Below are 228,493 nucleotides of genomic sequence, written 5' to 3'. Positions count from 1 at the left end.
GAAGTCGGCGACCTTGACCCGGCCGTCGTCGCCGATCAGGACGTTCTCGGGCTTCATGTCCCGGTGCACGAAACCGGCGCGGTGGGCGGCGCCGAGGGCGGCGAGGACCGGTTCGAGGATGTCGAGGGCGGCGCGGGGCTGGAGGGCACCGCGCTCGCGGAGCACGTCGCGCAGGGTGCAGCCGGAGACGTACTCCATGGCGAGGTAGACGTACGGGCCGTCCGTGCCCTGGTCGAAGACCGCCACGACGTTGGCGTGCGCCAGCCGGGCCACGGACTTCGCCTCGCGGATGAAACGGTCGACGAAGGCGGTGTCGGCGGCCAGCGCCGGGTGCATCACCTTGAGCGCGAGCACCCGGTCGAGGCGGGTGTCCACGGCCCGGTAGACCGTGGCCATGCCGCCGGCCGCGATACGGGCGTCGATGCGGTAGCGGCCGTCGAGCGTCTGCCCGACGAGGGGGTCGTCCAGGGTCGTGTCCACCCGGCGATTCTACGAGCGGGGCCTGCGGGGCCGACCGGTGCGCCCCTGGTTGCAGCGCACCTGTGACGTCGTGCACACGTTTCGGGCCCCGTGCGGGGGCTCCGCCCCCGCGCCCCCGCGCCTCAAACGCCGGCGGGGCTGGAGTGGGGGCCCGGCGGCGCTGGAGTGGTGCCCGCGGGGCTGGGAGGGGTGCGCGGTGGCGCTGACGGTTGCCCAGCGGGGCCGGTTTCGGGGGCTCCGCCCCCGCGCCTCAAACGCCGGCGGGGCTGGAGTGGGGGCCCGGCGGGGCTGGAGTGGGGGCCGGCGGCGCTGGAAGGGGGTCCGGCGGGGTTGGAGGTGGGGTCCGTGGTGCTCGAGGCTGGGATGCCGCGGAGCGGCATTTTCAGCCCGCGCGGCGTTTGAGCGCACGGGCGCGGAGCGCACGTATGGGGGTCCGGGGGCGGAGCCCCCGATCTTTGAGCCCGGCGGGCACCACTTCAGCCTCGCCGGCGTTTGAGGCGCGGGGTGTGGGGCGGAGCCCCGCTCACCCGGCCCCGCCGGCGTTTGACGCGCGGGGTCCGGGGCAGCGCCCCGCCCACCCCGGTCCCGCCGGCGATCGAGGGGTGGGGCGGAGGTGGTCAGAACGCCGGGCGTTCCGGGTCCAGGGCGGCGCGGCCCGACATCGGGGACGACGGGTCCGCGAAGCGGCGCGGGGGGATGCGGCCCGCGCGCCGCGCGAGCCGGCCCGCGGAAACCGCGTCCCGCATCGCCGCCGCCATCAGCACCGGCTCCTGCGCCCGGGTCACCGCCGACGCCAGCATCACCGCCGCGCACCCGAGCTCCATCGCGAGCGCGGCGTCGGACGCCGTACCCGCCCCCGCGTCCAGGATCACGGGAACCGACGCCCGCTCCACGATCAGCTCGAAGTTGTGCGGGTTGCGGATCCCCAGCCCCGATCCGATCGGCGAACCCAGCGGCATGATCGCCGCGCACCCCACGTCCTCCAGCTTCCGCGCGAGGACCGGGTCGTCGTTCGTGTACGGCAGCACCGTGAAGCCCTCGTCCACCAGGATCTCGGCGGCGTCCAGCAGCTCCACGCCGTCGGGCAGCAGCGTCCGCTCGTCGGCCACCACCTCCAGCTTGATCCACGACGTGCCCAGCGCCTCCCGCGCCAGCCGCGCGGTCAGTACCGCCTCGCCGGCCGTGAAGCAGCCCGCGGTGTTCGGCAGCACCTGGATGCCGAGGCGGTCCAGGACCGACAGCACCGAGCCCTGGACCGTCGGGTCCAGCCGCCGCATCGCCACCGTCGTCAGTTCCGTGCCGGAGGCCACCAGCGCCCGTTCCAGCACGTCCAGGCTCGGCGCCCCGCCCGTACCCATGATCAGCCGGGAGGAGAAGGTCCGGTCGCCGAGCCGGAGGATGTCGTCAGCCATGTCCGCTCAGCCTCCCTGGACCGCGGTGAGGATCTCGACGCGGTCGCCCTCGCCGACAGGCGTCGCGGGCCACTGGCCGCGCGGCACCACTGTTTCGTTCAGTGCCGCCGCCACCCCGGACGGGGCGGTGGTCAGCGTCGCGACGACCGTGGCCAGGGTCGTGCCGGGGGCGATCTCGCGGGGTTCGCCGTTCACGGAGATGGTCATACGAAGGACTCCTCGCGGGCGGCGGAGGCGGGGGCGGCGGCGGGCGCGGCGGCGGGGGCGGCGAACCGCCGGGGGGAGAAGGGGCGGGCCACGTCCGGCAGTTCACCGGTGGCCAGCACCTCGGCCATGACGTCACCGGTCAGCGGGGTCAGCAGCACCCCGTTGCGGTAGTGGCCGGTCGCCAGGTGCAGGCCCGGCAGTTCGGTCGGGCCGAGCAGCGGCGCGTTGTCGGGGGAGCCCGGGCGCAGCCCCGCCCGGGTCTCGGTGAGCGGGAGTTCGGTGATGCCGGGCACCAGCTCGTGGGCGTCGCGCAGGAGTTCGTACACCCCGCCCGCCGTGACCGTGGTGTCCCAGCCCAGCTCCTCGCTGGTGGCGCCGACGACCAGCTCGCCGTTCTCGCGCGGCACCAGGTAGACGTGGCTGCCGCGGACGACGGCCCGTACCGTCCGGGACAGGAACGGCGCGTACGCGGGGGGCACCGCCAGCCGCAGGACCTGGCCCTTGACCGGCCGGACCGGCGGCACGGCCTGCGGCGGTACGCCGGCCAGCCGGCCGCTGAGGCTGCCCGCGGCCAGGACCACCTGGCCCGCGCGCAGCCGCGTACCGTCGTCGAGCTCCGCGCCCGAGGCCCGGTCGGCGGTGACGGTCAGCCGCGCGGCGCTCGCCCGGTGGACGCTCACCCCGGACCGCTCGCAGGCGGCGAGCAGTGCCGCCGCCAGCCGGCGCGGATCGACCTGGTGGTCGCCGTCGACGCGCAGCCCGCCGCGGACGCCCGGTGCCAGCATCGGCTCCAGGCGGCGGCACTCGCGGCCGGTCAGCCACTGCGAGTCCAGCCCGCAGCGCCGTTGCAGCGCGTGCAGTTCGCGCAGGTGGAGGCGGTCGTCGGCGTCGAGGGCGACGGCGAGGGTGCCGCAGGCGCGGTAGCCGATGTCCAGGCCGCCGCTGGCCTCGGCGAGTTCGGCGGTGAACTCCGGATAGCGCTCGGCGGAGGCGACGTTGAGGCCCAGCAGGGTCTCCTCGCCGTAGTGCAGCTCGGTGACGGCGGCCAGCATGCCCGCGGCGACGCGGGCGGCGCCGCCGCCGGGTGCCGGGTCGGCGAGCGCGGTGCGCAGGCCCCGCCGCGCGGCCCGCCAGGCCGTGACCAGGCCGATGATCCCGCCCCCGATGACGAGGACGTCGTATCCGGCCGCTCGCGGTGCTCCGGCCGTCCCGGCTGTCGTGTCCGGTCCGCCCGTTCTGTCCGTGGATGCGTGCATGGGTGTCCAGCCCCTCCCTTCGCCGGCATGACCCGGATCAGGTTCGTACGGTCGGAGGCCGTCCAGCCTCCCTCTCAGCCCGGTGCGTCCGGGCTCCCGCGATAGGTACGGTGGCCAGCCTAACCCCGGCGCCGGAGCCCGGGTAAGGCTGCCTCCCGGTCTCTCCCTGCTCCGCTATTCCTGACGGTTCGTCAGATGATTAGGCTGGGCGGCGTGAGCGAGCAGACGTACAAGAGCCAATACGCAGAGCCGGCGCCGGCGCCGGCGCCGGCCGTCGTCATCGTCGGCGCCGGCATGGCGGGCGTGCAGACCGCGGTCGCCCTGCGGGAAGCGGGCTTCACCGGTCCCGTCACCCTGCTGGGCGCCGAGCCCCACCAGCCCTACGACCGCCCCCCGCTGTCCAAGGCGGTCCTGCTCGGCAAGGCCGAGGACTCCGCCTTCGACGTCGACTTCGAGGGCCTCGGCATCGAGCTGCGGCTCGGCGTCGAGGTCACCGGGCTGCGGGCCGCCGACCACGTCCTGGACACCCCGGCGGGCCCCGTCCCGTACGGCGTCCTGGTGCTGGCCACCGGCGCGGAGCCGCTGACGCTGCCGGGCACCGAGGGGGTCGCGGGCGTCCACCTGCTGCGGACCCTGGACGACGCCGAGCGGCTGCGTCCGGTGCTCGCGGCGGCGCCGGACGTCGTGGTCGTCGGGGCCGGCTGGATCGGCGCCGAGTTCACCACCGCCGCCCGGGAGGCCGGCTGCGCGGTGACCGTGGTCGAGGCCGCCGGCCGGGTGCTCGCCGGCGCCCTGCCGGAGGAGGTCGCCGCCCCGATGGCCGACTGGTACGCGCAGGCGGGGGCCCGGCTGGAGACCGGAGCCAGGGTCGCCGGCGTCGAGCCCGGGCGGGTGCTGCTGGCCGACGGGCGGGAGCTGCCCGCCGGGGCGGTGGTCGTCGGCATCGGGGCCCGGCCGGCCACCGGCTGGCTGGCGGGCACGGGCGTGGAGCTCGGTCCGGACGGCGCGGTCACCGCCGACGCGGGCCTGCGGACCTCGCTGCCCGACGTGTACGCCGTGGGGGACTGCGCGTCGTTCCCCTCCGCCCGGTACGGCACGCGGCTGCTGGTGCACCACTGGGACAACGCGCTCCAGGGGCCGCGGACGGTCGCGGCGAACATCGTGGCCGCCGCGGCCGCACCCGCCGCACCCGCCGCACCCGCCACACCGGTCGCACCCGCCACACCGGTCGCACCCGCCGCACCGGTCGCACCGGCCGCACCCGCCGGGGAGCCCGCGCGGATCTACGACCCGGTGCCGTACTTCTGGTCCGAGCAGTTCGGGCGGTTCGTGCAGTACGCCGGTCACCACGGGGGCGCCGACACGCTCGTGTGGCGCGGTGACCCGGCCGGGGCGGCGTGGTCGGTGTGCTGGCTGCGGGCGGGCGTCCTGGTCGCCGTCCTGGCCGTGGGCCGGCCCCGGGACCTGGCCCAGGGCCGCAAGCTGATCGAGGCGGGCACCCCCGTGGACCCGGACCGGGTCGCCGACCCGGCGGTCCCGCTGAAGTCGGCCGCCCGCTGACCGGCGTACCCGCCGCCGGCCGGCCGGCGTACCGTCCGGCCCGGCGCATCCGGCGGGGCGGGGGCGCGAAGGGGGCGCGCAGGCGTGCGGGAGGGTGGGTCCGGGACCCGCCCGGACCGTCCGACTACCGACTGTCAGTCCCGGATGGCAGGCTTGTTCCCGTGACCGAGATTGACGCAAAGATCGATGCTCTCGTCCCCGAGTGGCTCTACCTCCCCGACATCAGCGAAATGCTGGGCGTCGAAGTGACCCGAGTCCGCCAGCTGGTCAAGGAGGGCCAGCTCATCGCCGTGCGCCGCGGTGAGAACCGCGCGCTGCAGGTGCCCGCCGCCTTCATCGACGGCGACAAGGTGGTCAAGGGCCTCTCCGGCACCCTGACGCTGCTCCGGGACGACGGCTTCACCGACGAAGAGATGCTGGAGTGGCTCTTCACTCCGGACCCGACCCTGCCCGGCACGCCCGCGCAGGCCCTGAGCGAGAATCGCGGCACGGAGGTGAAGCGCCGCGCCCAGGCGCTCGCCGTCTGATCCGATCCTGAACGCACCGAGCGGTGTGCGGGCCCCCGTGGCCCGCACACCCGCCATCCGGGGGGTTTCCCATGTCCCAGCAGCTTTCCGACGCCCGGCTCTACCTGTGCACGGACGCCCGTAAGCGCCAGGGAGACCTTCCCGAGTTCCTCGACGCCGTCCTCGCGGGCGGCGTCGACATCGTGCAGCTGCGCGACAAGGGCATGGAGGCGGGCGAGGAGCTGGAGCACCTCGCGGTGTTCGCCGACGCCGCCCGCCGGCACGGCAGGCTGCTCGCGGTCAACGACCGGGCCGACGTCGCGCACGCCATCGGCTCCGACGTGCTCCACCTGGGCCAGGGCGACATCCCCGTCCCCGCCGCCCGCGCGATCCTGGGAGACCAGGTGATCGTCGGGCGCTCCTGCCACGCGGAGGCCGAGGTCGACGCCGCCGCCGCCGAGCCCGGCGTGGACTACTTCTGCACCGGCCCCTGCTGGCCCACCCCCACCAAGCCCGGCCGGCACGCCCCCGGCCTGGACCTCGTCCGGTACGCGGCGTCGCTGGAGCAGGAGCGGCCCTGGTTCGCGATCGGCGGCATCGACGCGTCGAACCTGGACGAGGTGCTGGACGCCGGGGCGAAGCGGATCGTCGTCGTCCGCGCGCTGACCGAGGCCGACGACCCGGGCGCGGCCGCCGCGGCCCTGTCCCGGCGGGTCCGCGAGCGCCTCGGGTAGCCGCTCTACCAGCGTCACCCGGCCGCTACCTGGGCCTTGGCGGAAAGTGTCCAAAAATCTGTCCATTCCCTGGACACCGCTTCGCTGCCTGCTGGACCCCGTCTAACCTGCCCACATGGCCCTTGGTACCGCTTCCACCCGCCCGGACCGCGCACGCACCGTGCGCGACATCCTCGCGTCCGGCAAGCCCTCGTACTCGTTCGAGTTCTACGCGCCCCGGACCGAGAAGGGCGAGCGCAGCCTCTGGGGTGCGCTGCGCCGGGTCGAGGCGGTCGGGCCGAGCTTCGTGTCGGTGACCTACGGGGCCGGCGGCTCCACCCGCGGCGGCACCGTCAAGGCCACTCAGGAGATCGCCGCCGACACCACGCTCACCCCGGTCGCGCACCTGACCGCCGTCGACCACTCGGTCGCGGAACTGCGGCACGTCCTGGGCCAGTACGCCGACGCGGGCATCCGCAACATGCTCGCCCTGCGCGGCGACCCGCCCGGCGACCCGATGGGCGAGTGGATCGAGCACCCGGAGGGCGTCCAGTACGCCGCCGACCTCGTCCGGCTCATCAAGGAGTCCGGCGACTTCTGCGTGGGCGTCGCCGCGTTCCCCGAGATGCACCCGCGCTCCACCGACTGGGACACGGACATTCGTCACTTCGTGGACAAGTGCCGGGCCGGTGCCGACTACGCGATCACCCAGATGTTCTTTCATCCCGAGAACTATCTGAGGCTGCGCGACAGCGTGCACAAGGCGGGCTGCGAGACGCCGATCATCCCTGAAGTCATGGCTGTTGTGAACGCGCGGACCCTCGACCGGCTGCCCCAGTTGAGCAACGCCGCCTTCCCGGAGAACGTGAAAGAGCGCATCCTCGCGGTCAAGGACGACCCGGCCGCTGTACGCTCCATTGGGATCGAGTTCGCCACGGAGTTCTGTGCGCGGCTGCTGTCCGAGGGTGTCCCGGGGCTGCACTTCATCACGAACAACTCCACGGCGACCCTCGAGATCTACGAGAACCTGGGCCTGCACCAGCGGGCCTGACCGGCCGTAATACCATGGGCGGCCGTACCGAGAGGGGCCACGCATGGGTATGACGGTCCTCTACATCGCGTTCGGCATCGTCGCGCTGTGGCTGCTCGCCGAGGTTTTGCTCCAGTACAAGGCGCGGCTGCGCTGGCGGCTGCTCGCCTTCGCCGGCTTCCTCGGCGTCGTCGCGGGCGTCGTGCTGCCGTCCGTGCTGGTCATCGCCGTAGGCGCGACCTGCTTCGCGATCGGCCAGACCCTGGTCACGCTGTCCTTCCGCAAGGGCTTCGTCGCCGGCTGGGCGCTGCGCCGCGACAAGGCCGGGGCCGGCGAGGCCGAGCCGGCGGGGCCCGCGAAGTCCGGCAGCAGACGCCGCCGCGGCGGCTCCGCGCGCCCGCAGGAGCCGGCGCTGGAGGTCACGGCGCTCCAGTACGACGAGGCCGGGGACGCGCCCGGGGCCGAGGCCGCCTCCGGGGCGGAGCCCGCCCCCGAGGTCTACAGCCCGCAGCCGCTGCCCGACGACACCGGTTCGTACGGCATCCAGAGCTTCACCCGGGACCAGGAGCCGGACGCGACGGCGGCCTTCGCCTCGCCGTACGCCACGGGCGAGCCGGACGCGCACCAGTACGCCGCCTACTACGACCCGCAGGGCCAGGGCGGCTACGACTACGGGCAGCAGCCGACCTACGCCGCCTACTCGGACCCGTACATCGGCACCGGCGGCGTCGCCCAGCCGTACGACACGTACGCCGGCTACGCCGACCACCAGCAGTACGCCATGGACACCCCGCCCGGCGGTGTCTGGGTGCCGCAGCAGCGCGACGTCGAGCAGCCCTACCCGCCGCAGGCGCAGGGGCAGCCGTACCAGGAGCAGCAGGACCCCCAGCAGTACCCCTACCAGGGCACCGGCGAGTACGAGCAGTACCGGTACTGACCGGAGCGGCGGGAGCGGCGGCACCGGTACCGGCCGGTGCGGCGGGGGCCGCGGCCGGTCACTGCGAGCCGCGGAAGTCCGCGCCCTCCACGATCAGCCCGGACACCAGCGCCCCCGTCATCCCCGCGTGCGCGAGCCCGCCACCGGGGTGGGCCCAGCCGCCCGCCAGGTAGAGCCCGGGCAGCGGGGACGTGTTCGCCGGGTACAGCAGCCGTCCCTCGGCGCCGGCGAGCGCGGGCGGCGGCACCACGCCTCCGGTGGCCCCCGTGGCCGCCTCCACGTCGGCGGGTGTGCGCACCTCGTGCCACAGCAGCCTCTCCCGAAGCTCCGGCACCGCACGTGAGGCGGCCTCCAGGAGCCGTTCGGTGTACCTGCCGACCAGATCCCGGTCCGTGAAGTCCAGGGCGCCCTGCGGGGCGCAGACGGCGCTGACGGTGACCGCCTCGTGCGCGGCGTCGGGCCGGGTCGCCGGATCGTCCGGGCGCAGCACGGTGACCGTGGGCCGCCCGGTGTGCTCGCCGGTGGAGGAGACGCGGGCCTCGGCCACGAGGTCGGGGGAGTGCACCACCGTGCGGTGAACGGTGTCCTCCGGCCGCGGGCCGCGCAGCGCGAGCAGCAGGGTGATCCGGCTCGTCCCGCCCCGGCGCACCGGGACCGTCGTCTCCGGCCACGGCCGGCCGCCGGGCAGCAGGGGCGTCAGCAGGGGGCCCGGGTCCGCCCCGCAGACCACCGCGTCGGCGCTCACCTCGGTACCGTCCGCCAGCCGCAGCCCGGTGGCCCGCCCCGCGGTCTCCACGACCTCGCGGACCTCCGCGCCGAAGGCGAACTCCACCTTCCGTTCCCGGCAGCGCTCGTACACGGCCGTGGCCAGGGCCCGCGTCCCGCCGCGCACGGTCCAGCTGCCGAAGGTGTGCTCCATGTACGGCAGGACGACGGCCGAGGCGGGCGCGGTGGCCGGGTCCAGGCCGTACGCGTGGACGGCGGAGGTCAGCAGCGACGCCAGCGGGCCGCCGCCCAGCTCCCGTTCGGCCACCTCCGCCAGGGTCGGCGGGCGGCGGCGCAGCAGGCCGCTCTTGCGCAGCGCCGGGTAGGGGTCCCGGCCCAGCACCTCCCAGTTCGGCCACAGGGGTTCTTCGAGGAGGGGCCGCCGGGTACGGTCCCAGGCGTCCCGGGCGCGGCCCAGGACGGCACTCCAGCGGGCCCCCGCGCCCGGGCCGAAGGCCTCGTCCAGGACGGCTGCGACGCCACCGCGCGAGGCGTTGGGCAGGCGGACGTCCGTGCCGTCGGCCAGCAGGTGGCGGACGGCCGGGTCGGCCTGGACCAGCTCGACGCAGTCCTCCAGGGGCCGCTTGCCGGTCTTGACGAACAGATCGCGGTAGACGGCGGGCAGGTGCAGCAGCCCCGGCCCGGTGTCGAAGGCGAAGCCGTCGCGCTCGTACCGGCCGACCGCACCGCCGTACGTCGCCGACCGCTCGTACACCGTCACCCGGTGGCCCGCCACGGCCAGCCGGGCGGCCGTCGCCATCGCGCCCATCCCGGCGCCGATCACCGCAATTCCTGCCATGCGCCCGACCTTATCGGCCGTCGGGCGCTGGTCAGCCGGGTGGGGCGGCGCCGCGGACGGCCGCCGCCAGCCGCTTCTCCTCGCGGCGCTGGGCCCGGCGCCGCAGGAAGCGGCGGATCCGGGTCCAGAGGAGGACCAGCAGGGCGATGCCGAGGGCGAGCAGGACGGCCGCGATGATCGCCGCGGCCTGCGGGTTGAACATGGCGAAGGTGACGATCGCGCCGACCCCGAGGTCCTCGGCGGTGCTCATGACGATGTTGCTGACGGGCTCGGGCGAGGTGTTGATCGCCATCCGGGTGCCGGCCTTGACGCAGTGGCTGGCCAGCGCGGTGGAGCCGCCGATCGCGCCGGCGGCGAGGTCGGGGAGCGAACCGCTCTGCCCGGCCAGCAACGCGCCGACGACGGCGCCGGCGACCGGGCGGATGACGGTGTGGACCGCGTCCCAGGCGGAGTCCACGTACGGGATCTTGTCGGCGACGGCCTCGCAGAGGAACAGCACACCGGCCGCCACCAGGACGTCGGTGCGCTGGAGCGAGGCGGGCACCTCGTCGGTGAGCCCGGTCGCGCCGAAGACGCCGAGCAGGAGGATCACGGCGTAGGCGTTGATCCCGCTGGCCCAGCCGCTGGTGAAGACCAGGGGGAGCACACTCACCCGGTCATCATCGCGCAGCCCGGGCCGGCCGGCAGGGGAAACGGGTGAGGGGACGGTCGCGGTGCGACCGTCCCCTCACCTCTGGCCTGCGGGGCTCAGTGCCCCTGTTCGTCGCGGCGGCGCTGCCACCGCTCCTCGATACGGTTCATCATCGACCGGCGCTGCCGGTTGCGGCCGCGAGCCGGTCCGCCGGTATTGCCGGAGGAGGGCTGTTCGCCGGGTTTGGGCGCCTTGCGCCATCCGGTGACGGCGAGGACCGCGCAGCCCAGCATGACGAGGAAGCCCACCACGCTGATCCAGAGCCCGCCGGGCGCGAGGACCATTCCGGTCATGAGGAGCGCGATACCCACCAGGAAGCCTGCGACCGCCTGGTAGACCCGTCGCCGGGTGTACGTACGCAGCCCGCTTCCCTCAAGCGCTGTCGCGAACTTGGGATCTTCGGCGTACAGCGCTCGCTCCATCTGCTCGAGCATTCGCTGCTCGTGCTCCGAGAGCGGCACGGGAGTCCTCCTCATCCGTCGGTCGCGGGGGGAGCGACCGGGGGTCCCCTTCAGGATAGGCAGGGAATCGCCCCCGTGAAACCCGCCCCTCTACGCCACGTTTTTCAACAGCCACGTTTTCAACAGCCACGGTTCAACAACTGGTACTGCTCAACAACTGGCACTGCGCCAAACCGTACCGTCGTGCGGGCGGTCGCTGAGGCGGTTATTCCCCAATGACCGGTCCACCATGCCGGTACACGTCCCTCGATCATACGGGGCCCGGGCCCCGCGCGGGGGGTCTGTGGCCCACTCCATCCGCGACAGCGCCGCAGTTCAGGCGCGCTTCTCGCCCAGCACGTGCAGTTGCGTGGCCACCGCGTGGAAGGCCGGCAGCTCGGCCGCCGCCTCCTCCAGCCGGAGCAGGGCCGCGGCCGCCCCCGGCTCGGTGTCGACCAGCACGCCGGGCACGAGGTCCGCGAAGATCCGTACGCCGTGCACCGCGCCGACCTCCAGGCCGGCCCCCGAGACCAGTTCGCCGAGCTGGTCGGCGGTGAAGCGGCGCGGCACCGGGTCGCCGGAACCCCAGCGGCCCGCCGGGTCGGTGAGCGCGGTGCGCGCCTCGGTGAAGTGCCCGGCCAGGGCGCGGGCCAGGACCGCGCCGCCGATGCCGGCGCCGAGCAGGCTGAGCGTGCCGCCGGGGCGCAGCGCCGCGACGGCGTTGGCCACGCCCTCGGCCGGGTCGTCGACGTACTCCAGCACGCCGTGGCAGATCACCACGTCGTACGCCTCGCGCTCGACGACGTCCAGCAGGCCCTGGGCATCGCCCTGCACCCCGCGGACCAGATCGGCCACGCCCTCCTCGGAGACCCGGCGCTCCAGCCCGAACAGCGCGTTCGGGCTGGGGTCGACCACGGTCACACGGTGGCCGAGCCGGGCCACCGGGACGGCGAACTTGCCGGTGCCGCCGCCGGTGTCCAGCACGTCCAGGACATCCCGCCCGGTCGCCTTCACCCGGCGGTCGAGGGCCTCCTTGAGGACCTCCCACACCACGGCGGTGCGGAGGGAGGCACGGGGGCGGGAAGTGTCCGACACGGCTGATGGCTCCTCGGCGCGGAAAGGGTGGGTCACACGTGCTGTCGTCCCACCCTATTGCCTCCCGCGGCCGAGCCCGTCATCCCGCGTCCGGGTGATCCGGACGTGGCTGGGGGAGGGCCGGCTGGAGGGCGAGCATCCGCTCCACCAGGCGCAGGAACATCGAGGCGGCGCGCAGCAGGTCGTCCGCGTCCCGGCCGCTCGCCGCGTCGGGTATCCCGGCCTCGGCCCGGGCCCGCCGGGCGGCTCCCGAGGCGAACAGCGCGCTCCATTCGGCGAGCTCCGGAGCCAGCTCCGGGAGCACCTCCCACGCGCTGCGGATGCGCGGCCGGCGGCGTGGTGCGACCGGCTCGGGGCGGGCCCGGGCGGCCAGGACGGCCGCGGCGGTGCGCAGGGCGGCGAGGTGGGCGGTGGCATACCGCTCGTTGGGCCGGTCCAGAAGGGCGGCCTCGTCCAGGCCGCGACGGGCCTTGGCGAGCAGGTCGAGGGCGGCCGGCGGAGCCGAGGACTTCCGCAGGACGGGGTGGACAGGGGACGGGGACGGTGTGGCCATGACGAACCTCCTGTCGTTGCGTTCTGTCGAGTTGCGCTCTCCTCATCGTGACCGACACCACTGACAATCCGCCTGACCTGCGGTTTTTCGGTTCCTTTCGGTCAACTGCCCCCGGGTGCGCGGAGGTGGTCACCGGGGATGCTAGGTTTTTGAACTGACCAGTCAGTTCAAAACGAAGGGGAGGGCGCGTGGACAGCTCGGGGCGCCTCCCGGCGGCGGCCGGGGGAGGTGCGGCCGTCACGGCCGTGGACTTCGGACTCAAGGGCCCGCGGGGCTGGGCGTTCCGCGGCATCGGCTTCGACGCCGCACCCGGTTCCCTCATCGCCGTCGAGGGCCCCTCGGGCAGCGGCCGGACCTGCCTGCTGCTCGCGCTGACGGGCCGGATGAAGGCCACCGAGGGCCACGCCGAGACCGGCGGCCACCGGCTGCCCAAGAAGATGGCGGCCGTCCGGAGGATCGCCGCCCTCGGCCCGGTCCCCGGGGTCACCGACCTCGACCAGGCCCTGACCGTCGCCGAACAGCTGCGTGAGGGCGCGCTGCTCCAGCGCCGCTACGGCGGCCCGGTCCGCGCCCTGCTGCGCCGGCCGGCCGACCGCGCCGCCGCCACCCGGGCCCGGATCGAGGCGGCCCTGGCCACTGCCGGCCTGGACCTCGACACCCTGCCCAAGGGCCCGCGCACCTCGGTGCGCGACCTGGAGCGCATGGAGTCCCTGCGGCTGTCGGTGGCCATCGCGCTGCTGGGCCGGCCGGCCCTGCTGGCCCTGGACGACACCGACCTCAAGCTCTCGGACGCCGAACGCGCCGAGGCCTGGGAGCTGCTGCGGCGCATCGCCGACGGCGGTACGACCGTCCTGGCGGTCTGCAGCGAGGCCCCGGCCGGCGCGCTGGTCGTCCGGACCGCGGCCCCGGCCACCGCGGCCCCGGCCACCGCGGCCGGTGCGGCCGACGGGCCGGTGGAGCCGGGGGGCTCCACCGTTCCGGCGGCCGCACCGGAGCAGGACGCCGCCCGCCCGGCGGACGACACGGCCGCCGACGGCACGCACACGGACGACGGCACGCACACGGACGACGACACGCACACGAAGGGGGCGGACGATGCGCTCGCCGAAGCTGGCCGCGCTTGAGCTGAAGCGGTTCGGGCGGGGGAAGCTGCCCCGGGCCGCGCTCGTGGCGCTGCTCCTGCTGCCGCTGCTCTACGGAGCCCTGTACCTGTGGTCGTTCTGGGACCCGTACAGCCGTCTCGACAAGGTGCCCGTCGCGCTCGTCAACGCCGACCGGGGCGCCACCGTCGACGGCAACCGCCTCACGGCCGGTGACGAGATCACCAGGAAGCTGCACGACAGCAAGACCTTCGACTGGAGGGAGGTCAGCGCGGCCGAGGCGGCCGAGGGGCTGGAGAACGGGACGTACTACCTGTCCCTGACCATGCCCGCCGACTTCAGCGAGAAGATCGCCTCCAGCTCCACCGACGACCCCACCACCGGCGCGCTCCAGGTCCGCACCAACGACGCGAACAACTACGTCGTCGGCTCGATCTCCCGCACCGTCTTCTCCGAGGTCCGCGCGGCCGCCTCCGCCAACGCCTCCCGCGGCTTCCTCGACAAGATCTTCGTCTCCTTCTCCGACCTGCACGACAAGACCGCCGAGGCCGCCGACGGCGCCGACAAGCTCACCGACGGCGCGGGCAAGGCCAAGGAGGGCGCGCGGGACCTGGCCGAGGGCCTGGACACCGCCAAGGAGAAGACCGGCGAGCTCACCGAGGGCCTGCGGTCCCTCGACACCGCCGCGGGCAAACTGGAGAAGGGCTCCCGGGACGTCGCGAACGGCACCCAGCGGCTGGCCGACAAGGTCGGCGGCGTCGCCGACAAGGCCGGCCCGTTCATCAGGGACAACCCGCAGACCATCGTCGACTCCGCCCAGCTGGTCGCCGACACCGCCGGCGTCGTCCGCAACCACCTCGACACCTTCGCCAAGAACGCCCCCCGCGCCGCCACCGCGACGCGCGGCGTGTCCGACCTCGCCGCCACCACCTACACCAAGACCTGCGTGACCCCGGCGGCCGGCCAGTCGGCGCCGGCCACCTGCCCCGAGCTGAAGAAGCTCAAGGACGCCGCGGCCGAGGCCGCCGTCCTCGCCGGTGACGTCAACACCCTGGTCAAGGGCTCCGGCGGCGACCTCGACAAGCTGCGCAAGCAGCTGACCGACCTGGAGGACAAGGCCCGCAAGCTGGTCAAGGCGGCCCCCGGGCTCGGCAGCGACATCGACGCGGCCGTCAAGCAGGTCAACGCCCTCAACAGCGGCGCCCAGCAGGTCGCCGACGGCATGGTCAAACTGCACACCGGCATCGGCTCCGCCACCGGCGGCTCCGCCAAGATCGACACCGGTGTCGGCAAGCTCGGCGACGGCGCGCGCAGCCTCGACGGCGGCATCTTCAAGCTCGTCGACGGCAACCGCGACCTCGCCGACGGCCTGCACGAGGGCGTCGGCAAGATCCCGGACTACGACCAGCAGCAGCGCGAGGCCCGCACCGAGGTGATGGCCGACCCGATCAAGCTCGCCAACCAGTCCCTGCACCAGGCGCCCAACTACGGCACCGGCTTCGCCCCGTACTTCATCCCGCTCTCCCTCTGGGTCGGCGCGATGGTCGCGTACATGCTGATCACCCCGCTCAACCGGCGCGCCCTCGCCTCCGGCGCCTCGCCCTGGCGGATCGCGCTCGCCGGCTGGCTGCCGGTGGCCTCCCTCGGCGTCGCCCAGGTGGCCATGCTGATGTCGGTCCTGCACTGGGGCCTCGGCCTGGAGATGGCCCACCCGGCCGCCACCATCGGCTTCCTGGCGCTGGTCACCGGCTGCTTCGCGGCGATGGTGCAGTGGCTGAACGCCAAGTTCGGCGCGGCGGGCCGGATCCTGGTCCTGGCCGTGCTGATGCTCCAGCTGACCTCGGCCGGCGGCACCTACCCCGTCCAGACCAGCCCCGGCTTCTTCAACGCCATCCACCCCTACCTGCCGATGTCGTACGTCGTGGAGAGCCTGCGCCGGCTCATCACCGGCGGCGACCTGACCGCCGTCTGGCAGGGCTGCGCCGTCCTGGCCGCCTTCACCGTCGGGGCGCTGGCCCTCACCGCGCTCGCCGCCCGCGGCAAGCAGGTGTGGACCATGGACCGACTGCACCCCGAACTGAGCCTGTAGGGACCTGTGACAATCAGCGCCATGGACAGCAGCAGCACCGGTACCGCCCGACGGCGGGCCACGCGCCAGAAGCTCTACGAAGCGGCCGTCACCCTGATCGCCGAGCAGGGCTTCTCCGCCACCACGGTCGACGAGATCGCCGAGCGCGCGGGCGTCGCGAAGGGCACCGTCTACTACAACTTCGCGAGCAAGACCGAGCTCTTCGAGGAGCTGCTGCGGCACGGAGTGGGCCTGCTGACCGCATCCCTGCGCACGGCCGCCGAGGAGACCGAGGCCCGCGGTGGCACCCGGGTGGAGGCCCTGGACGAGATGATCCGGGCCGGCCTGGTCTTCATCGACCGCTACCCGGCCTTCACCCAGCTGTACGTCGCCGAGCTCTGGCGCACCAACCGGGCCTGGCAGTCCACGCTCATGGTGGTGCGGCGCGAGGCGGTGGCCGTCGTCGAGACGGTGCTGCGCGAGGGCGTCGAGCGCGGCGAGCTCAGCGCCGAGATCGACGTGCCGCTCACCGCGGCCGCGCTGGTCGGCATGGTGCTGGTGGCCGCGCTCGACTGGCAGTCCTTCCAGAGCGAGCGCTCGCTGGACGACGTCCACTCGGCGCTGTCGCTGCTCCTGCGCGGCCGGGTCAGCGGCAGCCGCTGACCCCCGGTCGGCGGTGCCGCCGCGCCCCCGCGGGGGCGTAGAACTGGTGCCGCGGCCTTTCCGGCCACGGCACTAGGTATCCGTACCTAGCCGTGCGGATGAGTACCCGTACGGATGGCTCCGACCTGCGCGAACAGCAGACTGGGAGCAACGGACAGGGGCGCTCGGCCCGCACCGCGGACACGGGGCCGCGGAGCGGGCCGGGTCCCTCGTCCGGCACGGGGGAAACAACAGGACGCCGGTGCGGCGGGGCTCGGACGACCGAATCCCGCCGCACCGGCGTCCTGCGCTTCCGGCGGATCATGGCCGAGGCCCCGACCCGCCGGACAGACCCTAGCCGCGCCCGCGCCCGCGCGCCGTCAGCTGCGGCAGCCGCGGCAGCCGTTCCCGCAGGGTGGCCAGCCGTGCCGACAGCGCCTCCGTCAGCTCCGCGCGGCGGGCCGACAGGGCCCGGCCGACCCGGGCCCCCGACCGCGGCAGCAGCAGCGCGCGCAGCCGCGCGCGCCCGCTCACGCCCGCCAGCAGGCCGGCCCGGGCCAGCAGGACGTCCGCGGCCAGGCCCTCGTACGCGATGGCCGCCCCCGGCGGGGCGTACAGCGACCGCTCCACCGCGCCCGCCACCCGGTGCACCGCCTCCGCGGCGTCCGTCTCCAGCTGCCCCAGCGTCACGATCCGCTCGGCCGCACCGCGCGGGGAGAGCGCCCCGTCCGGCGCGATGCCCACGTCCCAGGCGGCGTCACCGAGTTCGCGCCACACCGTCAGCACGTCGCCCGAGGCCAGCCGGCGCGTGCGCAGCCGGCCGCGCCACAGCAGCGGCAGCAGCGGCAGGCCCACCAGCAGCACGGCCGCCGCCACCCAGCCCAGCACCAGCCCGGCCGACGGCCCGCCGCCGCCCGCTCCGGCGTCCGCCTGGGCGGCCGGGCCGCCGCACTCGCCGAGCCGCTTGAGCTCCGGCGGGCACTCCGCCGACTGCGAGGCCGCCGGGGCCGGTGCCTGCGCGCTCTGCGAGGGCATCGCCGCCGGCGCGGACGGCTGCGCGGTGGGTACCTCGGTCAGCGTGTAGTCCGGTGCGGTGCCGATCCTGGGCGTCGGTTCGAAGCGGGTCCAGCCGACGCCCTCGAAGTACAGCTCCGGCCAGGCGTGCGCGTCGCGCATCGTGACCATCATGCTGCCGTCCGGCTGCCGGTTGCCGGGCGTGAAGCCGACCGCCACCCGCGACGGGATGCCCAGGGTCCGGGCCATCGCCGCCATGGAGAAGGAGAAGTGGATGCAGAACCCCTCCTTGTCGGCGAGGAAGCGCTCGATGGCGCCCGAACCGGTCCCCGACTGCACGGTGGTGTCGTACCGGAAGCCGCCGCTCACGGCGAAGTGGTCCTGGAGCTTCACGGCCTTGGCGTAGTTGTCCTGGGCCCCCTTGGTGATCTCGCGGGCCCGATCCGAGACCACCGCCGGCAGGTTCTCCGGCAGCTTGGTGTACTCGCCGAGGATCGCCGGGGAGGGCTGCGGCGCCGCCGCCAGCTGCTGCGCCGTGGGCCGCAGCTGCAGGCTCCGTACGGTGTACTGCGCGCCCTGCACGGTCTGGAACTTGTCCTTGCCCGTCTGGTCGCCGATCAGCGTCCGCCCGGCCTGCTCGAACCGCCAGCGCCCGGGGATCTCCACCTGGGTGGCCGGGTACGGCATCGGCAGGTAGCGCTGCCCGTAGTTGTTGGCCGCGGAGATGGTGGTGGTCACCTCGGTCGCGGTCAGGCGCACCTGGTCGCCCAGGCCCGGCACCTTCGGCAGCGGCCGGGGCACGTCGGACAGGCTGCGGCCGGAGGCCTCCCACTTGACGCCGTTGAACTCGTCGAGCGCGAGGATCCGCAGGTACTGGTCGGTGACCTGCTTGTTGTCCGTGTGGTAGCGCAGCACCATCCGGTTGTCCTGCGCGTTCAGGCTGTTCTGCAGCGACACCAGCGGGTTGACCGCCGAGATCGTCCCGCCGCCGCCCGTGCCGGAGCCGTTCTCGCCGCCCGCTCCCGTCTCGTTCAGCAGCCCGCCGCCCAGCGAGGGCAGGGCGGCCGGCACCGCGAGCGCGAGCCCCAGCGCCACCGCGCCGATCCGCCGCCCCGTCCGTACGGGTGCCAGCGGCCGGCCGGCGGCGGAAGCACCGGCCGGGCCGGCCGCGCCGCCCGGGGCGCGCGTGGCGGCCCCGAAGACCCGGCCCCACTGCGTCAGCCGGTCCCGGCCCTCGGCCAGGAGCAGCAGCAGGTAGCCGCAGCCCGCGGCCACGAACCAGGCCCACGAGGCGCCGTCGCCCCCGGCCAGCCCCGCGGCCACCGAGTACAGCGCGAGCAGCGGCAGTCCGGCGGCGGCCGCCGTCCGGAACGTCACCGCCAGCATGTCCACGAGCAGGCCGATCAGCAGCACCCCGGAGACGAGCAGCAGCCGGATCCCGGGCGTCAGCGGCGCCGGCATCGCGTACTCCGAGACGTCCTGGACGCCCTGCTGGAACAGCGCGCCGAAGTCGGTCAGCAGGTACGACAGCAGCCCGTCCCCACCGGCCCGGCCCTCCCCGGCGAACAGCAGCGCCAGTATCAGCAGGCTCACCAGCACCTGCGCCGAGATCGTCAGCGACCGTGCCAGCGGCACCCGCCGGGCCACCGCGCCGACGCCGCTCTGCACGGCGAGCAGCAGCACCGCCTGGAGCAGCCAGGTCGCCGGGCGCACCAGCGGCACCAGCGCACCCGCGGTCAGCACCGTCGCCAGCAGCGCGAACAGTGTCAGTCTCGCCCGCCCGCTCATGAGCGTCCTCCGGAAGTTCCCGTGCCCGTGGGCGCGTTGCCCGCCATGCGCCACAGCTCCCCGAAGGCGACCCCGGGCGGCGCCGCCAGCGCCGTCCAGCCCGCGTGGCGCAGCCGCCGCAGCCGCTCCTCCACCGGCAGCACCCCCGGCGCTGCCGGCGGCAGACCGGTCCAGGCCGCGGAGTCCAGCACGAAGGCCAGCGCCCCGCCACTGCGCCGGCGCAGCTTGGCCGCCAGCTCCGTCTGTACGTCGTCCAGGTCGCCGAAGAAGGCGATCAGCAGCCCCTCGTTGCCGCCGCGCACCGCGTCGTACGCCCGCGACAGGCCCGCGCCGTCGGAGAACCCGACCACCGCGAGGGTGTCCATCATCAGCCCGGCCGCCTCCGCGGCCTCCTGGCCGCCGGCCGAGAAGCCGCCCGCCGCCTCGCCGGGCGCCGGGCTGCCGGTGTCCGTCAGCAGCCGTGCCGAGAAGCCGCGCTCCAGCAGGTGCACCAGTGTGGAGGCGGCCGCCGACACCGCCCACTCGAACGCCGAGTCGGGACCCGCGCCCACGTAGGCCAGCCGCCGGGTGTCCAGCAGCACCGTGGCCCGGGCCCGCTGCGGCTGCTCCTCGCGGCGCACCATCAGCTCGCCGTAGCGGGCGGTGGAGCGCCAGTGCACGCGCCGCAGGTCGTCGCCGTAGCGGTAGCCGCGCGGGATCACGTCGTCGTCGCCGGCCAGCGCCAGCGAGCGCTGGTTGCCGTCGCCGTAGCCGGAGGACTCGCCGGTCAGGCGGACCGGCGGCAGCGGCTCGGTGCGCGGGACGACGGTGAGGGTGTCGTAGGTGCTGAACGAGCGGGTCAGCTCGACCAGCCCGAACGGATCGTTCAGGCGCAGCTGCAAGGGGCCCAGCGGATAGCGTCCGCGCAGGTCGGAGCGGACCCGGTAGGACACCTCGCGGCGGCCGCCCGGCTCCACCCGGTCCAGCACGAAGCGGGGCCGCGGCCCCAGCACGTACGGCACCCGGTCCTGGAGCATCAGCAGCCCGGTGGGCAGCCGCGAGACGTTGTCCATGCGCAGCTGCACCCGGGCCTCGGAGCCGGCCGCCACCCGCAGCGGGGTCAGCCGGCGGCTGCCGGTGACCCGGTGGCGGGTGCGGTGCAGCGCGTAGACGCAGATCAGCGGCAGGACGGCGAGCAGCAGCCCGACCCGCAGCAGGTCGCTCTGGCCCAGTACGTACGCGCACACGGTGGCGGCGACGCCGGCGGCCAGGAAGGAGCGGCCGCGCGTGGTGAGCCCGGACAGGGCCACGCGCAGACCGCCCTCACGGCCGGCACCGCCAGGGGCACCGGCGCTCATCAGAAGCCCCGGACGCCCGCGCCGGGCGGCTGCTCGCCGCGTACGGCGCTCGGGACCGGGGTGCGCTGGAGGATCTCGCCGACGACCTGCTCGGCGGTGCGCCGGGCCAGCTGGGCCTGCGCGGTCGGCAGCAGCCGGTGGGCGAGGACCGGGCCCGCCAGGGCCTGGACGTCGTCGGGGAGCACGTAGTCCCGGCCGGTCAGCGCGGCGTTCGCCTTGACCGCGCGCAGCAGGTGCAGGGTGGCGCGGGGCGAGGCGCCCAGGCGCAGGTCGGGGTGGTGGCGGGTGGCCGCGACCAGGTCGACGACGTAGCGGCGGACCGGGTCGGCGACGTACACCTCGCGCACGGCCTCGATCAGCTTCACGATGTCGTGGGCGTGCGCGACGGCCTGGAGGTCGTCGAGGGGGGAGACCCGGCCGTGCACGTCGAGCATCTGCAGCTCGGCGTCGGGGCTGGGGTAGCCGACGGAGACCCGGGCCATGAAGCGGTCGCGCTGGGCCTCGGGGAGGGGGTAGGTGCCCTCCATCTCCACCGGGTTCTGGGTGGCGACCACCATGAACGGCGTCGGCAGCTCGTACGTCGTGCCGTCGATCGTGACCTGGCGCTCCTCCATCGACTCCAGCAGCGCGGACTGGGTCTTGGGCGAGGCGCGGTTGATCTCGTCGCCGATCACGATCTGCGCGAAGATCGCGCCGGGCTTGAACTCGAACTCGCGGCGCTGCTGGTCGTAGATGCTGACCCCGGTGATGTCGGAGGGCAGCAGGTCCGGCGTGAACTGGATGCGCTGGACCGAGCAGTCGATCGACTTCGCCAGGGTCTTGGCGAGCATCGTCTTGCCGACCCCGGGCACGTCCTCGATCAGCAGGTGGCCCTCGGCCAGCAGCACGGTCAGCGCGATCCGTACGACCTCGGGCTTGCCCTCGATCACGCTCTCCACGGAACGGCGGACGCGTTCCGCCGTCGTGGTCAGATCCGCGAGGCTCGCACGGTCGTCATAGGTCGTCACCAGGTTCTCCTCGGCCCTTTCCCCGGGCCGACGCCCATTGCGCATGACCGGCCCACCCCGAAACACGGACGCCGGACCGGAAGGGTTCCCGGGGGCGTTCCTCCCGCATTGTTGACGGCGCTACGGCCTTGTGTCACTCAAGAGGCGGGATCGATCTCGCGCAGGAGTCCCGTGTGCACGTCGAAGACGAAGCCTCGCACATCGTCCTTGTGCAGCAGGAAGGGGTTCGTACGGACCCGCTGCATGGACTGGCGGACGTCCTGCTCGACGTCCCGGAAGGCCTCGACGGCCCAGGCGGGGCGCTGGCCGACCTCGTCCTCCAGCTCGTGCCGGAAGTCCTCGGTCAGGTTCTCCAGACCGCACCCGGTGTGGTGGATGAGTATGACGCTGCGGGTGCCGAGCGCCCGCTGGCTGATGGTGAGCGAGCGGATGGTGTCGTCGGTGACGACACCGCCGGCGTTGCGGATGGTGTGGCAGTCGCCGAGTTCCAGGCCGAGGGCCTTGTGCAGGTCCAGGCGGGCGTCCATGCAGGCCACGACGGCGACGTGGAGGACGGGACGGGCGTCCATGCCGGGGTCGGTGAAGCCGGCGGCGTAGCGACGGTTGGCCTCGACGAGCCGGTCGGTGACGGAGCCGGCGCCGGACGCCGGGGCGGTGGACTCGGTGGGCAGGTGCGCGGAAGTCGTCATGGCTACGACGTTAGTGGTCACAGCCGGTGGGGGCAGGGCGTGAGGAGGGACAAAGAACGTCAACGGGGCTTGTTGTGAGCTAACCCACAAGGTCGCGGGGGAGGCCGCCGACCGGGTGATTCGCGGCTTTCGCGGGTTCGGTTCGGGCGGGCCACACCGGGCGCGGGCCGGTTCACCCGCCGCGGCGGACCGTGGACTAAAGTGACGCGAACCGGCCGGGGGCCCGGTCCCGACCGGCCTCCCGGCCCTGACGAGACCCCCGCGTGCGCGGCGCGTACGCGCGGCCGCGCCGTTAGCTTGAGAGGGCGCTGTGAGTAGCGAGTCCCGACATGTCCCGGTGATGCTCCAGCGGTGCCTGGACCTGCTCGCCCCGGCACTGGAGCGGCCCGGCTCGGTCGTCGTCGACTGCACCCTCGGCCTCGGAGGCCACAGCGAGGCCATGCTCGCCCGCTTCCCCGGGGTGCGCCTGATCGGGCTCGACCGCGACAAGGAGGCCCTGCGCCTGTCCGGCGAGCGGCTGGCGCCGTACGGCGACCGCGCCACGCTGGTCCACGCGGTGTACGACGAGCTGCCCGACGTCCTCGACCGCCTCGGCATCCCCACCGTCCAGGGCGTCCTCTTCGACCTCGGCGTCTCCTCCATGCAGCTCGACGAGGCCGACCGCGGCTTCGCCTACGCCCAGGACGCGCCGCTGGACATGCGCATGGACCAGACCACCGGCGTCAGCGCCGCCGAGGTCCTCAACACCTACCCGCCGGGCGAGCTGGTGCGGATCCTGCGCGCGTACGGCGAGGAGAAGCAGGCCAAGCGGATCGTCTCGGCGATCGTCCGCGAGCGGGACAAGGAGCCGTTCACGAACAGCGCCCGCCTGGTCGAGCTGATCCGCGACGCCCTGCCGCAGGCCGCCAAGCGGACCGGCGGCAACCCGGCCAAGCGCACCTTCCAGGCCCTGCGCATCGAGGTCAACGGCGAGCTGTCGGTCCTGGAGCGCGCCATCCCGGCGGCGGTCGAGCGGATCGCGGTCGGCGGCCGGATCGCCGTGCTGTCGTACCACTCGCTGGAGGACCGCCTGGTCAAGCAGGTCTTCGCGGAGGGCGCGACCAGCACCGCCCCGCCCGGCCTGCCGGTGGTCCCCGAGAAGTACCAGCCGAAGCTCAAGCTCCTGACCCGCGGAGCCGAACTCCCGACGGAGGAGGAGGTCGCCGAGAACCGCCGCGCGGCCCCCGCCCGCTTCCGCGGTGTCGAACGCATCCGCGAGGCGAATCTGTGAGGCCCGGCGCCGGGGGCGGGCAGCCGCCCGGGGCCGGCCGGCCGGCGTCCAGGGAGGGCGAGTGAGCAAGGTGGCCACGGCGACGCGCATGCGGGCGGGCCGGCTCGGGCTGGTCCGCCCTGCGCGGCCCGGCGGGAGCCGGCCCGGGCAGGCGGCGAAGACGCCGTTCGTGCTGCTCGTCGTCGCCCTGCTGGGCGGCGGGCTGATCAGCCTGCTGCTGCTGAACTCGGCGCTGAACGAGGGTTCCTTCCAGCTGAGCCGGCTGAAGAAGGAGACCACCGCCCTCACCGACGAGCAGCAGGCCCTCCAGCGGGACGTCGACGGTCACTCGGCGCCCGACGCCCTGGAGCGCCGGGCCCGCGAGCTCGGCCTGGTTCCCGGCGGCACCCCGGTCTTCCTCGGCGCCGACGGCAAGGTCACCGGCAACCCCACCCCGGCCGAGGCCCCGCCGTCGCCCTCGCCGTCCCCTTCCGCCCCTGCGGCCCCGGCCGGCGCCGCCGCACCGTCGGCCCCACCGGCCTCGTCCGCCCCGGCCCCGCAGACCGACCGGCCGGTGCCCGGCGGCTCCGCCGCGCCGGGTACGTCTCCACAGCCCACCCCGACCTCCGGCAGGTGACGTCGTGACCCCTCAGGCAGCAGCCGACAGCCGCCGCCCGCCCGGCCAGGCGGCCCCGCACCCGGCCCCGCACCCGGCCGCGGCCCGGACCCGGCGCCGGGGCGTGCCCGCGTGAGCCCCAAGGAGCCGCCCCGCCGGCGGGTCCCCGGCCCCGCCCGCCCGCGCAGCACCGCGCGCCCCGCCGCCCGGTCCACCGCCCGGCCGGCCTCCCGCCCCGCCACCCGGCGCCCCTCGGCCGTCCGCAGGCCCCACACCATCCGGCTGGGCAGCCCGCGGCCCCGGCTGCGGCTGGTCGGCGTCGGGCTGACGCTCGTCATGGTCGCCTTCGTCGTACGGCTGCTCCAGGTGCAGGCGGTCGACGCCTCCGCGTACTCCGCCGAGGCCTCCAAGAACCGCTACGCCAACTACACGCTCGCCGCCGAGCGCGGCGACATCACCGACCGCAAGGGCGTCGCCCTGGCGACCAGCGTCGACGCGTACGACATCACCGCCGACCCCTCGATGTTCACGCCGGAGAAGAGCAAGGCCCCCGACGCCCCCGAACAGGCGGCCGCCCTGCTGGCGCCGATCCTGGAGGGGGACGCCAAGGACATCGCCGACCGGCTGCGCAAGAACACCCGCTACGTCGTCCTCTCCCGCCGCCAGACCCCCCAGGTCTGGAACCAGATCAAGGACCTCAAGCGGGTCTTCGCGGAGAAGGCCCTGGCCGACCGCAAGGGCAACGGCCCCGGCGCCAACGTGCTGGCCGGCGTCTTCCACGAGCCCAGCAGCAAGCGCGTGTACCCCAACGGGACCCTGGCCGCCGGGATACTGGGTTACGTCAACGCCGAGGGCAAGGGCGCGGGCGGCCTGGAGTCCTCCCTCGACAAGAAGCTGGCCGGCAAGGACGGCGAGATCACCGTGGCCACGGCCGGCGGCCGCCAGGTCCCGACCGCGGGCTCCCGCGAGGAACCCGCCGTACCCGGCGACGACATCGAACTGACCATCGACCGCGACATCCAGTGGGCCGCCCAGAGCGCCATCACCGAGCAGGTCGAGAAGTCCAAGGCCGACCGCGGCTACGTCATCGTGCAGGACACCCGGACCGGCGAGGTGCTGGCCATGGCCAACGCCCCCGGCTTCGACCCCAACGACCTGTCGAAGGCCACGTCCACCGCCATGGGCAACGCCGCCCTCCAGGACGTGTACGAGCCCGGCTCCACCGCCAAGGTGATGTCGATGGCCGCCGTACTGGAGGAGAAGAAGGCCACCCCCGACACCCACGTCGTCGTCCCCAACCGGCTGCACCGCGGCGACCGGCTCTTCAAGGACGACATCGACCACCCCACCTGGTACCTGACGCTCAACGGCGTCCTCGCCAAGTCCTCCAACATCGGCACCATCCTGGCCACCGGCCAGCTCGGCCCCACCCAGCCCGAGGCCAACAAGGTGCTGCACTCCTACCTGACCAGGTTCGGCATCGGCAGGCCCACCGGCCTGGACTACCCCGGCGAGTCCCGCGGCATCCTCGCCAGGCCCGAGGACTGGTCCACCTCGCAGCAGTACACGATCCCCTTCGGCCAGGGCCTGTCCCTCAACGCCATGCAGGCGGCGTCCGTGTACTCCACGATCGCCAACGGCGGGGTCCGGATCGAGCCGACCCTGGTCCGCGGCACCAAGGGCCCCGACGGCCGGTTCACCCCCGCGCCCGCGCCCGAGAAGTCCCGCGTGATCAGCGAGGACACCGCCAGGACCCTCGCGCAGATGCTCGAATCCGTCGTGGACGACGAAGAGGGCACCGGCACCAAGGCCCGGATCCCCGGCTACCGGGTCGGCGGCAAGACCGGAACCTCCAACCGGGTGGATCCGGCCACCGGCCGCTACAAGGGCTACACCGCCTCCTTCGCCGGCTTCGCCCCCGCCGACAGCCCCCGCCTGACCGTCTACTGCGCGATCCAGAACCCCACCAGCGGCAGCTACTTCGGCGGCCAGATCTGCGGACCCGTCTACAAGAAGGTCATGGAGTTCGCCCTGAAGACCCTCCAGGTCGCCCCCACCGGAACCGCCCCGGCCGGACTGCCCGTCACGTTCGAGCCGGGCCCCCAGCCCGGCCCGCAGCCCGGCCAGTGACCCACGAAGAGCGCGAGGCACCAGCAGTGACAACGATCACCCCGGAACCCGGGAACCGTACGACGCCCGGCTCCACGTCCGGCCCCTCACTTCGCGACAGGCCCGGTGCGCCCGGTACGCTCACCGCCGTGCCCCACGCTGATCAGCCCAGAACGACCCAGAACGACGCCCCGGCAGCGCCGCCGGGAGCGCCGCGGCCCCAGAGCCCGCACCCGACCCCGCTCCGGGACCTGGCCGCCCTCCTGGGCGCCCCGGACCCGGGAACGGCGCAGATCACCGGCATCACCCACGACTCCCGTGCGGTCCGCCCCGGCGACCTGTACGCGGCCCTGCCCGGCGCCCGCCTGCACGGCGCCGACTTCGCGGCCCAGGCCGCGGCCCTCGGCGCCGCCGCCGTCCTGACCGACGACGCGGGCGCCGCCCGGGCCGCCGCGACCGGCCTGCCGGTCCTGGCCGTCACCGACCCGCGCGGCCGGATGGGCGAGCTCGCCGCCGCGATCTACGGCCGGCCCGGCGAGGCCCTGCTCCAGATCGGCATCACCGGCACCTCCGGCAAGACCACCACGGCCTACCTCGTCGACGGCGGCCTGCGCGGCGCCGGCCGCGCCACCGGACTCGTCGGCACCGTCGAGATGCGCATCGGCGACGAGCGCATCAAGTCCGAGCGGACCACCCCCGAGGCCACCGACCTCCAGGCCCTGTTCGCGGTCATGCGCGAACGCGGCGTCGAGGCGGTGACCATGGAGGTCTCCAGCCACGCCCTCGTGCTCGGCCGGGTCGACGGCTGCGTCTTCGACGTCGCCGTCTTCAACAACCTCAGCCCGGAACACATGGAGTTCCACTCCGACATGGAGGACTACTTCCAGGCCAAGGCGCAGCTGTTCACGCAGCGCCGGGCCCGCCTGGGCGTGGTCAACATCGACGACGAGTACGGCCGCCGCCTCGCCAAGGAGTCGGCGATCCCCGTCGTCACCTTCTCCGCCGCCGGCGACCCCGCCGCCGACTGGCGCGCCGAGGACGTGGTCTCCGGGCACATGGACTCCACCCTGACCCTGCACGGCCCCGACGGGGTGCGGGTACGCGCCACCGCGCCGCTGCCGGGCCCGTTCAACGTCGCCAACACCGTCGCCGCGATCGTCTCGCTCGCCGTCGCCGGGATCGACCCGCAGGCCGCCGCCGACGGCGTCGCCGCCGTCCCGGGCGTCCCCGGCCGCCTGGAGCGCGTCGACGCGGGCCAGCCGTACCTGGCCGTCGTCGACTACGCCCACAAGACCGACGCGGTCGAGTCGGTCCTGCGCGCGCTGCGCGAGGTCACCCGCGGCAGGCTGCACATCGTCCTGGGCTGCGGCGGCGACCGCGACACCACCAAGCGCGGGCCCATGGGCGCCGCCGCCGCCCGGTTCGCCGACACCGCCGTCCTGACCTCCGACAACCCGCGCTCCGAGGACCCGCTGCGGATCCTCGCCGCGATGTTCGAGGGCGCCGTCTCCGTCCCCGCCGAGGAGCGCGCCGCCGTGCTCGTCGACGCCGACCGGGCCGCGGCCATCGCCGCCGCCGTCGCGCGCGCCGAGCCCGGCGACACCGTCCTCGTCGCCGGCAAGGGCCACGAGCAGGGCCAGGACACCGCCGGTGTCGTACGGCCCTTCGACGACCGCACCGTGCTGCGCGAGGCCATCGAGACCCGTACCGCGCAGAACCGAGCCATCCACGACCGACAGGCCGAGGTGAACTAAGTGATCGCCCTCTCCCTCGCCGAGATCGCCGACATCACCGGCGGACAGCTCCACGACATACCGGATCCGTCCGCGCAGGTCACCGGACCCGTCGTGTTCGACTCCCGGGAGGTCGAGGCCGGCAGCCTGTTCGCCGCGTTCGTCGGCGAACGGGTCGACGGCCACGACTACGCCGACCGGGCCGTCGCCGCCGGGGCCGTCGCGGTCCTCGCCACCCGGCCCGTGGGCGTCCCCGCCGTCGTCGTCCCCGACGTCGTCGCCGCCCTCGGCGCCCTCGCCGGGGCCGTCGTCGCCCGCATCGGCACCGACGTGGTCGCCCTGACCGGCTCCGCCGGCAAGACCTCCACCAAGGACCTCATCGCCCAGGTCCTCCAGCACCACGCGCCGACCGTGTGGACGCCGGGGAACCTCAACAACGAGATCGGCCTGCCGATCACGACGCTGCGGGCCACCGAGGACACCCGGCACCTGGTGCTGGAGATGGGCGCCCGCGGCATCGGCCACATCCGCTACCTCACCGGGCTCACCCCGCCGCGCATCGGCCTGGTCCTGAACGTCGGCACCGCCCACATCGGCGAGTTCGGCGGCCGCGAGGCCATCGCCCAGGCCAAGGGCGAGCTGGTCGAGGCGCTGCCCTCCGAAGCCGAGGGCGGCGTCGCCGTCCTCAACGCCGACGACCTCCTCGTCCGCGCGATGTCCTCCCGTACCAAGGCCCGTACCGTGCTGTTCGGCGAGGCCGAGGACGCCGACGTACGGGCTACGGAAGTCCGGATGACGCCGCAGGGACAGCCGTCCTTCACACTGCACACACCCACCGGGTGCAGCGATGTGACCTTGCGGCTGTACGGTGAGCACCACGTGTCGAACGCGCTTGCCGCGGCCGCCGTCGCCCATGTGCTGGGCATGCCCGTCGAGGAGATCGCCACCGCGCTCTCCGGTGCGGGCACGCTCTCGCGCTGGCGGATGGAGGTCACCGAGCGGGCCGACGGCGTGACAGTCGTCAACGACGCCTACAACGCGAACCCCGAGTCCATGCGGGCCGCACTGCGCGCACTGGCCGCCATGGGCGGTGCCGCGCAGGCGAAGGGGGGACGGACGTGGGCGGTGCTCGGTCCCATGGCCGAGCTCGGAGACGATTCGCTCGCCGAGCACGACGCGGTCGGACGGCTTGTCGTCCGGCTCAACGTGAGCAAGCTCGTCGCAGTCGGGGGCAGGGAAGCGTCCTGGCTGCAACTGGGCGCATATAACGAGGGTTCGTGGGGTGAGGAGTCGGTGCTCGTGTCCGACGCGCAGGCGGCGGTCGACCTGTTGCGCAGTGAACTGCGCCCGGGAGACGTCGTGCTGGTGAAGGCATCCAGGTCGGCCGGTCTGGAGCGGGTCGCGCAGGCGCTGCTCGAGGGCGAGGTCTCCGGCCGATGAGGCAGATCCTGTTCGCGGGTGTCATCGGTATGTTCCTCACCATCATCGGCACCCCGCTGCTGATCAAGCTGTTGGCCCGCAAGGGCTACGGCCAGTTCATCCGCGACGACGGCCCGCGCGGCCACGCCGGGAAGAAGGGCACGCCCACCATGGGCGGTATCTCCTTCATCCTGGCCACGCTCGCCGCGTACGCCCTGACGAAGGTGATCACCGGCGAGGAGCCGAGCATCTCGGGCCTGCTCGTCCTGTTCCTGATGACGGGTATGGGCCTGGTCGGCTACCTGGACGACTACATCAAGATCGTCAAGCGGCGCTCGCTGGGCCTGCGGGCCAAGGCCAAGATGGCCGGCCAGCTGATCGTCGGCATCGCCTTCGCGGTGCTCGCGCTGCAGTTCAAGGACGCCCGGGGGCTGGCCCCGGCCTCGACCAAGCTGTCGTTCGTCACCGACTTCGGCTGGGCCATCGGCCCGGTGCTGTTCGTCGTCTGGGCGCTGTTCATGATCCTGGCGATGTCCAACGGCGTGAACCTCACCGACGGCCTCGACGGCCTGGCCACCGGCGCCTCCGTGATGGTCTTCGGCGCCTACACCTTCATCGGTGTCTGGCAGTTCCAGGAGTCCTGCGCCAACGCCGCCACCCTGACCAACCCGGCGGCCTGCTTCGAGGTACGCGATCCGCTCGACCTCGCGGTCGTCGCCTCCGCCCTCATGGGTGCCTGTTTCGGCTTCCTGTGGTGGAACACCTCGCCCGCCAAGATCTTCATGGGTGACACCGGCTCGCTCGCCCTCGGCGGCGCGCTCGCGGGCCTGGCCATCTGCTCCCGCACCGAGCTGCTGATCGCGCTGCTGGGCGGCCTCTTCGTCCTCATCACCATGTCCGTGGTCATCCAGGTCGGCTCCTTCCGACTCACCGGCAAGCGGGTCTTCCGGATGGCTCCCCTCCAGCACCACTTCGAGCTGAAGGGCTGGTCGGAGGTCCTCGTGGTGGTGCGGTTCTGGATCATCCAGGGCATGTGCGTCATCGTGGGCCTCGGAATCTTCTACGCCGGATGGGCAGCCGAAAAGTGAGCACGCTGGACTGGCAGGGCAAGCACGTCACCGTCGCCGGCCTCGGCGTGAGCGGCATCAGCGCCGCCCGCGCCCTGGCCGGCCTCGGCGCCTCCGTCACCGTCGTCGACGGCGGTGACGGCGAGGCCCACCGGGCCCGCGCCGCCGAACTCGCCGAGCAGGACATCACCGTCCGCCTCGGCGACGCCGAAACCCTGCCCGAGGGCACCGAGCTGGTCGTCACCTCGCCCGGGTGGAAGCCCGGCAGTCCGCTCTTCAAGGCCGCCGCGGCGGCCGGCGTCGACGTCGTCGGCGACGTCGAGATCGCCTGGCTGCTGCGCGGCACGGGCGGCCGCGAGGCCGCCCCCTGGCTGGCCGTCACGGGCACCAACGGCAAGACCACGACCACCCAGATGCTGGCGTCGATCCTGAAGGCCGCAGGTCTGCGCACCGCCGCCGTCGGCAACATCGGCACCCCCATCATCGACGTGGTCCTCGGCGACGAGGAGTACGACGTACTCGCCGTCGAGCTCTCCAGCTACCAGCTGCACTGGGCGCCCTCGGTCCGCGCGCACTCCGCCGTCGTGCTCAACCTGGCGCCCGACCACCTCGACTGGCACGGCTCCATGGAGGCGTACGCCGCCGACAAGGGCCGCGTCTACGAGGGCAACACGGTCGCCTGCGTCTACAACGTCGCCGACCCGGCCACCGAGAACCTGGTCGTCGAGGCCGACGTCGAGGAGGGCTGCCGCGCCATCGGTTTCACCCTCGGCGCCCCCGGCCCCTCCATGCTGGGCGTCGTCGACGGCATCCTCGTCGACCGCGCGTTCGTCCAGAACCGGCAGAAGAACGCCCAGGAGCTGGCCGAGGTCGAGGACATCGACCCGCCGGCCCCGCACAACATCGCCAACGCCCTCGCCGCGGCCGCGCTCGCCCGCGCCTTCGGCGTCCCGCCGCGCGCCGTCCGCGACGGCCTGCGCGACTTCCGCCCGGACGCGCACCGGATCAGCTACGTCGCCGAGGTGGACGGGGTCACGTACATCGACGACTCCAAGGCGACCAACACGCACGCCGCCGAGGCCTCCCTGGCCGCCTACGAGCCCATCGTGTGGATCGCCGGCGGCCTGGCCAAGGGCGCGACCTTCGACGAGCTCGTGCAGCGGTCGGGCGAGCGGCTGCGCGGCGCCGTGCTGATCGGCGCCGACCGGGCGCTCATCGCCGAAGCGCTGGCGCGACACGCCCCCGAGGTCCCGGTCGTGGACCTCGACCGGACCGACACTGGGGCGATGCTCGCGGCGGTCCGGGAGGCGGCCCGGCTCGCGGAGCCCGGCGACACGGTCCTGCTGGCTCCGGCCTGCGCCTCGATGGACATGTTCGCGAACTACAACAAGCGCGGGGACGCGTTCGCCGACGCCGTGCGCGAACTGGCCGCGGAGAGCGCCTAGGTCCAGGGGCAGGGGTCCTGTCTGACCGGCTGCTCGCAGGAGTGGGAGGGAAGACACAGATGCCGGCCAAGCAAGTCCTGTCGGGGCGGCGGCCGTCCGTACCCCGGGCGCAGGGCCGCAAGCGGCCCGCCCCCCGGCCGCCCGGGCGGCTGTTCCCGGGCCCCGGCCCCGTCGAGCGGCTGCGGCGTACGCAGCGGCAGTTGAAGCGGGCCTGGGACCGGCCCCTCACCGCGTATTACCTGATCTTCGGCAGCGCCCTGCTCATCACCGTGCTCGGCCTGGTGATGGTCTACTCGGCCTCCATGATCAAGGCGCTCCAGCTGGGCCTGGGCGACGCCTACTTCTTCAAGAAGCAGTTCGTCGCCGCCCTGCTGGGCACCGGACTGCTGCTGGTGGCCTCGCGGATGCCGGTGAAGCTGCACCGGGCGCTGTCCTACCCGGTGCTCGCCGCGACCCTGTTCCTGATGGTCCTCGTCCAGGTGCCGGGGATAGGGAAGTCCGTCAACGGCAACCAGAACTGGATCTCCCTGGGCGGACCGTTCATGCTCCAGCCCAGCGAGTTCGGCAAGCTCGCCCTGATCCTGTGGGGCGCCGACCTGCTGGCCCGCAAGGGCGACAAGGGGCTGCTGAGCCAGTGGAAGCACCTGCTGGTGCCGCTGGTGCCGGTGGCCTTCGTCCTGCTCGGGCTGATCATGCTGGGCGGCGACATGGGCACCGCGATGATCCTGGGCGCCATCCTCTTCGGCCTGCTGTGGCTCGCGGGGGCGCCGACCCGGCTGTTCGTCGGGGTGCTGGCCTTCGCGGGTGTGATCGTCGGCGTGCTCATCAAGACCAGTCCGCACCGCATGGAGCGGCTCGCCTGCCTGGGGGCGACGGAACCGGGCAAGAACGACATGTGCTGGCAAGCCGTACACGGGATCTACGCCCTCGCGTCCGGTGGATGGTTCGGTTCCGGGCTCGGGGCGAGTGTGGAAAAATGGGGGCAACTGCCCGAAGCCCATACCGACTTCATCTTCGCCATCACCGGGGAGGAACTGGGACTGGCGGGGACGCTGTCGGTACTCGCCCTGTTCGCGGCTCTAGGCTATGCGGGTATCCGCGTGGCCGGACGCTCGGAGGATCCCTTCGTCAGGTATGCCGCGGGAGGCGTGACCACCTGGATCACGGCCCAGGCCGTGATCAACATCGGTGCGGTGCTCGGTCTGTTGCCGATCGCCGGCGTCCCCCTCCCGCTGTTCTCCTACGGTGGCTCCGCCCTGCTGCCGACCATGTTCGCCGTCGGACTGCTCATCGCCTTCGCGCGTGAGGAGCCCGCGGCGCGCGCGGCGCTCGCGATGCGACAGCCGAAGTTCGGCTGGAAGCGGGCCGGGCCGATATGGAAGTCGATGAGACGGCGCGTCAAGAGGCGTCCGTCCGGAGAGCGGTGAATTTCGGTGCATGTCGTACTCGCCGGTGGGGGGACCGCCGGCCACATCGAGCCGGCGCTCGCCCTCGCGGACGCCCTGCGCAGGCAGGACCCCACCGTGGGCATCACGGCCCTCGGAACGGAGCGCGGTCTGGAGACCCGCCTGGTGCCGGAACGCGGCTACGAGCTGGGACTGATCCCCGCCGTGCCGCTGCCCCGCAAGCCCACGCCCGAGCTGATCACGGTCCCGGGCCGGCTGCGCGGCACCATCAAGGCGGCCGAGCAGATCCTGGAGCGCACCAAGGCCGACTGCGTCGTCGGCTTCGGCGGCTACGTGGCCCTGCCGGGCTACCTGGCGGCCAAGCGGCTCGGTGTGCCGATCATCGTGCACGAGGCCAACGCCCGCCCGGGCCTGGCCAACAAGATCGGCTCGCGGTACGCGCACGCCGTCGCGGTCTCCACGCCCGACAGCAAGCTGCGCGGCGCCCGCTACATCGGCATCCCGCTGCGCCGCTCCATCGCCACCCTCGACCGGGCCCTGGTCCGCCCCGAGGCCCGCGCCGCCTTCGGCCTCGACCCCAACCTGCCGACCCTGCTGGTGTCGGGCGGTTCGCAGGGCGCGCGCCGGCTCAACGAGGTCATCCAGACCATCGCGCCGACCCTCCAGCGCTCGGGGATCCAGATCCTGCACGCGGTCGGCCCGAAGAACGAGGTCCCGCGTGTCGACAACATGCCCGGGATGCCCCCCTATGTCCCGGTACCGTACCTGGACCGGATGGATCTCGCGTACGCCGCCGCCGACATGATGCTCTGCCGCGCGGGCGCGATGACCGTCGCCGAGCTGTCCGCCGTCGGGCTGCCCGCCGCCTACGTCCCGCTGCCCATCGGCAACGGCGAGCAGCGGCTGAACGCCCAGCCGGTGGTCAAGGCGGGCGGCGGTCTGCTGGTGGACGACGCGGAGCTGACCCCCGAGTGGGTGCAGAGCCAGGTCACCCCGGTGCTCGCGGATCCGCACCGGCTGTACGAGATGTCCCGCGCCGCCGCCGAGTTCGGCCGGCGGGACGCCGACGAGCTGCTGGTCGGCATGGTGTACGAGGCGATCGCCGCCCACCGGGCCCGCTGAGCCGGGAACGTAACGACGCAGGAGGCACGAGCGTGGCCGGAGCGAAGCCGTCGAAGAGATCCGGTCCGCGGGGCCCCGGCGCGAGGTCGCGCCGGGGCCGCGTGCTCCTCTCCCTGGCCGCCGCCGTCCTGCTGGCCGGCGGCGGCAGCTGGGTGCTCTACGGCTCCAGCTGGCTGCGGGTGGAGAAGGTGACCACCGACGGCACCCGCGTCCTGACCCCCGAGCAGGTGCTGACGGCCGCCGAGGTGCCCGTCGGGGCACCCCTGGTGTCGGTGGACACCGACGAGATCGAGGCCCGGCTGCGGGGGCGGCTGCCCCGTATCGATTCGGTCGATGTGGTGCGGGCCTGGCCGCACGGAATCGGGCTCAAAGTGACGGAACGCAAACCCGTCCTGCTCATCAAAAAGGGCGCCAACTTCATCGAAGTGGACGCATCGGGTGTGCGATTCGACACGGTCGCGAAAGCCCCGGCCGGCGTTCCGCTCCTGGAATTGACGGCGGCACAGTCGCCGAGTGCCCGCCGCTTCGACGAGGAGCGGCTGCTGCACGAGGCCGTGGGCATCGCCCGGGACCTCCCGGAGCCGGTCGCGCGACAGACGGTGCAGGTCAAGGTGGCCTCGTACGACTCGGTCGTACTGGAGTTGGCCGGCGGGCGGCGCGTGGTGTGGGGGAGCGCGGAGCAGGGGGCGGCGAAGGGCCGGGCGCTGACCGCCCTGCTGAAGGCCGCGCCCAAGGCTGACCACTTTGACGTGAGCGCTCCCACCGCCCCTGCGGTGTCCGGGAGTTGACGCCCGGTCGAACAGCGACGCACCCTGGTTGGCCAGCGATATGGGTGATCACATAGGGTGAAAAGAAAAACGGGAGGTTCGGCGTGTTCGTTGAACACGCGCTACTTGTCGACTTAGTGTCCTGTTCGGAAGTCCATGGGATCCAGGCAACAGACACACCCCTAACCCTAAACTTCAGGGTCAGGGTTCGGGTCGGCGCGTTCGGACCGTCCCCAATTCGGCATCAGTCGTCGCATCGCAGGCCCGCGAGGTGGCGACACGTAACTCGAGGCGAGAGGCCTTCGACGTGGCAGCACCGCAGAACTACCTCGCAGTCATCAAGGTCATCGGTGTCGGCGGCGGTGGTGTCAATGCCATCAACCGAATGATCGAGGTCGGTCTCAAGGGCGTCGAGTTCATCGCCATCAACACCGACGCCCAGGCGCTGTTGATGAGCGACGCCGACGTCAAGCTCGACGTCGGCCGTGAACTGACCCGCGGCCTCGGCGCCGGCGCCAACCCGGCAGTCGGTCGCAAGGCGGCAGAGGACCACCGTGAGGAGATCGAGGAGGTCCTCAAGGGGGCCGACATGGTCTTCGTCACCGCCGGCGAGGGCGGCGGCACCGGCACCGGCGGCGCCCCCGTCGTCGCGAACATCGCGCGCTCGCTCGGCGCCCTGACGATCGGTGTGGTCACCCGGCCGTTCACCTTCGAGGGCCGGCGCCGCGCGAACCAGGCGGAGGACGGCATCGCCGAGCTCCGCGAAGAGGTCGACACCCTCATCGTCATCCCCAACGACCGGCTGCTGTCCATCTCGGACCGCCAGGTCTCGGTGCTCGACGCCTTCAAGTCGGCCGACCAGGTCCTGCTCTCGGGCGTCCAGGGCATCACCGACCTCATCACCACGCCGGGTCTGATCAACCTCGACTTCGCCGACGTCAAGTCCGTGATGTCCGAGGCCGGCTCGGCGCTCATGGGCATCGGCTCGGCCCGCGGGGACGACCGCGCCGTGGCCGCCGCCGAGATGGCCATCTCCTCGCCCCTGCTCGAGGCCTCCATCGACGGCGCCCGGGGCGTGCTGCTCTCCATCTCCGGCGGCAGCGACCTCGGTCTCTTCGAGATCAACGAGGCCGCCCAGCTGGTCAGCGAGGCCGCGCACCCCGAGGCGAACATCATCTTCGGCGCCGTCATCGACGACGCCCTCGGCGACGAGGTACGGGTCACCGTCATCGCCGCCGGGTTCGACGGCGGACAGCCCCCGGCCCGCCGGGACAACGTCATCGGCGCCGCCTCCACCAAGCGCGAGGAGCCGGCCCCGCCGGTCCGCGCCGCCGAGCCGGTACGCCCCGCCTTCGGCGGACTCGGCAGCGTGACCCCGCGCGAGGACCCGCCGGCCCCGGTCGAGCCGGCCCCGGTCGAGGTCCAGCCGGCCCCGGCCGCCAGTGCCCCCCAGGTCCCCACCGCCCGGCCGTACCAGGACAGCCCGGCCGAGGAACTGGATGTCCCGGACTTCTTGAAGTGACCATAGGACAGCAGCACACCGTGGGCGGCGCCCACTTCGCCTTCACCGACCGGTGGGGCGGGGTGAGCGCCGCTCCGTACGAGGAGCTCAACCTCGGCGGGGCGGTCGGCGACGACTCCGCCTCCGTACGGGAGAACCGGGCGCGCGCCGCGCGGTTCCTGGGCCTGGAGGCCGACCGGGTCGTCTGGATGAACCAGGTGCACGGCCGCGACGTGGCCGTGGTCGACGGCCCCTGGCCGCTCGGCGCGGAGATCCCGGCCGTGGACGCGGTCGTGACCGCCCGTCGGGGCCTGGCCCTGGCGGTCCTCACCGCCGACTGCACGCCGGTCCTGCTGGCCGACCCGGTCGCCGGGATCGCGGCGGCCGCCCACGCCGGGCGGCCCGGACTGGTCGCGGGCGTCGTGCCCGCGGCCGTCGAGGCCATGGCCGCCCTCGGCGCCGAACCGGGCCGGATCGTGGCCCGAACCGGCCCCGCCGTCTGCGGACGTTGTTACGAGGTGCCGGCCGACATGCGGGCCGCGGTCGCCGAGGCCGTCCCGGCCGCGTACGCCGAGACCAGCTGGGGCACTCCGGCGGTCGACGTGGTGGCCGGCGTCCACGCCCAGCTCACCGAGCTGGGGGTGACGGACGCCCAGGCCTCCCCGGTCTGCACCCTGGAGTCGGGGGACCACTTCTCGTACCGCCGCGACCGGGTGACCGGGCGGCTTGCCGGATATGTCTGGTTGGACTGATGACTGATGGACCGTAAAGCCGAACTCGCCGCCAATCTGGCGCGGGTGGAGGAGCGGATCGCCGCCGCCTGCGCGGCGGCGGGGCGCAAGCGGGACGAGGTGACCCTCATCGTGGTCACCAAGACATATCCGGCGAGCGACGTACGTCTCCTGGCGGACCTGGGAGTCCGTCATGTGGCGGAGAATCGCGACCAGGATGCCGCCCCCAAGGCCGCGGCCTGCGCGGATCTGCCGCTCACATGGCACTTCGTGGGTCAGTTGCAGACGAACAAAGTCCGTTCCGTCGCGGGATACGCGCACGTTGTGCAATCGGTCGACCGGCCGAAGCTGGTGACAGCGCTCTCGGCGGCCGCCGAGAAGGCGGAGCGCGAACTGGGCGCTCTGGTGCAGATCGCCCTCGACGCCGGAACCGGCGAACGGGGCGAGCGGGGCGGCGCCGCGCCGGACCTGCTGGGGGAGTTGGCGGACGCGATCGCCGGGGCTCCCGGGCTGCGGCTGGACGGGCTGATGACCGTCGCCCCGCTGGCCGGACCCTACGCGGGACGTGAACAAGCCGCCTTCGAGCGCCTGATGGAATTGTCATCCGGCCTGCGCGCGGTCCATCCGGCTGCCACGATGGTGTCGGCCGGAATGAGTGCCGACCTGGAACAGGCCATCCTGGCCGGTGCGACACATGTACGCGTCGGCACTGCGGTACTCGGCGCGAGACCCCGGCTCGGGTAACGTCGCGAAGAAAGTCGGACCACAGCAGAAAATATGGTCATCCCCGCTGATGGGCGGGCGGACCACGTGGATCGCGGGCAGTTGGTGACTTTTGTGACACTGCGGCCTCGCGGCAGGGGCGATCCACCACAGAGCGGAGGACTCGGAGAATGGCCGGCGCGATGCGCAAGATGGCGGTCTACCTCGGCCTCGTGGAGGACGATCGGTACGACAACCCGGGATACGACCCCGACGACGAGTTCGAGCCCGAGCCGGAACCGGAGCGCGCTCGCGACAGGGATCACCGGCAGCAGCCGGTGCACCAACCGCCCGTATCGGACGAACCGGTACGAGCAGTGCAGCCGCCGCCGCAGCGCGAACCTATCCCATTGCCGGTCGAAAGCGGACGGCCTGCGCGAATCGCCCCCGTGGCATCCATCACACCTGAACGCCCGAATCTGGAGAAGAACGCCCCCGTGATCATGCCCAAGGTCGTGTCCGAGCGGGAGCCCTACCGCATCACGACGCTCCACCCCCGGACCTACAACGAGGCCCGTACCATCGGGGAACACTTCCGTGAGGGCACTCCGGTGATCATGAACCTGACGGAGATGGACGACACCGACGCGAAGCGTCTCGTGGACTTCGCGGCCGGTCTCGTGTTCGGATTGCACGGAAGTATTGAACGCGTGACACAGAAGGTGTTCCTGCTGTCTCCTGCTAACGTCGATGTCACGGCGGAGGACAAGGCCCGCATCGCGGAGGGCGGGTTCTTCAACCAGAGCTAGACCGGACAGCGAGAGCAGCAAGGGGAGAGGGAAGCACAGGATGGGCGTCGCACTGCAGGTGGTCTACATCGCGCTGATGTGCTTCCTCATCGTGCTGATCTTCCGACTGGTCATGGACTACGTCTTCCAGTTCGCCAAGTCGTGGCAACCCGGGAAGGCGATGGTGGTCGTTCTGGAGGCCACCTACACTGTCACCGATCCACCGCTCAAGCTTCTGCGGCGGTTCATTCCGCCGTTGCGTCTCGGGGGCGTGGCACTCGACCTGTCCTTCTTCGTTCTGATGATCATTGTTTACATCCTGATCAGCCTCGTGCGCACCGCTGCGAGTGCCGTGTGAACGATGCCGACTTGGTCTTGCCGACTGCCGACGACTACGTAGAGGTGAAGAAGACATGCCGCTGACCCCTGAGGACGTGCGGAACAAGCAGTTCACGACCGTCCGCCTCCGAGAAGGCTATGACGAGGACGAGGTCGATGCCTTCCTTGACGAGGTCGAGGCCGAGCTGACGCGTCTGCTGCGCGAGAACGAGGACCTGCGCGCGAAGCTGGCCGCCGCGACGCGTGCCGCCGCGCAGAACCAGCAGCAGCAGGGCATGCGCAAGCCGGAGCCGCAGGACCAGCGCGGTCCGGGCGCCCCCGTGCCCGCGGCCATATCCGGCCCGCCGGTCCAGCAGGGCCCCCCGCAGATGGGTCCGCCGCAGCTTCCCGGCGGCCAGCCGCAGCTGCCGGCCGGTCCCGGCCACGGCGGTCCGCAGGGCCCCGGCCCGATGGGCGGCCCCATGCAGCACAGCATGGGCGGCCAGAACCAGCTCGGGCAGCCCATGGGCCAGCAGATGGGCCAGCCCATGGGGCAGCAGATGCAGCCCATGGGCCAGCCGATGGGTCAGCAGATGCAGCCGATGGGCATGCAGCAGCCGCAGCTGCCGCAGCCCGGTCAGGGCCCGGGCGGCGACAGCGCCGCGCGCGTCCTCTCGCTCGCGCAGCAGACCGCCGACCAGGCGATCGCGGAGGCCCGCTCCGAGGCCAACAAGATCGTCGGCGAGGCGCGCAGCCGCGCCGAGGGCCTGGAGCGGGACGCCCGCGCCAAGGCCGACGCGCTGGAGCGGGACGCCCAGGAGAAGCACCGCGTCGCGATGGGCTCGCTGGAGTCCGCGCGCGCCACGCTGGAGCGCAAGGTCGAGGACCTGCGGGGCTTCGAGCGGGAGTACCGGACGCGGCTGAAGTCGTACCTGGAGTCGCAGCTGCGTCAGCTGGAGACGCAGGCGGACGACTCGCTGGCGCCGCCGCGGACGCCGGCGACCGCGTCGCTGCCGCCGTCCCCGGCGCCGTCGATGGCTCCGGCGGGTGCGATGCACTCGATGGGTGCGCCGTCGCCGATGGGTGGAGCGCCGTCGTACGGCGGTCAGCAGCAGATGTCGCCCGCGATGACGCAGCCGATGGCTCCGGTGCGGCCGGCTGCGCCGCAGCCGATGCAGCAGGCGCCGTCGCCGATGCGGGGCTTCCTGATCGACGAGGACGACAACTAGTCACCGCCGTCCGGTGACACACGGGCCGGGCCCGGGTTCCAGTGGAACCCGGGCCCGGCCCGTTTCCCGTCCCCGGCGGCGCCGGAAGGTTGCCCGGTGGGCCAGGTTTCGGGGCTCCGCCCCGGACCCCGCGCCTCAATCGCCGGCGGGGCTGGAGTGGTGCCCGGCGGCGCTGATAGTTGCCCAGGGGGGCAGGTTTCGGGGGCTCTGCCCCGGGCCCCGCGCCTCAATCGCCGACGGGGCTGGGATGGGGCCCGGCGGCGCTGGAATGGGGCCCGGCGAAGGCTGGAGTGGGGGCCCGGCGGCACTGGAATGGGGCCCGGCCGCGCTGGGATGGGGCCCGGCGAGGTGGGAGTGGGGCCCGCGGCGCTGGGATGGGGCCCGCGGGGCTGGGATGGGGCCCGCGGGGCTGGGATGGGGTCCGCGGGGCTGGGATGCCGCGGAGCGGCATGTCCAGCCCGCGCGGCGTTTGAGCGCACGGGCGCGAAGCGCACGTACTGGGGGCCTGGGGGCGGAGCCCCCGATCTTTGAGCCCCGCCGGCGATTGAGGCGCGGGGCCCGGGGCAGCGCCCCGTTCACCCGGCCCCGTCGGGTGCCTTCCGGCCCCGTCGGCGGGCCCTCGCTCTTTGAGCCCCGCCGGCGATTGAGGCGTACCGATTCAGCGCCGCCGGCGTTTGAGGTGCCGGGGCCGGGCGGCGTCACGGTTGCACCGCGTAGTGGGCGGCCCGCCCCCCCCGGGAACGAGGGGGCGGGCCGTGAGGGGCTATGCCTTGCGGAGGCGGAACGTCAGGGACAGGGGGGTGTCCGTGAACGGGGTGCCGTACGTGTCGTCGGCGTCGCCCGCCGCGAAGTCCGTCGCCAGGACCTCGTCCGCGATCAGGGCGGCGTGGTCCGTCAGGGCCGTGACGACCTCCGGATCCGTCGACGACCACCGCAGCGCGATGCGGTCCGCGACGTCCAGGCCCGAGTTCTTGCGGGCCTCCTGGATCAGGCGGATCGCGTCACGGGCGAGGCCCGCCAGCCGCAGCTCCGGCGTGATCTCCAGGTCAAGGGCGACCGTCGCGCCCGAGTCCGAGGCGACGGACCAGCCCTCGCGCGGGGTCTCCGTGATGATGACCTCCTCCGGGGAGAGGGTGATCGACTCGCCGTTCAGGGAGATCTCCGCGGAGCCGGACCGCAGGGCCAGGGACAGCGCCGCCGCGTCGGCCGCGGCCACCGCCTTCGCCACGTCCTGCACGCCCTTGCCGAACCGCTTGCCCAGCGCCCGGAAGTTCGCCTTCGCCGTCGTGTCCACCAGGGACCCGCCGACCTCGGAGAGCGAGGCCAGGGAGGAGACGTTCAACTCCTCCGTGATCTGGGCCCGGAGGTCGTCGGACAGCGCGTCGAAGCCCGACGCTCCGACCAGCGCCCGGGACAGCGGCTGGCGCGTCTTGACGCCGGACTCGGCCCGCGTCGCACGGCCCAGCTCCACCAGGCGCCGGACCAGGAGCATCTGCTGCGACAGCGTCGGGTCCACGAGCGCGGCGTCCGCCACCGGCCACGTCGACAGGTGCACCGACTCCGGCGCGTCCGGGGTGACCGGAACGACCATGTCCTGCCACACCCGCTCGGTGATGAACGGGGTCAGGGGGGCCAGGAGACGGGTGATCGTCTCCACCACGTCGTGGAGGGTGCGCAGCGCCGCCGCGTCACCCTGCCAGAACCGGCGGCGCGAGCGGCGCACGTACCAGTTGGACAGGTCGTCCACGAACGCCGAGAGCAGCTTTCCGGCGCGCTGGGTGTCGTACGCCTCCATCGCCTCCGTCACCTCGCCCACCAGCGCGTGCAGTTCGGAGAGGAGCCAGCGGTCCAGGACCGTGCGGTCGGCCGGGGCCGGATCGGCCGCCGAGGGCGCCCAGTTCGACGTACGGGCGTACAGCGCCTGGAAGGCGACCGTGTTCCAGTACGTGAGGAGCGTCTTGCGGACGACCTCCTGGATCGTGCCGTGCCCCACGCGCCGGGCCGCCCACGGCGAGCCGCCGGCCGCCATGAACCACCGCACGGCGTCGGCGCCGTGCTGGTCCATCAGCGGGATCGGCTGGAGGATGTTGCCGAGGTGCTTGGACATCTTGCGGCCGTCCTCGGCGAGGATGTGGCCCAGGCAGACCACGTTCTCGTACGAGGACTTGTCGAAGACCAGCGTGCCGACGGCCATGAGGGTGTAGAACCAGCCGCGGGTCTGGTCGATGGCCTCGGAGATGAACTGCGCCGGGTAGCGGGACTCGAAGAGTTCCTTGTTCTTGTACGGGTAGCCGTACTGCGCGAACGGCATCGAACCCGAGTCGTACCAGGCGTCGATGACCTCCGGCACGCGGACCGAGGTGAGGGAACAGCCCTCGGCCGTGCAGGGGAAGGTGACCTCGTCGATGTACGGGCGGTGCGGGTCCAGGGCGGAGAGGTCCGTACCGGTCAGCTCCGAGAGCTCGGCACGCGAGCCGATGCACGTGAGGTGGTTCTCCTCGCAGCGCCAGACCGGCAGCGGGGTGCCCCAGTAGCGGTTGCGGGAGAGCGCCCAGTCGATGTTGTTGTTCAGCCAGTCGCCGAAGCGGCCCTGCTTGACCGACTCCGGGAACCAGTTGGTCTTCTCGTTCTCGCGCAGCATCGCGTCCTTGACGGCGGTGGTGCGGATGTACCAGGACGGCTGCGCGTAGTAGAGCAGCGCGGTGTGGCAGCGCCAGCAGTGCGGGTAGCTGTGCTCGTAGGCGATGTGCTTGAAGAGCAGGCCGCGCGCGTCGAGGTCGGCGGTCAGCTTCTCGTCGGCCTTCTTGAAGAAGACGCCGCCGACGAGCGGGACCTCCTCCTCGAAGGTGCCGTCGGGGCGGACCGGGTTCACGACGGGCAGGCCGTACGCGCGGCACACCGCGAGGTCGTCGGCGCCGAAGGCGGGGGACTGGTGGACCAGACCGGTGCCGTCCTCGGTCGTGACGTACTCGGCGTTCACGACGTAGTGGGCGGGGGCGTCGAAGGGCACCAGCTCGAAGGGGCGCTGGTAGGTCCAGCGCTCCATCTCCTTGCCGGTGAAGGACTCGCCGGTGGCCTCCCAGCCCTCGCCCAGGGCCTTCTCCAGCAGCGGCTGGGCGACGACCAGCTTCTCTGCGTCCTCGCCGCCGGTACGGCGGGCGACGACGTAGGTGACCTCGGGGTGGGCCGCCACGGCGGTGTTGGAGACCAGGGTCCAGGGGGTGGTCGTCCAGACCAGCAGGGCCGCCTCGCCGGCCAGCGGGCCGGAGGTCAGCGGGAAGCGCACGAACACCGAGGGGTCGACGACCGTCTCGTAGCCCTGCGCCAGCTCGTGGTCGGACAGGCCGGTGCCGCAGCGCGGGCACCAGGGGGCGACGCGGTGGTCCTGGACGAGGAGGCCCTTGTTGAAGATCTCCTTCAGGGACCACCAGACCGACTCGACGTACTCGGGGTCCATGGTCCGGTACGCGTCGTCCAGGTCGACCCAGTAGCCCATGCGGGTGGTGAGCTGGGCGAACGCGTCGGTGTGGCGGGTCACGGACTCGCGGCACTTGGCGTTGAACTCGGCGATGCCGTACGCCTCGATGTCCTGCTTGCCGTTGAAGCCGAGCTCCTTCTCGACGGCGAGCTCGACGGGCAGGCCGTGGCAGTCCCAGCCGGCCTTGCGGGCCACGTGGTAGCCGCGCATGGTCCGGAAGCGGGGGAAGACGTCCTTGAAGACGCGGGCCTCGATGTGGTGCGCGCCGGGCATGCCGTTGGCGGTGGGCGGGCCCTCGTAGAAGACCCACTCGGGGCGGCCCTCGGACTGCTCCAGGGTCTTGGCGAAGGTCTTGTTGTCCTGCCAGAACTCCAGGACGGCGTGCTCCAGGGCGGGCAGGTCGACCTGGGCGGGTACCGGGCGGTACTGCGGCTTCGGCTGCGGCTGCGTACTCATGAGGTGGGTGTCTTCCTCCGGCGGGGGTCTGCTCTCCGTCCGGAGGGACGAGAGCGCGCAGCTCCCGCGGTACCACCCTCCTTGGCCGCCGGACGGGTCCGGTGGCCCCCTCATTGGGGTGCGAAGCCGGTTCTACTGGCCCCAGGGCGCTCCTGCGGCGTTCTTCCGGCGGCTCCGGGGTGATCCTTCACGTCGCGCTCGCCCCCGGGCTCTCACCGTCCCCGGGTCGCTCCTGGCTGCGTCCGACGCTACTCGTCCCCATCCATGCCTCTCGCTGGGCCCAGTGTACGGGCCGGGGGGCGGGACGGCAGACCGGTTTTCGCCGGGGCGTGGCGGGGGCGCGGGGCGGGCCGCGCGATGACCCGAACGGTCCCGTGTGCGCCGGGGGCTCCGCGCGGGCTTCCGCGGGGGCTCCTGTGCGGATTACCGGGCGCGCAGGTGGGCACAACGGATGCAGGTTGGCCTCGAAGGACGCGCGCCCCGTTGCCGTGGGGCTGGAGTCGATTTATCGTCCCAGCACGATTCGCGTGCAATATCACAGTATGTGAAGGGGCCGCGGCCATGGTGGTGAAGAAGACCGCCGCGAAGAAGTCCACGGCGACCGGGACGGCGGCGAAGAAGGCCGTGGCGACGAAGGCCGTGGCGAAGAAGGCCGTGGCGAAGAAGGCGCCGGACAAGAAGGCCGCGGGCAGGAAGGCCGCGGTCGCGGAACCGGTCGCCGGGAAGGCCGCAGCCAAGAAGGCGACGGCCAAGAAGGCCCCGGCCAAGAAGGCGACGGCCAAGAAGGCGACGGCCAAGAAGGTCCCGGCCAAGAAGGCCGTGGACGGGAAGGTCACCGAGAAGTCCGCCGCGAAGGTCGCTGCGAAGGCCGCCGCGCAGACCAGCAAGAAGTCCGCCGGGAAGACCACCAGGACGACCACGAAGAAGGCCACCGCCAAGGCGGCGGTGACCGAGGGGGCGGCCCAGGCCGCGAAGCAGACGGGAGCCGGGACAGTGGTTGCCAAGAAGAGCACCGGTACGGGACGGTCCAGGAAGGCGGCCACCGCCGCCACCAGCGGGCTGCCCAAGGTCCGCGTCGCCGCCGTGCCCGCCGAGCCCGGCGAGCTCGCCGTACGGCCGGGCGAGGAACCCTGGACGCCCGCCGAGGTCGCCGAGGCACGCTCCCAGCTGCAGAGCGAGGTGCTGCGGCTCCAGGCCGAGCTCCAGGCCTCCGACGAGGCCATCTCGGGCCTGATGCGCGATTCGGGCGACGGCGCCGGCGACGACCAGGCGGACACCGGCACCAAGAACATCACCCGCGAGCACGAACTGGCCCTCGCGTCGAACGCCCGCGAGATGCTGGAGCAGACCGAGCGCGCCCTGGAGCGTCTGGACGCGGGCACCTACGGGCTGTGCGAGAACTGCGGCCGGCCCATCGGCAAGGCCAGGATGCAGGCGTTCCCGCGGGCCACGCTGTGCGTGGAGTGCAAGCAGAAGCAGGAGCGGCGGCACTAGTCGTCGCGGGCTGACGTACCCTCGTCTTGCAGTTGTCGAGCTAGTTCGAGGGACTCACGTGGCAGAGGCGGAGCGCATCATCGGTACGCCGGAGGTCGGAGACGACGCGTCGCAGCCGCAGCCGGAGCCCGTACCCGCGGGCGGGCACCGGCGGATCGTCGCGCTGCTCGTGGTGGCGGTGCTGGCCTTCGCCCTCGACCTCGGCAGCAAGATGATCGTGGTGGCGAAGCTGGAGCACCAGCCGCCGATCGAGATCGTCGGCGACCTGCTGAAGTTCACGGCGGTCCGCAACCCCGGCGCCGCCTTCGGCTTCGGCGAGGCCTTCACGATCCTGTTCACCTGCATCGCGGCGACCGTGATCGTGGTGATCGTGCGGCTGGCCCGCAAGCTCTACAGCCTGCCCTGGGCCATCGCGCTCGGTCTCCTGCTGGGCGGTGCGCTGGGCAACCTCACCGACCGGATCTTCCGTTCGCCGGGCGTCTTCCGGGGTGCGGTGGTCGACTTCATCGCGCCCGCGCACTTCGCCGTCTTCAACCTGGCGGACTCCGCGATCGTGTGCGGCGGCATCCTGATCGTCCTGCTGTCGTTCCGGGGCCTGGACCCGGACGGCACCGTCCACAAGGACTGACAAGGCATACTCGACGGGTGAGTACGATTCCCGAGATCCGCACCCTGCCCGTTCCCGATGGCCTCGAAGGCGAGCGCGTCGACGCCGCCATCGCCCGTATGTTCGGTTTCTCCCGGACGAAGGCGGCCGAGCTCGCGGCCGCGGGGAAGGTGGCGGTCGACGGCAGCGTCGTCGGGAAGTCCGAGCGGGTGCACGGCGGCGCCTGGCTCGAGGTCGAGATGCCCGCGCCGCCGCGGCCGGTCGAGATCGTGGCCGAGCCGGTCGAGGGCATGGAGATCGTCCACGACGACGACGACATCGTCGTGATCATGAAGCCGGTCGGGGTCGCCGCCCACCCCAGCCCCGGCTGGACGGGCACCACGGTCATCGGCGGTCTCGCCGCGGCCGGCTACCGGATCTCCACCTCCGGCGCCGCCGAGCGCCAGGGCATCGTGCACCGCCTCGACGTCGGCACCTCCGGCCTGATGGTCGTCGCGAAGTCCGAGCGCGCGTACACCTCGCTCAAGCACCAGTTCCGCGAGCGGATCGTCGACAAGCGCTACCACACCCTGGTACAGGGGCACCCGGACCCGATGAGCGGCACCATCGACGCGCCGATCGGGCGGCACCCCAGCGCCGACTACAAGTGGGCGGTGACCCAGGACGGCAAGCCGTCCATCACCCACTACGACCTCATCGAGGCCTTCCGCGCCGCCTCCCTGCTCGACATCAAGCTGGAGACGGGGCGCACCCACCAGATCCGCGTGCACATGTCCGCGCACCGCCACCCCTGTGTCGGCGACCTGACGTACGGCGCGGACCCGACCATCGCCAAGCGGCTGGGCCTGACCCGGCAGTGGCTGCACGCGGTGCGGCTGGGCTTCGAGCACCCCTCCGACGGGCAGTGGGTGGAGTTCGAGAGCACCTACCCGGCGGACCTCCAGCACGCGCTGGACGTGATCCGCAAGGAGAGCGAGTGACCGGGACCGGGATCGAGGTCCGCCGGGTCACGACCGCGGAGGACCTGGCGGCCTGCTACGCGGTCCGTACCGAGGTCTTCGTCGTCGAGCAGGGCGTGCCCGAGGCGGTCGAGTACGACGCGTACGACGCCGGCGCGATCCATGTCCTGGCCGTCGGCCCCGACGGCCCCCTGGGCACCGGCCGGCTGCTGTACGGGCCCGCGGCCCTGGCCAAGACCGGTGACCCGGAGGTCGGATCGCTGGGCCGGCTGGCCGTGCTGAAGGCCGCGCGCGGCCTGGGCGTGGGCGCGCTGCTGGTCCGCGCGATCGAGGCGGAGGCCGTGGCGCTGGGCCTGTCGGCCGTGGATCTCGGGGCGCAGACGCACGCGCTCGGCTTCTACGAGCGGCTGGGCTACGAGGCGTACGGGCCGGAGTTCGACGACGCGGGCATGCCGCACCGGGCGATGCGGCGCCGCCTGCCGTAGACCGGAAACCGGGCACACCGTGGCAAGGTGGGCGCTGTGGATCAGCTCGCCTTGCTGTTCGTGCTGCTGCTCGGGGCCGTGGTCACCGTGCCGCTCGGGGACCGGCTGGGGCTGCCCGCGCCGGTGCTGATGACCGTGGCCGGGATGGTGCTGGCGGTCCTGCCGTTCGTCCCCGACGTCGACATCCGGCCCGAGTTCATCCTGCCGCTGGTGCTGCCGCCGCTGCTGTACGCGGGCGTGCAGCGCACCTCCTGGCGGCAGTTCGCGGCCAACGTCCGGCCGATCCTCCTGCTGGCGGTCGCGCTGGTGTTCGTCACGACCGCCGCCGTCGCCGCCACCGCGCACGCCGTCGTCCCCGGGCTGCCGGTCGCCGCCGCCGTCGCGCTGGGCGCGCTCGTGGCGCCGCCCGACCCGGTCGCGGCCACCGCCGTCGCCGGCTCGCTCGGGCTGCCCCGGCGCATGGTGTCGATCCTGGAGGGCGAGGGCCTCTTCAACGACGTCACCGCGATCGTGCTCTACCACGTGGCCGTCGCCGCGGCCGTGAGCGGCAGCTTCTCCTGGCCCGGGGCCCTGGGCGCGTTCGTGCTGTCGGCCGTCGTCGCCGTGGCCGTCGGGCTGGGACTGGGCTGGCTCACGAACCGGCTGATGGGGCGGCTGGGCGACGCCACGCTCCAGATCGGGCTCACACTGCTGGTGCCGTTCGTGGCGTACGTGCTGGCCGAGGAACTGCGCGGCTCGGGCGTCCTGGCGGTCCTGACGACCGCGCTGTTCCTCGCCGAGTACGCGAGCGACGCCGACGACGTGCTCGGGCGGCTGGCCGGGCACACCTTCTGGGAAGTCATCGACACGCTGGTGACGGGGGTCGCGTTCGGCCTGATCGGCCTGGAGCTGTACAACGTCTTCGGTACGGCGGGCGGCCGCGCGGCCGAGCCGGCCGGCTGGGCGGCGGCCGTGACCGCGGTCGTGGTCGGCGTACGGCTGCTGTACCTGCTGCCGGCGGCGTGGCTGGCGCGCAAGCTGCACGACCGGCGCGACTACGACGAGGAGATCCCGCTGAGCTGGCGGGAGAGCGTGGTGATGTGGTGGGCCGGGATGCGGGGCGTGGCCTCGGTCGCCCTCGCGCTGGCCATCCCGCTGACCACGGACGCCGGCGACCCGTTCCCCGCCCGCGACCAGATCGTCTTCATCGCCTTCGCGGTGGTCATGACGACGCTGGTGCTCCAGGGACTGACCCTGCCCTGGCTGGTGCGCCGGCTGGGCGTGGAGCCGGACACGGACGCGCAGCGGGAGTTCGAACGGCAGCTGGCCGTCCGCGCCGCGAAGGCGGCCAGGCGGCGGCTGAAGGAGATCGAGGGCGTCGAGGAACTGCCGGAGGACCTGGTCGAACAGCTCCAGCGGCGGGCCTTCGACGTCGGCGCGCGGATCAGCCCCGACCTGGTGGACGAGGAACGGCGGGAGGCGTACGCGCAGCGGGTCTCGCGGCTGCACACCGTCCAGCGGATCCAGCGGGAGATGATGTCGGCGGCCCGTCACGAGGTCCTCTCGGCGCGCAGCGAACCGGGCGCCGACCCGGAGGTCGTGGACCGCGTGCTGCGCCACCTCGACGTCCGCAGCCTCCGGGCGCCGTAGCCGCCGGGCCCGGTACGCCGGGCCCGGCGGCTACGGCGCCGGGTGTCGTCAGACCTGGTAGCGGGCCGGGGCGAACAGGTGCGGATGGGTCGCGACCCAGTCCGACGTGCGGCGCAGGCCCTCGGCCAGCGGCACCCTCGGCGCCCAGGAGGCCCAGGCCAGGGCCCGGGAGTTGTCCGACAGCAGGCGCTCGACCTCACTGCCCGACGGCCGCAGCCGGGCCGGATCGGTCACCACCGACGCCTCCCGCCCCGACGCCGCGATCAGGGCCGCCGCCAGGTCGCCGATCGAGATCTCCTGCCCCGTGCCCAGGTTGACGACCTCGCCCAGCGCCCGGTCGCAGGCCGCCACCGCCAGGAAGCCCTCCGCCGTGTCCGTCACGTACGTGAAGTCCCGGGTCGGGGTCAGCGAGCCCAGCCGGATCTCCCGGACGCCCGCGTGCAGCTGCGCCAGGATCGTCGGGATCACCGCACGCGCCGACTGCCGCGGACCGTACGTGTTGAACGGCCGGACCACCGCCACCGGCAGCTCGAACGCGTGGTGGAACGAGAGCGCCATCATGTCCGCGCCGATCTTCGACGCCGAGTACGGCGACTGCGGCTGGAGCGGATGGGTCTCGGAGATCGGGGCGGTCAGCGCCGTGCCGTAGACCTCGCTCGTCGAGGTGTGCACCAGCCGCCGCACGCCCCAGCGCCGGCAGGCCTCCGCCACGTTCTGCGTCCCGGTCACGTTCGTCTGTACGTACGCGCCCGGCGAGTCGTAGCTGTACGGGATCCCGATGAGGGCCGCCAGGTGGAACACCGTGTCGCAGCCGGCCACCGCGTCACTGACCCGGCCGGCGTCGCGGACGTCGCCCGCCCACATCTCCACCTCGCCGGTGCCGTCGGCCAGGTACCGCTTCAGGTGGCCCTTCTCGGCGTACGGCTTGTAGTGGACGAAGGCCCGGACCCGGGCGCCGCGCGCCACCAGCAGGTCCACCAGCGTCGAGCCGATGAACCCCTCCGCCCCGGTGACGAGCACGGTGCGGCCGGTCCAGTCGAAAGCGGTTCCGTCGTGGGCGATGGTCATGCGGACTCCAGGGAGAACGGGAGGGAAGGGGAGGAGGGGGAGGAAGGGGAGCAGAGGGAGGGGGGAGGGGCGGGGAGACCGGCTGTACGCAGCACGTGCGCCGCCAGCAGTTCGGCGGCCCGCGCGTGGGGTCCGGGGTCGGCCGCCCCGGCCATCGCGGCCAGCCGGCCGGGGTCGGCCAGCAGCGGGCCCACGAGCTCCGCCAGCCGGCCGCCGGTGGTCTCGGCGTCCGCCAGCAGCAGGCCCGCGCCCGCGTCGCAGAGCACCCGCGCGTTGTGCGTCTGGTGGTCGCCCGGCGCGTGCGGGTAGGGGACCAGGAGCGCCGGGACCCCGGTCGCCGCCAGTTCCGCGACCGTCGCCGAACCCGCCCGGCACACCACCAGGTCGGCGGCCGCGTACACCAGGTCCATCCGGTCCAGGTACGGCACCGCCCGCGCGATCCGGTCCCCGCCCGAAGCCGCCAGTTCCGCCGCCGTCCGGTCCAGCACCGCCGGCCCGGTCTTGATCAGCAGGGTGACGTCGTCCCGGTCCCGCCACCGCCGGGCCAGCTCCGTCGCCGCCCCGGTCAGCCGTACGGCGCCCAGGCTGCCGCCGTTGAAGACCACCAGCCGCCGCCGGCCGGGGACACCGAGCTCCCGCCGGGCCCGGGCGCGCAGGTCCGCCCGCTGTGCCGGGCCGAGCGAGGCCAGCCGGGCCAGCGCCGCCGAGATCGGCATCCCGGTGGTCAGCGCCCGCTCCCCGCCCGCCAGATGGCCGCGGCTGCGGTCGAAGGCGACCGCGATGTGCGGGGTCAGCCGGGCCGCGAACCGGTTCGCCCGGCCCGGCACCGCGTTGGACTCGTGGATCACCGCCGGCAGCCCCGCGAGCCGGGCCCCCAGCACGGCCGGCGCGCTCGGGTAGCCGCCCATGCCGACGACGACCTGCGCGCCCTGCGCCCGGATCACGTCGCGGGCCTGCCGGGCCGAGCGGAGCAGGGCCGCGGGCAGCAGGTACCGCTTCGCGCCGAGCGAGGGATCGAAGGGGATCATGTCGACGGTGTGCAGCCGGTAGCCCGCGCCCGGGATCAGGTCCGTCTCCAGACCCCGTTCGGTCCCGACGAACGAGACCACCGCGCCCGGAACGGCCGCGCGCAGCGCCTCGGCGAGCGCGAGACCGGGATAGATGTGACCGCCGGTGCCGCCCGCGCCGATCACGACGGACAGCGGGGGGCCGAGGGGTGCGCCGAGGGGTGCGCCGCAGGGTGTGCCGGCGGGAGTGCTCGTAGGAGTGCCCGTAGGAGTGCTCATGCCCGCACCCTCCCGGTGTGCCCTAAGAAGGTTCTAAGAGGTTCGCCCGCCCCCTTTGGCAGGCTGTGTCCCATGAGCGAAGCGCGAGGGGCACGGGACGGGGGCCGGCAATGAGTGAGCCGCACCACCGGATCCTGGTGGTCGACGACGAGCCGGAGGTACGGGCCGCCGTCGAGGACGGGCTGGCCGTCGAGGGGTACGAGGTGCGCGGCGCCGGCGACGGACTGGCCGCGCTCTCCGCGATCGCGGCCTGGCAGCCGGACGCCGTCGTCCTCGACGTGATGATGCCCGTCCTCGACGGGCTCGGCGTGTGCCGGCAGCTGCGCGCCCTCGGCGACCGCACCCCCGTGCTGGTCCTGACGGCCCTGGACTCCGTCAGCGAGCGCGTCGACGGGCTGGAGGCCGGCGCCGACGACTACCTGGTCAAGCCCTTCGCCCTGGACGAGCTGATGGCACGGGTACGGGCCCTGCTGCGCCGGGCCGCCCCCGACGACGTGGCGGGCTCGGCCCCGCTGTCCTACGCCGACCTGGAACTGGACCCGGACACCCGGACCGGCCACCGGGGCGGACGGCCGCTGGAGTTCAGCCGTACCGAGTCCGCGCTGCTGGAACTCCTGCTGCGCCACCCCGGCCAGGTGCTGCCGCGCGAGCTGATCCTGGAGCTGGTCTGGGGCCAGGACTTCGGGCCCGGGTCCAACTCGCTCGCCGTCTACGTCGGCTACCTGCGCCGCAAGCTGGAGGCGGGCGGCGAGCCGCGCCTGGTGCACACCGTCCACGGCGTCGGCTACCGCCTGGAGGCCCGGTGAGCCGGCGCCGCGCCGGGCCGCCCTGGCGCCGCCGCCGGCCGCTGCGGACGCGGATGGCGCTGGCCGCGACCGCCGCCGTGGCCTTCGTGGCGCTCGGTGTGTGCACGGCCGCCTTCTTCGTGGTGCGCGGCCAGCTCTACCAGCAGCTCGACCTCAGCCTCACCCAGTCGGCCCGGCTGGCCGCGCAAGGAGAACGGGACGCGGCGCCCGGCACCCTCGCCGGGCAGTGCCGGTACCTGGCCGCGCCGGCCTGCGCCGAGGTGGTCCCGGCCGACCCCGCGCGGGACCCGGCCGCGCCCTACCTGCTGCCGGTCACCGGCGCCGCCCGCGCGGTCGCCGCCGGCCGGCACGCGCCGTACTACACCGACATCACCGTCGCCGGGCATCCCGCCCGGATGCTCACCACCGACTACGCCAAGGGCCGCGCCCTCCAGGTGGCCCTGCGCTCCGACACCGTCCAGGACGGCATCCGGCAGGCCGCCCACCGGCTCGTCCTCGTGGGCGCCGCCGGGGTGCTGCTCGCCGCCGCCCTCGGCTACTGGGTCTCGCGCACGGGCCTGGCACCCGTCACCCGGCTCACCGCCATGGCCGAACGGATCGCCGCCACCCGCGACGCGCGGCTGCGCATCGAGCTGCCGCCGCCGGGCCGCGAGGACGAACTGACCCGGCTGGCCGGCAGCTTCAACACCATGCTCGGCGAGCTCGAACAGTCCGTCACCGCCCAGCGCCGCCTGGTCGCGGACGCCTCGCACGAGCTGCGCACCCCGCTCACGGCGCTGCGCACCAACGCCGAACTCCTCGCCCGCGCCGACCGGCTGACCCCCGGGCAGCGCGACCGGGCCCAGGCCGCGCTCGGCCGCCAGCTGCGCGAGGTGACCGGCCTGGTCAACGACCTGATCGAACTCGCCCGTGACGAGGAGCCGCGGCCGCTGCTCGAACAGGTCCGCCTCGGGCCCCTGGTGGAGAGCTGCGTCCAGGCCGCGCGGACCCACTGGCCGGCCGTCCCCTTCACCGTCCGGTGCACCGGCGAGGTGGTCCTGGCGGGCGTACCGGCCCGGCTGACCCGGCTGCTGGCCAACCTGCTCGACAACGCGGCCAAGTTCAGCCCGCCGGGCCGGCCGGTCGAGGTCGAGCTGACCCCGGCCGCCCTGACGGTCCGCGACCACGGCCCCGGGATCGCCCCGGAGGACCTCCCGTACGTCTTCGACCGCTTCTACCGCGCGAGCACGGCCCGCGCCCTGCCCGGCTCGGGTCTGGGCCTGGCGATGGCCCGCCAGATCGCCCGCGCCCACGGTGCGGAGCTGCACGCGGAGGCGGCTCCGGGCGGCGGGGCGCTGTTCCGGCTGGTCCTCGGCGGGCGGGAGGGCGCGGAACGGGAGGGCGGCGGGTCAGGAGGAGACGGCGCCGCCCGGGGGGAGTGAGGTGGCGAGGCGGGGCAGCGCGCCGGGGTGTTCGGCGACCAGCCAGGCGATCATCCGTTCGCGGACCGCGCAGCGCACCGTCCACACGTCGTTCGCGTCCTTGGCCGTGACCACCGCCCGCACCTCGATGGTCGTCGGGGTGGTGCCCGTGACCACCAGACCGGACGAGCGGCCGTCCCACTCCGGGATGTCCTTGAGCAGATCGGCCAGCCGCTCGCGCATCAGGGCGACCGGCGCGCTGTGGTCCAGGTGCCAGAAGACGGTGCCGGTCATCTCCGCACCGCCGCGCGACCAGTTCTCGTACGGCTTGCCGGTGAAGTACGACACCGGCATGGTGATCCGCCGCTCGTCCCAGGTGCGCACCGTCAGGAAGGTCAGCGTGATCTCCTCGACCGTGCCCCACTCCCGGTCCACGACCACCGTGTCCCCGATCCGTACGGTGTCGCCGAACGCGATCTGCAGGCCTGCGAACAGGTTGCTCAGACTGGACTGAGCGGCGATGCCGGCCACGATGCCGAGCACACCGGCCGAGGCGAGCAGCGAGGCGCCCATCGTCCGCATCGCCGGGAAGGTCAGCAGCATCGCGGCGAGCGCGACGACCACGAACACCGCGGTCACCACCCGCTGGATGAGGGTGACCTGGGTACGGACCCGGCGCACCCGCGCCGAGTCGGGCGCCGCGGCCGCGTACCGCGCGTACCAGGCGTCGACGACCGCCGTCGCGATCCGCACCAGCAGCCAGGCCGCCGACGCGATCAGCACCAGGTTCAGCGCACGGGCGACGCCGACGGAGTGGTCGGGAAGCACCTTCGTCTGCCGGTAGGCCGCGCGCAGCAGCGCGGCGCCGAGCAGCAGCTGGAAGGGGACCCGGCAGCGGCGCAGCAGCCCCCACAGCGGGGTCTCGCGGTGCCGGCCGTCGGCACGGCGCAGCAGCAGGTCCAGCAGCCACCCCGCCAACAGGGTGATCACGACCGCGCCACCGACGACGGTCAACGGGCGAAGGACGGACTCCATCTCCATGCCAGTGAACGTAACCGAATGACGCCCCCGGAAACTGGCACGATGGGTGCATGAACATCATGCTCTTCCATTCGACGTACGGGCTGCGGCCCGCGGTGCTGGCGGCGGCCGACCGGCTGCGCGCCGCGGGGCACCAGGTGCAGGTGCCGGACCTCTTCGAGGGGCGCACCTTCGACACCGTCGAGGACGGCATGGCCTTCCGGGACGAGGTCGGCCGCGACGAGCTGCTCCGGCGGGCGGTGCTCGCGGCGGCGCCGTACTCCGACCAGGGCCTGGTCTACGCCGGTTTCTCCTTCGGCGGCTCCGTGGCCCAGCACCTGGCACTGGCCGACGCGAAGGCGCGCGGGCTGCTGCTCCTGCACGGCACCGCCGACCTCGCGGACGACACCATGCTCGACGAGCTGCCGGTGCAGCTGCACGTCGCGGACCCGGACCCCTTCGAGCCGCACGACTGGCTGACCGCCTGGTACCTGCGGATGCGGCGGGCGGGCGCGGACGTCGAGGTGCACAGCTACCCGGGCGCGGGGCACCTGTTCACCGACCCGGACCTGCCGGACTACGACGCCGAGGCCGCCGAGCAGGCCTGGACGGTGGCGCTCGGCTTCCTCGACAGCCTGTAGCCGGTGGCGGGCGCGGCCGTCAGGGCCGGCGGCACTGGCCGGAGGGGGAGGCGGCCGGCGGGGCGCACTGGTACCGGTAGTCGTCCTCGGCGTTGCTGAGCCAGCGGCCGATGCACTGGTTGGCCGTGGTCCGGCCGCGGGCCGCGCAGAAGGACAGCGCGGCCCGGCCGTCGGTGAAGGGGCCGGGGGCGTAGACGACCCAGTAGCCGGGGTTCAGCGAGGCGTACCGGGAACTGTCGAGCACCTGCGCCTCGGGCACGCTGCCGCGGAGGCCGGCCAGCACCTGGTCCCGGGCGGCCGTGCCGGACGTCTTGGGCTCGGAGTGGAGCTGGGCGATCCAGCTGCCGCCGGCGGGCTGCGCGGGGGTGCCCGGCCGGTCCGGCGCGGGCGGGGGCGTGGGCGTCGGCGTGGGTGTGGGCGTGGGGGAGGGGGCCGGGCTCGGTGGCGCCGGTGCCGGCGCCGCCGGGCTGCCGGCCGGGCTCGCCGTCCGGCTGGGGTCCGGCGCCGGCGTGGAGGCCGGGGCCGAGGTGGTGGCCGTACCGCCGCCCTGCGCGACGGAGCCGCCGGTGTCCTCCGGCCGGGTCAGCACGTAGATCCCCAGGCCCAGCAGCAGGAGCGCGACGAGCACGGCGCCGGCGGCGAACGGGCCGGTCCGCCGGCGCGGCCGCTCGGGCGGGGCGGCGTACGGGCCGATGGTCGCGAGCGCCTCGTGGGGCGTCTCGGCGTAGGGACCGGGCCCCGGTACGGCGGGCGGGGTGTCCGCCGGCGGCGCGGGCGGACCGGACCGCGCGCCCGCCCCCGCCGGTGCGCCCGGCCGGCCCGGCGCACCGGGAGGGGGCGGGGTCGCCGGAGCGGGCGCGGGGGCCGGTGCCGGGTCGACGCGGGTGGGCTCGGGCGGGCCCGGGAACGGCTCCGGCCCGGGTGCCGGAAGCGGCGCCCCCGCCGCGACCGCCGCCAGCAGGGCGTCCAGGCGGCGGGCGTCCGGGCGGGCCGCCGGGTCGCGGACCAGGACCTCGGCCAGGACGGGGCCCAGCGCGCCCGCGCGGCGCGGCGGCGGGACCGGGTCGTCCAGGACGGCGGCCAGGGTGGCCAGGGTGGTCGTGCGCCGCATGGGGCTGACGGCCTCGACGCACACGTAGAGCGTCATGGCCAGCGACCACAGGTCGCACGCCGGGGTGTCGGCGCCGCGGATCCGTTCGGGGGCGAGGAATTCGGGCGTACCGATGATCTCGCCGGTCCGGGTCAGCGAGGTCGCGTCCTGGAGGGCGGCGATGCCGAAGTCGGTGAGGACGGCCGAACCGTCCGCGCGCAGCAGCACGTTGGCCGGTTTCACGTCCCGGTGGTGGATCCCGGCGGCGTGCGCGGCGCTCAGGCCGGCCAGGACCTCGCGGCCGAGGCGGGCGGCCTCGGCCGGGCGCATCGGCCCGCGTTCGAGGCGCTGCTGGAGCGAGCCGCCGGACAGCAGTTCCATCACGAGCCAGGGGTGGGGGCCCTGGTCCACGATGTGGTGGACGGTGACGACGTGGGGGTGGCTGATCCGCGCCTGGGCGCGGGCCTCGCGCAGGATCCGTTCGCGCAGGACCCGGGAGGCCTCGTCGTCCTCGCCGGGCCACGACCGTACTTCCTTGACGGCCACCTCACGGTGCAGGGCACGGTCCAGCGCTCGCCAGACCGTGCCCATGCCTCCGCTGCCGAGCCGCTCCAGCAGCTCGAACCGTCCGTCGATCACGTCCCCCGGCGCGCTCATGGCGCCAGGTTAGGGCAGCGGGGGGCCGCCCGGGGTCAGCTCGCGCGGTATGCCGTCCACATGCTCTTCATCCGGGACACCTGGCCGGCGGAGAACTGGTACATGCACGCGTCGTACGTGTAGTCCATGAAGTTGTGGATCGGGTCCACGCCGGACTTCGAGGCGCAGGAGTCGCGGCCGGTCGGGCACTCGTACGCGGCGGTCTTCTCGGCCGGGGTGTCGGCGACCGAGTCGCCGCTGCCATTGCAGCCGCCCTGGAAGGTGTGGTAGAGGCCCATCCAGTGGCCGACCTCGTGGGTGCCGGTGTCGCCCTCGTTGTAGTTCGCGGAGGAGCCGCCGGGCAGCGAGGAGTTGAGCAGGACCACGCCGTCCATCTTGGGCTGCGAGGCGTAGGAGCTGGGGAAGGTCGCCCAGCCGAGCAGGCCGCCGCCGAGGTTGGCGGTGTAGATGTTCAGCGCGTTGGCGCCGCCCTTGCGCAGGGCGTTCTTCATGTCCTTCTCGGCCTGGGTGCCGTCGGAGAGGTTGTACCAGGAGGCGTTGTCCGTGTAGTCCGTCGAGACCAGCGAGAACTGGTAGCCGGAGTTGGCGTTGCCGCTGCCCTGGCCGCCGAAGGCGGAGTTGAGGACGGCGATCTGGTTGCTCACGTCCGTGGCCGTCAGCTTGCCGGCGCTGCCGGAGTGGATGACGTGGACGTACACGGGGATGGTGATGGCGGCGGCACCGTTCGCACCGGCGGCGCGCAGCCCGTCCAGCTTCTGGGGGGTGAGCTGGCCGAGCTTCTTCTTCAGGTCGGCGTCCATCGCCTTGACCTGCTCCTCCGTCACCTCGTTGGGCTCGGCCTCGTGGTGGCCCTTGGGGGCACGGGCGTGGGCGGCGGCCGGGGCGGGGGACTCGGCGCACTGCTCGGCCGGGCTCTGGGCCGCGGCGACGGTGGTGGGGGCGGACAGGGGGGCGAACGCCAGGGTTCCGGCCAGGGCGGCCGTACCCATCAGACGGCGGCGGAGCAGGGGGGATATGCGGGCGGAAGCGCGCACGTGAACTCCTCGCAAGCGTGGTGGGGGCGGAGGTTTTTCCTCACGCTGGCGCGAAGCTTATGTATCTGTGACATGCATAGGTCAAGATCTGTAGGTAAAAGATTTGTTGCCGATGATGCAGTCGGGGCACCTGGTCTATGCCAAGGTGCCCCGATCGCCGCAAAATTGACGGTACGTCAGCTAATTCAGCGGACGGGGCTGTAGACCCGCTCCACCTTCTGGCTGCCGTTCGGCGTGCGGTACGAACGGCTCCACGCCGACGTCGCGTCCCGCTTCTTCTTGTCGGACACGACGTAGTAGTCCATCTGCGAGGCCTCGGCCGTCACGTTCAGGACGCCGTACCCGTGCGCGTCCATGTCCAGCCACTTCACGTGCCAGTTGGCACCCTTGATGGCCGCCTCGGCGGCCAGTGAGGCGGTGTTCTCCGGCACGTGCAGGATGTCGTCGATGTTGTCGGAGGTCACCGACGTCACGACGAACTCGGTCGCGGCCGTGCCCGAGCCCGGGTACGTCGCCATGTTCACCGGGACCTCGTTGGCCCAGGCCATGTGGATGTCACCGGTCAGGAACACGGTGTTCTTGATGTTGTGGTCCTTGAGGTGGCCCAGCAGCTCCTTGCGGTCGTCGGTGTACCCGTCCCACTGGTCCACGTTGATCGCGAGGCCGCCCTCGGGCAGCCCCAGAAGCTTCGCCAGGGGCCCCAGAAGGTGCGAGGGCAGCGAGCCGAACGCCACCGGCGAGATCATCACCGAGGTGCCGACCAGCTTCCAGGTCGCGGTGGAGCTCGCCAGGCCCGACTTCAGCCAGTCCAGCTGGGCGCGCCCGGTGAGGGTGCGCTCGGGGTCGTCCACCGAGCCCGAGCCGGTCTTGGCCTGCTGCGAGCGGAAGGAGCGCAGGTCGAGCAGGTGCAGGTCGGCGAGGCTGCCGAAGCGCAGTCGCCGGTAGCAGGTGCCCGCGATGGAGGGGCGGACCGGCATCCACTCGAAGTAGGCCTGCTTGGCGGCGGCCGCGCGGGCCGCCCAGTCGCCCTCGGTGCCCGGCGTGTGGTTGTCGGCGCCGCCGGACCACGTGTCGTCGGCGAACTCGTGGTCGTCCCAGATCGCGACCACCGGGTGCGCGGCGTGCAGGGCCTGGAGGTCGCCGTCCGTCTTGTACGTGCCGTGCCGCAGGCGGTAGTCGGCGAGGGTGACGATCTCGTGGGCGGGCTGGTGCCGGCGCACGCCGTACTTCGCCTCGGGGTAGCCGCCGGCCTGGTACTCGTATATGTAGTCGCCCAGGTGCAGGACCGCGTCCAGGTCGGTACGGGCCGCCAGGTGGCGGTAGGCCGAGAAGTAGCCGGCCTCCCAGTTGGCGCAGGAGACCACGCCGAAGCGGACCCCGGGGGTGCTCGCGTCGTGGGCCGCGGTGGTGCGGGTGCGGCCGACGGGGGAGACGCCGCCGCCCGCCGTGAAGCGGTAGAAGTACGTGGCCTGAGGCCGCAGGCCACGGACGTCGGCCTTGACCGTGTGGTCGGAGTCGGCGGTCGCGGTGACGGTGCCGCTCGCCACGATCCGGGCGAAGTTCCTGTCCTCGGCCACCTCCCAGCCGACCTGGGTGGCGGGTCCCCTGCCGGAGCCGGGCACGGCGTCGGGGGTGGGGGTCACACGGGTCCACAGCAGGACTCCGTCGGGCAGCGGATCGCCGGAGGCGACGCCGTGCAGGAACGCCGGGGCGTTCTCGGCCGCGTGCGCGCTGCTTCCCAGGGCAGTCGTCGCGGCGAAGGGTGCGAGCGCGGTGGCGGCCGCCGCGGCCATGACGACCGAGCGGCGGCGCGGCGCGGCACCGGAAGAGGGGAGTTGACTGGTCACGGGTGATCATATTACTGACGGGTATGAGCCGTGGAACACCCCTGCGAAAGCAATGGACGGGCGAACTCCGGGAGTTCGCCCGTCCATTGGCGTAAATCGCTCGATTTCCGACCGGATTGCGGCAACTCCGGCCGAGGCCCGGGCGGCGGCGCGCGCCGCCGCCCGCACCGGGCCGGTTCAGCCCGCGAGCGCCTTGTCGATGGCCTCCGTGAACGCCTGCGGCGTCTGCGGGGTGTCGATCTTCTTGCCGTCCATCTTCAGCGTCGGGGTGCCGGTCACACCGGACTCGCTGAACGCCTTGGACATCTCCAGCGCCCACCGGTCGTAGGTGCCGTTCTCGACGGCGGCCTTGAAGTCGGCGTTGTCCTTCAGCGCCGGGACCTGCTCGGCGACCTTGAGCAGGTAGTCGTCCTTGGCGAACTTGTCGTCGGTCTCCTTGGGGTGGTTCGCCGTCGAGTACAGGGCGCCCTTGTACTCCAGGAAGGCCTCGGGGCTGACGTTCAGCGCCGCACCCAGCGCGCTCAGCGCGTTCTTCGAGCCCTCGCCCTTGGCCGCGTTGTCGATGAACGTCGCGCCGACGTACCGGAGCTTGAACTTGCCGGCCTCGACGTCCTTCTTGATCTGGTCGCCGACGACCTGCTCGAAGGAGGCGCACGCCGGGCAGCGCGCGTCCTCGTACAGCTCCAGGGTCTTCTTGGCCTCCGGCTTGCCGATGACGACGGTGGTGCCCTTGTCGCCCTCGGTGTTCTTCGGCTTGATCAGCTCGGCCTTGGCGGCCTTCTCCCAGACACCGGGCTCGCCGGCCTTGACGACCGCGAAGCCGATGCCGCCGGCCAGGGCGAGGGCCGCGACCACGCCGCCGGCCACGATGACCTGGCGGCGGGCCTTGTCCTTCTTCGCCTGCCGCTCGCGCTCGGCGCGCAGCCGCTCGCGGGCGGCTGCCTTGCTGGCCTGGCTGTTGCGTGCGCTCATGGTGTTCTCCGTGGGTGGTGCGGGTGAGGAATGAGGGGGACTGCGTCGTGCGGAAAGCGCTCAGCAGGTGCCGAGCGCCCGCGCGGGCGGTCCCCGCCGTCCCACGGAGTGCGCCGGGAAACGGGTCCGGGCCGCCGGGCCCGTCCGCACCGCCGCGGCGGCGCGCCGGACGGCGGTGGCCGGTGCGGTGCGCCGGGCCACCGCCAGCAGCAGCGGCCTGAACGCGGAGGCGGCCACCGCGCGCAGCAGCCGGCCCAGGGCCCGCTCGCCGTGCCGCAGCCACAGCGCGGCCACCATCCCGACCGAGACGTGGGCCGCGAGCAGCAGCCAGGGAGTCCACGGCCCCGCCGAGGCCAGCAGCGCCGCCGGGTCACCGGCGGGCCCGGCCACCTCGGCCAGCGGCCCGCCCACCGGCGTGCCGCCGCACAGTTCCTCCAGGCCCAGCGCCCGCAGCGGACCCGACACGGGCCCGCCGGCGGGGCCGTAGCACAGGTGCTGACCTGCGGTGAAGGCCGTGTCGGCGGCCAGTTCCAGCGGCACCAGCAGGGCGGCGATCGGGGCGAAGCCCCGCTCCCGCCCGGCCAGCGCGTAGGCGATCGCGAAGACGCCGGCGAACGCTCCGGCGACCAGGGCGGGCGGCAGCGGCACCTGTGACATCAGCACGTGCGAGCCGGCCGAGAGCAGCACGACGAGCGCGCTGAACAGCGCGGCCCGCAGCCCCCGGATCCCAGCCTCTGATATGCCCATCGCCGCCGAGTGTCCCACGACTGCCTGTGAAAGGGGGGCCTCGGCCCCCTCGCACAGGCCGCTACGGGCCGCCGGCCGGCTTCAGCGGGTGAGCCTGCCGTTACGGAAGAGGTCGACGAAGATCTGGTGGTCGGCGCGGGCCCGCGCCCCGTAGGCGTGGGCGAAATCCACCAGCAGCGCCGCGAAGCCCTTCTCGTCGGCCGCGATCGCCGCGTCGATGGCCCGCTCGGTCGAGAAGGGCACCAGCGACTGCCCCGACTCGTCCGCGTCGGCGGCCGCGTGCATGGTCGCCGTCGCCCGGCCCAGGTCCGCGACCACCGCCGCGATCTCCTCGGGGTCGTCGATGTCCGACCAGTCCAGGTCCACCGCGTACGGCGAGACCTCCGCGACCAGCTGGCCCGCCCCGTCCAGCTCCGTCCAGCCCAGCCACGGGTCGGCGTGCGCCTGCAGGGCCCGCTGGGAGATCACCGTGCGGTGCCCCTCGTGCTGGAAGTACTCGCGCACCGACCGGTCGGTGACGTGCCGGGAGACCGCCGGGGTCTGCGCCTGCTTGAGGTAGATCACGACGTCGTTCTCCAGGGCGTCGCTGTGCCCCTCCAGCAGGATGTTGTACGAGGGCAGGCCGGCCGAGCCGATCCCGACGCCCCGGCGCCCGACGACGTCCTTGACCCGGTAGGAGTCCGGGCGGACCAGGGACTCCTCCGGCAGGGTCTCCAGGTAGCCGTCGAAGGCGGCCAGCACCTTGTAGCGGGTGGCCGCGTCCAGCTCGATGGCGCCCCCGCCGGCCGTGAAGCGGCGCTCGTGGTCGCGGATCTCGGTCATCGAGTCCAGCAGCGCGAACCGGGTACGGGCGCGGGCCGCGCGCAGGGCCGCCAGCAGCGGGCCCTCGGCGGTGTCCAGGGTGAAGGAGAACCCCTCCTCGTCCCGGTCGCCCGTCGCCAGGGCGTGGATCCGCTCGCGGTAGGCCTCCGCGTAGATCCGCACCAGCTCGCCGATCTGCTCGTCGCTGAGCGCCTTGGTGTAGCCGATCAGGGCCACCGAGGCGGCGAACCGCTTCAGGTCCCAGGTGAAGGGGCCGACGTAGGCCTCGTCGAAGTCGTTGACGTTGAAGACCAGGCGCCCGTGGGAGTCCATGTACGTGCCGAAGTTCTCGGCGTGCAGGTCACCGTGGATCCAGACCCGGCCGGTGCGCTCGTCCAGGTAGGGGCCGCCGTGCCGGTCGCGCTCCAGGTCGGCGTAGAAGAGGCAGGCCGTACCCCGGTAGAAGGCGAAGGCCGACGCGGCCATCTTGCGGAATTTGACCTGGAAGGCCGCGGGGTCGGCGGCGAGCAGCTCGCCGAACGCGGTGTCGAAGACGTCCAGTATCTGCTCGGCGCGCTGCTCGTTCGTCGTCTCGGGGACCGCCATGGCGGGTGCCTCCTGGTGCACGGGCTGGTACAGGTTCTGACCGGCTGGACGCCGGGTGGGCCTTCCTGGTTCTGCAACGCCCGACCGTACCGCTCGGTGCCCGCGGACTGTCACCCGTGGGACGTAGGATTCATAGCTGCCCCCGCCCCCCAGTGTCAGGAGCCCCCCGCCGTGACCAAGCAGCCGTTCACGCACCTGCACGTCCACACCCAGTACTCGCTGCTGGACGGTGCCGCGCGGCTCAAGGACATGTTCCATGCCTGCAATGAGATGGGCATGACACACATCGCCATGTCCGACCACGGCAACCTGCACGGGGCGTACGACTTCTTCCACTCCGCGCAGAAGGCCGGCATCACCCCGATCATCGGCATCGAGGCGTACGTCGCCCCCGAGTCCCGGCGCAACAAGCGCCGCATCCAGTGGGGCCAGCCGCACCAGAAGCGCGACGACGTCTCCGGCTCCGGCGGCTACACCCACAAGACGATCTGGGCGGCGAACGCCACCGGCCTGCACAACCTCTTCCGGCTGTCCTCCGACGCGTACGCCGAGGGCTGGCTGACCAAGTGGCCGCGCATGGACAAGGAGACCATCAGCCAGTGGTCGGAGGGCCTGATCGCCTCCACCGGCTGCCCCTCCGGCGAGCTCCAGACCCGGCTGCGCCTCGGCCAGTTCGACGAGGCCCTGAAGTCGGCCTCCGAGTACCAGGACATCTTCGGCAAGGACCGGTACTTCCTGGAGCTGATGGACCACGGCATCGAGATCGAGCGCCGGGTCCGCGACGGCCTGCTGGAGATCGGCAAGAAGCTCGGCATCCCGCCGCTGGTCACGAACGACTCGCACTACACGTACGCGTCCGAGGCCGGTGCCCACGACGCCCTGCTGTGCATCCAGACCGGCAAGAACCTCTCCGACCCCGACCGCTTCCGCTTCGACGGCTCCGGCTACTACCTGAAGTCGACCGACGAGATGTACGCGATCGACTCCTCGGACGCCTGGCAGGAGGGCTGCGCCAACACGAGGCTGGTCGCGGAGCAGGTCGACACCGAGGGCATGTTCAAATTCCGGAACCTGATGCCGAAGTTCGACATCCCGGAGGGCTACACCGAGGTCACCTGGTTCCGTGAGGAGACCATGAAGGGGATGCACCGCCGCTTTCCCGGCGGTATCCCCGAGGACCGCATGAAGCAGGCCGAGTACGAGATGGACGTCATCATCTCGATGGGCTTCCCCGGTTACTTCCTCGTGGTCGCCGACTTCATCATGTGGGCCAAGAACCAGGGCATCGCGGTGGGCCCCGGCCGCGGCTCCGCGGCCGGCTCGATCGTCGCCTACGCCATGGGCATCACCGACCTCGACCCGATCCCGCACGGCCTGATCTTCGAGCGGTTCCTCAACCCCGAGCGCGTCTCCATGCCCGACGTCGACATCGACTTCGACGAGCGCCGGCGCGTCGAGGTGATCCGGTACGTGACCGAGAAGTACGGCGAGGACAAGGTCGCCATGATCGGTACGTACGGCACCATCAAGGCCAAGAACGCGATCAAGGACTCCGCGCGCGTGCTGGGCTACCCGTACGCCATGGGCGACCGGCTCACCAAGGCCATGCCCGCCGACGTCCTCGGCAAGGGCATCCCGCTCTCCGGCATCCTCGACCCCTCGCACCCGCGCTACAGCGAGGCCGGCGAGATCCGCTCGATGTACGAGAACGAGCCCGACGTGAAGAAGGTCATCGACACCGCCCGCGGCGTCGAGGGCCTGGTCCGCCAGATGGGCGTGCACGCCGCCGGCGTGATCATGTCCAGCGAGCCGATCACCGACCACGTCCCCGTCTGGGTGCGGCACACCGACGGCGTCACCATCACCCAGTGGGACTACCCGAGCTGCGAGTCGCTCGGCCTGCTGAAGATGGACTTCCTGGGCCTGCGCAACCTCACGATCATGGACGACGCCGTCAAGATGGTGAAGGCCAACAAGGGGATCGACATCGATCTCCTGGCCCTCCCGCTCGACGACCCCAAGACCTTCGAGCTGCTCGGCCGCGGTGACACCCTCGGCGTCTTCCAGTTCGACGGCGGCCCCATGCGCTCCCTGCTGCGCCTGATGAAGCCCGACAACTTCGAGGACATCTCCGCCGTGTCGGCCCTCTACCGGCCGGGCCCGATGGGCATGAACTCGCACACGAACTACGCCCTGCGCAAGAACAAGCAGCAGGAGATCACCCCGATCCACCCCGAGCTGGAGAAGCCGCTCGAAGAGGTGCTCGCGGTCACCTACGGCCTGATCGTCTACCAGGAGCAGGTGCAGAAGGCCGCCCAGATCATCGCCGGGTACTCGCTCGGCGAGGCCGACATCCTGCGCCGCGTGATGGGCAAGAAGAAGCCCGAGGAACTGGCGAAGAACTTCACCATCTTCCAGGAGGGCGCCCGCAAGAACGGCTACTCCGACCAGGCCATCCAGGCCCTGTGGGACGTCCTGGTCCCCTTCGCCGGCTACGCCTTCAACAAGGCCCACTCCGCCGCGTACGGCCTGGTCTCCTACTGGACCGCCTACCTCAAGGCCAACCACCCGGCCGAGTACATGGCGGGCCTGCTCACGTCGGTCAAGGACGACAAGGACAAGTCCGCGATCTACCTGAACGAGTGCCGCCGCATGGGCATCAAGGTGCTCCCGCCGAACGTGAACGAGTCGGAGCCGAACTTCGCCGCCCAGGGCGACGACGTGATCCTCTTCGGCCTCACCGCCGTGCGCAACGTCGGCCAGAACGTCGTCGAGTCGATCATCAAGACCAGGAAGGCCAAGGGGAAGTACTCCTCCTTCCCCGACTTCCTGGACAAGGTCGAGGCCGTCGTCTGCAACAAGCGCACCGTCGAGTCGCTGATCAAGGCCGGCGCCTTCGACGAGATGGGCCACACCCGCAAGGGCCTGGTCGCCCACCACGAGTCGATGATCGACAACGTGGTCGCGGTCAAGCGCAAGGAGGCCGAGGGACAGTTCGACCTGTTCGGCGGCATGGGCGAGGAGGACAGCAGCGAGCCCGGCTTCGGCCTCGACGTCGAGTTCTCCGACGTCGAGTGGGAGAAGTCCTACCTGCTCGCCCAGGAACGCGAGATGCTCGGCCTCTACGTCTCCGACCACCCGCTCTTCGGCCTGGAGCACGTGCTGTCGGACAAGACGGACGCCGGCATCTCCCAGCTGACCGGTGGCGAGCACAGCGACGGCGCCGTCGTCACCATCGGCGGCATCATCTCCGGCCTCCAGCGCAAGATGACCAAGCAGGGCAACGCCTGGGCCATCGCCACCGTCGAGGACCTGGCCGGCTCCATCGAGTGCATGTTCTTCCCCGCGACCTACCAGCTCGTCTCCACCCAGCTGGTCGAGGACACCGTCGTGTTCGTCAAGGGCCGCCTCGACAAGCGCGAGGACGTGCCCCGGCTGGTCGCCATGGAACTGATGGTCCCGGACCTGTCCTCCGCCGGCACCAACGCCCCGGTGGTCCTGACCATCCCCACCGTCAAGGTGACCCCTCCGATGGTCACCCGCCTCGGTGAGATCCTCCGCCACCACAAGGGCAACACAGAGGTACGGATCAAGCTCCAGGGCCCCCGCACCACGACCGTCCTGCGCCTGGACCGGCACCGGGTGCAGCCCGACCCGGCCCTCTTCGGCGACCTGAAGGTCCTGCTCGGCCCGTCCTGCCTGGCCGGATGACACACGCCGGATGACACACGAGGGTGCACCCGGCCCGCCGGGTGCACCCTTCTTCCGTACCGCTCTCACACGCCCGCGCGCGGGCCCGCGACGTCCCGGCCGGTCAGTTGTGGCCGAACTTCTTTTCCTTGCGCTTGTGCGCCATGTCCATCGGACTGGGCGACGAGGGCGAGGACGAGGACATCGACTCGGTCTCCGACGAGCCCTTGGACGGCTCCTGTGCGGAGCGGGGCTGCTGCTTCGCGGGCTGCTGGCGGTTCTTGTTCTTGGCCATGGTGGAACCTCCGTGAGGGTCTAGGGGCCAGGACCGCCTTCACCCTCACATGTCATCACACACCGCGCATTTTGGATCTTTACTGTGCGTAGCCGGTGGAACCGCGAGATCCGCCACGCCGGTGATCGAGTTCCGGCCGTCAACGCCCTTACGGTCGGGCAGACTCGGGGAAACCAAGACCGCTCCCCGAAAGAGGGTGGAACGCGTGGACCGCTGCGTCGTCCTGGTGGACGCCGGCTACCTGCTGGGCGCCGCCGCGAGCCTCCTGGCAGGGGAGCCGTCCCGCTCCCGCATCACCGTCGACCACGCCGCCCTCATCCAGGGCCTGCGCGAGCGGGCCGAGGCGGACACCGAGCAGCCCCTGCTGCGGATCTACTGGTTCGACGGTGCCCCCGACCGGGTGCCGCAGCCCGAACACCGGCGGCTTCGCGTCATGCCCCGGGTCACCGTCCGGCTGGGTGCCCTCACCCGAAGCGACGGCCGCTGGGCCCAGAAGGGCGTGGACGCGGCCATGCACGCCGAGCTCACCGAGCTGGCCAGAAACCGCGCCTGCTCGGACGTGGTCCTGGTGACCGGGGACGGCGACCTGCTGCCCGGGCTGATGTCCGCCAAGGAGCACGGGGTCGCCGTCCACCTGTGGGCCGTCCAGGCCGCCGACGGCGACTACAACCAGTCCGAGGACCTGGTCGCCGAGGCCGACGAGCGCCGCGTCCTGGACCGGGCCTGGATCACCCGGGCCGTCCGCGCCAAGGACCTCGCGGGGATCTGCCCGCCGCCGCCCGCACCCCGGCCGGAGATCGCGGCGATCCTCTCCGCCCCGCTGCCGGAGGCGGCCCTCGCCGAGGCCGCCCGCAACGGAGCGGCCGCCGCCCCCGCCGGACCCGGCGGCCCACCCGGCACCGGCCACGGCGGCGGCCCCGGCGGGGGCGGCACCGCCGGTCCCGGCACGCCCGCCGCCGCGCACCCCGACGGCGCCCCCGTACCCGCCCCGGCGAGCGCCGGGAAGACCACCGTGCCCACCCCCAAGGACCTCGCGGGCCTGCGGGCCCCCGGGCAGGCCGCCGCGCCGGCCCCGCACAACGGCCAGGCCCCGGCGGGCAGCGCCCTGCGCTGGTCCTCCGACCGGGGCTGGATCGACCGGGCCGGCCCGCTCGGCGAACCCGCCGAGACGGCCTCCCTGCCCACGCTGGCCCAGCTCACCAGCGCCGAGCAGCGCTGGGCCGACCGGGAGGAGGACATCACCACCGTCGGCGGCGACCCCTTCGAGGTCGGCCAGGTCTTCGCCCGGCGCTGGATGGAACGCCTGCCCGAGACCGTCCACCTGACCCGACTGGCCACCCTCTACCCGCGCATCCCGCACCGCATCGACGGCGAGCTGCTGCGCTACGCCGCCCGGTTCGGCCTGCTCGCCCACAAGGACGACCAGATCGACGAGCACGACCGCTATGCCATCCGGGCGGGGTTCTGGCGGGAGATCGACGTCCGCGCGGCCGCCGAGCACGTCGCCCCGCCGGCCACCGCACCCGCGCCGTTCACCGAGTAGGCCGGGCGCGCGCGGGGGTCCTCGCGGCCCGGCGCGCAGGGTCCCTCGCGGCCCGGCGCGGGCGCCCCGGGCGCGGGGACCGCGCGACAACCCCGTAGGCTGCTCCCTCGTGAGTACGGGCACAGCACAGGCGGGGCACACCGCGTCAGGGGCCACGGCCGACGCGGTCTGCGTGGTGCGTGACCTCGTCAAGACCTACCCCGCGGTGCGGGGCGGGCGCGGAGCCCCGGCCCTGCCCGAGACCCGGGCCACCGACGGGATCTCCCTGGAGGTCCGCCGCGGCGAGATCTTCGGACTGCTCGGCCCCAACGGCGCCGGCAAGTCCACGCTGGTCCGCCAGCTGACCGGGCTGCTGCGGCCCGACGCCGGCTCGGTGACCCTCCTCGGACACGACCTCGTACGCCACCCCGAACGGGCCGCCCGGCTGCTCGCCTACCTCGGGCAGGAATCCACCGCCCTGGACGAGCTCACGGTGGCCCTGGCCGCCGAGACCACCGGACGGCTGCGCGGACTGGGCGCCCGCCGGGCGCGGGCCGAGCGGGACGACGTACTCGACGAACTCGGCCTGACGGCGATCGCCGGACGGCCGCTGAAGAAACTCTCCGGCGGGCAGCGGCGGCTGGCCTGCTTCGCCGCCACCCTGGTGGGCGAACGGCCGGTCCTGGTCCTCGACGAGCCGACCACCGGCATGGACCCGGTGGCCCGGCGGGCGGTCTGGACGGCCGTCGACCGGCGCCGCGCCCAGTACGGGGCCACGGTGCTGCTGGTCACCCACAACGTCATCGAGGCGGAGACCGTCCTGGACCGGGTCGCCGTCGTCGACCAGGGCCGGATCATCGCCTGCGACACCCCCGCCGGGCTCAAGGCGCGGGTCTCCGACGAGGTCCGCCTGGAACTGGTGTGGCGCGAGAAGCCGCCCCTGAACGTGCCGGAGGTCGCCGCCCTGGCGCCCCTGGCCACCGAGGCCGGACGCAAATGGGTGCTGCGCATGGGGCCCGACGAGGCACGGGCGGCGGTGGCCGCCGTGACCGGCGGTTCGGCGTTCGCCGCACTGGACGACTTCACCCTCGCCACGCCCAGCCTGGAGGACGTGTACCTGGCACTGGGCGGCCGGACGAAGGGGTTGGTGAAGGCGTGAGCGACCGCTCGACCGCAGCCGTGGCCGCAGCCGTGGCCGAAGCCGGGACGCCCACCGCGGCCGCCGGCGCCGCGGACGGAGCCCCGGGGAACGCCGGGGCGGCCGTACTGGCGCCGCGCGCCCGGCTGTTCCCGGCCCTCGCGGCCGTCTACCGCGCCCAGCTGTCCCGCGCCCGGGTGGCGCGGATCCCGCTGCTCTTCGTGGCGACCTTCCAGTCGGTCGGGATCATGATCCTGATGCGCGGGGTCGTGGACGGCGGCACCGAGGCGCGGGCGGTCGTCGCCGGCTCCTCCGTCCTCGTCGTCGCCTTCGTCGCGCTCAACCTGCTCGCCCAGTACTTCGGGCAGCTGCGGGCCGGCGGCGGGCTCGACCACTACGCCACCCTGCCGGTGCCGCCCGCCTCGGTCGTGCTGGGCGCGGCGGCGGCGTACGCGTCGTTCACGCTGCCCGGAACGCTGGTGACGGCGGTCTTCGGGTGCGTGCTGTTCGGGCTGCCGATGGGCGGACTGTGGATCCTGCTGCTCGTCGTCCCCCTGGCGGGGGCGGCGCTGGCGGGCCTGGGCGCCGCGCTCGGCCTGCTGGCCCCGCGCCAGGAGCTGGCCACGCTGGCCGGGCAGCTGGGCATGTCGGCGGCGCTGCTGCTGGGCGTCCTGCCGCCCGAGCGGATGCCCGACGTGATCGTGTGGGCGCGGGACGCGCTGCCGTCGACGTACGGCGTGGAGGCCTTCGCGCGGACCTTCGCGCCGCGGCCGGACTGGGCGGCGGTCGCCCTCGACCTGGGCGTGTGCGGTGCGGTGGGCGTCCTGTCGCTGACGGTCGCGACCTGGGCGTACCGGCGGGCGGCGGTCCGCTGACGCCGGTCCCGGCGCCACCTGGCACGATGTGGGGGTGAGCGAAGCCATGACCAAGTCCGGCGGGTTCGAGCCGGAGCCGGCGCCCGTGCCGACGCCGGGGCCCGGGCCGGAACCGGAGAAGATCACCCCGGCCGACATCCGGGACGGCGCGGCCGTCGCCCTGGCCGTCGGGGTGTCCGGCGTGCTGCTCGGACTGCTGTGGGTGTGGCTGGCGCCGCGGATGCAGTTCGTCTCCAACGGGCAGATCGTCTTCCTGCGCGACACCGAGAGCGAGGCCCGGATCGGGGCCGACGGCACGTTCTTCCTGCTGTCGGCGGGGCTGGGCGTGCTGAGCGCGGGCGCGACGTTCCTGTGGCGCCGGCGGGGCGGTGTGCCGCTGGTCGTCGGGCTGGCGGTCGGCTCGTGCTTCGCCGCGCTCGTCGGGTGGCGGCTGGGGATGTGGCTGGGTCCCTCCGGGGACGTGGCCGGGGCGGCGGTCCGGGCGGGCAAGGGGGTGCCGTTCGACGCGCCGCTGCAACTGTTGGCCCACGGGGTGCTGCTGGCGTGGCCGATGGCCGCGGTGGCCGTGCACCTGGGCCTGACGGCCCTGTTCACCCCCCGCGACCCGGCACCCGCGCCGGCCTGGGCGGGCCCGTACCCGCCCCCGCACGTCCACGACCGCCCGACCCCGGACCACTGACCCGGCAACCGGGCCTCCGCCCCGCGCCTCAATCGCCGGCGGGGCTGAAATGGGCCCGGCGGTGTTGCGGAAGGCCCTTGGCGGACGTGGGGTGAGTGCCGCGGGGCTGGGATGCCGCGCAGCGGCATCTCCAGCCCGCGCGGCGTTTGAGCGCACGGGCGCGAAGCGCACGTACTGGGGGTCCGGGGGCGGAGCCCCCGATCTTTGAGCCCGGCGGGCACCACTCCAGCCTCGCCGGCGTTTGAGGCGCGGAGGTGCGGGGGCGGAGTCCCCGGAAACCGAGGCGGCGCGGGTCGGAGTCAGGGGCGGGCGATCGGGGCCACCACCGCTGACGTGAGGGTCGTCAGGTCCGACGGGGACAGTTCGACCTCCAGGCCCCGGCGGCCGGCCGAGACGCAGATCGTCGCGAACCCCGCCGACGACGCGTCCAGCACCGTCGGCAGCCGCTTGCGCTGGCCCAGCGGCGAGATACCGCCCCGGACGTAGCCCGTCGTCCGTTCCGCCAGCGCCGGGTCCGCCATCGCCGCCCGCTTGCCGCCGACCGCCGACGCCAGCGCCTTGAGGTCCAGCGAACCCGCCACCGGTACGACGGCCACGGTCAGCCGGCCGTCGACGTCCGCGACCAGGGTCTTGAACACCTGCTCCGGCGACACCCCGAGCGCCTGCGCCGCCTCCTCGCCGTACGAGGGGTGCGCCGGGTCGTGCTCGTAGGCGTGCACCGTGTGGGCGACGCCCGCCGACGCGACCGCGGTCAGCGCCGGTGTGGCGGCAGCAGCGGCAGCGGCAGCGCCAGCCCTCGCCGCCTTCGGCTTCTTCGGCACGTCGGTTCCCCCTCGGGTCGGTTCACGCTTCAGTTCAGGCTCGTCGGCGTCCGCGTCAGGTCCACCATCGGCAGCGACGGCAGATGGCGGATCACCGCAGTCTCCGACCGCAGCAGCTTCAGCTCCTCCGCCAGCCGCGTCGCGGTGTCCGGCGCCTGGAGCAGCCGCTGCTTGGCCGGGACGTCCAGCACCGCGGCCGCCGCGACCAGGTACGACACCACCGACGGCTCGTCCGGCAGCTCCGCGGCCGTGGCCAGGGTCCGCTCCCGGGCGCCCGCCAGCCGCTTCTGGTAGGCGCGGAAGGCCCGCAGCACCCCCTCCGCGAGCGCGCCGGCGCCGTCGCCCGGGTCCTCGGCGAGCTCCTCCAGCTCCGCCACCAGGTACGGGCCGGACGCCTCGACCGACAGCAGCCGGACCCGCGTCGTGCCCGTCGCCAGCACCTCGAAGCTGCCGTCCTCCCGCTCGCGGATCGTCGCCGCGTCCGCCACGCACCCCACCCGGTGGAACGCCTGGATCGGATCGCTGCCGAAGCCCGCGGCCGGGCCCCGCTCGGGCCCGGCGGTCGGGTCCGGCATCCCCGGGGCGCTGGGTGCCACCTCGCGGCCGTCGCGGATGGCGACGACGGCGAACCGGCGCGGCTCCTCGTCGCTGGTCTTCAGCAGTTCGCGCATCATGGCGCGATACCGCTCCTCGAAGACGTTCAGCGGGAGCACGAGCCCCGGGAACAGCACCGTGTTCAGGGGGAACAGCGGAAGGCGAACGGTGGTCACGACGCACAGGGTAATGGCCGAGACCCCGCGCCCGTCACCGCCGGGCACCGCCTCATCCGCGCCTCAGCAGCCGCGACGCGCCCGCCGCCACCGTCGTCGCCAGGATCCAGCCGAGCATCACCAGGGCCGCCGCGGCCCATTGCCAGCCGCCCGTCAGCCGCCAGCGGTCCTGCTGGCCGAGGTCGATCACGGGCAGCAGCAGGTCCAGGGCGAACAGCACCGCGTTCCACTGCGGGGCCTCGTCCGGTTTGATCGGCCGCGGGTCGTGGGTGCTGAGCAGCACCGCCCCCGCGGCCCACAGCACCGCCATCCACATCGCCGCCCGGCCCGGCCGGTAGCCGTACGCCACCGTCCAGTCCTGGACGTAGCCCCACAGCTTCCCGGCGAGCGGCAGCGTCCGACGCCGCCGGCGCTGCTTGGCCAGCAGCACCTCACGGGCGTCCGCGTCCTCGCCGCCGGCCCGCAGGACGCTCGCCAGCCGCTCGTACGGCTCTGGCGAGTACTCCGGGGTCGCGGCCTCCAGCCAGGCCAGCCGGCGCACCAGCGGGAAGTGGCCGCGCGGGGCGAGGTTCTCGTACACGAAGCCCTCGATCGCCAGCCGGCCCGGACCGGGCCAGCTCGTGGACCGGTCGACGAGCTTGACCACCTTGGACCCCGAGACCACCACCCGGCCCTGCTCCAGCGGCTCCCCGACGAAGCGGAACTCGGGCGTCTGGATCCGCCGCAGCGACACCTCCTGGTCCTCGGCCAGGGCGAAGCGGGCCCCGTAGAAGTCCACCGCGTCCCCGAAGCGCCCGTCGTCCAGCCGCAGCCCGCCCCGGCACTCGAAATGCCGGGAGCGCTGGCCCCGCGTGGGCGTCTGGCCCAGCCCGTACGGGGGAGTGGACATGGGGTCGCCGGTGCCGTGGTCCACGGCGATCGAGGTCAGGTACAGCGTGCGCTCCACCGTCAGCTGCGGCGCGTTCAGCGCGCGTCGCCCGTACGGATTGCTCAGCCGGGCCCCGCGCAGGCTCATCGACACGCCGATCTTCGCCCCGCGCAGGCTGACCTCCCCGTACGCCTGGAGCAGCTCGCCCTGGAAGTCCTGCGCCACCGACATGCCGTCGGCCGCTATCGCCCGGCCCTTGCTGTCCCGCTGGATCACGGCCTGGCTGATCAGCAGGTCGGTGCCGATCTGGGCGTCGGTCAGCCGCACCCCGCGCGCCACCCGGCAGCGCGGCAGGTGCAGGTCCCCCTCGGTGTGCAGGCGGGCCGCGTCCAGCCGCGGTATCGCACAGCGGACCATGCGCAGCGTGCCCACCCGGGTCTCGGAGAGCTGGACCTCGCTGTCGAAGCGACAGGACTGGAGTTCGACGTACGGCTCCACGGTGCCGCCCGACAGGTCCAGCCGGCCCGTGACGCGCACCCCGCGCAGCTTGAGCGAGGAGACCCGCCCCGGCACCGGCGGCGGCCCGTGGAGCAGCAGCAGCGCCACGATCTCGGCGCGGACGCTGCGCTCGGGGCCCCAGGTCCGCTCCGACATCGGGTCGTCCTGCGCCGCGCTGTGCGTACTGAGATCGCAGACGCTGCCGGTCCGGAACGCCTGCCACATCCGCCGTTCGGCCCCGGTGAGGTCGTCCGGTTCCTCGCCGGCCCGTGCCTCGGTCATGGCGGCCCCCCTCCGCTCGTTCCGCGCCGGATTCCGCGCGTACTCGAACGCTAAGGGTCATCAGTGACAGCCGGGGCGTGTATCAGCCAGTGATACGGGCGAACGGTCGTGGGAGCGGGTCTGAGAGAATTGGACGGTGATTTCTCGTATCGACCTGCGCGGCGACGCCCTCCCCGAGGGCGGCGCCCTGCGCGATCTGCTGCCCCGTGCCGAATTCGACGTGGAAGCCGCCCTGGACAAGGTGCGGCCGATCTGCGAGGACGTGCATCATCGTGGTACGGCGGCGCTGATCGAGTACGCGCAGAAGTTCGACGGGGTCACGCTGGAGCAGGTCAAGGTGCCCGCCGAGGCGCTCACGGCCGCCCTGGAGCAGCTGGATCCCGCCGTCCGCGCGGCCCTGGAGGAGTCCATCCGCCGGGCCCGCGCCGTGCACCGCGCCCAGCGCCGCACCGAGCACACCACCCAGGTGGTCCCCGGCGGCACCGTGACCGAGAAGTGGGTTCCGGTCGGCCGGGTGGGCCTGTACGCGCCCGGCGGCCGCTCCGTCTACCCCTCCTCCGTGGTCATGAACGTCGTCCCGGCGCAGGAGGCGGGCGTCGAGTCGATCGCGCTCGCGTCCCCGCCCCAGAAGGAGTTCGGCGGCCTGCCGCACCCGACCATCCTGGCCGCCTGCGCGCTCCTCGGCGTGGACGAGGTGTACGCGGCCGGCGGCGCCGTGGCCGTCGCGATGTTCGCGTACGGGACCGAGGACTGCGCCCCGGTGAACATGGTCACCGGCCCCGGCAACATCTGGGTCGCGGCCGCCAAGCGCTACTTCACCGGGAAGATCGGCATCGACACCGAGGCCGGCCCGACCGAGATCGCGGTCCTCGCCGACGCCACCGCCGACCCCGTGCACGTCGCCGCCGACCTGATCAGCCAGGCCGAGCACGACCCGCTGGCCGCCGCCGTCCTGGTCACCGACTCCGCCGAGCTCGCGGCCGCCGTCGAGCGGGAGCTGGAGCCGCAGGTCGCGGCAACCAAGCACGTCGAGGACCGGATCAAGCCGGCCCTCGCGGGCAAGCAGTCCGCGATCGTCCTGGTCGACAGCCTGGAGGACGGCCTCAAGGTCGTCGACGCCTACGGCGCCGAGCACCTGGAGATCCAGACCGCCGACGCCGCCGCCTGGGCCGCCCGGGTCCGCAACGCCGGCGCGATCTTCGTCGGCCCGTGGTCCCCGGTCTCCCTCGGCGACTACTGCGCCGGCTCCAACCACGTCCTGCCCACCGGCGGCTGCGCCTGCCACTCCTCGGGCCTGTCCGTGCAGTCCTTCCTGCGCGGCATCCACATCGTCGACTACACGCGCGACGCCCTCGCCGACGTCACCCACCACGTGGTGACGCTGGCCGAGGCCGAGGACCTGCCCGCGCACGGCGCGGCCCTCAAGGCCCGCTTCGGATGGAAGGTTCCCCAGCTGTGACCGGAATCGACGACCTTCCCATCCGGGACGAACTGCGCGGCAAGTCCCCCTACGGCGCCCCGCAGCTCGACGTGCCCGTCCAGCTGAACACCAACGAGAACCCGTACGAGCTGCCCGAACCACTCGTACGGCGGATCGCCGAGCGCGTCGCCGACGCCGCCCGCACCCTCAACCGCTACCCCGACCGGGACGCGGTCGAGCTGCGCACCGAGCTCGCGGCGTACCTCACCCGCACCGGCAAGCACCCGGTCGCCAAGGAGAACGTCTGGGCGGCCAACGGCTCCAACGAGGTCATCCAGCAGCTGCTGCAGACTTTCGGCGGACCCGGCCGGACCGCGATCGGCTTCGAGCCCTCGTACTCGATGCACGCGCTGATCGCGCGGGGCACCGGCACCCGCTGGATCTCCGGCCCGCGCAACGCGGACTTCACCATCGACGTGGCCGCCGCCGAGCGGGCCATCGCCGAGCACGCGCCCGACGTCGTCTTCATCACCTCGCCGAACAACCCCACCGGCACGGCGGTCGAGGCCGAGACGGTCCTCGCCCTGTTCGAGGCCGCCCAGGCCGCGAAGCCCTCGCTGGTGATCGTCGACGAGGCGTACGTCGAGTTCAGCCACCGGGACTCCCTCCTGCCGCTGATCGAGGGCCGGCCCAACCTGGTGGTCTCCCGGACCATGTCCAAGGCCTTCGGCGCGGCCGGCCTGCGCCTGGGCTACCTGGCCGCGCACCCGGCCGTCGTGGACGCCGTCCAGCTGGTGCGCCTGCCCTACCACCTGTCGGCCGTCACCCAGGCCACGGCCCTGGCCGCCCTGGAGCACACCGACACCCTGCTCGGCTACGTCGAGCAGCTCAAGACCGAGCGGGACCGGCTGGTCGCGGAGCTCCGCGCCCTCGGTTACGAGGTCACCGAGTCCGACGCGAACTTCGTGCAGTTCGGCCGGTTCGACGACTCCCACACCGCCTGGCAGCGGATCCTCGACCAGGGCGTCCTGGTCCGGGACAACGGGGTACCCGGATGGCTGCGGGTCACCGCGGGCACCCCGGCCGAGAACGACGCGTTCCTGGAAGCGGTTCGCGCACTGAAGAAGGAGCAGCAGGCATGAGCCGCATCGGACGGGTGGAACGCACCACCAAGGAGACCTCGGTCCTGGTCGAGATAGACCTCGACGGCACCGGCAAGGTCGACGTGTCGACCGGCGTCGGCTTCTACGACCACATGCTCGACCAGCTCGGCCGCCACGGCCTGTTCGACCTCACCGTCAAGACCGACGGCGACCTGCACATCGACAGCCACCACACCATCGAGGACACCGCCCTCGCGCTGGGCGCCGCCTTCAAGCAGGCCCTCGGCGACAAGGTGGGCATCTACCGCTTCGGCAACTGCACCGTGCCGCTGGACGAGTCCCTCGCCCAGGTCACCGTCGACCTGTCGGGCCGCCCGTACCTCGTGCACACCGAGCCCGAGAACATGGCGCCGATGATCGGCGCGTACGACACGACCATGACCCGGCACATCCTGGAGTCCTTCGTCGCGCAGGCGCAGATCGCCCTGCACGTGCACGTCCCGTACGGCCGCAACGCGCACCACATCGTGGAGTGCCAGTTCAAGGCCCTCGCACGCGCCCTGCGCTACGCCGCCGAGCGCGACCCGCGGGCCGCCGGCATCCTTCCCTCCACGAAGGGCGCCCTCTGACCGTGAACGGCCTCTCCACCGTCCTCATCGTCGTCGGCCTCTTCCTGGCCGGCGGCGTCTACTCCTTCCAGAAGCAGCAGATGCCCAAGTCGGTCGTCGTGCTGCTCGCCATCGGCTCCGCGATGTGTCTGGTCGCCGGAGTCCTGCGGATCCAAGGAATCTGGGAATGAGCACAGCCGGTCCCACCAAGAAGGTCGTCGTCTTCGACTACGGCTTCGGCAACGTCCGCTCCGCCGAGCGCGCCCTCGCGCGCGTCGGCGCGGACGTCGAGATCACCCGCGACTACGACAAGGCCATGGACGCCGACGGACTCCTCGTCCCCGGCGTCGGCGCCTTCTCCGCGTGCATGCAGGGCCTCAAGGACGCCCGCGGCGACTGGATCATCGGCCGCCGGCTCTCCGGCGGCCGCCCGGTCATGGGCATCTGCGTCGGCATGCAGATCCTCTTCGAGCGCGGCATCGAGCACGGCGTCGAGACCGAAGGCCTCGACGAGTGGCCCGGCACGGTCGGCCCGCTCAAGGCACCGGTCGTCCCCCACATGGGCTGGAACACCGTCGAGGCCCCGGCCGACAGCCAGGCCTTCGCCGGCCTCGACGCCGACGCCCGGTTCTACTTCGTGCACTCCTACGCGGCCCACGACTGGAGCCTGGAGGTCACCAACCCGGTGATCCGCGCCCCCCGGGTCACCTGGGCCACCCACGGCGAACGCTTCGTCGCGGCGGTGGAGAACGGGGCCCTGTGGGCCACCCAGTTCCACCCCGAGAAGTCCGGCGACGCCGGCGCCCAGCTCCTCACCAACTGGATCGAGACCCTGTGATGACCGAGCCCGCAGCGAAGCTGGAACTCCTCCCCGCGGTCGACGTCCGCGACGGCCAGGCGGTCCGTCTCGTCCACGGCGAGTCCGGCAGCGAGACCTCGTACGGCTCCCCGCTCCAGGCCGCCCTGGCCTGGCAGGCGGCCGGCGCCGAGTGGCTCCACCTCGTCGACCTCGACGCCGCCTTCGGCACCGGCGACAACCGCGCGCTGGTCGCCGAGATCACCCGTGCCATGGACATCAAGGTCGAGCTGTCCGGCGGCATCCGCGACGACGCCACGCTCGCCGCGGCCCTGGCCACCGGCTGCACCCGCGTCAACCTCGGCACCGCCGCCCTGGAGACCCCCGAGTGGGCCGCCAAGGCCATCGCCGAGTACGGCGACCGGATCGCCATCGGCCTCGACGTCCGCGGCACCACGCTCAAGGGCCGCGGCTGGACCAGCGAGGGCGGCGACCTGTACGAGACCCTGGCCCGCCTGGACTCCGAGGGCTGCGCCCGCTACGTCGTCACCGACATCGGCCGCGACGGCACCCTCACCAGCCCCAACCTCGAACTCCTGCGCAACGTCTGCGCGGCCACCGACCGGCCCGTCGTCGCCTCCGGCGGCGTCTCCTCGCTGGACGACCTGCGGGCCCTGTCCGGCCTGGTCGGCGAGGGCGTCGAGGGCGCGATCGTCGGCAAGGCGCTGTACGCCAAGGCGTTCACCCTCCAGGAGGCGCTGGCGGTGGTCTCGGCATGAGCACGCCCGCCAGCACCCCCGCCGGCACGCCCGCCGGCACCCCCGACGTACGGCGGATCTCCTCGGGCGGCCCGTACGAGGACGCCATCGGCTACTCCCGCGCCGTGCAGCTCTCCAACGGCCTGGTCCTGGTCTCGGGCTGCACCGCGGGCGACGCCGGCGGCCCGTACGACCAGACCGTCACCGCCTTCGGCGTCGCCTTCACGGCGCTGGAGCAGGCCGGGCTCGGCCCCGAGCACGTGGTCCGCACCCGGATGTACCTCACGCACGCCCGGGACGTGGACGAGGTCGGCCGGGCCCACAAGGAACTGTTCGACGCGGTCCGGCCCGCCGCGTCCATGATCATCGTCTCCGGCTTCGTCGACCCGAGCATGGTCGTCGAGGTCGAGGTCGAGGCCTACCGAGGAGCAACGTCATGACCCTGGCCGTACGGGTGATCCCCTGCCTGGACGTCGACGCCGGCCGGGTCGTCAAGGGCGTCAACTTCCAGAACCTGCGGGACGCCGGCGATCCGGTGGAGATGGCGAAGCTGTACGACGCCGAGGGCGCCGACGAGCTGACGTTCCTGGACATCACCGCCTCCTCCGGCAACCGCGAGACCACCTACGACGTGGTGCGCCGCACCGCCGAGCAGGTCTTCATCCCGCTGACCGTCGGCGGCGGCGTCCGCACGGCCGACGACGTCGACAAGCTGCTGCGGGCGGGTGCGGACAAGGTGGGCGTGAACACCGCGGCCATCGCCCGCCCCGAGCTGATCCAGGAGATCGCCGAGCGCTTCGGCCGCCAGGTCCTGGTGCTCTCGGTCGACGCACGGCGCACCGCGTCCGGCTCCTTCGAGGTCACCACGCACGGCGGGCGCCAGGGCACCGGCATGGACGCGGTGGAGTGGGCGCACCGGGCCGCGGAGCTGGGCGCCGGCGAGATCCTGCTGAACTCGATGGACGCGGACGGCACGAAGGACGGCTACGACGTCGAGATGATCGCGGCGGTCCGCAAGCACGTGACCGTCCCCGTGATCGCCTCGGGCGGCGCGGGCCGCCTGGCCGACTTCGCCCCCGCGGTGGCGGCCGGGGCGGACGCGGTGCTGGCGGCGTCGGTGTTCCACTTCGGCGACCTGCGGATCTCCGAGGTCAAGTCGGCCCTGCGCGAAGCGGGCCACCCGGTCCGCTGACGGGCGGCGCGGCACGGCCCGGTGCGGCGGGACCGGGCCCGGCCCGCCCGCCCGCCCGCCCGTCAGGGCGTGCCCAGCAAGGCCCCGATCCGATTGACCAGCTCCAGGACCGGGGCCCCGAACGCGGCCGAGGTGGCCACCACCCCGGCCACGGCCCGCAGCGCGCGCCGGCGCTCGGGCAGCTGAACGCCGGGCGCGCTCAGGACGGGCAGGGCCCCGTCGAGGTCCTCCTGGTCCTCGGGCGCGATCCGGCCGCGGTGCTCCTCCAGCAGCCGCACCAGCTCGTCGATCGCCGCCCGCTGCTCGGCGGACAGCGCGTGGGAGACGTTCGGGGACTGGTTCTTCACGATGCCCGTGTTGCCGGTCCCCCCGATCATGTTGACCACGTCGCCGTTGTGGTGCACATCGCCGCTCGTCATGCCTTCGACACCCCCGTGTGTCCCGTGCCGCCGTTGATGTTGACGTTGTCCCCGATGTGGTAGTTCCGCGGGTTGACGGACAGCCGCTCGACGATCACGGAGAACTCCGCCTCCGGGTGCTCGATCGCGTGCACGATCCGTCCCACCAGGTGGCGCAGCTGCTCCGGCTCGGGCAGCGTCACCACCGCCGCGGCCGGCCCGTTGGTCTCCACGGACAGCGCGTACCGGGACGGTGCGGCGAGCTGCACGAACAGGTGGACCACGAGCCCGATCGCCACGACGACGGCGAGGCCCCACAGCACGTCGGCGTTGTCCTCGCGCGAGGAGGCGTACCCGCCCGAGTCCTCGTTGACGAGCTGCAGCACGACGAAGGCCACCGCCAGGCCGGCCAGTCGCTTCAGGAACGACGTGAACGCCCCCCACCGGTCCGGCTTGGCCACGAAGGTCTGCACCCGGGCAATGCTGTGGAGCGGATAGGCCGCTTCGCCCACCCACAGCAGCCGTCTGCTCACCCGCAGCTCCAGCCGGTCGCTGGAGTGGATCCGCGGCGGCACCGGCGGGGGCGGTGGCGGCCCCGGCGGCCCGGACGGCGGTGGTGGTGGCGGTGGTACGACCGGACCGGATGCCATGGAGCCCCCGTTACGCTCTCGACGCAGTGGACCGAGGCCCCATTAAGCAGCCCCGGCGGGGGCCGGGCAAGTGTTCGTTCAGGCCAAGCGACGGCAAGGATCCGGCCGGGTGCGCTACAGGCCCAGCTTCGCCGAGGTCAGTTTGGCCACCGCGTCCTGCGGGCCGTCGAGTTCCACAGCGGCAGCGTCCTGGCGTCCGAAGCAGAACAGCGTCAGCTCGCCCGGCTCGCCCGTCACCGTCACCACCGGCGTGCCCTTGCGCGCCACCGCCGTGCGCCCGTCGGGGCGGCGCAGGACCAGGCCGACCGGGGAGCGCCGCCCGGTCAGGCGGGCCAGCTTCTCCAGGCGGGACCACAGGGCGTCCGAGAAGACCGGGTCCAGCGCGCGCGGGCTCCAGTCCGGCTGCGCCCGGCGCACGTCCTCGGCGTGGACGAAGAACTCGACGGCGTTCGCCGCCTCGTCGATCTGCTTGAGCGCGTACAGCGACATCTTCGGCGGCCCCGTACGGATCAGCTCGATCAGCTCCTCGTACGGCTTGGCCGTGTACTCCGCCATCGCCTGGTCCAGACGGCCCTTGAGCACGTTCAGCAGCAGCCCGCCCGCCGCGTCCGGCCGCCGCTCGCGCACCACGACGTGCGCCGCCAGTTCCGTCGTCCGCCAGCCCTCGCACAACGTGGGAGCCTGGGGCCCGGCCCCCTCCAACAGGTCAGCCAGCAGCAGGCGTTCACGCTTCGCATGGGTCGACATGCCCGCAAGCCTACGGCCGGAACCCGCCGTACGCCCGCTCATCAGGCGGACAGTGTCCCGTACCCACCGCTCCCGCGCGGCACAATGGCCCGCATGAGTACGTCCCCGCGATCCAGCCACCTCGATCCCGCCATCGCCGCCCGCCTCAAGCGCTCCCCGGACGGCCTGGTGCCCGCCATCGCCCAGCAGTACGACACCGGTGAGGTGCTCATGCTCGGCTGGATGGACGACGAGGCCCTGCACCGCACGCTCACCACCGGCCGCTGCACCTACTGGTCGCGCAGCCGCCAGGAGTACTGGGTCAAGGGGGACACTTCCGGCCACTTCCAGCACGTGAAGTCCGTCGCCCTCGACTGCGACGCCGACACCGTGCTCGTGAAGGTCGACCAGGTCGGCGCGGCCTGCCACACCGGGGCCCGCACCTGCTTCGACGCCGACGTCCTTCCGCTCGCCGCCGACGCCGAATAGGTAAGGTCCCAACGCATGGATCTCGAGACGTTCCGCAAGCTCGCGGGTGACCGCCGTGTCATCCCCGTCAGCCGCAAGCTGCTGGCGGACGGGGACACCCCCGTCGGGCTCTACCGCAAGCTGGCCGCCGAACGCCCCGGCACCTTCCTGCTGGAGTCCGCCGAGAACGGGCGCTCCTGGTCCCGCTACTCCTTCGTCGGGGTACGGTCCGACGCCACCCTGACCGTCCGCGACGGCCAGGCGCACTGGATCGGCACCCCGCCCGTCGGCGTCCCGACCGCCGGCGACCCGCTCGACGCCCTGCGCGCCACCGTCGAGGCCCTGCACACCCCGCGCGATCTCGCCGCCGGCATGCCGCCCTTCACCGGCGGCATGGTCGGCTACCTCGGGTACGACATCGTGCGCCGCCTGGAGCGGATCGGCGAGCACGGCCGCGACGACCTCCAGCTGCCCGAGCTGACCATGCTGCTCACCTCCGACCTGGCGGTCCTCGACCACTGGGACGGCACGGTCCTGCTGATCGCCAACGCCATCAACCACAACGACCTCGACACCGGCGTCGACGAGGCCTACGCGGACGCGGTGGCCCGGCTCGACGCCATGGAGGCCGACCTCGCGCGGCCCGCCCCGTACACCCCGACCCCGCTGCCCGCCTCCGAGCTGCCGGAGTTCTCCGCGCTGTGGGGCGGCGAGAAGTACCAGGCGGCCGTCGAGGACATCAAGGAGCGCATCCGCGCCGGCGAGGCCTTCCAGGTCGTGCCCTCGCAGCGGTTCGAGACCCCCTGCGCGGCCTCGGCCCTGGACGTCTACCGGGTGCTGCGGGCCACCAACCCGTCCCCGTACATGTACCTCCTCCGCTTCGAGAACGGCTTCGACGTCGTCGGCTCCAGCCCCGAGGCACTGGTCAAGGTCGAGGACGGCCGGGCCATGGTGCACCCCATCGCCGGCACCCGGCACCGCGGCGCCACCCCGCAGGAGGACCAGGCGCTCGCCGAGGAGCTGATGGCCGACCCCAAGGAGCGCGCCGAGCACCTGATGCTCGTCGACCTCGGCCGCAACGACCTCGGCCGGGTCTGCGAGCCCGGTTCGGTCGAGGTCGTCGACTTCATGTCGATCGAGCGGTACTCGCACGTCATGCACATCGTCTCCACCGTGACGGGACGCGTGGCCGAGGGGAAGACCGCCTTCGACGTGCTCACCGCCTGCTTCCCCGCCGGGACCCTCTCCGGCGCCCCCAAGCCGCGCGCCATGCAGATCATCGAGGAGCTGGAGCCCTCCCGCCGCGGCCTGTACGGCGGCTGCGTCGGCTACCTCGACTTCGCCGGGGACTCCGACACCGCCATCGCCATCCGCACCGCGCTGCTGCGCGACGGGACGGCGTACGTGCAGGCCGGAGCCGGTGTCGTCGCGGACTCCCAGCCCGTCGCCGAGGACACCGAGTGCCGCAACAAGGCCGCCGCGGTGCTGCGGGCCGTCGGCGCCGCCAACCGTCTGCGCGACGCCCCCTAGGGAATGGCCCGGGCCCCCTAGGGGATGCCCCGGCTACCGCGCGGCCGGGGCCCCGGGGGATAGTGGGGTACGTGAGTGCCGTACCCCTGCCCCGAACCGAAGAGCCCTCCTCCGCGCGCGCCGGCCGGCGCAGCGTGGCCGTCGCCCTGCTGCTCGGCGCGCTCGGCGCCGCGGTCGTCCTGCTGGCCTCCGGCCGGACCTGGGCGCACGGCACCGCCGGGGTCGGCGGCGGCGCGCTGCCGCTGACGGCCGACGGCCGCGCGGTCACCGGTGTCCCGGCCGCGCTGGCGATCGTCGGCCTGGCGGCGCTGGTCGCCGTGTTCGCCGTACGCGGCAAGGGCCGGCTGCTGGTCGCCGCCCTGCTGGCGCTGAGCGGCCTGGGCGCCGCCCTGGCGGCCGTGGCCGGAGCCTTCGACCGGGAGGCGCTGGACGCGGCGGCCGCCCGTACGACCGCCGACACGGCGGCGACGGTGGCCGGCATCACCCATACGGCCTGGCCGTACGTCACGGCCACCGGCGCCGTGCTGATCCTGGCCGCCGGGCTGCTGGCCCTGCGCTTCGGGCGGGCCTGGCCCGCCATGGGCGGCCGTTACGAGCGGGCCGGCGGCCCGCGCGGCGGCAGGCCCGCGGTGGTGGACCCCGAGCGTCCGGAGGACCTGTGGAAGGCCCTCGACCGCGGCGAGGACCCGACCCGCTGATCCGTCCCGTCCCCGGGTACGGGACAATGGGCCCCGAGCGTCGACACAGCACGTTCGACAGAGCAACGAGGAGCTACTCATGGCGGGCAGCAGCCACGGACACACCCCGGCCGCCTGGACCGGTGTCACCATCGCCTTCATCGGTTTCTGCATCTCCGGTGCCTTCATGGTGCTGGCGAACCCGCTGGGGTTCTGGGCCGGCATGGTCGTCGTCGCCCTCGGTGGTGTCGTCGGCATGGCGATGAGGGCCGCGGGCATGGGCGCCAAGAAGCCCGCCCACGAGGACCTCGCCAAGGTCATCGCCGCCGCCAAGGCCTGACGGCGCGACGATCCCCGAAAGGCGCGGCCCGTCGGGCTGCGCCTTTTGTCATGAGCGGAGACAATCACCCGGTGGACGCCCCTCGCACGCCCCCGCCCGCGCGCCCCGCCGCGGCCGCCGTCCCCTCCGCACCTGACGTCCCCACCGTCCCCGTCGCCACTGTCGTCCCCGTCGCCCCCCACGTCCCCGCCGCGGCCGCCGTACGGCCGCCCTCGCGGGCCCGGCGGCTGGCCGCACCCGTCCTGACCCTGGCCACCGCGGTCGCGGCGTTCGCGTACGTCGCCCGGGTCGACCCGAACGAGCCCGGCCACTACCCCGTGTGCCCGCTCCTGGGGCTGACCGGGATCCTGTGCCCCGGCTGCGGCGGCCTGCGCAGCGCGCACGCGTTCGCCCACGGCGATCTGGCCACCGCCCTCGGGGCGAACGCCGTCGCGGTCCTCGGCTATGTCGTCTTCGCGGGCTTCACGCTGCTGTGGCTGGTACGTGCCCACCGGGGCGGGCCCACACCCCGCATCACCCTCACCCCGGTGTGGTGGTGGGTGACCGGGACGCTGGTCCTGGCCTTCGCGGTGGTCCGCAACCTGCCCTTCGGGTCCGCCCTCGCGCCCTGAGGCCGTGGCCCGGCCCGTCCCCGGCGGACCCGGGCGGAACCCCCGGGTCCGCGCGGAGCCTCGCGGCTCCCTCGTAGCTCCGTCGCAGGGGCCTCGCGGCGCCCTCGTAGGAAGCTCCGATTCCAGGTGTCCAGGTAATGGGACGTCGTCAACCGCGTGCGGAGCGCGAGGCCTCCTGCGGATACCATTTGATTGCTGACCTTGAACCAGCCCGACCGACCCGGAAGGGGGCCGCTCGCGTGAGTGTGCTCGACGAGATCATCGAAGGGGTCCGCGAAGACCTTGCCGAACGGCAGGCCCGCGTGAGCCTCGACGAGCTCAAGGAGCGTGCCGCCAAGGCGCCCCAGGCCAAGGACGGCGTCGCGGCCCTGCGGGGCGATGGCGTGAAGGTGATCTGCGAGGTCAAGCGCTCCAGCCCCTCCAAGGGTGCGCTGGCCGCGATCGCGGACCCGGCCGGGCTCGCCGCCGACTACGAGGCGGGCGGCGCGGCCGTCATCTCCGTCCTGACCGAGCAGCGCCGCTTCGGCGGTTCGCTCGCCGACCTGGAAGCAGTCCGTGCCCGGGTGGACATCCCCATCCTGCGCAAGGACTTCATCGTCACCGCGTACCAGCTGTGGGAGGCGCGTGCCTACGGCGCCGACCTCGCGCTGCTGATCGTCGCGGCCCTGGAGCAGGAGGCACTCGTCTCCCTCATCGAGCGGGCCCACTCCATCGGGCTCACGCCGCTCGTCGAGGTCCACGACGAGGAGGAGGTCGAGCGCGCGGTCGCCGCCGGAGCCAAGATCATCGGCGTCAACGCCCGCAACCTCAAGGACCTCAAGGTCGACCGCTCCACCTTCGAGCGGGTGGCCCCCGAGATCCCGGCCGGCATCGTGAAGGTCGCCGAGTCCGGCATCCGCGGTCCGCACGACCTCATCGCCTACGCCAACGAGGGCGCCGACGCCGTCCTCGTCGGAGAGTCCCTGGTCACCGGCCGTGACCCCAAGGCCGCGGTGGCCGACCTGGTCGCCGCCGGCGCCCACCCCGCCCTGCGGCACGGGCGGAGCTGAGCCACGCCGTGTCCGCCGTCCGCCGCGCAGGCCGCCGCAGCCGGGGTGCCGTGCACCCCGGTCCGGTCGGCGTGCCCGCGGCCGGCGGCACCCCGGCCCGCGACCCGCACGCCCCCCTGGCCCGCGGCTGCAAGCCGCGCGGCTGCCGGGCGCCGGCCCGCCGCGTGCTGGGCCGCCGGGTGCGGTACGTGATCGGCTCCGAACCCGGCCAGGTCAACGGCATGCGATGGCGCCGCGCAGGCGCGCCGTAGGCACGTCGCACCCCACGTCACGCGGAACCCGCGGGGCGTGACCCGCGGCAGTGCCCGGTCCCGCGTACCCCGGGCCGCCCGGCCCCGGACGCGGACCGCTCCGCCCGTGCACCGCCCGCGCCTCAGCGGGGCGCGACCGGCACGGGCCGACGGCGCAATACGGTGCAACCAACCGTCGCTTCCGTAGGAGTTACTGGCCATGTCCAGCGAGTTCTTCATTCCCGACCCGGAGGGTCGCGTCCCGAACGCCGAGGGCTACTTCGGCGACTTCGGCGGCAAGTTCATCCCCGAGGCGCTCGTCGCCGCCGTGGACGAGGTGGCCGTCGAGTACGAGAAGGCCAAGGGCGACCCGGCCTTCGCGGCCGAGCTGAACGGCCTCCTCGTCAACTACACGGGACGGCCCAGCGCCCTCACCGAGGTGCCGCGGTTCGCCGAGCACGCCGGCGGCGCGCGGATCTTCCTCAAGCGCGAGGACCTCAACCACACCGGCTCGCACAAGATCAACAACGTGCTGGGCCAGGCGCTGCTCACCAAGCGCATGGGCAAGACCCGGGTCATCGCCGAGACCGGCGCCGGGCAGCACGGCGTGGCCACCGCCACCGCCTGCGCCCTCTTCGGCCTCGACTGCACCGTCTACATGGGCGAGATCGACACCGAGCGCCAGGCCCTGAACGTGGCCCGGATGCGCATGCTGGGCGCCGAGGTCATCGCGGTGAAGTCCGGCTCGCGGACCCTGAAGGACGCCATCAACGAGGCGTTCCGCGACTGGGTCGCCAACGTGGACCGCACCCACTACCTCTTCGGCACGGTCGCCGGTCCCCACCCGTTCCCGGCGATGGTCCGCGACTTCCACCGCGTCATCGGCGTCGAGGCCCGCCGCCAGATCCTGGAGCGCGCCGGCCGGCTGCCGGACGCCGTCGCGGCCTGCGTCGGCGGCGGCTCCAACGCCATCGGCCTCTTCCACGCCTTCATCCCGGACGCCGACGTCCGCCTGGTCGGCTTCGAGCCCGCCGGGCACGGCGTGGAGACCGGCGAGCACGCGGCCACCCTGACCGCGGGCGAGCCGGGCATCCTGCACGGCTCCCGGTCGTACGTCCTGCAGGACGAGGAGGGCCAGATCACCGAGCCGTACTCGATCTCGGCGGGTCTGGACTACCCGGGCATCGGCCCGGAGCACGCCTTCCTCAAGGACAGCGGCCGCGGGGAGTACCGCGCGGTCACCGACGACGCGGCCATGCAGGCGCTGCGGCTGCTCTCGCGCACCGAGGGCATCATCCCGGCCATCGAGTCGGCGCACGCCCTCGCGGGCGCCCTCGACCTGGGCAAGGAGCTGGGCAAGGACGGTCTGCTGATCGTCAACCTGTCCGGCCGCGGCGACAAGGACATGGACACGGCGGCCCGCTACTTCGGGCTGTACGACGGCGCGGCCGAGGGGGAGTCGAAGTGACCACGGGCAACATCCAGCTGCTGAGCGACACCCTGGCCAAGGCGAAGTCCGAGGACCGCGCCGCCCTCGTCGCCTACCTCCCGGCCGGCTTCCCCACCGTCGACGGCGGCATCGAGGCGGTCAAGGCCGCCCTCGAGGGCGGCGCCGACATCGTCGAGGTCGGCCTGCCGCACTCCGACCCGGTCCTGGACGGCCCGGTCATCCAGACCGCCGACGACATCGCGCTGCGCGGCGGCGTGAGGATCGCCGACGTGATGCGGACCGTGCGCGAGGCGGTCGCCGCCACGGGCGCTCCGGTGCTCGTGATGACGTACTGGAACCCGATCGACCGGTACGGCGTCGAGCGGTTCACCGAGGAGCTGGCGGCCGCCGGCGGCGCCGGCTGCATCCTGCCCGACCTGCCGGTCCAGGAGTCCGCGCTGTGGCGCGAGCACGCCGAGAAGCACGGTCTGGCGACCGTCTTCGTGGTCGCTCCCAGCAGCAAGGACGAGCGCCTGGCGACCATCACCGCGGCGGGCAGCGGCTTCGTCTACGCCGCGTCGCTGATGGGCGTCACCGGCACCCGCGCCTCGGTCGGCGCCGAGGCCGCGGAACTCGTGACGCGCACCCGCCGCACGACCGAGCTCCCGGTGTGCGTCGGGCTCGGCGTCTCCAACGCCGAGCAGGCCCGGGAGGTCGCCGGCTTCGCGGACGGCGTGATCGTCGGCTCGGCCTTCGTCAAGCTGCTGCTGGACGCGCCGGACCTGCCGGCCGGGCTGGCCGCCGTACGGGCCCTGGCGGGCGACCTCGCCCGCGGCGTGCGCAGGAGCTGACGCACGGCTGTTCCCCCGGAGGGGTTCTGTAGCCCGATCGGGTGGTTGTGGGAGCGGGGAGGCACTGGGGTGCCTCCCCGCTTCGTTTGGCGGGACGTGAGCGAGAAGAACGACGGTGCGAACCGCGATGCGAAACGATCGGCCCGCGAGCGGCTCCAGGTGGAGCGCGAGCGGCAGAAGACCCGGGACAAGCGGCGGCGGACCCTGATCGTCGCGGGCGCGGTGGTCGGCGTACTGGGCCTGGCGGCCGTCGTCGGCGTGATCGCGGCCAACGCCGGCAAGGGCGGCGGCAAGGACGCGGCGGGCCCGGTCGTCGCCCCCTCCGGGGCCACCGGCAAGGACGCGCTCGCGATCCGGACGGGGAAGGACGAAGCGAAGTCCACGCTGGTGGTGTGGGAGGACTTCCGCTGCCCCGCCTGCAAGTCCTTCGAGGACGCCTACCGCACGACCATCCACGAGCTGGAGGCCAAGGGGCTGCTCAAGGTCGACTACCACCTGGTGACCCTGATCGACGGGAACATGGGCGGCAGCGGCTCGTTGCGGTCGGCCAACGCGGCGGCCTGCGCGCAGGACGCGGGGAAGTTCTCCGCGTACCACGACGTGCTGTTCATGAACCAGCCGGAGGAGATCGACGACGCCTACGGCAAGGACGCCCGGCTGCTGGAGCTCGCGGGCAAGGTGGAGGGGCTGGACACCCCGGCCTTCCGCGCGTGCGTGGCCGACGGCACGCACAAGAGCTGGGTGGGCAAGTCGCAGGAGGCCTTCCGGACCGGCAAGTTCCGTGGCACCCCGACGGTGCAGCTCAACGGCGCCGACATCTTCGGTGACCAGGCCGATCCGCTGACGCCGCAGAAACTCAAGGAGAAGGTGGAGGCCGCCGCCAAGGGCAGCGGCAGCTGACGTTCTGGTCACAGCTTGCCGGGCGGGTTGCGGTGCCCACCGCCCGGCAGGGTAGCGTCGGGTCTGCCATGGACCTTGCTTACATTCCCAGCCCGTCGACCGGCGTGATCCATCTCGGACCGATCCCGCTGCGCGGCTACGCGTTCTGCATCATCATCGGTGTCTTCATCGCCGTCTGGCTCGGCAACAGGCGCTGGATCGCGCGCGGCGGCAAGCCGGGCACGGTGGCGGACATCGCCGTGTGGGCGGTGCCGTTCGGCCTCGTCGGCGGTCGCCTCTACCACGTGGTCACCGACTACCAGCTGTACTTCGGCGAGGGCCGCAACTGGGTCGACGCCTTCAAGATCTGGGAGGGCGGCCTCGGTATCTGGGGCGCGATCGCGCTGGGCGCGGTCGGTGCCTGGATCGGCTGCCGCCGCCGCGGCATCCCGCTGCCGGCCTGGGCGGACGCCCTGGCCCCCGGCATCGCGCTGGCCCAGGCGGCGGGCCGCTGGGGCAACTGGTTCAACCAGGAGCTGTACGGCCGTGAGACCGACCTGCCGTGGGCGCTGGAGATCAGCGAGGGCCCGAACCGGGTCGCGGGCACCTACCACCCGACGTTCCTGTACGAGTCGCTGTGGTGCATCGGCGTCGCGCTGCTGGTGATCTGGGCGGACCGCCGCTTCAAGCTGGGTCACGGCCGGGCGTTCGCCCTGTACGTGGCGGGCTACTGCGCGGGCCGCGGCTGGATCGAGTACATGCGTGTGGACGAGGCCCACCACGTCCTGGGCCTCCGCCTGAACGTGTGGACGTCGATCGTGGTCTTCACGGCGGCGGTGGCGTACTTCGTCCTGTCGGCGAAGCTGCGGCCGGGCCGCGAGGAGATCGTGGAACCGGAACGGCCGGCGGACGGCGCGAAGCCGAAGGGTGACGCGGTCGCGACGTCGGAGGACGGCGCGAAGCCGAAGGGTGATGCCCCGGCGGCGGGCGGTGCCAAGGCCGACGGTGCGAAGGCGGGCGGTGCCAAGGCCGACGGTGCGAAGGCGGCCGGTGCCAAGGCCGACGGCGGGGCCGGGACGGCCAAGCAGCTCTGACCTGTCTCACGAGGTCTCGAGGTCTCACGCAGGGGGTGCCGCGACCACGCGGCACCCCCTGCGTCGTACCTGGCGGCGTACCCCGCGCCGTAGCCGGCGGTGCGCGCGGCGGTCGTGGGCGGTGTCCCGGCCGTGCCCTTTCCGCTCCTCAGTGCACGGGCGTGCGGTGGTGGAGGGACAGGGTGCGGTGGGCGGCCGCCACGACCGCCGGGTCGACGAAGCGGCCGTCCGGGAGGGCCACCGCTCCCGGGGTGCGGCGGGCCGCCGTGACGATCTCCTCGGCAGCCGTCACCTCCTCCGGACGCGGCAGGTAGGCCCGTTCGATCACCGGCAGCTGGCGCGGGTGGATCGCCGCCCGCCCCAGGAACCCCAGCGCCCGCCCCCGTGCGCAGGACACCTCCAGCGCCTCCAGGTCCCGGATGTCGGGGAACACGGACTGCGCCGGCGGTGCCAGCCCCGCCGCCCGCGCGGCCACGACCACCCGCGAGCGCGGCCAGTCCAGGCCCGCCTCGGCGCTCACCCCCAGGTCGGCCCGCAGGTCCGCCTCGCCCAGGGCCAGGCCGTGCAGGGCCGGGTGGGCGCGGGCGATGTCGTACGCGCGCTCCACCCCCAGCGCGCTCTCCAGCAGCGCGTACAGGGCGACCCCGCCCGAGCGGTCCGCCACCGTGGCGATCTGCCGCGGCTCGCTGATCTTGGGCAGCCGCAGCCCCGCCAGGCCGCGCAGCCCCGCCAGCGCGGTGAGGTCGGCGCCCGCCCAGGGCGACTCCAGGGCGTTGATCCGGACGTGGACGGGGACCGGCGTACGGGCGGTCAGCAGCTCGGCCGTGGCCGCGCGGGCGTACTCCTTGCGCGACGCCGGAACCGCGTCCTCCAGGTCCACGATGACCGCGTCGGCGCCCGCGCCCAGCGCCTTGGCGACCACCGCCGGGCGGTCCCCCGGGACGTACAGCCAGGTGAGGATCACAGCGCCCCCTCCCCGCGCAGGGCGGTGATCTCCGCCTCGGACAGTCCGAGTTCGGCGAGGACGGCGTGGGTGTCCGCGCCGTGCGGGCGGCCGGCCCAGCGGATCCCGCCGGGGGTCCCGGAGAGGCGGAAGAGGACGTTCTGCATCCGCAGCGGGCCCAGTTCCGGATCCTCGACCTCGGTGAGCGTGTCCAGGGCCGCGAACTGCGGATCGGCCATCACGTCCCGTACGTCGTAGACCTGCGCGACCGCCGCCTGCGCCTCCTCGAACGCCGCGGTCACCTCCTCCGCCTTGTGGCGGGCGATCCACGACCCGACCGCCTCGTCCACGACGTGCGCGTGGGCGGCCCGCCCGGAGCCGGTCGCGAACCACGGTTCGGCGATCAGCTCCGGCCGTCCCACCAGCCGCACCACGCGTTCGGCGATGGACTGCGCGGAGGCGGAGACCGCCAGCCAGCGCCCGTCGGCGGACCGGTAGGTGTTGCGCGGGGCGTTGTTGGCCGAACGGTTGCCGGTGCGGGGCTGGACGTAGCCGAGCTGGTCGTACCAGAGGGGCTGCGGGCCGAGGACGGTCAGGATCGGTTCGATGATCGCCAGGTCGACCACCTGGCCCTGCCCGGTGCGGTCGCGGCCGGCGAGGGCCGTCATGACGGCGTACGCGCAGGTCAGCGCGGCGATGGAGTCGGCGAGCCCGAACGGGGGGAGGGTCGGCGGTCCGTCCGGCTCCCCGGTGATCGCGGCGAACCCGCTCATCGCCTCGGCGAGGGTGCCGAAGCCGGGGCGGCGGGCGTACGGGCCGACCTGGCCGAAGGCGGTGACGCGGGCCAGGACCAGGCGGGGGTTGGCGGCGCTGAGCTCCGCCCAGCCCAGGCCCCACTTCTCCAGGGTGCCGGGGCGGAAGTTCTCGACGACCACGTCGGCGGTGGCGGCCAGCCGCAGCAGCGTGTCCCGGCCGCCGGGGGTGGACAGGTCCAGGGTCATGGTCCGCTTGTTGCGGCCGAGCAGCTTCCACCACAGGCCGACGCCGTCCTTGGCGGGGCCGTGCCCGCGGGAGGGGTCGGGCCGGTCCGGATGCTCGACCTTGATCACCTCGGCCCCGAAGTCGCCGAGCAGGGTCGCCGCCAGGGGGCCGGCGAAGAGGGTGGCGAGGTCGAGGACGCGGAGCCCGCGGAGCGGGCCGGGGGCGGTGGCGGTGGCGGTGGCGGTGTCGGGTGCGGTGCTGGGCGTGGTGCTGGGCGTGGTGTCGGGTGCGGTGCCGGGCCGGGCGTCGGGTGCGGCGTCGGGCGTGGCGCCGGGTGTGGGGCCGGACCGGGCGTCGGGCCGGGTGGTGGCAGCGCTCATGACGCCGACGCCCCGCCCGGCCCCTGGGCGCGCGCCGCCGGGCCGTGTCCGGGGGCCTGCTCCCGTGCCGGGCCGGGGCCGGGGGTGGGCTCCTGCGCCGGGCCCGGTCCGGAGACCGGATCCTGCGCCGGGCCGTGCGCGGAGGCGGGCGCCTGCGCCGGACCGTGTCCGGAGACCGGCTCCCGCGCCTCGCCGTCTCCGGCAGCGGGCTCCCGTCCCTCGGCTCGGGTCCGGGCGTAGGCGGCGTCCGTCTCGCGGCGCGCCGGCATCGAGTCCTGGGCGCCCGGGCGCTGGACCGACAGCGCCGCGGCCGCCGAGGCCCACGCCAGGGCCTCCGGCATCGCCCGGCCCTCGCCGAGGGCCACGGCCAGCGCCCCGACGAAGGTGTCCCCGGCGGCCGTGGTGTCCACGGCCCGTACGCGCGGCGCGGGCACGGTGACCGGCCGCCGGGCGCGGGCGGCGTACAGGGAACCGGCCGCACCGAGGGTGATGACCACCTCGGGCACCTGCCGCAGCAGCGCCTCGGCCGCCTGGTGCGGGTCGGTGAGTCCGGTCAGGGCGGCGGCCTCGTGCTCGTTGGGCACCAGCAGGTCGACGGCGGCGAGCAGCCCGGGCGGCAGCGGCTGGGCGGGTGCGGGGGTCAGGATCGTCCGTACGCCGTGCGCGCGGGCCGCGCGGGCGGCGTCGGTGACCACGCCCAGCGGGACCTCCAGCTGGAGCAGCAGCGCGTCGGCCGCGGCGATCCGGGTCTCGTCGCCGGCCTCCAGCGCGGTCAGGCGGCCGTTGGCCCCAGGGATCACGATGATCGCGTTGGCGCCCTCGTCGTCGACGGTGATGTGGGCGGTGCCGCTGGCGCCCTCGACGGTGCGCAGGGCGGCCGTCTCGACGCCGGCGGCCGCGAGCGCGGAGCGCAGCCGTACGCCGAACTCGTCGGCGCCGACCGCCCCGATCATGGTCACCTCGCCGCCCGCGCGGGCGGCAGCGACCGCCTGGTTGGCCCCCTTGCCGCCGGGGACGGTGCGGAACTCGCGGCCGGTCACGGTCTCCCCGAGGCGGGGGGCCTTGGGGACGTAGGCGACGAGGTCCATGTTGGTACTGCCGAGCACGGCGATGGCCGTCATGAGGGGGCTGCCTCCTGTGCGGTGAGGTGGGCGAGGGTGTCGAAGCCGATGCCGTCGAAGCCGGGGACGGTGGTGGCGAGCCGGTTCTTCAGCGGGGTGGTCCAGCGGGCGGGGAGGTTCTCCGGGGCCCCGGCGAGCAGCCCGGCGAGGGAACCGGCCGTGGCACCGTTGGAGTCGGTGTCCCAGCCGCCGGAGACGGCGCGGCAGACGGAGTGGGTGAAGTCGCCGTCGGCGTGGGTGAGGGCGGCGGCGATCAGGGCGGTGTTGGGGACCGCGTGGACCCAGTGGTAGTGCCCGTAGCGGTGGTGCAGGGCGTCGACGACGTGGTCGAACCCGGCCGGGGCGGGATCGGCCGCGGTGGCGGCACGGATGCCGTACGTCACGGCCTCGGCGAGGCGCGAGGCGGGCGGTACGACGGCCAGCCCGGCGCGCAGCGCGGCGTGCACGTCGGCGGTGCCGGTCGCCGCCCCGGCGAGGGCGGCGGCGGTGAACATGGCCGCGTACACACCGTTGGCGGTGTGCGTGAGGGTGGCGTCCCGGTAGGCCTGCGCCGCCGCGCGCCACGGGTGGCCGGGGTTGGTCCAGCCGTGCACGTCGGCGCGGATGAGGGCGCCGATCCACTCGCGGAAGGGGTTGTGGTGGGTGGCGGTGTGCGGTGGTTCCAGCCCGAGCAGCAGGTTGCGGTACGCGACGCGCTCGGCGGTGAACGTACGGCCGGCCGGCAGCTCGTCGAGCCAGAGGCGGGCGACGTCGGCGGTGCGGAAGTCCTTGCCGTGGCGCTGGAGGAGCAGGAGGTTCAGGAGGGGGTAGTTGAGGTCGTCGTCCTCGGGCATGCCGTCGATGTTCTCGGCGAGGGAGGTGGCGGCGGAACGGCGGTTCCAGGGGTGGGCGGCCAGGGTGGCGGCGGGGACGCCGCGGGCGGTGAACCAGTCGTCGAGCGGCCAGTTGCCGGTGGCGCGGGCGAGGGCCCGGATCCCGTCGAGGGACACCTTCTCGACGGGCTTGCCGAGCAGACACCCGACGGCCCGCCCGACCCAAGCGGCCTCCAACCGCCGCCGCAACCCTTCCCCCCGACGGCTCCCGCCCGGCCCCGTGCCGCCCGCCCGGCCTGGGGCGGGGGCACCTGAGCCCGTGGCCACGGGCTCGGCCGGGGTGCGGGCCGCCCCGTCGGGGGGCGGGGTGGGGGCGGCCGGTTCTGGTGGCGTGTGGGTTCCGTCGGGCTGAGTCCCGTGCGGGGCGCGGGCCGGGCCCGGTGGACCGGGGGCCGGGGGCCTGGCCCCGGTGACGGGCGGGGAGGGGGAGAACCCCTCCGCCCGGGTGCCGCACGCGGCCGCGATGGCGTCGAGCGCCAGCGGTTCGGCGTCCGACCAGGGGGAGGGGACGGCGTCCAGTTCGGTCAGCAGCCGCTCGGCCAGGGCCCGCAGGGCGGGCGGTGCCGGGACCGGTGAGGCCCCGGCCCGGTCGGGTGCGGGCTCACCGCCCGCGGCCAGCCACGCTCGGCGGTACGGCTCCGGATCACGGCCGTCCTCGGCGGCCTGGCGCAACTCGTGCCCGATCAGGTCCTCGGGCTGCGCCCACGTGAGCCGGACGGCCCCCTCCTCGCCGTGGGCACATGGCTCCGCCGGGTCCGGGTGGCCTCGGGCGGCGTCCGAATGCGTGGAGGCGGTGTCCGGTGCCGGCGCCGCGGGGGCGCCGTCCGGCGTGCCCCACGGGTGGGGCCGTCCCTCGGCCACATGGCCGGGGGCTGGGGTGGCCGGTGGGGACGGGGGTGTCCTGGGGTGGGGGGTCATCGGGGGGCCGTCAGGGTGGTGAAGGCCGATTCATGGGTGCGGCGGCGGGCGACGTCCCGGGTGAAGACCTCGCGCGCCACCTCCGCCATCGTGGCCGCCGGCGCGTACAGGTCCAGCCGGCTGGCCCCGGCCACCTGCTCCGACCACGTCGGCGGGACGGCCGCCGCCCCGCCCAGCGCGCCCGCCACCGCCCCCGCCATCGTCGCGATCGAGTCGCAGTCCCGGCCGTAGTTGACCGCTCCGAGGACCGCCGGTTCGTACGCCCCGTCCGCGATCAGGAGCATCCCGAGGGCGACCGGGAGCTCTTCGATCGCGTGCAGGCGGGACGGGCGGCGGGCGCCGAGCGAGGGGGCCCGGTAGTCCGGGCCGACCGTGTCGTACGGCGCCACCGCCGCCCGCAGCGGCACCACCGCCGCTTCGACGTCCCGCAGGCCGGCCGCCGCCTCCGCCACCGCCGCGATCGCCGCGCGCGTGCCGTCCTTGGCCAGGGCCAGCGCCGTGTCCACCACCGTGGTGGCGGTCGCGCCCGGCGCGCACGCGGCCGCCACCGCCGCCGCGAACACCCCGGCCGCCTCCCGTCCGTACGAGGACTGGTGCGCCCCCGCGATGTCCAGCGCCTCCGCGTACGCCGCCGCCGGGTTGCCCGCGTTGACGATGCCGACCGGTGCCATGTACATCGCCGCGCCGCAGTTGACGATGTTCCCGGCCCCCGCCTCGCGCGGGTCGACGTGCCCGTAGTGCAGCCGCGCCACGATCCACTTCTCGGCCAGGAAGATCCGCTGGAGGGGGAGGGCCTCGGCCTCCAGCTCCGGGATCCAGCGGGGAGTGGACATCAGGTCCGGGACCAGGTGGTCGGCGACGGCGTAGGCGTCGAGGTGGTCGCGTACGCGCGCGTAGACGCGGACCAGCGCGTGGGTCATCAGGGTGTCGTCGGTGACGTGCCCGTCGCCCTTGTGGTACGGCGCGATGGGGCGGGCGGTGCGCCAGTCCTCGTACCAGGGGCCGACGATGCCGTGCACCCGGCCGCCGTGCCGTTCCACGATCTGGTCCGGGGAGAAGCCCTCGACCGGCCCGCCGAGGGCGTCGCCGACGGCGGCACCGACGAGGCAGCCCGCCGCCCTGTCCTCCAGCGTGAGCGGGTGCGGGTGCGGGTGCGGGTGCGTCTGCGGGTGCGTGTGCTGCGCCAGCGTCATGTCCGAATCATCCCTTGGGTGAGGTGAGTTCCGTGCGAGCGAGGAGCCCGGCGAGTTCGACGAGGTCGGTGCCGGCGAGGCGGGGCAGGGCGCAGCCGGAGAGGGTCCGGCAGGCCTCGCGCCAGGCGGTGGGGAGGGAGTCGCCGCCGCCGAGTGCGCCGGTGAGCGCGCCGGCCAGGGCGGGGGCGGAGTCCGCGACGCGGGACAGACAGGCGGCGGCCGGGACCGCCTCGACGGCCTTGCCGCGGGCGGCGGTTGCGAGGGCGAGGGCGACGGGGACGGTCTCGGCGGCGGCGATGCCGTAGCTGTAGACGTGGTCGACGATCTCGTGCTCGAGGGTGGGGACGAGGCCGAACGCGCCCTCGGCGGGCGAACTGCGGGCCAGTTCGACGGCGTGGCGGGCGTTGCGGCCGATCTCGGTGGCGCCGGGCAGCTGGGCGAGGGCGGCGTCGACGGCGGTGTCGACGTCCGCGCCGCCGAGGGCGGCGGCGATGGCGGCGGCCATCGCGCGGGCGCCGTGGACGCCGTCGCCGTCCTGGGTGTAGCGGGCGTCGAACTCGGCGAGTTCGGCGGCGTGTTCGGGGGCGCCGGGGTGGACGACGGCCAGGACGGCGGCGCGGACGCAGGCGGCGTCGTCGAAGTAGTGGGGGTTGTCGTGGCCGGTGGCGGGCGGGCGCAGGCCGGTGGCGAGGTTGCCGAGGCCGGCCCGTACGGAGATCCGGGCGCGCAGGGGGAGGACGGCGGACTCGACCTCGGGCGCGCGTTCGGCGGCCGCGGCGACCTCGGAGGCGAGGGCGTTCCAGGCGAGGTCGATGGCGGCGCGCATGCGGCGCGACCGGGAGAGGTCGCTGAGCAGGACCCCGGCGGCGGTCAGAACGGACTCGGCGGCGAAGGCGGCCCATTCGGCGTCGTCGGAGGGGCCCAGGCGCAGGGGCTCGGGGGGCTGGTTGAGGGCGATGGGGACGGGGAGGGTGGTGGTGGCGTTCTGCTCGGCGAACGTGTCGAGCTCGCGGGTGAGGCGACGGGTCCACTCGGGCATCCGGCTGGCCCGGTGCCGGGCGGCGGGCCACCCGGCGGCGTCCCCGGCGGCGAGCCCGAGCAGCAGCCCTTCGATCCGCCGCGGGCCGGGCGTTGCGGCGGGGTACGCCGCGGGGACGGCCGTTCCCCTGGGCCCGGCCGCCCGCACGGCACCGGCCCCCCGCAGGCCGACGGGTAGGTCGACCCGCAGGCCGACCGACGCCGTGGCCGCCGACCCCAGCGGGGCCGGCTCCGGCACGCCGAGATACGGCGGTCTGTCCGCGAGGGGCGGCATGGCCGTGGCGGTGGCCGTGGCCGCCGGGACGCCCGCGGAGGCGCGGTCCGCCGCGACGGCCCGCCACGGCCACGCCGGGCCCTGGCCCGCGGGCGCCGGGTCCGGCGACGTGACCGGCGTACCGGACAAGGCCGGCCGCAGGCCGGCCGGCGCGCCCGGCATGACCCCCGGCGGCAAGGCCGGTGCGCCCGACGGGGCCGACGCGCCCGGTGTACCTGGCGGGGTCGACGCGCCTGGGGCCGACGTACCTGGCGGGGCCGAGGCGCCCGGCCTACCCGGCGCGCTCGGCGTACCCCGTGGGGCCGACGTACCCGACGCGCCTGGCGTACCTGACGCGCCCGGCGTGCCGCACGCGCCCGGTGTACCAGGCGGGGCCGACGCGCCCCGCGTCCCCGCCGTACCCGCCGTGCCCAACGTGCCCAACGTGCCCGGCGGGGCCAGTGGGGCCGGCGCGCCCGGCGCACTGAACGTGCCCGGCGGACCCGGCGTGCCCGGAATGCCCGGCGCACTCAACGCGCCCGGCGTCCCCGGCGGGGTCGACGCGCTCGGCGTACCCCGTGGGGCCGACGTACCCGGCGCACCCGGCGTGCCCGGCGTCCGCGCCGTACCGGGCGTGCCCGGCGTCCGCGCCGTACCCGGCGCGCCCGGCGCCCCCATCGGGGCCGTAGGGCTCGGCGCGGGCCCCGGGCCCGGGGTGGGGGCGGTCATCGGGGGGCCTCGTATTCCGGGGTGAGGAGGTCCGCGATGTCCAGGACGTGGTAGCCGCGCATCGCGGGCAGGCAGCTGCCGCGGACCGGGCCGATCGCCGAGGACCAGGCGGTGGGGATCGCGGCGGCGCCCGAGAGGGCGCCGGCCAGGGCGCCCGCCACCGCCGCCGTGGTGTCGGCGTCGCGGCCCATGTTGACCGCGGTCAGGACCGAGGCGGCGAAGTCGCCCCCCGCCGCCGAGAACGCGCCGAACGCCAGGCCCACCGCCTCCGGGGCCAGGTCCGTCCACGGGTAGCCGCCGATGACGACCGCCGAGCGGACCGCCCGTTCGCCGCGCGGGGCGGCCGTCACCGCCCGGCGCAGGGAGCGGGCGGTCCAGGAGTCCGACGGGATGACCGAGAGGGCCGCGGAGATCACCGACGCCGGGCTGCCGCCGGCCATCGCCGCCGCCACGCCCGCCGCGACCGCCTGACCGCCGTAGATGCCCTCGCCGTCGTGGCTGACCGTGCCGTCGATCGCGACGAGGCGGGCGGCCTCGGCCGGCCGGCCCGCCGCGAAGACGCCGAAGGGGGCCGCCCGCATGGCCAGTCCGTCCGACCACGCGTGGCGGTGCTGGGCCGAGATGGGGGCGGCCAGGCCCCGGCGCAGGTTCTCCAGGGTGCCGCGTTCGGAGAAGCCCGCCCCCCGGAACGGGCCCTCGTCCAGGTCGGCGATCCAGTGGTGCCAGGCCCGTTCGACGTGGGAGACGGTCAGCGCGGAGCCGTGCCGGGCCAGCAGCAGGCCGGAGAAGATCGCGTACTCGGTGTCGTCCGTGCCCGCCGGGTCCTCCGACACGAAGCCCTCGATCCGGCCCCACCGCGCGCGGATCTCCGACGGCTTCATGTTCTCCGCGGGGGCGCCCAGCGCGTCACCCACCGCGAGGCCCAGAAGAGCGCCCCTGGCCCGTTCGAGGAGGACCTGCGGATTGCATGCAATCAGCTCCATGGCGGCGCCTCTCCTGTGTGGGTGGACCCATCGTGGGCCCATGGGGGATTTGTGCCATGGAGTGGGGTTTGTCGCCCGGTGTGAAACACCCGGCGCGGGGCGCCGTCACCCGGTCGCCGAGGCGCAAAAGCGCAGGTAAGTACGGCCTACCTTGCTGGCGGGCGGCGGAAATCGTGCGTAGTTTCGAGGTGTTCAGGGGGAGCGGGACCCGTCGCGGGGACCGCTCGTACGTATGGGGAGGAGAGACGCATGTCCATCATCGACATCGAAGCGCCGCTGCACGAGGCCCACCGTGACAATCACACGCACCGTGATGTCAACGGCGGGTGGCTGCGTCCGGCCGTCTTCGGTGCCATGGACGGACTGGTCTCCAACCTCGCGCTGATGACCGGCGTGGCCGGCGGCGCCGTCGCCCCGCAGACCGTCGTGATCACCGGGCTGGCGGGTCTCGCGGCCGGAGCCTTCTCGATGGCGGCCGGCGAATACACCTCCGTCGCCTCGCAGCGCGAGCTCGTCCTCGCCGAACTCGACATAGAGCGGCAGCAGTTGCGCAAGCACCCCGTCGACGAGATGGAGGAGCTGGCCGAGCTGTACGTCTCGCGCGGCGTCGAGCCCCTGCTGGCCCGCGAGGTCGCCATGCAGCTCTCCCGCGACCCCGAGCAGGCGCTGGAGATCCACGCCCGCGAGGAGCTCGGCATCGACCCCGACGACCTGCCGTCCCCGATGGTCGCCGCCGTGTCCTCGTTCGGCTCCTTCGCGCTGGGCGCGCTGCTGCCCGTCCTGCCGTACCTGCTCGGCGCCACCGCCCTGTGGCCGGCCGTCGTCCTCGCGCTGGTGGGCCTGTTCCTGTGCGGCGCGGTCGTCTCGCGGGTCACCGCGCGCTCCTGGTGGTACAGCGGCGTACGGCAGCTGCTGCTGGGCGGCGCGGCCGCCGGTGTGACGTACGTCCTGGGCAGCTGGATCGGTGCGGCCCTAGGCTGACCGGCGCAGGGGTGAGACACTATGCGGTACCCCACATAAGTAGTCCATTACCCGGCGGTTTCGATCCTGTGTCGGCCGGGCATGACATTCAGGCGCGCGGGCAATGAAGCCTGCCTCGCGACGGGGGCCTCCCACGGGTGCCCCACGGGTCTTCGCCCTGTGCTCCACGGGCCCTTGTCCCGTGTTCCACCTGCGAAGGTCCCCACTTTCTGGCTCGTGCGGTGTCCGCATGCTGGAATGCGATATCCGGTTCCCGGGATTGCCGTCATCATGTAACCTGCACGAAATTTCAAGCAGAGGGCCAACGTCGTCCCTCGGCACGCACCTTTGCCACGACGACGACGGGAGAGCCGATGCGTTCCGCATCCACGCACTCCGCGACCGGCCTCAGCAACACCGCCTGGTCGCCCTTGGACGGTCGCCCCGCCCCGCAGGGCATGTACGACCCGCGCAACGAGAAGGACGCCTGCGGCGTCGGTTTCGTGGCCAACCTCACCGGAGAGGCCAGCCACACCCTCGTCGAGCAGGCCCTGACCGTCCTGCGGAACCTCGAGCACCGCGGCGCCACCGGATCCGAGCCGGACTCGGGCGACGGCGCGGGCATCCTCTCCCAGGTCCCGGACGCCTTCCTGCGCGAGGTCGCCGGATTCGAGCTCCCCGAGGCCGGCGCGTACGCCGTCGGCATCGCCTTCCTCCCGCCCGCCACCGACGCAGGCGCAGATGCTGACGCCGACGGCACCGCACAGGCCGTCGCCGTGGAGCGGATCGAGGCCATCGCCGCCGAGGAGAACCTGACGGTCCTCGGCTGGCGCGAGGTCCCGGTCACCCCCGAGCTGCTCGGCAACGGCGCCCGCGCCACCATGCCGGCCTTCTCCCAGCTGTTCGTCTCCGCGCCCGGCGCCGCCGGGATCGAGCTGGACCGCAAGGCCTTCGTCCTGCGCAAGCGCGCCGAGCGCGAGGCGGGCGTCTACTTCCCCTCGCTCTCCGCCCGCACCATCGTCTACAAGGGCATGCTGACCACCGGCCAGCTGGAGCCCTTCTTCCCGGACCTCTCCGACCGCCGCTTCGCCTCGGCCGTCGCCCTGGTCCACTCGCGCTTCTCCACCAACACCTTCCCCAGCTGGCCGCTCGCCCACCCGTACCGCTTCGTCGCGCACAACGGCGAGATCAACACGGTCAAGGGCAACCGCAACTGGATGCGCGCCCGCGAGTCCCAGCTGGCCTCGCAGGTCTTCGGCGAGGGCTCCCTGGAGCGGATCTTCCCGATCTGTACGCCGGACGCCTCCGACTCGGCCTCCTTCGACGAGGTCCTGGAGCTCCTGCACCTCGGCGGCCGGTCGCTGCCGCACAGCGTGCTGATGATGATCCCCGAGGCGTGGGAGAACCACACCTCCATGGACCCGGCCCGCCGCGCCTTCTACCAGTACCACTCCACCCTGATGGAGCCCTGGGACGGCCCGGCCTGCGTCACCTTCACCGACGGCGTCCAGGTCGGCGCGGTCCTCGACCGCAACGGTCTGCGCCCCGGCCGCTACTGGGTCACCGACGACGGCCTCGTCGTCCTCGGCTCCGAGGTCGGCGTCCTCGACATCGACCCGGCCAAGGTCGTCCGCAAGGGCCGCCTGCAGCCCGGCAAGATGTTCCTCGTCGACACCGCCCAGCAGCGGATCATCGAGGACGACGAGATCAAGGCCGAGCTCGCGGCCGCCGCTCCGTACGCCGAATGGCTCGAGACCGGCGAGATCGAGCTCACCGACCTGCCCGAGCGCGAGCACATCGTGCACACCCACGCCTCGGTCACCCGCCGCCAGCAGACCTTCGGCTACACCGAGGAAGAGCTGCGCGTCATCCTCGCGCCGATGGCCCGTACCGGCGGCGAGCCGCTCGGCTCCATGGGCACCGACTCGCCCATCGCCGCCCTCTCCGAGCGCCCGCGGCTGCTCTTCGACTACTTCACCCAGCTGTTCGCGCAGGTCACCAACCCGCCGCTGGACGCCATCCGCGAGGAGCTCGTCACCTCGCTGCTGTCCTCGCTGGGTCCCGAGGGCAACCTGCTGGAGCCGACGGCCGCCTCCTGCCGCAGCGTCACCCTGCCCTTCCCGGTGATCGACAACGACGAGCTGGCCAAGCTCATCCACATCAACGCCGACGGCGACATGCCCGGCATGAAGGCCGCCACCCTCTCGGGCCTGTACCGGGTCTCCGGCGGCGCCCAGGCGCTCGCCGACCGCATCGAGGAGATCCGCGCCGAGGCCGACGCGGCCATCGAGAGCGGCGCCCGCCTGATCGTCCTCTCCGACCGCCACTCGGACGCCGAGCACGCGCCGATCCCCTCGCTGCTGCTCACCTCCGCCGTGCACCACCACCTCATCGCCACCAAGCAGCGCACCCAGGTGGGCCTGCTCGTCGAGGCCGGCGACGTCCGCGAGGTCCACCACGTCGCGCTGCTCATCGGCTACGGCGCGGCCGCGGTCAACCCGTACCTGGCCATGGAGTCGGTCGAGGACCTGCTGCGCGCGGGCACGTTCATCGAGGGCATCGAGCCCGAGAAGGCCATCCGCAACCTCATCTACGCCCTCGGCAAGGGCGTCCTGAAGGTCATGTCCAAGATGGGCATCTCCACCGTGGCCTCCTACCGCGGCGCCCAGGTCTTCGAGGCCGTCGGCCTGGACGACGCGTTCGTGGCGACGTACTTCCACGGCACCGCCACCAAGATCGGCGGCGCGGGCCTGGAGGTCATCGCCAAGGAGGTGGCCGCCCGCCACGCCAAGGCCTACCCGGCCTCCGGGATCGCGGCCACGCACCGCGCGCTGGAGATCGGCGGCGAGTACCAGTGGCGCCGCGAGGGCGAGCCGCACCTGTTCGACCCGGAGACGGTCTTCCGCCTCCAGCACGCCACCCGCAACCGCCGGTACGACATCTTCAAGAAGTACACCGACCGGGTGAACGAGCAGTCCGAGCGCCTGATGACGCTGCGCGGCCTGTTCGGCTTCTCCGCCGACCGCCCGCCGGTCCCGCTCGACGAGGTCGAGCCGGTCAGCGAGATCGTCAAGCGCTTCTCCACGGGCGCCATGTCGTACGGCTCCATCTCCCAGGAGGCGCACGAGACCCTCGCCATCGCCATGAACCAGCTGGGCGCCAAGTCCAACACCGGTGAGGGCGGCGAGGACCCCGAGCGCCTGTACGACCCGGCGCGCCGCTCGTCGATCAAGCAGGTCGCCTCCGGCCGCTTCGGCGTCACCAGCGAGTACCTGGTCAACGCGGACGACATCCAGATCAAGATGGCCCAGGGCGCCAAGCCCGGCGAGGGCGGCCAGCTGCCCGGCCACAAGGTCTACCCGTGGGTCGCCAAGACCCGGCACAGCACGCCCGGCGTCGGCCTGATCTCCCCGCCGCCGCACCACGACATCTACTCCATCGAGGACCTCGCCCAGCTGATCCACGACCTCAAGAACGCCAACCCGGCGGCCCGCATCCACGTGAAGCTGGTCTCCGAGGTCGGCGTCGGCACGGTCGCGGCCGGTGTGTCCAAGGCGCACGCGGACGTCGTCCTCATCTCCGGCCACGACGGCGGCACCGGCGCCTCCCCGCTGACCTCGCTCAAGCACGCGGGCGGCCCCTGGGAGCTGGGCCTGGCCGAGACCCAGCAGACGCTGCTGCTCAACGGCCTGCGCGACCGGATCGTCGTCCAGACGGACGGCCAGCTCAAGACCGGCCGCGACGTCGTCATCGCCGCGCTGCTCGGCGCCGAGGAGTTCGGTTTCGCGACCGCGCCGCTCGTCGTTTCCGGCTGCGTCATGATGCGCGTCTGCCACCTGGACACCTGCCCGGTCGGCATCGCGACCCAGAACCCGGTGCTGCGCGAGCGCTTCTCCGGCAAGGCCGAGTTCGTCGTCAACTTCTTCGAGTTCATCGCCGAGGAGGTCCGCGAGCTCCTCGCCGAGCTGGGCTTCCGTACCCTCCAGGAGGCCGTGGGCCACGCCGAGCTGCTCGACACCGCGCGGGCCGTCTCGCACTGGAAGGCGCAGGGCCTGGACCTCCAGCCGCTCTTCCACGTCCCCGAGCTGCCCGAGGGCGCGGTGCGCCACGCCGTCGTCGCCCAGGACCACGGTCTGGAGAAGGCGCTCGACAACGAGCTGATCGAGCTCGCCGCCGACGCGCTGAACGCGGCGAGCGCCGAGGAGGCGGTCCCGGTCCGCGCCCAGGTCGCCATCCGCAACATCAACCGGACGGTCGGCACCATGCTCGGCCACGAGGTGACCAAGCGGTTCGGCGGCGCGGGCCTGCCCACCGACACCATCGACCTGACCTTCACGGGCTCGGCCGGCCAGTCCTTCGGCGCCTTCCTGCCCAGCGGTGTCACCCTGCGGCTGGAGGGCGACGCCAACGACTACGTCGGCAAGGGCCTCTCCGGCGGCCGCGTGATCGTCCGCCCCGACCGGGGCGCCGACCACCTGGCCGAGTACTCCACCATCGCGGGCAACACCATCGGCTACGGCGCGACCGGCGGCGAGATGTTCCTGCGCGGCCGCACCGGCGAGCGCTTCTGCGTCCGCAACTCCGGCGCGCTGGTGGTCTCGGAGGGCGTGGGCGACCACGGCTGCGAGTACATGACCGGCGGCACGGCGGTCGTCCTCGGCGAGACCGGGCGCAACTTCGCGGCCGGCATGTCGGGCGGCGTCGCGTACGTCGTCGACCTCGACCGTGACAACGTCAACTCCGGCAACCTCGAAGCCGTCGAGACCCTGTCGGACGAGGACCAGCGGTGGCTGCACGACGTGGTGCGCCGCCACGAGGAGGAGACCGGCTCCACGGTCGCCGCCAGGCTCCTCGCGGAGTGGGACACCGCGGTGACCCGCTTCAGCAAGATCATCCCGACCACGTACAAGGCAGTGCTCGCCGCCAAGGACGCCGCTGAGCGGGCCGGACTCTCCGAGTCCGAGACCACCGAGAAGATGATGGAGGCGGCGACCCATGGCTGACCCGAAGGGCTTCCTCACCACCCCCCGGCAGACCGCCTGCTCCCGTCCCGTTGAGGACCGCCTCAAGGACTGGAACGAGGTCTACGTCCCCGGCTCCCTGCTGCCGATCATCAGCAAGCAGGCCGGCCGCTGCATGGACTGCGGCATCCCGTTCTGCCACAACGGCTGCCCGCTGGGGAACCTGATCCCCGAGTGGAACGACTACGCCTACCGCGAGGACTGGGGCGCGGCGTCCGAGCGCCTGCACGCCACGAACAACTTCCCGGAGTTCACCGGGCGGCTGTGCCCGGCCCCGTGCGAGTCGGCGTGCGTGCTCGGCATCAACCAGCCGGCCGTCACCATCAAGAACGTCGAAGTCTCGATCATCGACAAGGCGTGGGACAACGGGAACGTCACCCCGCAGCCGCCCGAGCGGCTGTCCGGCAAGACGGCCGCCGTCATCGGCTCCGGCCCGGCGGGCCTGGCCGCCGCCCAGCAGCTGACCCGGGCCGGCCACACCGTGGTCGTGTACGAGCGCGCGGACCGCATCGGCGGCCTGCTGCGCTACGGCATCCCCGAGTTCAAGATGGAGAAGGTGCACATCAACCGCCGCATCGAGCAGATGCGCGCGGAGGGTACGAAGTTCCGCACCGGCATCGAGATCGGCCGCGACCTGACGGCGACCGACCTGCGCAAGCGGTTCGACGCCGTGGTCGTCGCGGCGGGCGCCACCGTCTCCCGGGACCTGCCGGTCCCCGGGCGCGACCTGCGCGGCATCCACTTCGCGATGGAATACCTCCCCCTCGCGAACAAGGTCCAGGAGGGCGACTTCATGGCCCCGCCGATCACGGCCGAGGGCAAGCACGTGGTCGTCATCGGCGGCGGCGACACCGGTGCGGACTGCGTGGGCACCGCCCACCGCCAGGGCGCGGCGTCGGTCACCCAGCTGGAGATCATGCCGAAGCCGTCCGAGGACCGCACCGCCGGGCAGCCGTGGCCGACGTTCCCGATGCTGTACAAGGTCACCTCGGCCCACGAGGAGGGCGGCGAGCGGGTCTACTCCGTCTCCACGACCCACTTCGAGGGCGACGAGGACGGCAACGTGCAGTCCCTCCACCTGGTCGAGGTCGAGTTCGTGGACGGCAAGCTGGTCCAGAAGGAGGGCACGGAGCGCTCCATCCCGGCCCAGCTGGTCACCCTGGCGATGGGCTTCACGGGCACCGACCAGGCCAACGGCCTGGTGGACCAGTTCGGCCTGGACCTCGACGAGCGGGGCAACATCGCCCGCGACGCGTCGTACGCGACCAACGTCGACGGCGTCTTCGTGGCCGGCGATGCGGGCCGCGGCCAGTCGCTGATCGTGTGGGCGATCGCCGAGGGCCGCTCGGCGGCCCGCGGCGTGGACCGCTACCTGACGGGCACGAGCACCCTCCCGTACCCGGTCAAGCCGACGGACCGCGCCCTGATGGTCTGATTCTCGACGCCAGGCCGAAGCAGTACCCCCGGCCCCGCGTGGCCGGGACCCCTCATGCGGTCCGTACAACGGTGTGCGGCACTCCGACACGGCGCCCGTCATGTCCCCGACCAGGGATGACGGGCGCCGTGGCGTGTCGGGGCGTCGGCCTACTCGGGGGTGAACTCGTACTGCAGCTCGTACAGGTGTCCCGCCTTCACCATCTCGGTGGCCTCGATCGGGCGGTGGTCGTCGCTGTACACGGCCCTCAGCGTGCGCAGCACCGGAAGGTCGCCCGGCAGGCGCAGCGCGGCATGCTCCAACCGGGTCGGGATCCGCGCGGAGATCCGGTCCACGCTCAGGCGGGGCGGGAAGCCCAGTGCGGCGAGCAGGGTCGGCGTTCCGCCGCGGATTCTTCGGGCCTCCGCGAGAGCTGTGCCCTGAGCGACGTCCAGCGGGTAGTACGAGCTGACCAATTCCGCCGGTTCCCCGTCGATGGTGATGAGTTGCCGGCGGACGACCACCGGCGTGCCCGGGGCGAGGGCGAGCGCCGCGGCGATGTCGCCCTGAACGGGTGCCTCACGGACCTCGATCAGATCGCTGCGCGCCTCGGAACCACGGGCGGCCGCCTCCGCCAGCCAGGGATAGGTCTCACCCGCCGTCGCAGGGGTGAGCGACGTGGCAGGGCGGACGGTCTGCTGCCGGTTCTGGCGTACGGTCACCGCGGCACCCGCCCGGCCGATGACGAGGCCCTCGTCCTTGAGGAGCTGCAGGGCCTTCTGGATCGTCGCGTTGGAGGCGTCGAACCGGGACTTGAGCTGCGCCGTGGACGGAACCTTGGCGCCCGGGGCCAGATCGCCGTTCATGATCTCGCCGCGCAGATCGGCGGCGATGCGGGCGTGCAGGGGCCGAGGGTCGAAAGACTCGTCTTCGTCGCTGAGCAAGGTCATCCGATCCTGATCTCGTAGCGCAACCGCTGGCGGGTGGCGGGCATGACCATCAGGTCCGCCTGGAGGGGCGCGTCCGCCGCGTCGTACGTGACGCGGGCGATCCGCAGGACCGGTTCGTCCGGGCCCAGGGCCAGCTGTTCGCGCTCCTCGGCGGACGGCATCCGGGCCGTCACGTCCTCGACGACCCGTACGCCGACGTGCCCGAGGGACGCCAGCAGGGTGACTGCGCCGCCGCGGATCCTGGCGGTGCCCGCGAGCGGGGTGCCGGACGCGATGCGGGCGGGGTAGTAGGTGTCCGTCAACTCGCAGGGTTCGCCGTCGAGTTCGATGATCCGGCGGCGGACCACGACGGTCTCGCCCGCGTGGCCGGCCAGCATGGCGGCGACCTCGGCGGACGCGGGCGTCTCCCCGGCGCGCACGATCCGCTGCCCGCCCCGGCGCCCCGCCGCCCCCGCCTCCTCGCTCCAGGCGTCCGGCGCACCGGCTGCGCGCGGCGTCAGGTAGGGCATGGACGTGCTGGTCCATTCGCTGCCGCTCATTCTGTCCTCCCGTACGCCCGGCCGGTGTTGTGGTCCCCACGCTATGCGACGCGCGTGCAGGGGTCCCCACCCTGGCCAACCTTGCTGCTTTTCGCGAATAGCAATACGGTCTGTGTGGTCACGAAGACTCAGCGTGAAGGTCGCGGGGTGGAATGTTCCTTTCCCGGCAGCAGCGGTTTCCCCGGGCCCGGGCCTCGGTGCGGGCATCCCGGCAGTTCGTGGGGGACACGCTCGCGGAGTGGGGTGTCTCTGAGCGGCGGGACGACGTGCGGCTCTGCGCCTCCGAGCTCGCTGCGAACGCGGTCCTCCACGGGGTGCCGCAGGGACGGGAGTTCTGCGTACGCATGATGTGGGGGAGTGGAGAGCTGCGCGTCGAAGTACGCGACAGCGGGCCGGGACCCCCGGTGCCTCGACGCCCCGCGCCGGAGGCCGTGTCCGGCCGAGGGCTGTGGCTGCTGGCGGAGCTGGCGGACGACTTCGGCGTCCGGGACGAGGGCGTGGGCAAATCGGCCTGGTTCACCTTCGAACCGGCCCGCTCCTGACAGCCCTGTCTGTCGTTGCGGCGCCCGTCACGCCCCGGGTGGGGGCGGGGCATGACGGGCACCGGCGCGGCCCGGCCGGGTCAGGACTCCCGGGGTGGTTCGTCGTCGTTGCCGCGGCGGAGGGTGCGCAGGCCGTGGGACGGGGTCCAGGTGCGGATCACCAGGTCCTCGCCGTCGATGGCCAGGTGGACCACCTCCGTCAGTTCCGTGCGGAACAGGTGGAAGGGGTGCGGGGAGTCGGTCTCCTCCGCGTAGCGGTGCAGTTCGGGCTGCTCCAGGATCTCCACCGCCCGCCCCGACAGCCGTACGTCCCCGTACGGCATCGTCTCGCCCTCGCCCGGGTTCGCGTGCAGCGCGAAGCGCGGGTCGCGTTGCAGGTCCCTGGCCTTCCAGGAACCCGGCATCATCCCCAGCCACAGCTCCCCGCCGCGGATGTCGACGTTCAGGCCGCTCAGGCGAGGGGAGCCGTCCTTGCGCAGGGTGGCCAGCACATGGTGCTTGAACTGCCCGAAGCGGTCCTGGACGCTCCTGGCGAACTCCGGCTCGGCGGCCTCGAACGCCGCCCAGTTGTTGGTCGTCATGCCGTCATCAAAGCGCGTCCGCCGCCCGGGGCGGAACGATTCCCAGGCGGCGCGCCGAGGCCAGCCACGCCGGGAACTCGCCGACCAGCCGGTCGTACAGCTGCCCGTCCGGCACCCGGCGCGGGTCGGCCCCGGCATGGAAGTAGCCGGCGTTGTCCACCGGGCGCCGGTCCGGCACGGGCAGTTCGTCGAGGCGGCGCAGGAAGTCGAACTGCGTACTGCGCGTGTTGCCGAACCCGACGAACTGCCAGAACAGCGGCAGCCGCGCCGACTTGCACAGCCACCGCTCGGCGGCCGGCCTGCTGACGGGCCCGCCGTCGGTCTGGAACACCACCAGGGCCGGCTCGGCGGCCCCCGAATCCAGGTAGTGGTCGATCACCGCGTCCATCGCCGCGTGGTACGAGGTCCTGCCCATGTGGCCGAGGCCCGCCACGGTCTTCGCGATCCGGCCCGCGTGCCCGTCCAGCGGTATCTCGGTCACCGCGTCGACGTCCGTGGAGAAGAACACCACCGGCACCCGCCCGTTGTCGTCGAGGTGCGCGGACAGCCCCAGCACCTGGTCGGCGAAAGCCTGCACGCTGCCGTCGTCGTAGTACGGCCGCATGGAACCGGAATAGTCCAGCACCAGGTACACCGCGGCCCGCAGGCCGTCCAGGCCGTGCCTGCGCAAGGACACCCCGGCGCTCTTGTACAGGTCCACGAGCGCCGGAGCGGTCGCTTCGATCGTGCGGAGGCTCATCGCGCTGGCCGTCATGGGCGAGAGGGTACGGCCCCCGGCGGGCCGCCGGGGACGGTTCGGCGTGCCCCGTTCCGCGCACGGCGCTAGCCTGAAACAGGACATCCATGGCGCGGAGCGGGCCGAGGAAGCCGGTCGTTGTCGATCGCGGTCGAGTTCGTCACGCGGGTGGAAGCGGGTGCCGCGATCAGCAGGTGCCCGGGTGCGCACTCCCAGCCACCCGCCGCAGCGCGCTGCGACCGCGCGCTCCACCGGGATTTTCCGTCCTCACCCATGCAGTGTTTTCCCGGCAAGGAGGGAAACGCATGAACCGGCACGTTCGCTACGCACTCCTCACCCCCCTCGTGGTCACCTCGGTGGCCCTGCCCCCGGCCCTGGCCCAGGCCGCCCCGGTGGAGCGGGCCCCCGGCGCACCCGCCGCGGCCCCGCTGGCTCCGACGTGCAAACTGGAGAACGGGTCGACCGCCACCGAGTACGACATCATCCTCACCGGGTTCAGGGCGGGGCAGAACGTACAGATCAGGGGCGCGGAGAGGATCAACACCAAGGTCGACCAGGCGGGCTCCTTCACCGAGCAGGACGTCAAGAAGGGCTCGTACAGCGTGCGGTTCGGCGGCCAGAACAACAGGAACCAGATGTCGATCAACTGCATCAAGCCGGCCCGGGTGACGCCCGTCCACATCTCGGAGATCGACATCACGACCGCGTCGACCACCCCCGCGACAGTGGACTGCTCCGTGGCACAGAAGGTCACGTTCAAGGCCACGCTCACCGGAACGGGAACCGGGGACGTCAAGCTCCAGTGGGGGTCCGACAGCAAGTCGACGAACCCCGTGCTGAAATTCACCGCTCCCAGCACCGAGAGCGCGGCCTTCGTCGTGCAGTCCACCCCGCGTGCGGCGGCCACCGACCCGGCCCCCAAGGTGAACGTCGTCGTCTTCGCAGGTGGGGCCTCGGACCGCAGGACCTTCACGCTCAGGTGCACCTGAGGCCGGCTCCCGCCCTGTTCCCGCCCCGCCCTCCCCGGCATACTGACGCATCGTCAGGTATGGGTGGGTGGAAGGAGGCCGGGCGGTGACGATGGGATCTCTGGCGGGGAAGGTCGTCCTCATCACGGGTGCGGGCCGCGGGCAGGGCGCCGCGGAGGCGCGGTTGTGCGCCGAGGCCGGCGCGCGGGTGGTCGTGACCGACGTACGTGAGGAGGAGGGCCGGGCCGTCGCCGCGTCCCTGGGGGACCAGGGCCTGTACGTACGGCACGACGTGACCTCGGAGATGAGCTGGACGGCGGCCGTCGCGGCCGCCGTCGGCGCGTTCGGGACGCTCTCGGCGCTCGTCAACAACGCCGCGATCTGGCGCACCGCCCACGTCGAGGAGCAGTCCCCGGAGGGCTTCGAGGAGCTGCTGCGGGTCAACCTGCTCGGGCCGTTCCTCGGGATCCGGGCGGCCGCCTCGGCGCTGCGCGCCGCGGGCGGCGGTTCCGTCGTCAACATCTCCTCCACGGCCGGGCTGGTGGGCATCGCCGGCCACGCGGCGTACGGCTCGGCCAAGGCCGGGCTGCGCGGGCTGACCCGGTCCGCCGCGATGGACCTCGCGCCCGACCGGATCCGCGTCAACTCCGTGCATCCGGGGGCGATCGACACCCCGATGGTGGCGGACGCGGTGACCGGCCGGGACTGGTCGCACCTGCCGCTGGGCCGGATGGGCCGCCCCGAGGAGGTCGGGGCGCTGGTGCTGTTCCTGTGCTCGGACGCCTCCTCGTACGTCACCGGCGCCGAGTTCGCCGTCGACGGCGGGATGACCGCCGCCTAGGAGCCGGAGCGTGTCCCGGCCATCGACGCCGGGCCGGTTCCGTCGTCGGACGACCGCTCTCCTCGTCCGCAACGCGATGCCGTATTTCCGCCAGCGCCGGCGGTCCCGCTCACGAGAGAGTCGGCGAAGGCCCCGTGTTCCTGGTCGCGGGCCCGTCCGTTCGGCACTCCGCGAAAGGCACAGCCATGCACCTCGTCCCCGGGCTCAAGGTCCTGTACTTCGGAACTCCGGTGGTGCTGATCAGCTCACTCAACGAGGACGGCACGGCGAATCTCGCGCCGATGTCCTCGGCGTGGTGGCTCGACCAGTCCTGCATGCTCGGTCTCGGCAACAACGCCCAGACCACCGCGAACCTGCTGCGGGAGGGCGAGTGCGTGCTCAACCTGCCCTCGTCGGCGATGGTCGATGCCGTCGACCGGATCGCGCTCACCACAGGGAAGCCGGCCATGTCGGACCGCAAGGCGCAGCAGGGCTACCGGTACGAGCCGGACAAGTTCTCGGCCGCACAGCTGACCGAGCAGGCGTCGGACCTGGTCCGGGCGCCCAGGGTCGCGGAATGTCCGGTCCAGCTGGAGTGCAGGGTCGTCTCGGCCCATCCGTTCGGCGGTCCCGCGTCGAACGTCACCGCTTTCGAGGTGGAGGTCCTTCGCGCCCATGTCGAGGAGGACCTGGTCATCCCCGGAACCCATTACGTGGACCCGCTCGGCTGGGACCCGCTGATCATGAAGTTCTGCGAGTTCTTCGGCGGTGGACACAACGTTCACCCGTCGAGACTCGCCGAGGGCTGGAACATGCCGCACCAGCTCGAGTCGACGACCACCTGAGCAGGCATCCGGCGGCGTGTACCAGCGGTTTGGGGCGGCCCGGGAAAGCGCTCGCATCCGGTTCCCGCCGCCGCGTAGGGTCGCGGTCATGACCACGACCACGGCCACGACCACCCTCTGGCGGCCCACCGGTCCGGTCGAGCTGGACCTGGTCCGTGCGCTCGACTGGCGGGGCTGGCCGCCGCGCCTGCCCGAGCAGCCGATCTTCTACCCCGTGCTCGACGAGGACTACGCGATCCGTATCGCCCGCGACTGGAACGTCCGGCACGACGGCGCCGGCTTCGTGACCCGCTTCGAGGTCGACACCGCGTTCCTGGCCCGGTACCCCGTCCGGCAGGCCGGCGGGGAGACGATCCTGGAGCTGTGGGTGCCGGCCGAGGAGCTCGACGAGTTCAACGCGCACATCGTGGGCCGCATCGAGGTCGTGCACACCTTCCGCCCCGCCGCCGGGGAGACGGCCGGATGACCGCGTCCCCCGCCCGTGCCCGGTCCTTCGACGCCGCCGCCGCGTTCTACGGCGCCCACCGCCCCTCCTACCCCGGCGCGCTGTTCGACGCCCTGGAGGAGCTCACCGGCCGGCCGCTCGCCGGGGCCCGGGTCGCCGACGTCGGGGCCGGCACGGGGATCGCCACCGCGCTGCTGCACGCCCGCGGCGCGCGCGTGCTGGCGGTCGAGCCGGGCGACGGCATGGCCGCCGAGCTGCGCCGCACCCTCCCGGCCGTGCCGCTCGTACGCGGGGACGGCGACCGGCTGCCGCTGGCCTCCGGCGCCTTCGACCTGCTCACGTACGCCCAGGCCTGGCACTGGACCGACCCGCAGCGCTCGCTCCCGGAGGCCCGGCGGGTGCTGCGGCCCGGCGGGGCCCTGGCCCTGTGGTGGAACGACACGGACACCGAGGTGCCCTGGATCGCCGAACAGGAGGCACGGCTGCGGGAGTTCTTCCAGGTCACCGTCGCCGCCACCGCCCGCGCGCTGCCCGAGGGGCCGGCCTTCACCACCCGGCGCACGGCCTGGACCCGGCGGATCCCCCTCGACGCGCACCTGGCCAACCTCGCCAGCCACTCCGCCTTCCTCGTGCTCGGCGAGGCCGCCACCCGGCCCTTCCTCGACGCGGAACGGGCCCGGCTGGAGGCGCGGTTCCCCGACGGGACGGTCGAGGAGGCCTACGTCGTCAGCCTGTCCGTCGCCGTCCTGCCCTGAGCGCTCAGCTCCCGTACGCCGCCAGCACCGCCGCCCGCAGGTGCGCCGGCGTCCCCCACGCGTCGCGCAGCGGCCGGGCCTTGCGCAGCCACAGGGACAGGTCCAGCTCCTGCGTGTAGCCGACGGCGCCGTGCAGCTGCAGCGCCGTACGGGCCGCCCGGTACGCCGCCTCGCCCGCCGCCAGCTTCGCCGCCGCGACATCGCCCGCCGCCCTCGTCAGCGCCGCGCCCAGCACCAGCGGCCGCGCGAACTCCAGCGCCAGCAGGGTGTCCGCCAGCCGGTGCTTGACGGCCTGGAACGCGCCGATGGGCGTCCCGAACTGGGTGCGCTGCTTGACGTACGCCACCGTCCGCTCCAGCAGCGCCTCGCCCACCCCCAGCGCCTGCGCCGCCGTCAGCAGCCGGGCCCAGGCCAGCGCGGGCTCCGCCGGCACCCCGGCCGCCAGCAGGTCCCCGCCGGGCAGCGGCTCGGCCAGCCGGCGGGCCGGGTCCACGGAGAGGCGCACGGGCCGGTGGCCGGGGGAGGCGTACAGCCCGCCGTCCGCCGACAGTGTCAGCACCACCGTCGCCGCGTCCGCGTCCAGCGCGTACGGGCCGGCGCCCGGCAGCGTCAGCGTGGCCAGGCACTCGCCCGCCGCCAGCGCCGGCAGGTGCTTGCCCGGCAGCAGCGCGGCCGCGGCCACCGTCTCCACCAGCGGACCCGGCACCCCGTACCGCCCCAGCTCCACGAACGCCACCGCCAGTTCCACCGGCAGCGGTCCCAGCCCCTCGTGCTCCTCCGGCACCGCCAGCGCGAACAGCCCGCACTCCGCCAGCCGCGCCCACAGCGCCCGGCCCGGCCCGTGCTCCCCGGCCGACCAGGCCCGCACCACCGACGGCACGTCCGCGGCGGCCAGCAGCGCGGCCAGCGTGCGGGCGAGGTCCGACTGCTCGTCGGTCAGCAGGAAACGCATCAGCGGCGGCCCTTCGGGAGGCCGAGCAGCCGCTCGGCGATGATGTCGCGCTGGATCTCGTTCGTCCCGGCGTAGATCGGGCCCGCCAGCGCGAAGACGTACGGCTCCGCCCACGCGGTGTCGGCGAGCTCGCCGTCCGCGCCCAGCAGGTCCAGCGCCGTCTCGTGCAGCGCGATGTCGTACTCCGACCAGAACACCTTGTTCAGGCTGGACTCGGCGCCGATCGCCCCGCCCGCCGCGAACCGCGACGCGCACGCCCACGTGAACAGCTCGTACGCCCGCGCCCCCACCACCGCGTCCGCGACCCGGTCGCGCAGCGCGGTGTCCGCCGGATCGCCGGCCTGCCGCCACAGCCCGACCAGCCGGTCCGCCGCCGCCAGGAACCGCCCGGGGGACCGCAGTGTCAGCCCCCGCTCGTTGCCGGTGGCCGACATCGCGATCCGCCAGCCCTGCCCCGGTTCGCCGATCACGTCCTCGTCGGGCACGAACACCCCGTCCAGGAACAGCTCGGCGAAGGCCGGCTTGCCGTCGAGGCGCCCGATGGGCCGTACGGTCACCCCCGGCGCGCGCAGGTCGAACATCAGGTACGTCAGGCCCTGGTGCGGCCGGGCTGCGTCCGGATCGCTGCGGAAGACGCCGAAGGCCCGGTCGGCGAACGCGGCCCGCGAGGACCAGGTCTTCTGCCCCGACAACAGCCAGCCGCCGTCGGTGCGCACCGCCCGCGAGCGCAAGGACGCCAGGTCCGAGCCGGCCTCCGGCTCCGACCAGGCCTGGGCCCAGATCACCTCGCCGCGCGCCATCGGCGGCAGGATCCGGGCCCGCTGTTCCTCGGTCGCGTGGTCGAAGAGGGTGGGGGCGAGCAGGTTGATGCCGTTCTGCGCGACCCGGCCGGGGGCGCCCGCCGCGTAGTACTCCTCCTCGAAGACCAGCCACCGGACGATGTCCACGCCCCGGCCGCCGTACCGCTCGGGCCACGAGACCACCGACCAGCGGTCCGCGGCCAGTTCGGCCTCCCAGGCGCGGTGCGCGGCGAAGCCCTCGCCGGTCTCCAGGGAGGGCAGGGGCCGGCCGGGCACGTGCGCGCGCAGCCAGGCCCGCGCCTCGGCCCGGAAGGCGTCCGTCTCCGGGGTGTGCGTGAGGTCCATCGCCGTCCTTCCACGCTTCCCTAACAAGTGTTTGGTAGGTTAACGTACGGTCATGAGCGGAGTCGAGGAGCACGCACACGCGCCCCGGTACGTCCCCCGGTACGTCCCCGGCCACGGGCTGCTGCGCGGCCGCACCGCCGTCATCACCGCCGCCGCCGGGGCCGGCATCGGCGGCGCCACCGCCCGCCGCTTCCTGGAGGAGGGCGCCAGGGTCCTCGTCAGCGACGCCCACACACGCCGGCTGAAGGAGACCGAGGCCGCGCTCGCCGCCGAGTTCGGGCCGGACGCCGTCACCTCCCTGCCCTGCGACGTCACCGACGAGACCCAGGTCCAGGCCCTGTTCGCGTACGCCGAGGAGGTCCACGGACGCCTCGACGCCGTCGTCAACAACGCGGGCCTGGGCGGCACCGCACACCTGGTCGACATGACCGACGACCAGTGGTCCACGGTGCTCGACGTCACCCTGAACGGCACCTTCCGCTGCACCCGCGCCGCCCTGCGCGCCATGAAGGCCACCGGCTCCGGCGGAGTCGTCGTCAACAACGCCTCCGTGGTCGGCTGGCGCGCCCAGGCCGGCCAGGCCCACTACGCCGCCGCCAAGGCCGGGGTGATGGCCCTGACCCGCTGCGCGGCCCTGGAGGCCGCCGAGTTCGGCGTACGCGTCAACGCCGTGGCCCCCAGCCTGGCCATGCACCCGCATCTGGTGAAGGTCACCTCCGCCGAACTGCTCGCGGACCTGACCGAACGCGAGGCCTTCGGGCGGTACGCGCAGCCGTGGGAGGTCGCCAACGTCATCGTGTTCCTGACCAGCGGCTACGCCTCGTACATGACGGGCGAGACCGTGTCGGTCAGCAGCCAGCGCGCCTAGGCCGAGAATGGACGCGTGCCAACGAACAAGAAGAAATCCCAGGTGACGCCCTCCCCGGAGCGCCGGCGCGAACTCCTCGGCACCGCCGCCGAGGTGTTCGCCGCCCAGGGCTACAACGCCACCACCGTGCGCAAGATCGCCGACGCCGCCGGCATGCTCGCCGGCAGCCTCTACTACCACTTCGATTCCAAGGAATCGATGCTCGACGAGATCCTCTCCACCTTCCTGGGCGAACTGTGGGACGGCTACGACGCCGTACTCGCCGCCGGACTCGGCCCCCGGGAGACCATCGAGGCCCTCGTCACCGAGTCCTTCCGGGAGATCGACCGGCACCGCGCCGCCGTCGCGATCTACCAGAAGGAGGCCCGGCACCTGGCCGCGCAGCCCCGCTTCCACTACCTGTCCGACTCGCAGGTGAAGTTCGAGAAGGCCTGGCTGGGAACGCTGGAGCGGGGGGTCGCCGCCCAGGTCTTCCGCGCCGACCTGGACATCCGCCTGACCTACCGCTTCGTCCGCGACACCGTCTGGGTCGCCGCGTCCTGGTACCGGCCCGGCGGACAGCACAGCCCCGAGGAGATCGCCCGCCAGTACCTGTCGATGGTGCTGGACGGCATCGCCGTACGCAGCACCACCTGACTCAAGGAGTGTTCCGATGCCCGAGGCCTACATCGTCGAAGCGGTCCGCACGCCCGTCGGCCGGCGCCAGGGCGGCCTGGCCGCCGTCCACCCGGCCGACCTCGGCGCCCACGTGCTGCGGGCCCTGGTGGAACGCTCGGGCGTGGACCCGGCCGCCGTCGAGGACGTGGTCCTCGGCTGCGTCGACACCGTGGGCCCGCAGGCGGGCGACATCGCCCGGACGGCCTGGCTGGCGGCGGGACTCCCCGAAGAGGTCCCGGGCGTCACCGTCGACCGGCAGTGCGGCTCCTCGCAGCAGGCGGTCCACTTCGCCGCGCAGGGCGTGCTGTCGGGCACCCAGGACCTGGTCGTCGCGGGCGGCACCCAGAACATGTCGATGATCCCGATCGCGTTCGCCTCCCGGCAGGCCGCGGAACCGCTGGGCCTGACCGGCGGCCCCTACGCCGGCTCCGAGGGCTGGCGGGCCCGCTACGGCGACGCGCCCGTCAACCAGTTCCACGGCGCGCAGTTGATCGCCGCGAAGTGGGGCATCAGCCGCGAGGACATGGAGCACTTCGCCCTGCGCTCCCACCAGCGGGCCCTCCGCGCCCTCGACGAGGGCCGCTTCGAGCGGGAGACCGTCGCCCACGGCGAGGTCCGCGCCGACGAGGGCCCGCGCCGGGACACCTCCCTGGAGAAGATGGCCGCCCTGCGGCCGGTGGTGGAGGGCGGCACGATCACCGCGGCCGTCTCCTCGCAGGTCTCCGACGGCGCGGCGGCCATCCTCCTCGCCTCAGAACGGGCGGTGCGCGAACACGGACTGACGCCCCGGGCCCGCATCCACCACCTGTCGGTACGGGGCGAGGACCCCATCCGGATGCTGTCCGCGCCGATCCCCGCGACGGCGTACGCCCTGAAGAAGGCCGGCATGACGATCGACGACATCGACCTCGTCGAGATCAACGAGGCGTTCGCACCGGTGGTCCTGGCCTGGCTGAAGGAGACCGGCGCGGACCCCGACCGGGTCAACGTCAACGGCGGCGCCATCGCGCTCGGACACCCGCTGGGGGCCACCGGCGCCAAGCTGATGACCACGCTGCTGCACGAACTGGAACGGACCGGCGGCCGCTACGGCCTGCAGACCATGTGCGAGGGCGGCGGCCAGGCCAACGTCACGATCATCGAACGCCTGTAGGGGGCCGGTCGCCGAACGCCCGTGGGGGACCCGTCGCCGAACGCCCGTGGGGGACCCGCGCGCCGCCGGGCGCAGTGAGAACCGTCACAGTGAGCCGTCGCACACCACCCGGCGGACCCCTTCCCCGTACGCCCGGACGGCAGGACCGGGGCCGTGGCGGCGGGAGCGCCGGCGGGGCCGGGGGTGCGCGGTGTGTTAGCGTGGCCTCTCTTATGACCAGCTCCAGCGCCATACCCGCCGCCCGCCGCCCTGCCCGCCGACGGGGGCCCGCCCAGGGCGCCGGGGGCCGTGCGCGGAAGAAGTCCACCGCTCCCGCACAGCCGCCGCGGCCGCAGGAATTCACCATGCCCGAGCCGGTCGTCCCGGCGCTGCCGTCCGTGGCCGCGTTCGAGGACCTCGACATGCCCGCGGCGCTGCTGAAGACCCTCGCGGCGCAGGGCGTCACCGAGCCGTTCCCGATCCAGGCCGCCACCCTGCCGAACTCGCTGGCCGGCCGTGACGTCCTCGGCCGCGGCCGCACCGGCTCCGGCAAGACCCTCGCCTTCGGCCTGGCCGTCCTCGCCCGCACCGCGGGCCGGCGCGCCGAGCCCAAGGCCCCGCTCGCCCTGGTCCTCGTCCCGACGCGGGAGCTGGCCCAGCAGGTCACGGACGCCCTGGAGCCGTACGCGCAGGCGCTGCGGATGCGGATCGCGACCGTGGTCGGCGGCATGTCCATCAACCGCCAGGCGGGCACGCTGCGGCGCGGCGCCGAGGTCCTGGTGGCCACCCCCGGCCGGCTCGCCGACCTGATCGAGCGCGGCGACGTCACGCTCGCGCGGGTCGCGGTCACGGTGCTGGACGAGGCCGACCAGATGACCGACATGGGCTTCCTGCCGCAGGTCACCGCGCTGCTCAGGCAGGTCGAGCCGGACGGCCAGCGGCTGCTGTTCTCCGCGACGCTGGACAAGAACATCGACAAGCTCGTCAAGATGTTCCTGAGCGACCCGGTCACGCACTCGGTCGACCCGTCGGCCGGCGCCGTCACGACCATGGAGCACCACGTCCTGTACGTCATGGACGAGACCGACAAGAAGGTCGTCGCGACCCGCATCGCCGCCCGCGACGGCCGGGTCATCATGTTCCTGGACACCAAGCGGGCCGTGGACCGCATGGTCAAGAAGCTGCTCGCCAGCGGCGTACGGGCCTCCGGCCTGCACGGCGGCCGCTCGCAGCCGCAGCGCAACCGCACGCTCGACTGGTTCAAGACGGGCGAGGTGACCGCGCTGGTCGCCACCAACGTCGCCGCGCGCGGCATCCACATCGACGACCTGGACCTGGTCGTCAACGTGGACCCGCCGACCGACCACAAGGACTACCTGCACCGCGGCGGCCGTACCGCCCGCGCCGGCGAGTCCGGCAGCGTGGTCACCCTGGTCCTCCCCGACCAGAAGCGGGACATGACCCGCCTGATGTCGGACGCCGGCATCTCCCCGCGCACGGCGCAGATCAAGTCCTCGGACGAGGAGCTGTCCCGGCTGACCGGCGCCCGCGAGCCCTCGGGCATCCCGGTGGTCCTGGAGGTCCCGCAGCCGACCCAGCCGGCCGCGCAGCGCACCGGCGCCAAGCCCGGCAACGGCCGCCGCCGCGCGTCGGGCGAGGGCGCGGGCCGCCGCCGCCGGCAGCAGGGCGCCGCCGACACCCCGGCCCAGCCCCGCCGCACCCAGCCCGCCGGCTCCACCCCCGACCGCCCCCGCCGCCCCCGCCGCACGACCTGACCCGGGGCCTCCGCCCCATCAGGGGCGCGAGGAACTGCGCGAGCAACCACGCACGCCCCCGCACCCACCCACCGGGCCCAGCCCCGTGAGGGGCGCGGGGAACTGCGCGCTCAGCCACGTACGGCCCGCACCCAGGTACCGGGCAGCACCCCGTGAGGGGCGCGGGGAACTGCGCGAGCAACCACGCACGCCCCCGCACCCACCCACCGGGCCCAGCCCCGTGAGGGGCGCGGGGAACTGCGCGCTCAGCCACGTACGACCCGCACCCGAATCCCCCGCCCCCGGCCAGCATTGGCGTCTAGCGGACCATCTTCGACTGCAGCTTCGCCAGCGTCCGCAGGTCCAGACCCAGCCCCTGCGTCAGATAGCCGTAGAAGCTGCCGTAGTCCGCCGTCATCTGCGCCAGCGCCGCGTCCAGGTAGTCCTCGCGGACCTCCTGGAGCGGGATCAGCAGCTCCGGCTTCTGCATCAGCCCGGCCTGCCGCAGCCCCTCGCGGACCTGCGCGTCGTACGCCGCCCGGAACCCGTTCGTCGCCAGGAAGTCCTGCTCCGCCCAGCCCTCCGGCACGGCCAGCGCACGCAGCAGCACGTAACTCAGCCAGCCCGTACGGTCCTTGCCCGCCGTGCAGTGGAACAGCAGCGGCCCCTGCCGGCCGTCGGCGATCTCGCGCAGCGTCGTCGCGAACTGCGCCCGGCTCTCGGGGGACGTCACGAACGTGCGGTAGATGTCCCGCATGTACGCCTCGGCCCGCCCGCCGCCGAGCATCTGCTCCTGCTTGACCGGGTCGCCGGCGCGGATCGCGGAGACCAGGGTCCCGAACAGACCCAGGTCGCTCACCGGACGCGCGACGGGCGTGAGCCCCGCCGGCAGCCGGTCGGCGCCGTCGTACTGGACCTCCATCGGGATCCGGAAGTCCACCACCTTCTTGAGGCCCAGGCCGGACAGGGTGACGAGGTCGGCGTCCGTCACCTTGCCCAGCGCGTCCGATCGGTAGACCAGACCGTGGCGGACCTCGCCGCCGGTGTACGTGCGGTAGCCGCCCAGGTCGCGGACGTTGACCGCGCCCTGGAGGGGGATCCGGCGGATCCCCTGCGCGGCGGCGGACCGGTCGTGGCCCTGCGCCACGGCCACCGGCGCACCGGCGGACGCGGACGCGGCGGACGAGGCGGACGCGACGGACGCGACGGACGCGGACGCGACCGACGCCGGAAGGACCCCGGCGGCGAGCACGGAGAGCAGCACTCCGGCCGTCGCCAGGCGGATTCTTCGACCCCGGCCCCACCGGGGTATACGGCTCGTGCGGGTGGTCATACGGCTCATGTGTCAGCTCCTTGGCAGCTTCTCCAGTACCTGCTGTGCCTCGGCCATCACCCGGGCGACGAGCTCCGCACACGACGGAAGGTCCTCGATCACGCCCGCGACCTGGCCGGATGCCATGACTCCGAGGTCCGTACGGCCCTCGACCATGGACGCCTTCAGGAGCATGGGAGTGTTCGCGGCGAGCAGGACCTGGCTCCAGGACAGGTCCTTGCCGTGTTTCATCGCCAGGCCGTCCCGCACCAGCTGCGCCCAGGACAGCCCCGACAGCTTCCGGAACGCGGCCGCGTGCCGCACCGCCCGCGCCAGCGCCGTCGCCCGGCCCGCCCGCTCCAGCGAGGCGACCAGCTCCGTGCGCAGCATCCGGTGCGGCAGGCCGTCCACGGCCGTCGTGACCGTCACGTCCTTCACGGTCGCCGCCAGGTACCGCGCCTTGACGGCGTCCGGCACCGTCGAGTCCGACGTCAGCAGGAACCGCGTCCCCATCGCGACCCCCGCCGCCCCGTACGCCAGCGCCGCCACCAGCCCGCGCCCGTCGTGGAAGCCGCCCGCCGCGACCACCGGGATGCCGACCGCGTCGACGACCTGCGGCAGCAGCACGGTCGTGGCCACGTCCCCGGTGTGCCCGCCGCCCTCGCCGCCCTGCACGATCACCGCGTCCGCGCCCCACGCCGCGACCTTCTCCGCGTGCCGGCGCGCCCCGATCGAGGGGATCACCACCACGCCCGCGTCCTTGAGCCGCGCGATCAGCTCCCGCGACGGCGCCAGCGCGAACGACGCCACCCGCACGCCCTCGTCGATGATCAGCCGTACCCGCTCGGCCGCGTCCCCGGCGTCCGCGCGCAGGTTGACCCCGAACGGCCGCCCGTCCGTACGGGACTTCACCTCCCGCACCGCCGACCGCAGCTGGTCCACGGTCATCGTCGCCGAGGCCAGGATGCCCAGCGCCCCCGCGTTCGCGGTGGCCGAGACCAGGCGGGGGCCGGCGACCCAGCCCATCCCGGTCTGCACCAGCGGGTGCTCGACCCCGACCAGCTTCGTGAACGCGGTCTCCATCAGGCGGGCACCTCCCGCTCGCGGGTGCCGCGCGGATCCAGCTCCTCGCGGATCAGCCGCAGTTCCTCGGGCTCCGGCTCGCGCGTCTGCGGTACGGGGCCGTCCCCGGCCGGCTCCACGAGGGCGAAACCGGTGGCCGCCCGGACCTCCTCCAGGGTCACCCCCGGGTGGAGGGAGGCGATCCGCATCGACCGGTCGGGGGTCTCGAAGTCGAAGACGCCCAGGTTCGACACCACGCGCGGCAGGCGGTGGTAGCGGGTCGCGGACGGGCCGGCCGCGGCCGCCCGGTCGTGACCGACGCCCGAGACCATGTCGACGCGCTCGACGAACACCCGGGCCGAATGCCGCGGGATCCAGTAACTGACCGGATTGTTCAGAGTGTTGACGGGCGCCCCGCGTACCCCGAGCAGCTGCCGGGCGGGCCGCTCCCAGTCGCCGATGCAGGAGATGTTCTGGTTGCCGAAGCGGTCGATCTGGCTCGCGCCCATCATCACGTGCCGCCGCCCGCCGGTGACCATGGTCAGGTGCCGGCGGTACGGCAGCCAGCCCTCCACCGTGGCGCCGTCGGCGGCCACGAGCATCGCCTCGCCGTCGGTCATCAGCAGGTCGGGGGAGAAGGTACGGCGGGCCAGCCGGGCCCCCAGGGCCGGGATCAGGCCCATGGGACTCGCCAGCACCTCGCCGTCGCCGCGCCAGGCCTCGGCGCACGCGATGACGCAGTACTCGGCGCGCGTGACCACGCCGGGCGCCGGGTCCCGGTCCGGGTCCCGGTCCCCGGCCGGGTCGAGGGGGGTGGTGTCGGTCCGGCTCACCGCTGTTCCTCCTGCCAGGCCGCCACGGCCCGCTGGTAGTCGTGCTCGTTCGCGCCGGACAGGAACCGCTGCGCGAACTCCGGCCAGGGGGTCGTCGCGTACAGCTTCTGGAAGGCCTCGTCACGGCCGTAGTCGGGCACGCAGGAGGTGAAGTGCGCGCCGCCCGGGGTCTCCACGACGCCGGTGACGCTGTGCCGGGAGACCAGCAGCGACTGCGGGCCGGCCGCCTTCGACAGCTCGGCCGTCCCGACGATCTGCTCGCAGGAGACGTACGCCGTGTCGGCGGCCTCGCAGAAGAGGTCGTCGAAATAGGGGTCCGGGCCCAGGTACTGGCCGTTGCCGAGGCGGTCGGCGCGGTTGAGGTGGACCAGGGCGGCGTCCATGCGCAGGGCCGGGACCGCCACGAACTCCTCGCCGTCGGCGTAGGGGGAGGTGACGGTGCGCAGGCCGGGGTTGACGCGCAGGACGTCGGAGCCGAGGCCGGCCCGGACGGGAAGGAACGGCAGCCGGTTGGCGGCCGCGTGCAGGCCCCACATGAACATCGCCTCGTCGAGCTCGGTGAGCGCGAAGGCGCCGCGCTCGCGGGCGGCCCGGTAGTGCGGTTCGAGGGGGATGGAATCGAGGGTGACGAACGGTGTCACCAGGGTGGAGATCCGGCCGGCGGCGGCGAGCAGACCGATGTCCGGACCCCCGTACGACACCACGGTCAGATCGGTGATCTCGGACCGGAGTAGCGCTCTGACCAGGGCCATCGGCTTACGGCGCGAGCCCCAGCCGCCGATCCCGAGGGTCATGCCGCTGCGCAGCCGCCCCACCACCTCGTCCAGGGACATGATCTTGTCGGTCCTGTCGCTCACCGCTCCCGCTCCTTCCCGAAGGTGTCCCGGACCCGGTCGGCGACCCCGCTGAGGTTGGCCTCGAAGGTGAAGCCCTGCTCGAAGCGGTAGCTGCGGCGCACGTCCACCGGGTCGATACCGTTGATGGCGGCCTTGGCCAGCCGGATCAGCTGCCCGTCCTTGAGCGCGATCTCCGCGGCCAGGTCCAGCGCCGCCGCCCGCAGCCCCTCGCGCGGCACCACCTGCCACACCGAACCGTGCGCCTGCAGCTCGGCCGCCGTCACGGTGCGCGAGGTGTAGTACAGCGCGCGCATCAGGTGCTGCGGCACCAGCCGGGCCAGATGGGTGGCCGCGCCCAGCGCGCCCCGGTCCAGCTCCGGCAGCCCGAAGGCGGCGTCCTCGCTCGCCACGATCACGTCCGCGTTGCCCACCAGGCCGATCCCGCCGCCCAGGCAGAACCCGTGCACCGCCGCCACCACCGGCACCTCGCACTCGTACACGGCCGCGAAGGCCTCGTAGCAGCCGCGGTTGGCGCCGATCAGCGCCCCGTGCCCGGAGTCGCGCTGCATCTCCTTGATGTCGACCCCGGCGTTGAACCCGCGCCCCTCGGCGGCGAGCACCACGCACCGCGTCTCCGGGTCGCGGCCCGCGGCGCGCACGGCGTCGGCGAGCTCGTACCAGCCGCGCACGGGCAGCGCGTTGACGGGCGGGAAGTCGACGGTGACCAGGGCGACGCCCTTGTCCGGGCCGGAGGTGGAGACACCCATGAGAGGATCCGCTACCTTTCCACCAAACATTTGTTAGGTGAGGAAGGTAGCAGCCTATGGAGCTCGACGGGAGGGTCGCCGTCGTCACCGGCGGAACCCGCGGCGTCGGCGCCGGGATCGCCCGCGCGTTCCTCGCGGCGGGAGCGCGCGTCGTCCTGTGCGCGCGCCGCCCGCCGGACGAACCGGTGACGGCGAACGGCCGGACGGCCGCCTTCACCGCCCTCGACCTGCGCGACCCGGCGGCCGTCCAGGCCTTCCCCGCGCAGATCGCCGAGCGGTACGGGCGGCTGGACTGCCTGGTCAACAACGCCGGCGGCACCCCGTACCGGCTGCTGGGGGAGGGCGACGCCGAACGCCACGCGCGGGTCGTGGCCCTGAACCTCACCGCACCGCTGGCCGCCTCCCTGGCGGCGTACCCGTACCTGCGCGCCGCCCGCGGCTCGGTGGTGATGATCGGCAGTGTCAGCGGCACCCGCCCCTCGCCGGGCACCGCCGCGTACGGGGCGGCCAAGGCGGGCCTGGAGAACCTCGCCCGGTCGATGGCCGTGGAATGGGCCCCCGAAGTACGGGTGAACACCCTGGTCCTGGGCATGGTGCGCACCGAACTCGCGCACCTGCACTACGGGGACGAGGCGGGCGTGGCGGCGGTCGGCGCCACCGTCCCGCTGGGGCGGCTCGCGGAACCGGACGAGGTGGGGGAGGCCGCGGTCTTCCTGGCGTCGGAGCGGGCAGCGTACGTGAGCGGAGCGAGCCTGCTGGTGCACGGGGGCGGGGAACGCCCGGCGTTCCTGGACGCGGCAACTGTCAACAAGGAGGGCTGAGATGGAACGTGGGTCGGGGCCGGTGGGTGTGGGGCCGACGGGTGCGGAGCCGGGGTCGGGGCCGGGGCCGGGGTCGGGGCTGTGTGCCGGGCGGGTCGTGGTCGTGACGGGCGCGGGGCGGGGGCTGGGCCGCGCCCACGCGCTCGCCTTCGCGGCGGAGGGCGCGCGGGTCGTCGTCAACGACCTGGGGGTCGGCCTGGACGGCCGGCCCGGCCCGGACAGCCCGGCGGCCGCAGTCGCGGCCGAGATCCGGGCGGCGGGCGGCGAGGCGGTGGCCCACGGCGGCGACATCGCCACGTCCGAGGGCGCGGCCTCGCTCGTACGGTGCGCGGTGGACACCTTCGGCCGGCTGGACACCCTGGTGAACAACGCCGGGTTCCTGCGCGACCGGATGCTGGTCAACCTCGACGAGGACGACTGGGACGCGGTGATGCGGGTCCATCTCAAGGGCCACTTCCTGCCGTTGCGCGCGGCCGCCGGGTGGTGGCGGGCCGAGGCCAAGGCGGGCCGCGAGGTGGCGGCGCGGGTGGTCAACACCTCCTCGGGCGCGGGCCTGCTCGGCTCGGTCGGCCAGGGCAACTACAGCGCGGCCAAGGCCGGGATCCTGGGCCTGACCCTGGTCGCGGCGGCGGAGATGGGCCGCTACGGCGTGCACGTCAACGCCATCGCCCCGGCGGCCCGTACCCGCATGACCGAAGCCACGTTCGCGGACGCCATGGCCGCCCCGGCCGCGGGCGCGTTCGACGCGATGGCCCCGGAGAACGTCTCCCCGCTGGTGGTCTGGCTCGGCTCCGAGGCCTCGGCCGGTGTCACGGGCCGCGTCTTCGAGACGGAGGGCGGGCGCATCACCCTCATGGACGGCTGGCGCCCGGGCCCCACCTCGGACAAGGGCGCCCGCCTGACACCCGCGGAGGCCGGTGCGGCGGCGGCCGGGCTGCTCGCCTCGGCGCCGGATCCGCTCCCGGCGTACGGGGCGCGATGAGCGGGGCGCGGCGTACGGGGCGCGATGAGCGGGGCGCGGTGAACGGACCGGGCCCGGCCCCCTGGCGAGGGGTCGGGCCCGGTCACTCGTGCGATGAGGTATCACTACCCACCGCACCCCCTCGCTGAACCGCTGTCACCCGTCCGGTTCCGTGCGTTCTCGAGCGGCGCGCGGAGCCGGGTGTTCCGCCGCCGGAGCGCGGGCACACCGTGGGCATGGACCTGGACACGGGCGTCGTGGTGGGGCTGGTGGCCCTGTTCGTCGTCTGGGTGGTGGTCGACGTCCTGACCCACCGGGGCGTACGCCGGAGGGGCGACGGCGCCGGCGCGGACGGCCGCGGGACCGGTTGCGCGGACGGCTGCGGAGGGTGCGGCGACGCGTAGCGGGCCCGGCCGTGATCCGCCGGCGCGGCCTATGTGTCGCAGGCCAGGACCGTGTCGCACACGCCGCAGCGGACCTGGACCGGGCCGCCGGCCGGGACGCGCAGCCGCTGCCAGCAGACCGGGCACGCGAAGGTCACCCGGCCAGCGGCGTCGAAGCGGTACGCCGCCCCGTCCCCGCCGGTACCGCCGCTCCCGAGCCCGCCGCCGAGCCCGCTCCCGCTCCCGCTCCCGCCCCCGCCCCCGTCTCCGCCCCCGGCGGCGGCCGCGCGGCGCAGGCGGGCGTAGCGGCGGCGCTGCCAGGGGCCCGCCCCGGCCAGCGGCGGGCGGCGCCAGTCGGCGCGCGCCACCGCCGCGCCCGCCCGGTACGCCTCGTACGCCCGCGGGCTCGTGAACCAGGGCGAGGGGTCCTCGCCCATCACCGCCGCCCGCTTGGCCAGCACGTACCCGAACTCCTCCGGCGTCAGGTAGCCCAGCTTCTGGTGGGTCAGCGCGTCCTGGCGGTAGGCGTCCAGCAGCAGCCACCCCGCCCCCAGGTACGCCGCCGCCGTGTCCGTCAGGATCTCGTCGTCCCCGGCCGCCCCGAAGCCCAGATCCAGCCGGTGCAGCAGGACGTGCGTCACCTCGTGCGCCAGCGCCGCCGCCAGGTCCCGGCGGTGCCTGCGGAAGCGGTCGTTGACCTCGATGAAGTACTCCGGGCCCGCGGCCAGTTCGACCACCGCCGCCTGTTCCATCGGCCGGAAGCTCACGATCATCCGCGCGTCCGGGCCCGGCAGCCGCAGCTGCCGCACCATCGCCGCCGCCACCCGCTGCGCCCCCAGGTGCAGGTCGTCGCCGTCCCCGAACGCCGCGTCCGCCGCCGCGAAGGAGGTCCCGTACGCGCGCACGCCCGGCGCGGACAGCCCGCGGTACAGGGCCGTCAACGACGCGCGCACCAGGGGGAGATGCGGAAATCCGTGCTCGACGGGCCCGGCCCGCCCACCGTTGTCCGTCATGCGGGCCCCCTCGCCGGAAATTGGCCGGAAACGCCTTCTTGCTGCGCGACCGCACCCTGATGTGACATGGACTCGTCAGAAACGTCACCCACCCAGTGGCGCGCACAGCCCAACCCCCCACGAAAGGCAGTGTGTTGACCGTGTCGAGCACCCTCAACCGGTTCGTCAAGCGCACCCTCGCCGCCGGCGCCATCGCCCTGGCCGCCGTCAGCCTCCAGCCCGGATCCGCCAGCGCCGGCACCGCCCCCGTCGTCGGCGGCACCCGCGCCGCACAGGGCGAGTTCCCGTGGATGGTCCGCCTCTCCATGGGCTGCGGCGGCGCCCTCTACACCCAGCAGATCGTTCTCACCGCCGCCCACTGCGTCAACGGCTCCGGCAACAACACCTCCATCACCGCCACCGCCGGCGTCGTCGACCTCAACAGCTCCAGCGCCATCAAGGTCAAGTCCACCAAGGTCCTCCAGGCCCCCGGCTACAACGGCACCGGCAAGGACTGGGCGCTGATCAAGCTCGCCAAGCCCATCAACCTGCCCACCCTCAAGATCGCCGAGACCACCCAGTACAACAACGGCACCTTCACCGTCGCCGGCTGGGGCGCCACCCGCGAGGGCGGCGGCCAGCAGCGCTACCTCATGAAGGCCACCGTCCCCTTCGTCTCCGACGCCGACTGCAGGGCCGCGTACGGCAGCGACCTCGTCGCCGGCGAGGAGATCTGCGCGGGCCTGCTGGACCAGGGCGGCGTCGACACCTGCCAGGGCGATTCCGGCGGCCCCATGTTCCGCCGCGACAACGCCGGAGCCTGGATCCAGGTCGGCATCGTCAGCTGGGGCATAGGCTGCGCCCGCCCCGACTACCCCGGCGTCTACACCGAGGTCTCCACCTTCGCCGCCCAGATCAAGAGCGCGGCCGCCGGCATGTAGCCGACCGCCCCGCCGCCCCACGCGTCCCCCGTCCCACCGGTCGACGCATCCCCCGTCCCACCCCTCGACGCGTCCCCCGGCCCGCCTGCCGCCCTGCCGGCCGTCGCGCCGCTCGTCCTTCCGGCCGAAGGGCACCGCCCCGGATCGGCCGGAAGGGCGAAGCGCGAGCCGACGGACGCGGGTAGCGTCGCAGGACGTATCGCGAGCCCGGCACCCGGCCGCCCACGCCGGTGTCCCGGGCTCGCGGCATGTCCCCGGCGGCCCACCGCGCGGTTGCGGCCAGCCCCGCGCCCCGGTCCCCTGGGAAGGATCCATCCGCACCGGCAGACGCCGCCGGCGACAGTGGGGCAGGCAGCGCATGACGATCAGCGTGGTCATCGCGGACGACCAGGAGATGGTCAGGACCGGATTCCGGATGATCCTGGAGAGCCAGTCCGACATCGAGGTCCTCGCCGACGTCGCCGACGGCGAGGCCGCCCTCGCCGCCGTCGAGCGGCACCGGCCCGACGTCCTCCTCCTCGACATCCGCATGCCCCGCCTCGACGGCCTCGAGGTCACCCGCCGACTGGCCGGCCGCACCTCACCCCGCATCGTCATCGTCACCACCTTCGACCTCGACGAATACGTCCACGCCGCCCTGCACGGCGGAGCCTGCGGCTTCCTCCTGAAGGACGCCAGCCCCGCCATGCTGGTTGAGGCCGTCCGCGCCGCCGCCGTCGGCGACTCCCTCGTCTCGCCCGCCATCACCGTGCGCCTGCTGCGCGACATGGCACCGCGCACCCCGGCCGCCCAGGCCGCCCGCCGCCCCGCCGAACCCCTCACCGAACGCGAACGCGAGGTCGTACGCTGCCTGGCCCGCGGCATGACCAACGCCGAGATCGCCGCGGAGCTCTACGTGTCCCTCTCCACCGTCAAGACCCACCTGGCCAACGTCCAGGCCAAACTCGACGCCCGCAACCGCGTCGAGATCGCCGCCTGGGCCTGGGAGAGCGGCCTCGCCGCGAGCACTGCATGAGCCCCCTGGCCAGCTGGGCCCGCCGCCACCCGCACGCCGCCACCCGGATCCGGCTCGCCCTCTCCGTCCTGCTGCTCTCCCTGGTCACCGCCGAAGCCCTCGTCCTCGCCCGCGAGCCCACCTTCCCCCACGCCCTCGTCACCGTCTCCGGCGTCCTCGTCTGCCTCAGCGCCGCCCCCTGGCCCTTCCTCCCCCTCCCGGCCCGCGCCTGGTTCGCCGCCCTCGTCACCTGGACCGCCACCGGCCTGCTCCTCTTCTCCGCCCGGCCCCTGGCCGCCCTGGGCATCGGCGAAGCCATCGCCCTGCTCGTCCTGCTCAGCCAGGTCCTGCTGCACGCCCCCGCCCGCACCGCCGCCGTCCTCGGCCCCCTGCTCGGCCTGGGCTGCATGGCCGTACCCGTCCGCGACACCGACCCCGGCCGCTTCACCCTCCTCTTCTGCGGCCTCGCCGTCGTCGTCGGCGCCTACTCCCTGGTCCTGCGCCTGCAAGCCGTCCAGCGCGTCCGCGAGGTCCGCGCCGTGCGCACCGCCGAACGCCTGGAACTCGCCCGCGAACTCCACGACCTCGTCGCCCACCACGTCACCGGCATCGTCGTCGAGGCCCGCGCCGCCCGCTTCACCCAGGTCTCCGCCGAACGCGCCGCCGAGATCTTCGGCCGTATCGAGACCGCCGGGGACGAAGCCCTCGGCTCCATGCGCCGCCTGGTCAAGGTGCTCCGCGAAGGCGACGGCGGCCCCGGCGTCACCCCCGTCGCGGGCCTGAAGGAGCTGCGCGACCTCACCGCCCGCTACTCCCGCACCGGACCCCCCGTCGTCCTCCACATCGAACCCGGCCTGGAGACCCGGATCCCCGGCGACGTCGCGGCCACCGCCCACCGCATCGTCCTCGAAGCGCTCACCAACATCAGCAAACACGCCGCCACCGCCACCGCCGTCCGTGTCGGCCTGCGCACCGTCCCCGCCGGCCTGGAGATCCGTATCGCCGACGACGGAGGCCGCCCCGCCCGCCTCTCCGACACGGCCCGCGGCGGCGGATACGGCCTCGCCGGCATGACCGAACGCGCCGAGGCCATGGGCGGCACCCTCAGCGCCGGCCCCGCCCCCGAAGGCGGCTGGCTCGTCACCGCCGTCCTGCCCCTGTAGAGCGCCGCTCGGTATCCGGAGCGGTGCTCCGCACGTCCCGCCCGGCCGGGGCGGGAACCCGAGCCCGTCTCACCCACTGGTACGACCCCGCCACCCCCCCGACGCACCCCCGCCCGCCACGTAAGCTCGGGAACCATGAACAACAGCGACATCGACGACTACGTCAGCGCCGAACTGGCACGGCTGCGCGACAGCATCGACAACATCGACGCGGCCGTGGTCCACATGCTCGCCGAACGCTTCAAGTGCACCCAGCAGGTCGGCCACCTCAAGGCCCGCCACCAGCTCCCCCCGGCCGACCCCACCCGCGAGGCCCGCCAGATCGCCCGCCTGCGCGAACTCGCCGAGAACGCCAAGCTGGACCCGGCCTTCGCCGAGAAGCTCCTCAACTTCATCATCGCCGAGGTCATCCGCCACCACGAGACGATCGCCGCCGGCGAGGAGTAACCGCCCGAAGCGGCGCCCCGCGGATCACGGCCCGGGCCGGGCCGGCCCGGGCCGGCCCACACACCCCGAGGAGTACGGGCCGGCGTATACCCCCTGGGGCGGCGGCGGCCCGGTCAGGCAGCATGGGCCCATGTCCGCACTGACGCGCAACGAAGCGCAGACCCGAGCCGCTCTCCTCGACGTCCACCACTACGCCGTCACCCTCGACCTCACCGGCGACGACGACACCTTCGACTCCCACACCGTCATCCGCTTCGCCGCACGCGCCGCGGGCGACACCTTCGTGGAGCTGAAACCGGACGAGCTGCGCTCCGCCACCCTCGACGGCCACGACCTCGACCCGGCCACCCTCGACGGCAACCGCCTGCCCCTGACCGGCCTGGCCGAAGGCACCCACGAACTGCGCGTCGACGCCCGCATGCGCTACTCCCGCACCGGCGAGGGCCTGCACCGCTTCACCGACCCCGCCGACGGCGAGACCTACGTCTACTCCCAGATGTTCATGGACGACGTCCAGCGCGTCTTCGCGGCCTTCGACCAGCCCGACCTCAAGGCCGTCTTCGCCTTCACCGTCACCGCCCCCGCCCACTGGAGCGTCCTCGCCAACGGCATCACCACCCGCACCGGCGACCGGACGGGACACCCCTCCGGCGACGGCGCCGGCATCTGGCAGTCCGCCCCCACCCCCCTCATCTCCACCTACCTCGCCGCCGTCGCCGCCGGCCCCTGGCACACCATCCGCACCGAACACGCCGGCCTCCCCTTCGGCATCCACTGCCGCCGCTCGCTCGCCCCCCACATGGACGCCGACGCCGACGAACTCCTCTCCCTCACCACCGCCTGCTACGACCGCTACCACGAGAAGTTCACCGAGCCCTACCCCTTCGACTCCTACGACCAGGCGTTCGTCCCCGAATTCAACGCCGGCGCCATGGAGAACCCGGGCCTGGTCACCTTCCGCGACGAATTCATCTACCGCTCCGCCGTCACCGACACCGAACGCCAGACCCGCGCCATGGTCATCGCCCACGAAATGGCCCACATGTGGTTCGGCGACCTCGTCACCCTCCGCTGGTGGGACGACATCTGGCTCAACGAGTCCTTCGCCGAGTACATGGGCTACCAGACCCTCACCGAAGCCACCCGCTTCACCGACACCTGGACCGACTTCGCCGTCACCCGCAAGGCCTGGGGCTACGACGCCGACCAGCGCCCCTCCACCCACCCCGTCGCCCCCGACCCCGACGGCGTCCCCGACACCGCCTCCGCCCTCCTCAACTTCGACGGCATCTCCTACGCCAAGGGCGCCTCCGCCCTCCGTCAGCTCGTCGCCTGGCTCGGCGAGAAGGACTTCCTCGCCGGCATCAACACCCACTTCGCCCGCCACAAGTTCGCCAACGCCTCCCTCGCCGACTTCGTCGACTCCCTCGCCGCCGGCAGCGACCGCGACGTCCACGCCTGGGCCGACATCTGGCTGCGCACCACCGGCATCGACACCCTCACCCCCCAGGTCCAGGAAGGCCCCGGCGGCTGGAGCCTCGCCGTACGCCGCGACGGCAGCCGCCCCCACCGCATCGACGTCGCCACCTACGACCACGGCCCCGACCGCACCCTCGAACCACGCGACCACCTCGACCTCGACGTCCCCACCGACGAGATCATCTCCGGCGCCGGCCCCCGCCCCGCCCTCGTCCTCCTCAACGACGGCGACCTCACCTACGCCAAGGTCCGCCTCGACGAGCACTCCCTGGACACCGTCCTGCGCGGCATCTCCGGCATCCCCCGCCCCCTCACCCGCGCCGTCCTGTGGAACGCCCTGCGCGACATGGTCCGCGACGGCGAACTCGAACCCACCGCCTACCTGGAAACCCTCCGCGCACACCTCCCCGAGGAGCACGACCTCGCCATCGTCCAGGGCGTCCTCGGCTTCGCCCGCACCCAGATCGCCGACCGCTACGTCCCCGACGCCGAGCGCCCCGCCGCCCTGCGCCTGATCACCGCCACCGCCCGCGACCTCATCCGCCGCACCGAGGACGGCCACAACCCCGGCCTGCGCCTGGCCGCCGTACGCACCCTCATCGACAGCGCCACCCAGCCCGACACCCTCGCCGCCTGGCTCACCGACGGCACCGTCACCGGCGGCCCCGAACTCGACCCCGAACTGCGCTGGCGCATCCTCGCCCGCCTCGCCGTCCTCGGCGCCATCGGCGAACCCGACATCGCCGCCGCCCTCGCCGCCGACCCCAGCGCCACCGGCCAGGAAGGCGCCGCCCACTGCCGCGCCGCCCTCCCCGACCCCGCCGCCAAGGACGCCGCCTGGCAGCGCCTCTTCCACGACGACACCCTCTCCAACTACCTGTTCACCGCCACCGCCCGCGGCTTCTGGCAGCCCGAACAGACCGACCTCGTACGCCCCTACACCGACCGCTACTACACCGACGCCATCGCCCTCGCCGACCGCCGCGGCCCCGCCATCGGCGAAGCCGCAGGCCGCTGGGCCTTCCCCACCCACACCACCGACCAGGACATCCTCACCGCCGGCCGCGCCGCCCTCACCGACGACCGCATCCTCCCGCTCCTGCGCCGCAAGCTCGTCGACCAGCTCGACGACCTCGACCGCGCCCTGAAGGTCCGTGCCCGCACCACCGACACCACGACCGACACCACGACCGGCACCCAGCCGGACGCGTAACGCCACACGCGCAACAGCGCACACGAACAGCGCACGCCACACGGCGCACGCACCCGGAAACCCACACCGGACAAACCCCAGCGGTTACCCCATTCGGGTCTGATCGTTGTGCTGGGCAGGTGCCCGGCCCTGTACCTCCACACCGGACGGCAGGGCCGGGCCCGGCGAACACCCGCCCGCCCACCACGAGGACCCGCATGACCGCACCGCCCGGGAACCGCCCCCCACCGCCGCCACTGGCCGGCGGCACCACCGGCCCCGACGCCCTGCGGCCCCTCGTCGACACCGTCCTCCACGCCCTGCGCACCGGCGCCCGCGCCCGCGGCGGCCCCCTGCCCGCCGGCGGACCCGACACCGTCACCGCCCGCGTCCGCGCCGCCGCCACCCCCCTCCTGCCCGACCACGGCACCGGCGCCCACGAAGCCCTCACCACCCTCGTCCACACCCTCGCCGCTGGCGCCGCCGACCCCGCCGACCCCCTGTGCGCCGCCCACCTCCACGGCCCACCCCTCGCCCTCGCCACCGCCGCCGACCTCGCGGCCAGCGCCCTCAACCCCTCACTCGACTCCTGGGACCAGGCCCCCGCCGCCTCCGCCCTCGAAGCCCTCCTCACCCACACCCTCGCCACCGAGCTCTACCCCCACCACCCCCACCCCGACGCCCTCCTCACCACCGGCGGCACCGAAGCCAACCAACTCGCCCTCCTCCTCGCCCGCGAACACCACGGCCCCCACCTCACCGTCCTCCACGGCGCCAACGCCCACCACTCCATCCCCCGCGCCGCCTGGCTCCTCGGTCTCCCCAAAACCCACACCCTCCCCACCCCCACCGGCACCCTCGACCCCACCACCCTCCACGAAGCCCTCACCCACACCCGGCGCCCCACCCTCGTCACCGCCACCGCAGGCACCACCGACGCCGGCCTCATCGACCCCCTCGACGCCCTCGCCGACCTCTGCGAACACCACCACGCCGACCTCCACATCGACGCCGCATACGGCGGCCCCCTCGCCCTCAGCCCCCGCCACCGCCCCCGCCTGCACGGCCTCACCCGCGCCCACTCCATCACCCTCGACCTGCACAAACTCGGCTGGCAACCCATCGCCGCAGGCCTCCTCGCCGTACCCGACACCAGCCGCCTCACCCCCCTCCACCACCAAGCCGACTACCTCAACGCCCCCGACGACACCGAAGCGGGCCTCCCCGACCTCCTCGGCCGCTCCCTGCGCACCACCCGCCGCCCCGACGCCCTCAAAATCGCCGTCACCCTCCGCGCCCTCGGCCGCGACGGCCTCACCGACCTCATCGACCGCACCTGCGAAGCCGCCCACCACCTCGCAGCACTCCTCGAAGCCCACCCCCGCTTCGAACTCCACGCGGCGCCCACCATCAGCACCGTGCTCTTCCGCCCCACGGCCGCCACCGACGACGACCTCGCCGCCCTGCGCCGCACCCTCCTGCACGGCGGCCACGCCGTCCTCGGCCGCGCCACCGCCGCCGGCCGACTCTGGCTCAAGGCCACCCTGCTCAACCCCCACACCACGGCCGCCGACCTCCACGCCCTGGTGACCCTCCTGGAAGGCAGCACCCAGCGATGACCGCCCACCTCGACACCCCCCACGACCTCGTCGGCATCGGCATCGGCCCCGCAAACCTCTCCCTCGCCGCCCTCGCCCACACCCTCAACCCCACCGGCGGCACCGGACTCGCCACCGCCTTCTACGACCAGCGCCGCTACTTCCAATGGCACCCCGGCCTCCTCATCGAAGGCTCCACCCTCCAAGTCCCCTTCCTCGCCGACCTCGTCACCCTCGCCGACCCCGCCAGCCCCTGGACCTTCCTCAACTACCTCAAGCACAAGGAACGCCTCTTCCCCTTCTACTTCGCCGAGCAGTTCCACATCCAGCGCGCCGAATACGACGCCTACTGCCGCTGGGTCGCCGGCCGCCTCCCCGGCCTCCACTTCGGCCACCAGATCGACGCCGTCCGCTGGAACCCCGAACACGACCTCTTCGAAGTCGACTTCACCCAGCTCGACCCCGACGGCGAAGCCCAAGCCCTCGGCCGCACCCACACCCGCAACCTCGTCCTCGGCATCGGCACCGCCCCCTACATCCCCGCCCCCCTGCGCCCCCTCGCCGACGCCCCCACCGTCCCCGTCATCCACTCCGCCGACTACCTCGACCACCGCACCCGCATCCTCGGCGCCGACCACATCACCGTCATCGGATCCGGACAATCCGGCGCCGAAGTCTTCCTCGACCTCCTACGCGCCCGCCCCCACGGCCACGAACGCCTCACCTGGCTCGCCCGCACCCCCTCCTTCGCCCCCATGGAGTACTCCAAACTCGGCCTCGAACACTTCACCCCCGACTACACCCGCTACTTCCACGCCCTCCCCGAACCCGTCCGCGACCAGCTCGTCCCCGCCCAATGGCAACTCCACAAGGGCATCGACGCCGCCACCATCGCCGCCATCCACGACGAGCTCTACCGCCGAACCCTCCACGGCGGCTGGCCCGACACCGTCCTCACCCCCGGCGTCACCGTCCGCACCGCCGGCCGCGTCGCCACCACCAAAGTCGAACTCCACCTCGAACACGTCCAGCAGGGCACCCGCTCCCGCCTCACCACCGACGCCGTCGTCCTCGCCACCGGCTACCGCGAACGCCCCCTCACCCAGCTCCTCGCCGGACTCGACCCCTACCTCCGCAAGGACGCCTCCGGCCGCCCCCGCATCGACGACCGCCACCGCATGATCCTCGACCCCGCCGTCACCGGATCCCTCTACATCCAGAACGGCGAACGCCACACCCACGGCGTCGGCGCCCCCGACCTCGGCCTCACCGCCTGGCGCAGCGCCTCCATCCTCAACACCCTCACCGGCAAAGAGCTCTACCCCCTCCCCACCCGCACCGCCTTCACCACCTTCGGCCTCGAACCACGCGAACACCCCCGCCCACCCGCACCCGCCGCCCTCCTCCCCCTCGTCGAACACCCCTGACACCCGACCCCCACCCGAACACCGACACCCCGGCCCCGCGTCAGACGCCGTGCGAGAGTGAAACCATGACCTCAGACGCAACGCCCCAGCCCTACGGCACCCCCGAAGTGCCCCGCGTCGCAGTCCGCGGCGAAGCCCACATCGAAGTCGACCCCGAAATCGCCCGCATCACCATCACCGTCAGCGCCCGCGGCACCGACCGCCGCACCGCCCTCGACGACCTCACCCGCCGCAACACCACCGTCCTCGACCTCATCAAGAGCTACGGCGACCCCGTCGAAAAACTCGAAACCGGCGCCTTCTCCATCACCCCCGAACTCACCCGCCACGGCCGCGGCGAACGCATCCGCGCCTACCACGGCCGCGTCCTCATCACCGCCGAACTCAGCGACTTCACCACCCTCGGCGAACTCACCACCCGCCTCGCCGACCTCGACCTCACCCGCGTCGACGGCCCCTGGTGGGCCCTGCGCCCCGACTCGCCCGCCCACGGCGAAGCCCGCAAACAAGCCGTCCACGAAGCCGTCCAACGCGCCCGCGAATACGCCGAAGCCCTCGGCGCCCGCCTCACCGCCCTCGTCGAACTCGCCGACCTCGGCGCCGAGAACGCCACCCCCCTCACCATGGCCGCCCCCGCCGGCATGATGCGCACCATGGCCTACGGCGCCGAAGACGCCGGCGCCCCCGCCCTCGACCTCGAACCCCAACGGCAGAGCGTCTACGCCCAGGTCAACGCCCGCTTCACCATGACCCCGCCACAGCTCTGACCCACACCCCCGGGGGTGCTCATCAGAGCACCCCCACGCCCATTCAACAAGTGTCAACAACCTTTCGCCCAAAGGTTGTTGAGACGACACCCACAGCCCATTTCCTACCGCCCGGTAGGGCATAACCTCACCCCATGCGCCGAGCGAAAATCGTATGTACCCTGGGCCCCGCCACCGACTCATACGACCAGATCAAGGCCCTGGTCGAAGCCGGAATGGACATCGCCCGCCTCAACCTCAGCCACGGCACCTACGCCGAACACGAGGAGCGCTACCACCACGTACGCAAGGCCTCCGACGAGACCGGCCACAGCGTCGGCATCCTCGCCGACCTTCAAGGCCCGAAGATCCGCCTCGGCCGCTTCCACGAAGGCCCCGTACTCCTTGAACGCGGCGACAGCTTCACCATCACCACCGACGACGTCCCCGGCGACCGCCACACCTGCGGCACCACCTACAACGGCCTCGCCACCGACGTCACCACCGGCGAACGCATCCTCGTCGACGACGGCCGCGTCACCCTCGAAGTCACCCACGTCGACGGCCCCCGCGTCCACACCCGCGTCATCGAAGGCGGCATGGTCTCCGACCACAAAGGCCTCAACCTCCCCGGCGTCTCCGTCTCCGTCCCCGCCCTCTCCGACAAGGACGTCGAAGACCTCCGCTGGGCCCTGCGCACCGGCGCCGACGTCATCGCCCTCTCCTTCGTCCGCAGCGGCCGCGACATCGAAGACGTCCACCGCATCATGGACGAAGAAGGCCGACGCCTCCCCGTCATCGCCAAAATCGAAAAACCCCAAGCCGTCGACAACATCGACGACATCGTCGCCGCCTTCGACGGCATCATGGTCGCCCGCGGCGACCTCGGCGTCGAAATGCCCCTCGAACAAGTCCCCATCGTCCAGAAGCGCGCCATCAAACTCGCCAAGCGCAACGCCAAACCCGTCATCGTCGCCACCCAGATGCTCGACTCGATGATCGACAACTCCCGCCCCACCCGCGCCGAAGCCAGCGACGTCGCCAACGCCGTCATCGACGGCACCGACGCCGTCATGCTCTCCGGCGAAACCAGCGTAGGCAAACACCCCATCGAAACCGTACGCACCATGTCCCGCATCGTCGAAGCCGCCGAAGAGGACATCCTCGCCAAGGGCCTCCCACCCCTCACCGAACGCAGCAAGCCCCGCACCCAAGGCGGCGCCGTCGCCCGCGCCGCCGCCGAAATGGGCGACTTCCTCGGCGCCACATTCCTCGTCGCCTTCACCCAGAGCGGCGACACCGTCCGCCGCCTCTCCCGCTACCGCTCACCCATCCCCCTCCTCGCCTTCACCCCCGACCCCGCCACCCGCTCCCAGCTCAACCTCACCTGGGGCGTCGAAACCTTCCTCGGCCCCCACGTCGACTCCACCGACGCCATGGTTGCCCAGGTCGACGAAGAACTCCTGCGCATCGGCCGCTGCGCCCCCGGCGACACCGTCGTCATCACCGCCGGCTCACCCCCCGGCGTCACCGGCACCACCAACCTCGTTCGCGTCCACCACATCGGCACCCCCCTCCGCTGACCCGCTAGTACTTGGCCCCGACATGGACGTCCATCAGCGCGACGGACCCCTTGCGGGCCACGGACACGTTGAAGGGGTCGCTGCCCCGGGCCAGCACGGTCCACTGGACGCCGACCTTGGTCAGGGTGTCGGTGCACAGTTTCCGGATGTCGTCGGATTTGTTGGCGAAGAGGTACCGGGGGTACTCGTACCGCTTGCCGTTCCGAACGGTCCAGTTCGTGATCCGGCACCCGTCGGAGTGGATCAGCCCCCGGATGAACTCCCAGGGGTACTCGTCGACGATCTCCTGCTGCCAGGGCTCCAGCACGATGGGGCGCTCGTGCTTCCTGCCCGGTCCGTGCTGGGGGAACGCGCACTCCAGGTGCTTCGAGGACACCTTGACGTCGTGGCATCCGACCTTGCGTACTCGGCACACCAGGTTGTACGGGAACACCCGCCGCATCGCCTGCTCGGCGGCGTCCATGAGGCCGGGCCATTTGTCGCCGCAGGTGATTCTGAGGCTCGGTACACGGTGACCCGCGTAGTGGCTTATGTGCCCGTCGCCGAGGTAGAGGCCCAGCAGGTAGGCGTAGGCCTGCGTGTCGAGCGGGCTGCCGTCGCAACGTGGGCATTCCGGGTTACGGGCGGCGGCACATTCGCCGCGCTTTGCACGGTCGGTGTGTTTCCAGTAGCTGATCGTGCCGACGGGCACCTTCAGGCGCCGAGCGACCTCTGCGTTCCGAGTGCCGTTGCGCAGCAGGGTGAGGGCGGTCTGCCGCACCTCGAGGCTGTGAAACTTCATGACGCCACTGTCTGTGACGAGTGGTGGCTGAGTGCAGCAAAAAGCGGACATTCACACGAAAGTGAATGTCCGCCCTTTGGGCTGTGCCCGGTGTGGGATTCGAACCCACATGCCCGAAGGCACGGTGGTTTGAGCACCGCGAGTATGACCAGTTCCTCCAACCGGGCTGGCAGCAGCGCCGTAAGCCTACCCTGTGCCGCACTCCCTTCGCTGCTAGGTAGGCTCATACGCAGCAGCGCAGCCCCGCAACGAGGAGCCCCCGTGACCGCCGAGCACGAGTCGTCGCCCATGCCCGTCGACGCCGACCAGTCGCATGTCCCGCCGCTCACGACCCGTGTCGTCATCGCCGAGGACGAGGCGCTCATCCGGCTCGATCTCAAGGAGATGCTGGAGGAGGAGGGCTACTCCGTCGTCGGGGAGGCCGGCGACGGGCAGACGGCCGTCGAGCTCGCCCGGGAGCACCGGCCGGATCTGGTGATCCTCGACGTGAAGATGCCCGTGCTCGACGGGATCTCCGCCGCCGAGAAGATCGCCGCGGAGTCCATCGCGCCGGTGCTGATGCTCACCGCGTTCTCGCAGCGCGACCTGGTCGAGCGGGCGCGGGACGCCGGGGCCATGGCGTACCTGGTGAAGCCGTTCAGCAAGAGCGACGTCGTGCCGGCGATCGAGATGGCGGTGTCGCGGTTCGCGGAGCTGAAGGCGCTGGAGAAGGAGGTCGCGGACCTTTCGCTGCGGCTGGAGACGCGCAAGCTGGTGGACCGGGCGAAGAGCATTCTGCAGACGCAGTACGGGCTGTCGGAGCCGGCGGCGTTCCGGTGGATCCAGAAGACGTCGATGGACCGGCGGATGTCGATGCAGCAGGTCGCGGAGGCGGTCATCGAGGACGCCGAGGAGAAGAAGAACGCCGCCAACGGGTGAGGCCTGAGGCCCGGTGGTGCATGAGTGAGGCCCGCCTCCCCCCGAGGGGAGGCGGGCCTCAGTCGTTGGTGCCGTGGCGGTGATCAGTCCTCGCCGAGGTAGGCCTTGCGGACGTCCTCGTTGACGAGCAGTTCGTTGCCGGGGCCGGACAGGACGATCTTGCCGATCTCCATGACGTGGCCCTGGTCGGCCAGGGAGAGCGCGGCCTGGGCGTTCTGTTCGACCAGGAGGATGGTCGTGCCGGAGGCCTTGAGTTCGGCGACGGTCGCCATGATCTTCTGCATCATGAGGGGGGAGAGGCCCATGGAGGGCTCGTCCAGCATGAGCAGTTTGGGCTGGGACATCAGGGCGCGGCCCATGGCGAGCATCTGCTGTTCGCCGCCCGAGAGGGTGCCGGCGGCCTGCTTGCGCCTCTCGCCCAGGATGGGGAAGAGGTCGTAGGCGCGCTGGACGTCCTTGGCGATGCCGTCCTTGTCCTTGCGGAGGAAGGCGCCGAGGAGGAGGTTGTCCTCGATCGTCATGCGGGGGAAGATGTGCCGGCCCTCGGGGGAGTGGGCGAGTCCGAGGCTGACGATGTCGTGGGCGGGGATCTTCTTGAGGGATTTGCCCTGGAACTTGATCTGGCCGCTCTTGGGCTTGATGAGGCCGGAGAGGGTGCGCAGGGTGGTGGTCTTGCCGGCGCCGTTGGTGCCGATCAGGGTGACGATCTGGCCGGCGTCGACGCTGAAGGAGATGCCTTTTACGGCTTCGATCTTGCCGTAGGCGACGCGGAGGTCTTCGACCTCCAGGAGTGCGGTCACTTGGCTTCTCCGTCCGTGCTGGTGGTGCTGTCCGCCGGAGCGTCGGCCTCGGGGTCTGCCGTGGTGTCGTCCTCGATGAGGGCTTCGGCGGCGTGGACTTCCGCGGCTTCGACTTCGGCGGCTTCTTCGGCGCCGGGGGCGCCTTCGAAGGGTTCGCCGAGGTAGGCGGCGATGACGCGTTCGTCGCTCTGGACTTCGGTGGCGGTGCCTTCGATGAGCTTTTCGCCCTGGACGAGGCAGGCGACGCGGTCGCAGAGGTTGAAGATGAAGCGCATGTCGTGCTCGATGACGAGGACGGCGATGCCCTTGTCCCGGATGGCGAAGATGAGTTCTTCGGCGGCCCGGGTCTCCTGCGGGTTCATGCCGGCGGTGGGCTCGTCCAGGAGGATGAGGCCGGGGTCGCTGGCGAGGGCCCGGGCGATCTCCAGCTTGCGCTGTTCGCCGTAGGGGAGGTTGCGGGCGAGGTGGTCGGCCTTGTCGGCGAGGCCGATGAACTCCAGCAGCTCCATGGCCTTCTCGCGGCTGGCGGCTTCTTCCTTGTGGAAGCCGGGCAGGCGCAGGAGGGCGGACCAGAGTCCTTCGCGGGTGCGGGTGTGGCGGCCGACGAGGACGTTTTCCAGGACCGTCATGTTGTTGAAGAGACGGATGTTCTGGAAGGTTCGGGCGATGCCGGCCGCGGTGACCTTGAAGGACTTGGGCGGCAGGACGGTGCCCTTGTAGCGGACCTCTCCCTCGGTGGGGATGTAGAGGCCGGTGAGGCAGTTGAAGAAGGTGGTCTTGCCGGCGCCGTTGGGGCCGATGAGGCCGACGATCTCGCCGCTGTTGACGGTGAGGTCGACGTTCTTGACGGCGGTGAGGCCGCCGAAGCGCATGGTGACGCCGCGGGCGTCCAGGACCGTTTCGGTCGTGGTGGTCGTCATGGGTCAGGCCCCTGCCTTGCCGAGGACTGTGGGCGCTTCGAGGTTCTCGTGGAGTTCGAGCTGGTTGCGCCGGTTGGGGATGAGGCCTTCGGGGCGCAGGCGCATCAGGATGACGAGTGCGACGCCGAAGGCGAAGAGCTGGAGTTCTCCGAGGGACTGGAGCTTGTTGGGGAGCAGGAAGAGGAGTGCTCCGCCGACGAGGGGTCCGGAGATGGTTCCCATGCCGCCGAGGACGACGGCGGCGAGGAGGAAGGCGGAGTTCGGCGGGACGGCGTTGGCGAACACGTACTGGTCGGGGGTGACCGTGTAGTTGACGTGTGCCTGGACGACGCCGGCGAATCCGGCGAGGGTGGCGCCGAGGGCGAAGGCGACGAGCTTGACGCGGAAGCCGTTGATGCCCATGGCTTCGGCGGCGGTTTCGTCTTCGCGGATGGCGACCCAGGCGCGGCCGATGCGGGATTCGGCGCTGCGCCGGAAGACGAGGACCACCAGGAGGGTGATCAGGAGCATCAGCAGGAAGTAGTTGGCGAATCTGCCGATGGTGAAGCCTGCGATGGTGTGGGCGGCGCCGAAGTCGAATCCGAAGAGGTTGATGTTCGGGACGTTGGCGATGCCGTTGGGGCCGTTGGTGATGTCGGGGCCGGAGACACCGTCGAGGTTGTTCATCGAGATGCGGAAGATCTCTCCGAAGCCGAGGGTGACGATGGCGAGGTAGTCGCCGCGCAGGCGGAGGGTGGGGGCGCCGATGAGGACGCCGAAGACCATGGATGCGCCGGCGCCGACGAGGAGTGCGGCCCAGAAGGGGAGGTGTACGCCGAACGGCGAGTTGGGGGATCCGGAGACGAGTGCGGCGGTGTAGGCGCCGACGCCGAGGAAGGCGACGTATCCGAGGTCGAGGAGGCCGGTGAGGCCGACGACGATGTTCAGGCCGAGGGCGACGGTGGCGAAGATCAGGATGTTGACGCCGAGGTTCGCGTACTGGTCGTCGGTCTGGGTGAGGGGGAAGGCGGCCGCGGCGGCGAAGGCGCCGACGAGGGCGACGTTGCGGTGCTTGGTGGTGAGGGCGGTGGCGCGGGCCATGAGGCCGGCCTTGTTGATGGCGCCGAAGCCGAAGCCCGCGGTGATCAGGAAGCCGAGGAAGAGTTCCTGGTACGGGGTGGTGATGCCGTAGGTGAAGACGCCGAGGCCGGTGCCGAGGAGGGCGGCGATCAGGAGGATCTCGGCCCAGGCGGGGAGTTCGCGGGCCGGGCGGACGGGGCCGGAGGCGAAGGCCGCCTTGAAGGTCGTCCACTGGTTGGCGGCGTTGTGCTTGAAGAGGTCCCAGCCGGCGTCGTCGGGGTCGGCCGCTTCGTGCGCGGGGCGCTTGAAGGGGAGGGCGAGGGCGCCGACGAGGGCGAGGAGGCTGACGAGCAGGGCGATGCCGCCGCCGGGCTCCAGGTTGATGGGGCCGCCGAGGGTGGTGGAGATGGCGATGCCGGTGTACCAGGCGGTGCCGAAGGCGGCGAGGGCGGAGAGCTTGATGGCTCCGTCGGCGCCTGCGGGGGTGAGCCAGCCGAGGCCCTTGATGCCGTAGGAGGCGAGGCCGAAGAGGGTGGTGAGGGCGCCGCCGACGAGGACGAGCCACTGGAGGCCGCCGGGGTAGCCGTAGACCGTGAGGTTTCCGGGGAACGCGGCGGTCCAGGTCCAGGAGAGGAAGCAGGAGAGGACGGTGAGGGCGCCGCCTGTGGTGGCGAGGGCGCGGGCCGTCTTCTCGGGGAGGGGGATGAATCCCTTGTCCTGGGTGGCCGGGGCCTTGGTGGTGTCCGTGGTGATGGTGGTCGTCATGGTTCTCACGCCCTGTCCGCCACGCGCTGCCCCAGCAGGCCCTGGGGCCGGAAGAGGAGCACGAGGATGAGGAGGACGAACGCCCAGGTGTTGCCCCAGGACTGTCCGCCGAGCTGCTGCATGCCGGGGATCTCGTCGATGTAGACGGTGGTGAGGGTTTCGGCGAGGCCGAGCACCAGGCCGCCGATCATGGCCCCGTAGATGTTTCCGATGCCGCCGAGGACGGCGGCGGTGAAGGCCTTGAGGCCGAGCAGGAAGCCCATCTTGAAGTTGACTTCGCCGTACTTGAGGCCGTAGGCGACGGCTCCGACGGCGGCGAACGCGGCGCCGAGGGCGAAGGCGACCGTGATGATGCGGTCGGTGTTGATGCCCATGAGCTTGGCGGTGTCGGGGTCCTGCGCGGTGGCCTGCATGCCGCGGCCGGTGCGGGTCTTCTTGACGAAGAAGCCGAGGAAGGCCATGGAGAGGGGGGCGGCGAGGAGGAGGAAGACGTCACCGGTCTGGATGGTGATGCTTCCGAGGTGGAAGGGGCCGCCGGGGATTTCGGGGAAGACGACGGAGGACTTCGCGTCGGGGTACCAGGCCCAGACCGCCTGCTGGAGGGCGATGGAGAGGCCGATGGCGGTGATGAGCGGCGCGAGGCGGGGGGCGCTGCGCAGGGGCCGGTAGGCGAAGCGTTCGGCTCCGACGGCGATGAGGGTGGCGACGATGATGGCGCCTATGAGCATGAGGGGCAGCGCGACCCACATGGTGGTGCCGGCGGGGAGCATCAGCCAGACCGTGAGGGCTCCGAACCCGCCGGTCATGAAGATCTCGCCGTGGGCGAAGTTGATGAGCTGGACGATGCCGTAGACCATGGTGTAGCCGATGGCGACAAGCCCGTACATGGATCCCAGTAGCAGGCCGTTGACCAGCTGTTGCGGCAGTTCGTGCACCGCAGGTCCTCCGAGTCTTTCGACGGATGTGACACCGCGCGGGGCGCTTTGTGTGCGCGCCCCGCGCGGCAGGAGTGGGTGAGTGCTAGCTGGCTAGCGGGTGGGTGTCAGCCGCCGAAGGTGCCGGACTCGACGGCCTTGAAGTCGGGGCCCTCGACCTTGTAGACGGTGAGCTGCTTGTTGGTGGCGTCGCCGTACTGGTCGAAGGAGACCTTGCCGGTCACACCGTCGAAGGAGACGCCCTGGACGGCCTCGAGGACCTTGGCGCGGGCGTCGGCGGGCAGCTTGCCGTCGTTGGCGTCGACGACCTTCTTGACGCCCTCGATGATGGCCCAGGCGGAGTCGTAGGAGTAACCGCCGTAGGCGGCGTAGGGGTCCTTGTAGCCGGCCTTCTTGTAGTTCTCGATGAACTCCTTGGCGGACGGCAGGGACTCGACGGGGGCACCGACGGAGGTGGCGAGGTCGCCCTGGGCGCCTTCGCCGGCGAGCTCGACGTACTTCTTGTCGTAGATGCCGTCGCCGCCGACCAGCGGGATGCTGGCGCCGGAGGCCTTGATCTGCTTGCTGAGCGGGCCGGCCGCGGGGTACTCGCCGCCGTAGTAGACGACGTCGGCGCCGGAGTTCTTGACCTGGGTGACGATGGCCGAGAAGTCCTTGGACTCGGGGTCGATGTGGCCCTCGCCGGCGATCTGGCCGCCGAGCTTGGTGAACTCGCCCTTGAAGGTGCCGGCGAGGCCGGCGCCGTAGGTCTTCTTGTCGTCGATCAGGAAGACCTTCTTCTTGCCCGCCTTGTTGAAGAGGTACTGCGCCGCGAACGGGCCCTGGATGGCGTCCGTGGTGGCGGTGCGGAAGTAGCTCTTGTAGGTGCGGGTCTTCTCGCCGGTGGCCCACTTCGGCCCCTGGGTGAGGGAGGGGCTGGTGTTGGCCGGGGAGATCTGGGGGAGCTTGGCGTCGTCGAAGACCTTCTGCATGGCTTCGGAGACGGAGGAGTTGAGGGGGCCGACGACGCCGAGGACGTCCTTGTTGGCGACGAGCTTGGTGGCGTTCTGCTGGCCGGAGGAGGCCTGTGCCTGGTCGTCGAGGGCTTCGAGCTTGAAGGTGACGCCCTTGACGTACTTCTTCTCGTTGGCCTGCTTGACGGCGAGGTCGGCGGAGTTCTTGATGCCGAGGCCGAGGGCGGAGAGGTCGCCGGTGAGCGGGGCGTCGACGCCGATGACGACCGTTACGTCGCCGGCAGTTCCGGAGCTGCCCTTGCCCTCGTCGCGCGAACCACAGGCAGTGAGCGTGAGGGATCCGGCGGCGAGCGCGGCCGTCACGGCAATGAGCGAACGATGACGCACGAGTTGTCCTTTCCAGGCAGGGCGTCCCCGGTGGGACGCGCCGAGTCGAACGCGGGAAACCGAACATGAAAGGAATCCGGTGGTTCGCGGTGACTGGCCGTGACTCTAGGCGCCGGGTCGGAGGTTATGGAGGGCTTGGGCCAATGATGTGACTCTCTTGTTATGCCGCGGCGTAATGCATAGCGGAACTGTGGGGGTGGAACGGGGGAATTCCGGCCGGTTCGTCGTGTCCGTATGCTGAGACGCGGCAGTACTGTTCGGTGGTTTGAGTGCTGACAACCCAGGTGTGTAGCGGGTTTTGGTCATGACGGCGTTGGTGACGCCTGGTCTCGGTCTTCGGGACAAGCGCTGGTCAGGGCCTTGGAAAGATCACCGGCATATCGGTCACCGAGGATGTAACTGTGCGCTTCTTTCTGGCGTTCATTACTGAGGGTTACTTCCAGAAATGGGAGCCCCGCATTCCGTGCTACATGCACGCAATCGACCGCCTGAATCTCCACAACGACCTCACGCGCCTCTCCGGCGGCGACGACGACCGGCAACTGTGGCCGGATCATCACCCTCAGTGCCCGTGACGGCTGGTCGATCCGGTCGATGCTGACCGGCGGTCCGGCCGAGGTGCGGATACGCACGGTGAACGCGAGCGCGGTGCCGGGCAGGCCCGCCGCCACCGGTTCCCCGTATGCGAGGGACACCACCTGTGAGGGCGCGGGGGGCGGCGCGGGTGGTGCAGGCGGTACGGGGCGGGGCCGGGCGGAGTGGAGGTAGCCGCCGGCGGCGGCGAGCGCGCAGGCCGCGGCGAGGGCGAGCAGGGCGCGCGGGTGGCGGCCGGCCCAGGCGCGGACCGCGTCCGTACGGCGCCGGGCCGCGACCGTACGGCGCCGGGCCGGCGCGGTGGCCGAGCGGCTACGCGGGCTCGTGCGCCCGGAGGCGGTGGCGGCGCGCGCGGGGGCCCGGCGGCCGGTGGTGTCGTCGTGGCCGGCGGTGCCCTCGCCCGGTTCGACGGGGCCTATGCCGCTCGTGCCGTTCACGCCCGCGGGCGGGTGGCCGGGGCGCCCGGGGGCGCCGGTCGCGATCCCATGCGGGGAACGCTAGACCGGCACCGGGTGCGGTGACAACGGTCAGTCGTTGCCGGGGTGTTGCGGGTCGATGTCGCGCAGCAGGCAGGTGAGGCGGGCGGAGCAGACGCGCCGGTCCGCCTCGTCGGTGATGACGATCTCGTACGTGGCGGTGGAGCGGCCGCGGTGGACGGGGGTGGCGGTGCCGGTGACCAGGCCGGAGCGGACGCCGCGGTGGTGCGTGCAGTTGAGGTCGACGCCGACGGCGATCCTGGTGTGGCCGCCGTGGAGCATGGCGCCGACCGAGCCGAGGGTCTCGGCGAGCACGGCGGAGGCGCCGCCGTGCAGGAGGCCGTACGGCTGGGTGTTGCCCTCGACGGGCATGGTGCCGACGACCTTGTCGGGCGCGGCCTCCAGGATGCGGATGTCCATGCGCTCGCCGAGGTGTCCGGCCGAGAAGAGGGAGGGCAGGTCGATGCCCAGGGCCGCGTACTCGTCGAGGACTTCCTGCGGGAACTTCACGCTGTGCTGTTCGCCCATGGGCCGGCTCCGTTCGTCAACGATCGTCAACCCCGTTCCTATCAGCCTACTGAGCGGCCGCTTGGCCGGGGGTGCCCTTCGCGGTGGCCGGTTCGAGGCGGACGATCACGGACTTGCTCGCCGGGGTGTTGCTGGTGTCGGCGGTGGAGTCGAGGGGGACCAGCACATTGGTCTCCGGGTAGTACGCGGCGGCGCAGCCGCGCGTGGTCGGGTAGTGCACGACGCGGAAGCCGGGTGCGCGCCGCTCGACGCCGTCCTTCCACTCGCCGACGAGGTCGGCGTAGTCGCCGTCGGCGAAGCCGAGGGCGGTGGCGTCCTCGGGGTGGACCAGGACGACGCGGCGGCCGCCGGTGATGCCGCGGTAGCGGTCGTCGAGGCCGTAGATGGTGGTGTTGTACTGGTCGTGGCTGCGCAGGGTCTGCAGGAGCAGCCGGCCCTCGGGGACCTCGGGGTACTCCACGGGGGCGGCGGTGAAGTTCGCCTTCCCGGTGGCGGTGGGGAAGCGGCGCTCGTCGCGCGGGGCGTGCGGGAGGCGGAAGCCCTCGGGGCGGGCGGCGCGGGCGTTGAAGTCCTCGAAGCCGGGCACGACGCGGGAGATCCGGTCGCGGATGGTGGCGTAGTCCCGCTCGAACTCCTCCCAGGGGGTGGTGGAGGCGGCGCCGAGGACGGCGCGGGCCATGCGGGCCACGATGGCGGGCTCGGAGAGCAGGTGGGGGCCGGCGGGCGGGAGGTTGCCGCGCGAGGCGTGGACCATGCCCATGGAGTCCTCGACGGTGACGAACTGCTTGCCGGAGGCCTGGACGTCCTTGTCGGTACGGCCCAGGGTGGGCAGGATCAGGGCGCGCCGGCCGGTGACCGCGTGGGAGCGGTTGAGCTTGGTGGAGACGTGCACGGTGAGGGCGGCCCTGCGGACGGCGGCCTCGGTGACGTCGGTGTCGGGGGTGGCGCCGACGAAGTTGCCGCCCATCGCGAAGAGGACCTTGGCCTCGCCGTCGCGCAGGGCCTGGATGGAGCGGACCACGTCGTAGCCGTGGTGGCGCGGCGAGGTGATCGCGAACTCGCGGTCGAGGGCGTCGAGGAAGGCCGGTGCGGGCCGCTCGAAGATGCCCATGGTGCGGTCGCCCTGGACGTTGGAGTGGCCGCGGACGGGGCAGACGCCGGCGCCGGGGCGGCCGATGTCGCCGCGCAGCAGGAGGAGGTTGACGACCTCGCGGATGGTGGCGACGGCGTGCTTGTGCTGGGTCAGGCCCATGGCCCAGCAGACGATGGTGCGCCGGGAGGCCAGGATCATGGCCAGGGCGCGTTCGATCTCGGGGCGGGTGAGGCCGGTGGCGGTCAGGGTCTGCTCCCAGTCGGCGTCCTTGGCGGCGGCCGCGAGGTCCTCGTACCCGTGGGTGTGCTCGGCGATGAACGCCTCGTCCACCGCGCCGGCCTCGATGACCAGTTTGTTCAGGAGGCGGAAGAGGGCCTGGTCGCCGCCGATGCGGATCTGGAGGAAGAGGTCGTTGAGGGGGGTGCCGACGAGCATGCCGTGCGGGGTCTGGGGGTTCTTGAACCGCTCCATGCCGGCCTCGGGCAGCGGGTTCACCGAGATGATCTTCGCGCCGGCCTTCTTGGCCCGTTCCAGGGCGGAGAGCATGCGCGGGTGGTTGGTGCCGGGGTTCTGCCCGGCGACGATGATCAGCTCGGCCTGGTGCAGGTCCTCCAGGGAGACGCTGCCCTTGCCGATGCCGATGGTCTCGTTCAGCGCGGAGCCCGAGGACTCGTGGCACATGTTGGAGCAGTCGGGCAGGTTGTTCGTGCCGAATTCGCGGGCGAAGAGCTGGAAGAGGAACGCGGCCTCGTTGCTGGTGCGGCCCGAGGTGTAGAAGAGGGCCTCGTCGGGGGAGCCGAGGGCGGTGAGCTCCTCGGCGATGACGGCGAAGGCCCGGTCCCAGGTGACGGGCTCGTAGCGGTCGGCGCCCTCGGGCAGGTACATGGGCTGGGTGATCCGGCCCTGCTGGCCCAGCCAGTAGCCGCTGCGCCCGGCGAGGTCGGCCAGCGGGTGGGCGGCGAAGAACTCGGGGGTGACCCGGCGCAGCGTGGCCTCCTCGGCGACGGCCTTCGCGCCGTTCTCGCAGAACTCCGCCGTGTGCCGCTTGTCGCCCTCGGGCCAGGCGCAGCCGGGGCAGTCGAAGCCGTTCTTCTGGTTGACCTTGAGCAGGGTCCGGGCGGTGCGCGCCACACCCATCTGCGCCTGCGCGATGCGCAGGGTGTGGCCGATGGCCGGCAGCCCGGCGGCGGCGTGTTTGGGGGGCGCGACCTGCGGCGCGTCCTGTACCGGATCACCTGCGGGCGGCTTGGCGGCCATGGCGCTCCCCTTCGAGCATCGGTGCGGCGGGTGGTGCTGCCTCCGATCCTGTCACGCGGGGCCGACATCGCCGACGCCGGATTTGTCAGTGGGGCCGCCTAGGATCGTCGGTGTGGCAGAGACAGCATCGAAGAAGACCGACGACAAGACCGCTCCGACCGCGGGTGCGCGCCCGCGCCTGATGCTCATGGACGGGCACTCCCTGGCGTACCGGGCGTTCTTCGCGCTGCCCGCGGAGAACTTCACGACCGCGGGCGGCCAGCCGACCAACGCCATCTACGGCTTCGCGTCGATGCTGGCGAACACGCTGCGTGACGAGGCGCCCACGCACTTCGCGGTGGCGTTCGACGTCTCGCGCAAGACGTGGCGTTCGACGGAGTTCCCCGAGTACAAGGCGAACCGTTCCAAGACCCCGGACGAGTTCAAGGGGCAGGTCGAGCTGATCGGCGAGCTGCTCGACGCGATGCGCGTGCCGCGTTTCGCGGTGGACGGCTTCGAGGCCGACGACGTGATCGCCACGCTGGCGACGCAGGCCGAGGCCCTCGGCTTCGACGTGCTGATCGTCACCGGTGACCGGGATTCGTTCCAGCTGGTCTCGGAGCACACCACCGTGCTGTACCCGACCAAGGGCGTCTCGGAGCTGACCCGCTTCACGCCGGAGAAGGTCGAGGAGAAGTACGGGCTGACCCCGCAGCAGTACCCGGACTTCGCGGCGCTGCGCGGCGACCCGTCGGACAACCTGCCGGGCATCCCGGGTGTCGGCGAGAAGACCGCGGCGAAGTGGATCAACCAGTTCGGTTCGTTCGCGGAGCTCGTGGAGCGTGCCGAGGAGGTCAAGGGCAAGGCGGGGCAGAACTTCCGCGACCACCTGGAGTCCGTGAAGCTCAACCGGGTGCTGACCGAGATGGTGCGTGACGTCGCGCTGGACCGGACCCCGGCCGACCTGGAGCGGGCGGCGTACGACGTGGCGGCCGTCAAGGGCGTGCTGGACGTGCTGGAGATCCGCAACGCCTCGCTGCGCGAGCGGCTGCTGGCCGTGGACCCGGGCGCCGAGCAGGAGCAGGCGCCGGCCCCGGAGGCCGGCGTGGAGCTGGACGGAAGCGTGCTGGCCGCGGGCGAGCTGGCCCCGTGGCTGGCCGCGCACGCGGGCGGGCCGTTGGGTGTGGCGACGGCGGACGCGTGGGCGCTGGGCGCCGGCAGCGTCAGCGAGATCGCGCTGGCGTCGGCCGGCGGGGCGGCGGCCTGGTTCCAGCCGTCGGAGCTGGACGAGGCCGACGAGCGGGCGCTGGTGGACTGGCTGGCGGACGAGGCGCGGCCCAAGGTGGTGCACAACGCCAAGGGGCTGTGGCGGGTGCTGCCCGAGCACGGCTGGTCGCTGGCCGGCGTGACCATGGACACGGCGCTGGCCGCCTACCTGGTCAAGCCGGGCCGGCGGTCCTTCGCGCTGGACGCGCTGTCCATGGAGTACCTGCACCGCGAGCTGCAGCCCGCCGCGGCGGACGGGCAGCTGGCGTTCGGCGCCGACGAGACCGCGGAGGCCGAGGCGCTGATGGCGCAGGCCCGCGCGGTCCTGGACCTGGGGGATGCCTTCACCGGCAAGCTCGCCGAGGTCGGCGCGGCCGAGCTGCTGCACGACATGGAGCTGCCGACGTCCGAGCTGCTGGCCCGGATGGAGCGGGCCGGCATCGCCGCCGACCGCGACCACCTGGAGGCGATGGAGCAGCAGTTCGCGGGCGCCGTCCAGCAGGCGGTGAAGGAGGCGCACGCGGCGGTGGGCCACGAGTTCAACCTGGGCTCGCCCAAGCAGCTCCAGGAGGTCTTCTTCGGCGAGCTGGACCTGCCGAAGACGAAGAAGACCAAGACCGGGTACACCACGGACGCGGACGCGCTGGCGTGGCTGGCCACCCAGACCGACCACGAACTGCCGGTGATCATGCTCCGGCACCGTGAGCAGGCCAAGCTGCGCGTCACCGTCGAGGGCCTGGTCAAGACGGTCGCCGCCGACGGCCGGGTGCACACCACCTTCAGCCAGACCGTCGCCGCCACCGGCCGGCTGTCCTCCACCGACCCCAATCTGCAGAACGTGCCGGTGCGCACCGACGAGGGCCGGGCCATCCGCCGCGGCTTCGTCGTCGGCGAGGGCTTCGAGTCCCTCATGACCGCCGACTACAGCCAGATCGAGCTGCGCGTGATGGCCCACCTGTCCGAGGACGAGGGCCTGATCGAGGCGTTCCTGTCCGGGGAGGACCTGCACACCACCGTCGCCTCCCAGGTGTTCGGGGTGGAGCGGTCCGCCGTCGACGCCGAGATGCGCCGCAAGATCAAGGCCATGTCGTACGGCCTGGCGTACGGGCTGTCGGCGTTCGGCCTGGCGCAGCAGCTGAACATCGAGCCCGCCGAGGCGCGCGGCCTGATGGACACCTTCTTCGAGCGGTTCGGCGGGGTCCGGGACTACCTGGGCCGCGTCGTGGAGGAGGCCCGCGCCACCGGGTACACGGCCACGGTGTTCGGCCGCCGCCGCTACCTGCCCGACCTGAACAGCGACAACCGCCAGCGCCGTGAGGCCGCCGAGCGGATGGCGCTCAACGCCCCGATCCAGGGCACCGCGGCCGACATCGTCAAGGTCGCGATGCTGCGGGTGGACCGGGCGCTGGCCGGGGCCGGTCTCTCCTCGCGGATGCTGCTCCAGGTCCACGACGAGATCGTGCTGGAGATCGCCCCGGGCGAGCGCGAGCGGGTGGAGGAGCTGGTGCGCCGCGAGATGGCGGCCGCCGTCGAGCTGCGTGCCCCGCTGGACGTGTCGGTCGGTGTCGGCGCGGACTGGGAGTCGGCGGCGCACTGACCTGATCGTCCGGGCCGTCCCGTACGCCCGTTCCCGTACGCCCGTTCCTGCTACCTGGTGGTGGGGACGGGCGTACGCGTCTGCCGCGGCGGGACCGGCGGACGGCGGCGGTGGCGCAGCCGGACCATCACCCCGTAGAGCACCAGCCCCACCATCAGTCCGCCGCCCGCGCCGAAGCAGACGGTCGGGATGATGTCGAGCGGGGAGCGGATGCGGTCGAAGAAGGTGTAGAAGCGCACGACGCGCAGCGTGACGCCGGTGCCCACGCTGACGGCGACCAGCGCGAGCCCCGCCCACCGTTCCGCCCGGCTGAGCCGGGGCACGGCGGCGGGCGGCTCACAGGCCGGGATCCGGCGCAGCGCCGTCACCGTGAACCAGGCCAGGACGGCGGCCGCCAGGACGGACGAGCCGTACTGCACGTACGTATAGAAGGGAAAGCCCCCGTACAAGGTGCTCAGGCCGGGCAGGGCGTTCGTCCCGTACCGGTCCAGGTGCGTGAAGCTGTCCCACGCCACATGCGTGAACGAGCCGGCGACCGCCGAGAGGTAGAACCACCCCAGCAGGGCGGCCGGCCGGCGCTCGCGCCGCCACCGCTCGCCGCGCACGAACGTGTGCACCCTGCCCTGCCAGGCCCGCGGGAGCAGCGCGACCAGCGGCTCTCGCAGCAGCAGCCAGCAGGCCACGAGCGCGGCGGTCAGCAGGGCGTCGGCCGTCACGACGCCCAGCGGGGAGTGGGTGAAGTCCCCGTACGGCATCACCCCCTCGACGACCGCGTCCAGGAAGTAGAACGTGTCGGGGGCGAAGGAGCCCAGGACGAGCGCCGAGGCCACCAGTGCCCCCCGCCCGCGGCCCGACCGGGTCAGCCCGGGCAGCACGGCCGCCGCGTGGCTGAGTGTGAACGGCATGGCATTTCCCCTCGCTCTGCGTGCTGTTCAGTATGCGTGACCTGCGGAAGTCGTGGGGAAGGTGTGAAGTAGGTTCCTGATCGGTGCATGACGAAGGGAACTGACGTAGGGTCACGCGCACGGCGAGGGGGAGGGGGCCCGGCCCATGTCGGCTGGATTCGGACGCAAGCTGCGCAGGGGTGGGGCCGCCGCCCTGGTCTCGACGTTGGTGGTCGCCGCGGTGACCGCCTCGCAGGGGCCGGACCGCGGGCACGGGGACCGGATACGCGCGGCCGGTGAGGGCCGCGCGCCATCCGCGTCGCCGCCCGCGCCGGCCGGGACCGGGGCCGCCGCCGGGGCCACCGGGGGCGGCGACTCGGCGTACTTCACCGAACTCCCGCCGCTGACCGGCCCGCAGCCGCCGGCCGTGCCGCCGACGGCCCCCGCGCCCGAGCCGACGCCCGCGCAGACGCCCGCGCCGGCCTCCGGCGACGCCGCCGCGCGCCCCGAAACGGTGATCGCCGTGGGCGCGGGCGAGGGCGCGCGGGGGATACCGGCGAGCGTGCTCGCGGCGTACCAGGGCGCGGAGCGCACGGTGGGCCGCGACGACCCCCGGTGCGGGCTGCGCTGGCAGCTGCTCGCGGCGATCGGCAAGGTCGAGTCCGGGCAGGCGCGCGGCGGGCAGGTCGACGCCGCCGGTACGACGCTGCGGCCGATCCTCGGGCCGGTGCTCAACGGCGGGCCGTTCGCCAACATCCCCGACACGGACGGGGGCGTGTACGACGGGGACGCCGTGTACGACCGGGCGGTCGGCCCGATGCAGTTCATCCCGTCCACGTGGGCCGCGTGGGGCCAGGACGCGGACGGCGACGGGCGCCGCAACCCGAACAACGTGTACGACGCGGCCCTGGCCGCCGGACGCTACCTGTGCGCGGGCAACCGCGACCTGCGGCTGCCGGCCGACCTGGACCGGGCGGTCCTGTCGTACAACCACTCGACGGAATACCTGCGTACGGTCCGCTCCTGGTTCACGTACTACCTCCAGGGCGCCCACCAGACCCCGGACACCCCGGCCGCGCCCGGCCCGACGCGCCCGGACCCGAAGCCGAAGCCGACGCCGAGCCCCAAGCCGACGCCGACGCCGAAGCCGACCCCGACGCCGACCCCGAAGCCGAAGCCGAAGCCGACTCCGTCCCCGAAGCCGAGCGGTTCGCCGACGCCGACGCCGAGCGGTTCGGCGACGCCGACGCCGACCCCGACGCCGACCCCGACGGCGAGCGCGAAGCCGAAGCCCAGCCCGACGGCCACGGCCATGCCCACGCCCACGGGCACGCCCACGGGCACGCCCAAGGCGACCTCGACGAAGTCACCGGCCCCGACCCCGACCCCGTGACCCCGCCACGGCCGGGGGCGCGGCCCGGACCGTGGGGCGGTGGCCGTGGCCGTGGCCGTGGTCATGGCGGGAGGGGCGGGGACGTGGGCGCCAGACGGTTCTCATCTCGGCCACGCGTTGCTACGGTGCCTCCGCCCTGACACCCCATCAGATCTCGGAGGCCGGCATGCGCGCACTCGTCGCCGCCGCCATCGGGCTGGCCGCCGCCATCGCCCTCGTCCTCGCCCTCACGGCGGTCGGGACCTCGGAAGGCACGACGTCGCCCAAGCCGCTGCTCACCACCGCGCCCGCCGCGCCCGGACAGTAGTCAAGGAGGCCGGCCATGCGACGCAGAGCGAGTCTCGTCCTGCTTGCCCTTGCCGTGTTCTGCACCGCCTTCGCGCCCCTGCTGCGCTGGTACGCGTACCCGCGGCTCGCCAAGATCCCGCCGGGCCAGTACCAGGAGATGGTCCTGGAGGCCAAGGACGCGACCCTCCTCGACTACACCGCCGGCCTGGCGCCCAAGAAGGTCGACAAGGTCACGATCATCCAGACCCTCAAGGGCAACGTCGAGGCGTCCAGGGAGATCGAGGCGAGCGCCGGCAAGGACGTCGTCGTCTGGGACACGCTCTCCCACATCGTGGGGCCGGACGGGAAGACGGTCTCCCAGATCCCCGAGCGCTACATCTTCGACGCCCACACCCAGGACCCGGTCCACGCCACCGGCGAGATGGTCGACGGGGACCCGGTCAAGCGCGAGGGCATCGAGTTCAAGTGGCCGTTCTTCACCGAGCCGCGCGACTACCTCTACTTCGACGCGCAGACCCGCACCGCCTCGCCCATCCACTACGTCGGCCCGCGTACGTACAAGGGGATGGACGTCTACTACTACGAGCAGAACGTGCCGTGGACGAAGGTCCCGCTCCCGAAGAAGATGCCGATCGAGGGCATCGACCCGGCGACCTTCGAGCAGACCACCGGCACCAGCCTCTGGTACAAGGTCAAGGCGATGTTCTGGGTCGACCCGGTCACCGGCGCGCCGGTCAACGCCGAGCAGGTCATCGAGCAGGAGATGCGCGGCGGGCTGGCGGCCGGGGCACCGGACGGGAAGCTCACCGTCTTCGCCGGGCACGTCAAGATGCGCGAGGACTACGCCGCCCACACCCGCGAACTGGTGGCGGCGAACCGGAGCAAGGTCCTCGCCCTGCACACGTACGCGCCGATCGGGCTCGGCGTGAGCGCGGTGGTGCTGTTCGGGCTGGCGCTGTGGATGGAGGCGCGGGACCGCCGCCGGCCCGCTCCGGCCGCCGGGCCCCTCAGCGCCTGAGGCGGGCGTTGGTGTGCCGGGTCGGCTCGGCGGCCGCCGGGTCCTCCGGCCACGGGTGCTTGGGATAGCGGCCGCGCAGCTCGGCGCGCACGGCGCGGTAGCCCTCGCGCCAGAACGACGCCAGGTCGGCGGTGACCGCGGCGGGCCGCCCGGCCGGCGAGAGCAGGTGGACCAGGACGGGTACGCCCGCCACGCGCGGCGTCTCGGCCAGCCCGAACAGCTCCTGGAGCTTGACGGCGAGGACCGGCTGGTCACCGGTGTAGTCCAGGCGTATCCGGGAGCCGCTGGGCACCTCGATGCGCTCGGGCGCCAGCTCGTCGAGCCGGGCCGCCTCGCCCGTGGCCCAGGGCAGCAGCCGCCCCAGGGCCTGGCCGGCGTCGATCCGGCCGAGGTCGGCGCGGCGCCGGGCCCGGGACAGCTCCGGCTCCAGCCAGTCGTCGGCGCGGGCGACGAGGACGGCGTCGTCCTGTACGTCGGGCCAGGGTGCGCCGAGCGTGCGGTGCAGGAAGCCGAGGCGGGCGCGGAGCGCGTGGGCGTCGGCCGACCAGCGCAGCAGCCCCGTCCCCTCGGCGCGCAGGCCGTCCAGGAGGGCGGCCCGTACGAGGGCCGGGCCGGGGGCCTTCAGCGGCCGCACGGTGAGCTCGACGGCGCCCAGCCGCTCGACCCGGCGGGCGACGACGTCCCCGTCCTCCCAGTGCACCTCCTCCCGCTCGTCGAGCAGGTGCGCGGCGGCCGCGCGGGCGGTCTCCTCGTCGATGACGGCGGCGAGCCGTACGCGCGCGGACGCGGCCCCGGCGGCCCGGTCGGCGACGGCGACGGCCAGCCAGGGCGCGCCGCGCAGGCCCGAGCCGTCGGCGGCCTCGGCCGCCGTCCCGGAGGCCATCAGAAAGGCCCCGGCCCCCTTGGCCCGGGCCACCCGCTCGGGAAACGCGAGCGCGGCCACCCTCCCGGCAACCACATCGTCGGACCCCACGTCCTGCCCCGCCGCCCGGCCCCCGACGACGTCGCCACGGCCCACGCCCCGGACACCTCCACCGCTCCCCCCTGGGGTCCGGGGCGCGGCGCCGTCGCCGCCCGGGTGTGCGTTCCGTGCCCCCGTACCGCCGCCGGTCTCGCCCGGCGTCCGGGGCGAGCCACCGCCCGTGGCCCCCCACCCCCCGGCGCCTCCGGGTACGGCGCCGGTGCTGCCGCCGGACGGAGCCCGGCGTGCGGTTGCGGCCGTGTCATCGCCCCCGGCCGAAGGCGTCCAGGCGCCGGACCCGGCCGGGTCGCCGACCCCGTGCGAGGTCGTCCGGGCCGCGGCCCCGGCCGCCGCGCCGGCGTCGCCCGGGGTCCGGGGCGCTGCCCCGGTTGCGGGAAGGGGCGGGGTGGGGGAGGGCTTCGCGGGGATGCCGGCCGGGGCGGCGGATTCGTGCGGCACGGTTCCGGGCACGGCCCCGCTCGGCTCCGCGGCGATGGCGGCCGGGGCGGTGGATCCGTGTGGCACGGTTCCCGGCACGGTGCCGCCCGGCTCGGCGGCGGTGGCGGCCGATCGGGACAGGCGGCGGGACTCCGCGCGCCAGCGGGCGGCGTACGCGTCGCCGCCCGCGCGGGCCCGGCGCCACGCCGTGGCCAGGTCGGCGCCGTACTCCCGCGGGGGTTCCTCGCTGAGCAGCGCCACCACCTCCGCCGCCCCGGGCGGGCCGTCCAGCAGGGCGCGGGCCAGTCGCGGGTGCACGCCGAGGCGCGACATGCGGATCCCGCGGGGCGTCACCCGGCCGGCCGCGTCGACCGCGCCCACCGCCGCCAGGACCTCACGGGCCGCGGCCAGCGCACCCGCCGGCGGCGGGTCCAGCAGGGCCAGGCCCGACGCGTCGGGGTCGCCCCAGCACGCCGCCTGGAGGGCGAACGCCGTCAGGTCGGCCAGCCGGATCTCGGGCGCCGGGAACGCCGGCAGGCGGTCGTGCTCCGGCTCCGACCAGCAGCGGTACACCGTACCCGGCGCCTCACGCCCGGCCCGTCCCGCCCGCTGGCGCCCGGCCGCCCGCGACGCCCGTACGGTCGTCAGCGCGCCCAGCCCCCGCGCATGGTCCACCCGCGGTTCCCGGGCCAGTCCCGAGTCCACCACCACCCGCACCCCCGGCACGGTCAGGCTCGACTCCGCCACCGACGTCGCCAGCACCACCCGGCGGCGCCCGGTGCCCCCGGACAGCACCGCGTCCTGCACCGCCGCCGGCGCCCGCCCGTGCACCTGCAACAGCTCCGCGTCCACCCCGGCCAGCTGCCCCGCCACCCGCGCGATCTCCCCGACGCCGGGCAGGAAACACAGCACGTCCCCCGTCCGCTCCGCCAGCGCCCGCCGGACGACCGACGCGACATGCGCCAGCTGCGCCGGATCCACCCTCATACCGTGCGGCGGCCGCACCGGCCGGGCCGGCGGCGCCCACACGACCTCCACCGGGTACGCGACCCCGGCCGCCTCCACCACCGGCGCGTCGTCCAGCAGCCGCGCCCACCCGGCCGCGTCCGTCGTCGCCGACGCCGCCACCAGCCGCAGCTCCGGGCGCAGGGTCTGGCGTACGTCGAGGAGGAACGCGGCGACCGTGTCGGCGTCCAGGTGCCGCTCGTGGCACTCGTCCAGCACCACCACGTCGACGCCCGCAAGCTCCTGGTCCCGCTGGAGCCGCTGGAGCAGCACGCCCGTGGTCACCACCTCCACCGCGCACCGGGGCCCCACCACGCGCTCGCCGCGCACCGTGAAACCGACCGCGGCGCCCACCGGCTCGCCCAGCAGCCACGCCATCCGCCGCGCTGCGGCCCGCGCCGCGATCCGCCGGGGCTCGGCGACCACCACCCGGCGCCGGGGCCCGCCGCCCACCAGCCCGGCCAGGACCAGCGGCACCAGCGTGGTCTTGCCCGTGCCGGGCGGCGCGCACAGCACCGCCGCCCCGTGCGCGTCCAGCGCGTCGACGAGGGCGGGCACGGCCTCCCGTACGGGCAGGGCCTCCAGCGCGGCGGTACGGATCACGCTCGTGGCCCCCTCAGCCGCCGTCGCGGACGCAGACGAAGACCGCGGTCCCCGGGATCAGGTTGCCGCGCAGCGGGGACCAGCCGCCCCACTCCTGCCGGTTCCACGCCGGCCACTCCGGCTCCACCAGGTCCACCAGCCGGAACCCGGCCGCCACCAGGTCCCGCACCCGGTCGCCGAGGGTGCGGTGGTGCTCCACGTACACCGCCCGGCCGTGCTCGTCCTGCTCGACGTACGGAGTCCGGTCGAAGTAGGACGCCGAGACGGACAGGCCCTCGGGACCCGGCTCGTCGGGGAACGCCCAGCGGACGGGGTGGGTGACGGAGAAGACCCAGCGGCCGCCGGGCCGCAGCACCCGGTGCACCTCGCGGAAGACGTTCACCGGGTCGGAGACGAAGGGCACCGCCCCGTACGCCGAGCACGCCATGTCGAAGGAGCCGTCCCGGAAGGGCAGCGCACCGGCGTCCGCCTCCACGAGCGGGACCTCGTCCCCGATCCGCAGCGCGTGCTGGAGCTGGCGGTGCGAGAGGTCCAGGGCCACCGGGCGGGCGCCCTGCGCGGCCAGCCAGCGGGCGCACTGCGCCGCCCCGGCGCCGATCTCCAGGATGTCCAGGCCCTTCAGGGCGGCCGCCGGGCCCAGCAGCGCGGCGTCCGCCTCGTCCAGGCCCTCCGGTCCCCAGACGAAGCGGTCGTCGCCCAGGAACGCGCCGTGCTCGCTCTGGTACTCGTCGGCGTTGCGGTCCCACCAGCCACGGCTGGCGCGGCTGCTCTCCGCCTCCCCGGCCGCACGCCGCGTGGCCTCGGTGTCGTCCCCGGCGTCGTCCGGGGCGTCGCCCTCGGCTTCGTACGCGTCCTGGGGGAGGTAGTCCTCTTGGTTCATGGGGCCCGTCGTCGTAGTCTTCGGTGTCTTCGGTGGGCCCGCGCCCACGAGTTGTGCCGGAAATGCGGCGATCCGCCCCGGGTGTGCGCCTTCGCGCATTGACCCTGTCCGGCTCCCCCCGTATGCTACAAGTTGCGCTGCGAGCCTGTGCTCCTCAGACCTAGCAGGCTGCGCTCGCGTCTGTCGTAGTCCCCTCGGTTTTCGAGGCCCGCGCCGTCCTCCTGGACGGTGATGCGCGGCCTCCTTGGCTGTCCGGCGTATGCAGAGGCGATAAGGGCTCCCGGCGTAGCAGTACCTACGACTTTCTGTCCGTAACCGGAGCCCTTTCCCACATGACGAGCAGCACCGAGACCACCTCTACCACTCCGCAGGTAGCGGTCAACGACATCGGTAACGAGGAAGCCTTCCTCGCCGCGATCGACGAGACGATCAAGTACTTCAACGACGGCGACATCGTCGACGGCGTCATCGTGAAGGTCGACCGGGACGAGGTCCTGCTCGACATCGGTTACAAGACCGAAGGCGTCATCCCGAGCCGCGAGCTCTCGATCAAGCACGACGTCGACCCCAACGAGGTCGTCAAGGTCGGCGACGAGATCGAGGCCCTGGTTCTCCAGAAGGAGGACAAGGAAGGCCGTCTGATCCTGTCCAAGAAGCGCGCTCAGTACGAGCGTGCCTGGGGCACGATCGAGAAGATCAAGGAAGAGGACGGCATCGTCACCGGTACCGTCATCGAGGTCGTCAAGGGTGGTCTCATCCTCGACATCGGCCTCCGTGGCTTCCTGCCGGCCTCCCTCGTCGAGATGCGTCGTGTCCGCGACCTCCAGCCCTACGTGGGCAAGGAGCTCGAGGCGAAGATCATCGAGCTGGACAAGAACCGCAACAACGTGGTCCTGTCCCGCCGCGCCTGGCTGGAGCAGACCCAGTCCGAGGTCCGCCAGACGTTCCTCACCACCCTGCAGAAGGGTCAGGTCCGCTCCGGCGTCGTCTCCTCGATCGTCAACTTCGGTGCCTTCGTGGACCTGGGCGGCGTCGACGGTCTCGTCCACGTCTCCGAGCTGTCCTGGAAGCACATCGACCACCCGTCCGAGGTCGTCGAGGTCGGCCAGGAGGTCACCGTCGAGGTTCTCGACGTGGACATGGACCGCGAGCGCGTCTCCCTGTCGCTGAAGGCGACGCAGGAGGACCCGTGGCAGCAGTTCGCCCGGACCCACCAGATCGGTCAGGTCGTCCCGGGTAAGGTCACCAAGCTGGTTCCGTTCGGTGCGTTCGTCCGCGTGGACGAGGGCATCGAGGGCCTGGTCCACATCTCCGAGCTGGCCGAGCGCCACGTGGAGATCCCGGAGCAGGTCGTCCAGGTCAACGACGAGATCTTCGTCAAGGTCATCGACATCGACCTCGAGCGTCGCCGGATCTCGCTGTCGCTGAAGCAGGCCAACGAGTCCTTCGGTGCCGACCCGGCGTCGGTCGAGTTCGACCCGACCCTGTACGGCATGGCCGCGTCCTACGACGACCAGGGCAACTACATCTACCCCGAGGGCTTCGACCCCGAGACCAACGACTGGCTCGAGGGCTTCGAGAAGCAGCGCGAGGAGTGGGAGCGCCAGTACGCCGAGGCGCAGGTCCGCTTCGAGCAGCACCAGGCGCAGGTCATCAAGAGCCGCGAGGCCGACGAGGCCGCCGCTGCCGAGGGCGCTGCCGCCCCGGCCGCCGGCAACGCCGGTGCGGGCATCTCGGGTGGTTCGTACTCCTCGGAGTCGGACGACAACTCCGGCGCCCTGGCGTCGGACGAGGCCCTGGCCGCGCTCCGCGAGAAGCTGGCCGGCGGCCAGAGCTGATCACGGCGCAGCCTCCCGGTCGGTGACCGACCGGAAGCCGCACAGCTGAAACGGTAAGGCCCGCTCCCCTCAGGGGGGGCGGGCCTCACCGCGTTCGAGGCCCTGTTCCGGGCCCGCCTCCCGGCTTGTTCCGCGTCCGCTTCCCGCCCCTTTCATGTCAAAGAGCGTCAACGGGGGAATGACCAAGGCCCCTTGGACGTTCTTGGCTGTGAACGCGGGCGACGAGGAGTGGTGACGGTGCTTGATCCACAGGGTTTGTACGAGTGGGACGCCAAGGGCCTGGCAGTGGTCGACATGGCGCTGGCCCAGGAGTCGGCCGGGCTGGTCATGCTGTACCACTTCGAGGGGTACATCGACGCGGGCGAGACCGGCGAGCAGATCGTCGAGCGGCTCCTGGACACGCTGCCGCACCAGGTCGTGGCCCGTTTCGACGCCGACCGGCTGGTGGACTACCGGGCCCGCCGCCCGCTGCTGACGTTCCGGCGCGACCGCTGGACCGAGTTCGAGCAGCCCCGGCTGGAGGTCCGCATCGTCCAGGACGCCACCGGCGCGCCGTTCCTGCTGCTGTCCGGTCCCGAGCCCGACGTGGAGTGGGAGCGCTTCGCCGTCGCCGTCCGCCAGATCGTCGAGCGCCTCGGCGTACGTCTGTCCGTCAACTTCCACGGCATCCCGATGGGCGTCCCGCACACCCGCCCCGTGGGCATCACCCCGCACGGCAACCGCATCGACCTCATGCCCGGCCACCAGAGCCCCTTCGACGAGGCACAGGTCCCCGGCAGCGCCGAATCGCTGGTGGAGTTCCGGCTCGCGCAGGCCGGCCACGACGTGCTGGGCGTCGCCGCGCACGTGCCGCACTACGTGGCCCGCTCCCCGTACCCGGACGCGGCCCTGACCGCCCTGGAGGCGATCACGGCGGCGACCGGTCTGGTCCTGCCCGGTGTCGCGCACGCGCTGCGCACCGAGGCGCACCGCACCCAGACCGAGATCGACCGCCAGATCCGCGAGGGCGACGACGAACTGGTCGCGCTGGTCCAGGGCCTGGAGCACCAGTACGACGCGGTGGCCGGCGCCGAGTCCCGGGGCAACATGATCGCCGAGCCGGCCGAGATCCCGTCGGCGGACGAGATCGGGCGGGAGTTCGAGCGCTTCCTGGCGGAGCGCGAGGGCGAGGCGTAGCCGCGGCGTCGCGGCGTCGCGGAGCAGATGGGGCAGGGGCGGTACGGCGACGGGCACGCTGCGTCTAAGCTGCGGCCCATGCTGAAGGTAGGCCTGACGGGCGGAATCGGTGCCGGCAAGAGCGAGGTCTCGCGACTGCTGGCGGGGTACGGGGCGGTCGTCGTCGACGCGGACCGCATCGCGCGGGAGGTCGTGGAACCGGGAACGCCCGGTCTCGCGGCCGTCGTCGAGGCGTTCGGACCACAGGTGCTGACACCCGAGGGCACGCTGGACCGGCCCGGGCTCGGTGCCATCGTCTTCGCCGACCCCGAGAAGCTGCGCACCCTCAACGCGATCGTGCACCCGCTGGTCGGGGCGCGGTCCGCGGAGCTGGAGGCCGCCGCCGGGCCCGACGCGATCGTCGTGCACGACGTACCGCTGCTGGCCGAGAACGGGCTGGCGGGCCTGTACGACCTGGTCGTGGTGGTCGACGCGGCGCCGGAGACCCAGCTGGCGCGGCTGACCGCGCGGCGCGGGATGGCCGAGGACGAGGCGCGCGCCCGGATGGCGGCGCAGGCCACGCGCGAGCAGCGGCTGGCGGTGGCCACGCTGGTGATCGACAACGACGGGCCGCTGGAGGCCCTGGAACCGCAGGTCCGCAAGGTCTGGGAAGAACTGACGGCCCGCGCGGCGGCGCCGCGCGCCTGAGGGGCGCGGGGCGACGGGGCCGCGGGGCTGCGGAGCCGCAGGGGCGGCCGGGCTGCGGGGCCGTGGCCCGCTGGGTGACGTGCTCACGGAAATACCGGGCGGGGCCGGGGCGTTGACCGGTCCCGTAGAGGGAAGGAATCGACTGTGTCCGAGACCACGCCACCGCCGCCCGGAGCACCCGCCTCCGCCACCCCGGAGACCCACGTCATCGACTACCGGGCCGCCGAGCAGCTGCTCGCCGCCCGCGACCCGAGCGGCGCGGTCAAACTGCTGGACTCGGTCATAGCCGCGCACCCCGAGAACACCGCGGCCCGCCTGCTGCGGGCGCGCGCCTTCTTCGCCGCTGCCCAACTGCGGCCGGCGGAGCTGGAATTCGAGCTGGTCCTGGAGCGGGAGCCGGACAACGCCTTCGCGCACTTCGCGCTGGCCCGCACCCACGAGCGCTCCGGACGGCCCGAGCGGGCCCGCAGGCACTTCCGGCTGGCCGCCGCCCTCGACCCGCAGCCCGAGTACCTGGAAGCGGCCCGCTTCGACGACTGAGACCGACTGAGACCGACTGAGCGGAGGGCGGGGCGGGCCGCCGTCAGCGGTGCGGCGGCTCGTACGGGGGGATGTCCGGGCCGGGCTGCCAGTGCGGGCCCTGACGGATGTGGCGGACCACCAGGACCAGGTCGACGGCGACGATCAGCGCCAGGGCGGCGCAGGCGGCCGCCCACCCGGAACGGCCGACCATCGAGAACACGGCCGCCCCGCCGACGGCCCAGATCAGCCCCCAGACGCTCAGCCACAACCGCAGCCGCAGCGGACTGCGGGCGGTCACCGGCTCGTTTCCGGAACGCATGGACATCGCCTCCGGGGCTCATGTCCATGGTCCCACGCGGCCCCCGCCCGCGGCTCCCGCCCGCAGCCCCTGCTCGTGACTCCCGCCCGCGGCCTCCGCCGGGCCGCGTACGCACGTTCGTCACGGATCGAGGCGGTTCACGGCCGTGGCCGTCGTCCCGCTGAAGTCGCGCACCGGGGCGTCGGCCAGGTACCCCATCTGGCTCCACTTGACCACCGTCACGGTGGCACCGTCCCGCCCGACCCCGAAGAGGGTCACACCGGGCTCGGAATCGGGGATGGAGGTGTGCACGCCGTAGACGTGCGCGCCCTCCTCGACGCGGACCGGGCCGTAGTCCTGCCAGGACGCCGTACCGCCCGGGTTGGCGCGCAGCCAGTCGGCGGCGCAGGCCGCGATCCTGCGCTCCAGGGAGGCGGCGAGCTTGGCGGCCGCCTTGCCGGAGGCGGTCCGCCAGGAGATCTGCAGGGCGCTGGTGTCGAACTCGGTGCCGTACCGGCGGTGCCAGCCGTTGTTCGCCGGCAGGGCGCCGTCCAGGCAGAACACCGGGTGGTCCGGCAGGCCGGAGGTGACCGGGCCGGCGGACCACGGGGAGCTGGGGTGCGGGGGCAGGTCGCGGGGCTGGATGAACCCCGGCGCGGAGGCGGCCGTGGCAGTGGTCGAGGCAGCGAGGACAAGGGCCGCGGCCGCCGCGAGGGCGGCGGTGGCGAGGGCGCTGGTGCGTCGGAACACGGTGGTACTCCCCGTTCATCGTGAAGAGGTGCGAGTGCGGTGCGATCTCGTGAAGAGCCTTCCCCGGGGCCGGGGTGTCGGACGACGGAATCCGGTCGATTCGGGACACTGGAATGGCCATATGTGCTGTCACCTGGGGGAACACCCCCGGCATGGAACGGCGGCACGGGACGGGGGGAAGCCGTGGGCGAGGCGGACGGGCCGGAGGGACGGCCCGCGGAGACGGAGCGGTTCGCGCGGCTGATGCGCGAGCTGAAGGAACGATCGGGGCTGAGCTACGGCCTCCTGGCGCGACGGCTGCACACCAGCACGTCGACCCTGCACCGTTACTGCAACGGCGAGGCGGTGCCGGGCGAGTTCGCGGCGGTGGACCGTTTCGCGCGGGCTTGCGGGGCGACGCCGGGGGAGGCGGTGGACCTCCACCGCGCCTGGCTCCTGGCGGACGCCCGCCGCCGCGCGGCGGAACGCACCGGCGACCGGCGCCGAACGACACCACCCACGATCACCGGGCCCCCCGCGGCCGCTCCGGCGGCCGGCGCGGCGGCCATGCCGGGCCCCGAGCCGGAGCCGGACGCCGGGGTCCGCGGGCGGGAGGCCGCGGCGGCGGGCGGGTCGGGGAGTACGGCGGCGGCAGCGTCGGAGGGCGCACCAGGGAGTACGTCGGCGGTGCGTGCGCCGGGGGGTGCGGCGGCGTCGGCGTCCGTGAAGGAGCGGTCGGCGGAGGCCGGGCCGGAGCCGGAGGCAGGTGCGCCCGCCCTGGGCACTGCTGCGGGGTCCGGGGCCGTGCCGGAGGGAGTGGCCGGGCCGGACACCGCCGGGCCCGGGGCGGCGTCCGCGCACCGCTCCGTGCCGGGGGCAGTGCCGCTCACCGGGGCGGCAGCCGGGGCCGCGGCCGTGCCGGTCCGCGTGCCGGAGCAGGCAGCCGGGGCCGCGGCCGTGCCGGACCGCGTGCCGGAGCCGGACCCCGGGGCGCCCGGGCGGCGGGTCTGGTACCGGCGGCGGGGGGTGGTCGCCGGGGCGGGGGCGGGGTTCGCCGTGGGCGCGCTGGCCGTCGCCGCGGCGTTCGCGCTGCCCGGGGCGGGCCGGGGCCGAGCGCCCTCGGGCGTGCCCCTCACGTGGGGGCGCCTTCCTCAGGGGTGCCGGCGCCGGGCCCGGCACCGGGCACGGGTACGCGTACGGGCACGGCGTCCGCCGACGCGTCCGGCGGCGGTTCCGGGCCCACCGGCGGTCCGGTCGCGCCGAGCGGTACGCCGGCGGAGCCGCGTACGACGCCGTCGGCCGTGGCGCCCGTCGCGGTGCCGTTCACCGCCGCCGTGCGCTCGCACGTGTGGGCGTACGGGTGCGATCACGCCTACCTCGTGCGGCAGGGGCCGCAGGCCGTGCCGGCGCCGCCCGTGGAGGCCGACGCCCCGCGCTGGGCGGCGGAGCGGGAGGCGGTGCACGCGGGACGGCAGATCGTGGAGGTGACGCTGCACGGCAGGGGCGCGGAGGCCGTCGTACTCCAGGGGCTGGACGTCCGGGTGACCGCCCGCCGCACCCCGCCGGCCTGGAACGTGTACGAGATGTCCAGCGGCTGCGGCGGCGCGCTCACCCCGGCCGGCTTCCGGGTCGACCTGGACGCCCCGCGTCCGCTGGCCCGCCCCGTCGCCGGCTCCGACGCCGGCCGGACGCTCGCCGCCCCCGCCTTCCCGCTGCGGCTCTCGGCCGCCGAGCCCGTGGTGCTGCGCGTCGAGGCCACGACGACCGGATGCGACTGCGACTGGTATCTCGACCTGCGCTGGTCCGCCCCCGGCGGCTCCGGCACCACCCGGATCGACGACCGCGGCGCCGTCCTGCACACCGCCGCGCCCGGCGCCCGTCCCCGCTACGGGTACGCCCCCGAGCAGGGCGGCTGGGCCACGGGCTGACCACGGGCCGACCACCGGCCGACCACCGGCCGTACCGCGCCGAACCCGCTGGTCAGGAGCGCTGTCAGTGGGCGCGCCTAGACTCGCCTGAGGAGTGGACCCGCCAGGACCGGCGGGGCCCTGAGCGAGCGGAAGGGGGACGCCATGACCGAGGCGCTGCTGCGCCACGCGGCCGTCTTCCTGCCCGCGCGCGTCCCTCGCGAGGGCGCCCTCGCGTTCTGGTCCCCCGACGGTGAACCGCTCCCGGAGGGGTGCGGTACGGCGGGGACGCTCACGGTCGTCCGGCCGCACGGGAGCGGGGTGCGCCGCCGGACCGTGCCCGCCGTGACCCTGGGGATCACGGAGGCGCTGCCGCTGCTCGTGCGCGCCGGCGGGCGGGCGGCGCACCCGGCCGCGCGGGCCTGGGGGGCCGCCGCGCGGCAGGCCCTGGGACTGGTCGCGCGCGGCCGGCTGCTGCCCGGGGTCACCGCCGAGGGCATCGACGCCTGGCGGGCGGGGCCGCTCGACGCCGAGGACGTGGCACAGCTGCGGGCGGTCGCGGCCGCGCTGCCGTTCGAGGCGTACGCCACCGCGCGGGCCGGCGGCCGTCCGCTCCAGGTGCCCGAACCGGAGGCGCTGGTGCGGGCGTTCACCGACGCCGTCGCCGACGTCCTGCCGCGCACCCCGGCGGCGCCGTACGCCGCGGGCCGGCCCTTCGCGGCCGCCGAGCCGCAGCGGGTGCCCGGGATACGGGACTGGGCGGCGCAGGTCGCGGCCGGAGCCGATGCCGGGGTGGGGATATCGCTGCGCCTGGACCTGTCCTCGTACCAGCTCTTCGACGCCGACCGGACGGATACGCCGAGGGAGACGCGGGCGGACGCGCGGGGGGACGCGCGGGGGGACGCGCGGGGGGACGCGCCGCCGCGGGGCGACGTCCGCCGGGCGGGTGCGGCCGTGGTGCAGGTGCACAGCCTCGCGGACCCGACGCTGGTGGCCGACGCCGCCGCCCTGTGGGCGGGGACGGCGGCCGCCGGGTTCGGCCCGCGGGCTCGGATCGACGCCGTGCTGGCGCTGCGCCGGGCGGCCCGGGTGTGGCCGCCGCTGCTGCGGCTGCTGGAGCAGCCCGTGCCCGACGTCCTCGCGCTGTCCGACCCCGAGCTGGAGGACCTGCTGGGGACGGCGGCGGCCGCCCTGGCCGCGGCCGGCGTCCTCGTGCACTGGCCGCGCGAGCTGGCCCGTACGCTCACGGCGACCGCGGTCGTCCGCCCCACCGCGCCCGGCTCGGCCACCGACGGCACCGCCTTCTTCGACGCGGCCGCCCTGTTCGCCTTCTCCTGGGAACTGGCCCTGGGCGGCGACCGGCTGACCCCGGGCGAGATGGACGCGCTCGCGCAGGCACACCGGCCCGTGGTGCGGCTGCGCGACCAGTGGGTCCGGGTGGACCCGGAGCTGGTGCGCAAGGCCCGCAAGCGCGAGCTGGGACTGCTGGACCCGGTGGACGCGCTGGCTGTCGCGCTCGGCGGCACGGCCGAGGTGGACGGGCAGACGGTCCCGGCGGTGCCGGCCGGCGCGCTCGCCGAGCTGAGGGAACGGCTGACCGGGGAGCTGGAGCCCCTGCCCGCGCCCCCCGGCCTCAAGGCCACCCTGCGCGACTACCAGGCGCGCGGCCTGGCCTGGCTGGACCGGATGACCTCGCTCGGGCTCGGCGGCTGCCTCGCCGACGACATGGGCCTGGGCAAGACGGTCACGCTGATCGCCCTGCACCTGCACCGGGACCGGCCCGAGCCGACGCTGGTGGTGTGCCCGGCGTCGCTGCTGGGCAACTGGCAGCGGGAGATCGAGAAGTTCGCGCCCGGGGTCCCGGTGCGCCGCTTCCACGGCAGCGCGCGCAGCCTGGAGCCCGGCACCGGCGGTTTCGTGCTGACGACGTACGCGACGATGCGGGCCGGCGCCGCCCGGCTCGCGGGGCAGAGCTGGGGCATGGTCGTCGCCGACGAGGCCCAGCACGTGAAGAACCCGCACTCGGCCACCGCCCGGGCGCTGCGCACCCTCCCCGCCCCGGCGCGGGTGGCGCTGACCGGCACCCCGGTCGAGAACAACCTGTCCGAGCTGTGGGCGCTGCTGGACTGGACGACGCCCGGCCTCCTCGGCCCGCTGACCACCTTCCGCGCCCGGCACGCCCGCCCGGTGGAGCACCAGCAGGAGGAGGACGGGGGCAACGAGGCGGCGGTGGCCCGGCTGGCCGCGCTGGTCCGGCCGTTCCTGCTGCGCCGCAAGAAGTCCGACCCGGGCATCGCGCCCGAGCTGCCGCCCAAGACCGAGACGGACCATCCGGTCTCCCTCACCCGGGAGCAGGCCTCCCTCTACCAGGCCGCGGTGGACGAGGCGATGGCGGTGATCGAGGCGAGCGAGGGCATCGAGCGGCGCGGGATGATCATGAAGTTACTGGCCTCGCTCAAACAGATCTGCAACCACCCGGCGCAGTACCTGAAGGAGGAGCGCCCCCGGATCGCGCACCGCTCGGGCAAGCTCGCCCTGCTCGACGAGCTGCTGGACACGATCCTGGCCGAGGGCGCCTCCGTGCTGGTCTTCACCCAGTACGTGACGATGGCCCGGATCCTTGAGGCGCACCTGGCCGCGCGCGGGATCTCCGCCCAGCTGCTGCACGGCGGCACGCCCGTGCCGCGCCGCGAGGAGCTGGTGGACCGCTTCCAGTCCGGCGAGGTCCCCGTCTTCCTACTGTCGCTGAAGGCCGCCGGTACGGGGCTGAACCTCACCCGTGCCGGGCACGTCGTCCACTTCGACCGCTGGTGGAACCCGGCCGTCGAGGAGCAGGCCACCGACCGCGCCTACCGGATCGGCCAGACCCAGCCCGTCCAGGTGCACCGCATCATCGCCGAGGGCACCGTCGAGGACCGGATCGCCGAGCTGCTCCAGGCCAAGCGGGCGCTGGCGGACGCGGTCCTCGGCTCGGGCGAGTCGGCGCTGACCGAGCTGACCGACCGCGAGCTCGCCGATCTCGTCGCCCTGCGGAGGCCCGCATGATCACCGCCCGCGACGACCGCCGCCGCACCTTCGACTCCGTACCGGCCGGGGGGACCGCCGGGACGGGGGCCGGGGAAGCGGCCGGGGAGGCGGCCGGGGCGGCGGCCACCACCTGGTGGGGCCGGGCCTGGGTGTCGGCCCTGGAGCGGCTCGCGCGCGACAGCGCCCGCCCCCCGGCCCGCGGCCACGGACCCGCCGAGGCCGGCCGTGTCGACGCGGTGACCGTCACCCCGGGCCGGATCGTCGCGTACGTCCGCGGCAGCCGGCCCCGCCCCTACCGGACGGAACTGGCCCTGACGCCCTTCCCGGACGCCGAGTGGGACGACCTGCTGGAGACGCTGGCCGGCGACCCGGCCGCCCTCGCGCCCCTCCTCGAACGCGAGCTCCCCCGGTCGCTGGCCGACCTGCTGCTGCCGGTCCCCGGCGAGCTGCTCGCGCGCTGCTCCTGCCCGGACGCCGATCGCCCGCCCTGCGAGCACGCCGCCGCGCTGGGCCACCGCGCGGCCCGGCTCCTGGACCAGGACCCCTTCGTCCTCCTGCTGCTGCGGGGCCGCGGCGAGCGGGAGCTGCTCGACGCCCTCACCCGGCGCAGCGCGGCCCACGCCGCCCGTGAACAGCCCGAGCGGACCCCCGACCTCCCCACGGTCGCGGCCGGGGCGGCCCTCGCCCGCCCGGTCCTGCCGCTGCCCGTGCCGCGCCCCGTCCCGGGGGCCGCCGGCCTGCCGCCCGGCTACCCGGCCGACCCCGGCGCCCCCGACCCGCTGGCCCTGGACCAGCTGGCCACCGACGCGGCCGCGCGGGCGCTGGCCCTGCTCGGCACCGGTGCGGACCCGCTCGCCGGGCTCACCCTGTGGCAGGACGCCGTCCGGCTCGCCTCCGCGCACGCCACGGCCGGCCTGACCGGCACCGCCCGCACCCTCTACCGCGACCTGGCCCGCGCCACCGGCCGTACCCCCACCGACCTCGCCCGCGCCGCGGCGGCCTGGCGACAGGGCGGCCCCGCCGCCCTCGCCGCCCTCGAAGAGCCCTGGGACCCGCCGGCCGGCCCCTTCGACCGGGCCCGCCCCGCCCTCCTCGCCGCGGGCGAGGGCGCCTTCCGCCCCGACCGCAACCGGCTCACGTTCGCCACGCTCCAGCTCCGCCTGGGCCGCGACAGCCTCTGGTACGCGTACGAGTCCCGCCCGGGCGACGACGACTGGTGGCCCCGGGGCCGCCCTTCCCCGGACCCGGTGGTCGCCCTGCGCGGCCCGGTTCCCGGCACCGGTATATAGGCACATCCCCGTACACGATGGAGTGAAATGCCTATCGGACCTATAACCCGTATGGGTCTACCGCGTTGATACCGGTGCGGGTGGTTCGCCCGTGAACTCCTGACGGAAAGCGGGAAACTGATGCGGCACAGTCGTCGAAGTGGCTTGATCGCGGCGGTGGTTGCGGGAGGCGGGCTGGCCGCCGTGGGCGCGGGCGGACTCGCCGTCGCCGACGCGGGGGCGAGCGGGCAGGCCCAGCGGTCACCGGGGGTGCTCTCCGGGAACCTGGTGCAGCTGCCGGTGCACGTACCGGTGAACGTCTGCGGGAACACGGTCAGCGTCGTCGGGGTGCTCAACCCGGCCGCGGGGAACCGGTGCGCCAACGACGGGGGCGGGCATCCGGGGCAGCGGTCCTCGCACCCCTCCAAACCGGGCGGGGGGAAGAGCGCGGGCGGCGGCGACCGGAGCGGGAACGGGGGCGGTGCGCGCGCCGAGGGAAGCGGAAAGGATTCACCCGGGGTGCTCTCCGGGAACGGGATCCAGCTGCCGGTGGACCTGCCCGTCAACGTCACCGGGAACTCGGTCAACGTGGTGGGTGTGGGCAACGGCGCCGGCGGCAACACCTCGGTCAACGGGACGACGCCCGCCAAGCCCGTCCTGCCGCCGCCCGCCGTGCGGCCCGTGGAACCGGCGAAGCCCGCCCCGCTGCCGGCGCCCGAGCCGGAGTCCGGGCCGGGCGCGCTCGCGCACACCGGGGCGGACGCCGCCGGATACCTGCTGCCCGGAGGCGGGGCGCTCCTGCTCGGCGGGGCGCTGCTCTACCGGCGGTTCCGGCTCGGCTAGGGGGTGTCCGGCGGATCAGGGGCGGACAGCTGCGGGGTCCGCCAGGCGTCCAGGATCGCGTCGATCCGCGGAGCCAGCCGCGCCCGGGCCTCGAAGCGGTGCACTCCCGCCGCGAGCAGGGCGTCGTACTCGGTGTCGAGGTGGCGTACGGCCGCCCGTACCGCCACCGAGACGGCGGGTTCCTCCAGGGCGCGGCCGGCCGCGGTGCGGCCCACCCGGCCGCTGCCGCGCAGGGAGGCGTGGGCGGCGATGGCGGCGGCGCGGTCGGGCGGGCACCCGGGGAAGAGCCGGCGTATCTCGGCGGCGAAGGCGGCCGTGAACACGACGTCCTGCGCGGCGCGGCGCAGCCGGGCGCGGTCGCGGCCGCGGGCGCGGGACTCGGCGTCCGCCCGGCAGGACCGTTCCGCCCGGGTCAGAGCCTCCGCCTCGACCAGCAGACCCTGGCGCTCGTAACGCCGCCGACGCTTGTTGAAGCGCACCACGACGGCCGAAAGCGAACTGCCCGTCCGGGCCCGGCGGGTGAGCGCCGCGTCACCGCGCGGCAGATATACCAGATGCCCGAGGTCGGCACAGTCCAGACAGCGGGGCACCCCGGACAGGCGGACCAGGCGCGGCAGCGGGCCCTGTCGGCACCCGGCGCAGTGGATCTGCTTCCGTGACTCGAACACCACCAGGTTCATGACGAGTTGATACCGCTCCCCGGTGGACATATCACCTGCGCGGACATACCACCTGCGCCGTCGCGGCGGACGGTGCTTCGCCAACTCCTCGTCAGTTCAAGCCACTCGTCCTATCGTGTGATTCATGGGACTAGTGGTGCGTGAGGTGGTCATCGAGCCCGGCGGCTCCACCGGATGGCACTACCACGTGTGCGAGATCGCCGCCGTCGTGAAGTCCGGCACGCTGACCCGGATCCTGCGGGACCGCTCCGTCGAGGTCACCTCGGCGGGCGGCGCGTTCATCGAACCCGCCGGTATCCGCCATGCCCACATCGGACGCAACCTCGGAACCGAGCCGGTGGTGATAGAGGTCCGCTACGACCTGCCCGAGGACCGGCCGTTCGCCGTCGAGGTGCCCGCCCCGCCCGCCCCGCCGGACATCCGGCGTCAGCCCCGGGCGCCGATCGCGTGCTCGGTGAAGTTCCCGGCGGTGCGGAAGCCCAGGCGCCGGTAGAGCGGCTCGCCCGCAGCCGAGGCCTGGAGCACGGCAGCGCGTCCCGCGACCTCGCGTAGAAGTCCAGCACCGTCGCCGACGGCGGCTGCCAGTTGGCGGCGAGCACGGCGGCGTAGTCCGCCAGCCCGTCGACGGTCGTCACCCGGCGGATCCGCAGGCCCTCCGGCTCCGGCACGGGCGGCAGGTCGCCGGGCTCCGCCCACATCGCGTACGTGCTCTCGGTCACCGGCAGCCCGGCCGCGGTCAGCAGCCGGCCCAGATCCGCCGGGGTGGAGGCCGGCCCCACCCACCAGGAGAAGGGCCGCCCCGTGGCCGACAGCTCCCGCACGGTCCGCGCGATCCGCTCCGGCGCCCCGGCGGCGGTGAACCGCGCGGCCGCGACGACGTTGAAGGTGTCGTCCCCGATCCCGCTGTCCGCGACCAGCAGATCCGGCTCCTCCGTCACGGTGGCACCGGACAGCCGCCGGTGCAGATGGCAGGCGTGCTCGGCGAGGTTGCGCTCCATCCGGTCCAGGAGATCACCGGGTCCGGTTCGCCGGAGGTGCGGGGCTGCGTCCATGCTGGTCCCAGTTCACCATGGACCGGCAGGGGGCCTCGCACCCCGCGCCCGGGAGCCGCGCGGGCTCAGACCAGTCGGCGTATCTCGCCGCGCACCCGGTAGAAGCCTCCCGACGCGGCATGCAGCCCGTCGACCACGTACCGCGCGCCGGGCTCCCGGATCCCGCGCGGGAACTGCACGTTCCACGACCGGTCGAAGTCCCCCGACACCACCTGCACCCGCAGCCTGCCGCTCTGCTGGACGCACTCCACCACCACGCCGCCCGCAGGCGCCGCCGACACGGTCGCCACCATCGAGGCGGACGCGGCCGGGGTGTACACGGGCAGCGCGGCCGCCGACTTCACGTCCAGCGCCGTCGGCACCGAACCCTGCTGGGCCGCGGCGATGGCCGCCTCGCTCGCGTCCACGCACACCAGCGACCCGTCGGTGGTGACCAGGTACAGCCGCTCGTCCAGGTACTGCATCGACAGGGCCGAGCCGCTGCCCGTGCGCAGCTTCCACAGCCGCCGCCCGTCCGCGTCGAAGCAGTACACCGACGAGGAGGAGTCACCCGCGAACACGTGCCGGCCGTCCGGGGACGTCGCGCACGAGTACACCGCCGCGTCGCACCGGTAGGAGGCCTCGATCGCGCCCGTCGCCTTCGCCAGCCGCTGCACGATGTTGTGGCCCGTGCCCGCGTAGACCGCGTCCGCCTCCTGCCAGCCGAAGAGCACCCCGCCGGTGGTCCGGGTGTGCCACAGCTCCCCGCCGCCGTCCGGCGCGTACGCCGTCACGCCGTGCGTGTGCCCGTGGTACACGGCATCCGCGTCCGCCCGCACCATCCAGGCGTTCGACCCGGCCGACCTGCGCGACCACTGGTACTCGTCCTCGTGGTCGATGACGGTCAGGCCGCCGCCCGCGTCCGAGACGTTGAGGACGCCCTCACGGATGTCGAGCCAGAAGATGTCCACGTCCGGCGCGATGTCGTAGGCCCCGAACGGCACCTTCGAGGACAGGTCGTACACCGTGCCGTCGTCGCACCCCGCGTATATCCAGAACTCGTCCGCGACCAGGCACTTCACACCGTCCGGCAGCGAATACCGGGCCAGCACCTCCCCGCCGTGGCTCAGCGTGTAGACGTCCCCCGACTGGTTGCCGACCCAGCAGCGGTCCTCGTCCACATGGATGCCGAACGCCGCCGCCCCCGTGCGGAAGCGCCACAGGACCGGGGCCACGGCGCGGGCCGTCGACGGCGCCGACGTCACCTGACGGCGGGTCACCGCCCGGGCGGCACGCTGCCCCTGGACCGCCGGCGCGTAGCCCTTGCGGACCTTCTCGCCGATCTTCTTCGCGGCGGCCGCGCGCGCCTTCTCGACGGTCGGGAACGAGGACGTCTGCAGCTGGCCGTCGGCGCCGATCCGGCCGTAGCGCACCGCCACCGCCGTGCCGTCCACCGTCACCTCGTAGAACTTGTGCGCCCCGCCGCCTTCCTGCGACAGCTCCAGGTACGTCGTCTCGCGAGCCATGACAGACCCCTCCCCACGGTGGGGCCCGACGGCCCTGTTCGCGCCGGTGTTCCCCTCGTGGAAAACGCTACGGGCGACCACTGACAATGGGGTGGTGCAGCTGGAACCGATCACCTGGGAGCGGATGGCCGAGCGCCTCGCCGCCCGCGTCGTCGAGCGGACCGGAGCGCGGACCGGGGGCCGGGACGAGGCCCCTTGGCTGCGGATGGCGGTCGACGGCGCGCCCGCCGCCGGCACCGGCACGCTGGCCGAGCTGACCGCGTCCGCGCTGCGGCTGCGCGGCCGCTCCGTCCTGGTCGTCCCGGCGCAGGGGTTCCTGCGGCCGGCCTCGCTGCGGCTGGAGTTCGGCCGCGAGGACGTGGAGTCGTACCTGCGCGGCTGGTACGACACCGCCGCGCTCTGGCGCGAGGTGTTCACCCCGCTGGAGCCGGGCGGCACCGGGCGCGTCCTGCCCGACCTGTGGGACCCGGTGACCGACCGGGCCACGCGCAGCCCGTACACCGCACTCCCGCCCGGCGCCGTGGTGATCGTGCACGGTCCGCTGCTGCTGGGGCACTGGTTCCCCTTCGACCTCAGCGTCCACATCCGGCTCTCCCCGGGCGCGCTGGCCCGCCGTACGCCGGAGGCGGAGCGCTGGACCCTGCCGGCGTTCGCGCGCTACGAGGCCGAGACCGACCCGGGCACGGCGGCCGACACCCTGGTCCGCGCCGACGACCCCCGCCACCCGGCCTGGACGGGCCTCCCGAACTGACCCGCCCCCCACTCGCCGCCCCCGGGGCCACTGCCCCTCCTGCCTGCCGCCCCCGACTACCGGCCTGCCGGCGTGCCGTCCGGGGGCGCTGGTCTGGCGGCGGGTCCACCGGCCCGCCGCCCGGACTCAGTGGCCTGTCGGCCCTGCTGCCCAGGCGCGTCGGCCTATCGGCCTGCCGTCCGGGGCTACCAGTCCGTTGCCCGGCTGCCCGGCTGCCCGGCTGCCCGGCTGCCCGGCTGCCCGGGGCCACCGGCTTGTCGCCCGGGCGCGCCGGCCTGTCGGCCCGGGGCCCGGGGCCTCCCGTGCTCCTCGGAACGGGGCCCCGAGCGGGGTGCGTGCCGCGTGCGGTGGCGCCGCGCGGCGGGGGTCGGGTTACGGGCGGCCGCCCAGGCGGGTTACCGCTGACGCGGCTGCGCGGCAGCCCGCTCGGGCCGCTTCCGCCGGGTCCGCACCCGCGAGGCGGGCCGCCAGGAAGCCGCCCGTGAAGGCGTCGCCGGCGCCCGTGGTGTCGACCGCCGTCGCCGGTTCCGCCGGCACCTCGGCGCTCACCGCGCCCGCCTCGGCGACCAGTGCCCCGGCCGCCCCCCGGGTGACCACCACCAGCGGGAAGCGCAGGCTCAGCGCGGCCGCCGCCCGGGCCACGTCCGCCGTGCCGGCCAGCAGCCGGGCCTCGTCCTCGTTGGGGAGCAGCACGTCCGCGCCCGCCACCGCGGCGAGGAAACGTTTCACCCCCAGGTGGGCCAGGAACCCCGCCGACGCGGGGTCCACACTCACCGGCACGCCCCGGGCCGTGGCCGACCGCAGCGCCAGCTCCGCCAGCGCCCGGCTGCTGTCGGCGAAGTACAGGTAGCCCGACAGGTGCAGCCGGGCCACCCCGTCCAGCAGCGACGGCGTCCAGTCCGCGGGCGACAGCCGCAGCGCGGCCCCGCTGTCGGTCAGGAAGGTCCGCTCCGCGTCCTTGCCGACCAGCGCCACCACCGTCCCGGTCGGCTCCGCCGGGTCGACCACCAGGTGCGGCCGCACCCCGGCCGCCAGCAGCGCGCTCTCGTGCCAGGCGGCGGACTCGGCGCCCACCCGCGCCAGCAGCCGTACCTCGGCCGCCCCCTGACGCGCCGCCCAGCACGCGGCGTTGGCCCCCGCCCCGCCCGGCAGCGTACGGATCCGGGCGGCCGTGTCCGTCGCCGGCGCGAGGGGTTCCGTATGCACCGCGACGACGTCGGTCACCACGTCCCCGATGACCAGCAGCGCTCCTCCGCTCACCGCGCCGCCCCCGCCCCCGGCTCCGCCCACGCGGCCGCGATCCGCGCGCCCAGCCGCACGTTCCCGCGCACCGCCGCCAGGTTCGCCTCCAGCGAGGCCCCGCCCGTCGCCCCGACCAGGAAGTCCAGCAGGAACGGCGTCACCGCCTGCCCCGTGATGCCCCGCTCCCGGCACTCCTCCAGCGCCTGCGCCAGCACCCGGTCGTGCAGCGCCGGATCCAGCTGCTCCGCCTCCGCCACCGGATTGGCCACCAGCAGCGCCGACGCGGGCCCGGCCAGCGCGTCCTGAGCGGCCATCACCCGTGCCACCTGCTCCGGCGAGTGCACCGTCCAGTCCACCGGCTCGCCCGAACTCGTCAGGTAGAACCCGGGGAAGTGCGCCGTGCCGTACCCGAGCACGGTCACCCCCAGCGTCTCCAGCCGCTGGAGCGTCGCCGGCACGTCCAGGATCGACTTCACGCCCGCGCACACCACCGTGATCCGCGTGCGCGCCAGCAGCGCCAGGTCCGCCGACTCGTCCTGCGTGTGCGTCCATTCCCGGTGTACGCCGCCCAGCCCGCCCGTGGCGAAGACCCGCAGCCCCGCCCGCGCGGCCAGGAACGCCGTCGCCGACACCGTCGTCGCGCCCGTGGCCCGCGCCGCCACCGCCGGAGCCAGGTCCCGGTGGCCGAACTTGCGTACGTCCTCGCCGCCCGCGATCCGCTCCAGCTGCTCCTTGTCCAGCCCCGCCCACGGCACCCCGTCCAGCACCGCCACGGTCGCCGGAACCGCGCCCTCCGAGCGGACGATCGCCTCCAGTTCCTCGCCCACCGCCAGATTGCGGGGGCGCGGCAGGCCGTGCGCGAGGATCGTCGACTCCAGGGCGACGACCGGCTGACCCCCCTCGAGCGCCTCGCGTACCTCTTCGGACAGGACCGGAATCACGGTGTGCTGTGGCATGTCCCCATCCATGGCACGGGACGGGCGCCTCCAAACGCCGCCCGGCCCCGGCTGTCCGACTACCGTCCCCCCATGGACCCCCGCGGCTTCTACGACCGGCTGTCAGCGCGCTACCACCTCATGTACGCCGACTGGGACGCGAGCACCGCCCGCCAGAGCCGCGCCCTGGACGCCCTGCTCACCGCCGCCCTCGGTCCCGGCCCGCACACCGTCCTCGACAACGCCTGCGGCATCGGCACCCAGGCCCTGGGCCTGGCCGCGCACGGTCACCCGACGCCGTCGTCTGCGCCGACAACGCCCTGCCCCACCTGCTGACCGAGCACGACGTGATCGCCGCCCCGGCCGGCACGTCCCCGGGCTGCCCGGCCGGGCACCGTGAACCGGGTACGACGGACCTGGGTACGCCGAACCCGGCGCCGTGAACCGGGCACAGTGAACCCGGTACGCCGAACCCGGCGCCGTGAACTGGGCAGAGTGACACGTCGGCGGCGCCGATCGTGGACGGGTTGACCAGGCTCGGCGGCCTCGCGCGGCGGCTAGGGTGGCGGGCCATGAGCACCCGTGATCACACGCCCGCCCCCGCCTCGTTCGCCGTCTCCGTCCCCGACATCCCGGACGCCGAGCTGGAGGCCGAGGACCTCGACCCCGCGCAGATCGTCTCCGGTGAGCCCGTCGTGACCGGCAAGGTGCTGTGGGAGTCCCCGGACGGTACGCAGGTGCGCGGCATCTGGCAGATCACGCCCGGCGTGGTCACCGACACCGAGGCCGACGAGCTGTTCGTCGTGGTCAGCGGGCGCGCCACCATCGAGGTCGAGGGCGGGCCCACGCTGGAGGTCGGCCCCGGCTCCGCCTGCGTGCTCCGGGAGGGCGACAAGACCACCTGGACCGTCCACGAGACGCTGCGCAAGGCCTACCACATCAGTCTGTGACGCCCTTGCCGGGCCGCGGACCGGCCTCGACGCCGGCCTCGACGCCGGCCCCGGCCTCGGCGGCCGCGTCCCGCTCCGGATGGCGGCGCGCCGTGAACAACGCGAGCGCCGCCATCGGCAGCAGCAGCGCCGCGCCGCCGGCGTTGAGCCAGCCGTAGCCCGCCTGGGCCACGATCAGGCCGGCGACGGCGCCGCCGACGCCCGCGGCCGTGTTCATCGCCAGGTCCGACAGGCCCTGGACGGCCGCCCTGGCCGGCTGCGGCACCGAGTCGGTGAGCAGGGCCGAGCCCGCCACCATCCCCGCCGACCAGCCCAGCCCCAGCAGGAACAGGCCGGCCGCGGTCTGCCCGTGACGGGGTCCGGCCGTACCGGCGAGCAGCGCGGCGAGCGAGAGCAGCCCGGCCGCCAGTCCGGTCACCGCCAGCCGTCCGATCCGGTCGGCGAGCCAGCCCATCACCGGCGAGAAGGCGAACATCCCCGCGATGTGGCCGCTGATGACCAGGCCGATCAGCTGGAGCCCGGCCCCGTGGTGCCCGAGGTCGAGCGGGGTCATCACCATGATCGACACCATGGTGGTGTGGGAGACGACGACGGTCGTCAGGGCCAGCCGGGCCCGCGGCGACGCCTTCACCGCGGCGATCCCGGCCCGCAGCGAGCGGCCCTCGCGCGTCTCCTCCCCGGGCGCGGCCAGGGCCCGGGCCGTCAGCAGCGGATCGGGCCGCAGCAGGGCGCCGACCAGCAGGGCGGTCAGGACGAAGATGGCGGCGGCCCACAGGAACGGGCCCGCCGCCGCGGGTATGGAACCGCCCTCGAAACTCTCGCTGGCCGGCGCCGAGAGCGTCGGGCCCAGCACCGCGCCGAGCGTGGCGGACCACACCACGAAGGCGATCGCCCGCCCCCGCCGGTCGGGTTCGGCGAGATCAGCGGCCGCGAACCGCGCCGTGAGGTTGGCGGAGGAGGCCGCGCCGAAGGCGGCCATGCCGAGCAGCAGCAGCGGGAAGTTCGCCACGACCGCCGCCAGCACCACCACCACCGCGCCCACCGCGCCGATCAGGTACGCCAGGACCAGCCCGGCCCGCCGCCCGCGCCGGGTCATCAGCGCGGCGAGCGGCAGGGAGACCAGCGCGGTGCCCGCCACCGAGGCGGTGGAGGCGAGCCCCGAGAACTCCTCGGTGCCGCTGACCTCGGTCGCCAGAACCGGGGCCAGCGCGATGCTGATGGGCACACCCAGGCTGCCCACGACCTGGCTGGCCACCAGGACGGACGTGGTGCGCCGCCGCAGTCGGGGCAGGTCGTCGGGGGTCACGGCGGGCAGTGGTCGCGCGGAGGTCTGCGAGGTGGTCACCGGCGCAGTCTTCCAGCCCGCACCGCCGAGCGAAACGGAAAATCCGCCCGGGCGGATGCGCGGCAGGCCGGGCGACCGCCGCGTACGCGCCTGCCGGCAGCGACCGCCGCGTACGCGCCTGCCGGCAGCGACCGCCGTGTGTGCGCCTGCCGGCGACGACCGCCGTGTGTGCGCCTGCCGGCGACGACCGGCGCGTGTGCGCCTGCCCGCAACGACCGCTGCGTGTGCGCCCGTCCGTAGCGACCGCCGCGCGCGCCTGCCCGCAGCGACCGCCGCGTACGGCCCCGCCCGCAGCGACAGCCGCGGGCGCGTCCGGTCAGAACAGCGGGGCCGGCAGGACGCCCTCCAGTGCGAGCAGGGCCCGCTTGGTCTCCACGCCTCCGCCGAACCCTCCGATGCCGCCGTCGTTCTCCACGACCCGGTGGCACGGCACCACGAGCGGCAGCGGATTGGCGCCCATCGCCGCGCCGACCGCCTGGGCCGCGCCCGGCCGGCCGACCCGGGCCGCCAGTTCGCCGTACCCGACGACCTGTCCGTAGGGCACCGACGCGGCCAGTTCCCGCAGCACCAGCCGGTTGAACCCGGAGGTCAGCCGCCAGTCCAGGGGCAGGTCGAAGGTCCGCAGCCCGCCCGCGAAGTACGCGGCGATCCGGCGCACGGGCTCGGCCAGCCGCACCTCCGCGCCCTCCGCCGGGCGCCAGGCGGGCAGGCCGAGCCGGGCCGCCAGCGGGTCGATCAAGTCCGTGGAGGCATGGAACTCCACCCGGACCAGGCCCTCCTCGGTCGAGGCCAGGAAGAGCGGACCGATGTCACTGCCGATGACGGTCCACTCCAGGTGCGGCCCGGCCGGCGGCCCGCCGCCGTCACGCCCACCGCCGTCAAGGCCGCCCACGTCACGCCCGCCGCCGTCACGCCCACCGCCGTCACGGCCGCCCACGTCACGCCCGTCGCCGTCCACCGATGTGCTGTCCACGCCTCCACCGTACGGCGCCCCACCGACATCGCGGCCCGCGCGCGCGGCGTCAGAACCCGCCCACCGCCTCCCGCACCACGTCGGGGGCGTTGCTGATGATCCCGTCCACCCCCATCGCCTGCACCTTCCGCGCGGTCGCCGGGTCGTCCACGATCCAGGTGTCGACCTCCATCGCCCTGCCGTGCACCCCGGTCACCCGGTGCGCCGCCGCCACCCACTCGGCCGAGATCGTCGTGTGCCACGGGTTGATCCGGTCGGCGAACTGCCCGTACCGCGCCAGGTCCGCCTCCGGCGGGGTGCCCAGGAACGCCGTCACGACGTCCGGTCGCAGCGCGTGGACGATACGGACGCAGTCGGCGTCGAAGCTCTGCACGACCAGCCGGCGCCTGACGTGCTGCTCGTCGAGCCAGCCCGCCTCCAGGAGGACGCGCAGGGTGTCCCGCTCGATCCCCGGGTACAGCTGCGGCTTCTTGATCTCCAGCAGCAGCCGCTGCTGGTTGTCGTCCACCCGGTCGAGGTACTGGCGGAGCGTCGGCACCCGGGCCCCGGCGAACCGGGCGCCGAACCAGCTGCCCGCGTCCAGCGTGGCGATCTCGGCGGCCGTGAAGTCCTGCACGCGCCACGGCTTGCGGTCCGGGAAGCGCGCCTTGACGTCCGTCGTCCGCGTCAGCGTGTCGTCGTGGATGACGACCAGCTCGCCGTCCTTGGTGCGCTGCACGTCGTTCTCCACCCAGTCGACGTACATGGCCGCCGCGGCGTCGACGGCCGCGAGGGTGTTCTCGGGGGCGTACGACGAGGCCCCCCGGTGGGCGTACACCACGGGCGCCCCCACCAGCCGTACCGGGTCGGAGCCGGCGCGGGACGAGGGCGACGACGGGGACGAGGGCGACGACGGGGCGGGGGTGGTGGCCGTGGCGGAGGAGGCCGTACCGGCGAGGGTGAGGGCGAGGCCCAGGAAGGCGGCGGCGGCCGCGGCAACGGGTCGGACGTACATGTGCGTTCTCCTCGGTCGAAACAGCGTCGGCGGGCGGCCCGGCCGGAAATGGATCACGGCCAATCCGGCCCGAGGCGGTGCGCGAGGGCGGCCTGCCGCCCTACGCTCGGGCCGTGCCGGGCCCGGCACGGCGCACGGGGGAGCGGGCGGGGGCCGGGGGTGGCGAAAGGGCGGGCAGGGATGCAGGGTGGGATGCACGGCGCGGTCGTCGGCGTGGGCGGCTATGGCTGGATCACGCCCCTCGTGGGGTTCCTGACGGCCTGTCTCGGCGGGGCGCTCGGCCTGCGCTGCACCACCCGGTCCCTCCTCGTCGAGCGCTCGTGGCGGCCGGGCTGGGCGGCGCTGGGCGCCACGGCCATCGGTTCCGGGATCTGGACGATGCACTTCATCGCGATGATGGGCTTCACGATCACCGGGTCGCCACTGAACTACGACAAACGGACCATGGCCGCGAGCCTGGCGGTCGCGGTGGTGATGGCCGGGGCGGGCATCGTGATCGTCCGGCACGGCCGGGGCTCGGTGCTGTCGGTCCTCACCGGCGGCACGATCACCGGTCTGGGGGTCGCCTCCTCGCACTACCTGTGCATGGCGGGGGTGCGGCTGCACGGCCGGTTCGTCTACGACAACCTCCTCGTCGCCCTCTCCGTCGTGATCGCGGTCGTCGCCCTGACCGCCGCCGTGGCGATCGCGGTCCGGCGCCGCGGCCCGCTGCCCACGCTGGCGGCGGCCCTGCTGACCGGCGCCGCGGCCACCGGCACCCACTACGCGGGGATGGCGGCGCTGCGGGTCCGGCTGGACCCCGGGCCCGTCGCCGCCGGGGAGCCGGTGGCCCCGTCGCTGGCCCCGATGCTCGCCGGTCCGCTGGTGCTGCTGGTGGGGGCCGGCTTCCTGGTCCTGCTCGGCCCGCTGCTGCTCACGGCCCGGCCCGGGCGCGCGGATGCGTGAGTGTCAGTGGGGGGCCGTACGGTGGACCCATGCGGCCCGTATCGAAGATCGAACGCACGGTGGCGCCTTTCGAGGTCGTCAGCTCCTACCAGCCCAGCGGTGACCAGCCGACGGCCATCGCCGAGCTGGAGAAGCGCATCCGTGCAGGTGAGAAGGACGTCGTACTGCTGGGTGCGACAGGTACCGGCAAGTCGGCGACGACCGCCTGGATGATCGAGAAGCTTCAGCGTCCCACCTTGGTCATGGCGCCGAACAAGACGCTCGCCGCGCAGCTGGCCAATGAGTTCCGCGAGCTCCTACCCAACAACGCGGTCGAGTACTTCGTCTCGTACTACGACTACTACCAGCCCGAGGCCTACGTCCCGCAGTCGGACACGTACATCGAGAAGGACTCCTCCATCAACGAGGAGGTGGAGCGGCTGCGGCACTCCGCGACCAATTCGCTGCTCACCCGGCGCGACGTCGTCGTGGTGGCCTCGGTGTCCTGCATCTACGGCCTGGGCACCCCGCAGGAGTACGTCGACCGCATGGTCCCGCTCAAGGTCGGCGACGAGATCGACCGCGACCAGCTGCTGCGCCGCTTCGTCGACATCCAGTACACGCGCAACGACATGGCCTTCACCCGCGGCACCTTCCGGGTCCGCGGCGACACCATCGAGATCTTCCCGGTCTACGAGGAACTGGCCGTCCGCATCGAGATGTTCGGCGACGAGATCGAGGCCCTCTCCACCCTCCACCCGCTGACCGGCGAGGTGATCAGCGACGACCAGGTGCTGTACATCTTCCCCGCCAGCCACTACATCGCCGGTCCCGAGCGCATGCAGAACGCCATCCGCGGCATCGAGACCGAGCTCGCCGGGCGGCTGGCGGAGCTGGAGAAGCAGGGCAAGCTGCTGGAGGCCCAGCGCCTGCGGATGCGCACCACGTACGACCTGGAGATGATGCAGCAGATCGGCTCCTGCTCCGGCATCGAGAACTACTCGCTGCACATGGACGGCCGGGAGCGCGGCTCCGCGCCCAACACCCTCATCGACTACTTCCCCGAGGACTTCCTCCTCGTCATCGACGAGTCGCACGTCACGGTGCCGCAGATCGGCGCGATGTACGAGGGCGACGCCTCGCGCAAGCGGACCCTGGTCGACCACGGCTTCCGGCTGCCGTCGGCGCTCGACAACCGGCCGCTGAAGTGGGAGGAGTTCCAGGAGCGGATCGGCCAGACCGTCTACCTGTCGGCCACCCCCGGCGCGTACGAGCTCTCGCGCGCCGACGGGTTCGTCGAGCAGATCATCCGCCCCACCGGCCTCGTCGACCCCGAGGTCGTCGTCAAGCCCACCGAGGGGCAGATCGACGACCTGGTGCACGAGATCCGCAGCCGCGTCGAGAAGGACGAGCGGGTCCTGGTCACGACCCTGACCAAGAAGATGGCCGAGGACCTCACGGACTACTTCCTGGAGCTGGGCATCGCGGTCCGCTACCTGCACAGCGACGTCGACACCCTGCGCCGCATCGAGCTGCTGCGCGAGCTGCGCGCCGGCGAGTACGACGTCCTGGTCGGCATCAACCTGCTGCGCGAGGGCCTGGACCTGCCCGAGGTGTCGCTCGTGGCGATCCTCGACGCCGACAAGGAGGGCTTCCTGCGCTCGGGCACCTCGCTGATCCAGACCATCGGCCGCGCGGCGCGCAACGTCTCCGGCCAGGTCCACATGTACGCGGACCGGATGACGCCCGCGATGGAGAAGGCCATCGAGGAGACCAACCGGCGCCGCGAGAAGCAGATCGCCTACAACACGGCGAACGGCATCGACCCGCAGCCACTGCGCAAGAAGATCAACGACATCGTGGCCACCATCGCCCGCGAGGAGGTCGACACCGAGGAGCTCCTCGGCAGCGGCTACCGGCAGGCCAAGGACGGCAAGGGCGCCAAGGCCCCGGTGCCCGCCCTCGCCGCGCACGCCCCGAAGCCGGCCAAGGGCGCGAAGGGGACGAAGGCCAAGGCCGGCGCCGTGGTCACCGACCGCCCCGCAGCGGAACTGGCCGATCTGATCGAGGAGATGACCGCGCGCATGCGGGCGGCCGCCGCCGATCTCCAGTTCGAGGTCGCCGCCCGGATCCGGGACGAGGTGAGCGAACTGAAGAAGGAGCTCCGACAGATGAAGGAAGCGGGCCTCGCCTGAGGCCTGGCCGGTAAGTAATGTTTGCGGCGGGGCCGCGGGCACCGCAGTGCCCGCGGGCGACACAGGAGAGGGGACAGCGCGTGACGGTCAACATGACCAAGGGTCAGGCCATCAGTCTGCAGAAGGCGGACGGAGGGACGCTGACCGCGGTCCGGATGGGCCTCGGCTGGCAGGCCGCCAAGCGCCGGGGGCTGTTCGGCTCCCGGACCCGGGAGATCGACCTGGACGCCTCGGCGGTGCTGTTCGCGGACAAGCAGCCGGTCGACGTGGTCTTCTTCCGGCACCTGAGCAGCGACGACGGCTCGGTCCGGCACACCGGTGACAACCTGGTCGGCGGCGTCGGCCAGGGCGGCGACGACGAGGCGATCCTCGTCGACCTCCAGCGGGTGCCGGTCCACATCGACCAGATCGTCTTCACGGTGAACTCGTTCACCGGCCAGACGTTCCAGGAGGTGCAGAACGCGTTCTGCCGCATCGTGGACGAGACCAACGGCCAGGAGCTGGCGCGCTACACCCTCGACGGCGGCGGCGCCTACACCGCGCAGATCATGGCCAAGGTGCACCGCGCGGGCACGGGCTGGAAGATGACGGCCCTGGGCAACCCGGCCAACGGCCGGACCTTCCAGGACCTGCTGCCGGCGATCCTGCCGCACCTGTAGGCGAAGCGGCACCGGGAACACGGCACACAGAAGAAGCACCGGGGGAGACACGACGATGGCGGCCGAGCTGGTCCGGGGGCAGAACCACCCTCTGCCCGACAGCCGGGTGGAGATCAGGGTCACCGCGGGCACTCCGGTGCTCGCCCTGGCCTCGCTCGGCGACGAGCAGGGGGCACTGCCCGGGCCCGAGAGCTGCGCGCACCCCGGTGCGCGCAGCCTTCCGGGGGTGGAGGCGCCCGCCGCCTCCGCCGACCGGCACCGCTTCGCCGTCGACCTCGACGCGGTCGGCGCGGGCGTGCACCGGATCGGTGTGCTCCTCGCGCTGCCGCAGGGCGGCCCCACGCGGTTCGGGGCCGTCGCCGCGCCGCACGTCAGCGTCGCCACCGCGGACGGCCCCGAGCTCGCCGGGTTCACCCTGACCGGGCTGGACGCCGAGACGGCCGTCGTCGCCCTGGAGCTCTACCGCCGCCAGGGCGCCTGGAAGGTCCGGGCCGTCGGCCAGGGCTACGCCGACGGCCTTCCCGGCCTCCTCGCCGACCACGGGCTCAACCCCCCGGCCGCCGCCGATCTGGCGGCCAGGATCCACGCGTCCGCCGGGGCCCCGGTGGCCCCCGTCGCACCCGGTCCGGTCCCGGTGTCCGGCGTCCCCTACCCGGGTACGCCGGGCCCCGCGCCCACCGGACCCGACCAGCCGCCGGCGCCGCCCGCCGGCCTCGGCGGGCCCGCCACCATCTCGTACGCGCACCCGCGCCGCGGCCGGACCGAACCTCCCCCGCCGGCGCCTCAGGCGCCGCCCGCCCAGCCGGGCGAGCCGGCCCGCCCGGTGGCCGGCGACGCCACCGGCTGGTCCATGGAGGAACGGCTGTACAACCAGGTCTGGGGCATGTTCGAGGACCTGGCCCGGGCCGCCGCCGCGTACCGCAGCGCCGTCGACTTCGCCGACACCCGCATGGACCGCGAGCTCGACGACGCGCTCTCCGACCCCCGCCACCGCATCGGCGGCTCCGGCAACGCCGCGCGCGACGCCGCCCAGGCCCGCCGCGACGAGCTGGTCGCCCAGGCCAAGGCGGTCCTCGACCGCGACCTCGCCCAGCTGACCGCCGAGACCGAGGTGGTCGAGCCCGCGCTGCCCAGCGCCTACGCCCGCTGGGACAACCCCGTCTGGCACGGTCACGGCATGCCCGAGCAGCCCCCGATGGCGGTACGGCTGGGCGATCTGCACCTGCCCGAGCGCCCGGACCTGCGGATCCCGATGCTCGTCCGGTTCCCGCTGGAGCGCGGCCTGTGGATCGACAACGGCCGCACCGGCTCCGAGGCCGCGATGACCATGGACACCGCCCGGCTGCGCCGCCTGGCCATGGACATGGCCGTCGCGCACGCCGTACGGATGCTCGCCGTCCACCCCGACGGCGCGCTCTCCGTCCACGTCATCGACGCCGCCGGCGCGGGCGCGGCCTCACTGGAGCCGCTGGTGCGCTCCGGGGTGCTGGCCACGCCGCCCGCTGCCGGGGCCGTGGGGGTCACCCAGACCCTGGCCCACCTCACCCGCCGGGTGGACCTCGTCCAGATGGCGGTCCGGGCCGGGGCGCCCGAGGACCTGCCGCCGGACCTGGATACCCGCGAGCAGCTGCTGATCGTCCACGACTTCCCGCACGGTTTCGACGACCGCGCCGTCACCCAGCTGCGGTACCTGGCGGACGAGGGCCCCCGGGTCGGCGTGAACCTGCTGATGGTCGCCGACCGCGACGAGGCCTCCGCGTACGGGCCGCTGCTGGACCCGCTGTGGCGCTCGCTGATGCGGCTCTCGCCGGTGCCGGACGACCACCTCGCGGACCCCTGGGTCGGCCACGCCTGGACCTTCGAGCCGGCCCTGCCGCCGGCGGGAAGCCAGGTGCTGGAGCAGGTGCTGGCACGGGTCGCCCACGCCCGCAGGTCGTGACCATTCACTGACCCGTCTTTGGGGTTCTCTTTACCTTGGGCGCCTCCTACCGGTACCCTTGGGGGCGCGGAGGGGAGTATTCCTGCTGTTTCCTGCGCGGCGTTCCCGTCAGTACGGACCGTGACCGGTCCCGGGGTGCCGGCCCGCGGCCGCGGTGCGGCCCGGGTGGAAGAGACCTCCGGCAGCGATGTCGCTGACCTTGTTGAGCCATCTGCCGGAGGCGTGAACCGTGGACGTTTCGTTGTATACCTGGGTGCTGACCATTGCCGGTCTGTGCATCCTCATCGGCGCCGATTTCCTGATCGGCCGCAAGCCCCATGACGTGTCGATCAAGGAGGCCGGCACCTGGACGGTCGTCTGGATCGTCCTCGCCGTCCTCTTCGGCCTCGGCCTGTGGTTCTTCGGCACCCCCCAGGCTTCCGGGGAGTTCTTCGCCGGCTTCATCACCGAGAAGTCGCTGAGCGTCGACAACCTCTTCGTCTTCGTCCTGATCATGGCGAAGTTCGCGGTGCCCTCCCACCTCCAGCAGCGCGTGCTGCTCGTGGGCGTCCTGATCGCCCTCGTCCTGCGCGCGATCTTCATCGCCGCCGGCGCCGCGATCATCGCCAGCTTCTCGTGGGTCTTCTACATCTTCGGCGCGTTCCTGATCTACACCGCCTGGAAGCTCATCCAGGAGGCGCGCAAGGACGAGGACGAGGACGACTTCGAGGAGAACCGCCTCCTGAAGTCGATCGAGAAGAAGTTCGGCGTCGCCGACCAGTACCACGGCACCAAGCTCTTCATCCAGCGCAACGGCAAGCGGATCCTGACCCCGCTGATGATCGTGATGCTGGCCATCGGCACCACCGACGTCCTCTTCGCCCTGGACTCGATCCCCGCGATCTTCGGCCTCACCCAGGACCCGTACATCGTCTTCACCGCCAACGCCTTCGCCCTGATGGGCCTGCGCCAGCTGTACTTCCTCATCGGCGGCCTGCTCGAGAAGCTGGTCCACCTCAGCTACGGCCTGTCCATCATCCTGGGCTTCATCGGCGTCAAGCTGGTGCTGCACGCCCTGCACGAGTCCGGTGTCCACGTCCCGCAGATCTCCATCCCCGTCTCCCTGGGCGTCATCTGCGGTGTCCTCGTGATCACCACCATCACCAGCCTGATCGCCTCGAAGAAGCAGGCGGCCGAGGATGCCGCCCGCCAGGACAGCGTCGACGCCTGACAGACGCTCCATGGCGCCCCGGCGCCCATGGCGTCGCGCGTCAGGTGCGGATCACGCGGGGGCGGCCACTTCGGCCGCCCCCTTCCGCGTCTCCACGAGCGCCGGATTCGTCTCGGGCAGCAGCGCGTAGCAGGCCAGGCTCAGCAGGGCGATCCCGGACAGGTACGCCGCCACGCCCCACGGCGGCCCCGCCCCGTCCGCCAGCGCCGTCGCCACGATCGGGGTCAGCGCCCCGCCCAGCACCCCGCCCAGGTTGTAGCCGACGGCCGCGCCCGTGCACCGGATCCGCGGCGCGTACAACTCCGGCAGGTACGCCCCCACCACCGCGAACGACAGCACCATCGCCAGCAGCGCCCCCACCGATCCCACCGTCATCCACAGCGGGTCCGCGGTGCGCAGCAGCGCCACGAACGGGAACATCCACAGCGCGGTCGCCGTGCAGCCCGCCAGGCACAGCGGGCGCCGGCCGTACCGGTCGCCGAGCACCGCGACCAGCGGTGTCACCAGCCCCTTGAGCGCGACGGCCGCCATGATGCAGGCCAGCATCACCGTACGGTCCACCGCCAGCCGCTCCGTCGCGTACGCCAGCGCCCACGTGGTCACCGCGTAGAACGTCGCGTACCCGACGGCCAGCGCCCCGCCGGTCAGCAGCAGCAGCCGCCAGTGGCCCCGCACCACCTCGGCCAGCGGGGCCTGGGCCCGCTGCCCCTGCGCGGCGAGCTCCCGGAACTGCGGGGTCTCCTCCACCGCCCGGCGCAGCCACAGCCCGGCCAGCGCCAGCACACCGGCCGCCCAGAACGGCACCCGCCAGCCCCAGGAGAGGAACTGGGCGTCGGTCAGCGTCGCCGAGAGCGTCAGGGTCATGCCGTTGGCGAGCAGGAAGCCCACCGCCGGGCCGATCTGCGGGAAGCTCGACCACAGCCCGCGCCGCCGCTCGGGGGCGTGCTCGGCGGTCAGCAGGACCGCCCCGCCCCACTCGCCGCCCAGCCCGAGGCCCTGCAGGAAGCGCAGGACGAGCAGCAGCAGGGGAGCGGCCACCCCGATCGAGTCGAACGTCGGCACGCAGCCGACCGCCACCGTGGCGAGCCCGGTCAGGAGCAGCGAGGCCAGCAGCACCGGGCGGCGGCCGTACCGGTCGCCGATGTGCCCGAAGACCGCCGAGCCCAGCGGCCGGGCGACGAAGCCGACGCCGAACGTGCCGAACGCGGCGAGGGTCCCGGCGAGCGGCGAGAACGTCGGGAAGAACAGCGGGCCGAGGACGAGGGCCGCGGCGGTGCCGTAGACGAAGAAGTCGTAGAACTCGATGGCGGTGCCGGCGAGCGAGGCCGAGGCGAGCCGCAGCATCGACGGGCCGCGCGTCGCACCGGAGGAGCCGGGGCCGGGGTCGGGGTCGGAGTCGGAGTCGGAGTCGGGGCCAGGGCCGGAGTCGGGGATGTCGGAGTCGGGGGAGCCGGGGCCGGACACGGGGCCGGCGACATGGGCGGAAGCGGAGGAGTGATCATCGTGCATGAGGCTGCAACTACCCCTTCCCGCACGCTCAGGAGGTGCGAAAGTCCATCCTCGACCGGAAGGAATGCACCGTATCCCGGGGTTGACGGACCACCACCGAGATCTCGCCAGCGCGCGGCCGCGCACCGCGGCCCCCGGCCCTCCCGCGCACGGGAGGGCCGGGGGCCGCGCAGGTGGTGGGGGTTACCAGCCGCGCTCGCGCCACTCGGCCAGGTGCGGCCGCTCGGCGCCGAGCGTGGTGTCGTTGCCGTGGCCCGGGTACACCCAGGTCTCGTCCGGCAGCTGTCCGAAGATCTTCTCCTCCACGTCCCCGATCAGGCTGGCGAAGGCCTCCGCGTCGCCCCGGGTGTTGCCGACACCACCCGGGAAGAGGCAGTCACCGGTGAACGCGTGGGGGTGGCCGTGCGGGTCGTCGTAGACGAGCGCGATCGAGCCCGGGGTGTGGCCGACCAGGTGGCGGGCGGTCAGCGTGACCCGCCCGACCGTGATGGTGTCCCCGTCCCGGACCGGCACGTCGGTGGGCACCGGGATGCCCTCGGCGTCCAGCGCGCCGGCGTACGTCCGCGCGCCGGTGGCGTCGACGACCTCCCGCAGGGCGCCCCAGTGGTCGCCGTGCTGGTGCGTGGTGACGACGGACGCGATGCCGTCGTCGCCGATCAGGTGCAGCAGGGTCTCGGGCTCCGCCGCCGCGTCGATCAGCAGCTGCTCGTCGGTGGCCCGGCACCGCAGCAGGTACGCGTTGTTGTTCATCGGGCCGACCGCGACCTTGGAAATCATGAGGTCCGTGAGTTCGTGCACGTCGGCCGGACCGCCGACCTTCACCGCTCCGCTGTACGTCATGTCCGCAATCCTAGAGCGGCGGGAGCCCGGGCAGGGGTCCGCCCTCGACGGCCAGCTGCGCGCCCTTGCGGCCGCGTCCGGCCAGCCAGCCCAGCAGCTCGTCCTTGGGCCCGGAGACGGTCACGGGGGTGCCGTCGGCGCCGCCGGTGTGCCAGACCCCCTCGCCGTGGGAGGGGCGCAGGGTGACCGGGGGCACGTCCGCGCGCCCGGACCAGCGGTCGGCGAGGAACTCGATCTCGCGGTCGGTGAACTCCTCGGGCAGATCGGCGAGCGTGTAGCCGATGCCGAGGTCCACGTGGTGCAGCTCGACCTCGACCAGGCGCCGGAAGGGCACCCGGGAGGCGCTGTCGGTGACACCGCCCCGCAGCTCCACCGTGCGGGACCAGTCCTGCGCCGGCTCGCCGGTCGCGAGGAACCGGGCCGCGGAATTCCGCAGGTCCGTCAGCTGTTCTCCGAGGGGCCGGCCGGAGCCCTGCTCGATGTCGGTGTCGCGGGCGGTCGCGCTCTCGTACATGGGGCGGCCCTCGAGGACATTCACGAGGGCGTCCGCGTTGCGGGCGAGGTGGGCGAGGATGTGGCCGCGGGTCCAGCCGGGGAGCAGTGACTCCTCCGCCAGAGCCGCGTTGTCCAGTTTCGCGACCGCGGTCAGCAGTCGGTCCGTGGCCTCACGTACAGATCGCAGGTCGTGCACATGATCAATCATGATCCGACCCTAGTCGCCGCCACACGATCGGGTGAAGCGCCCGACCGAGTGCCGAAAATCGAATGCGCGTGCTATACGCTCGGTGTTCCGAAGACTTCATCCGCTGCCGAGGTCGTCCCCCGGCCCCCTACCCTGGAACGGCCGGGGCTCCGTGCCCCGCTCTCTCAAGAAAGGTGCGGACCGGCGTGACCGACCGTCTCATCGTTCGTGGCGCTCGCGAGCACAACCTGAAGAACGTCTCGCTCGACCTGCCCCGCGACTCCCTCATCGTCTTCACCGGCCTGTCCGGTTCGGGCAAGTCCTCCCTGGCCTTCGACACGATCTTCGCCGAGGGCCAGCGCCGCTACGTCGAGTCGCTGTCGTCGTACGCCCGGCAGTTCCTCGGGCAGATGGACAAGCCCGACGTGGACTTCATCGAGGGCCTCTCGCCCGCGGTCTCGATCGACCAGAAGTCGACCTCGCGCAACCCGCGCTCGACGGTCGGCACCATCACCGAGGTCTACGACTACCTGCGCCTGCTCTTCGCGCGCATCGGCAAGCCGCACTGCCCCGAGTGCCGCCGCCCCATCTCCCGGCAGTCGCCGCAGGCGATCGTCGACAAGGTGCTGGCACTGCCCGAGGGCAGCCGCTTCCAGGTGCTCTCGCCGCTGGTGCGCGAGCGCAAGGGCGAGTTCGTCGACCTCTTCGCGGACCTGCAGACCAAGGGCTACAGCCGGGCGCGCGTGGACGGGCAGACCATCCAGCTCTCCGAGCCGCCCACCCTGAAGAAGCAGGAGAAGCACACCATCGAGGTGGTCGTCGACCGCCTGACCGTGAAGGAGAGCGCCAAGCGGCGCCTGACCGACTCCGTCGAGACGGCCCTCGGCCTGTCCGGAGGCATGGTCATCCTGGACTTCGTCGACCTCGCCGAGGACGACCCCGAGCGTGAGCGGATGTACTCCGAGCACCTCTACTGCCCGTACGACGACCTGTCCTTCGAGGAGCTGGAGCCGCGCTCCTTCTCCTTCAACTCGCCCTTCGGCGCCTGCCCCGAGTGCACCGGCATCGGTACGCGCATGGAGGTCGACCCGGAGCTGATCGTCCCCGACGAGGAGAAGTCCCTCGACGAGGGCGCGGTCTCGCCGTGGTCGCTGGGCCACACCAAGGACTACTTCCAGCGGCTGATCGGCGCGCTCGCCGGCGAGCTGGGCTTCCGTACGGACATCCCGTGGGCCGGGCTGCCGCAGCGGGCGAAGAAGGCCCTGCTGTACGGCCACAAGACCCAGATCGAGGTCCGCTACCGCAACCGGTACGGGCGGGAGCGGGCGTACACGACGGCCTTCGAGGGCGCCGTGCCGTTCGTCAAGCGCCGGCACTCGGAGGCCGAGAGCGACGCGAGCCGCGAGCGCTTCGAGGGCTACATGCGCGAGGTGCACTGCCCCACCTGCGAGGGCACCAGGCTCAAGCCGATCGTGCTCGCGGTGACGGTGATGGAGAAGTCCATCGCCGAGGTCTCCGCCATGTCGATCAGCGAGTGCGCGGAGTTCCTCGGCGAGCTGCGGCTCGACGCCCGCGACAAGAAGATCGCCGAGCGGGTGCTCAAGGAGGTCAACGAGCGGCTGCGCTTCCTCGTCGACGTCGGCCTGGACTACCTCTCGCTGAACCGCGCCGCCGGCACCCTCTCGGGCGGTGAGGCGCAGCGCATCCGGCTGGCCACGCAGATCGGCTCCGGCCTGGTGGGCGTGCTGTACGTGCTGGACGAGCCGTCGATCGGCCTGCACCAGCGCGACAACCACCGGCTGATCGAGACGCTGGTCCGGCTGCGCGACATGGGCAACACGCTGATCGTCGTCGAGCACGACGAGGACACCATCAAGGTGGCCGACTGGGTCGTGGACATCGGCCCCGGCGCCGGCGAGCACGGCGGCAAGGTCGTGCACAGCGGCTCGCTGAAGGAGCTGCTGAAGAACGGCGAGTCGATGACCGGGCAGTACCTGTCCGGCAAGAAGTCGATCGCGATCCCGGACGCCCGCCGCCCGGTCAATGGCGAGCGCCGGCTGACCGTGCACGGCGCGCGCGAGAACAACCTGCGGGACATCGACGTATCGTTCCCGCTGGGCGTGCTCACGGCCGTGACCGGTGTCTCGGGCTCCGGCAAGTCGACGCTGGTCAACGACATCCTGTACACCCACCTGGCGCGCGAGCTGAACGGTGCGCGGTCGGTGCCGGGCCGCCACACCCGGGTCGACGGCGACGACCTCGTCGACAAGGTCGTGCACGTCGACCAGTCCCCGATCGGACGGACTCCGCGGTCCAACCCGGCGACGTACACGGGCGTCTTCGACCACGTGCGCAAGCTCTTCGCGGAGACGATGGAGGCGAAGGTGCGGGGCTACCTGCCCGGGCGCTTCTCCTTCAACGTCAAGGGCGGCCGCTGCGAGAACTGCTCCGGCGACGGCACGATCAAGATCGAGATGAACTTCCTGCCGGACGTGTACGTCCCGTGCGAGGTCTGCCACGGCGACCGGTACAACCGGGAGACGCTGGAGGTCCACTACAAGGGCAAGTCCATCGCGGAAGTCCTGAACATGCCGATCGAGGAGGCCCTGCACTTCTTCGAGGCGGTCCCGACGATCGCACGGCACCTGAAGACGCTGAACGAGGTGGGGCTGGGCTACGTCCGCCTCGGCCAGTCGGCGCCGACCCTGTCGGGCGGTGAGGCGCAGCGCGTGAAGCTGGCGTCCGAGCTCCAGAAGCGGTCGACGGGGCGGACGGTGTACGTCCTGGACGAGCCGACGACGGGTCTGCACTTCGAGGACATCTCGAAGCTGATCAAGGTGCTGTCGGGGCTGGTGGACAAGGGGAACTCGGTGATCGTCATCGAGCACAACCTCGACGTCATCAAGACCGCGGACTGGGTCATCGACATGGGTCCGGAAGGCGGCTACGGGGGTGGCCTGGTGGTCGCCGAGGGCACGCCGGAGCAGGTCGCGTCGGTCGGCGCGAGCCACACCGGCAAGTTCCTGCGGGACATCCTCGGGGCGGACCGGATCTCGGACGCGGCCGCGCTGGCGGGGGCGCCGGTGAAGAGGAAGACGGCGGCGCGGAAGACGACGGCGGCGGCGAAGCGCACGCCCCGGACCCGCAAGGCCTGACGCCCCCGACCGGGGCCGTGCGGTCGGGGCCCGGCCCCGGCCCCGGGCCCGGCCCGGACGCCCCGCGCCTCAAACGCCGGCGGGGCTGGGGTGGTGCCCGGCGGGGCTCAAAGATCGGGGGCTGCGCCCCCGGGCCCCCATACGTGCGCTTCGCGCCCGTGCGCTCAAACGCCGCGCGGGCTGGACATGCCGCTGCGCGGCATCCCAGCCCCGCGGCGGGCACCCGTGCCGGGCAGCCTCCCCGCCCCCTGCCGTGCAACCTCCCAGCGCCGCCGGGCACCCTTCCAGCCCCGCCGGCGTTCGAGGCGCAGGGTACGGGGGCGGAGCCCCCGGGGCCGGGGCATGGTCCGCCCTAGGCGGTGAGCTCCGTCGCGAACGGGGGTTCCGCGCCCGGGCGGGTGCAGGTGAGGGCGGCCGCGCGCGCGGCGTAGGCCAGGGTGGACGGCCAGTCGACCGGGCCGCCGCCCGCCAGCCGGTGCAGCAGCGCCGCGTTGACCGTGTCGCCCGCGCCGATCGTGTCGGCGACCGTCACCGGCCGCGCGGCCGCCGTGTGCTCCCCGCCCTCCCGCGTCCGTACGGTCAGCCCCGCCGCGCCCCGGGTCAGCACCACCGCCCGCGGCCCGGCCGCCAGCCAGTCGTCCACGCGGCCGCCGAGCCAGGCGGCGTCCTCCTCGGACAGCTTCAGCACCGACACGTACGGCAGCCAGGACCGGAACCGGGCCCGGTACGCCGCCGGGTCCGCGATCAGCGCCGGGCGGATGTTCGGGTCCAGCAGGGTCAGCAGCCCGCGCCCCGACTCCCGGCGCAGCAGCTCCTCGTACGCGCTCGCGCCCGGTTCCAGCACCAGCGAGCACGTGCCGAGCGCCAGGGCCCGCGCCCGCGACGGCAGGGCGGGCGGCAGGGCGAAGAGCCGGTCCGCGGTGCCCTCGACGTAGAAGGAGTACGCCGCCGAGCCGTCCGGGGCCAGCGAGGCCACTGCCAGCGTCGTCGGCTCCGGCCCGCGCCGCACCAGCGACAGGTCCACGCCGGCCGCGCGCAGCCCGGCCAGCAGGGTCTCGCCGAAGCCGTCCTCGGAGACCCGGGAGCAGAAGGCGACCTCCGCGCCGAGGCGGCCCAGCGCCAGCGCGGTGTTGTACGGGCCCCCGCCGGGGCGGGGCAGCAGCGCGCCCGGAGGCGCGGCCACCGGCACGAGGTCTATCAGGGCTTCTCCGCCGACGACGATCACACCGCGGAACGTATCCCACCGGGCGGAGGCCCCGGTACCGCTCGTATCGCACCCCCGCCCCGCCGGTATCGTCGGAGGTCAGCCGTACCGCCCGTCCCGGGAGAAACCCATGCCTGCGCAGCCCGCCGCCCGCCGTACCGTGCTCAAGGGCGCCGCCGCCCTCGCCGGGGCCGCCGGTGCCGGGGCCCTCACGGCCTGCTCCACCGCGACCAACAGCGGAGGCGCGACCCCGCCGACCCCCACCGCCCCCGTCGAACTGGGCGCGGCCGCCGATGTCCCGGTCGGCGGGGCCAAGCTCTTCCGCCAGGAGAAGGTGCTGGTCAGCTGCCCGGCCGAGGGGCAGTACAAGGCGTTCAGCGCCCAGTGCACCCATGCCGGCTGCGTCCTGGACAAGATCAAGGACGGCGAGGGCAACTGCCCCTGCCACGGCAGCCGTTTCGACGTCACCACCGGCAAGCCGCTGCGCGGCCCGGCCACGGACCCCCTCCCGCCGGTGCCCGTCCGGGCCGAGAACGGCAGGCTGATCGCCGGCTGATCGCGGGCCGACGCCGGATCCCGCGCGGCGCGCGCGGCGCGCGCCTCAGTCCCAGTCCCAGGCGATGCCCAGGATGCCCCGGCGCACCCCCTGCTCGACCAGGTGGACCGCCCGGTGGCGGCCGCTGGGGGTGAGGTCGGCGAGGTGGCCGCGCGGCGCCCCCGCGGCGCTCTGCGCGAACCGGCGGCAGCGGACCGGCAGGGCGGCCTCGTCGAAGCGGACCTGGAGCACGTACTGGCCGCCCGGGTACGGGAAGCCGCGCACGTACTCGCGGCTGCGGCCGCCCGTACCGTCCTCGAAGCCGTAGCCGAAGAGGTAGGTGTCCCCGGCGCGCAACCGGGCGTCGAAGAGGAGCTCGGCGACGACCACCCCGGCCTCGTGGTGCCGGCGCACCCGGCCGGGGCGGCAGTTCTCGTACGCGCGGACCTCGACCCGGGCCGGCTCGCACTCCGGGTCGCCGTGGTGGACGGCCACGTAGCGGTCGATGCCGTCGCGGTGGGCCCGCACGACGTGCTGCGACTCGCGGCCACACAGTTCCCCGGCGGGGCCGATGCGGACCCGCTCGTGGTGGCCGACCGTGTGCAGGCCGCCGTCCGCCGGCAGCTCCAGGTCCGCCACCAGGGCCTCCACGGCCGCCCCCACGCTGACCAGTTGCCGGTAGGAACGGCCGGTCGTGGCCGGCCCGGAGTCGGGCGCGGAGCCCTGCGGCACCGCCAGCAGCCGGACCAGCGCCCCGTCGGGCAGGTCCAGGATCTGCTCCAGTGCCCGTACGGCCCTGAGGGACTCGGGACGGCGCGGCCGGCGGACCCCCTGCTGCCAGTAACTGAGGCTGGTCACCCCGACCTTGATGCCGCGCGCCGCCAGCCGGTGCTGCACCCGGTGCAGCGGCAGGCCGCGCGCGGCCAGCGCGCCGCGCAGCGCGAGGTGGAAGGGCCCGGCGCGCAGCGTCTGCGCGAGATCAGCGGCGGGGTCACCGATCGGCCGCACGGCGGCTCCTCCTGTGAACGTTCACGCGTGACGGGGCGGACGGCCGGTCCGGTGCCACCAGGGGTGCAGGTGGCAGGACGGCAGACGTTCACATCACAGTCTCGCCATTCACACTGCAATGTCACCGTGTATTGAAGCGTGTTGACCTGATCGCGACAACACCCTGATGCTCCTCCACAGCGTCCGGACGCGCTCCTCTCATCCCCACCCCCCACCGCGGGAGGAACGCGATGCGCAACCGAAGCCGGCGGCTCCCCCTGGCCGCCCTCGTCACGGCCTGTCTGTTCGCGCTGCCCACCGGCACGGCAACCGCCGCCGACGCCGGTGCGGACGGCAGAGCGGACGGCAGAGCGGCCCTGGCCGCCAAGCGGCTGAACATCACCATGCAGGCACAGCAGAAGACGAACTGGTGCTGGGCGGCCGGCGGCAACACCATCGCCACCTGGTTCGGCCGCGGCTACAGCCAGAACCAGTTCTGCAACGCCGCCTTCAACCGCCAGCAGGGCACCGAATGCCCCAACAACCAGGCGACCCTGGGCAACGTCCAGAACGGCCTGAGCTGGGCGGGCGTCAACCCCGGCTCGTACGTGACCGGATGGCTGCGCTATCCGACGGTCCAGACCGAGATCAACGCGGGCCGGCCCGTCGAGACCCGCATCCAGTGGTCGGGCGGCGGCGGCCACATGCACGTCATCTACGGCTACGACACCGCCAGCAGCTGGGTCTACTGGGGCGACCCCTGGCCCTCCAGCGACCGCTACAACTGGGCCTCGCACGCCTGGTACGTCGACAACAGCACCTTCTCCTGGACCCACTCCCTCTACCGGATCGGGGCGTGACCGCCATGACCGTGCCCCGCCGCGCCACCGCCCTGACCGCGATCCTCGCCGCCGCCACCCTGCTCGGGCTCGCCCCGCAGGCCGGCGCGGCCCCCGTCCCGCAGCCGCGGACCGCCACCGCCGAGACCAGGGAGGCCGCCCGGCAGGCCGCCACCGCGCCCGCCACCCTGGAGACCCTCGCGAAGTTCTTCGCCCGCGAGGGGCAGGTCACGCTCGCCGCCGCGCAGCCCCGGATCGAGGGCGAGCCCCTGCCCGTGCACTACCTCTCCCCGGACTTCGTGGCCGGCCGGGCCGACGCGCCCGTGGCCCGGCTGGAGTTCCTCGCCAGCAGGGCGGTCTCCGCCGACGGCCGGCAGGCCGCCCTGTGGACGGCGCGCACCGGGTCCGGCTGGCAGGTCGTGAACATCGCGAGCGGCGACGACGAGTTCCGCTACGCCGCCCTCGGCGCCGCCGCGCTGCCCGGCGGGACGGTGTTCCGCGAGCCCCAGACCGACGCCTGGTACGTCGCCCGGGAGAACCGGGTCCTGCCGCTCGACGAGGACGCCGTGACGGCCGTCGGCGCCGGGGGCACCACCCTCGACGCCTACCGGGCCCGGGTGACGAAGGCGTACGGCGGCAAGCTGCCGGGCTCGGCGTACGCGAAGTCCGGCGCGGCCGGCGGCTACGCCCCGGCACAGGAGCAGGGGCAGGACCAGGGCCAGGACCCGGGCCAAGGCCAGGCCCAGGACCCGGCGCACGCCCCGGCGCACGTCCCGGCCGCGCAGGCCGCCCCGGGCCCGGAGCGGGCCGGGAACGGCGTCCCCGCGGCCGCCGGAGCAGCGGCCGGTGCGCTCGCCCTCGGGACACTGGGCCTGCTCGCCGTCCGCCGGGCCCGCCGGCCGGACGCCCGGGCCTGACCCCCTCTGCGCCCCGCCCGCCCGGGCGGGGCGCAGAGGTCCGGTTGTCACACCCCGCACGTAGGGTTGGACCCATGGCCGACCCTTCCAGCTACCGCCCCCAGCCGGGTCAGATCCCCGACTCCCCGGGGGTCTACCGGTTCCGCGACGAGCACCGGCGCGTGATCTACGTCGGGAAGGCCAAGAGCCTGCGCCAGCGCCTGGCCAACTACTTCCAGGACGTGGCCGGCCTGCACCCCCGCACCGCCACGATGGTGACCACGGCCGCGTCCGTCGAGTGGACCGTGGTCGCCACCGAGGTCGAGGCGCTCCAGCTCGAGTACTCCTGGATCAAGGAGTACGACCCCCGGTTCAACGTCAAGTACCGGGACGACAAGAGCTACCCCTCGCTGGCCGTGACCCTCAACGAGGAGTACCCGCGCGTCCAGGTCATGCGCGGCCCCAAGAAGAAGGGCGTGCGCTACTTCGGGCCGTACGCCCACGCCTGGGCCATCCGCGAGACCGTCGACCTGATGCTCCGGGTCTTCCCCGTACGCACCTGCTCCGCCGGAGTGTTCAAGCGGTCCGCGCAGATCGGCCGGCCCTGCCTGCTCGGGTACATCGGCAAGTGCGCCGCGCCCTGCGTCGGCCGGATCAGCCCCGAGGACCACCGGGAACTGGCCGAGGACTTCTGCGACTTCATGGCGGGCCGCACCGGCACCCACCTCTCCCGCCTCGAACAGCGGATGCACGAGGCCGCCGAGGAGATGGAGTACGAGAAGGCGGCCCGGCTGCGCGACGACATCGGCGCGCTGCGCCGCGCCATGGAGAAGAACGCCGTCGTGCTGGCCGACGCCACCGACGCCGACCTGATCGCCGTCGCCGAGGACGAGCTGGAGGCCGCCGTCCAGATCTTCCACGTACGCGGCGGCCGGGTCCGCGGCCAGCGCGGCTGGGTCACGGACAAGGTCGAGGCCGTCGACACCGCCGGCCTGGTCGAGCACGCCCTGCAGCAGCTGTACGGGGAGGAGAGCGGCGAGAGCGTCCCCAAGGAGGTGCTGGTCCCGGCGCTCCCCGAGGACACCCCGGCGCTCGCCCAGTGGCTCGCCGAGCGGCGCGGCTCACAGATCAGCCTGCGCATCCCGCAGCGCGGGGACAAGAAGGCGCTCATGGAGACCGTCCACCGCAACGCGCAGCAGTCCCTGGCCCTGCACAAGACCAAGCGCGCCAGCGATCTCACGACCCGCTCCCGCGCCCTGGAGGAGATCGCCGAGGCCCTGGAGCTGGACAGCGCGCCGCTGCGCATCGAGTGCTTCGACATCTCCCACCTCCAGGGCGACGACGTCGTGGCCTCCATGGTCGTCTTCGAGGACGGCCTCGCCCGCAAGAGCGAGTACCGGCGCTTCCAGATCAAGTCCTTCGCCGGCCAGGACGACGTCCGCTCCATGCACGAGGTCGTCTCGCGGCGCTTCCGGCGCTATCTGCGCGAGAAGCTCAAGACCGGCGAGTGGGTCCCCGAGGACGGCGACGACGCCCCCGCCGAGGACGACGGCCGCCCCAAGCGCTTCGCCTACCCTCCCCAGCTGGTCGTGGTCGACGGCGGCCGCCCGCAGGTCGCGGCCGCCCAGCGGGCCCTGGAGGAGCTCGGCATCGACGACGTGGCCGTGTGCGGCCTCGCCAAGCGGCTGGAGGAGGTCTGGCTGCCCGGCGAGGACGACCCCGTCGTGCTGCCGCGCACCAGCGAGGGCCTCTACCTGCTGCAACGGGTCCGTGACGAAGCGCACCGGTTCGCCATCCAGTACCAGCGCGCCAAGCGGGGCAAACGCCTCACATCGGGCCCGCTGGACGACGTACCGGGCCTGGGGGAGAGCCGCCGGCAGGCCCTGGTGAAGCACTTCGGTTCGGTGAAGAAGCTGAGACAGGCGACAATCGACCAGATCTGCGAGGTCCCAGGCATAGGACGCAAGACCGCGGAGACCGTGGCCGCGGCCCTCGCCCGGGCCGTCCCCGCGGCTCCTGCCGTGAACACGGCCACAGGAGAGATCATGGAGGACGAGCCCCCCGCATCCGCGGGAGCGACGTCCGAACGGGGGACCGAGCAATGACCGAGTACGACCGAGACGGAGCACAGGTGAGTACGGGCACGACAGTGGAGCCCGGCGAGGCCGCCGAGGCGGCCATCCCCGAGCTGGTGATCATCTCCGGCATGTCCGGAGCCGGCCGCAGCACGGCGGCCAAGTGCCTGGAGGACCTCGGCTGGTTCGTCGTCGACAACCTGCCGCCCGCGCTGATCCCCACCATGGTGGAGCTCGGCGCCCGGTCCCAGGGCAACGTGGCGCGCATCGCCGTCGTCGTCGACGTCCGCGGCCGGCAGTTCTTCGACGCCCTGCGCGAGTCCCTCGCCGACCTCGACACGCGCGGCGTCACCCGGCGCATCGTGTTCCTGGAGTCCTCCGACGACGCGCTCGTGCGCCGCTTCGAGTCGGTCCGCCGCCCGCACCCGCTCCAGGGCGACGGCCGGATCACCGACGGCATCGCCGCCGAGCGCGACCTGCTGCGCGAGCTGCGCGGCGACGCCGACCTGGTCATCGACACCTCCAGCCTGAACGTGCACGAGCTGCGCGCGAAGATGGACGCCCAGTTCGCCGGCGACGAGGAGCCCGAGCTGCGGGCCACCGTGATGTCCTTCGGCTACAAGTACGGCCTGCCCGTCGACGCCGACCTCGTCGTGGACTGCCGCTTCATCCCGAACCCGCACTGGGTGCCGGAGCTGCGCCCCTTCACCGGGCTCAACGAAGAGGTCTCGGCGTACGTCTTCGGCCAGCCCGGCTCCAAGGAGTTCCTGGACCGTTACACCGAGCTGCTCCAGCTGATCGCCGCCGGCTACCGGCGCGAGGGCAAGCGGTACGTGACGATCGCGGTCGGCTGCACCGGCGGCAAGCACCGCAGCGTGGCCATGTCCGAGAAGCTCGCCGCCCGCCTCGCCTCCGAGGGAGTCGAGACCGTCGTCGTCCACCGGGACATGGGGCGCGAGTGACCGGACGGAGCCTGCGGCTGCGCCGCCTGCGCCGGGTGACCGCGGGGCGTGCCGAGGACCACGGCCGCTCCGTCCGCCGGCGGGGTGCGCAGCCCAAGGTGGTCGCGCTGGGCGGCGGGCGGGGCCTGTCGGCCTCGCTGGCCGCCCTGCGGCGCATCACCGGTGACCTCACCGCCGTGGTCACCGTCGCCGACGACGGCGGCTCCAGCGGACGGCTGCGCGAGGAGCTGGGCGTCCTGCCGCCCGGCGACCTGCGCAAGGCGCTGGCCGCGCTGTGCGGCGACGACGACTGGGGCCAGACCTGGGCCCGGGTCATCCAGCACCGCTTCTCCTCCCGCGGCGACCTGCACGAGCACGCGGTCGGCAACCTGCTGATCGTCGCCCTGTGGGAGCAGCTCGGCGACCATGTCCAGGCCCTGGACCTGGTGGGCAAGCTGCTCGGTGCGCAGGGCCGGGTGCTGCCGATGTCGGCGGTCCCGCTGGAGCTCCAGGCGCTGGTACGGGGCCACGACCCGGCCCGTCCGGACGACGTGGACACCGTACGGGGCCAGGCCACCGTGGCCCTGACCCCGGGCGAGGTGCAGTCCGTGCACCTGGTGCCGAACGACCCGCCGGCCGTGCCGGAGGCCGTCGAGGCCGTCCTGGACGCGGACTGGGTCGTGCTCGGCCCCGGCTCCTGGTTCTCGTCGGTGATCCCGCACCTGCTGGTGCCCGAGTTGCTCGACGCGCTCACCGCGACCAAGGCCCGCCGGGTCCTCTCGCTGAACCTCGCGCCGCAGCCGGGTGAAACAGAGGGCTTCTCTCCGCAGCGTCATTTGGAGGTTTTGGCCCGACACGCCCCTAAACTCGCCCTGGACGTGGTGCTGGCCGACCAGGCCGCCGTGCCCGACCGCGAGTCCCTCGCCGATGCCGCCCAGCGCTTCGGTGCCGCGGTCGAGCTGGCGCCGGTGGCCAGGGAAGCAGGTTCTCCGAAACACGACCCGGAGCTGCTGGCCGCCGCGTACGACCGTATTTTTCGGATGCATGGAAGGATCGGCCCATGGCGATGACGCCAGCGGTGAAGGATGAGATCTCCCGGCTCCCCGTCACCCGGACCTGCTGCCGGAAGGCCGAGGTCTCGGCCATTCTTCGGTTCGCCGGTGGGCTGCACCTGGTGAGCGGCAGGATCGTCATCGAGGCGGAGCTCGACACCGGGATCGCGGCGCGCCGGCTGCGCAAGGACATCCTGGAGATCTTCGGTCACTCCTCGGACCTGGTCGTGATGGCTCCGGGCGGCCTGCGCCGCGGCAGCCGGTACGTCGTCCGTGTCGTCGCCGGCGGCGACCAGCTCGCCCGCCAGACGGGCCTGGTGGACGGCCGCGGCCGGCCGATCCGCGGGCTGCCGCCGCAGGTGGTCTCCGGCGCCACCTGCGACGCCGAGGCGGCCTGGCGCGGCGCCTTCCTGGCCCACGGTTCGCTGACCGAGCCCGGCCGGTCCTCCTCGCTGGAGGTCACCTGCCCGGGTCCGGAGGCCGCCCTGGCCCTGGTGGGCGCCGCCCGCCGGCTGTCGATCGCCGCCAAGGCCCGCGAGGTCCGCGGCGTCGACCGGGTCGTCGTACGCGACGGCGACGCGATCGGCGCGCTGCTGACCCGGCTCGGTGCCCACGAGTCGGTGCTGGCGTGGGAGGAGCGGCGGATGCGGCGCGAGGTGCGCGCCACCGCCAACCGCCTGGCCAACTTCGACGACGCCAACCTGCGCCGCTCGGCCCGGGCCGCGGTCGCCGCCGGCGCCCGCGTGCAGCGCGCGCTGGAGATCCTCGGCGAGGAGGTCCCCGAGCACCTCGCCGCGGCCGGCCGGCTGCGCATGGAGCACAAGCAGGCCTCCCTGGAGGAGCTCGGCGCCCTGGCCGACCCGCCGCTGACCAAGGACGCGGTCGCCGGCCGGATCCGCCGCCTGCTGGCGATGGCCGACAAGCGCGCGCAGGACCTCGGCATCCCGGGCACGGAGTCGAACCTCACCGAGGAGATGGCCGACAACCTGGCCGGGTAGTACCCGCGGGCGCTGCCGGATGCTGCCGGACCCGGCCCGACGGCCCGCCGCGGTCCGTACTCCGTACGCCGAAGGGCCCGCACGTGTCACGCGTGCGGGTCCTTCCACGTACCGGCGCGGCACGCCCCATTGACATGGCCATGTGGCGATCGTGAGCCTGTGCGTCGAACCGCTTTCGTGGCAGACGACGCCCAGGGGGGCACATGAGGCACCGCGCGAGATCGATCCTCGCCGCCAGCGCACTCGCATTAGGTTCACTCGCCGCCGTACCGGCGGCCCACGCCCGGCCCGCCGCCGAGGCGGGACCCGCCGCCGACGAGGTCCGGGTCTACGACGCCGACATCACCCAGGACCAGGTCCCGCTCGTCCTCGCCGCCGGCCAGGACGCCCACGAGCTCGGCGAACGGGCCCCGGAGCACGGCACCGCCCGCGTCGAGCTCTTCCTCACCGCCGCCCAGGCCAAGGACCTCGGCGCCCAGGGCATCCGGCTCGCCGAGCGCACGGTACCCGGCCGGGACGCGGCCCGCGGCAAGGCGGAAGGCGACGGCGTCTTCCGCCCCTACAGCGGCAGCGGCGGCCTGCGGGAGGAGATCGTCAGGACCGGGGAGGCCAACCCGGGCATCGCCAAGGTCGTCTCCATCGGCAAGACCGTCCAGGGCAAGGACATCCTCGCCCTGAAGCTCACCAGGAACGCCCGCCAGAGCCGCGACGGCTCCAAGCCGTCCGTGCTCTACATGTCCAACCAGCACGCCCGTGAGTGGATCACCCCCGAGATGACCCGGCGGCTGATGCACCACTACGTCGACAACTACGGCAAGGACGCCCGCATCACCCGGCTCGTGGACTCCACCGAGCTGTGGTTCCTGATCTCCGCCAACCCCGACGGGTACGACTACTCGCACGCCCCCGACGGCCAGCGGCTGTGGCGCAAGAACCTCCGCGACAACAACGCCGACGGCAGGATCACCCCGGGCGACGGGGTCGACCTCAACCGCAACTTCGCCTACAAGTGGGGCTACGACAACGAGGGTTCCTCGCCGAACCCGGCGAGCGAGACCTACCGGGGCACCGGCCCGAACTCCGAGCCCGAGACCGTCGCCCTCCACGCCTTCCAGAAGCGGATCGGCTTCGAGTACGGCATCAACTACCACTCCGCCGCCGAGCTGCTGCTCTACGGCGTGGGCTGGCAGGTGGCCACCCCGACCCCCGACGACGTGCTCTACAAGGCGCTCGCCGGCACCCCGGAGAACCCGGCGATCCCCGGCTACTACCCGCAGCTCTCCTCCGAGCTCTACACCACCAACGGCGAGGCGGACGGACACGCGGCCAACGTCAACGGCATGATGATGTTCACGCCGGAGATGACGACCTGCCAGACCGCCTCGCAGATCGACCCCGACGACCGCTGGAAGCCCGAGGACTGCGCCTCCGGCTTCAACTTCCCCGACGACGAGAAGCTCATCCAGGCGGAGTTCGCCAAGAACATCCCCTTCGCGCTCTCCGTCGCCGAGACCGCCGCCCACCCGGACCGGCCGTCCTCGGCCGTGGGCATGACCGCCGCCGACTTCACCGTCGACGCCTTCGCCACCTCCTACGCGGCCCGCGGCCAGGACCAGCAGGTCGCCGTCACCGCCCGCAAGTCGCTGCGCGACAAGGAGCTCAACTACCGGATCAACGGCGGCCGTACGCACGACGAGGACCTCAGGGCCTGGAAGGGCGGCGAGATCTACGGCGGCGACGACAACCTCCACTTCGACGAGTACCGCGCGAAGGTGGAGGGTGCCCGTCCGGGCGACAAGGTCGAGGTCTGGTTCACCGGCCGCGACCGCGACGGCAAGCGGGTCAGCAGCGAGCACTTCACGTACACCGCCGCCGAGCGGCCGCGGGCCGACGTGCTGGTGGTCGCCGAGGAGGGCGCCCCGGCCCAGCACGCCCAGGCGTACGTGGACGCGCTGCGCGCCAACGGCCGGTCGGCGGCCGTCTGGGACGTCGCCGCCCAGGGCGTGCCGCACCACCTCGGCGTGCTGTCCCACTTCGGCACGGCCGTCCACTACACGGGAGCCCAGGCCCCGGGCGGGGACACCCAGCTCGCCGTGCGCGACTACCTCAACGAGGGCGGCAAGCTGATCGAGGCCGGTGAGCTGGCCGGCGGCCGCGCCCAGGTCGGGCGGGCCGCCACGGACGACTTCAGCCAGTACTACCTCGGTGCCTTCGGCCGTACGACCGTCCGCGGCGCGACCGGCTTCACCGGGGCCGGTGCCCTGGGCGGCGCCAAGGGGGCCCTGGGCGACGCCGCGGGCAACCCGCTCAACGCCCCCGGCTCCTACACCGTCACCTCCGACACCCTGCCGGCCGACCAGTTCCCGCAGTTCAGGAGCGCGCAGACGGGCGGGTACGCCGGGGTCGTGAACCCGTACGCCCCCCGCTCCGGCGCCTGGATGGCCTCGGCCACCCACGCCGACGGCGACTGGCGGCGCCTGGTGCGCACGGTCGACCTGACCGGCGTCACCGCGGCCGACAAGCCGCAGCTGAAGCTGGCGCTCAACTGGAACACCGAAGGCGGCTACGACCACGCCCTGCTGGAGGCCCACCCCGTCACCGGCGGCGACACCGAGGCCTGGACGACCCTGCCCGAGGCCACCGGTCTGACCGGCACGGCGGTGCCCGAGGAGTGCGAGGCCGGGTACTTCGTCAACGGCCACCCGTTCCTGCGCCACTACCTGACCGTGGAGGCGGGCGCCTGCAAGGCCAGCGGTACGAGCGGCACCTGGAACAGCTTCACCGGTTCCTCGGGCGGCTGGAAGGACGCGGTCTTCGACCTCGGCGCCTACGCGGGCCAGAAGGTCGAGCTGTCCCTCTCGTACGTCACCGACCCCGGTTCGGGCGGCCGCGGTGTCTTCGCGGACGAGGCGAAGCTGATCGTCGGCGGCGCCGAGAAGGAGTCCGAGGGCTTCGAGACCTCGCTCGGGAGCTGGGCGGCGCAGGGCGCGCCGGCCGGAAGCCCCGTCGTCGAGGGCGAGTGGTCCCGTACCGGCGAGCTGTTCCAGTCCTTCTCCTCGGTCACCACGCGTGACACGGTGCTCCTCGGTTTCGGCCTGGAGCACCTGCGGGCGGCCGAGGACCGCGCCGTACTCGTCGGTAAGGCCCTGCGAGCCCTGCGCCGCTGACCCGGAGCTGACTCTGAGTGATGAGGGCTTTGGTCCCGGACGGCCTGTACCCGCCCCATGGGTACGGGCCGTCGCGGGTATCCACGGGGAGACCTGGGGAGTGTCAAGGCTGTCTCGATGTCACTCCACGCCTCACAGAGAGGTAGGGTCGTAAGCGGTCGGGGACATCCCATACAGATCGCCGGCGTCCAAACCGGCGCACCAACGAGGAGATCGGTTCGTGACGATCCGCGTAGGCATCAACGGTTTTGGCCGAATTGGCCGCAACTACTTCCGTGCTCTTCTGGAGCAGGGGGCGGACATCGAGATCGTCGGTGTCAACGACCTGACTGACAACGCCACCCTCGTGCACCTCCTGAAGTACGACACCATCCTCGGGCGCCTCAAGCACGAGGTGAGCCACACCGACGACACGATCACCGTCGGCGGCAACACCTTCAAGACCTTCGCCGAGCGCGACCCCGCGAACCTGCCCTGGGGCGAGCTGGGCGCCGACATCGTGATCGAGTCCACCGGCATCTTCACGAAGAAGGCCGACGCCGCCAAGCACCTCGCCGCGGGCGCGAAGAAGGTCCTCATCTCGGCCCCGGCCAAGGACGAGGACATCACCATCGTGATGGGCGTCAACCAGGACAAGTACGACGCGGCCAGCCACGACGTCATCTCCAACGCCTCCTGCACCACCAACTGCGTGGCGCCGATGGCCAAGGTCCTCGACGAGAACTTCGGCATCGTCAAGGGCATGATGACGACGGTCCACGCGTACACGAACGACCAGCGCATCCTGGACTTCCCGCACTCGGACCTGCGCCGCGCCCGCGCCGCCGCCGAGAACATCATCCCGACCTCCACCGGTGCCGCGAAGGCCACCGCGCTGGTGCTGCCGCAGCTCAAGGGCAAGCTGGACGGCATCGCCATGCGCGTCCCGGTCCCCACCGGCTCGGTCACCGACCTCGTCCTGGAGCTCGACCGCGAGGTCACCAAGGACGAGATCAACGCGGCCTTCCAGAAGGCCTCCGAGGGCCAGCTCAAGGGCATCCTCGACTACACCGAGGACGCGATCGTCTCCTCCGACATCGTGAACTGGCCGGCCTCCTGCACCTTCGACTCCTCCCTGACCATGGTTCAGGGCAAGCAGGTCAAGGTCGTCGGCTGGTACGACAACGAGTGGGGCTACTCCAACCGTCTCGTCGACCTCACTGTCTTCGTCGGCGGCCGGCTCTAGGACCTAGGGCGGGCACCACGATGTGAAGCACAGGGCTCGGGCAGCGCGATGAAGCGCCGTACGGGCCCTGTTGCTTGCCTCAGCACGGCTTCACTGCTTCAAGGAGTCACACACATAATGAAGACGATCGACGAACTTCTCGCCGAGGGCGTCGCCGGCAAGCGGGTCTTCGTCCGCGCCGACCTGAACGTGCCGCTCGACGGCACCAAGATCACCGACGACGGCCGGATCCGCGCCGTCCTGCCGACCATCGCCGGGCTCGCCGAGGCCGGCGCCCGCGTGATCGTCGCCTCGCACCTGGGCCGCCCCAAGGGTGCGCCCGACCCGGCCTTCTCGCTGGCCCCTGCCGCCGCGCGGCTCGGTGAACTGCTGGGCCAGGACGTCGCGTTCGCCACCGACACCGTCGGCGAGTCGGCCGCGTCGGTCGTCGCCGGCCTCGCCGACGGCCAGGTCGCCGTCCTCGAGAACCTGCGCTTCAACGCCGGTGAGACCGCCAAGGACGACGCCGAGCGCGGCGCCTTCGCGGACCGCCTCGCCGAGCTCGCCGACCTCTACGTCGGCGACGGCTTCGGCGCCGTGCACCGCAAGCACGCCTCGGTCTTCGACCTGCCCGCCCGCCTCCCGCACGCGGCCGGCCACCTGATCGCCACCGAGGTCGGCGTCCTGAGGAAGCTCACCGACGACGTCAAGCGCCCGTACGTGGTCGTCCTCGGCGGCGCCAAGGTCTCCGACAAGCTCGCCGTGATCGACGAGCTGCTCGGCAAGGCCGACCGCCTGCTCATCGGCGGCGGCATGGCGTACACCTTCCTCAAGGCCCAGGGCCACGAGGTCGGCATCTCCCTCCTCCAGGAGGACCAGATCCCGACGGTCCTGGAGTACATGGAGCGCGCCGAGAAGAGCGGTGTCGAGCTGGTCCTGCCGGTCGACATCCTGGCCGCGGCGGACTTCCCCGACCTCAAGGGCAAGACCCCGGCCGACTTCACCACCGTCGACGCGGACGCGATCCCCGCCGACAAGGAGGGCCTCGACATCGGCCCGAAGACCCGTGAGCTGTACGCCTCGAAGATCGCCGACGCCGAGACCGTCTTCTGGAACGGTCCGGTGGGCGTCTTCGAGCACCCCGACTACGCCGGCGGCACCCGCGCGATCGCGCAGGCCCTCCTCGACAGCGACGCGTTCACCGTGGTCGGCGGTGGCGACTCCGCCGCGGCCGTGCGTACGCTCGGCTTCGACGAGAACGCTTTCGGCCACATCTCGACCGGCGGCGGCGCCAGCCTCGAATACCTCGAGGGCAAGACGCTGCCCGGCCTCGCCGCACTGGAGGACTGAACCACCGTGACTGACCGTACCCCGCTGATGGCGGGCAACTGGAAGATGAACCTCAACCACCTCGAGGCCATCGCCCACACCCAGAAGCTCGCCTTCGCGCTGGCCGACAAGGACTACGAGGCCGTGGAAGTCGCGGTCCTGCCGCCCTTCACCGACCTGCGCTCGGTCCAGACCCTCGTCGAGGGCGACAAGCTGAAGATCAAGTTCGGCGCCCAGGACATCTCGGCGCACGAGTCCGGTGCCTACACCGGCGAGATCTCCGGCGCGATGCTCGCGAAGCTGAAGTGCACGTACGTGGCCGTCGGCCACAGCGAGCGCCGCCAGTACCACGGCGAGACCGACGAGCAGTGCAACGCCAAGGTCAAGGCCGCCTACGCCCACGGGCTCACCCCGATCCTGTGCGTCGGCGAGGGCCTGGACGTCCGCAAGGCCGGCAACCAGGTCGCGTACACGCTGGAGCAGGTCGACGGCGGCCTCAAGGACGTCCCGGCCGAGCAGGTCGAGTCCATCGTGATCGCGTACGAGCCGGTCTGGGCGATCGGCACCGGCGAGGTCGCCACCCCCGAGGACGCCCAGGAGGTCTGCGGGGCGATCCGCCGCCGGCTGGCCGAGCTGTACTCCCCGGAGCTGGCCGAGAAGGTCCGCATCCAGTACGGCGGCTCGGTGAAGTCCGGCAACATCGCCGCGATCATGGCCCAGCCCGACGTGGACGGCGCCCTCGTGGGCGGCGCCGCGCTCGACGCCGACGAGTTCGTCAAGATCGTCCGCTTCCGCGACCAGTGAGCGTGAGCATGCGCCCGGCGCAGGCATGCGCCGGGCGTGAGGATGCGCCGGGCGTGAGTATGCGCTAGGGCGGATCCGTCGTACCCTTGCGGGGGCCAGCGGGCTGAATCAGCAGCCACTGGCCCCCGCATCAATTCCAAGGAAGTAGGGTCCAGCCGTGATTCTGGGGTTCTCGATCGCCCTGATCGTTTTCAGCCTGCTGCTGATGCTGCTGGTGCTGATGCACAAGGGCAAGGGCGGCGGCCTCTCCGACATGTTCGGTGGCGGCATGCAGTCCTCCGTCGGTGGCTCCTCGGTCGCCGAGCGCAACCTCGACCGCATCACGGTCGTGATCGGTCTGTTCTGGTTCGCCTGCATCGTCGTCCTCGGCCTGCTGATGAAGGCCAACAGCTGACCCCAACTCGGGTACAGCGCGGTACACTCACGCTTCGCGGCACCATCACGCAGGGAGTTACGACCGTGGCAAGTGGCAACGCGATCCGTGGAAGCCGGGTCGGAGCGGGGCCGATGGGCGAGGCCGAGCGCGGCGAGTCCGCGCCCCGTCTGCGCATCTCCTTCTGGTGCTCCAACGGGCACGAGACCCAGCCCAGCTTCGCCAGCGACGCGCAGGTGCCGGACACCTGGGACTGCCCGCGCTGCGGGTTCCCGGCCGGCCAGGACCGGGACAACCCCCCGGCGCCGCCGCGCACCGAGCCGTACAAGACGCACCTCGCGTACGTCCGTGAGCGGCGCACCGACGCCGACGGCGAGGCGATCCTCGCCGAGGCGCTCGCCAAGCTCCGGGGCGAGATCTAGCCACGCTGTCGCACGAGCGGACCAAGGGCCCGGCCCGTGGGAGACCATCTCCCGCGGGCCGGGCCTCTTTGTGTGCGATGACGGGCACCGGATCCCTTAGGTTTGGTCCTTGGCGGGGCACGACAGGACGGAAGAAGTGGGTTGATGTCCGAGATGAACGCAGAAAGCCGTGTGAAGCTCAACCGGACGCCCGAGTGGCTGGCACTCGGCAAGCACCGCGAAGAGCTCGGCCGGACCCATCTGCGGGAGCTGTTCGCGGCGGACCCGGACCGCGGCGCCGGCTACACCCTGCGGGTCGGGGACCTGCACGTCGACTACTCCAAGCACCTCGTCACGGACGAGACGCTGGCGCTGCTGCGCGAGCTCGCGGCGGCCACGGGCGTGGCGGAACTGCGCGACGCGATGTTCCGCGGCGACAAGATCAACACCACCGAGGACCGGGCGGTCCTGCACACCGCGCTGCGCGCCGCCCCCGAGACGGTGGTGGAGGTGGACGGCGAGAACGTCGTCCCGGGCGTGCACGCCGTCCTGGACCGGATGGCCGCCTTCTCCGACCGCGTCCGGTCGGGGGAGTGGAAGGGCTTCACCGGCAAGCGCATCCGCAACGTCGTCAACATCGGCATCGGCGGCTCCGACCTCGGGCCGGCGATGGCGTACGACGCGCTGCGCGCGTTCACCGACCGGGATCTGACGGTGCGTTTCGTCTCCAACGTGGACGGCGCCGACCTGCACGAGGCCGTGCGCGACCTGGACCCGGCCGAGACGCTCTTCATCATCGCGTCGAAGACCTTCACCACCATCGAGACCATCACCAACGCGACGTCGGCGCGCACCTGGCTGCTGGCGGGCCTGGGCGGCGACGAGGCCGCCGTCGCCCGGCACTTCGTGGCCCTGTCGACGAACGCGGAGAAGGTCACCGGGTTCGGCATCGACACGGACAACATGTTCGGGTTCTGGGACTGGGTCGGCGGCCGCTACTCCTTCGACTCGGCGATCGGGCTGTCGCTGATGATCGCGATCGGCCCGGACGCGTTCCGGGAGATGCTGGCCGGCTTCCGGCTCGTGGACGAGCACTTCCGTACGGCGCCGCCGCAGGAGAACGTGCCGCTGCTGATGGGCCTGTTGGGCATCTGGTACGGCGCGTTCTTCGACGCGCAGTCGCACGCCGTGCTGCCCTACAGCCACTACCTCTCGCGGTTCACCGCGTACTTGCAGCAGCTGGACATGGAGTCCAACGGCAAGTCGGTGGACCGGGACGGCAACCCGGTGGAGTGGCAGACCGGCCCCGTGGTGTGGGGCACGCCCGGCACCAACGGCCAGCACGCCTACTACCAGCTGATCCACCAGGGCACGAAGGTGATCCCGGCGGACTTCATCGGCTTCGCCCGCCCGGTCACGGAGCTCTCGCCCGTCCTCGCCGCCCAGCACGACCTGCTGATGGCGAACTTCTTCGCGCAGACGCAGGCGCTGGCCTTCGGCAAGACGCCGCAGGAGGTCCGGGCGGAGGGCGTCGCCGAGGAACTGGTCCCGCACAAGACCTTCCGCGGCAACCACCCGACCACCACGATCCTGGCGCCGGAGCTGAGCCCGTCCGTGCTGGGCCAGCTGATCGCGCTGTACGAGCACAAGGTGTTCGTGCAGGGCGCGGTGTGGAACATCGACTCCTTCGACCAGTGGGGCGTCGAGCTCGGCAAGGTCCTGGCGAAGCGGGTGGAGCCGGCCCTGACCGAGGGCGCGGACGTCGAGGGGCTGGACGCGTCGACGAAGGCGCTGGTGGCGAAGTACCGCGAGCTGCGCGGCCGCTGACGGGTCACCTGGTGCGGTGAGCCTTTCCGGTCGCGGGGCTGGACGAGGGCCACGGACTGGAGGGTGTCCAGGAAGGCCGTGGTGAGCGGGCCCGGGTGGGACCGGGTGTGCGCCGCGAGGGTACGCCGGACCGGCGGGTCGGGGCGCAGCACCCGGCCCGCGAACCCGTGCGGCAGCAGGTCGGCCGGTACCAGGGCGGGGCCCGGACCGGCGGCGGCCAGCAGGGGCGCGGCGGCCGTCTGCTCGGTGTGCGCGGCCGTACGGGGCTGGAACCCGGCCTCGGCGCAGGCCGCGTCCAGCAGTTCGGCGAGGCCGTGGCCCGGCGCGTAGTGCACCCAGTCGCGCCCGGCTCGTCGTCGGCCGGGAGCACGACCACGAACTCCTCCGTGCCGAGCTCCCTGACCGGGCCTCCCAGTCGGCCGGCAGCGGGCCGGCCGCGAGGCCCGCGCGGCCGGCCGGCATCGCCGCCTGCAGCGCGCGGGTGTGCGGGAACTCCAGCAGCCGGACCCGGACCCGCGGATGGCGGGCGTGCCAGGCGTGCAGGACCGGCGGCAGCACGCCCAGCGCGAGCGAGTGGACGCTGGCGATCCGGATCTCGCCGCCCTCCAGGCCGGCTGCCTGCCGGGCGGGGAGCCCCGGGCCCGTTCGGCGTCGGCGAGCGCGGCGCGGGCGTGCGGCAGCATCGCCCGGCCCATCGGGGTGAGCCGCACCGAGCGCGCCAGCCGCTCCAGCAGCGGGCCGCCGACATCCCGCTCCAGCGCTCTGACCTGGTTGGACAAGGTGGGCCCAGATGGGGATCACCGGATGAGCACGCCCGGCCTGCCGCTCGCCGGGACGCCGGTGGCCGAGGACTTCGACGGCTGGTCCCCGGAGCTGCGGGCGGAGTTCGCCGCCCACGAGTTCAACGGGCACGTCGGCGGACGGCTGCTGGGCGAGAGCGACCGGGCCAGGGTGTGGGAGATCCGCCTCGCCCCCGGCGAGCGGCTGCCGGCCCACCGGCACGTCCTGGACTACGTCTGGACGGCCGTGACGGCGGGCCGCAGTCGCCAGCACACGGACGACGGCACGACGTGTGAGGTCTCCTACGAGGCCGGCGAGACCCGGCACTTCGCCTTCGGGCCGGGCGGCTTCCTGCTGCACGCCCTGGAGAACACGGGCGACGGCCCGCTGGTGTTCGTGACGGTGGAGTTCAAGGGCAGCGCGAACGAGCCGCTCCCGCTCGCGCTGCCGTAGGCCCCCTGGACAGGACCCTGGCCGTCGCTCGTCGCCGAGGGCCGGGGCTAGGAGAGCGCCGGCGGGTACATTCCGGCCGGGAGCTTCGCGGCGGCCGTGCGGTCGAGCAGCCACAGGGTGCGGGTACGGCCGTACGCGGCGGCGGCCGGTGCCTGCACCTCGCCCGCGCCGCCGAGGGCGAGGAGGACCGCGCCGGCCTTGTCCTCGCCGGCCGCCAGCAGCCACACCTCGCGGGCCGCGCGGATGGCGGGCAGGGTCAGCGAGATCCGGGTGGGCGGCGGCTTGGGCGCGCCGTGCACGCCGACCACGGTGCGCTCGGTCTCCCGGGCCGCCGGGTGCTCGGGGAAGAGGCTCGCCACGTGGGTGTCCGGGCCGACGCCGAGCATCAGCACGTCGAAGCTGGGCACGGAGCCGTGGTCCTCGGGGGTCGCGGCCCTGCGCAGCTCCTCGGCGTAGGCGGCGGCCGCCGCGTCCACGTCCGGGCCGTACGGGCCGTCGGAGGCGGGCATGACGTGCACGCGGGCCGGGTCGAGGGGGACGGCGTCCAGCAGGGCCTCGCGCGCCTGCGTGTGGTTGCGCTCGGGGTCGTCGGCGGGGACGTACCGTTCGTCGCCCCACCAGAGGTCGAGCCGGCTCCAGTCGACGGCGTCGCGGGCGGGCGCGGCGGCGAGGGCCGTGAGCAGGCCGTTGCCGTTGCGGCCGCCGGTGAGCACGACGGACGCGGAGCCGCGGGCCGCCTGGGCGTCGACGATCTTGGTGATGAGCCGGGCCGCGGTGGCCTGCGCCATCAGTTCCTTGTCCCGGTGGACGACGACCTGAGGAGTCGTCATACCCATGGTGGTGCCGCCTTCTGGTTGTCGGGTGGGATTGCTGCGGATCGCGGTCGCGGGTCCGGGTCCGGGTCCGGGTCCGGGTCCGGGTCCGGGTCCGGGTCCGGGTCCGGGTCCGGGTCCGGGTCCGGGTCCGGGTCCGGGTCCGGGTCCGCTGCGCGGAGCTTGTTCCCCACCCCGCGCCTTCCCGAAACCGGGGCTCCGCCCCGGACTCCCGCGCCTCAATCGACGGCGGGGCTCAAAGATCGGGGGCTGCGCCCCCGGACCCCCGTACGTGCGCTTCGCGCCCGTGCGCTCAAACGCCGCGCGGGCTGGAATGGCGCCACCGAGCCCCATTCCAGCCTCGCCGGCGTTTGAGGCGCGGGGGTACGGGGGCGGAGCCCCCGCATCGCTGGCCGCGCCGGGCGTCCGCTCCCGCGTCGCCGGGCACCAACTCCAGCCCCGCCGGCGATTGAGGCGCCGGGTGGGGAACGGGCCCGCCGCCGGGGACGGCGGGCGGCGGGCCCGGGGGTTACTTCGTTGCCGTCTTCTTCGCCGGCTTGGCCGGCTTGGTCGCCGGCCTCGCGGCGGGCGCGGCGGCCGGCGGCTCGGCCGGGGGCTCGGTGGTGGCCGGTCGGCCCTCCAGCCGGGCCACCCCGAACTTCAGCGCCGACTCGTACGTGTTGTCCGGGTCCAGCCGCCGCAGCTCCTCCGCCAGGAGCTCCGCCGTGTCACGCCGCTTCAGCGCCACCGCCCGGTCCGGCTGACCCGGCATGCACAGCGTCGCCAGCGAGCCGTCCGCCCGGTCCAGGACGATCACGCCGTCCTTGGTCTCCAGCCGGACCGAGGTCAGACCGGGACCGGTCGAGACCGAACGCCGGACGGTGACCTGCAGCCGGTCCGCCAGCCACATGGCCAGCAGCTCGCAGCTCGGGTTGTCGTCCTCGCCCTCGACCGAGGCCGAGACGACCTGGACGTGCTGCTGGTCCAGGGCCGCCGCCAGCATGGAGCGCCACGGCGTGATCCGGGTCCAGGACAGGTCGGTGTCGCCCGGGGCGTACGCCCCGGCCCGCGCGGCCAGGCCCTTGACGGGGTCCTCCGACGCGTAGGTGTCCGAGATCCGCCGCTGACCGAGCGCGCCGAGCGGGTCGCCCGCCAGGTCCGCGGGGGCGCCCTCCGGCCACCAGACCACCACGGGGGCGTCGGGCAGCAGGAGGGGGAGGACGACCGACTGGGCGTGGTCGACGAGTTCACCGTGCAGACGCAGCACGACCGTCTCGCCGGTGCCCGAGTCGGCACCGACCCGGACCTCCGCGTCCAGCCGCGCGTCGCGCCGGCTGCGCGGCGAGCGGCTGACCCGCTTGATGACGACGATGATCCGCGAGGGGTGCTCGTGGGAGGCGTCCTTGGCCGACTTGAGCGCGTCGTACGCGTTCTCCTCGTCGGTCACGATGACCAGCGTCAGCACCATGCCGATGGCAGGCGTGCCGATGTCCCGGCGCGCCTGCACCAGCGCAGAGTTGATCTTGCTGGAGGTGGTCTCCGTGAGGTCGATCTTCATGGCCGGCGCCAGCTCCGTCCGTCTCGTGCGAGCATCTCGTCCGCCTCGACCGGACCCCAGGTGCCCGCCGCGTACTGCGCGGGCTTGCCGTGCTTGTCCCAGTACTCCTCGATCGGGTCGAGGATGTTCCAGGACAGTTCGACCTCCTGGTGGCGCGGGAAGAGGTTCGCGTCGCCCAGCAGCACGTCCAGGATCAGCCGCTCGTACGCCTCGGGGCTGGACTCCGTGAAGGACTCGCCGTACGCGAAGTCCATCGTGACGTCCCGGACCTCCATGGAGGTGCCCGGCACCTTGGAGCCGAACCGCACCGTGACGCCCTCGTCCGGCTGGACCCGGATGACCAGGGCGTTCTGCCCCAGCTCCTCGGTCGCGCCCGACTCGAACGGCAGGTACGGCGCCCGCTTGAAGACCACCGCGATCTCCGTCACCCGGCGGCCCAGGCGCTTGCCCGTCCGCAGGTAGAAGGGGACGCCCGCCCAGCGGCGGTTGTTGATCTCCAGCCGGATGGCGGCGTACGTGTCGGTCTTCGACTTGGGGTCGATGCCGTCCTCTTCGAGGTAGCCGACGACCTTCTCGCCGCCCTGCCACGCCGAGGTGTACTGCGCGCGCACCGTGTGCTTGCCCAGGTCCTCGGGGATCTCGACCGCGCTGAGCACCTTCAGCTTCTCGGCCACCAGCGCCTTGGGGTGGAAGGAGCCGGGCTCCTCCATCGCGGTCAGCGCGAGCAGCTGGAGCAGGTGGTTCTGGATGACGTCGCGCGCGGCACCGATGCCGTCGTAGTAGCCGGCGCGGCCGCCGATGCCGATGTCCTCGGCCATGGTGATCTGCACGTGGTCGACGTACGACCGGTTCCAGATCGGCTCGAACATCGTGTTGGCGAAGCGGAGCGCCAGGATGTTCTGGACGGTCTCCTTGCCGAGGTAGTGGTCGATCCGGAAGACCTCGTCCCGGGGGAAGACCTCGTGGACGACCTTGTTGAGCTCCTCGGCGCTCTTGAGGTCGTGGCCGAAGGGCTTCTCGATGACGGCGCGCCGCCAGGAGCCTTCCTTCTGGGCCAGCCCGTGGTCCTTGAGCTGCTGGACCACCTTGGGGAAGAACTTCGGCGGCACGGACAGGTAGAAGGCGAAGTTGCCGCCCGTCCCCTGTGCCTTGTCGAGCTCCTCCATCGTCGCCTTCAGCGTCTCGAAGGCCGCGTCGTCGTCGAAGTCGCCCTGGACGAACCGGCAGCCCTGGACGAGCTGCTGCCAGACCTCTTCGCGGAAGGGCGTGCGCGAGTGCTCCTTGACCGCGTCGTGCACCTCTCTGGCGAAGTCCTCGTGTTCCCACTCACGGCGGGCGAAGCCGATCAGCGAGAAGCCCGGAGGCAGCAGGCCGCGGTTCGCCAGGTCGTAGACGGCGGGCATCAACTTCTTGCGCGACAGGTCACCCGTAACGCCGAAAATGACCAGGCCCGACGGCCCCGCGATACGCGGGAGCCGCCGGTCCTGTGCGTCACGAAGCGGGTTCGCTCCGTTCACAGACAAAATGCTCAGTCCTCCGCAGGGGCGAGGCGCTGGAGCTCCGCCTCGGTCGACTTCAGCAGGTCGTTCCAGGACGCCTCGAACTTCTCGACGCCCTCGTCCTCGAGCAGCTGCACGACATCGTCGTACGAGATGCCCAGCTTCGCGACCGCTGCCAGCTCCTCGCGGGACTGGTCGTAGGTCGCACGCACGGTGTCACCGGAGATCACGCCGTGGTCGGCGGTGGCCTCCAGGGTGGCCTCGGGCATGGTGTTCACGGTGCCCGGGGCGACCAGGTCCACCACGTACATGGTGTCCTTGTACGCCGGGTCCTTCACGCCGGTCGAGGCCCACAGCGGGCGCTGCTTGTTGGCCTGCGCCTTGTCCAGGGCCTCCCAGCGCTCACCCGCGAAGACCTGCTCGAAGGCCTCGTAGGCCAGCCGGGCGTTGGCGAGCGCCGCCTTGCCCTTGAGGGCCTTGGCCTCGTCGGTGCCGACCGAGTCCAGGCGCTTGTCGATCTCGCTGTCCACGCGGGACACGAAGAACGAGGCGACCGAGTGGATCTTCGACAGGTCCAGGCCGGCGGCCTTCGCCTTCTCCAGGCCCGCCAGGTACGCGTCCATGACCTCGCGGTAGCGCTCCAGCGAGAAGATCAGCGTCACGTTGACGCTGATGCCCTTGCCGATGACCTCGGTGATCGCCGGCAGGCCGGCCTTGGTCGCCGGGATCTTGATGAGCGTGTTCGGCCGGTCCACCAGCCAGGCCAGCTGCTTGGCCTCGGCGATGGTCGCCGCGGTGTCGTGGGCCAGCCGGGGGTCGACCTCGATGGAGACCCGGCCGTCCTGGCCGTCGGTCGCGTCGAAGACGGGGCGCAGGATGTCGGCGGCGTCGCGGACGTCCGCCGTGGTGATCATGCGGATGGCCTCGTCGACCGTGACCTTGCGGGTGGCGAGCTCGGTGAGCTGCTGCTCGTAGCCCTCGCCGCCGCTGATGGCCTTCTGGAAGATCGCCGGGTTGGTGGTGACACCGACCACGTGCGACTGGTCGAGGAGCTCCGCCAGGTTGCCGGACGTGATGCGCTTGCGGGACAGGTCGTCCAGCCAGATCGCCACGCCCTCGTCGGAAAGGCGCTTGAGTGCGTCTGTCATGGGATTACATCTCCTACTTGGTTCGTACCGGCGTCAGCGCGCGGCGGCGGTGATCGATTCCTTGGCTGCCGCGGTCACGGCCTCGGCGGTCAGGCCGAACTCGCGGAACAGCACGTTGCCGTCGGCGGACGCGCCGAAGTGCTCCAGCGACACGATCCGGCCCGCGTCGCCGACGTAACGGTGCCAGGTCAGGCCGATGCCCGCCTCGACCGCCACTCGCGCCCTGACGGACGGCGGCAGCACGCTGTCCTTGTACTCCTGGTCCTGCTCCTCGAACCACTCGACCGACGGCATCGAGACCACGCGGGCCGGGATGCCCTCGGCCTGCAGCGCCTCACGCGCGGCGACGGCGAGCTGGACCTCGGAGCCGGTGCCGATGAGGACGACCTGGGCGTCGCCGCCCTCGGCCTCGAAGAGCACGTAGCCGCCCTTGGCGGCGTTCTCGTTGCGCTCGTACGTCGGCACGCCCTGACGGGTGAGGGCCAGGCCGTGCGGGGTGCCCTTGCCGAACACCTTGGTGTGACGCTTGAGGATCTCGCGCCAGGCGATCGCGGTCTCGTTCGCGTCGGCCGGGCGGACCACGCTCAGGCCCGGGATGGCGCGCAGCGAGGCGATGTGCTCGACCGGCTGGTGGGTCGGGCCGTCCTCGCCGAGGCCGATGGAGTCGTGCGTCCACACGTAGGTGACCGGCACGTGCATCAGCGCGGAGAGGCGGACGGCGTTGCGCATGTAGTCGGAGAACACCAGGAAGGTGCCGCCGTAGATACGGGTGTGGCCGTGCAGCGCGATGCCGTTCATCTCCGCGGCCATGGCGTGCTCGCGGATACCGAAGTGGATGGTGCGGCCGTACGGGTCGGCCTCCGGCAGCGGGTTGTCCTTCGGCAGGAACGAGGAGTTCTTGTCGATGGTGGTGTTGTTGGAGCCGGCGAGGTCGGCCGAGCCGCCCCACAGCTCCGGGATGACCGCGCCGAGCGCCTGGAGCACCTTGCCGGAGGCGGCGCGGGTGGCGACGCCCTTGCCCGGCTCGAAGACGGGGAGCTTGTCCTCCCAGCCCGCGGGCAGCTCGTTCGCGTTGATGCGGTCGAACTCCGCGGCGCGCTCGGGGTTCGCGGTGCGCCAGGCGGAGAGGTCCTTCTCCCACGCGGCCTTGGCCTCGCGGCCCCGGTCCAGCGCCTTGCGGGTGTGCGCGATGACCTCGTCGGCGACCTCGAAGGTCTGCTCCGGGTCGAAGCCGAGGACGCGCTTGGTGGCCGCGACCTCGTCGTCGCCGAGCGCCGAGCCGTGCGCGGCCTCGGTGTTCTGGGCGTGCGGGGCCGGCCAGGCGATGATCGAGCGCATCGCGATGAAGGAGGGGCGCTCGGTCTCAGCCTTGGCGGCCGCCAGCGCCGCGTACAGCGCCTTGGGGTCGAGGTCGCCGTTGGGCTGCTGCTCGACGCGCTGCACGTGCCAGCCGTACGCCTCGTACCGCTTGAGGGTGTCCTCGGAGACGGCCGTCTCGGTGTCGCCCTCGATGGAGATGTGGTTGTCGTCCCACAGCAGCACCAGGTTGCCGAGCTTCTGGTGACCGGCCGTCGCGGACGCCTCGTGGGAGATGCCCTCCTGGAGGCAGCCGTCACCGGCGATCGCGTAGATCATGTGGTCGAACGGCGAGGTGCCCGGAGCGGCCTCCGGGTCGAACAGGCCGCGCTCGTAGCGGGCGGCCATGGCCATGCCCACCGCGTTGGCGATGCCCTGGCCCAGCGGGCCGGTGGTGGTCTCGACGCCGGCCGTGTGGCCGTACTCCGGGTGGCCGGGGGTCTTCGAGCCCCAGGTGCGGAAGGCCTTGAGGTCGTCCAGCTCCAGCCCGAAGCCGCCCAGGTACAGCTGCGTGTACAGGGTCAGGGAGGAGTGGCCCGCGGAGAGCACGAAACGGTCACGGCCGACCCACTCCGGGTCCGCCGGGTCGTGGCGCATCACCTTCTGGAAGAGGGTGTAGGCCGCGGGGGCCAGGCTCATGGCCGTGCCGGGGTGGCCGTTCCCGACCTTCTGTACTGCGTCCGCGGCCAGGATGCGGGCGGTGTCGACGGCCCGCTGGTCCAGTTCGGTCCACTCGAGCTCTGTGCTGGTCGGCTTGGTGCTCACCGTTGGTCAGGGCTCCTCTCCACATGTCTGATGTCCCGGTGACGAACGGTGTCCCCGGCGCGATTCCGAGCCTACCCTCGCAACGGCATGCAGCTATTCGAGTGCCAGCAGCCTGTCACCACCTTGCCACGTCGGGTTTGTCCGCTCGTGGCGTTCCCGCCGGTGTTGCTTCGGTCGGCCCAACACGAGCCGACCCCCGCGCAGGGCGACGGAAGAGCAACGTCTAGAGTGGCGTGGTACGCGCAAGTCTTCACCGGGCCTTCATGTCGTCCGGAGCTTGCTGGATTCTCTGTCAGGGGTGTGCGTGACGGCCGTCGAATCCCGTCCAGCGGGGGTGCTCGGGACGAGCCCGGGTCACCGGCCGTTCGGGGCCCGGGTCATGGCTTTCGTGGCATTGACCAAGCCGCGAATCATCGAACTTCTGCTGATCACCACAGTCCCGGTGATGTTCCTCGCGGAGCAGGGTGTGCCCTCGATGTGGCTGGTCCTCGCGACCTGCATCGGCGGTTACCTGTCGGCGGGCGGCGCCAACGCGCTGAACATGTACATCGACCGCGACATCGACGCCCTGATGGACCGGACCTCCCAGCGCCCGCTCGTCACCGGCATGGTCAGCCCGCGCGAGTGCCTGGCGTTCGGCATCACCCTCGGTGTGGTCTCCACCGTCTGGTTCGGACTGCTCGTCAACTGGCTGTCGGCCGCCCTCGCCCTCGGCGCGCTCCTCTTCTACGTCGTCGTCTACACGATGCTGCTGAAGCGGCGCACCACCCAGAACATCGTCTGGGGCGGCATCGCGGGCTGCATGCCGGTGCTCATCGGCTGGTCCTCGGTCAAGAACGAGGTCTCCTGGGCCGCCGTCATCCTCTTCCTCGTCATCTTCTTCTGGACGCCGCCGCACTACTGGCCGCTGTCGATGAAGGTGAAGGACGACTACGCCCGGGTCGGCGTCCCGATGCTCCCGGTCGTGGCCGGCAACCGGGCCGTGGCCAAGCAGATCGTCCTCTACAGCTGGGTGATGGTCGCCGTCTCGCTGCTGCTGCAGCCGCTCGGCTACACCGGCTGGTTCTACACCGCGGTCGCGCTGGTCTCCGGCGGCTGGTGGCTGTGGGAGGCGCACGCGCTCCAGGCACGGGCCAAGGCGGGCGTGACGGGCGCGAAGCTCAAGGAGATGCGCCTGTTCCACTGGTCGATCACCTACGTGTCGCTGCTGTTCGTGGCGGTGGCCGTGGATCCCTTCCTCCGTTGATTACTCGCCGGTAGCATCTGCGGTATGGCAGAAACGAAGCAGGAGCGCACCGCGGCGAAGCTCGCGAAGCAGATCGGCGCCTTCTCCCAGCAGCACGGCGGCGCCGAGGGGCAGCTCGCGTACATCGGCCAGGCCGGCACCCGGATCGTGCTCGTCGGCGCGGACGGCGGCTGGGGCGACCTGGTCGCCCCCACCCACGAGGTGGCCGAGCTGGCGGCGCGCAAGGCGGGGCTGGCCCTCCAGGAGGACTTCGACGGGGAGCTGGCCGCCCGGGTCCGCACCGGCCCGTACGAGTGGACGCGCATGGCCGGCATCCAGATCGGCGGCCCGGCCAACCCGCCGGTCGCCGTGGCCGAGCCGGAGCCGGAGGCCGTGCCGGAACCCGAGGCCGCCCCTGAGCCGGAGCCCGTCGCCGAGGCCAAGGCCACCGCGCCCGCGGCCAAGCCCGCCCCTGAGGCGAAGCCCACCTCTGAGGCGAAGCCCGAGGCCGAGGTCAAGGCCGCGCCCGCGGCGGAGGCCCAGACCGAGCCCACGGCGAAGGCCGAGCCGGAGCCCCAGGCCGAGCCTGAGGCCAAGGCCGCGCCCGAGGTGAAGCCGGAGGCCGAGCCCGCGCCGGAGCCCAAGGCTGAGCCCGCGGTCAAGCCCGCGCCGGAGGCCAAGGCCGAGACCGAGGCGGAAGCCGAGCCGGAGGCCAAGGCTGAGGCCGAGGCCGAGGCGAAGGGTGACGCGGAGAAGACCGACCCCGCCCCCGGGGACGGCTCGGTCAACAGCACGAGCAACACCTGACACCCCCGTCACCCGTTAGGACGTGTGGAAGGGCATCACGCCTCACGTCCGCAACGGGATGACCGGATGATCGAAACGCCGCCCCTGGTGGACCAGTACTGCCACGGAGTGCTCCGTACGGAGCTGGGTCTCGGCACGTTCGAGGCCCAGCTGAGCCGTTCGGGCCGGCCGGCCGCCGCCGGCACCACCTTC

200 protein-coding genes, 1 tRNA gene, 5 pseudogenes and 1 riboswitch (2 of these 207 cut by a window edge) are annotated in these 228,493 nt (G+C 73.2%); of the genes and pseudogenes, 123 read left to right on the top strand and 83 right to left on the bottom strand.

Going from position 1 to position 228,493, the window contains the following annotated elements; genetic code table 11:
• The 4 genes from pknB to thiO all read right to left on the bottom strand — a co-directional run.
• Positions 1-480 carry the 5' portion of a Stk1 family PASTA domain-containing Ser/Thr kinase gene (gene pknB, locus ACIPXB_RS11945; RefSeq protein ID WP_401447822.1) on the bottom strand. Its footprint begins 1,461 nt before the window's first position, so the window shows 480 of its 1,941 coding nt (coding positions 1-480); the start codon lies at positions 478-480; the stop codon falls past the left edge of the window.
• A gap of 617 nt (positions 481-1,097) precedes the next feature.
• The gene (locus ACIPXB_RS11940) at positions 1,098-1,892 is read right to left on the bottom strand and encodes a thiazole synthase (protein ID WP_401447819.1); all 795 of its coding nucleotides are present in this window, start codon (positions 1,890-1,892) and stop codon (positions 1,098-1,100) included.
• Between the two features lie 6 nt (positions 1,893-1,898).
• The gene (thiS, locus tag ACIPXB_RS11935) at positions 1,899-2,099 is read right to left on the bottom strand and encodes a sulfur carrier protein ThiS (protein WP_401447817.1); all 201 of its coding nucleotides are present in this window, start codon (positions 2,097-2,099) and stop codon (positions 1,899-1,901) included.
• The gene (thiO, locus tag ACIPXB_RS11930) at positions 2,096-3,355 is read right to left on the bottom strand and encodes a glycine oxidase ThiO (protein ID WP_401447815.1); all 1,260 of its coding nucleotides are present in this window, start codon (positions 3,353-3,355) and stop codon (positions 2,096-2,098) included. Before thiO ends, thiS begins: the two co-directional genes overlap by 4 nt.
• Positions 3,353-3,465: riboswitch (TPP riboswitch) on the bottom strand. It overlaps the preceding gene by 3 nt.
• Before the next feature lie 184 nt (positions 3,466-3,649).
• Between thiO and ACIPXB_RS11925 the strand changes: the two genes are divergently transcribed.
• From ACIPXB_RS11925 to ACIPXB_RS11905, 5 genes are all read left to right on the top strand, one after another.
• A complete protein-coding gene (locus tag ACIPXB_RS11925; RefSeq protein ID WP_401448286.1) occupies positions 3,650-4,915 on the top strand; it encodes an NAD(P)/FAD-dependent oxidoreductase in 1,266 nt (421 codons plus the stop codon).
• 161 nt (positions 4,916-5,076) lie between these two features.
• Positions 5,077-5,442, top strand: a complete 366-nt coding sequence (locus tag ACIPXB_RS11920; protein WP_401447813.1) for an Rv2175c family DNA-binding protein — start codon at positions 5,077-5,079, stop codon at positions 5,440-5,442.
• A 71-nt stretch (positions 5,443-5,513) separates the two neighbouring features.
• Positions 5,514-6,155 carry a thiamine phosphate synthase gene (gene thiE / locus ACIPXB_RS11915; RefSeq protein WP_401447812.1) on the top strand — a complete coding sequence of 214 codons (642 nt, stop codon included), beginning with the start codon at positions 5,514-5,516 and terminating at the stop codon, positions 6,153-6,155.
• A gap of 115 nt (positions 6,156-6,270) precedes the next feature.
• Positions 6,271-7,185 carry a methylenetetrahydrofolate reductase [NAD(P)H] gene (gene metF, locus ACIPXB_RS11910; protein WP_401447809.1) on the top strand — a complete coding sequence of 305 codons (915 nt, stop codon included), beginning with the start codon at positions 6,271-6,273 and terminating at the stop codon, positions 7,183-7,185.
• A gap of 43 nt (positions 7,186-7,228) precedes the next feature.
• Positions 7,229-8,101, top strand: coding sequence for a hypothetical protein (locus ACIPXB_RS11905; RefSeq protein WP_401447807.1), 873 nt, complete (start codon positions 7,229-7,231; stop codon positions 8,099-8,101).
• Between the two features lie 58 nt (positions 8,102-8,159).
• On the opposite strand, the gene ACIPXB_RS11900 is transcribed toward ACIPXB_RS11905, so the two are convergent.
• From ACIPXB_RS11900 to ACIPXB_RS11880, 5 genes are all read right to left on the bottom strand, one after another.
• The gene (locus ACIPXB_RS11900) at positions 8,160-9,665 is read right to left on the bottom strand and encodes a phytoene desaturase family protein (protein ID WP_401447805.1); all 1,506 of its coding nucleotides are present in this window, start codon (positions 9,663-9,665) and stop codon (positions 8,160-8,162) included.
• A 31-nt stretch (positions 9,666-9,696) separates the two neighbouring features.
• Positions 9,697-10,317, bottom strand: a complete 621-nt coding sequence (locus ACIPXB_RS11895; RefSeq protein ID WP_401447803.1) for a DUF4126 domain-containing protein — start codon at positions 10,315-10,317, stop codon at positions 9,697-9,699.
• Between the two features lie 95 nt (positions 10,318-10,412).
• Positions 10,413-10,817, bottom strand: a complete 405-nt coding sequence (locus tag ACIPXB_RS11890) for a DUF3040 domain-containing protein (protein WP_401447801.1) — start codon at positions 10,815-10,817, stop codon at positions 10,413-10,415.
• Between the two features lie 315 nt (positions 10,818-11,132).
• On the bottom strand, positions 11,133-11,891 hold the full coding sequence (locus ACIPXB_RS11885; RefSeq protein ID WP_401447799.1) for a class I SAM-dependent methyltransferase: 759 nt from the start codon (positions 11,889-11,891) through the stop codon (positions 11,133-11,135).
• Positions 11,892-11,970: 79 nt separating this feature from the next.
• Positions 11,971-12,444 carry an SAV_6107 family HEPN domain-containing protein gene (locus tag ACIPXB_RS11880; RefSeq protein ID WP_401447796.1) on the bottom strand — a complete coding sequence of 158 codons (474 nt, stop codon included), beginning with the start codon at positions 12,442-12,444 and terminating at the stop codon, positions 11,971-11,973.
• Between the two features lie 188 nt (positions 12,445-12,632).
• On the opposite strand from ACIPXB_RS11880, the gene ACIPXB_RS11875 reads away from it, so the two are divergent.
• The 3 genes from ACIPXB_RS11875 to ACIPXB_RS11865 are packed head-to-tail and all read left to right on the top strand — an operon-like array spanning position 12,633 to position 16,275.
• The gene (locus ACIPXB_RS11875) at positions 12,633-13,568 is read left to right on the top strand and encodes an ATP-binding cassette domain-containing protein (protein WP_401447794.1); all 936 of its coding nucleotides are present in this window, start codon (positions 12,633-12,635) and stop codon (positions 13,566-13,568) included.
• Entirely contained in the window at positions 13,540-15,633 is a 2,094-nt protein-coding gene (locus ACIPXB_RS11870; RefSeq protein ID WP_401447791.1) for a YhgE/Pip family protein, read from the top strand. The genes ACIPXB_RS11875 and ACIPXB_RS11870 overlap by 29 nt, the downstream gene beginning before the upstream one ends.
• A gap of 21 nt (positions 15,634-15,654) precedes the next feature.
• Positions 15,655-16,275, top strand: a complete 621-nt coding sequence (locus ACIPXB_RS11865; RefSeq protein ID WP_401447789.1) for a TetR/AcrR family transcriptional regulator — start codon at positions 15,655-15,657, stop codon at positions 16,273-16,275.
• Positions 16,276-16,608: 333 nt separating this feature from the next.
• Here ACIPXB_RS11865 and ACIPXB_RS11860 read toward each other — a convergent pair whose 3' ends face one another.
• The 4 genes from ACIPXB_RS11860 to ACIPXB_RS11845 all read right to left on the bottom strand — a co-directional run bounded on the left by ACIPXB_RS11860 (position 16,609) and on the right by ACIPXB_RS11845 (position 22,089).
• A complete protein-coding gene (locus tag ACIPXB_RS11860) occupies positions 16,609-19,056 on the bottom strand; it encodes a transglutaminaseTgpA domain-containing protein (RefSeq protein WP_401447787.1) in 2,448 nt (815 codons plus the stop codon).
• Positions 19,053-20,393 carry a DUF58 domain-containing protein gene (locus tag ACIPXB_RS11855; RefSeq protein ID WP_401447785.1) on the bottom strand — a complete coding sequence of 447 codons (1,341 nt, stop codon included), beginning with the start codon at positions 20,391-20,393 and terminating at the stop codon, positions 19,053-19,055. Before ACIPXB_RS11855 ends, ACIPXB_RS11860 begins: the two co-directional genes overlap by 4 nt.
• The gene (locus ACIPXB_RS11850) at positions 20,393-21,400 is read right to left on the bottom strand and encodes an AAA family ATPase (protein ID WP_401447783.1); all 1,008 of its coding nucleotides are present in this window, start codon (positions 21,398-21,400) and stop codon (positions 20,393-20,395) included. The genes ACIPXB_RS11855 and ACIPXB_RS11850 overlap by 1 nt, the downstream gene beginning before the upstream one ends.
• Before the next feature lie 137 nt (positions 21,401-21,537).
• Positions 21,538-22,089 carry a beta-class carbonic anhydrase gene (locus ACIPXB_RS11845; protein ID WP_401447781.1) on the bottom strand — a complete coding sequence of 184 codons (552 nt, stop codon included), beginning with the start codon at positions 22,087-22,089 and terminating at the stop codon, positions 21,538-21,540.
• Positions 22,090-22,399: 310 nt separating this feature from the next.
• On the opposite strand from ACIPXB_RS11845, the gene rsmH reads away from it, so the two are divergent.
• The 16 genes from rsmH (at position 22,400) to ACIPXB_RS11765 (ending at position 40,291) form a co-directional block, all read left to right on the top strand.
• Positions 22,400-23,359 (top strand): 16S rRNA (cytosine(1402)-N(4))-methyltransferase RsmH, encoded by a 960-nt coding sequence (rsmH, locus tag ACIPXB_RS11840; RefSeq protein ID WP_401447779.1) that lies wholly within the window; start codon positions 22,400-22,402, stop codon positions 23,357-23,359.
• A 61-nt stretch (positions 23,360-23,420) separates the two neighbouring features.
• Positions 23,421-23,975 carry a septum formation initiator family protein gene (locus ACIPXB_RS11835; protein ID WP_401447777.1) on the top strand — a complete coding sequence of 185 codons (555 nt, stop codon included), beginning with the start codon at positions 23,421-23,423 and terminating at the stop codon, positions 23,973-23,975.
• Positions 23,976-24,086: 111 nt separating this feature from the next.
• Entirely contained in the window at positions 24,087-26,084 is a 1,998-nt protein-coding gene (locus ACIPXB_RS11830) for a peptidoglycan D,D-transpeptidase FtsI family protein (RefSeq protein ID WP_401447774.1), read from the top strand.
• Between the two features lie 26 nt (positions 26,085-26,110).
• Complete coding sequence (locus ACIPXB_RS11825) at positions 26,111-27,817, top strand: UDP-N-acetylmuramoyl-L-alanyl-D-glutamate--2,6-diaminopimelate ligase (RefSeq protein WP_401447772.1); 1,707 nt, start codon at positions 26,111-26,113, stop codon at positions 27,815-27,817.
• Positions 27,818-29,236: a UDP-N-acetylmuramoyl-tripeptide--D-alanyl-D-alanine ligase gene (gene murF / locus ACIPXB_RS11820; protein WP_401447770.1), complete on the top strand. Its 1,419-nt coding sequence runs from the start codon at positions 27,818-27,820 to the stop codon at positions 29,234-29,236. It abuts the gene before it with no gap.
• Positions 29,233-30,303: a phospho-N-acetylmuramoyl-pentapeptide-transferase gene (gene mraY / locus ACIPXB_RS11815; protein ID WP_401447768.1), complete on the top strand. Its 1,071-nt coding sequence runs from the start codon at positions 29,233-29,235 to the stop codon at positions 30,301-30,303. Before murF ends, mraY begins: the two co-directional genes overlap by 4 nt.
• Positions 30,285-31,727 carry a UDP-N-acetylmuramoyl-L-alanine--D-glutamate ligase gene (gene murD, locus ACIPXB_RS11810; protein WP_401447765.1) on the top strand — a complete coding sequence of 481 codons (1,443 nt, stop codon included), beginning with the start codon at positions 30,285-30,287 and terminating at the stop codon, positions 31,725-31,727. The genes mraY and murD overlap by 19 nt, the downstream gene beginning before the upstream one ends.
• Positions 31,728-31,786: 59 nt before the next feature.
• Positions 31,787-33,154, top strand: a complete 1,368-nt coding sequence (gene ftsW / locus ACIPXB_RS11805) for a putative lipid II flippase FtsW (protein WP_401447762.1) — start codon at positions 31,787-31,789, stop codon at positions 33,152-33,154.
• Positions 33,155-33,160: 6 nt separating this feature from the next.
• Positions 33,161-34,255, top strand: a complete 1,095-nt coding sequence (murG, locus tag ACIPXB_RS11800) for an undecaprenyldiphospho-muramoylpentapeptide beta-N-acetylglucosaminyltransferase (RefSeq protein ID WP_401447761.1) — start codon at positions 33,161-33,163, stop codon at positions 34,253-34,255.
• A 32-nt stretch (positions 34,256-34,287) separates the two neighbouring features.
• The gene (locus tag ACIPXB_RS11795) at positions 34,288-35,043 is read left to right on the top strand and encodes a cell division protein FtsQ/DivIB (protein ID WP_401447759.1); all 756 of its coding nucleotides are present in this window, start codon (positions 34,288-34,290) and stop codon (positions 35,041-35,043) included.
• 286 nt (positions 35,044-35,329) lie between these two features.
• Positions 35,330-36,544 (top strand): cell division protein FtsZ, encoded by a 1,215-nt coding sequence (gene ftsZ / locus ACIPXB_RS11790; protein WP_401447757.1) that lies wholly within the window; start codon positions 35,330-35,332, stop codon positions 36,542-36,544.
• Between the two features lie 20 nt (positions 36,545-36,564).
• Positions 36,565-37,275 carry a peptidoglycan editing factor PgeF gene (gene pgeF, locus ACIPXB_RS11785; protein ID WP_401448283.1) on the top strand — a complete coding sequence of 237 codons (711 nt, stop codon included), beginning with the start codon at positions 36,565-36,567 and terminating at the stop codon, positions 37,273-37,275.
• Positions 37,276-37,278: 3 nt separating this feature from the next.
• A complete protein-coding gene (locus tag ACIPXB_RS11780; RefSeq protein WP_401448281.1) occupies positions 37,279-37,998 on the top strand; it encodes a YggS family pyridoxal phosphate-dependent enzyme in 720 nt (239 codons plus the stop codon).
• A gap of 149 nt (positions 37,999-38,147) precedes the next feature.
• Entirely contained in the window at positions 38,148-38,765 is a 618-nt protein-coding gene (locus tag ACIPXB_RS11775) for a cell division protein SepF (RefSeq protein WP_401447754.1), read from the top strand.
• A gap of 40 nt (positions 38,766-38,805) precedes the next feature.
• On the top strand, positions 38,806-39,102 hold the full coding sequence (locus ACIPXB_RS11770) for a YggT family protein (protein ID WP_401447751.1): 297 nt from the start codon (positions 38,806-38,808) through the stop codon (positions 39,100-39,102).
• A 55-nt stretch (positions 39,103-39,157) separates the two neighbouring features.
• Positions 39,158-40,291: a DivIVA domain-containing protein gene (locus ACIPXB_RS11765; protein ID WP_401447749.1), complete on the top strand. Its 1,134-nt coding sequence runs from the start codon at positions 39,158-39,160 to the stop codon at positions 40,289-40,291.
• 763 nt (positions 40,292-41,054) lie between these two features.
• On the opposite strand, the gene ileS is transcribed toward ACIPXB_RS11765, so the two are convergent.
• Positions 41,055-44,225 carry an isoleucine--tRNA ligase gene (gene ileS, locus ACIPXB_RS11760; protein WP_401447747.1) on the bottom strand — a complete coding sequence of 1,057 codons (3,171 nt, stop codon included), beginning with the start codon at positions 44,223-44,225 and terminating at the stop codon, positions 41,055-41,057.
• A gap of 561 nt (positions 44,226-44,786) precedes the next feature.
• On the opposite strand from ileS, the gene ACIPXB_RS11755 reads away from it, so the two are divergent.
• The 5 genes from ACIPXB_RS11755 to ACIPXB_RS11735 are packed head-to-tail and all read left to right on the top strand — an operon-like array spanning position 44,787 to position 49,399.
• Positions 44,787-45,719, top strand: coding sequence for a TraR/DksA family transcriptional regulator (locus tag ACIPXB_RS11755; RefSeq protein ID WP_401447745.1), 933 nt, complete (start codon positions 44,787-44,789; stop codon positions 45,717-45,719).
• A 58-nt stretch (positions 45,720-45,777) separates the two neighbouring features.
• The gene (lspA, locus tag ACIPXB_RS11750) at positions 45,778-46,347 is read left to right on the top strand and encodes a signal peptidase II (RefSeq protein WP_401447743.1); all 570 of its coding nucleotides are present in this window, start codon (positions 45,778-45,780) and stop codon (positions 46,345-46,347) included.
• A 17-nt stretch (positions 46,348-46,364) separates the two neighbouring features.
• A complete protein-coding gene (locus tag ACIPXB_RS11745) occupies positions 46,365-47,306 on the top strand; it encodes an RluA family pseudouridine synthase (protein ID WP_401447741.1) in 942 nt (313 codons plus the stop codon).
• Positions 47,303-47,770 (top strand): GNAT family N-acetyltransferase, encoded by a 468-nt coding sequence (locus ACIPXB_RS11740; RefSeq protein WP_401447739.1) that lies wholly within the window; start codon positions 47,303-47,305, stop codon positions 47,768-47,770. The genes ACIPXB_RS11745 and ACIPXB_RS11740 overlap by 4 nt, the downstream gene beginning before the upstream one ends.
• A 36-nt stretch (positions 47,771-47,806) precedes the next feature.
• A complete protein-coding gene (locus ACIPXB_RS11735; protein WP_401447737.1) occupies positions 47,807-49,399 on the top strand; it encodes a Na+/H+ antiporter in 1,593 nt (530 codons plus the stop codon).
• Between the two features lie 48 nt (positions 49,400-49,447).
• Here the strand turns inward: ACIPXB_RS11735 and ACIPXB_RS11730 are convergent, their stop codons facing one another.
• Positions 49,448-50,467: an SDR family NAD(P)-dependent oxidoreductase gene (locus ACIPXB_RS11730; RefSeq protein WP_401447735.1), complete on the bottom strand. Its 1,020-nt coding sequence runs from the start codon at positions 50,465-50,467 to the stop codon at positions 49,448-49,450.
• Positions 50,464-51,753 (bottom strand): UDP-N-acetylglucosamine--N-acetylmuramyl-(pentapeptide) pyrophosphoryl-undecaprenol N-acetylglucosamine transferase, encoded by a 1,290-nt coding sequence (locus ACIPXB_RS11725; protein ID WP_401447733.1) that lies wholly within the window; start codon positions 51,751-51,753, stop codon positions 50,464-50,466. Before ACIPXB_RS11725 ends, ACIPXB_RS11730 begins: the two co-directional genes overlap by 4 nt.
• A gap of 110 nt (positions 51,754-51,863) precedes the next feature.
• Between ACIPXB_RS11725 and ACIPXB_RS11720 the strand changes: the two genes are divergently transcribed.
• Positions 51,864-52,559: a response regulator transcription factor gene (locus tag ACIPXB_RS11720; RefSeq protein ID WP_401447730.1), complete on the top strand. Its 696-nt coding sequence runs from the start codon at positions 51,864-51,866 to the stop codon at positions 52,557-52,559.
• A 53-nt stretch (positions 52,560-52,612) separates the two neighbouring features.
• Positions 52,613-53,980 (top strand): sensor histidine kinase, encoded by a 1,368-nt coding sequence (locus tag ACIPXB_RS11715; protein WP_401448278.1) that lies wholly within the window; start codon positions 52,613-52,615, stop codon positions 53,978-53,980.
• On the opposite strand, the gene ACIPXB_RS11710 is transcribed toward ACIPXB_RS11715, so the two are convergent.
• The gene (locus ACIPXB_RS11710; protein WP_401447728.1) at positions 53,948-55,000 is read right to left on the bottom strand and encodes a mechanosensitive ion channel family protein; all 1,053 of its coding nucleotides are present in this window, start codon (positions 54,998-55,000) and stop codon (positions 53,948-53,950) included. The two genes, ACIPXB_RS11715 and ACIPXB_RS11710, sit on opposite strands and share 33 nt — an antisense overlap.
• A 50-nt stretch (positions 55,001-55,050) precedes the next feature.
• Between ACIPXB_RS11710 and ACIPXB_RS11705 the strand changes: the two genes are divergently transcribed.
• Complete coding sequence (locus ACIPXB_RS11705) at positions 55,051-55,620, top strand: dienelactone hydrolase family protein (RefSeq protein WP_401447726.1); 570 nt, start codon at positions 55,051-55,053, stop codon at positions 55,618-55,620.
• Positions 55,621-55,639: 19 nt separating this feature from the next.
• Here ACIPXB_RS11705 and ACIPXB_RS11700 read toward each other — a convergent pair whose 3' ends face one another.
• From ACIPXB_RS11700 to ACIPXB_RS11675, 6 genes are all read right to left on the bottom strand, one after another.
• Positions 55,640-57,367: a serine/threonine-protein kinase gene (locus ACIPXB_RS11700; RefSeq protein ID WP_401447724.1), complete on the bottom strand. Its 1,728-nt coding sequence runs from the start codon at positions 57,365-57,367 to the stop codon at positions 55,640-55,642.
• A 35-nt stretch (positions 57,368-57,402) separates the two neighbouring features.
• Entirely contained in the window at positions 57,403-58,356 is a 954-nt protein-coding gene (locus ACIPXB_RS11695; RefSeq protein WP_401448276.1) for a zinc metalloprotease, read from the bottom strand.
• A gap of 230 nt (positions 58,357-58,586) precedes the next feature.
• Positions 58,587-60,248, bottom strand: coding sequence for an alkaline phosphatase D family protein (locus ACIPXB_RS11690; RefSeq protein ID WP_401447721.1), 1,662 nt, complete (start codon positions 60,246-60,248; stop codon positions 58,587-58,589).
• A 177-nt stretch (positions 60,249-60,425) separates the two neighbouring features.
• Complete coding sequence (locus tag ACIPXB_RS11685; protein WP_401447718.1) at positions 60,426-61,220, bottom strand: DsbA family protein; 795 nt, start codon at positions 61,218-61,220, stop codon at positions 60,426-60,428.
• Between the two features lie 60 nt (positions 61,221-61,280).
• A complete protein-coding gene (locus tag ACIPXB_RS11680) occupies positions 61,281-61,967 on the bottom strand; it encodes a hypothetical protein (RefSeq protein WP_401447716.1) in 687 nt (228 codons plus the stop codon).
• An 81-nt stretch (positions 61,968-62,048) separates the two neighbouring features.
• Positions 62,049-63,374 carry a DUF2252 domain-containing protein gene (locus tag ACIPXB_RS11675; RefSeq protein ID WP_401447715.1) on the bottom strand — a complete coding sequence of 442 codons (1,326 nt, stop codon included), beginning with the start codon at positions 63,372-63,374 and terminating at the stop codon, positions 62,049-62,051.
• Positions 63,375-63,545: 171 nt separating this feature from the next.
• On the opposite strand from ACIPXB_RS11675, the gene dnaE reads away from it, so the two are divergent.
• A complete protein-coding gene (gene dnaE, locus ACIPXB_RS11670; RefSeq protein WP_401447713.1) occupies positions 63,546-67,085 on the top strand; it encodes a DNA polymerase III subunit alpha in 3,540 nt (1,179 codons plus the stop codon).
• Positions 67,086-67,188: 103 nt separating this feature from the next.
• On the opposite strand, the gene ACIPXB_RS11665 is transcribed toward dnaE, so the two are convergent.
• Complete coding sequence (locus ACIPXB_RS11665) at positions 67,189-67,359, bottom strand: hypothetical protein (RefSeq protein ID WP_401447711.1); 171 nt, start codon at positions 67,357-67,359, stop codon at positions 67,189-67,191.
• Positions 67,360-67,555: 196 nt separating this feature from the next.
• On the opposite strand from ACIPXB_RS11665, the gene ACIPXB_RS11660 reads away from it, so the two are divergent.
• The 4 genes from ACIPXB_RS11660 (at position 67,556) to ACIPXB_RS11645 (ending at position 71,573) form a co-directional block, all read left to right on the top strand.
• Positions 67,556-68,902, top strand: coding sequence for an NYN domain-containing protein (locus tag ACIPXB_RS11660; protein ID WP_401447709.1), 1,347 nt, complete (start codon positions 67,556-67,558; stop codon positions 68,900-68,902).
• 109 nt (positions 68,903-69,011) lie between these two features.
• Complete coding sequence (locus ACIPXB_RS11655; protein WP_401447707.1) at positions 69,012-70,040, top strand: ABC transporter ATP-binding protein; 1,029 nt, start codon at positions 69,012-69,014, stop codon at positions 70,038-70,040.
• Positions 70,041-70,147: 107 nt separating this feature from the next.
• Positions 70,148-70,894 (top strand): ABC transporter permease, encoded by a 747-nt coding sequence (locus ACIPXB_RS11650; RefSeq protein WP_401448273.1) that lies wholly within the window; start codon positions 70,148-70,150, stop codon positions 70,892-70,894.
• 34 nt (positions 70,895-70,928) lie between these two features.
• Positions 70,929-71,573 (top strand): hypothetical protein, encoded by a 645-nt coding sequence (locus ACIPXB_RS11645; RefSeq protein ID WP_401447705.1) that lies wholly within the window; start codon positions 70,929-70,931, stop codon positions 71,571-71,573.
• 299 nt (positions 71,574-71,872) lie between these two features.
• On the opposite strand, the gene ybaK is transcribed toward ACIPXB_RS11645, so the two are convergent.
• The 3 genes from ybaK to ACIPXB_RS11630 are packed head-to-tail and all read right to left on the bottom strand — an operon-like array spanning position 71,873 to position 74,812.
• Positions 71,873-72,394: a Cys-tRNA(Pro) deacylase gene (gene ybaK / locus ACIPXB_RS11640; protein WP_401447703.1), complete on the bottom strand. Its 522-nt coding sequence runs from the start codon at positions 72,392-72,394 to the stop codon at positions 71,873-71,875.
• A gap of 29 nt (positions 72,395-72,423) precedes the next feature.
• A complete protein-coding gene (locus tag ACIPXB_RS11635; protein WP_401447700.1) occupies positions 72,424-73,164 on the bottom strand; it encodes an LON peptidase substrate-binding domain-containing protein in 741 nt (246 codons plus the stop codon).
• A 52-nt stretch (positions 73,165-73,216) separates the two neighbouring features.
• On the bottom strand, positions 73,217-74,812 hold the full coding sequence (locus tag ACIPXB_RS11630) for an oxidoreductase (RefSeq protein WP_401447698.1): 1,596 nt from the start codon (positions 74,810-74,812) through the stop codon (positions 73,217-73,219).
• A gap of 136 nt (positions 74,813-74,948) precedes the next feature.
• Between ACIPXB_RS11630 and hisD the strand changes: the two genes are divergently transcribed.
• From hisD to hisF, 8 genes are read left to right on the top strand one after another with little or no spacing between them, the layout of a single operon-like run.
• On the top strand, positions 74,949-76,271 hold the full coding sequence (gene hisD / locus ACIPXB_RS11625) for a histidinol dehydrogenase (RefSeq protein ID WP_401447696.1): 1,323 nt from the start codon (positions 74,949-74,951) through the stop codon (positions 76,269-76,271).
• Positions 76,268-77,374: a histidinol-phosphate transaminase gene (locus tag ACIPXB_RS11620; protein ID WP_401447694.1), complete on the top strand. Its 1,107-nt coding sequence runs from the start codon at positions 76,268-76,270 to the stop codon at positions 77,372-77,374. The genes hisD and ACIPXB_RS11620 overlap by 4 nt, the downstream gene beginning before the upstream one ends.
• The gene (gene hisB, locus ACIPXB_RS11615; RefSeq protein ID WP_401447691.1) at positions 77,371-77,964 is read left to right on the top strand and encodes an imidazoleglycerol-phosphate dehydratase HisB; all 594 of its coding nucleotides are present in this window, start codon (positions 77,371-77,373) and stop codon (positions 77,962-77,964) included. The genes ACIPXB_RS11620 and hisB overlap by 4 nt, the downstream gene beginning before the upstream one ends.
• 2 nt (positions 77,965-77,966) lie before the next feature.
• Positions 77,967-78,134 (top strand): hypothetical protein, encoded by a 168-nt coding sequence (locus ACIPXB_RS11610; protein ID WP_401447688.1) that lies wholly within the window; start codon positions 77,967-77,969, stop codon positions 78,132-78,134.
• Positions 78,131-78,781: an imidazole glycerol phosphate synthase subunit HisH gene (hisH, locus tag ACIPXB_RS11605; protein WP_401447686.1), complete on the top strand. Its 651-nt coding sequence runs from the start codon at positions 78,131-78,133 to the stop codon at positions 78,779-78,781. Before ACIPXB_RS11610 ends, hisH begins: the two co-directional genes overlap by 4 nt.
• Positions 78,781-79,518 (top strand): bifunctional 1-(5-phosphoribosyl)-5-((5-phosphoribosylamino)methylideneamino)imidazole-4-carboxamide isomerase/phosphoribosylanthranilate isomerase PriA, encoded by a 738-nt coding sequence (gene priA / locus ACIPXB_RS11600; protein WP_401447684.1) that lies wholly within the window; start codon positions 78,781-78,783, stop codon positions 79,516-79,518. Before hisH ends, priA begins: the two co-directional genes overlap by 1 nt.
• Positions 79,515-79,937: a RidA family protein gene (locus tag ACIPXB_RS11595; RefSeq protein ID WP_401447681.1), complete on the top strand. Its 423-nt coding sequence runs from the start codon at positions 79,515-79,517 to the stop codon at positions 79,935-79,937. Before priA ends, ACIPXB_RS11595 begins: the two co-directional genes overlap by 4 nt.
• Positions 79,934-80,689 carry an imidazole glycerol phosphate synthase subunit HisF gene (gene hisF / locus ACIPXB_RS11590; protein ID WP_401447679.1) on the top strand — a complete coding sequence of 252 codons (756 nt, stop codon included), beginning with the start codon at positions 79,934-79,936 and terminating at the stop codon, positions 80,687-80,689. Before ACIPXB_RS11595 ends, hisF begins: the two co-directional genes overlap by 4 nt.
• A gap of 62 nt (positions 80,690-80,751) precedes the next feature.
• Here the strand turns inward: hisF and ACIPXB_RS11585 are convergent, their stop codons facing one another.
• From ACIPXB_RS11585 to ACIPXB_RS11575, 3 genes are all read right to left on the bottom strand, one after another.
• Positions 80,752-81,108: a hypothetical protein gene (locus tag ACIPXB_RS11585; protein WP_401447676.1), complete on the bottom strand. Its 357-nt coding sequence runs from the start codon at positions 81,106-81,108 to the stop codon at positions 80,752-80,754.
• Positions 81,105-81,620: a DUF6232 family protein gene (locus tag ACIPXB_RS11580; RefSeq protein ID WP_401447674.1), complete on the bottom strand. Its 516-nt coding sequence runs from the start codon at positions 81,618-81,620 to the stop codon at positions 81,105-81,107. The genes ACIPXB_RS11585 and ACIPXB_RS11580 overlap by 4 nt, the downstream gene beginning before the upstream one ends.
• 231 nt (positions 81,621-81,851) lie before the next feature.
• Positions 81,852-82,484 carry a TIGR03085 family metal-binding protein gene (locus ACIPXB_RS11575; protein ID WP_401447672.1) on the bottom strand — a complete coding sequence of 211 codons (633 nt, stop codon included), beginning with the start codon at positions 82,482-82,484 and terminating at the stop codon, positions 81,852-81,854.
• Between the two features lie 93 nt (positions 82,485-82,577).
• Between ACIPXB_RS11575 and hisI the strand changes: the two genes are divergently transcribed.
• From hisI to lgt, 11 genes are all read left to right on the top strand, one after another.
• Positions 82,578-82,952 (top strand): phosphoribosyl-AMP cyclohydrolase, encoded by a 375-nt coding sequence (hisI, locus tag ACIPXB_RS11570; protein ID WP_401447670.1) that lies wholly within the window; start codon positions 82,578-82,580, stop codon positions 82,950-82,952.
• A 15-nt stretch (positions 82,953-82,967) separates the two neighbouring features.
• Positions 82,968-84,461 carry an anthranilate synthase component I gene (locus ACIPXB_RS11565; RefSeq protein WP_401447667.1) on the top strand — a complete coding sequence of 498 codons (1,494 nt, stop codon included), beginning with the start codon at positions 82,968-82,970 and terminating at the stop codon, positions 84,459-84,461.
• A 62-nt stretch (positions 84,462-84,523) separates the two neighbouring features.
• On the top strand, positions 84,524-85,159 hold the full coding sequence (locus ACIPXB_RS11560; protein WP_401447664.1) for a TIGR02234 family membrane protein: 636 nt from the start codon (positions 84,524-84,526) through the stop codon (positions 85,157-85,159).
• Positions 85,160-85,238: 79 nt separating this feature from the next.
• A complete protein-coding gene (locus tag ACIPXB_RS11555) occupies positions 85,239-85,478 on the top strand; it encodes an HGxxPAAW family protein (RefSeq protein WP_401447662.1) in 240 nt (79 codons plus the stop codon).
• 71 nt (positions 85,479-85,549) lie between these two features.
• Positions 85,550-86,089, top strand: coding sequence for a DUF2752 domain-containing protein (locus ACIPXB_RS11550; protein ID WP_401447660.1), 540 nt, complete (start codon positions 85,550-85,552; stop codon positions 86,087-86,089).
• A 239-nt stretch (positions 86,090-86,328) separates the two neighbouring features.
• Positions 86,329-87,138, top strand: coding sequence for an indole-3-glycerol phosphate synthase TrpC (gene trpC / locus ACIPXB_RS11545; protein ID WP_401447658.1), 810 nt, complete (start codon positions 86,329-86,331; stop codon positions 87,136-87,138).
• Positions 87,139-87,188: 50 nt separating this feature from the next.
• The gene (trpM, locus tag ACIPXB_RS11540) at positions 87,189-87,389 is read left to right on the top strand and encodes a tryptophan biosynthesis modulator TrpM (RefSeq protein WP_401448270.1); all 201 of its coding nucleotides are present in this window, start codon (positions 87,189-87,191) and stop codon (positions 87,387-87,389) included.
• Between the two features lie 199 nt (positions 87,390-87,588).
• Positions 87,589-88,836, top strand: coding sequence for a tryptophan synthase subunit beta (gene trpB, locus ACIPXB_RS11535; protein ID WP_401447655.1), 1,248 nt, complete (start codon positions 87,589-87,591; stop codon positions 88,834-88,836).
• The gene (gene trpA / locus ACIPXB_RS11530) at positions 88,833-89,648 is read left to right on the top strand and encodes a tryptophan synthase subunit alpha (protein WP_401447652.1); all 816 of its coding nucleotides are present in this window, start codon (positions 88,833-88,835) and stop codon (positions 89,646-89,648) included. Before trpB ends, trpA begins: the two co-directional genes overlap by 4 nt.
• A 96-nt stretch (positions 89,649-89,744) precedes the next feature.
• Positions 89,745-90,548 carry a thioredoxin domain-containing protein gene (locus ACIPXB_RS11525; protein WP_401447650.1) on the top strand — a complete coding sequence of 268 codons (804 nt, stop codon included), beginning with the start codon at positions 89,745-89,747 and terminating at the stop codon, positions 90,546-90,548.
• A 68-nt stretch (positions 90,549-90,616) separates the two neighbouring features.
• Positions 90,617-91,621, top strand: a complete 1,005-nt coding sequence (gene lgt, locus ACIPXB_RS11520) for a prolipoprotein diacylglyceryl transferase (RefSeq protein WP_401447647.1) — start codon at positions 90,617-90,619, stop codon at positions 91,619-91,621.
• A gap of 148 nt (positions 91,622-91,769) precedes the next feature.
• On the opposite strand, the gene ACIPXB_RS11515 is transcribed toward lgt, so the two are convergent.
• The 7 genes and pseudogenes from ACIPXB_RS11515 to ACIPXB_RS11485 form a co-directional block, all read right to left on the bottom strand.
• Positions 91,770-92,585, bottom strand: a complete 816-nt coding sequence (locus tag ACIPXB_RS11515) for an HpcH/HpaI aldolase/citrate lyase family protein (RefSeq protein WP_401447645.1) — start codon at positions 92,583-92,585, stop codon at positions 91,770-91,772.
• Positions 92,582-93,925, bottom strand: coding sequence for a CaiB/BaiF CoA transferase family protein (locus tag ACIPXB_RS11510; protein WP_401447643.1), 1,344 nt, complete (start codon positions 93,923-93,925; stop codon positions 92,582-92,584). Before ACIPXB_RS11510 ends, ACIPXB_RS11515 begins: the two co-directional genes overlap by 4 nt.
• A gap of 236 nt (positions 93,926-94,161) precedes the next feature.
• Positions 94,162-95,046: pseudogene (gene rbsK, locus ACIPXB_RS11505) on the bottom strand (ribokinase); the annotation flags it as partial.
• Positions 95,043-96,605 (bottom strand): ADP-ribosylglycohydrolase family protein, encoded by a 1,563-nt coding sequence (locus ACIPXB_RS11500; protein WP_401448268.1) that lies wholly within the window; start codon positions 96,603-96,605, stop codon positions 95,043-95,045. The gene ACIPXB_RS11500 and the pseudogene rbsK, both read right to left, overlap by 4 nt.
• 227 nt (positions 96,606-96,832) lie before the next feature.
• Positions 96,833-98,029, bottom strand: a complete 1,197-nt coding sequence (locus tag ACIPXB_RS11495) for an ADP-ribosylglycohydrolase family protein (protein ID WP_401447640.1) — start codon at positions 98,027-98,029, stop codon at positions 96,833-96,835.
• Between the two features lie 7 nt (positions 98,030-98,036).
• Entirely contained in the window at positions 98,037-99,341 is a 1,305-nt protein-coding gene (locus tag ACIPXB_RS11490; RefSeq protein WP_401448266.1) for an ADP-ribosylglycohydrolase family protein, read from the bottom strand.
• A 704-nt stretch (positions 99,342-100,045) separates the two neighbouring features.
• Entirely contained in the window at positions 100,046-101,032 is a 987-nt protein-coding gene (locus ACIPXB_RS11485; RefSeq protein ID WP_401447637.1) for an ADP-ribosylglycohydrolase family protein, read from the bottom strand.
• Positions 101,033-101,281: 249 nt separating this feature from the next.
• Here ACIPXB_RS11485 and ACIPXB_RS11480 point away from each other — a divergent pair, with 249 nt between their 5' ends.
• From ACIPXB_RS11480 to ACIPXB_RS11470, 3 genes are all read left to right on the top strand, one after another.
• Positions 101,282-102,013 carry a VIT1/CCC1 transporter family protein gene (locus ACIPXB_RS11480; protein WP_401447635.1) on the top strand — a complete coding sequence of 244 codons (732 nt, stop codon included), beginning with the start codon at positions 101,282-101,284 and terminating at the stop codon, positions 102,011-102,013.
• Between the two features lie 353 nt (positions 102,014-102,366).
• Complete coding sequence (gene gltB, locus ACIPXB_RS11475; RefSeq protein ID WP_401447632.1) at positions 102,367-106,995, top strand: glutamate synthase large subunit; 4,629 nt, start codon at positions 102,367-102,369, stop codon at positions 106,993-106,995.
• On the top strand, positions 106,988-108,448 hold the full coding sequence (locus ACIPXB_RS11470; protein ID WP_401447629.1) for a glutamate synthase subunit beta: 1,461 nt from the start codon (positions 106,988-106,990) through the stop codon (positions 108,446-108,448). The genes gltB and ACIPXB_RS11470 overlap by 8 nt, the downstream gene beginning before the upstream one ends.
• Positions 108,449-108,597: 149 nt before the next feature.
• On the opposite strand, the gene ACIPXB_RS11465 is transcribed toward ACIPXB_RS11470, so the two are convergent.
• Positions 108,598-109,377, bottom strand: coding sequence for a GntR family transcriptional regulator (locus tag ACIPXB_RS11465; RefSeq protein ID WP_401447627.1), 780 nt, complete (start codon positions 109,375-109,377; stop codon positions 108,598-108,600).
• Positions 109,374-109,916, bottom strand: a complete 543-nt coding sequence (locus ACIPXB_RS11460; protein WP_401447624.1) for a GntR family transcriptional regulator — start codon at positions 109,914-109,916, stop codon at positions 109,374-109,376. Before ACIPXB_RS11460 ends, ACIPXB_RS11465 begins: the two co-directional genes overlap by 4 nt.
• 152 nt (positions 109,917-110,068) lie before the next feature.
• Here ACIPXB_RS11460 and ACIPXB_RS11455 point away from each other — a divergent pair, with 152 nt between their 5' ends.
• Entirely contained in the window at positions 110,069-110,458 is a 390-nt protein-coding gene (locus ACIPXB_RS11455) for an ATP-binding protein (RefSeq protein ID WP_401447621.1), read from the top strand.
• A gap of 80 nt (positions 110,459-110,538) precedes the next feature.
• On the opposite strand, the gene ACIPXB_RS11450 is transcribed toward ACIPXB_RS11455, so the two are convergent.
• A complete protein-coding gene (locus ACIPXB_RS11450) occupies positions 110,539-111,039 on the bottom strand; it encodes a pyridoxamine 5'-phosphate oxidase family protein (RefSeq protein ID WP_401447618.1) in 501 nt (166 codons plus the stop codon).
• Between the two features lie 7 nt (positions 111,040-111,046).
• Positions 111,047-111,793, bottom strand: a complete 747-nt coding sequence (locus ACIPXB_RS11445; protein WP_401447615.1) for a VWA domain-containing protein — start codon at positions 111,791-111,793, stop codon at positions 111,047-111,049.
• 287 nt (positions 111,794-112,080) lie between these two features.
• Between ACIPXB_RS11445 and ACIPXB_RS11440 the strand changes: the two genes are divergently transcribed.
• From ACIPXB_RS11440 to ACIPXB_RS11420, 5 genes are all read left to right on the top strand, one after another.
• Positions 112,081-112,764: a hypothetical protein gene (locus ACIPXB_RS11440; RefSeq protein WP_401447612.1), complete on the top strand. Its 684-nt coding sequence runs from the start codon at positions 112,081-112,083 to the stop codon at positions 112,762-112,764.
• A gap of 91 nt (positions 112,765-112,855) precedes the next feature.
• Entirely contained in the window at positions 112,856-113,584 is a 729-nt protein-coding gene (locus ACIPXB_RS11435; protein WP_401448264.1) for an SDR family NAD(P)-dependent oxidoreductase, read from the top strand.
• Between the two features lie 185 nt (positions 113,585-113,769).
• A complete protein-coding gene (locus tag ACIPXB_RS11430) occupies positions 113,770-114,408 on the top strand; it encodes a flavin reductase family protein (protein WP_401447609.1) in 639 nt (212 codons plus the stop codon).
• 88 nt (positions 114,409-114,496) lie between these two features.
• The gene (locus tag ACIPXB_RS11425; RefSeq protein ID WP_401447607.1) at positions 114,497-114,874 is read left to right on the top strand and encodes a hypothetical protein; all 378 of its coding nucleotides are present in this window, start codon (positions 114,497-114,499) and stop codon (positions 114,872-114,874) included.
• Positions 114,871-115,608: a class I SAM-dependent methyltransferase gene (locus tag ACIPXB_RS11420; RefSeq protein WP_401447604.1), complete on the top strand. Its 738-nt coding sequence runs from the start codon at positions 114,871-114,873 to the stop codon at positions 115,606-115,608. Before ACIPXB_RS11425 ends, ACIPXB_RS11420 begins: the two co-directional genes overlap by 4 nt.
• 4 nt (positions 115,609-115,612) lie before the next feature.
• Here the strand turns inward: ACIPXB_RS11420 and ACIPXB_RS11415 are convergent, their stop codons facing one another.
• Together ACIPXB_RS11415 and ACIPXB_RS11410 are read right to left on the bottom strand one after the other, a co-directional pair.
• Positions 115,613-116,560 (bottom strand): acyl-CoA dehydrogenase family protein, encoded by a 948-nt coding sequence (locus ACIPXB_RS11415; protein ID WP_401447601.1) that lies wholly within the window; start codon positions 116,558-116,560, stop codon positions 115,613-115,615.
• Positions 116,560-117,705 (bottom strand): acyl-CoA dehydrogenase family protein, encoded by a 1,146-nt coding sequence (locus tag ACIPXB_RS11410; RefSeq protein WP_401447598.1) that lies wholly within the window; start codon positions 117,703-117,705, stop codon positions 116,560-116,562. The genes ACIPXB_RS11415 and ACIPXB_RS11410 overlap by 1 nt, the downstream gene beginning before the upstream one ends.
• A gap of 52 nt (positions 117,706-117,757) precedes the next feature.
• On the opposite strand from ACIPXB_RS11410, the gene ACIPXB_RS11405 reads away from it, so the two are divergent.
• The 4 genes from ACIPXB_RS11405 (at position 117,758) to ACIPXB_RS11390 (ending at position 122,137) form a co-directional block, all read left to right on the top strand.
• Entirely contained in the window at positions 117,758-118,573 is an 816-nt protein-coding gene (locus ACIPXB_RS11405; RefSeq protein ID WP_401447595.1) for an SDR family oxidoreductase, read from the top strand.
• A gap of 15 nt (positions 118,574-118,588) precedes the next feature.
• The gene (locus ACIPXB_RS11400; protein WP_401447592.1) at positions 118,589-119,209 is read left to right on the top strand and encodes a TetR/AcrR family transcriptional regulator; all 621 of its coding nucleotides are present in this window, start codon (positions 118,589-118,591) and stop codon (positions 119,207-119,209) included.
• 16 nt (positions 119,210-119,225) lie between these two features.
• Complete coding sequence (locus ACIPXB_RS11395; RefSeq protein ID WP_401447590.1) at positions 119,226-120,383, top strand: acetyl-CoA C-acetyltransferase; 1,158 nt, start codon at positions 119,226-119,228, stop codon at positions 120,381-120,383.
• Between the two features lie 212 nt (positions 120,384-120,595).
• Positions 120,596-122,137 carry a DEAD/DEAH box helicase gene (locus ACIPXB_RS11390; protein WP_401447588.1) on the top strand — a complete coding sequence of 514 codons (1,542 nt, stop codon included), beginning with the start codon at positions 120,596-120,598 and terminating at the stop codon, positions 122,135-122,137.
• Between the two features lie 298 nt (positions 122,138-122,435).
• On the opposite strand, the gene ACIPXB_RS11385 is transcribed toward ACIPXB_RS11390, so the two are convergent.
• The 5 genes from ACIPXB_RS11385 to ACIPXB_RS11365 all read right to left on the bottom strand — a co-directional run bounded on the left by ACIPXB_RS11385 (position 122,436) and on the right by ACIPXB_RS11365 (position 126,926).
• Positions 122,436-123,458 carry a tyrosine-protein phosphatase gene (locus ACIPXB_RS11385; protein ID WP_401447585.1) on the bottom strand — a complete coding sequence of 341 codons (1,023 nt, stop codon included), beginning with the start codon at positions 123,456-123,458 and terminating at the stop codon, positions 122,436-122,438.
• Between the two features lie 3 nt (positions 123,459-123,461).
• Positions 123,462-124,511, bottom strand: coding sequence for an NAD(P)H-dependent flavin oxidoreductase (locus ACIPXB_RS11380; RefSeq protein ID WP_401447582.1), 1,050 nt, complete (start codon positions 124,509-124,511; stop codon positions 123,462-123,464).
• Positions 124,511-125,251 carry a CoA-transferase subunit beta gene (locus ACIPXB_RS11375; RefSeq protein WP_401448261.1) on the bottom strand — a complete coding sequence of 247 codons (741 nt, stop codon included), beginning with the start codon at positions 125,249-125,251 and terminating at the stop codon, positions 124,511-124,513. Before ACIPXB_RS11375 ends, ACIPXB_RS11380 begins: the two co-directional genes overlap by 1 nt.
• 68 nt (positions 125,252-125,319) lie before the next feature.
• The gene (locus tag ACIPXB_RS11370) at positions 125,320-126,156 is read right to left on the bottom strand and encodes a CoA transferase subunit A (RefSeq protein WP_401448258.1); all 837 of its coding nucleotides are present in this window, start codon (positions 126,154-126,156) and stop codon (positions 125,320-125,322) included.
• 20 nt (positions 126,157-126,176) lie between these two features.
• The gene (locus ACIPXB_RS11365) at positions 126,177-126,926 is read right to left on the bottom strand and encodes an enoyl-CoA hydratase family protein (protein WP_401447579.1); all 750 of its coding nucleotides are present in this window, start codon (positions 126,924-126,926) and stop codon (positions 126,177-126,179) included.
• Positions 126,927-126,982: 56 nt separating this feature from the next.
• Here ACIPXB_RS11365 and ACIPXB_RS11360 point away from each other — a divergent pair, with 56 nt between their 5' ends.
• From ACIPXB_RS11360 to ACIPXB_RS11350, 3 genes are all read left to right on the top strand, one after another.
• The gene (locus tag ACIPXB_RS11360; protein ID WP_401447577.1) at positions 126,983-127,747 is read left to right on the top strand and encodes an SDR family oxidoreductase; all 765 of its coding nucleotides are present in this window, start codon (positions 126,983-126,985) and stop codon (positions 127,745-127,747) included.
• A 1-nt stretch (position 127,748) separates the two neighbouring features.
• Positions 127,749-128,729: an SDR family oxidoreductase gene (locus tag ACIPXB_RS11355; protein ID WP_401447575.1), complete on the top strand. Its 981-nt coding sequence runs from the start codon at positions 127,749-127,751 to the stop codon at positions 128,727-128,729.
• 215 nt (positions 128,730-128,944) lie between these two features.
• Positions 128,945-129,112: a hypothetical protein gene (locus ACIPXB_RS11350; protein WP_401447572.1), complete on the top strand. Its 168-nt coding sequence runs from the start codon at positions 128,945-128,947 to the stop codon at positions 129,110-129,112.
• Positions 129,113-129,141: 29 nt separating this feature from the next.
• Here the strand turns inward: ACIPXB_RS11350 and ACIPXB_RS11345 are convergent, their stop codons facing one another.
• A complete protein-coding gene (locus ACIPXB_RS11345; RefSeq protein WP_401447570.1) occupies positions 129,142-130,104 on the bottom strand; it encodes a hypothetical protein in 963 nt (320 codons plus the stop codon).
• Between the two features lie 131 nt (positions 130,105-130,235).
• Here ACIPXB_RS11345 and ACIPXB_RS11340 point away from each other — a divergent pair, with 131 nt between their 5' ends.
• The 9 genes from ACIPXB_RS11340 (at position 130,236) to pyk (ending at position 141,653) form a co-directional block, all read left to right on the top strand.
• Positions 130,236-131,024 (top strand): serine protease, encoded by a 789-nt coding sequence (locus tag ACIPXB_RS11340; protein ID WP_401447568.1) that lies wholly within the window; start codon positions 130,236-130,238, stop codon positions 131,022-131,024.
• A gap of 358 nt (positions 131,025-131,382) precedes the next feature.
• Positions 131,383-132,039, top strand: a complete 657-nt coding sequence (locus tag ACIPXB_RS11335; protein WP_401447566.1) for a response regulator — start codon at positions 131,383-131,385, stop codon at positions 132,037-132,039.
• Entirely contained in the window at positions 132,036-133,181 is a 1,146-nt protein-coding gene (locus ACIPXB_RS11330; RefSeq protein ID WP_401447563.1) for a sensor histidine kinase, read from the top strand. Before ACIPXB_RS11335 ends, ACIPXB_RS11330 begins: the two co-directional genes overlap by 4 nt.
• Positions 133,182-133,316: 135 nt before the next feature.
• Positions 133,317-133,628, top strand: coding sequence for a chorismate mutase (locus ACIPXB_RS11325; protein WP_401447561.1), 312 nt, complete (start codon positions 133,317-133,319; stop codon positions 133,626-133,628).
• A gap of 130 nt (positions 133,629-133,758) precedes the next feature.
• Positions 133,759-136,320 (top strand): aminopeptidase N, encoded by a 2,562-nt coding sequence (gene pepN / locus ACIPXB_RS11320; protein ID WP_401447559.1) that lies wholly within the window; start codon positions 133,759-133,761, stop codon positions 136,318-136,320.
• Positions 136,321-136,517: 197 nt separating this feature from the next.
• A complete protein-coding gene (locus ACIPXB_RS11315) occupies positions 136,518-137,918 on the top strand; it encodes a pyridoxal phosphate-dependent decarboxylase family protein (RefSeq protein WP_401447557.1) in 1,401 nt (466 codons plus the stop codon).
• Positions 137,915-139,324, top strand: a complete 1,410-nt coding sequence (locus ACIPXB_RS11310; RefSeq protein WP_401447554.1) for a lysine N(6)-hydroxylase/L-ornithine N(5)-oxygenase family protein — start codon at positions 137,915-137,917, stop codon at positions 139,322-139,324. Before ACIPXB_RS11315 ends, ACIPXB_RS11310 begins: the two co-directional genes overlap by 4 nt.
• A 65-nt stretch (positions 139,325-139,389) precedes the next feature.
• On the top strand, positions 139,390-140,091 hold the full coding sequence (locus tag ACIPXB_RS11305) for an SIMPL domain-containing protein (protein ID WP_401447552.1): 702 nt from the start codon (positions 139,390-139,392) through the stop codon (positions 140,089-140,091).
• 134 nt (positions 140,092-140,225) lie between these two features.
• The gene (gene pyk, locus ACIPXB_RS11300; protein ID WP_401447549.1) at positions 140,226-141,653 is read left to right on the top strand and encodes a pyruvate kinase; all 1,428 of its coding nucleotides are present in this window, start codon (positions 140,226-140,228) and stop codon (positions 141,651-141,653) included.
• A 4-nt stretch (positions 141,654-141,657) separates the two neighbouring features.
• On the opposite strand, the gene ACIPXB_RS11295 is transcribed toward pyk, so the two are convergent.
• Positions 141,658-142,434, bottom strand: a complete 777-nt coding sequence (locus ACIPXB_RS11295) for a helix-turn-helix domain-containing protein (RefSeq protein ID WP_401447547.1) — start codon at positions 142,432-142,434, stop codon at positions 141,658-141,660.
• Positions 142,435-142,518: 84 nt separating this feature from the next.
• Positions 142,519-142,601, bottom strand: a tRNA-Leu gene (locus ACIPXB_RS11290).
• A gap of 121 nt (positions 142,602-142,722) precedes the next feature.
• Between ACIPXB_RS11290 and ACIPXB_RS11285 the strand changes: the two genes are divergently transcribed.
• Entirely contained in the window at positions 142,723-143,352 is a 630-nt protein-coding gene (locus ACIPXB_RS11285) for an ANTAR domain-containing response regulator (RefSeq protein ID WP_401448255.1), read from the top strand.
• A gap of 83 nt (positions 143,353-143,435) precedes the next feature.
• Here the strand turns inward: ACIPXB_RS11285 and ACIPXB_RS11280 are convergent, their stop codons facing one another.
• The 8 genes from ACIPXB_RS11280 to ACIPXB_RS11245 form a co-directional block, all read right to left on the bottom strand.
• Complete coding sequence (locus ACIPXB_RS11280; RefSeq protein WP_401447544.1) at positions 143,436-144,152, bottom strand: ABC transporter ATP-binding protein; 717 nt, start codon at positions 144,150-144,152, stop codon at positions 143,436-143,438.
• Positions 144,149-145,072, bottom strand: a complete 924-nt coding sequence (locus ACIPXB_RS11275) for an ABC transporter ATP-binding protein (protein WP_401447542.1) — start codon at positions 145,070-145,072, stop codon at positions 144,149-144,151. Before ACIPXB_RS11275 ends, ACIPXB_RS11280 begins: the two co-directional genes overlap by 4 nt.
• 3 nt (positions 145,073-145,075) lie before the next feature.
• A complete protein-coding gene (locus ACIPXB_RS11270; protein ID WP_401447540.1) occupies positions 145,076-146,905 on the bottom strand; it encodes a branched-chain amino acid ABC transporter permease in 1,830 nt (609 codons plus the stop codon).
• Positions 146,902-147,831: a branched-chain amino acid ABC transporter permease gene (locus tag ACIPXB_RS11265; RefSeq protein WP_401447538.1), complete on the bottom strand. Its 930-nt coding sequence runs from the start codon at positions 147,829-147,831 to the stop codon at positions 146,902-146,904. Before ACIPXB_RS11265 ends, ACIPXB_RS11270 begins: the two co-directional genes overlap by 4 nt.
• Before the next feature lie 107 nt (positions 147,832-147,938).
• On the bottom strand, positions 147,939-149,171 hold the full coding sequence (locus ACIPXB_RS11260) for a branched-chain amino acid ABC transporter substrate-binding protein (RefSeq protein ID WP_401447535.1): 1,233 nt from the start codon (positions 149,169-149,171) through the stop codon (positions 147,939-147,941).
• 302 nt (positions 149,172-149,473) lie between these two features.
• Positions 149,474-149,842, bottom strand: a complete 369-nt coding sequence (locus ACIPXB_RS11255; RefSeq protein ID WP_401447533.1) for a hypothetical protein — start codon at positions 149,840-149,842, stop codon at positions 149,474-149,476.
• A gap of 450 nt (positions 149,843-150,292) precedes the next feature.
• Complete coding sequence (locus ACIPXB_RS11250; protein ID WP_401447531.1) at positions 150,293-150,769, bottom strand: PaaI family thioesterase; 477 nt, start codon at positions 150,767-150,769, stop codon at positions 150,293-150,295.
• Positions 150,770-150,815: 46 nt separating this feature from the next.
• Positions 150,816-153,119 carry an FdhF/YdeP family oxidoreductase gene (locus ACIPXB_RS11245; protein ID WP_401447529.1) on the bottom strand — a complete coding sequence of 768 codons (2,304 nt, stop codon included), beginning with the start codon at positions 153,117-153,119 and terminating at the stop codon, positions 150,816-150,818.
• 112 nt (positions 153,120-153,231) lie between these two features.
• Here ACIPXB_RS11245 and polA point away from each other — a divergent pair, with 112 nt between their 5' ends.
• The gene (polA, locus tag ACIPXB_RS11240; RefSeq protein ID WP_401447526.1) at positions 153,232-155,961 is read left to right on the top strand and encodes a DNA polymerase I; all 2,730 of its coding nucleotides are present in this window, start codon (positions 153,232-153,234) and stop codon (positions 155,959-155,961) included.
• Between the two features lie 50 nt (positions 155,962-156,011).
• Here polA and ACIPXB_RS11235 read toward each other — a convergent pair whose 3' ends face one another.
• Entirely contained in the window at positions 156,012-156,866 is an 855-nt protein-coding gene (locus ACIPXB_RS11235; RefSeq protein ID WP_401447523.1) for a DUF4184 family protein, read from the bottom strand.
• Between the two features lie 145 nt (positions 156,867-157,011).
• On the opposite strand from ACIPXB_RS11235, the gene ACIPXB_RS11230 reads away from it, so the two are divergent.
• The 3 genes from ACIPXB_RS11230 (at position 157,012) to ACIPXB_RS11220 (ending at position 159,544) form a co-directional block, all read left to right on the top strand.
• Positions 157,012-158,238 carry a lytic transglycosylase domain-containing protein gene (locus ACIPXB_RS11230; RefSeq protein WP_401447521.1) on the top strand — a complete coding sequence of 409 codons (1,227 nt, stop codon included), beginning with the start codon at positions 157,012-157,014 and terminating at the stop codon, positions 158,236-158,238.
• 166 nt (positions 158,239-158,404) lie between these two features.
• Positions 158,405-158,545 (top strand): SPW_0924 family protein, encoded by a 141-nt coding sequence (locus ACIPXB_RS11225; RefSeq protein ID WP_401447518.1) that lies wholly within the window; start codon positions 158,405-158,407, stop codon positions 158,543-158,545.
• A gap of 15 nt (positions 158,546-158,560) precedes the next feature.
• Complete coding sequence (locus ACIPXB_RS11220) at positions 158,561-159,544, top strand: DUF3068 domain-containing protein (protein WP_401447515.1); 984 nt, start codon at positions 158,561-158,563, stop codon at positions 159,542-159,544.
• Here ACIPXB_RS11220 and ACIPXB_RS11215 read toward each other — a convergent pair.
• Together ACIPXB_RS11215 and ACIPXB_RS11210 are read right to left on the bottom strand one after the other, a co-directional pair.
• Complete coding sequence (locus tag ACIPXB_RS11215) at positions 159,534-162,551, bottom strand: ATP-dependent helicase C-terminal domain-containing protein (RefSeq protein ID WP_401447513.1); 3,018 nt, start codon at positions 162,549-162,551, stop codon at positions 159,534-159,536. The two genes, ACIPXB_RS11220 and ACIPXB_RS11215, sit on opposite strands and share 11 nt — an antisense overlap.
• Before the next feature lie 13 nt (positions 162,552-162,564).
• The gene (locus ACIPXB_RS11210) at positions 162,565-163,431 is read right to left on the bottom strand and encodes a class I SAM-dependent methyltransferase (RefSeq protein ID WP_401447511.1); all 867 of its coding nucleotides are present in this window, start codon (positions 163,429-163,431) and stop codon (positions 162,565-162,567) included.
• 332 nt (positions 163,432-163,763) lie between these two features.
• On the opposite strand from ACIPXB_RS11210, the gene rpsA reads away from it, so the two are divergent.
• The 4 genes from rpsA to ACIPXB_RS11190 all read left to right on the top strand — a co-directional run bounded on the left by rpsA (position 163,764) and on the right by ACIPXB_RS11190 (position 167,672).
• Positions 163,764-165,269, top strand: coding sequence for a 30S ribosomal protein S1 (rpsA, locus tag ACIPXB_RS11205; protein WP_401447509.1), 1,506 nt, complete (start codon positions 163,764-163,766; stop codon positions 165,267-165,269).
• 237 nt (positions 165,270-165,506) lie between these two features.
• A complete protein-coding gene (locus ACIPXB_RS11200) occupies positions 165,507-166,445 on the top strand; it encodes a PAC2 family protein (RefSeq protein WP_401447506.1) in 939 nt (312 codons plus the stop codon).
• Between the two features lie 78 nt (positions 166,446-166,523).
• Positions 166,524-167,132 carry a dephospho-CoA kinase gene (coaE, locus tag ACIPXB_RS11195; protein ID WP_401447503.1) on the top strand — a complete coding sequence of 203 codons (609 nt, stop codon included), beginning with the start codon at positions 166,524-166,526 and terminating at the stop codon, positions 167,130-167,132.
• A 144-nt stretch (positions 167,133-167,276) separates the two neighbouring features.
• Positions 167,277-167,672, top strand: a complete 396-nt coding sequence (locus ACIPXB_RS11190; RefSeq protein ID WP_401447500.1) for a tetratricopeptide repeat protein — start codon at positions 167,277-167,279, stop codon at positions 167,670-167,672.
• Positions 167,673-167,715: 43 nt separating this feature from the next.
• Here the strand turns inward: ACIPXB_RS11190 and ACIPXB_RS11185 are convergent, their stop codons facing one another.
• Entirely contained in the window at positions 167,716-167,973 is a 258-nt protein-coding gene (locus tag ACIPXB_RS11185) for a DUF6343 family protein (protein ID WP_401447497.1), read from the bottom strand.
• 120 nt (positions 167,974-168,093) lie between these two features.
• On the bottom strand, positions 168,094-168,702 hold the full coding sequence (locus ACIPXB_RS11180) for a hypothetical protein (protein ID WP_401447495.1): 609 nt from the start codon (positions 168,700-168,702) through the stop codon (positions 168,094-168,096).
• Between the two features lie 243 nt (positions 168,703-168,945).
• On the opposite strand from ACIPXB_RS11180, the pseudogene ACIPXB_RS11175 reads away from it, so the two are divergent.
• The 5 genes and pseudogenes from ACIPXB_RS11175 to ACIPXB_RS11155 form a co-directional block, all read left to right on the top strand.
• A pseudogene (locus ACIPXB_RS11175) lies at positions 168,946-169,053 on the top strand (helix-turn-helix domain-containing protein); the annotation flags it as partial.
• 929 nt (positions 169,054-169,982) lie between these two features.
• Positions 169,983-170,609 (top strand): hypothetical protein, encoded by a 627-nt coding sequence (locus tag ACIPXB_RS11170; RefSeq protein WP_401448329.1) that lies wholly within the window; start codon positions 169,983-169,985, stop codon positions 170,607-170,609.
• A 144-nt stretch (positions 170,610-170,753) separates the two neighbouring features.
• Positions 170,754-173,633, top strand: coding sequence for a DEAD/DEAH box helicase (locus ACIPXB_RS11165; RefSeq protein WP_401447493.1), 2,880 nt, complete (start codon positions 170,754-170,756; stop codon positions 173,631-173,633).
• The gene (locus ACIPXB_RS11160; RefSeq protein ID WP_401447491.1) at positions 173,630-174,904 is read left to right on the top strand and encodes an SWIM zinc finger family protein; all 1,275 of its coding nucleotides are present in this window, start codon (positions 173,630-173,632) and stop codon (positions 174,902-174,904) included. Before ACIPXB_RS11165 ends, ACIPXB_RS11160 begins: the two co-directional genes overlap by 4 nt.
• A 120-nt stretch (positions 174,905-175,024) precedes the next feature.
• Positions 175,025-175,726 (top strand): chaplin family protein, encoded by a 702-nt coding sequence (locus ACIPXB_RS11155; RefSeq protein WP_401447489.1) that lies wholly within the window; start codon positions 175,025-175,027, stop codon positions 175,724-175,726.
• Here ACIPXB_RS11155 and ACIPXB_RS11150 read toward each other — a convergent pair.
• The gene (locus tag ACIPXB_RS11150) at positions 175,723-176,406 is read right to left on the bottom strand and encodes a DUF2293 domain-containing protein (RefSeq protein WP_401447488.1); all 684 of its coding nucleotides are present in this window, start codon (positions 176,404-176,406) and stop codon (positions 175,723-175,725) included. The two genes, ACIPXB_RS11155 and ACIPXB_RS11150, sit on opposite strands and share 4 nt — an antisense overlap.
• Before the next feature lie 124 nt (positions 176,407-176,530).
• On the opposite strand from ACIPXB_RS11150, the gene ACIPXB_RS11145 reads away from it, so the two are divergent.
• Positions 176,531-176,899: a cupin domain-containing protein gene (locus tag ACIPXB_RS11145; RefSeq protein ID WP_401447486.1), complete on the top strand. Its 369-nt coding sequence runs from the start codon at positions 176,531-176,533 to the stop codon at positions 176,897-176,899.
• On the opposite strand, the pseudogene ACIPXB_RS11140 reads toward ACIPXB_RS11145, so the two are convergent.
• Positions 176,833-177,404 (bottom strand): annotated as a pseudogene (locus ACIPXB_RS11140) (hypothetical protein). The gene ACIPXB_RS11145 and the pseudogene ACIPXB_RS11140 overlap by 67 nt on opposite strands.
• Before the next feature lie 119 nt (positions 177,405-177,523).
• Positions 177,524-178,963 (bottom strand): WGR domain-containing protein, encoded by a 1,440-nt coding sequence (locus ACIPXB_RS11135; RefSeq protein ID WP_401447484.1) that lies wholly within the window; start codon positions 178,961-178,963, stop codon positions 177,524-177,526.
• Between the two features lie 94 nt (positions 178,964-179,057).
• On the opposite strand from ACIPXB_RS11135, the gene ACIPXB_RS11130 reads away from it, so the two are divergent.
• Positions 179,058-179,714, top strand: a complete 657-nt coding sequence (locus ACIPXB_RS11130) for a uridine kinase (protein WP_401447482.1) — start codon at positions 179,058-179,060, stop codon at positions 179,712-179,714.
• 372 nt (positions 179,715-180,086) lie between these two features.
• Here the strand turns inward: ACIPXB_RS11130 and ACIPXB_RS11125 are convergent, their stop codons facing one another.
• Together ACIPXB_RS11125 and ACIPXB_RS11120 are read right to left on the bottom strand one after the other, a co-directional pair.
• Entirely contained in the window at positions 180,087-180,974 is an 888-nt protein-coding gene (locus ACIPXB_RS11125; protein ID WP_401447480.1) for a carbohydrate kinase family protein, read from the bottom strand.
• Positions 180,971-181,912, bottom strand: a complete 942-nt coding sequence (locus ACIPXB_RS11120; protein WP_401447477.1) for a pseudouridine-5'-phosphate glycosidase — start codon at positions 181,910-181,912, stop codon at positions 180,971-180,973. Before ACIPXB_RS11120 ends, ACIPXB_RS11125 begins: the two co-directional genes overlap by 4 nt.
• A 72-nt stretch (positions 181,913-181,984) precedes the next feature.
• On the opposite strand from ACIPXB_RS11120, the gene ACIPXB_RS11115 reads away from it, so the two are divergent.
• Positions 181,985-182,227: a hypothetical protein gene (locus ACIPXB_RS11115; protein WP_401447476.1), complete on the top strand. Its 243-nt coding sequence runs from the start codon at positions 181,985-181,987 to the stop codon at positions 182,225-182,227.
• Positions 182,228-182,463: 236 nt separating this feature from the next.
• Positions 182,464-182,841 (top strand): cupin domain-containing protein, encoded by a 378-nt coding sequence (locus tag ACIPXB_RS11110; RefSeq protein ID WP_401447474.1) that lies wholly within the window; start codon positions 182,464-182,466, stop codon positions 182,839-182,841.
• Here ACIPXB_RS11110 and ACIPXB_RS11105 read toward each other — a convergent pair.
• From ACIPXB_RS11105 to ACIPXB_RS11095, 3 genes are all read right to left on the bottom strand, one after another.
• Positions 182,831-184,186: an MFS transporter gene (locus ACIPXB_RS11105; RefSeq protein ID WP_401447471.1), complete on the bottom strand. Its 1,356-nt coding sequence runs from the start codon at positions 184,184-184,186 to the stop codon at positions 182,831-182,833. The two genes, ACIPXB_RS11110 and ACIPXB_RS11105, sit on opposite strands and share 11 nt — an antisense overlap.
• 316 nt (positions 184,187-184,502) lie before the next feature.
• Complete coding sequence (locus ACIPXB_RS11100; protein ID WP_401448253.1) at positions 184,503-185,078, bottom strand: methylated-DNA--[protein]-cysteine S-methyltransferase; 576 nt, start codon at positions 185,076-185,078, stop codon at positions 184,503-184,505.
• 130 nt (positions 185,079-185,208) lie between these two features.
• Entirely contained in the window at positions 185,209-186,153 is a 945-nt protein-coding gene (locus ACIPXB_RS11095; protein WP_401447469.1) for a glycerophosphodiester phosphodiesterase, read from the bottom strand.
• Between the two features lie 192 nt (positions 186,154-186,345).
• Here ACIPXB_RS11095 and ACIPXB_RS11090 point away from each other — a divergent pair, with 192 nt between their 5' ends.
• From ACIPXB_RS11090 to ACIPXB_RS11070, 5 genes are all read left to right on the top strand, one after another.
• The gene (locus ACIPXB_RS11090; protein WP_401447467.1) at positions 186,346-187,098 is read left to right on the top strand and encodes an MHYT domain-containing protein; all 753 of its coding nucleotides are present in this window, start codon (positions 186,346-186,348) and stop codon (positions 187,096-187,098) included.
• Between the two features lie 29 nt (positions 187,099-187,127).
• On the top strand, positions 187,128-189,272 hold the full coding sequence (gene uvrB, locus ACIPXB_RS11085; protein ID WP_401447465.1) for an excinuclease ABC subunit UvrB: 2,145 nt from the start codon (positions 187,128-187,130) through the stop codon (positions 189,270-189,272).
• Between the two features lie 80 nt (positions 189,273-189,352).
• Positions 189,353-189,931 (top strand): TerD family protein, encoded by a 579-nt coding sequence (locus ACIPXB_RS11080; protein WP_401447463.1) that lies wholly within the window; start codon positions 189,353-189,355, stop codon positions 189,929-189,931.
• Positions 189,932-189,986: 55 nt separating this feature from the next.
• Positions 189,987-191,870, top strand: coding sequence for a TerD family protein (locus tag ACIPXB_RS11075; protein WP_401447461.1), 1,884 nt, complete (start codon positions 189,987-189,989; stop codon positions 191,868-191,870).
• A gap of 229 nt (positions 191,871-192,099) precedes the next feature.
• Positions 192,100-193,080, top strand: a complete 981-nt coding sequence (locus ACIPXB_RS11070) for a TerC family protein (protein ID WP_401447458.1) — start codon at positions 192,100-192,102, stop codon at positions 193,078-193,080.
• Positions 193,081-193,131: 51 nt separating this feature from the next.
• Here ACIPXB_RS11070 and ACIPXB_RS11065 read toward each other — a convergent pair whose 3' ends face one another.
• The 3 genes from ACIPXB_RS11065 to ACIPXB_RS11055 form a co-directional block, all read right to left on the bottom strand.
• Positions 193,132-194,424, bottom strand: a complete 1,293-nt coding sequence (locus tag ACIPXB_RS11065; protein WP_401448251.1) for an MFS transporter — start codon at positions 194,422-194,424, stop codon at positions 193,132-193,134.
• 348 nt (positions 194,425-194,772) lie between these two features.
• Positions 194,773-195,429, bottom strand: coding sequence for an MBL fold metallo-hydrolase (locus ACIPXB_RS11060; RefSeq protein WP_401447456.1), 657 nt, complete (start codon positions 195,427-195,429; stop codon positions 194,773-194,775).
• A 10-nt stretch (positions 195,430-195,439) separates the two neighbouring features.
• The gene (locus ACIPXB_RS11055; protein WP_401447454.1) at positions 195,440-196,132 is read right to left on the bottom strand and encodes a maleylpyruvate isomerase family mycothiol-dependent enzyme; all 693 of its coding nucleotides are present in this window, start codon (positions 196,130-196,132) and stop codon (positions 195,440-195,442) included.
• Positions 196,133-196,317: 185 nt separating this feature from the next.
• Between ACIPXB_RS11055 and uvrA the strand changes: the two genes are divergently transcribed.
• Positions 196,318-199,266 carry an excinuclease ABC subunit UvrA gene (uvrA, locus tag ACIPXB_RS11050; protein WP_401447452.1) on the top strand — a complete coding sequence of 983 codons (2,949 nt, stop codon included), beginning with the start codon at positions 196,318-196,320 and terminating at the stop codon, positions 199,264-199,266.
• A gap of 352 nt (positions 199,267-199,618) precedes the next feature.
• Here the strand turns inward: uvrA and ACIPXB_RS11045 are convergent, their stop codons facing one another.
• On the bottom strand, positions 199,619-200,491 hold the full coding sequence (locus ACIPXB_RS11045) for a carbohydrate kinase (RefSeq protein ID WP_401447450.1): 873 nt from the start codon (positions 200,489-200,491) through the stop codon (positions 199,619-199,621).
• Positions 200,492-200,600: 109 nt separating this feature from the next.
• Between ACIPXB_RS11045 and ACIPXB_RS11040 the strand changes: the two genes are divergently transcribed.
• Complete coding sequence (locus tag ACIPXB_RS11040) at positions 200,601-201,026, top strand: Rieske (2Fe-2S) protein (protein WP_401447448.1); 426 nt, start codon at positions 200,601-200,603, stop codon at positions 201,024-201,026.
• A gap of 45 nt (positions 201,027-201,071) precedes the next feature.
• Here ACIPXB_RS11040 and ACIPXB_RS11035 read toward each other — a convergent pair whose 3' ends face one another.
• Positions 201,072-202,004 (bottom strand): hypothetical protein, encoded by a 933-nt coding sequence (locus ACIPXB_RS11035; RefSeq protein ID WP_401448249.1) that lies wholly within the window; start codon positions 202,002-202,004, stop codon positions 201,072-201,074.
• Between the two features lie 239 nt (positions 202,005-202,243).
• On the opposite strand from ACIPXB_RS11035, the gene ACIPXB_RS11030 reads away from it, so the two are divergent.
• The 13 genes from ACIPXB_RS11030 (at position 202,244) to pgi (ending at position 217,898) form a co-directional block, all read left to right on the top strand.
• Positions 202,244-202,852, top strand: a complete 609-nt coding sequence (locus tag ACIPXB_RS11030; RefSeq protein ID WP_401447446.1) for a papain-like cysteine protease family protein — start codon at positions 202,244-202,246, stop codon at positions 202,850-202,852.
• A 5-nt stretch (positions 202,853-202,857) separates the two neighbouring features.
• The gene (locus ACIPXB_RS11025) at positions 202,858-203,748 is read left to right on the top strand and encodes a hypothetical protein (RefSeq protein ID WP_401448247.1); all 891 of its coding nucleotides are present in this window, start codon (positions 202,858-202,860) and stop codon (positions 203,746-203,748) included.
• Positions 203,749-203,822: 74 nt separating this feature from the next.
• On the top strand, positions 203,823-205,832 hold the full coding sequence (gene uvrC, locus ACIPXB_RS11020) for an excinuclease ABC subunit UvrC (protein ID WP_401447444.1): 2,010 nt from the start codon (positions 203,823-203,825) through the stop codon (positions 205,830-205,832).
• Complete coding sequence (gene rapZ / locus ACIPXB_RS11015; RefSeq protein ID WP_401447442.1) at positions 205,829-206,764, top strand: RNase adapter RapZ; 936 nt, start codon at positions 205,829-205,831, stop codon at positions 206,762-206,764. Before uvrC ends, rapZ begins: the two co-directional genes overlap by 4 nt.
• Positions 206,761-207,813 carry a uridine diphosphate-N-acetylglucosamine-binding protein YvcK gene (gene yvcK / locus ACIPXB_RS11010; RefSeq protein WP_401447439.1) on the top strand — a complete coding sequence of 351 codons (1,053 nt, stop codon included), beginning with the start codon at positions 206,761-206,763 and terminating at the stop codon, positions 207,811-207,813. Before rapZ ends, yvcK begins: the two co-directional genes overlap by 4 nt.
• Positions 207,804-208,793 carry a DNA-binding protein WhiA gene (gene whiA / locus ACIPXB_RS11005; RefSeq protein WP_125639393.1) on the top strand — a complete coding sequence of 330 codons (990 nt, stop codon included), beginning with the start codon at positions 207,804-207,806 and terminating at the stop codon, positions 208,791-208,793. The genes yvcK and whiA overlap by 10 nt, the downstream gene beginning before the upstream one ends.
• A 203-nt stretch (positions 208,794-208,996) precedes the next feature.
• On the top strand, positions 208,997-211,960 hold the full coding sequence (locus ACIPXB_RS11000) for a M14 family zinc carboxypeptidase (RefSeq protein ID WP_401447436.1): 2,964 nt from the start codon (positions 208,997-208,999) through the stop codon (positions 211,958-211,960).
• A gap of 220 nt (positions 211,961-212,180) precedes the next feature.
• Positions 212,181-213,185, top strand: coding sequence for a type I glyceraldehyde-3-phosphate dehydrogenase (gene gap / locus ACIPXB_RS10995; RefSeq protein WP_401447433.1), 1,005 nt, complete (start codon positions 212,181-212,183; stop codon positions 213,183-213,185).
• A gap of 117 nt (positions 213,186-213,302) precedes the next feature.
• Complete coding sequence (locus tag ACIPXB_RS10990; RefSeq protein ID WP_401447430.1) at positions 213,303-214,514, top strand: phosphoglycerate kinase; 1,212 nt, start codon at positions 213,303-213,305, stop codon at positions 214,512-214,514.
• A 6-nt stretch (positions 214,515-214,520) separates the two neighbouring features.
• On the top strand, positions 214,521-215,297 hold the full coding sequence (gene tpiA / locus ACIPXB_RS10985) for a triose-phosphate isomerase (protein ID WP_401447428.1): 777 nt from the start codon (positions 214,521-214,523) through the stop codon (positions 215,295-215,297).
• Between the two features lie 157 nt (positions 215,298-215,454).
• Positions 215,455-215,691, top strand: a complete 237-nt coding sequence (gene secG / locus ACIPXB_RS10980; protein ID WP_401447425.1) for a preprotein translocase subunit SecG — start codon at positions 215,455-215,457, stop codon at positions 215,689-215,691.
• Between the two features lie 65 nt (positions 215,692-215,756).
• A complete protein-coding gene (locus ACIPXB_RS10975; RefSeq protein WP_007263454.1) occupies positions 215,757-216,092 on the top strand; it encodes an RNA polymerase-binding protein RbpA in 336 nt (111 codons plus the stop codon).
• A 153-nt stretch (positions 216,093-216,245) separates the two neighbouring features.
• Positions 216,246-217,898 (top strand): glucose-6-phosphate isomerase, encoded by a 1,653-nt coding sequence (pgi, locus tag ACIPXB_RS10970; protein WP_401448244.1) that lies wholly within the window; start codon positions 216,246-216,248, stop codon positions 217,896-217,898.
• A 62-nt stretch (positions 217,899-217,960) separates the two neighbouring features.
• Here the strand turns inward: pgi and ACIPXB_RS10965 are convergent.
• Positions 217,961-218,677: pseudogene (locus tag ACIPXB_RS10965) on the bottom strand (LysR substrate-binding domain-containing protein); the annotation flags it as partial.
• Between the two features lie 25 nt (positions 218,678-218,702).
• Between ACIPXB_RS10965 and ACIPXB_RS10960 the strand changes: the two are divergent.
• On the top strand, positions 218,703-219,131 hold the full coding sequence (locus ACIPXB_RS10960; protein ID WP_401447422.1) for a hypothetical protein: 429 nt from the start codon (positions 218,703-218,705) through the stop codon (positions 219,129-219,131).
• 47 nt (positions 219,132-219,178) lie between these two features.
• On the opposite strand, the gene pgl is transcribed toward ACIPXB_RS10960, so the two are convergent.
• The 5 genes from pgl to tkt all read right to left on the bottom strand — a co-directional run bounded on the left by pgl (position 219,179) and on the right by tkt (position 226,269).
• A complete protein-coding gene (gene pgl / locus ACIPXB_RS10955; protein ID WP_401447419.1) occupies positions 219,179-219,961 on the bottom strand; it encodes a 6-phosphogluconolactonase in 783 nt (260 codons plus the stop codon).
• 511 nt (positions 219,962-220,472) lie between these two features.
• Positions 220,473-221,501 (bottom strand): glucose-6-phosphate dehydrogenase assembly protein OpcA, encoded by a 1,029-nt coding sequence (opcA, locus tag ACIPXB_RS10950; RefSeq protein WP_401447416.1) that lies wholly within the window; start codon positions 221,499-221,501, stop codon positions 220,473-220,475.
• Entirely contained in the window at positions 221,498-223,027 is a 1,530-nt protein-coding gene (gene zwf, locus ACIPXB_RS10945) for a glucose-6-phosphate dehydrogenase (protein WP_401448242.1), read from the bottom strand. The genes opcA and zwf overlap by 4 nt, the downstream gene beginning before the upstream one ends.
• Before the next feature lie 2 nt (positions 223,028-223,029).
• Entirely contained in the window at positions 223,030-224,148 is a 1,119-nt protein-coding gene (gene tal / locus ACIPXB_RS10940; RefSeq protein ID WP_401447413.1) for a transaldolase, read from the bottom strand.
• Positions 224,149-224,181: 33 nt separating this feature from the next.
• The gene (tkt, locus tag ACIPXB_RS10935; protein ID WP_401447411.1) at positions 224,182-226,269 is read right to left on the bottom strand and encodes a transketolase; all 2,088 of its coding nucleotides are present in this window, start codon (positions 226,267-226,269) and stop codon (positions 224,182-224,184) included.
• Positions 226,270-226,567: 298 nt separating this feature from the next.
• On the opposite strand from tkt, the gene ACIPXB_RS10930 reads away from it, so the two are divergent.
• From ACIPXB_RS10930 to ACIPXB_RS10920, 3 genes and pseudogenes are all read left to right on the top strand, one after another.
• Positions 226,568-227,515, top strand: a complete 948-nt coding sequence (locus ACIPXB_RS10930) for a heme o synthase (protein WP_401448240.1) — start codon at positions 226,568-226,570, stop codon at positions 227,513-227,515.
• A 24-nt stretch (positions 227,516-227,539) separates the two neighbouring features.
• A pseudogene (locus ACIPXB_RS10925) lies at positions 227,540-227,851 on the top strand (hypothetical protein); the annotation flags it as partial.
• Between the two features lie 516 nt (positions 227,852-228,367).
• Positions 228,368-228,493, top strand: the start of a protein-coding gene (locus ACIPXB_RS10920) for an amidohydrolase family protein (protein WP_401447408.1). It continues 1,029 nt past the right edge of the window; only the first 126 of its 1,155 coding nucleotides appear in the window; its start codon is at positions 228,368-228,370; its stop codon lies beyond the right edge, outside the window.

The organism is Streptomyces sp. NPDC090022 (genome assembly GCF_044748145.1).
Taxonomy (GTDB): domain Bacteria; phylum Actinomycetota; class Actinomycetes; order Streptomycetales; family Streptomycetaceae; genus Streptomyces.
Note: the sequence above shows the minus strand (reverse complement) of the source record. Positions and strands in the feature narration are given on the sequence as shown.

Coding starts and splice junctions, on each gene's coding strand:
- ACIPXB_RS11700 (WP_401447724.1), bottom strand. CDS start 57,367: ATGAGCGCGCCGGGGGACGTGATCGACGGACGGTTCGAGCTGCTGGAG.
- ACIPXB_RS11360 (WP_401447577.1), top strand. CDS start 126,983: ATGGAGCTCGACGGGAGGGTCGCCGTCGTCACCGGCGGAACCCGCGGC.
- tal (WP_401447413.1), bottom strand. CDS start 224,148: ATGACAGACGCACTCAAGCGCCTTTCCGACGAGGGCGTGGCGATCTGG.
- ACIPXB_RS11225 (WP_401447518.1), top strand. CDS start 158,405: ATGCGCGCACTCGTCGCCGCCGCCATCGGGCTGGCCGCCGCCATCGCC.
- ACIPXB_RS11310 (WP_401447554.1), top strand. CDS start 137,915: ATGACCGCCCACCTCGACACCCCCCACGACCTCGTCGGCATCGGCATC.
- ACIPXB_RS11430 (WP_401447609.1), top strand. CDS start 113,770: ATGCACCTCGTCCCCGGGCTCAAGGTCCTGTACTTCGGAACTCCGGTG.
- ACIPXB_RS11365 (WP_401447579.1), bottom strand. CDS start 126,926: ATGGGTGTCTCCACCTCCGGCCCGGACAAGGGCGTCGCCCTGGTCACC.
- ACIPXB_RS11445 (WP_401447615.1), bottom strand. CDS start 111,793: ATGACGGCCAGCGCGATGAGCCTCCGCACGATCGAAGCGACCGCTCCG.
- ACIPXB_RS11460 (WP_401447624.1), bottom strand. CDS start 109,916: ATGAGCGGCAGCGAATGGACCAGCACGTCCATGCCCTACCTGACGCCG.
- ACIPXB_RS11040 (WP_401447448.1), top strand. CDS start 200,601: ATGCCTGCGCAGCCCGCCGCCCGCCGTACCGTGCTCAAGGGCGCCGCC.
- opcA (WP_401447416.1), bottom strand. CDS start 221,501: ATGAAGATCGACCTCACGGAGACCACCTCCAGCAAGATCAACTCTGCG.
- ACIPXB_RS11405 (WP_401447595.1), top strand. CDS start 117,758: ATGAGCGGAGTCGAGGAGCACGCACACGCGCCCCGGTACGTCCCCCGG.
- ACIPXB_RS11480 (WP_401447635.1), top strand. CDS start 101,282: ATGTCCATCATCGACATCGAAGCGCCGCTGCACGAGGCCCACCGTGAC.
- ACIPXB_RS11900 (WP_401447805.1), bottom strand. CDS start 9,665: ATGGCAGGAATTGCGGTGATCGGCGCCGGGATGGGCGCGATGGCGACG.
- ACIPXB_RS11730 (WP_401447735.1), bottom strand. CDS start 50,467: ATGACCATCGCCCACGACGGAACCGCTTTCGACTGGACCGGCCGCACC.
- ACIPXB_RS11275 (WP_401447542.1), bottom strand. CDS start 145,072: ATGACGACCACCACGACCGAAACGGTCCTGGACGCCCGCGGCGTCACC.
- ACIPXB_RS11675 (WP_401447715.1), bottom strand. CDS start 63,374: ATGGCGGTCCCCGAGACGACGAACGAGCAGCGCGCCGAGCAGATACTG.
- ACIPXB_RS11145 (WP_401447486.1), top strand. CDS start 176,531: ATGGGACTAGTGGTGCGTGAGGTGGTCATCGAGCCCGGCGGCTCCACC.
- ACIPXB_RS11060 (WP_401447456.1), bottom strand. CDS start 195,429: ATGACGTACAGCGGAGCGGTGAAGGTCGGCGGTCCGGCCGACGTGCAC.
- ACIPXB_RS11695 (WP_401448276.1), bottom strand. CDS start 58,356: ATGGGTACGGCCGCCCTGGCCGGAACCCTGGCGTTCGCCCCCCTGTCC.
- ACIPXB_RS11345 (WP_401447570.1), bottom strand. CDS start 130,104: ATGACGGACAACGGTGGGCGGGCCGGGCCCGTCGAGCACGGATTTCCG.
- ACIPXB_RS11485 (WP_401447637.1), bottom strand. CDS start 101,032: ATGGAGCTGATTGCATGCAATCCGCAGGTCCTCCTCGAACGGGCCAGG.
- ACIPXB_RS11220 (WP_401447515.1), top strand. CDS start 158,561: ATGCGACGCAGAGCGAGTCTCGTCCTGCTTGCCCTTGCCGTGTTCTGC.
- ACIPXB_RS11385 (WP_401447585.1), bottom strand. CDS start 123,458: ATGAGCCGTATGACCACCCGCACGAGCCGTATACCCCGGTGGGGCCGG.
- ACIPXB_RS11120 (WP_401447477.1), bottom strand. CDS start 181,912: ATGCCACAGCACACCGTGATTCCGGTCCTGTCCGAAGAGGTACGCGAG.
- ftsW (WP_401447762.1), top strand. CDS start 31,787: ATGCCGGCCAAGCAAGTCCTGTCGGGGCGGCGGCCGTCCGTACCCCGG.
- ACIPXB_RS11370 (WP_401448258.1), bottom strand. CDS start 126,156: ATGTCCCTGGACGAGGTGGTGGGGCGGCTGCGCAGCGGCATGACCCTC.
- ACIPXB_RS11295 (WP_401447547.1), bottom strand. CDS start 142,434: ATGAAGTTTCACAGCCTCGAGGTGCGGCAGACCGCCCTCACCCTGCTG.
- ACIPXB_RS11555 (WP_401447662.1), top strand. CDS start 85,239: ATGGCGGGCAGCAGCCACGGACACACCCCGGCCGCCTGGACCGGTGTC.
- rpsA (WP_401447509.1), top strand. CDS start 163,764: ATGACGAGCAGCACCGAGACCACCTCTACCACTCCGCAGGTAGCGGTC.
- ACIPXB_RS11000 (WP_401447436.1), top strand. CDS start 208,997: ATGAGGCACCGCGCGAGATCGATCCTCGCCGCCAGCGCACTCGCATTA.
- ACIPXB_RS11410 (WP_401447598.1), bottom strand. CDS start 117,705: ATGGACCTCACGCACACCCCGGAGACGGACGCCTTCCGGGCCGAGGCG.
- ACIPXB_RS11595 (WP_401447681.1), top strand. CDS start 79,515: ATGAGCACGCCCGCCAGCACCCCCGCCGGCACGCCCGCCGGCACCCCC.
- ACIPXB_RS11090 (WP_401447467.1), top strand. CDS start 186,346: ATGCACGGCGCGGTCGTCGGCGTGGGCGGCTATGGCTGGATCACGCCC.
- pepN (WP_401447559.1), top strand. CDS start 133,759: ATGTCCGCACTGACGCGCAACGAAGCGCAGACCCGAGCCGCTCTCCTC.
- ACIPXB_RS11630 (WP_401447698.1), bottom strand. CDS start 74,812: ATGACCGAGGCACGGGCCGGCGAGGAACCGGACGACCTCACCGGGGCC.
- trpB (WP_401447655.1), top strand. CDS start 87,589: ATGTCCAGCGAGTTCTTCATTCCCGACCCGGAGGGTCGCGTCCCGAAC.
- ACIPXB_RS11565 (WP_401447667.1), top strand. CDS start 82,968: ATGGATCTCGAGACGTTCCGCAAGCTCGCGGGTGACCGCCGTGTCATC.
- uvrC (WP_401447444.1), top strand. CDS start 203,823: ATGGCCGACCCTTCCAGCTACCGCCCCCAGCCGGGTCAGATCCCCGAC.
- ileS (WP_401447747.1), bottom strand. CDS start 44,225: ATGAGTACGCAGCCGCAGCCGAAGCCGCAGTACCGCCCGGTACCCGCC.
- ACIPXB_RS11210 (WP_401447511.1), bottom strand. CDS start 163,431: ATGAACCAAGAGGACTACCTCCCCCAGGACGCGTACGAAGCCGAGGGC.
- ACIPXB_RS10990 (WP_401447430.1), top strand. CDS start 213,303: ATGAAGACGATCGACGAACTTCTCGCCGAGGGCGTCGCCGGCAAGCGG.
- rapZ (WP_401447442.1), top strand. CDS start 205,829: ATGACCGAGTACGACCGAGACGGAGCACAGGTGAGTACGGGCACGACA.
- ACIPXB_RS11765 (WP_401447749.1), top strand. CDS start 39,158: ATGCCGCTGACCCCTGAGGACGTGCGGAACAAGCAGTTCACGACCGTC.
- ACIPXB_RS11725 (WP_401447733.1), bottom strand. CDS start 51,753: ATGAGCACTCCTACGGGCACTCCTACGAGCACTCCCGCCGGCACACCC.
- priA (WP_401447684.1), top strand. CDS start 78,781: ATGACCGAGCCCGCAGCGAAGCTGGAACTCCTCCCCGCGGTCGACGTC.
- hisH (WP_401447686.1), top strand. CDS start 78,131: ATGAGCACAGCCGGTCCCACCAAGAAGGTCGTCGTCTTCGACTACGGC.
- pgl (WP_401447419.1), bottom strand. CDS start 219,961: ATGACGACTCCTCAGGTCGTCGTCCACCGGGACAAGGAACTGATGGCG.
- ACIPXB_RS11865 (WP_401447789.1), top strand. CDS start 15,655: ATGGACAGCAGCAGCACCGGTACCGCCCGACGGCGGGCCACGCGCCAG.
- ACIPXB_RS11250 (WP_401447531.1), bottom strand. CDS start 150,769: ATGGGCGAACAGCACAGCGTGAAGTTCCCGCAGGAAGTCCTCGACGAG.
- murD (WP_401447765.1), top strand. CDS start 30,285: ATGGGCAGCCGAAAAGTGAGCACGCTGGACTGGCAGGGCAAGCACGTC.
- ACIPXB_RS11390 (WP_401447588.1), top strand. CDS start 120,596: ATGACCAGCTCCAGCGCCATACCCGCCGCCCGCCGCCCTGCCCGCCGA.
- ACIPXB_RS11150 (WP_401447488.1), bottom strand. CDS start 176,406: ATGAACCTGGTGGTGTTCGAGTCACGGAAGCAGATCCACTGCGCCGGG.
- ACIPXB_RS11470 (WP_401447629.1), top strand. CDS start 106,988: ATGGCTGACCCGAAGGGCTTCCTCACCACCCCCCGGCAGACCGCCTGC.
- ACIPXB_RS11705 (WP_401447726.1), top strand. CDS start 55,051: ATGAACATCATGCTCTTCCATTCGACGTACGGGCTGCGGCCCGCGGTG.
- ACIPXB_RS10960 (WP_401447422.1), top strand. CDS start 218,703: ATGAGCACGCCCGGCCTGCCGCTCGCCGGGACGCCGGTGGCCGAGGAC.
- ACIPXB_RS11110 (WP_401447474.1), top strand. CDS start 182,464: ATGAGCACCCGTGATCACACGCCCGCCCCCGCCTCGTTCGCCGTCTCC.
- ACIPXB_RS11155 (WP_401447489.1), top strand. CDS start 175,025: ATGCGGCACAGTCGTCGAAGTGGCTTGATCGCGGCGGTGGTTGCGGGA.
- ACIPXB_RS11440 (WP_401447612.1), top strand. CDS start 112,081: ATGAACCGGCACGTTCGCTACGCACTCCTCACCCCCCTCGTGGTCACC.
- ACIPXB_RS11425 (WP_401447607.1), top strand. CDS start 114,497: ATGACCACGACCACGGCCACGACCACCCTCTGGCGGCCCACCGGTCCG.
- thiE (WP_401447812.1), top strand. CDS start 5,514: ATGTCCCAGCAGCTTTCCGACGCCCGGCTCTACCTGTGCACGGACGCC.
- ACIPXB_RS11845 (WP_401447781.1), bottom strand. CDS start 22,089: ATGACGACTTCCGCGCACCTGCCCACCGAGTCCACCGCCCCGGCGTCC.
- ACIPXB_RS11330 (WP_401447563.1), top strand. CDS start 132,036: ATGAGCCCCCTGGCCAGCTGGGCCCGCCGCCACCCGCACGCCGCCACC.
- pgi (WP_401448244.1), top strand. CDS start 216,246: ATGAACGCAGAAAGCCGTGTGAAGCTCAACCGGACGCCCGAGTGGCTG.
- ACIPXB_RS11855 (WP_401447785.1), bottom strand. CDS start 20,393: ATGAGCGCCGGTGCCCCTGGCGGTGCCGGCCGTGAGGGCGGTCTGCGC.
- ACIPXB_RS11455 (WP_401447621.1), top strand. CDS start 110,069: ATGTTCCTTTCCCGGCAGCAGCGGTTTCCCCGGGCCCGGGCCTCGGTG.
- ACIPXB_RS11925 (WP_401448286.1), top strand. CDS start 3,650: ATGGCGGGCGTGCAGACCGCGGTCGCCCTGCGGGAAGCGGGCTTCACC.
- ACIPXB_RS11185 (WP_401447497.1), bottom strand. CDS start 167,973: ATGCGTTCCGGAAACGAGCCGGTGACCGCCCGCAGTCCGCTGCGGCTG.
- ACIPXB_RS11325 (WP_401447561.1), top strand. CDS start 133,317: ATGAACAACAGCGACATCGACGACTACGTCAGCGCCGAACTGGCACGG.
- ACIPXB_RS11450 (WP_401447618.1), bottom strand. CDS start 111,039: ATGACGACCAACAACTGGGCGGCGTTCGAGGCCGCCGAGCCGGAGTTC.
- coaE (WP_401447503.1), top strand. CDS start 166,524: ATGCTGAAGGTAGGCCTGACGGGCGGAATCGGTGCCGGCAAGAGCGAG.
- ACIPXB_RS11575 (WP_401447672.1), bottom strand. CDS start 82,484: ATGTCGACCCATGCGAAGCGTGAACGCCTGCTGCTGGCTGACCTGTTG.
- ACIPXB_RS11355 (WP_401447575.1), top strand. CDS start 127,749: ATGGAACGTGGGTCGGGGCCGGTGGGTGTGGGGCCGACGGGTGCGGAG.
- ACIPXB_RS11380 (WP_401447582.1), bottom strand. CDS start 124,511: ATGGAGACCGCGTTCACGAAGCTGGTCGGGGTCGAGCACCCGCTGGTG.
- ACIPXB_RS11585 (WP_401447676.1), bottom strand. CDS start 81,108: ATGACGAGCGGCGATGTGCACCACAACGGCGACGTGGTCAACATGATC.
- ACIPXB_RS11680 (WP_401447716.1), bottom strand. CDS start 61,967: ATGGGCATATCAGAGGCTGGGATCCGGGGGCTGCGGGCCGCGCTGTTC.
- ACIPXB_RS11860 (WP_401447787.1), bottom strand. CDS start 19,056: ATGAGCGGGCGGGCGAGACTGACACTGTTCGCGCTGCTGGCGACGGTG.
- ACIPXB_RS11880 (WP_401447796.1), bottom strand. CDS start 12,444: ATGGCCACACCGTCCCCGTCCCCTGTCCACCCCGTCCTGCGGAAGTCC.
- ACIPXB_RS11115 (WP_401447476.1), top strand. CDS start 181,985: ATGGACCCCCGCGGCTTCTACGACCGGCTGTCAGCGCGCTACCACCTC.
- metF (WP_401447809.1), top strand. CDS start 6,271: ATGGCCCTTGGTACCGCTTCCACCCGCCCGGACCGCGCACGCACCGTG.
- ACIPXB_RS11870 (WP_401447791.1), top strand. CDS start 13,540: ATGCGCTCGCCGAAGCTGGCCGCGCTTGAGCTGAAGCGGTTCGGGCGG.
- ACIPXB_RS11350 (WP_401447572.1), top strand. CDS start 128,945: ATGGACCTGGACACGGGCGTCGTGGTGGGGCTGGTGGCCCTGTTCGTC.
- ACIPXB_RS11905 (WP_401447807.1), top strand. CDS start 7,229: ATGGGTATGACGGTCCTCTACATCGCGTTCGGCATCGTCGCGCTGTGG.
- ACIPXB_RS11665 (WP_401447711.1), bottom strand. CDS start 67,359: ATGGCCAAGAACAAGAACCGCCAGCAGCCCGCGAAGCAGCAGCCCCGC.
- ACIPXB_RS11395 (WP_401447590.1), top strand. CDS start 119,226: ATGCCCGAGGCCTACATCGTCGAAGCGGTCCGCACGCCCGTCGGCCGG.
- ACIPXB_RS11510 (WP_401447643.1), bottom strand. CDS start 93,925: ATGAGCGCTGCCACCACCCGGCCCGACGCCCGGTCCGGCCCCACACCC.
- ACIPXB_RS11285 (WP_401448255.1), top strand. CDS start 142,723: ATGCCCGTCGACGCCGACCAGTCGCATGTCCCGCCGCTCACGACCCGT.
- ACIPXB_RS11055 (WP_401447454.1), bottom strand. CDS start 196,132: ATGATTGATCATGTGCACGACCTGCGATCTGTACGTGAGGCCACGGAC.
- ACIPXB_RS11435 (WP_401448264.1), top strand. CDS start 112,856: ATGGGATCTCTGGCGGGGAAGGTCGTCCTCATCACGGGTGCGGGCCGC.
- ACIPXB_RS11315 (WP_401447557.1), top strand. CDS start 136,518: ATGACCGCACCGCCCGGGAACCGCCCCCCACCGCCGCCACTGGCCGGC.
- ACIPXB_RS11940 (WP_401447819.1), bottom strand. CDS start 1,892: ATGGCTGACGACATCCTCCGGCTCGGCGACCGGACCTTCTCCTCCCGG.
- ACIPXB_RS11775 (WP_401447754.1), top strand. CDS start 38,148: ATGGCCGGCGCGATGCGCAAGATGGCGGTCTACCTCGGCCTCGTGGAG.
- ACIPXB_RS11495 (WP_401447640.1), bottom strand. CDS start 98,029: ATGACGCTGGCGCAGCACACGCACCCGCAGACGCACCCGCACCCGCAC.
- lgt (WP_401447647.1), top strand. CDS start 90,617: ATGGACCTTGCTTACATTCCCAGCCCGTCGACCGGCGTGATCCATCTC.
- thiO (WP_401447815.1), bottom strand. CDS start 3,355: ATGCACGCATCCACGGACAGAACGGGCGGACCGGACACGACAGCCGGG.
- ACIPXB_RS11165 (WP_401447493.1), top strand. CDS start 170,754: ATGACCGAGGCGCTGCTGCGCCACGCGGCCGTCTTCCTGCCCGCGCGC.
- pyk (WP_401447549.1), top strand. CDS start 140,226: ATGCGCCGAGCGAAAATCGTATGTACCCTGGGCCCCGCCACCGACTCA.
- hisF (WP_401447679.1), top strand. CDS start 79,934: ATGACCCTGGCCGTACGGGTGATCCCCTGCCTGGACGTCGACGCCGGC.
- ACIPXB_RS11685 (WP_401447718.1), bottom strand. CDS start 61,220: ATGAGCGCACGCAACAGCCAGGCCAGCAAGGCAGCCGCCCGCGAGCGG.
- ACIPXB_RS11235 (WP_401447523.1), bottom strand. CDS start 156,866: ATGCCGTTCACACTCAGCCACGCGGCGGCCGTGCTGCCCGGGCTGACC.
- ACIPXB_RS11030 (WP_401447446.1), top strand. CDS start 202,244: ATGCGCAACCGAAGCCGGCGGCTCCCCCTGGCCGCCCTCGTCACGGCC.
- ACIPXB_RS11710 (WP_401447728.1), bottom strand. CDS start 55,000: ATGGAGATGGAGTCCGTCCTTCGCCCGTTGACCGTCGTCGGTGGCGCG.
- ACIPXB_RS11420 (WP_401447604.1), top strand. CDS start 114,871: ATGACCGCGTCCCCCGCCCGTGCCCGGTCCTTCGACGCCGCCGCCGCG.
- mraY (WP_401447768.1), top strand. CDS start 29,233: ATGAGGCAGATCCTGTTCGCGGGTGTCATCGGTATGTTCCTCACCATC.
- ACIPXB_RS11415 (WP_401447601.1), bottom strand. CDS start 116,560: ATGCGTTTCCTGCTGACCGACGAGCAGTCGGACCTCGCCCGCACGCTG.
- ACIPXB_RS11135 (WP_401447484.1), bottom strand. CDS start 178,963: ATGGCTCGCGAGACGACGTACCTGGAGCTGTCGCAGGAAGGCGGCGGG.
- ACIPXB_RS11095 (WP_401447469.1), bottom strand. CDS start 186,153: ATGTACGTCCGACCCGTTGCCGCGGCCGCCGCCGCCTTCCTGGGCCTC.
- hisI (WP_401447670.1), top strand. CDS start 82,578: ATGAGTACGTCCCCGCGATCCAGCCACCTCGATCCCGCCATCGCCGCC.
- hisB (WP_401447691.1), top strand. CDS start 77,371: ATGAGCCGCATCGGACGGGTGGAACGCACCACCAAGGAGACCTCGGTC.
- ACIPXB_RS11490 (WP_401448266.1), bottom strand. CDS start 99,341: ATGCCGCCCCTCGCGGACAGACCGCCGTATCTCGGCGTGCCGGAGCCG.
- ACIPXB_RS11465 (WP_401447627.1), bottom strand. CDS start 109,377: ATGACCTTGCTCAGCGACGAAGACGAGTCTTTCGACCCTCGGCCCCTG.
- uvrB (WP_401447465.1), top strand. CDS start 187,128: ATGCGGCCCGTATCGAAGATCGAACGCACGGTGGCGCCTTTCGAGGTC.
- thiS (WP_401447817.1), bottom strand. CDS start 2,099: ATGACCATCTCCGTGAACGGCGAACCCCGCGAGATCGCCCCCGGCACG.
- ACIPXB_RS11770 (WP_401447751.1), top strand. CDS start 38,806: ATGGGCGTCGCACTGCAGGTGGTCTACATCGCGCTGATGTGCTTCCTC.
- gltB (WP_401447632.1), top strand. CDS start 102,367: ATGCGTTCCGCATCCACGCACTCCGCGACCGGCCTCAGCAACACCGCC.
- ACIPXB_RS11245 (WP_401447529.1), bottom strand. CDS start 153,119: ATGGCCGCCAAGCCGCCCGCAGGTGATCCGGTACAGGACGCGCCGCAG.
- whiA (WP_125639393.1), top strand. CDS start 207,804: ATGGCGATGACGCCAGCGGTGAAGGATGAGATCTCCCGGCTCCCCGTC.
- ACIPXB_RS11715 (WP_401448278.1), top strand. CDS start 52,613: ATGGCGCTGGCCGCGACCGCCGCCGTGGCCTTCGTGGCGCTCGGTGTG.
- ACIPXB_RS11720 (WP_401447730.1), top strand. CDS start 51,864: ATGAGTGAGCCGCACCACCGGATCCTGGTGGTCGACGACGAGCCGGAG.
- ACIPXB_RS11075 (WP_401447461.1), top strand. CDS start 189,987: ATGGCGGCCGAGCTGGTCCGGGGGCAGAACCACCCTCTGCCCGACAGC.
- ACIPXB_RS11160 (WP_401447491.1), top strand. CDS start 173,630: ATGATCACCGCCCGCGACGACCGCCGCCGCACCTTCGACTCCGTACCG.
- ACIPXB_RS11335 (WP_401447566.1), top strand. CDS start 131,383: ATGACGATCAGCGTGGTCATCGCGGACGACCAGGAGATGGTCAGGACC.
- ACIPXB_RS11065 (WP_401448251.1), bottom strand. CDS start 194,424: ATGCTGCGGCTCGCCTCGGCCTCGCTCGCCGGCACCGCCATCGAGTTC.
- ACIPXB_RS11755 (WP_401447745.1), top strand. CDS start 44,787: ATGGTGGTGAAGAAGACCGCCGCGAAGAAGTCCACGGCGACCGGGACG.
- ACIPXB_RS11305 (WP_401447552.1), top strand. CDS start 139,390: ATGACCTCAGACGCAACGCCCCAGCCCTACGGCACCCCCGAAGTGCCC.
- ACIPXB_RS11230 (WP_401447521.1), top strand. CDS start 157,012: ATGTCGGCTGGATTCGGACGCAAGCTGCGCAGGGGTGGGGCCGCCGCC.
- ACIPXB_RS11025 (WP_401448247.1), top strand. CDS start 202,858: ATGACCGTGCCCCGCCGCGCCACCGCCCTGACCGCGATCCTCGCCGCC.